Genomic DNA, 229,810 nt, shown 5'->3' with positions numbered 1-229,810 from the left:
GCCGCCTGCTTGCTCTCCAACATCACTGCGGCACCAGTGGACTGAGCATGACTATCGCCAAAGAGAATGACCGAGACATCACCGCTGCCGAACTTGCAGGTGGCGGCACTGTAGTCATTCGGCTTGCACTCTTGGGTATACAACTTGCTGCCATATTGCGGCTGGCCGAGGTCGACAAAGGCGAATCGGACCTGAGGATAGTCTTTGACAACAGAGGCAGTAATCGCCGAAAGAGCCACTAACGCAACAGTCACACCGGCATATTTTAACAGTGTATTTCGTGCCGAGCTGCTCTTTCTGACTTTCGACTCCACCAGATAATAAGAGACTGCACCTAGTACGAAAGAAATAACAATCGCCAACACAACTGCAACCCACTCAGTCAATAGACCGCAGATATACAGAAACACCACGATTGGCCAATGCCATAAGTAAACCGAATAAGAAGTTCTTCCAAAAAACTGCAATAATCTGTTATCGCTAAACAGCGACTGAGTATTGCCATAGATCACCAGCACAGTCCCGAGCACCGGCAGCAAGGCCAGATAGCCTGGCCACAGATCGCCCTCGGAGAACCCCAGGATACTGCCCAATATCAGCCCCAGCCCAAGTAGCTCGAACAACTGCCCCTGGCGTTTGCTCAGTTGCAGCGGAAACAGGAATACCAGGCCGCCGGCGATCAGTTCCCAGGCACGGGTTGGCAACATGTAGAAGGCAAAAACCGGATGGGTCTGGGTAACGATCGCAGAGGTCAACAGAAAAGCGGCAGCCACCAACAGCAACGCCCACTTAGTCTTCTGCAACCCAAGGGATTTGCCGAGGGCCATCAACAGCAACGGGTAGATCAGATAGAACTGCCATTCCACAGACAACGACCAGGTATGCAACAGCCAGTTCTCATGCAGTGGCGCATCGAAGTAATTGCCGCTCTTGGCGAAGTCGAAATTGGAACTGAACAGCAAGCTGCTCTTGATAGTCCTGATGGTGTCGCGATAGTCATCCAGAGACAGGAAGATAAAGCCGAAGACCAACAAGGCCAGACACAGAACCGCCAGGGCGGGAATGATCCGACGCGCCCGGGCAGCATAGAAACCCAACAAGGAAAAGCGTTGTTCCTGGAGTCCGGAAAAGATGATTCCGGTCATCAGATAGCCGGAAATCACAAAAAAAATATCGACCCCGGCAAATCCTCCAGCAAAGCCTGAAACTTTGAAGTGGAACAACACAACTGAAATAACGGCGATTGCACGTAGTGCATTGATATTTTTTCTGAACTGCATGTCACTATCCGCGATCAGGTCCTTAGGCCGGCGGCATAGTATCCGAGAAGGCGGAGTAGAACTACGAAAGAGATACAAACCGACGACTCATGCATGAGCTGCCGGTAACTTGCGCACGCTTGATACAAACGACTCTACTCATCCACCCTTGCCGGAATCCACCACTCTTCCCCCCGCGCCGTGCTGATGTACTCCGGCCAGCGGAAATCGTGGGGTACCTGAAAGTCCACCGGCAGCAGCGGCGCCTGCCAGCGGGTACCACCGATGCCACCGCCGGTGCGCTCGACGAACTCGGCCTTGGCCGCGCCGAGCAGTGCCTCGTCAGTCAGCAGGTCCACCAGGGTGGCGGCGATGGTCTTGGCAGCGACCTCGATCATCGGGTCGATGGTCTGGCGAATCCCCCCCAGGGCGTTGGATACCCAGTCCGGATAGACCGTGCCTTGCGGTGCGCTGAGCATCGGCCGGGCCACCAACAGGCGCACGGTGGGGCAGTGCCAGGTGTATTCCGGGTAGTCGTCGGAGGTCAGGTAGTTCTGCCAGGCCGGCATTTGCAGGCGCATTTGCCGTTCGCATTCCTGGGGTTCGATCAGGGTTTCAGTGGCCGGCAGGAAAGGCCTGTCCATGGCCTCAAGTCCCAGGTTGCGCTGGATCTCGCGAGCAATTTCCCGGGCCTCTTCATCCCACTGCGGGGCACCTACTGCCGCCAGGTTGTCGTAGGTGGCCTGGGCCATCACGTGGTTCGCCAAGCCGCCCCGGGACTTGCACACCCAGGTCTTTTTCCACTGGCAGCCGGTGGCCATGGCGGCCGCCGCAGCGTTGTTGTCCATCACCTGGGAGATGGTCTCGGCCTGTTCGATGGAGTCGCAACGCAACAGGTACTGGATCTGTGACAAGTGCGGCGGCAGGTTGTCCGCCGTGGCCTGGCCGGCGGTGAGGATCGCCTCGTTGTAGCTCCACAGGCCGGTGAACGGCAGGGTCGAGCGGCGCAGGCTTTCGTTGAGGGTGTAGAAATGCACCAGGGCATCGTTGGCCCCCGGGGCCCGGGCTGCCAAGTGATTCTGCGGAATGGGGCTGTAGCGGTCGGCGGCGATCCAGTTCTGCGGGTCCTCGCAGGTGAAGCTGTAGATGTAGGCGTAGGCGATGCCGCAGTGGGTATCCCAGGTGGTGGTGTTGTTCAGCGGCAGCATGTAGGTGGGGTGAAAGCTGATGGCCGCGTCCAGGTCGTCGTAGTAGCCCTTGGCCGCGTGCACCGGCTTGGAGGCGCGGAGTTTTTCCGCCGGCTCACCGAAAAACCTGATGCTGCCCTGAAGGCCGAATTCGACCATGGTCGCCTTCGCCGCCAAGGCGCCGCCCAGGGCACTGATGCCCAGGGCCGAGTGCGGATCGGTGTGCCCCGGAGCGAAGCGCGACAGGCCGTCCCGCGGTTGCTTGCGGGTGGTCGCCGCCTGGCAGTTACCGGGCACCGCGTCGTACTCGCCGTAGGTGGCCAGTACCGGCCCCTGGCCCTGGGTGAAGGTCGCGCAAAAGGCTGTAGGCATGCCACCACTGGCGCGCTCGACGGTGAAACCCTCAGCCTCCAGCAACTGGACATACCAGGCGCAGGACTTGTATTCACGGAACGCCGGTTCAGCGTAATGCCAGATGATCTGGTGCCAGTCCGACAGTTGCTGGCGGTGGCGTTCAACCCAATCGAGAGCGAATTCTTTGTAGCGGGACATCCGCGGCACTCCTGTTTATCCAGGTTCCCGCCGGCCGGCACCAGGACGCCTCAGCGCCAGCTCCGGGCCTGCGGAACCTGTTGTTGTTATGGGAATGGTCCGGTCGGCTGCGGGCCGGATCGAGGCTCAGTATTGGTGAAGCGTGGTTTACATCAATCGAATTTTTTCGCCACTAATGTCAAAGAAAATTGACCAGTCTGCCGGCACGGCGGCCCATACTGCGGCGCGGCAGCCGCTGGATCGACGCCCTGCCAGGGCCCGACAACAACGCGCAGCCGGACACACTCGAAAAGCGGTTTCCCCGACCCGGAGGTGCTATGCGTTATCCCTCGATCACCGCCCTGCGTGCCCTCGACGCGGTGGCCCGGCTGGGCAGCGTGACTGCTGCCGCGCAGCAACTGAGCCTGACCCGAAGCGCCATCAGCCACCAGATCATCAGCCTTGAACAGAGCCTCGGCTTCGCCCTCACCGAGCGCGTCGGGCGCGGTATCGGCCTGACCTATCAGGGTGAGTGTTATGCCCGCGAAGTCCGGCGGATCCTGGCGGATATCCAGGACGCCGGGAGGCGCTTCGACGGCCTCGCGGTGTCTGGCAAATTGCGCATCAGCTGCAACCCGGGGTTCGCCAGTTTCTGGCTGTGCAATCACATCAACGGCTTCCTGCGCCAATATCCCCAGGTGCAACTGCACGTGGTCAGCCCGCGCTCCCAGGACGACACCAGCGACGCCGAAGCCGACCTGTTCATCGCCTACGGCATTGGCGACTGGCCGGGGCTGCTGGTGGAGCAGATCGTCACCCTGCGCTTCTCGCCGGTGTGCAGTCCGCGCCTGATCAACGCCATCGGCGGCCTGAAGACCCCGCTGGACCTCAAGGACTTCCCGTTGATCCACATGAGCGACACCAGCGACTGGCGAGTCTGGCTGGCGGCGGCCGGTGCCAGCCAGGTCAATGCCGATGGCGGCATCACCTTCTCCGATGCCCACTGCGCGCAGTCGGCCTGCATCGCCGCCCAGGGCGTGGCCATTGGCGACAATCTGCTCAGCGGCGACGCTCTGGCCAGGGGCCTGCTGGTGCGACCCTTCGACATCGCCATCAGCGCCTTGCGTGGCTACTTCCTGGTAATCGATCCGGCCAAAGCCGAGCGGCCGGTAGTCCAGGCCTTCAGCGCCTGGTTGAAAAACCAGCTGCAGGTCAGCGCCCAGGGCATCACTGACAGCCCGTTGATCGATCCCTGAAGAGCTCGCGACTGGGAAATTTCACTCACCAATGAGGCAAAAATTATTCCATTGATGTGGCGTTGCTTTTCACAATAATGAGCCGACCGCCTGCTGTTCCGACAATAAAAATCCCATAGCGCAGGCCGGCTTTGCGGGAGATTTCTGTAGTGTCCAGCAGCCCCTCGACTCAACTCAGTGCCCAAGGAATCAGCCAGTTCTACGGCAACTTCACCGCCCTGGATGGCATTGACCTGGACGTTCGCCAAGGCGAATTCCTCACCCTGCTGGGCCCCTCCGGCTCAGGCAAGACCACCCTGTTGATGATCCTCGCGGGCTTCCTCACCCCCAGCGCCGGCAAACTGCTGGAGCATGGCGTGGACATCAGCCGGCGACCGGCAGAAAAGCGCAACTACGGCATGGTGTTCCAGGGCTACGCGCTGTTCCCGCACATGAGCGTGGCCGACAACGTTGCCTACCCGCTGCGCATCCGTGGCGTGAAGGCCGAGGAGCGCCAGCGCCGGGTCAAGCACATCCTCGACGTGGTGGGCCTGGGCGCGCACCTGCACAAGAAACCCTCAGAGCTGTCCGGCGGCCAGCAACAACGAGTCGCCATCGCCCGCGCCCTGGTGTTCGAGCCGGACATGCTGCTGCTCGACGAGCCACTGTCGGCCCTGGACAAGAACCTGCGCGAGCAGTTGCAGACCGAGTTGCAGCGCATCCATCGCCAGGTCGGTACCAGCTTCGTCTTCGTCACCCACGACCAGGGTGAAGCCCTGGCCCTGTCGACTCGCATCGCCATCTTCAACCAGGGGCGGCTGGCGCAGATCGACACCCCGGAAAACATCTACGACCGGCCAAAAAACCGCTTCGTCGCCGAGTTCCTCGGCAAGATGAACCTGTTGCCGCTGCAGGGCATTTCGCGCCATGGCAGCCAGGCCAGCGGGCGCTTTGGCGACAGCCCGCTACAGGCCACGACGGCCGGGGAAATCAGTAACCAGCCGCAGTTGCTGGCGGTGCGCCCGGAACACATGACCCTGCACACCGAGCGCCCCCTGGCGGGGGATCACAACGTGCTGCCGGCCTGCCTCGGCGATCGGGTCTACCAGGGTTCCAGCACCCATCTGGCGCTGAACATCAGCCCGGAACTGGCGCCGGTCAACCTTTCGGTGCCTGGCGATCACCCCGGCGCCCGCTTGCCCAGTGGCACCCCGGTGTGGCTGAGCTGGCCGGTGCGCCACAGCTTCCTCCTGGAAGCCTGAGCCGGCCACGCCCGCTGTCGAGCGTTTTCGTAGAAAGCCAATAACAATATCGGCCGGCGCCTAGCACGTCGGCCTCGCGAGGACTTGCCCCATGAGCCAGCACCATCAACGCGACTGCATTGAAATCCTCATCGAAAAAGCCCGTGGCGGACAGGTCAGTCGCCGCACCTTCCTCCAGGCCATGGGTCTGCTGGCGGCGGTGCCCCTGGCGCTGCGCAGTGGCATCAGCTGGTCGGCGGACAAGCCCCTGGTGGTGGTCAACTGGGGCGGCGACGCGCTCAACGCCTTCCGCAGCGCCTGGACCGACAGCTTCACCAAGAGCACCGGCATCCCGGTGCGCATCGACGGCGCCGGCCCCACCGAAGGGGCAATCCGCTCGCAGTTGGCCAGCGGCCGACCAAGCTGGGACGTGGTGGATGTGGACAGCTACAGCGCCATGACCCTGGGCCGCGACAAGGTCCTGCAGCCGCTGGACTACAGCGTGGTGCAACGCGATCTGGTGGCCCCGGAGCTGTCCCATGAACACGGCATCGCCGGTTATCTATTCAGCTATGTGATCGCCTGGGACAGTCAGAAATTCGGCGACAACGGCCCGAAGAACTGGGCAGATTTCTGGAACGTGGAGAAATTCCCCGGCAAGCGCACCCTGTACAAATGGATGAACGGCATGCTCGAAGCCGCACTGCTGGCCGACGGCGTGAGCGCCGACCAGCTGTATCCGCTGGACGTGCCCCGGGCCTTGCGCAAGATCGACGAACTCAAGCCCCATGTCCTGTCGTTCTGGGGCTCGGGCGCCGAAAGTCAGCAGCTGATGATCGAAGGCGAAGCCTCCATGGGCGCCATCTGGCACACCCGCGCCACCCTGCTGCACGAGGACAGCGAGGGACGCATCAAATGGGGCTTCGACAATGCCTTCCTCAACGCCAGCAGTTGGGGCGTGCTCAAGGACAACCCGGCGGGCACCGCGCCAGCCATGCAGTTCATCCAGCACGCCTTGCAGCCGGCCGGCCAGTTGACGCTGTTCAAAGCCCTGGGCAACGGCCCCTCCAACACCGCCACTCAACAACTGATGAGCGCTGAACAGCGGGAGATCAACTGCGCCTCTGAAGCCAACATGAAAAAGCAGATCTTCCTCAACACCCAGTGGTACGCCGACCACTACTCCAGCACCCTGGAGCAGTACCTGACCCACCTCTCCAAGTGAGCCGTCGACCATGAGTGCAACCCGAACCGCACGCCTGGAACGCAGCCTGCTGCTGTTTCCACTGCCGTTGCTGCTGGTGGTGTTCTACCTGTTGCCGTTCTTCGGCGTGGTGAGCTGGAGTTTCACCCTGCCCGAGCCCGGGATCGAGCAGTACCAGCGCATTGCCACGGACCCGGCAATCCACGACATGCTCCTGCGCACCCTGCGCCTGTGCCTGACCGTAAGCCTGCTGGCCCTGGTGATCGGCTACCTGCTGGCCTACTGCTGGGTGTTCAGCCCGCCGTTCTGGCAGCGCATGGTGGAGATCTGCGTGTTCATCCCGTTCTGGATCTCGGTGCTGGTGCGGGCCTTCGGCTGGCTGATCGCCCTGCGCAGCAATGGCGTGGTCAACGACAGCCTGCTGTCCCTGGGCTGGATCGAGCATCCGTTGCAGCTGACCCGCAACGAGCTGGGGGTGGTGATCGGCATGCTGCACTTCATGATTCCCTATGCCCTGTTCCCGCTGCTGTCGAGCATGCGCCAGCTGGACCAGCGGGTACTGCTGGCCTCCCGCGGCCTGGGCGCCGGCGCCCTGCGGACCTTCTGGCAGGTGCTGCTGCCGCAGACCCTGCCCGGGCTGCTGGGGGCCTTCATCATGGTCTTCGTGTTCTGCCTGGGCTTCTTCATCACCCCGGTGCTGCTGGGTGGCGGGCAGACGGTGATGATTGCCGAGTACGTGTTCCTGCAGATGTTCCAGACCAGCAACTGGGGCTTGGGCGCGGCCCTGAGCCTGGTGCTGCTGACCCTGGTCAGCGCGCTGATCTGGCTGCTGCTGCGTATCACCCGTGTCAATCGACTGGTGGGTTGAGATCACTATGAATACACATCGCACTGCCCTGAGTACCCGGCTGATCGCCGTGCTCGCCATGGTTTTCATGCTGTTCCCGCTGCTGACGGTGATCCCGGTTTCCTTCACCGCCAAACGCTACCTGTCGATGCCCGATGGCAACTGGTCGTTGCGTCACTACGAGGCGCTGCTGAGCAACCCCGACTGGCTGTCGAGCATCGGCCAGAGCCTGGCCATTGCCAGTGCAACCAGCGTTATCGCGACCTTGCTGGCGGTGAGTTTCAGCCTTGGCATCTGGTACCTGCGCTCGCGCCTGGCAACGCTGCTGATCGGCCTGGTGTTGCTGCCCATGGCGATCCCGCCGGTGATCTCGGCGCTGGTGCTGTACTTCATGGAAACCAACCTCGGACGCATCGCCCCGGGCTGGGGCTACGACACCTTGCCCGGGGTGGTGATCGCCCACGTGATAATGGTGGTGCCCTATGGCGTGGTGACCATGCTGGTGGCCCTGAGCCAGGTGGACCGGCGCATCGAACTGGCCTCGCGCAACCTGGGGGCGAGCCTGATGCAGACCACCTTCCTGGTGATGCTGCCGAACCTCAAGCTGGGGATTTTTTCCACCGCGCTGCTGAGCTTTGCCCTGTCCTGGGAGGAAGTGGCGGTGACCCTGTTCATCACCAGCGTCGACGTCAACACCCTGCCCCGACGCATCTGGAGCGGGCTGCGGGACAACGTCGACCCGAGTGTGGCGGCGATTTCCGTGCTGTTGATCGGCCTGACCCTGCTGGTGCTCATGGGCCGCCTGGCCCTGCAATACGCCGCCCAGCGCCGGGCCCGCCCTTGATGCGGCGGTGAGGAAGCTCACTGTCGCCGGGACGCAGCCGCCACCATGGCTGAGTTCCGGTTCCTGCAAGTGAATCGCGGACTCGGGTTTACGGTCTTGAGCCCCTGAACGCGAGCAAGCGCCGTCGCCATAGCAATCCTCCCCAACTGCCCCTGGCTATTCGCCACTGAGCTGACCGAAGTCATCCCCCGCCCCCCGCGTTTTATCCGATAGTGCGCAGCTCACCCACCCGGTTGCACAGGCTCTTCTAGACTCAATAGGTGGTCGTATTCGGAACTGAACAAGTCGCTTTCGTGCGGATCAATCAGAGGCAGCGTGTCAAGCTGCCCTTTATGCCCTGAACAGGTGCGGCAATGACCGCATCGGGTACGACAAGATGCCCATTCAGGGTGCATGGCCAACGGTCTGAAACGCCGCGCTACCGTGACGTGGCAACCAGTGCCGCAGCCGACACTTTCGGACAACCGACAACCACCAGGTTCGTCCGTGACCGTGAGGAATGCTGTATGCCTGATGAAACATTGCACCTGCCTTTGATCCACACCCTGCTGGAGCGCCACAAGGGCTCCCCGGGTGCGCTGTTGCCGATTCTCCATGAGATCCAGGAAGGGCTGGGCTACATCCCCGACCTGGCCGTCCCCGAAATCGCCCACGCGCTCAATCAGAGCCAGGCGGAAGTGCGCGGGGTCATCAGCTTCTACCACGACTTTCGGACCGCGCCGCCGGCGCGGCACATCCTGCGCCTGTGTCGCGCCGAGTCCTGCCAGAGCCACGGCTCCGAGCAACTGGCTGCGCACTTGCGCGAGCGCCTGCAACTGGACGACCACGGCAGCAGCGCCGACGGCAGCATCAGCCTGCGACCGGTGTATTGCCTGGGCGCTTGTGCCTGCTCGCCGGCCCTGGAACTGGATGGCCAACTGCATGCCCGCGTCAGCGCCGAACGCCTGGATGCGCTGCTCGCCACCTGCCGGGAGGACGCATGATGCCCAGCCTCTACCTGCCCTGTGATTCCCTGGCCCGTGCCGTAGGTGCCGACGCAGTGGCCAGCGCCATCGCCGCCCAGGCCGAACAGCGCCAGCTCCCGGTGCAATTGCAACGCACCAGTTCCCGCGGTCTGTACTGGCTGGAACCGTTACTGGAAGTCGACACTCCGGACGGGCGCCTGGGCTTCGGCCCGCTGAGCGCCGCCGACGTACCCGCACTGCTGGATGCCCTGCAGGCTGATCCCGCCAGCCATCCCCTGGCCCTGGGCCGGGTGGAAGACCTGCCCTATCTGAAAAGCCAGCAACGTCTGCTGTTCGCCCGTGCCGGCATTACCCGGCCGCTGTCCCTGGCGGACTATCGGGCCCACGGCGGCTTCGAGGGCCTGAGCCGCTCCATCGCCCTGGGCGGTGAGCAGACCGTGGCCGCAGTGCTCGACTCCGGCCTGCGTGGCCGTGGCGGCGCGGCGTTCCCTGCCGGGATCAAATGGCGCACCGTGCGCGACACGCCGCAGCAACCGAAATACGTGGTGTGCAACGCCGACGAAGGCGACTCCGGCACCTTCGCCGACCGCATGCTGATGGAAGGCGACCCGTTCCTGCTGATCGAAGGCATGGCCATTGCCGGCATCGCGGTAGGCGCCAGCTACGGCTACATCTACGTGCGCTCGGAATATCCACAGGCGGTGGCGACCCTGCGCGAGGCCCTGGAAATCGCCCGGGATGCCGGCTACCTCGGGGCCAATGCCGGCGGTAGCGGCCAGGCCTTCGACATGGAGGTACGGGTCGGCGCCGGGGCCTATATCTGCGGCGAGGAAACCGCCCTGCTGGACTCCCTGGAAGGCAAGCGCGGCATCGTCCGCGCCAAGCCGCCGATACCGGCGCTGCAGGGCCTGTTCGGCCAGCCGACCCTGGTGCACAACGTGCTGACCCTGGCCTCGGTGCCGCTGATCCTGGAAAAGGGCGCGCCGTTCTATCGCGACTACGGCATGGGTCGCTCCCTGGGCACCATGCCCTTCCAACTGGCCGGCAACGTGCTTCACGGCGGCCTGGTGGAACGGGCCTTCGGCCTGACCCTGCGCGAGCTGGTGGAAGGCTATGGCGGCGGCACCGCCAGCGGCCGGCCGCTGAAGGCCGCGCAAGTGGGTGGCCCTCTGGGCGCCTGGGTGCCGCCTGCGCAGTTCGATACACCGCTGGATTACGAAGCCTTCGCCGCCATCGGTGCAATGCTTGGCCACGGCGGCGTGGTGGTCGCCGATGACCGCCTGGACATGGCCCACATGGCGCGCTTTGCCCTGCAATTCTGCGCCGAGGAATCCTGCGGCAAATGCACCCCGTGCCGCATCGGCTCGACCCGGGGCGTGGAGGTCATCGACCGCCTGCTGGCCGCCCCGCAATCCGCGGATCGCCAATATCAGGCAATCATCCTCAAGGACCTGTGCGACACCCTGCAATACGGCTCGCTATGCGCCCTGGGCGGGATGACTTCCTACCCGGTGGCCAGCGCCCTGAAGCACTTCCCCGCCGACTTCGGTCTGCAGCCCTCGGAGGCTGACCAATGATCAGTATTTTCGACCCTGCCACAGACATCGACCTTGGCACCCCGGCCCGCGACAGCCAGGTGCAGATCAGCCTGAACATCGACGGCCGCAGCATCAGCGTGCCCCAGGGCACCTCGGTGATGCGCGCCGCCGCACTGATGGGCACCACCATTCCCAAGCTCTGTGCCACCGACAGCCTGGAAGCCTTCGGTTCCTGCCGCATGTGCCTGGTGGAGATCGCCGGCATGCGCGGCTACCCGGCCTCCTGTACCACTCCGGTCAGCGAAGGCATGGTGGTGCACACCCAGACACCAAAGCTGGCGACCCTGCGCCGCAACGTCATGGAGCTGTACATCTCCGACCACCCACTGGACTGCCTGACCTGCTCGGCCAACGGCAACTGCGAGCTGCAGACTGTGGCCGGCCAAGTCGGCTTGCGGGAGGTGCGCTACGGCTACGACGGCGCCAACCACCTGCAGGACCAGAAGGACACCTCCAACCCCTACTTCGACTACGACCCGAGCAAGTGCATCGTCTGCAACCGCTGCGTGCGCGCCTGCGAAGAAGTCCAGGGCACCTTCGCCCTGACCATCAGCGGGCGTGGCTTCGAATCCCGGGTCGCGGCCGCCGGCGGCGATAACTTCCTCGACTCCGAATGCGTGTCCTGCGGCGCCTGCGTGCAAGCCTGCCCCACCGCCACCCTGATGGAAAAAAGCGTGGTCGAACTGGGCCAGCCGGAACGGGCGGTGATCACCACTTGCGCCTACTGCGGCGTCGGCTGTTCGTTCCGCGCCGAGATGAAGGGCGACCAGCTGGTGCGCATGGTCCCGGACAAGAACGGCCAGGCCAACCACGGCCATTCCTGCGTCAAGGGCCGCTTTGCCTGGGGCTACGCCACTCACCCGGACCGCATCACCAAGCCGATGATTCGCAAGCACATCAGCGACCCCTGGCAAGAGGTCAGCTGGGACGAAGCGGTGACCTACGCCGCCAGCGAACTGCGGCGGATCCAGTTCAAATATGGCCGCGATTCCATTGGCGGCATCACCTCCAGCCGCTGCACCAATGAAGAAACCTACCTGGTGCAAAAACTGGTGCGGGCGGCCTTCGGCAACAACAACGTCGACACCTGCGCCCGGGTCTGCCACTCGCCCACCGGCTACGGCCTCAAGCAGACCCTGGGGGAATCGGCCGGGACCCAGAGCTTCGACTCGGTGATGCAGGCCGACGTGATCCTGGTGATGGGTGCCAACCCCAGCGATGCGCACCCGGTGTTCGGCTCCCAGCTCAAGCGCCGTCTGCGTGAAGGGGCGCGGCTGATCGTCATCGACCCACGGCGCATCGACCTGGTGGATTCGGTACACGCCCGCGCCGAGCTGCACCTGGCCCTGCGGCCGGGCACCAACGTGGCCATGCTCAACGCCCTGGCCCATGTGATCGTCACTGAAGGGCTGGTCAATCAGGCGTTCGTCGACGCGCGCTGCGAATCGGAGGCCTTCGCCCAGTGGAGCGCCTTCGTCAGCCGCGCCGACAACTCGCCGGAAGTGCTCGGCGCCATCTGCGGCGTACCCGCCGCCGATATCCGCGCCGCCGCCCGCCTGTACGCCACCGGCGGCAACGCGGCGATCTACTACGGCCTGGGAGTCACCGAACACAGCCAGGGCAGCACCGCGGTGATGGGCATCGCCAACCTGGCCATGGCCACCGGCAACATCGGCCGCGAAGGGGTTGGAGTGAACCCGCTGCGGGGCCAGAACAACGTCCAGGGTTCCTGCGACATGGGTTCCTTTCCCCACGAACTGCCAGGCTACCGGCACATCTCCAACCAGGCCGTGCGCCAGGAGTTCGAGCAGGCCTGGAACGTCACCCTGCAAGCCGATCCCGGGCTGCGCATTCCCAACATGTTCGAAGCGGCCCTGGGCGGCAGCTTCAAGGGCCTGTACTGCCAGGGCGAGGACATCGCCCAGAGCGACCCCAACACCCAGCACGTGACTGCGGCGCTGTCAGCCATGGAATGCGTGGTGGTGCAGGACATCTTCCTCAACGAAACCGCCAAGTTCGCCCACGTGTTCCTGCCGGGCTCCTCGTTCCTGGAGAAGGACGGCACCTTTACCAACGCCGAACGGCGTATCTCCCGAGTGCGCAAGGTCATGGAGCCCCTGGGCGGCAAGGCCGACTGGGAAGGCACCCTGGCCCTGGCGGCAGCGCTGGGCTATCCGATGCACTACAGCCACCCGGCGGAAATCATGGATGAGATCGCCCGCCTGACCCCGACCTTCACCGGTGTCAGCTACGCCAGCCTGGATCGGCACGGCAGCCTGCAATGGCCGTGCAACGAGGCCGCGCCGGACGGCACGCCGACCATGCACATCGATGAGTTCGTGCGCGGCAAGGGGCGCTTCATGCTCACCGGCTATGTGCCCACCGACGAGAAGGTCAATGGCCGCTACCCGCTGTTGCTGACCACTGGCCGCATCCTCAGCCAGTACAACGTCGGCGCCCAGACCCGCCGCACCGACAACGTCGCCTGGCATGCCGAGGACCGCCTGGAGATCCACCCGACCGATGCCGAGAGCCGGGGCATCAACGAAGGCGACTGGGTGGGCATCGGCAGCCGCGCCGGGCAGACTGTGTTGCGCGCCCGGGTGACCGAGCGAGTGGCGCCGGGGGTGGTCTACACCACCTTCCACTTCCCCGAATCGGGGGCCAACGTGATCACCACCGACAACTCCGACTGGGCCACCAACTGTCCGGAGTACAAGGTCACGGCAGTGGAAGTCAGCCGCGTCTATCACCCTTCCGAATGGCAGAAGCGCTACCAGGAGTTCAGCGACGAACAGCATCGCCTGTTGGATAAGCGTGGTCGCTCCCGGGGTGGCAAGGCGGAGGTGCCACGATGAGTACCGCCAACCTGATCAAGATGGCCAACCAGATTGCCTCGTACTTCGCCAATGAGCCGAATCAGGATCAAGCCGTGCTCAGCGTGCGCAACCACATGCAGATGTACTGGACCCCGGGCATGCGCAAGGAGCTACTGGCCTGGCAGACGCAGCAGCAAGGCGCCGAACTGCATCCACTGGTGCAGCAAGCGGTGCGTGACGCGGGCTGGGAGGCCTAAACCAGCAATCCCCCCGGCCTGTTACCGCAGGCCGGGGCAACCCTCCAGAGGCTCAGCTACCCGGGCACTTGCTGTCCACTGGCGGTTTGGTCTGGACCGCCAGCGGCATGACCGCCCCCGGCTTGCCCAGGGGCAACAACTGGTACACCGCAAAGGCACACATCGCTGCGGTTTCGCCGTTCGCCTGGGGGATGTAGTTCAGGCCGACATAGGCCTCATAGCTCTTGCCCGGCTCGAACACCACCACCTTCCTCACCTCGGGACAGGTGCGATAGGTGCTGCCATAGCCACCCGCCGCCACCCCCCCGCCTTCCAGCAGGAAAGGCCGCCCGGCCGGTACCCGGTATTCGGTAGCGATCTCGTTGTAGGCGCCCTCGCCCATGCGGATTGCGCCTGCGTAGGCCGGCAGTTTCGGCGCGAACCGGGGCTGCATGTCGATCTCTCGGGGCTGCACTGGGAACTGCGGGTAGTTGATATTGGCCTGCTGGTCACTGCCGAAGCGCCCGGCCTTGGCCAGGCGCTTGCTGTCCCCCAGGCAACCGGCATAGGCATCCCCGCGCACTTCGCCGTTGGTGATCACCCGCAACTGCGCAGTCGGCACGTTCAGGGGCGGTTCCGAATAGGGCTGTACCGGTTTGACACTGCAGGCGCTGAGCAGCGCCAACGCAGCCAGCAGGGAGGGGGTTGTGAGTTTCATCACTGAAGTTTCCTTTGACTGAGGCGGCCACCGGGCCTGCACAGGCTATCGGCCGAGTGCCCGCAGCCTTCACTGCCGCCCGGGCACTTTCCACAAAGCACAAGCCAGCTTGTGCCCGCCGGGATGTACCCGGCAACGCCTGCAACCTACGCTGCGCCGACCTGCCTTCAACAACAAGAACAAATGAGGAGCAACGGTTATGACACTCGATTATCTGGTAATGGCGATCTACGTCCTGCTGATGGCCGGCCTCGGCTGGTGGGGCATGCGCAAAGTGAAGAACCAGGACGACTTCATGGTCGCCGGACGGCGCCTGGGGCCGGCGCTGTACCTGGGCACGCTGTCGGCGGTGATGCTCGGCGGCGCGTCCACCATAGGCTCGGTGCGCCTGGGGTACAGCTACGGCATTTCCGGGATGTGGCTGGTGTTCATGCTGGGCCTGGGGATCATCATCCTGAGCCTGGTGTTCTCCCGGCAGATTGCCCAGTTGCGGGTATTCACCGTGACCCAGATCCTCGAACAGCGGTACCAGGCCTCCTCACGACTGATCGGCGGCTGTGTGATGGTCGCCTACGACCTGATGGTGGCCGTCACTGCGACCATCGCCATCGGTTCGATTACCGAAGTGGTGTTCGACATCCCGCGGATCCCGGCGATTCTCTGCGGCGGCGGGCTGGTGATCTTCTATTCGGTGATCGGTGGCATGTGGTCGCTGACCCTCACCGACATTATCCAGTTCGTGATCATGACCGTGGGCATCTTCTTCATCCTGCTGCCCATGAGCGTCGGTCAGGCCGGCGGGTTTGAAGCGCTGCAGGCCAACCTGCCGGCGGGCTTCTTCGAACTGGGCAACATCGGCCTGGATACGATCCTCACCTACTTCCTGCTGTACTTCTTCGGCGCCCTGATCGGCCAGGACATCTGGCAGCGGCTGTTCACCGCGCGCAGCGAAACCGTGGTGCGCTACGCCGGCCTTGGCGCAGGCGTCTACTGCATGTTCTACGGCGCCGCCTGCGCCCTGGTGGGTGCCGCCGCCAAGCTGCTGTTGCCTGACCTTGCGGTGGCCGAGAACGCCTTCGCCGAAATCACCCGCAACGTGCTTCCCGCCGGCCTGCGCGGGCTGGTGGTGGCCGCGGCCCTGGCCGCCATCATGTCCACCGCCAGCGCCTGCCTGCTGGCCTCGGCCACGGTGCTCAAGGAAGACATCTACAGCCGCTTCCTCAACCGCGGCCGGGAAAACCACTTGGCCAGCAGCCGCTGGATCACCCTGGGGCTGGGCCTGGCGATGCTGGTGATGGCCTGCCTGGTGAACGACGTGATTGCCGGGTTGAGCATCGCCTACAACCTGCTGGTGGGCGGCCTGCTGGTGCCGATCATGGGCGCCCTGCTGTGGCGTCGTGCCTCGGCCAAAGGTGCCATCGCCTGCATGGTTACCGGCAGCCTGACAGTGATCGGCTTCATGGCCCGGGACGGCATCCTGGCCAACACCCCGATCTACTACGGCCTGGGGGTCAGCCTGGTGACGTTCGTCGGGGTCAGCCTGATGAGCCAGGCGGCGCCAGCGTTGCGTACGGCCAGCGACTGACAAATAGACTCATGCCACAGCGCACCGGCATGACGCGCTGTGGCACAGGTTCCGGCCGGACACACCAGGGGCTGATTTGACAGGCCCCCGAGTCGGCATTAGTTTCCAAGCCCGTGACTCTAAATAACACCAGAAGGATCTAGGTGAACATCATGAGCAAGCCGACCTCCCTGCATCACTGCACACCTCCTCCCCGCTTGGCAGCCAAGCCCTCCCGATGCCATCACACCGGCAATGCGCTGTTCATTCTGCCGGCATTGCCCTCAATCTACTGCCCTCACGCTATCCCCCTCTCCCACAGCCACACCACTCGCCGTATTCGCTGCCGCCGCATGACGAGCCCCCCTGCATCTCGCCCGGCCCTGTTGAGTGCCACGTTCAGGGCGAACCGCTGCGTCCGCCCTTGAGCCCGTACTGATCGTCGCCTACACCCCTAGGACGCCCGCTCTGGAGAGCGATGCCGTGCTGAATAGGAACCCCTAAAGGACTAGCGAGCCTGGCTGATGCGCTGAACGCATTGAAGTCCAGGCGGGAGCACACACTCATGCAACAAAAAGTGATCGCCTTCTTTCCAGAAGCTGCCTACGGACCAGCCTTGAACTCGGTCGGGATTGCACAGGCCTGTGAGGCCCTCGGGCACAAAGCGGTATTCCTGACCGACCCAGGCATGCAAGGCGTCTATGCCGACTTTGGCTTTGAGGAACACATGCTGAATATGTCAGCACCGATGCCCGCTGAAGAAATGGCCCGCTACTGGGTCGATTTCATTAACGGACACCTGACGAACTTTCGCAAACCGCCCCTGGCGCAGATCGACAACTATGTAAAGGAGTGCTGGGCGGCAATCGTCGACACCGCAAAATGGGCCCAGAAGGAGTTGCCCGAGGCTCTGGAGCGACTCAAACCCGATCTTGTGTGCGTCGACAACGTCATCCTGTTTCCCGCGATCAAGCAATATGGTGCGCCCTGGGTACGCATCATCTCCTGCTCGGAAAATGAAATCGGCGACCCGGACATCCCGCCGCATCTTTCCGGAATGAGCGTTCATGACACTGCAGGCCATGCACGCTTCCGTGCACGCTTCGAGGAAGTGATCCAGCCGATTCATGAGGACTTCAACCGGTTTCTCCAGGAGCATGGCGAACAACCCTATCCGCTGGGCACTTTTTGCGAACCCTCTCCTTACATGAACCTGTTGCTCTACCCCGATGCAGTCCGGTTCAAAAGGCGCCATCCACTGCCAGCCGAACGCTTCCACTACCTGCAAGGCAGCGTGCGCAAGGACCGCCCCTACACAATCCCCGACTTTCCAGTGAATCGCCACCAGCCACTGCTGTATGTGAGCTTCGGTAGCCTGGGCGCCAGCGACACTTTTCTGCTCAAGCGGCTGATCGCCGCCCTGGGCAAGTTGCCCTATCGCGCCCTGGTCAATGTCGGTGAGCATCTGCACGAGTACCCAGTGTTGCCAGACAACGTACTGATCGCCAACTGGCTGCCACAACCCTCGGTTATCGCTCAGGTGGACGTAGTCATCCACCACGGTGGCAATAACAGTTTCACCGAGTGCCTGTTCTTCGGTAAGCCGGCCATCGTCATGCCTTATGTCTGGGATGGCCACGACAACGCTATGCGTGCCCAGGAGACCGGACACGGTTTCATGCTCGACCGCTATCAATGGACCGAGGCGCAACTGGCCGACACTCTGAGCGCCTGCCTGAGCGACCAAACTTTGCATCAGCGTCTGCAGCGCACCAGCACGCAGATGCAAGCACGCAAAGGCACCGTAGAGGCCGCGAAAGTGCTCGATGCAATCCTTAGGCAGGAAGCACTACCGCTTCATCAAGAGGGCATGCCCCTCAAGAAGCAAGACAGATGAACACACCCGTCCTGCAAGACCCGCTGCAGATCACCGACCTGAAGGATTGGGGTGAAATACCGGAAAGTCTGGAGGGCCAGTCACGAGTTGCCGGAGTGCTCCTGCACAAGGGTGCGCAAGGCCAATCAGAGTGCGGCCTGTGGCGCTGTACCCCCGGCAAGTGGTTGTGTCACGTGACCAGCGATGAGTTCTGCCACTTTCTTGAGGGGCGCTGCACCTATGTCCATGAGTCCGGCGAGGTCATCGAGATCAGCCCTGGCTGCATCGCCTTCTTTCGCCAGGGTTGGAAAGGTACCTGCACCGTCCATCAGACGATCAAGAAGGTCTACATGATTCGCTAAACAGCCGTCTCCAGCCCCCGTTCGCACTGGGAGCCGGCCTCTAAAGCAGCCGGCTCAGCCAGGGTTGGCAACCTGGGTTACCGATGCCAATGGCGGTTCCCCCCATGCGTCAAGGACAGACCGATGACCAGCTTCACCTGTGAAAAAGCTTTTTACTTTATCAATCCGAACTACCTGACTCCTGCCAGTGGCAGGCTGCGCGAGGTCTTCGACCCAGCGACACTGTTACGGGTCGGACGCATAAGTCTCTGCGAAAAGTCTGATGTGCAGACGGCAGTCGACGCCGCCAATACCGCACAGCGACACTGGGCCAAAGTGGATGCCAAAAGCCGTGCAGCGTGCCTGCATGAACTGGCCAACACGATCGAAAAGGCAACAGAGTTCAACCGTGAAGTGGCGCGGCTAATGACTCTGGAGACGGGCAAGCCTTTTCCGGAGGCCATGGGTGAGCTGGCCAACTGCGCATCGGTTTTCCGCTATTACGCGGAGATGGCACGGGATGATGCCGGCAAGGTTGCAGGCACCACGCAGACCGGCTCATTTCAGCATGTGCGTTATGAGCCTTACGGGGTCAGCGTGCATATCATGCCTTTCAACTATCCCATTCTGCTGATGTGCTGGACGGTTGCGGCCTCCCTGGCAGCAGGCAATGCCTGCATCGTCAAACCTGCGGAAACAGCCACCCTCAGCACCCTGAAATTTCTCAGCCACTTCATGAATCTGTTGCCAGGGCTGGTGTGCTGCCTACCCGGGGATGCGTTGACCGCCCAGCTCCTGGTGCAATCGCCAGGTACCCACGCAGTCGCCTTTACCGGAGGTATCGCCGCAGCGCATGCCGTGGCGGTGACCTGTGCCGACCTGATGAAGCCCTGTGTGATCGAGGCTGGAGGCAGCGATCCGATGATCATCTCCAGGCATGCCCCACTGGATGTCGCGGTAGCGGGTGCGGTGACCGCCGCCTTCCACCTGAGCGGACAGATCTGCACCTCAGCCGAGCGCTTTTATGTGGTCGATGATATCTACGAGGCATTTGTCGAACGCTTCGTCGAGCGTACCCGCCAGCTACGTATTGGTCATGGCCTGGAGCGCTCGGAGATCGGCCCACTGATCAGCGAAGTCGCTAGAGCCAAAGTCATACGCCTGGTGGAAGACGCCGTAGCCAAAGGTGCGCAGGTACTTTGCGGTGGACGCATCCCGCAAGACCGGCCCGTGGGCTGGTTCTATGAGCCGACCATCCTCAGCGGAGTCACCGGTGACATGGCGATCCTGCAGGAAGAATGCTTCGGCCCCGTAGCGGCGATCTGTCGAGTCGCGGATTTCGACGAGGCGATCCGCCTGGCCAACGATTCACCTTTCGGTCTTGGAGCCTCGTTGTTTTCCACCAACCTGACCGAGTCGATGGAAGCCGCAGAGCGCCTTGAGGCGGGCATGGTATGGGTCAACAACCCGTTGGTGGATAACGACGCCCTACCGTTGAGTGGTTGGAAAATGTCGGGGCTAGGCAGCGAATTGGGCCGCCAGGGGCTCGACGCGTTTCGCCGCTCAAAGATGGTCATCATCGATCACAAACCTCGTATCCAAAGCTGGTGGTACCCCTACCCCGACCATGTGTTCTATGACGCCCAGCACGGGCTGGACAAGCAGGGTGAGTCGTAGTCAAACCAACAGGGCCGGCCGTTTCCTGGCACAACACACTTCGCCAAGGTGCCTGCATCACCTTGGCAGTCCTGCTCTTTTTGCAAACCCGCGGACCTGCCCTGCAGACTCGCGCGCCCCTGCACATCACTTACCACAAAACGTAAACCAGCTTGCGGCTGCGGTTATGTCACCTGGCGGCTACCCCACCTACTCTGATGCGGCCGGTTGTATCCAATAAAAATCATAAAGGAACCACACCATGCCCAAGCCCTTTCCCCAACCTGTGGATGCCGCCCTGGTCCCGCGCTTCGCCGGCATCCCCAGCTTCATGCGCCTGCCGCTGTTCGACGACCCCGCCCAGGTGCAGATCGCCCTGGTGGGCGTGCCCTGGGACGGCGGCACCACCAACCGCGCCGGTGCCCGTCACGGCCCGCGGGAGGTACGCAACCAGTCGAGCCTGATGCGCAAGGTGCACCACGTCAGCCGCATCGCCCCGTATGACCTGGTGCGAGTCGGCGACCTGGGGGATGCACCGGTCAACCCCATCGATCTGCTGGACTCGCTGAAACAGATCGAAGGTTTCTTCAGCCAGCTGCATAACGCCGGCGCAGTGCCCCTGGCGGTAGGCGGCGATCACCTGGTGACCCTGCCGATCTTCCGCGCCCTGGCCCGCCAGCGCCCCATCGGCATGGTGCACTTCGACGCCCATTCCGATACCAACGACCGTTACTTCGGCGACAACCTCTACACCCATGGCACGCCCTTTCGCCGCGCCATCGAAGAGGGCCTGCTGGACCCGAAACGCACGGTGCAGATCGGCATCCGCGGCTCGATCTACTCCGCCGACGACGAGGACTTTGCCAAGGATTGCGGGATCCGCGTGATCCACATGGAGGAGTTCGCCGACATCGGCGTCGAAGCCACCCTGGCCGAAGCTCGACGCGTGGTGGGCGATGGCCCGACCTACATCAGCTTTGACGTCGATGTGCTCGACCCGGCCTTCGCACCCGGCACCGGTACCCCGGAAATTGGCGGCATGACCACTCTCCAGGCGCAACAGATGATCCGTGGCCTGCGCGGCCTGAACCTGATCGGTGCCGATGTGGTGGAGGTCTCGCCGCCCTTCGACGTCGGCGGCGCCACGTCCCTGGTGGGGGCAACCCTGATGTTCGAGCTGCTGTGCATCCTCGCCGAATCGGTGGCCGGGAGAACCTGAAGCGTCCACGAGTTTTTGAACCCGTCCGATAGTTCAACGACGAGTTCCTGTGCACACTGCAAAGCCTCTTCCTGGCCAGGCACAACCGCCTCAAGGTGAACGCCATGCAGTACAGCGAACTCAAAACCTGGGCCCAGGAGATCACCTCGATCCTCGCCTGCCCTCCCGGCACCCCACAGCTGCTGGCGACCAGTCAATGGTTGCAGCGGCTGTGTCGGGTGGATCACTTCGTGCTGTTCATCTACCAGGGCAACTACCGTCCGCTGTCGCTGTTCGACACTTTCTCGGCCCACAACCGACTGTTCTTCGTCGATGAGTATCAAACCGGCGCCTACCTGCTCGACCCGTTCTACCTGGCCTGCAGCAATCACCTGCACCAGGGGCTGCACAGCCTCAAGGAGCTGGCGCCCGATCACTTCTATTTCAGCGAGTACTTCCTGAGCTACTACCACCGCCTGGGGCTCACCGAGGAGATCGCCTTCTTCGTCGATCTGGGTGACAGCAGCATCGGGGTACTGTCGCTGATGCGCGGCAGCGAGTGCAGCGATTTCAATGATCAGGAGCGACAGTTGCTCGAATGCGCCGAGCAGGTGGTGGCGCGGGTGGTCAAGGTTGCCTGGGAGCAGCGTCAGCAGTCTCATCCACGCCCGGCCCTGGAAATGGATCATGCCATTCGCCAGGCCTTCGAACGCTTCGGCGAAGGCCTGCTCACCGCCCGTGAGTGCGAGGTCGCCAGGCTGTTGCTACGCGGGCACTCCAACGATTCGATCGCCCGGCAGCTGTTCATCAGCAGCGGCACGGTGAAGATTCATCGCAAGAATCTCTATACCAAGCTGGGCATCGGCAGCCAGTCGGAACTGCTCGCCCTGTTCATCGACAAGCTCGCCGGTTGCTGAAGCCGCACCGGCTCGCAACAACCCTCGGCCGTTTCCGCCAAGCCCGGCCGGGGGAAATCTATCCCTTTAGGGATATGTACAGCGCGAAAGCCCTGCTGATAGCGTCCATGCACCCCGTCATCCAGTCGTCCGGGGCTGCAACTGAAGTTGGATTGTCACCAAAGACAAGAATAAACATCCACTGAGGTAGGCACATGAGCAACTTGAAACTGAACCGCAGCCTGGGTTTCTGGGCCGCCTATTCGACCTCGGTCGGGCTGGTGGTCTCGGGCACGGCGATGGTCGCACTGGCCAACGGCTACGGAGTCTCGGGACCGGCTTTCAGCATCGTCGCACTCGGCGCGCTGCTGGTGATTCTCTGCGTCGCCCTGTCCTATTCGGAGCTGGCGGCAATGCTGCCCGGTGCCGGCATGGTCGGTGAATACACCTTGCCCGCCCTGGGCAAACTACCGGCACTGTTTGCCGTGCTGGCCGGCTACATCGTTCTGGTGGGCACCGACGGCGGGACCAACATGATCATTGGCGGCCAGTCCCTGGAGCGCTTGACCGGCGCCCCCTGGTACTTGTTTTCATTCGGCATCCTGGCACTGCTGGTGGCGATCAACCTCAAGGGCGTCGAGGTCTTCGGACGGGTGCAGACCACCCTGGCCATCGCCATGATGCTGATGCTCGGTGCGGTCGGCGTCTGGGGCCTGAGCGGCTTCGGCACGTTGCAGCAGTTGGCGGTGCAACCGGCATTTTCCCCTGTGCCGGTGGGCCAGCAATTCAGCCACCTGAGCCTGGCCATCTGGCTGTTCATCGGCATGGAGTTCGTCGCGCCGCTGGCCGAGGAAGTGAAGAACCCGGGGCGCACCATTCCCTTGGCGATGATCGTCGGCTGCGCCAGCATCTGGTTGGTCGACCTGCTGTTCGGTCTGAGCATCACCCGCTACATCAGCCTGGATGCACTGGCGGCCTCGACCATTCCCCACGTCGACGGCGCGGCGGCAATGCTCGGTGCGCCCGGCCTGATCATCATGGGCGGGATCTCCATCCTGGCGGCGGTCACTACTTGCGATACCTATCTAGTGGCGGTGCCGAGAATGCTCTATGGACTGTCCCGGGAAGGCCTGCTGCCAAAGATTTTCTGCTGGCTGCACCCGAGCGCACGCACCCCCTGGTTCGGGATTTTTTTCGTGGTCGGTCTGATCATGATCGTGCTGCTGTACGCCATGGCCAAACGCGCGGATATCGCCCTGATCACCATGATGATCAGCGTCGCCTGTACCACCTGGCTGCTCAGCTACGTGATCGCCCAAGTCGATGTGCTGGTGCTGCGCAAGCGTTATCCCCAAGCCCGGCGCCCGTTCAAGACACCGTTCTATCCCCTGCCGCAGGTGATCGGCATCGGCGCCTGCCTGTACATGGTCGCCACACTGATCAGCGACCCGCAGGTACTGACCATTGCCACGGTGTGTTCAGGCTTGATCATTCTGTTCGCCACCCTCTATTTGAAGGGCACCGGGCAGGCGCTGTTCACGCCACTGTCTCTGGAAGAGGTGCTGCGGCGCATCGAAGAGCGCGCCGAGTCCACGCATGAATCGTCCTTGAGCAGCGCCGGCGGGCAAACCGCCCAGCTGAAGCTGCAATAACCGAAGGGGATAACGCGATGAACCTCTATGCCGCCATCGACCGCCATGCCCAGCAGGCCTTGCAGTGCACGGCTGGGCGCTTCGACGCTTATCTCAAGCAGCGTTGCTCGGAGCAACCCTATTGCCTGGAAAGCCATGGGCACAAGCTGGCGGCAGACAACCTGTCCCTGCGCCAACAACTGGCCAGCAAGTTGTTCGGCCGGATCTACAGCCTCAGTTGGAACTGGAGCGTACCCATGGATCTGGGCCAGTGCTCCATGGACATCCACCTGGCTTACCGGGGCTGGCGCCGCAAAACACGCCAGGCGCTGTTTGTCGGCAAGAATTGTCCACCGCGGATGCTCGACATGCTCAATCACAGCGAGGTGTTGCGGCCCCTGTGCCTGGCCATGGAATTGGGAGGCCTGGAGATTCGCTATCGGGCCCAGGAGCGACGCTGCGAAGCGATGCTGCGGCCCAACTACGGCGACTTCATCTGGCTGTTGATGCCGCCGCTGAAATACATCCGCCAGCCCTCGGTGGCCGAAGTCGACAGCACCATGCTGCTGATCCATGAACTCTCGACCCTGCTGCGCAACAGCATCGAGAAGCCCTTGCGCGGCCACGGCTGATTCGTCGCCAAGCACCTTGCACCACTCACCAGGAGCCGGCCGCCGCGTCATCGGCTCCCAGGGCAGCCTGCTGTCCGCAAACCGAACAAAAACCAGGAGTAGCACCATGAACGACCTGCAGTCGAAAACCATGAAAGCCGCCGTTCTGCGTGAGCTGGGTGGCCAGCTCCAGCTTGAACACGTAGCGATTCCACAGCCCGGTGACGGTGAAGTGCTGATCAAGGTGGTCGCCTGCGGCGTCTGCCACAGTGACGTACACGCCTGCGACGGTGACTGGCCCAGTCCACCCAACCTGCCGTTGATTCCCGGCCATGAAGTGACCGGGCATGTGGTGCAGTTGGGCAAGGCGGTGAGCGGCCTTGAACTGGGTGACGCGGTGGGCGTGCCCTGGATGTTCAGCGCCTGCGGCGCTTGCGAGTACTGCCGGGCAGGGATGGAAACCATCTGCAAGCATGGCGAAGCCACCGGCTACAGCAAGCCGGGAGGTTACGCCGAATACATGGTGGCGCCGGCGGCCTTTGTCGCCAAGGTCGACCCTAAGGCCGACCTGTATGCACTGGCACCGATTCTTTGCGCCGGGGTGACCACTTATCGCGGCCTCAAGCGTTCCGGCGCCCGGCCTGGCCAGTGGGTGGCGATCATTGGCATCGGCGGCCTTGGCCACGTGGCGGTGCAATATGCCCGGGCCATGGGATTGCGGGTGGCAGCAGTGGATGTCTCGCCGGAGAAGCTCGAGTTGGCCCGCACTCTTGGCGCCGAGCGCCTGTATGACGCCAGGCAGGATCCACAAGGCGCGATCCAGGAAGAACTCGGTGGCGTGCATGCGGTGCTGGTAACGGCGGTGGCCAACCAGGCCTTCGAGCTGGCGGTGGGTTTGCTGCGCCCGGGTGGCACGGCGATCTATATCGGCCAGCCCGGTGGCAAGGCCGATCAGGTGCGCAGTTCCATCGACCGGGTGGTCAACTGGGAGTTGTCGATCCGTGGCTCCAACGTCGGCACCCGCCAGGATCTGCACGAGGCGGTGGAGTTCGCCACCAACGGCCTGGTCAAGGCCACCGTGGCGATGACTCATCTGGAGGAGATCAACCAGGTATTCGAGCAGATCCGCACCGGCGCAGTAGTCGGCCGCAAGGTGCTGAAGATCGCCTAACTGCGGCGCTCTCGGCACCCCTTACATCAGGCTGAAACAAGGAGTTCTCATGCTTAAGCAGCTCTATATCGATGGGCAGTGGGTGACACCGGCCCAAGGCGGCCAATTCTCCTGCATCGACCCGGCCACCGAAGAAACCTTGCAGCACGTGGCCGCAGCCACGGCGCAAGACGTCGACCTGGCAGTCCAGGCCGCGCGCAAGGCATTCAACCAGGGCTGGAGCCAGACCCGCGGTGCCGAACGTGCCGACTGGCTCGAGGCGCTGGCTGACAAGTTGGCCAGCAAGCAGGATGCATTGGCCATTCTCGAAGTGTGCGACAACGGCAAACCCTTGCCCGAAGCACAGTGGGACATCAGCGACGCCATCGATTGCTTTCGCTATTACGCAGGCTTGGCGAGGGAACTGGACCAACGCCAGGACCAGCCGCTGGAGCTGCCTGACCCACGCTTCAGCTGCCGCATTCGTCATGAACCCGTGGGCGTCGCCGGACAGATCATTCCCTGGAACTACCCACTATTGATGGCGGCATGGAAAGTCGCCCCGGCCTTGGCGGCAGGCGCCACCTGCGTGCTCAAGCCCTCGGAATTGACCTCACTGACGGCCCTGGAACTGGCCGTGGCCGCCAGCGATGTCGGCCTGCCCGCCGGGGTACTCAACATCGTCACCGGCCTTGGCAACGAGGCCGGCGCAGCGCTCGGCGCACACCCGGACGTAGACAAGATGGCCTTTACCGGCAGCGTGCCCACCGGGGCGAAAATCATGTCGGCGGCAGCGGCCGAGATCAAGAACATCAGCCTGGAACTGGGAGGAAAATCGGCCTTCATCGTCTTCGATGATGCCGACGTCGAGGCGGCGGTGGAATGGATCATGTTCGGTATCTTCTGGAACCAGGGCCAGGTATGCAGCGCCACCTCGCGCCTGTTGGTACAGGAAGGCATCGCCCCGCGCTTGACCGAACGCTTGGTGGACGCGGCCCGTCGCATCCGGATCGGCCCGGGCCTGGAGCCTGGGGTTCAACTGGGGCCGTTGGTGAGCGCCGGCCAGCACCGCAAAGTCCTGTCGATGATTGAACAAGGCAAGCAGGAGGCGACCCTGCTCACGGGAGGCAAACGTCCGGGGCATCTGCCTGAAGGCTACTTTCTAGAGCCGACGATCTTCGCCGAACCAGCGACCGACAGCCGCCTATGGCGCGAGGAGATTTTTGGCCCGGTGCTGTGCATAAGACGTTTCAAGACCGAGGCTGAAGCCTTGCAGCAAGCCAACGACAGTCGCTTCGGCCTGGCCGCAGCGGTGATGTCCGCCGACCTGGAGCGCAGCGCCCGCGTGGCCAATGGCCTGCGGGCCGGCATCGTCTGGGTCAACTGCTCGCAACCCACCTTCACCCAGGCCCCCTGGGGCGGGATGAAGCAGAGCGGCATCGGCCGTGAGCTGGGACGTTGGGGGCTGGAAAACTATCTGGAGGTCAAGCAAGTGACCGAGTACCGCAGCCAGGACGCGTGGGGCTGGTACCTCAAGCAGGAATAGACAAAGAGGGCTGGCCGATCACGCCAGAACTTATTCAAGACATCCCCCCTCTTCATCATCGTGAGTGACATGTTTCACGATTATTAGAGGGGGGATCTACCACAGAAAGCCAATCTGCAGCAGGTTTGACCTGGAACTTGCAAATACAAATAAAGTTTGGTCAAACCCAAAACTTCAACCGCATTATTACTTGGCTACCTCCTTGGTTTTTTTATGCGCGCGCGCTGAAGTCTTATAGGCCGCTTCAACTTTGCTCTTGGACTCATCCAGATGCTTGCGCCAGTCACCTTTGAGCTTGGAAATAACCCCATCCCTCGAGTGCTCATGAGCGTGTACCGCAGACTGGTGGCGCTCAGCCAGGTGTTTATGGTGAATCGCCGCCTCCTCGTGCTTTTTCGCCGCCTCATGATGCTGGATCGCAGTTAGGTGATGGTGTTTGATAGCTTCCTTCGACATGAGTTTCTCCATTTATTTGCACGGACCATAAAAGCCCGGAAAGATAAAGCCCTGCTGTACGAGGGCTCCAATCAAACTTAGTCCAGTTAATTTATAATTCAAGCCATTGGGATGTACGGTCGCAATGACCAATAACAAAATCAGATTTCTATATTTAACCGAAGATATAAAAACAGAATTTAAAAAACTGCAAAAAGTGCCTGATGGGTCTGTGATACCAGCCTTGGCCTGACGACCAGGCAACCTCCTCAACGGCGATGAACAGCCTCCTGCCTCCACGGATCAAAAAAGCCCCTGAGCCACCTGCCTTGCTCAGGCGTCAGGAGCCCAACTGCGCCCTTGCGAACAGAAACCTGAAGCCTGCACAAAAATAGTCAGATTTCAGGGGTTTACAGAACCTCGCCAATCGCTATAATCGTCGCCCTAACACGCCGGTATAGCTCAGTTGGTAGAGCAACTGACTTGTAATCAGTAGGTCCCGGGTTCGACTCCTGGTGCCGGCACCATACAAAACAAGGCCTCGCAGCGATGCGGGGCTTTGTTGTTTCTGGGCTTTGCTCCCGACTCGCTTAAATTCCTGACAACGTCCACAGAATGTCCACACCCCTTTGCCAAAGGGTTGAGATTGACCACATCTGCAAGGTGACCAGGGCTGAAGTGTGCGAACTTCATCGTCATGGCCAAGAACGCATTCCGCCTCAGACCATCGAGTACCTGTCGCGAGGCAGATCCGCGCAACAACACCCGCAGCTGGCGATCGAGCAGCGGTTTGGTCTGCTCCGGCTCCAGGTAAGCCATCTCGGCTTCGTCACATTTCAATCCCCGCACTTTGCCCAGCGGGTTTCACCCTGAAACTCTCCCAGACGGTCCAACTCGTTGAACAAAGCGCGCAGGTACTGTGCTGTCATAGCGCGGCTTTGGTAAAAGCTTTGCTAGTGTTTCCCTGCGAGCCAAGACGGTTTCAAGTGCATTGCCTTTAAAAACAGGTGCGACCCCCCATGACGAATGCTACGCCAGCCATCAAACTCAGCACTCTTCGGCAAATAGCCCCCTATCTGAGCATGCGCGGGGTGTTGCCGCTGGAGTTCTTTCGGCGCTTTGGTATTTCCCCGAATGTTTTTCAGAGCCCTGATGCATGGGTACCACGCGCGGCCTGTTTTCATATAGCCAACGAAATGGCAGCTATCGCACAGGACCCCTTCGGCGGTGCGACTGTGGGGCACCTGACCGAAGTGCGCTCAACCGGTGTATGGGGCGAATTGATATTGGGCTCAACCAACCTCGCTCAGGCTTGTGCGGCGGCGGCGGTCCATACGGCTTTACTGCATCAGGGAGCAGAAGTAAAAATCCTCACCGAAGGTCGTACGACGAAACTGATCCAACAATTTACCGGGCAGCACGGGGCCGATCCGAAGCAAGTCATTTTCGGCACCCTGGCGGTTCTTAGAAAAGTCCCGCTGCTGTCCGGCGAGGCTGGCGCCATACGCGTACATCTAAAAAATTCGAGAGAGCGTGGAGACGAGGCGCTTGAAGAATTCCTGGGCCCGAACCTCGAAATGAACGCTGAGTACAACATGATCGAATTCGATCGTGAGTTGCTCGAAATCCCCCTGCAACATGTTCGAGACAATGCCTGGAAAACCACCCAAGCCTTGAATTCGACCTCTGACGCAGCTGACGTGCTCATCAAGCAGATAGCGGATCAGGAGCAATCCAAACTTCTGACTATTTCAAGGACGATTGGACTGTCTGCTCGAACCTTGCAACGTCGCCTCGAACATTGCGGCATCGACTTCGACGCGTTACGTGACGAGACACGTCGCAGCGAGGCCTTTCAGTTACTGGCCAGCGGTAAATACAGCTCGACTGAAATTGCCTATATGGTCGGCTACAGCGATCCAGCGCACTTTACGCGGGCCTTCAAGCGCTGGACCGGGAGCACGCCGTCGCGCTATCGCTCCGTCTTGAAACATGATCGTTAACATCCTCGCCTAACCCCTCGCCCCCTCCAGCCTAATCATTTGGCCCCTCTCAAGAGCGGCCTTCAGGTACGCGCTCGCTTTGCTTTTGGCACCAAATGGCAAGTTTCCGCCGAGGCGTTCTTATACAGTCAAAAAGTTAACGCCAACTTATAAGTCCAAGAGGTTTAAATGTCCCATTCATCCACGGCCTGCATCATCGCCATGGCGCTGGCAGCGTTTGGAAGTGCGAACGCTCAGTCATCCTCAGATGCATCGATAGCGGTTGGCGTGAATAACTTTATCCGTGCTGAGTCCGATCTCTACATGGGCAAGATGGTAGCGAGTGGAGGCTTTGCTCGGTTTGTGCATAGCCGCGAACCTGTACCCATCGACGCTCAGAATGTCATCCGGATGAATCGGGACACACTCTACTCGTCAGCGGTGTTCGATCTCGATGCCGGTCCAGTCACGATCACGTTGCCTGAGGCCGGTGGAAGGTTCATGTCGATGGCGATGGTCAATGAAGATCACTACGTACCCGCCGTCGTTTACGGCGCCGGCCGCCGTACGCTGACGAAACAGGCTATCGGCACACGCTATGTATTTGTCGCTATCCGCATATTCTTCGACCCCACAGATCGCAAGGACCTTGAGCAGGTGCATGCACTGCAGGACGCAATCAAAGTCAGCCAGGCCAAGGCGGGGGAATTCGTAGTACCGAAGTGGGATCCGGCGAGCCAGAAAGCGATGCGTGATGCCCTGGCTGTGCTGGGCTCGACGATTCCCGACTACAACCAGTCCTTTGGCCCCAAGGGCACGGTCAATCCGATCCATCACCTAATCGGCACTGCGACGGGGTGGGGCGGAAACCCGGCAAAGGACGCCATCTACCTCGGCGGTGTGATGTCGAAGAACGATGGGAAAGCCGTATACCAGCTCAAAGTTGGAGATGTTCCGGTCAACAGCTTCTGGTCTGTGAGTGTTTACAACGCGGACGGTTACTTCCAAAAGAACCCATATGACGCCTATTCGTTGAATAACCTTACAGCCAAGAAAAGTGATGATGGCTCGATTGTTATTCAGTTCGGCGGGTGTGACGGAAAGATCGCTAATTGCCTGCCTACTACGCCTGGCTGGAACTATACGGTCAGACTTTATCAGCCGAGCGAACAAATACTGAATGGCAAATGGAGTTTTCCACAGCCGCAGCCCGTCGCACTCTGATTAACAACACAAGCCAAAAATTTTCGACCCTTATAAGTAAACGCACGCGCTAATAAGTCGGGGACTCCCCTGAACTACTGAGTTTCACACCAAAGGAAAGTAACAATGACAGCCATAGGTGGTTCAAGCTTTTTTAAGCATCAAGCGATGCTCATTACAGGCGCGACCCTCGCCTTTGCGACGGTGTTGCCTGCACATGCAGACGATGCAAACAGCTCTCCCTCGGTAACAGTAGGCGGCGGAGTTGCCGTTGGTCCTTTGTACGAAGGTTCTTCCCGATACGCCGCGTTCCCCTCACTGAAACTCAAAGCGGTCTTGCCTACCGAAGACTGGGGCAAATTTACCGCAGCCTTCCCGGAAGGGCTGCGTTGGGACCTGCCCGGACTTTCTCCTTTCGGCGTGGCCCTGCTGATTGGCTACGACCCAGGACGCAAGGAAAGGATTCACACCCTCGACGGTCGTGATAGCTACTTGAGGGGAATGGGCAACCTGGACAGCACTGCCTTGGTCGGCGCAGAAGCGTATTGGGTCCTGCCGGCCGGCCGCCTGTTTGTTCGAGGCCTGCAATCAAGCCAGAGCCGCGATTACGGTGGCGAAAGCCTGGGGCGTACCGCGTACCTGGAGGCCGGGGTAGCCACTGCATATGCACTGTCTTCGACATTGACCCTGGACTCGACCCTGTACGGCACCTGGAGCAATGAGAACGACATGATGGCCCGCTTCGGTGTCACTGCCCAACAGGCTGCACGCACCCGGTTCGACGAATACCACCCGGGTGGTGGGATGCGGGATGTGACCTTGAAACTGGGCCTCACTTGGCAATGGCAACCACAGGTGGCACTGGAGGGTGGCATCAAGACCTACGCCCTGGTCTCCGATGCCCGCAACAGCCCGCTGACGGGTGAAAAACTGGGCGCAGGCGCCTATCTGAATGCCCTCTACCAGTTTTGATCAGCCGGCAATACCGGGATAGATAAAGGAACACTCGATGAAAACAGTACATAAGCAGTTGGGGCTGGCCAGCTTGCTCTGGTCGGGGCTGGTGCTTGCCGACGATGCCGCCACCAAGGTCACGGACCCTCACTTCAAACTAGCCCCAGGCTATCTTGACTCGGCAGACCTGCCACTGCGCCTGGCGTTGCTTGGCGCCCCACCAAAGCCCGACTCTGCGGCGCTTGCGCGGGATGAGGAAGCACGGCGTACGGCGCTGTCGCTACGTGGAACCGCCCGGGAGAAGCTCGCGGCAGCGGATGCGGAGCTGTCATTCCCAGGCCCGGCGAAAGCATTCTCCTGCGCGATGGGCACGCCGATCACCGAGAAAAGCACACCGCATCTTTATACCCTGATGCAGCGCACCCTGACGGATGCAGGCGGTTCTACCTATGCCGGGAAAAATGCCTACAACCGCACCCGTCCATTCGTGGCGCACAACGAAGGGACCTGTCGCAAAGACATGGAGCCGGTGCTGCGCACGGATGGCTCCTGGCCGTCCGGCCACTCCGCTGCAGGTTGGGCCTGGGGGCTGTTGCTGGCCGAGATTCAACCAGCGCGCGCCACTGAACTGATGACCCGCGGATTGTCATTCGGCCAGAGCCGGGTCATCTGCGATGCACATTGGCAGAGCGATGTGGATGCAGGCCGCATCATGGGGGCTGCGACTGTGGCGAGCTTGCATAGCAATCCGACGTTCCTGGCGGACCTGGCAGCCGCGAAGGAAGAGGTCAAGGCGGCTCAAAAAGCGGGCCTCAAGCCTACAGAGGACTGTGCGGCCGAGGGCGTGGCGCTCTCGCTGACTCAGCACTGATCGGAGAAACAGCATCATGCACAGTGACAACCCACGCTCGGTTTTGCGGCGCAAGCACGCACGCCTGGCACTGATGGCTGGCGCCTTTGCGGCAGCCGCGGCCAGTTTGCCGACGGGGGCCGAGGCGGCAGACGGCGATGAATGGACGTTCAACGGCGGGCCTTACGTGTGGGGCGCTGGCATTCGTGGACACGTAGGCCACCGCAGCACCGGGACCCAGTTTATAAAGTCCGATTTCTCTGATATCGCGCGGACTGTCGATATGTCGGTGATGCTGATGGGCGAGGCTCGACGGGGCCCATACAGCGTACTCGCCGACCTGATGTACATCGACACCGACACCCGCAACCGTCTGCCTGGGGGCCTCTCTGAGTCCAAACTTGAGGTAGAAAGCAAGACGGCCTCCGGATTCCTGGGGGGCGGATACACGGTTTGGGGTGATGAAAATCGTCGCTTGGACGTCGCTGGCGGCGTGCGCGTCTGGTACAGCAGCACCGCCATCAGCCTGCATGGTGGGCCTGTTGGCGGCCTGTCTGGCTCCGACAAGGCTACCTGGGCCGACGCCATGACGGGGCTGCGTGGGTACTATGCCGTGAATGACCGATTCTGGTTGTCATCCTGGGGGATGGTGGGCGCCGGGCAGTCCCGGGAAGACTGGGACCTGGCAGCGCTGGCAGGCTGGGAGTTTTTGCCCGGATTTTCGGCGGTGGCCGGTTACCGGGCCATGGGGGTTAATTACCGCCATGATGGCTTTGTCTACGACATTGTCCAGAAGGGGCCACTGTTGGGTATTAGTGGGCGATTCTGAGGTTTTCAGAATAAAGCTCCCACGCCGCTCAAGAACCTGCCATGGCCAACTGTAAACAGAATGGACGGAAAATCACTACGACGCCGTTGGCTGCAGCCACTTCTCAGAGGTCATTGTTCCCGGGGGCCGCTCCCGCCTGTGGGCCTTTGCCGAGAAAGGGGGCAGTTTCCACTTCAAGCATCAGCAACACCATTTCCGTCAACTCGGCGTCGGACTTCTGTCCCGTATAGAGATCATGCAGTGCCTTGGCGAAAGGAATGCGCAGGTCCTGGTTCTCTTCGCGGGCGGTGTCGCTGTATTGCATCAGTTCGCCGATGGCTCGCAGCACAGCCGCTTGCCACCGAGCGGTGGTCCTCGGACCATCGCTGGTGATTGCAATCAACTTATCCTTCGTCAGCTGGCGAAGGGCTGGTTCGCGCAACAGCTCATGCGGCTTTGGCTTGCGAGTGATCTTTGACATACCGGACGATACTCAGCGTCTCTTGCCGGAACTGCTCGTAGTCAATCTGCTGGGCATTAATAAAGGTGCTGCCCATCATGGTCAGCGAGCCCATAAAGCTGGCTTCGGAAATTTCCTCGTCACTCGCGCCAAACAAACGCGCGGCTTCGGTATGGAACAGAGCGCAATACTTACAACGGGTCGCCCCGGACACCGCCAGACCTATCAACTCCTTGTACTTGTTGGGAATCTGAGTCTCCGCCAGCCAGAAGTCCCGGGCCACGCCCCAGAATCCATTCGCGGCGCCTTCCGGCATCTGCTTAATCCACTCCGGTACCAGACCCAGGGTCTGTTCAATCTCCCGATAAGTATCATGAATGGCCATTTGACACCTCCTTGCCTCTCTGGAGGCATCTGCTCCAGAGACACAAGAAGTAGTTTAGTTCGCTGGTAGCCATGCCAAAGCCGGCAATAGGAAAACTCCAGCAATGAATGGTTAAACGTCGTAGAAACAATAGGATGGATTTAGATTTTTTTGGCGCAATGACGTACCACTCAGTATCTGCAGTTATCAAGCTTGGCGGGGGGCTCAGCGGCCCGCTTTTGGCTTGCGCTTTTCCCTTCCAGCAGAGCAGTCCAGGCCAGCACAAGCTGAGCAGCAGATGAAAGCGATTGCCTGAACTCCCTGCCATTTCGTCAACCTGCTTGCTTCGCTTGCACCTGTTCTGGACAATCACGTTGCTTCGAGTCGTCGGGCAAAAAAGACCTACGCCTGCGATGCGGTAATGGACAAATGGACTATCAGAGGAAGAAGGGTGTGAAAAAACTGTTCAAGTGGGTTGGCATCATCATCGGTGTTCTGTTCGTTATTGGATTCATCAGCAATGCGATGAAATCTCCAGAGCAGAAGCAAGCAGATGCGGTTGCGGTTGCTGAGGCGAATAAGGCTCGTGCACAGGCAGAGCTGGAAAAATCCAAACAGGAACTGGCTGCAACGCCAACCGTAACGGCTGGTGATATTGCTGTTGCTTACAACGAGAATACAGTCGCTGCCGATCAGAAGTTCAAAGGCAAGAAGTTCAAGGTGTCGGGTACTGTGGCAGACATCAATACGGACTTCATGGGTAATCCGTATCTCACGCTGCGCGGTGGGGTGAATCAGTTTATGGAGCCACAATTCTCATTTGAGAAGTCTGATGCCGACTCCCTCGCTTCGCTTAAGAAAGGGACAAAGGTGACATTGCTCTGCGTAGGCAAGGGTGATGTAGCCAAGATCCCAATGTCTGGCTCTTGCGCTCTGCTTTAATTTTCAAGATGTGAAAAAGGGACTCTGCCAGATGAGTCCTTTTTTTATTTTTGTCTGTCAGGTCAGTGGCTGTCTTCTGGTTGCTCAATGCGTAGCGATGGCGGCCCATGAGTAGTTTTTCCCAGCACCTGCTCCTGATTGCGCGCGTCCTCGCACTGTAATCACTCGCTCCCGGGGTCGACCTCTGGTGCCGTACCCTGCAAGACGAAGCCCTCGCAGAAATGCCAGGGCTTTGTTGTTTCTGGACAATCTTCCCACCCCACTGAAAGTTGCCGCAATGCCTCCCGGGCCGATGCACTTCATGATCAAATAGCCGCCGATTTCAGCTGTACGCGTTATCCGGTCTGGAGCAGAACATGAAGCGAATCGCCGTCTCGACCCTGGCCCTGCTGGTCAGCTCAGTGCTACTCACCTCCCCCGCCACAGCCGGTGATGCCGAAGCCGGCGCCAAGCTGTTCAAGCGGCTGTGCAGCGGCTGCCACAACATTGGCCCTGCGGTGCGTAGTTCATTCGGACCGCAGCTCAACGGCATCATCGGGAGACCGGCCGGTAGTGCCCAGGACTATCAATACTCGGCGGCCATGAAGTCGTCGGGCATTGTCTGGACCCGAGAAAAACTCATCCAGTACCTCGAGGATCCGAAAGCCGTGGTTCCCGGCACCCGGATGATTTTCTGGGGGCTGAGCGATGAGGAAAAAATCGACAACCTGCTGACCTACCTGCAGACGTTCCAGACGAACTGACCCCTGCCTCACCTTCCTACAAGGATGTTTTGATGAAGCTCCCTTTACTGTCGCTGGCAGCTACGGCTCTTGCCCTGGCCGCGCTCATGCCTAATGTGCAGGCCGCTGGTTTCGACTGCAGCAAGGCCTCGACCCAGGTGGAAAAGACTGTCTGCGATACGCCGAGCCTGTCCGCCCAGGACGAAGAGCTGAACCGCCGCTACAAGGCACTGAAGCACTTGCAGGTGTTTCGCCTGTTGCAGGTGCGCTGGCTGCAGGAGCGCAACACCTGTAACTCCACGGACTGCCTGGAAGGCGCCTATCGGGCCCAGTTGAAGATGCTTGCGCCGCAGCCGCTGCCAATCCCGCCGGCACCGAGCAAGGAGCAACTGCGGCCGATGGCGCCTACGAGCCAATACAGCCTGCTGGACCCCGACGGCTGGCAGCGCTATCCCCTCGCAACCTTCAACGCTGCGCCCCCGCAGGGCGATCAGCAGATCGTCGATACCCAGGTGATTGCCGGGGTGTTGCATGTGGTGCTGTTTGTCGGCCAGTACCAGCAGGGCCAGACGGGGTATATCGGCACGCTGTACGAGTACGCCGATGACCAGCCAGGCCTGCACCCCATCGCCCAGGATATTGGCTTCGTCGGCTGGTCCTCGCCGGGCTCCAACGATCAGGGCATGCGCTTTGCCGGCATCGCTGACGGGTTGTTCTACTACCGCCAGCGCAGCGGCGGCGATCTGCAGCAAAGCATGACTTACCACCTGGGCTCACGCCGGGCACCCGAAGCCAGCCAGCAGCTGTTCCAGTCGCCGACCAACACCCTGCGCCATGCGCGGGCGCGGGTGGCGCATGACCTCAACCAGGAGAACTACAGCCTGTCCCTGGACTACGACCAGCAGAGCAACGGCACTTACTCCGAGAACGTCACCGAGCACAACGAAGTCGACTCGGGCTGGAGCATCGTCAACCCGACCTGGAGCGAAACTCGTCCGGTGATGTATTTCGACAACGAAGGACCCAGGGCCTGTATCTGGCGGGTCGACGTACAGCGCAAGCTGCTGTCCAAGATCGTCCCGGAGCATGAAGCGGTATCGGCGCGCCCGGTGGATATCCATGGCCGCGAGGCGGTGGTGTACCTGGAGCGGAATCAACTGAAGTTCGCCCTCAATCCCGATGATTGAGGACAACCGATCTTGCTAAAGAAGGCTCGCGCTCAGGCGAGCCTGTGGCGTAATCAGCGCCTTGCTCAGGGCAGGGTGATCTTGTACTCGGTCAGTTTGGCCTGGTGCTGTGGCTCGACGTACTTCTGGTTTACCAACTTGGCGAACTGGCTGAAGTCGCTGCGGGCGTCATCGGTCAGGTCGAGTTTGTCGTAAGCCAGGCCCCGATGGTAGAAGGCCCAGGCATAGTCCGGCTGTTTCTGCAGGCCGGCGCTGTAGGCTTCGGCGGCCTCGCGATATTGCCCCAGGTCATAGAGGGCCTGGCCCAGATGGTAGTAGGTCGGCATGTTGAAGCCACTGCCCTTGCCCGCCTCGCCAAGGTTGGCATCGAGGTTGGACTGCACCAGTTGCAGGGCCTTTTGCGGGTTGCCCGCCTCGCGGTACAGACGGCTCAGGTCCAGCACTGCTCGAGCATCGGGCTTGGCTCCCAGCTCGATGGACTTTTCCTTGGCGCTGATGGCTTCCGGGTAACGCTTGAAGCTGGCGTAGGCGTCGGACTTCAACCAGTACACCAGGCTTTGTGTGGACTTGGACAGCTGGTTCCTGGACAGGCACAGATCCGCCTCTTGCAGCACCACATCAAACTTCTCGGCTTTGGAAGCCTGGCTCGCCAGACGGCAATGGGCGAAGTTGATCTGATCCTGGCTCTGCAGGCTGGCGCAGCCGGTCACAGCCAGAGCACACAAGAGCAGGAGCAACCCGCGAATAGACAATGAAGGCATGTTTTTCAATCCAGCAGGTGAGCGTTGAGGTCAGGGCGATACACTTGCAGCAGCGGCGCAGTAACCGTGCCCTGCAAGCTGCAGAAGATCGTGGTGCGACCAGAGATCGGCGCGCTGCTGGTACCGTTGTCGATGCTCAATATGCGCTCGACGTAACCGAACGGCGTGGCCACGCCACCGCCCGCCAGACCTTCGGTGCGCCATTGCTGGATCGGGTCGCCGACGCGACGGATCTCCACCCGGGTCATGGCGCTGCGATCCGCCTGCAAGCGGGCGTTGTCCATCAACAATGGTTTGAGGCTCGCGGCCACCGCTTTAGGTTCACCCTCGGCGATGAATCCCCAGAACAGCAAGTTGCCCACCGACTTCAGCGACTGGGCCTCGTTGTAATAACCCACCAGGCGCACGCCATTGACCGTCAGCGGTTGCTCGAAGGCTTGGTAACGGCCGCCTTCCTGCAAGGGGTTGATGACCTTGGGCGCCTTCACCGCACCATACTGGGCCAGGCTCAGGGTACCGGCCGGCAGTTGGGCCGTGTTCAGGGTTTGGAAGAATTGCGCGTCACAACGGGAGAAGTCGGCCAGCAACTGCTCGGGCGAGGTTGCTTGCTGGCCATGGGCGATGCTGGCGACGCTCAGCAGGCACAGGCCGGACAACAGGGAACGGAACATCGAGATCATCCGTGATGGAAAAGTGAGGGGCGTGACTCTATCAAAGTCACGCCCCTCACGTGCCATCGGAAAGCGCCGAGCAAGGCGCCCTCCTTTTCCTTCAACGGCTCAATGGTGCATAGGCGCGGTTCCGCCCTGGCCGTCGGACAGCTCGATGCTGACGTTCTGCATCATGCCCTGGTCCTCGTGGTCGAGGATGTGACAGTGCAGCACGAATTCGCCGATGTAACGTTCATAGCGAGTGCGCACGTACAAGGTGTAGCGCCGGCCATCCTTGTCCGGTCCCTTGACGAACAGCGTGTCTTTCCACACCCCCTTGAGTCCGGCGTATTGCTTGTCGTCTGGGTCGGCTTTGTCGATCGCTCCTGGCTCGCTGAGATCCGTGCCGTCCGGGCCGATGATCTTCTCCACCTGGAACGGATTGACATGGATATGGAACGGGTGGCTGGCAAAACCCGAGCTCAGCATCCAGGTTTGCGCCGTGCCCAGGGTCAGGTGGCGATTGATCTTGCCGGGCTCATAGGGTTTGACGTCGTCCATGCTGGTACCGACTTCAAACTTGGGATTTTTCTTGTCGTCGCGGTTGATGAAGAACATCAGCGACTCCACAGGCTTACCCTTCACTTCATCGTCACCGATGCTTTTATGAGGCACGAACTTGGTCAGCAGCAGACCGTTGTTGAGGTCGCCGATGATCTGGTTCTGCACACTGTCCGGCATGTTGCGACGGGCCGAGTCGACCAGCAGCTGAGTCAGGTAGGCGCTGGTGTCCTTGACCTCGGTGCCGCCCACCACATCGACAAACCCCAGTATCTGCCGACCGCTTGCCGCCTGGGCCACGCCGCCGTCGGCGGACTGCGCGGCATCCACCACGCAATAGCGTCCGGTTTGCGGGAAGACCATCAGCAGGTCGTTACGGTAACCAGGCTGCAGGGTGACCTGGCTGAGTTTCTGCGCCTTGCCCAGGGTCAGGCCATCGGCGGCGACCACTTGGTAGTCCACCGGTTCGCCCACGCATTGCTGGCTGACAAAAGCATCGGCGTCGACCGCGGCAACGCCCGCGTTACTCTTTTGCAGACCGCTGTCGGCGAGCTTGCGAAACTCCAGTTTGATGGTGTCGCGGATGCCCGCATGCACCAGGCGCCAGCGCTCCACCTGGCCGGCACGGGCCTTGCGAAAGATCGGCTGCACCAGGCCATTGATGCTGGTGTAGCGACCCGACTGGCCCCAGCTCTGCGGCGTGAACTGGGCAAAGTCCTCGACCACGCCCACCTCGCCCGCATCGCAGTTCCAGTTCACGCTCTTGTCGCCGGTCACAGGGTCGGTCTTGACCCCCTTGCAGGCATAGGGGATCTGCTGCAGCACTAGCAGGCGTTCAGGAAAGGCCTTGCCATCGGCCGACTTGAGCAGGGTGTCGAGGTCGCCGTTGGCCCTCTTGCCTGGAAGACGGCTGCCACGGATGATCAGCGCACCGGCCATGCCACTGGCGACCTGCAGGGCGGTGGAGCCATGGCGGTGGGGGTGGTACCAGAAGGTCCCGGCCGGATGGTCGGCGGGAATGTTGTACTCGTACTGGAAGCTGACACCGGGATTGATCGACAGCATCACGTTGTCGCTGTTACCGGCGGGACTGACCCACAAGCCATGGGAGTGCAGGTTGGTGCTGTTGAAACACTGCGGCTTGTCCGGTTCGCCGGAGTGTGCGTTGCAGGGCTGTTCATCCTTGGGCTTGAGCTTGTTGTTGAGGGTGATGCGCACGGTGTCGCCCGGCGTCACGTTGATGGTCGGAGCCACGAAGGGGGCCAAGGGGTTCACGCCTGTGCCACGGTAGCTGCGCAATCTGACCGGTACCTTGCGCCCGGTCGCCGGATCGAAAAGCGTGCTCTGGGTGTAGTCGATGTTCAGCACCAGGGCGCGTTCGGTACCGCCGTGGGGCGGTAGCGCCAAGGGGCTCAAGGTCGTCGCCTTGGACGACATCAACTGTGTGGTTTCCGTGGTTTCCTGCTCCGGCACCTGCTGCTCCAGGCTGCTGGGGTTCTCGAATATTCGTGTGACTTCTTCGGCCGCGACAGGGGGGATACTGCAAGCCACAGACAGCAGGATACATCCGCCATAGGCGGTTATCGGCAGGGTTACTTTCATGGTGATCTCCTGTGCTCCAGGAAGGTAAGGACCAAGCGACCCGCAGCAGAGCGGCGGCAGGGCGCAACAACATCGGCCAAGCACAGGGATGGGCGGCACGCCGCAATTTCTCCCGCATCCATTACGGCTGGAACCTCATCCCTGATGGCATAAAGCTAGTGGGAAATACCCGGAAAGCAACGCGCCGCCGCTATCCATTCCAGCCAGGTCCAGCCTGTCGACTCCAGCGCCGGCTGACAGCCCAGAAAGTTGTTCCAACGGAGGTTTTTCCAGCCGTACCACAGGCATGAAAAAGCCCCGAACCAGTCGGGGCTTTTTCCAGTGCAGCAACCTGCGGTCAGGTCACGATCAGACGTTTATCAGAACACGTTGATCGGGTAGTCGACGAACACACGCAGTTCGTTGCCACCCACGTTGTACTCGGAAGACTTCTGCGACACGCGCAGTACCGAGCTGCGTACTTTCACGCTCAAGTCCTTGGCCGGACCGCTCTGAACCACGTACTTCAACTGGTTGAAGATTTCGCGCTCGCTGCCGCCGCTCGAGGTGGACGTGGTGATGTTGTCGCCACGGATGTAGGCCACGTTGTAGCTCAGGCCAGGTACGCCAAAGGCGCCGAAGTCCAGACCGTAACCCAGCTGCCAGCTGCGCTCGTCTTCAGCATTGAAGTCGGACCAGTAGGAGTTGGCCAGGTAGATGGTGTTGCCACCGTCACCCACACGGTTCTGACCACGCTGGTAGCCGCCGTAGGCGTAACCCAGGTGGCTGTCGCCGGTGCTGCGCTGGTGAGCCAGAGTGAACGAGTGCGGACCTGTGGCGAAAGTCGCTGCCAGGCTCCAGATCTTGTTGTCCTGGCCGCCGGCGCCGGAGTCCTTGGCGTAGGACTTGTCCAGCTTGGTGCGGTAGCCGTTGAAGTCCAGGGTCAGGGACTGGTCGGTGGCCAGAGGGAACACGTAGTTCAGGTTCACGTACTGCTTCTTCAGCACGTCTTCGACGTCGGAAGCATACAGTGCAGCCTTGAACTGTTCGGTGAACTGGTAGCTACCGCCCAACACGTCGATCGACTTCAGGCCACCACTGTCACGGCCTTCAGCGCTTTTACGCGACTCGGCGGTGAAGTGACCGGCGTTCAGCTCCAGGCCCTTGATCTCCTTGGAGGTGATCAGGGTACCGGTATAGCTTTCCGGCAGCAGGCGCGAGTTGTCGTAGTTCAGCACCGGCAGCGCCGGCATCTGGTCACCGTAGGTCAGTACAGTGTTGGACAGGCGGAACTTGACCGCCGCACCGAACTTGCTCAGGTCATCGGCGGCACTGCCGCTGTCACCCTGCTTGAAGAAGTCGATGCCGCCGGCGCCGCTGCGGCCCTTGCCGCCATCCAGACGCAGTGCGTACAGGCCAAAGGCGTCAACGCCCACGCCGACGGTGCCCTGAGTGAAGCCGGAGGAGAAAGTACCGATGGCCGCTTGGCCCCATTCGGCCTTGTCATCGTTACCGTCTTTGTAATCACGATTGATGTAGGCATTGCGCAGCAGCACTTTCAGGCTGCTGTCTTCGACAAAACCCTTGGCATCAGCCTGGCCGTCGGCCATGGCCTGTGTAGCGCTCAAAATCCCCAGTGCAACCAAGCAGATCCGCTGTTTCAACATTTTATTTTCCTTATTACGGTTTGGTGACGCGCTGTGAGCTCTTGCGGCTATGGCGTTTGAACGCTCTTTTACCGCCGAAACAAAAAAGCCCGCCCACGAGTGATCGCGGCGGGCCTTTTATTATTCTGATTTATGGCTCGTGGCCACAGGCGTTGGGGCGAATCCTATCTGCGCCCTTAACAACGTGTCAATTTCGTGAATCGTCTTTGAATAGCTGAAAATGTTCTAAGAACACCGGGTTAGAGCATCGCCAGCTGCACACTGTGGCTGTCGACAAATTGCTCGAAATGGGTGACCTGGCCGTCTTTCAGCGTCCAAAGGTGGGCCACTCGTACATCAATGGGCTTACCTGAATCCTTGTAGATGCCCTGGTAATTGCCATAGGCAAATACCTTGTCGCCTTGGGCCACGTAGTTTTCGACCTTGAACGTGAAGTCGTGCCACTCCGAGCCCAGGCGCTTGAAGACATGCTCCAGCACCGCCTCGAAACCGACGTAGGTACCGGCATAGGGAAAACCCGCCGCCTCGGTCCAGCGAGCATCGGGGGCCAGGGCGGCTGCGGTATTTTTCGCATTTTCCTGGGAGTTGGCACCTTCATAGGTGCTTCTGATCAACGCTAGGTTATCCATGGGTGACTCCACGCAGGTCAAGTGAGATCAAAGCGCACAACCGTCCAGGCCACAGGCCTGGATCGCGCCATCATGAGGGCCGCTGTCCGCGCCCAGAGAAGTCTTCAGCCACTCGGCAAAGGCCTCGGGTTTGCCCAGCCAGGAGCTGATATCGAGCAACTGGTAGCGGCCATCGCGCTCCAGGGCCAGGGTCGGAAAGCCCTGCCCGCCGACCTTGGCCAGCAAGGCCCGGCTGGCCTTTATATGCTCATCCAGCTCATGCCCGATAACCTGGTCGAATGCTGCCTCGAACTCTACCGTGGCAAAACCCAGGGCCTGTGCGAGTTCCAGCAATACATCCCGATCGGCGATGCGCCGCCCCTCCAGGTAATGAGCAGTTTGCAGGCGCCCCAGTAGCTCCAGACCGCGACCACCGAGGGCTTCGGCCGCCAGCACTGCGGCAATCGGTGGTGCCGAGTCGAAGACCGCCGAGTGATCCCGCAGCAACCCCTCGAAGTAGGCCTGGCCGAAAGGTTGCCCGGTGTACTCGGCAATCCGCCGGTCGTGGGGCATGACGTAGTCACGTAGCTGCGACGAGACCGCTTGGCGGTTGCGACCGGTCATCATGCCGCCGGCGTGGGCCTGCACCGGAACCACCGCCTGGGCGGCCTGCACCAGCGGCTTGGCGCCATAGCACCAGCCGCACAGCGGGTCATAAATGTAGTGAAGGGTGGCCGAGGACATACGGGACTCCAGCAAGATCATGAGAATTTGATGGTTTGCAGACTATGCCGCGCATGCCACGGGAAAAACCTCGAAATGGCTTTTAGTCTGTTTCTGTAACCGGTCGAATCTGTCTGCTTAGCCCTTGTATCAGGGCAGATACCCCGATGAAATATTTTGTAATAATAGCTGCGAGGAACTTCCGGAAAATAACAAGCATAAGCAAATAGCACTCATTATCATTCGCATCCTAGAATTACCCCCCTCTCTCGGATGCGTTTCAGATGCCTGCCCATTTCCGCCTTACGCCCCTGTCCCTGGGACTTTGCACCCTGCTGTCTGCCGGTTTCGCCTGTGCCGCCGGCACCACACTGCCGATGACCTCCATCAGCGCCCAAGCCGAGGCCGACCCTGACGATCCCCGGGTCAAGGAGGTCAGCACTGCAACCCGCACCGCGACGCCCGCGCGCTACGTGCCCCAGGCCATCGACACAATCAAGACCGCCAATGCACTGGACTACGCAACAATGACTTGGGCAGCGCCCTGAGCGGCATCCCCAACGTCAGCAGTGGCGCCGACACACGTTTCGACAGCCTGCGGATTCGCGGTTTCGACGCCAGCAACGACTTCTACCTGGACGGCATCCGCGACGACAGCCAGTACGTGCGCGACTTGCACAATATCGAGCGCATCGAAGTGCTCAAGGGCCCGGCTGCAGTACTCTACGGCCGCGGCAGCCAGGGCGGGATCGTCAACCGGGTGAGCAAGCTGCCGGAGTTCGGCCGGCGCTCCAGCGTCGAAGTCCAGGGCGGCAGCGAAGACTTGCGCAGCCTGTACGCGGACTTGAGCGCCGACGCGACCGAAAACATCAGCCTGCGCCTGAACCTGGGCAACCAGGACAAGAACAGTTTTCGCGATGGCGTCAGTGGCAATCGGCAATTGTTCGCGCCCTCCATGAGCTGGCAATTGACGCCGGAGCTGAACTGGCTGGTGCAGTACGAATACAGCCGCTACAACCGCACCCCGGATCGCGGCATTCCCGGGGTCAACGGGCGCCCGGCGGATGTCAGTCGTGAAACCACCTACGGCGACAAGCGCGACTACATTGACGACAAGTCCCAGTCCCTGCGCTCCAAGCTGACCTACGAGCTCAACGACAGCTGGCAACTGCGCCATACCCTAGGGGTGTTCAAGCTCGACAGCGATTTCGACAACACCTACCAATATGGCTACAACGCGAAAACCGCAAAAGTGTTACGCCAACGCTGGCAGCAGGACCTGAAGACTCGCAACATCTACAACAACACCGAGCTGGAAGGCCGTTTCGACACCTTCGGCCTGGAACATCGCCTGCTCACCGGCATCGAGATCGGCAGCCAGCGCCGCGACCCGATCCTCTACAACGCTGCCACCTCCGGCCCCGGCAGCCAGGCGGTGCCCGCGGTGGACTTGTACAACCCCAATCCGTACCAGAGCCACACCGGCCGCCTGCAGGTGTCCAGCAACAACCACACCGAAGTACAAAGCCGGGCCCTCTACCTGCAGGACCAACTGCGCCTCAACGATCAATGGCAATTGCTCGCTGGCCTGCGCTTCGACAACTTCGATATCGAAACCACCAACCGCCGCACCGGGGTCTCCGACAGCCGCGACAGCCATAGCGTCAGCCCGCGCCTGGGGGTGGTCTGGACGCCACTGGAGCACCATTCGTTCTATGCCTCATGGAGCAAGTCGTTCTCGCCCGTGGGTGGCGGCCTGATCGGCATCACCCCGAACGCTGCCGGCAACGGCAACGACCTGAGCCCGGAGCTCACCCGGCAGAAGGAAGTCGGGGTCAAGAGCGACTGGCTCGACGAACGCTTGAGTACCACCCTGGCCGTGTATGAACTGGAACTCTACAACCGTCGTACCACCGACCCGCTCGACCGCAACATCGTCCTGCTTACCGGGCTGCAACGCTCCCGAGGCATCGAGCTGACCAGCAGCGGCAAGATCATCGGCAACTGGTACCTGCGTGGCGGCATCGGCTTGCAGGATGCCGTCGTGGTCAAGGACAACAACGGTTTCGAAGACAAGCGCGTGAATAACGTGGCCAAGCGCAATGGCAGCCTGTTCATCACCTGGAAACCTGAATTGGGCTGGTACGCCGAGACCGGCCTGACCCTGGTCGGCGACCGCTTCGCCGATAGCGCCAATACCGTGGTGCTGCCGGGCTACGGTCGCTGGGATGCCCTGGCCGGGTATCGGCACAAGGACTGGGATGTGCGCGCGGCGTTGAACAACATTGCCGATCGCGAGTACTACAGCTCCGCCACCAGTGCCTTCCAGATCCAGCCCGGGGATCCACGCAGCCTGGTGGTCACCGGTAACTACCGCTTCTAAAGAACAGGCAAAAAAAAGCGCCGCCCTCCCGGCAGCGCTTTTAACAATCCGTTGTCTTTCTATCCTTTCACCACATCCCACAATGCTTGCAGTTCCGCCTCGCTGAGCAATCCAGCGGGGTAACGCTCAATGATGATCCGGCGCGGATCAGGTTCCCTGATCTGACGCGTTCCATTGGACTTCAACCATTGCACCAGAACCTGCAGCGACTGGTTATTGACTGCCAAGGGATGCGCTACCCGCTCGCTGACACTATTCATTCCAGCGCTCTCTCCTGGTTCCTGAGCGGCCTAACTTATCCAAGGTTTATGACAGAACAACAGAGTTCCACATGTCTCAGAATCACCCCAGAACAGATACAAAAGCTGTGCCAATGTATCCAGCGCGCCAACAGACAAGCATGAAAAAGCCCGCAGACCTTCTGGGCTGCGGGCTCGTTGAGTGGTGTCAACGCTGGCGTCGGCTCACCTGTCTCAAACAATCGACAATTTCTGTTACAACGGCACTCAAACCCGCCGCGGTGCAGGCTGTTGTTGAGTAAGGCAATGGATATTCCCGCCCCCCAGTAACAGTTCACGCCCCGGCACCATCACCACTTCGTGTTCAGGGAACAGCGCCTGCAGGATGGCCTTGGCCTGGGCGTCCATCGGGTCGTCGAAACTCGGCGCGATGATCCCGCCATTGACGATCAGGAAGTTCACGTAGGAACCCGCCAGACGTACCGAAGGGTTGCGCTCCTGGGTACCGTCCACCGCGTCGACACCGGCACACTCCTCTTCGGTGGCGTACAGCGGCCCGGGAATCGGCATCTTGTGCACTTTGAAAGTGCGGCCCTTGGCGTCACGGGTATTTTCCAATACCTGCATGGCCGCCTGGCAGCGGGGGTAGTTCGGGTCCTGTGGATCATCGGTCCAGGCCAGCAACACTTCACCCGGGCGCACGTAGCAACAGAAGTTATCCACATGCCCGTCGGTTTCGTCGTTATACAGGCCGTCCGGCAGCCAGACGATCTGCTCCACCGCCAGTTGTTCACGCAGCACCGCCTCGATCTGCTCGCGGGACAGGTGCGGGTTGCGGTTGTGGTTGAGCAGGCACTCCTCGGTGGTGATCAGGGTGCCTTCGCCATCGACATGAATCGAGCCGCCTTCAAGCACGAAGCCCTCGGTGCGGTATTCCTGGCAACGCTCGATCTCCAACACTTTGCTGGCCACCTGTTCGTCACGGTTCCAGGGCGAATACAGTCCGCCTTCGAAACCGCCCCAGGAATTGAAGCCCCAGTGCACGCCGCGCACTTCGCCGCTGTCATTGATGACGAAGGTCGGACCGGTGTCACGCACCCAGGCGTCGTCGCTGGACATCTCGACGACCCGGATATTGGCCACGTCCAGGCGGACCCGGGCGTTTTCATACTGGGCCGCAGAGACTGCCACGGTCACCGGTTCAAAGCGTGCAATGGCCTTGGCCACTGCGGCGTGAGCGGCTTGGGCCGGCTTGCCACCCAGGCGCCAGTTGTCCGGGCGCTCGGGCCAGATCATCCAGGTCTGGGTCTGCGTTGCCCATTCAGCCGGCATGTAGAAACCGTCGGCGCGAGGCGTGCTGTGCAAAGTGCTCATAGTGTTCAGGACTCCAGGGAACCGTCGAGGGTTTTCAACGCGCCATAGAGGTTCGGACGGCGGTCACGGAAACTGCCCCAGGCGCTGCGGATGTGCTCGAGCTCGTCGAGGTCGAAACTGTGCACAAGAATACCTTCTTCGCTTTGGTTGAGCTCCTGAACCTTCTCGCCGAACTGGTTGGCAATGAAAGATGAACCATAGAAGGTGATGTCGGAGCCATCCTGCTCTTCATTGCCGATACGGTTGCTGGCGATCAGCGGCATCAGGTTGGCACCGGCGTGGCCTTGCTGCACACGCTGCCAGTGATCGCGAGACGAGATGCTCTGGTCGTGGGGCTCGCTGCCGATGGCGGTGGGATAGAACAGAATCTCCGCGCCTTGCAGGGCCATGCTGCGGGCGCACTCAGGAAACCACTGGTCCCAGCAGATGCCCACGCCGATCTTCGCGTAGCGGGTGTTCCACACCTTGAAGCCGGTATCACCCGGGTTGAAGTAGTACTTCTCGTGATAGCCGGGGCCATCCGGAATGTGGCTTTTCCGATAAATCCCGAGGTTGCTGCCGTCCGCATCGATGATCGCAATGCTGTTGAAGCGCGCGCGACCGGCCAGCTCGAAGAAGCTGATGGGCAGTACCACCTGCAGTTCCCTGGCGACTTTCTGGAAGTGCGCGATGGCCGCGTTGGCTGCCACCGGAGTGGCCAACTGCAGGTAGTCCGGGTTGGGTTTCTGGCAGAAGTACGGGGTTTCGAACAACTCCTGGATCAGGATGATCTGCGCGCCCTTGGCGGCGGCTTCCCGCACCAGCTTCTCAGCGGTTTCGAGGTTGGCTTCAAGGTCCCAGGAACAGGCCATCTGGGTAGCGGCGACGGTAACGGTACGGCTCATGGAGCAACTCCTGGGCAAATGCGCAGCGGTCGATGACAACGGATCGGAAAAGAGCCGGGCACGGTAGGACCCTACCCGACAACGGCCAATTTATATCCGATAAATATCGACTTTAGAAGCTTAAAAAATACATATTTAGTAAAACAACCAAAAAAAGACCGATAACCATCGGGATTATGCAACCCATTAGCCGGCTCACCGGCTAATGGGGACCCAAGGCCCGCGCCTAGAGATCTTCGCCCAGTACCTTCGACAGCATGTCGACGAAGAAGTCCACGCTCTGTCGGGTGGTGACCATCGGCGGCTTGATCTTGAGGATGTTCAGGTGATCGCCAGTGGGCTGCATGAAAATACCCAGCTGCCGCAGGCGATCGCACAGCAGGGTGGTTTCCTCGGTGGCCGGCTCCAGGGTCTGATGATTACGGATCAACTCCAGCCCCAGGTAGAAACCGGAACCGTGCACCGCGCCTACCAGCGGGTGAACATCCTTGAGTGCCTCCAAGCGCTGCTTGAAGTGCTCGCCGACTACCTGGGCGTTTTCCCAGAGCCGCTCTTCCTGCATCACATCCAGCACCGCAATGCCGATGCGACAACTGACCGGGCTGCCGCCTGATGAAGAGAAGAAGTAGCCCTCGGCCTCCAACGCCTCGGCAATTTCGCGCCGGGTGATCACTGCGCCCAGGGGCTGGCCGTTGCCCATGCCCTTGGCCATGGTGATGATGTCCGGCACCACGCCCTGCTCTTCGAACCCCCAGAAGAACTTGCCCATGCGCCCGTAGCCCACCTGGATCTCATCGGCGATACACACACCGCCACGGGCCCGGACCCGGGCATAAACCTCGCTCAGGTAGCCCGGTGGCAGCGAAATACCCCCGGCATTGCCATACACAGGCTCGCAGATGAAACCGGCCAACTGGCGGCCCTGCGCATCCAGCTTGTGCAGTTGCTGATCGACGCTGCGCAGGTACTGCGGGGTGCTGTCCAGCCCGCGGAACTCGCCACGATAAGTGTTGGGCGCCGTCACCGGGTGCACCCAGTCCGGGCGGCTGGTGAGGGCCTGGGGATTGTCGGCAATGGAGGTGGAGATCGCATCGGCCGCCACCGACCAGCCGTGATAGGCCTCCAGCACGCTGAGCGTGTCGCGCCCGCCGCTGTAGGCCCAGGCCAGGCGAATCGCCAGGTCATTGGCCTCGGTGCCGCTGTTGACCAGGAATACCCGGTCCATGGAGTCCGGCGCCAGGGCCAGCAAGCGCTCGGAAAACTCGGCGATGGCTGCATAGTGAAAGCGCGAGTTGGTGTTGAGCAGCGACCACTGGCGCGCGGCCTCGGCAGCCATGCGCGGATGACCATGCCCCAGCACCGCGACATTGTTGAGCATGTCCAGGTAGGAACGCCCCTGCATGTCGATCAGGTGATTGCGCCAGCCCCGCTCGATCCGTGGCGGGTCGACGTAATAGTGCTTTTGCGAGCGGGCAAAGCTGGCATCACGACGCTCCAGCAGAGCCTGTGGATCCAACTCCTGCTCGGCATCGCAGGCCAGTCCCAGCAGCGCCGCCGGAGAGGGGCACAAGGCCTGCCAGGCCGGGGCCCGGGAAGGCGTGCAGAACAGGGGTGGATCAAGCTCGGCAACTCGACACAACTGCACCTTGAGCCGGCCGTCGGCCGCCACTTCACCCAGCACCTGCCCCTTGACCAGGGCGGCGCCGGCTCGCAGCGAGGGATCGACGCCCCACAGGTGCATACTCAATGCCGGGCCATCCAGACGTAACAGGCCATTCTCGGCCCGGTGCAGGACCCCGGCAAACGGCGCCTCTACCGCGGTACCCGCCGGTACTTGCAACTGGACATGCAGAGGGCAGGTTTCCGGCTCCAGCGCACTGTCCGGGCAGGTGCGCGACAAACGGTATTGGCCGTAGCGGCTGGCAGCCAGGTCATGGGTGGCACCGGCCTCAGCCAGCAAACGATCGTCGATCCCGGGCTGCTCCCAGTTACCGGCTTCGAAGTGGGGGCTGAGCACTCCCAGGTCGATCAGGGCAAACTCGCGGCCCACCAGGCTTGGCAACAACGGAGCGAAGCCTTCACTGCCGATGGCCGGCAGTGACTGCCCGACGGCGCTGAGGATTGCCGCCTCCATCAGTTCGAACGCCACGGAGTTGGCGACCCGGAAGATCTCCCATTCATGAGTCAGATTGGCGCGCGAGTACTCGTTGCCAGGATCGATGCTGACCTGCTGCTCGCCACTGAGCACCAGTACCGCGGCCCGGGTCACGATCAATGGCCAGAGCGCCGCCAGCTCCGCAGGTTGCAACGGGTTCACCTGATGGTAGGCCTGGATCGCCGGCAGGATGCGCAGCGGATCGCCTTCGACGTGATGTAGCAATGCAGCGCAGGTTACCGACAGATCGGTGACACGCCAGGTGCGGATCAGGTCGCCGAAATCGATGACGCCCTGCAATTGCCAATGGCGCGCCGCATCCCGCTGGCAGACCACGTTGTCATCGGTAATATCCATATGGATCGCCTGCACCGGCAACCGCTCCAGCAGCGGCTGCAAACGGCGCTCGGCGTGTTGCGCGGCCGTGGCGATCAGGGCCTGTTGCTGCGGGTCCTCGACCACCGCAAGCAAATGCTCGATTAGCGCGGGGGCATGGCGAGCATCCCATTGCAGGGTGCGCTCGAGGCCCGGGTGCTGGAAATCCTCCAGGGCTCGGTCCATCTGCCCGCAGAGTCGGCCCAGGCTCGCCGCCAACTCCGGCCCCAGGTGTGGCAGGTGAGTCAGCGAGCGCCCGTCTATATAGTCCAGCAAGCGTACGTGCAGCGCTTGCCCGGCAATTTCCAGGGACAGCAGGTCCGCACCGCTTTTCGCCGCAATGACCTTGGGCACCCGCACTGCGCAGTGCTGCAGGTGCTTGAGGCCTGCGTGCTGTGCCTGCAATTCCAGGGTGGAGTAATCACCTCGACAGATTTTCAGGACAAAACGTCCCTGGGGGCTGTCGACACGAAAGTTGAGATCCTGCTGGCTACCCAGGGAATGCACGGTGGCGTGCAGGCCGTAATGGGTTTCCAGTATCTCCAGCGCTTGCTGCGCAGTGACCTGTGGACTGGGCAGGCTGGCACGGTGGATCAAGGTGGCGAGCAACATACAACGACCCCTGGAACTGTTATTGGCCGCTTATATCGCCACTGCGCAAGGCGATACGCAACCCCCTCGAAAGGTGACCGACCCAAAGAACTCCAGCAGGTCGTGAACGGTTCCCCACCAACATTCCACACACTTCTCGGACAAATCGCTCTGCAGTCCCTATTGCACCGCAAGCGCCGTGCCGACAAGCTATGCTGCATTGGTTGTAGTAAATGACCGTTTTAAGGATACAGGCCACCTCACATGCGCATTCTCGTCACCGGCGGAGCCGGTTTTATTGGTTCGGCCCTGATCCGCCACTTGATTGAGCACACGGAACACGAAGTGCTCAATCTGGACAAGCTGACCTACGCCGGCAATCTGGAGTCACTGCACAGTATCGCCAGCAACAGCCGCTACGAATTCGTCCAGGCCGACATCGTCGACCAGGCCACCGTCAGCGCCGTGCTGGCACGCTTCCAGCCCCATGCGATCATGCACCTGGCAGCCGAGTCCCATGTCGACCGCTCCATCGACGGGCCGGCCGATTTCATCCAGACCAATATCGTCGGCACCTACAGCCTGCTGGAGGCCACCCGTGCCTACTGGCATAAACTGCCCGAAGCGGAAAAGACCGCCTTCCGCTTCCACCACATCTCCACCGATGAGGTCTACGGCGACCTGCATGGCGTCGATGATCTGTTCACCGAAACCACGCCTTATGCACCCAGCTCGCCCTACTCCGCCAGCAAGGCCGCGTCCGACCACCTGGTCCGCGCCTGGCAGCGCACCTATGGCCTACCGGTGCTGATCACCAACTGCTCCAACAACTATGGCCCGTTCCATTTCCCCGAGAAGCTGATTCCACTGGTGATTCTCAACGCCCTCGCTGGTAAACCGCTGCCGGTCTACGGCAACGGCCTGCAGGTTCGCGACTGGCTGTATGTCGAAGATCACGCCCGGGCCCTGTTCAAGGTAGTGACCGAAGGCGTAGTGGGCGAGACCTACAACATCGGCGGCCATAACGAGCAGAAGAACATCGATGTAGTGCGGGGCATCTGCAGCCTGCTGGAAGAGCTCGCCCCGCAGAAACCCCAGGGGGTTGAACATTACGCCGACCTGATCACCTTCGTTCAGGACCGTCCCGGCCACGATCTGCGCTATGCCATCGATGCCGGCAAGATCGAACGCGAGCTGGGCTGGGTGCCGGAAGAAACCTTCACCAGCGGCCTGCGCAAGACCGTGCAGTGGTACCTGGAAAACCTGGAATGGTGCGGCCGGGTACAGGATGGCAGCTATCAAGGCGAACGACTGGGCTCCACCAACATCAAGGATATGATTGCATGATCAAAGGCATTGTTCTGGCGGGCGGCTCCGGTACCCGTCTGCACCCCATCACCCTCGGCGTTTCCAAGCAGCTGCTGCCGATCTACGACAAACCGATGATCTACTATCCGATCTCGGTCCTGATGCTGGCCGGTATCCAGGACATCCTGATCATCTCCACGCCTCAGGACCTGCCGCAATACCGCAACCTGCTGGGTGACGGCAGCCAGTTCGGGGTGCGCTTCAGCTATGCCGAACAGCCTTCGCCGGACGGCCTGGCCCAGGCGTTCCTGATTGGCGAAGCGTTCATCGGCAATGACCCGGTGTGCCTGATCCTCGGCGACAACATCTTTCACGGCCAGTACTTCGGCGAACAACTGCGCGATGCCGCCAAGCGCACCTCCGGCGCCACCGTGTTCGGCTATTGGGTCAAGGATCCGGAGCGCTTCGGGGTCATCGACTTCGACAGCGAGGGCCGTGCCCTGTCCATCGAGGAGAAGCCCAAGAACCCGAAGTCCAGCTACGCTGTGACCGGCCTGTACTTCTACGACAACGATGTGCTGCAGATCGCCAAGGAGGTCAAGCCCTCCCCCCGTGGCGAGTTGGAGATCACTGACGTCAACAATGCCTACCTCAAACGCGGTGACCTGCATGTGGAGCGTTTTGGCCGTGGTTTCGCCTGGCTCGACACCGGCACCCACGACAGCCTGCTGGAGGCCTCTCAGTATGTGCAGACCATCGAGCACCGCCAAGGTTTGAAGGTCGCTTGCCTGGAAGAGATTGCCTACGAGAATCGCTGGATCAGCCGTGAGCACCTGCTGGAGCGCGCTGCCTACTTCGGCAAGACCGGCTATGGCCAATACCTCTTCACTCTGGCCGGAGAGACCCAATGAACGTCATTCAGACTGAACTCCCTGGCGTCCTCATTATCGAACCCAAGGTCTTTGGCGACGAGCGTGGTTTTTTCTATGAAAGCTTCAATGCCAAGGCGTTCGAAGAAGCCACCGGCCTGAGCAAGCAGTTTGTCCAGGACAACCATTCACGCTCAGCCAAGAACGTCTTGCGCGGCTTGCATTATCAGATCGAGCACCCCCAAGGGAAACTTGTCCGAGTCATTGCCGGTGACGTGCTGGACGTGGCGGTCGATATCCGCCGCAGCTCGCCTAACTTCGGCCGCTGGGCCAGCGTCCGCTTATCCGCGGAGAACAACCGTCAACTATGGATTCCAGAGGGCTTCGCCCACGGTTTTGTGGTGCTCAGCAAGTTCGCCGAGTTCCTCTATAAAACCACCGATTACTACACGCCATCCGCTGAGCGTTGCATTCGCTGGGATGACCAGACTCTGGCTATCGATTGGCAGTTGCAGGGACTGCCAACACTCTCAACCAAGGACCAGAATGGCAAGAGTCTGAAAGAAGCCGACCTGTTCCCATGAACACTCCCCTGAAAACGCTCATCATTGGCCAGTACGGCCAAGTCTCCCGCGAACTGCAGCAGCGGCTCGGCGACCTGGGGGAGTTGGTAGTGCTTGGCCGTGACCAGTTGGACCTGAGTCACCCGGAGCAAATCCGCCAGCAGGTCCGGGCCATTCGCCCAGGCCTGATTATCAACGCCGCCGCCCATACGGCCGTCGACCAGGCCCAGAGCGAGCCTGACCTGGCCTTTGCGATCAACGCGGTTGCCCCCGGGATCCTGGCCCAAGAAGCCTTCGAGCTGGGCGTCCCGCTGATTCACTACTCCACCGACTATGTGTTCGATGGCAGCAAGGAGTCGCCTTATGTGGAGGACGACGAGCCCAATCCGCTGAGCGTCTACGGCGAGAGCAAGCTGGCCGGCGAGCGGGCCATCAACCTGGTGCAAGGACAACACCTGATCCTGCGCACCAGTTGGGTCTATTCCAGCCACGGCAAAAATTTCCTGCTGACCATGCAGCGCCTGCTGCAGGAAAAACCGGAGCTACGGATAGTGGCCGACCAGATCGGTGCACCGACCTGGGCCGGCACCATCGCCAACAGCACCCGGGCGCTGATTGAACGCTGGCGGGCTGGAGCGCCTGGCACCTGGGGCACTTACCACCTCACGGCCAATGGCGAGACGTCCTGGTTCGGTTTCGCCCAAGCCATCGGCGAGCAACTGCTGGCCATGGGCAAGCCCTGTGCGGTGCTCGAAGCCATTCCTTCCAGCGCCTATCCGACTCCGGCCCCCCGGCCACTGAACTCGCGCCTGGACTGCAGCCGCCTGGCCCGGGAGTGGGGAGTCATCCAGCCGGACTGGCACACCGCACTGCGCGAGTGTCTTGCCGAGCAGGGCTAGGGCTTTGTCCGAAAGCCCGCCTGACCGCGGGCTTTCGTGCATGACACTGGCATAATGCGTCTATCTCCATAGGCGCCGCTCCCATGACTGCACCCCTTCCCCGTCGTCCCCGCTGGCGCAGCCTGGCCTTGCTGGCGCTGTGCCTGGCGCCGTTGCTATGGCCGCTGGAACACCTGGCCGAGCGCTACTACCGCAACGAGCTGACCAGCCAGAACCGCCAGACCCTCGACCTCTACGTGGCCAACCTGCTGGGCACCCTGCACCGCTACGAAGTACTGCCGCAGATTCTTGGCGACCTGCCGGCGCTGCGCTCGGTACTGGGCGCCCCGGACGATGGCGTGAGCCAGGGCAACGCCAACCGCCTGTTGAAGAACATCAGCGCCCAGACCGGCGCCGAAGTCATGTACCTGATGGACACCAGCGGCAAAACCCTGGCGGCCTCAAACTGGGACAAGCACGACAGTTTCGTCGGCCGCAACTTCTCCTTTCGCCCCTATTTCAGCGAAGCCATGGCCGGGCGCCTCGGGCGCTTCTTCGGCCTGGGCACCACCTCGGCCAAACGCGGCTACTTCTTCGCCGCCGCGGTCCGCAATGGCGAAAAGATCCTCGGCGTACTGGTGGTCAAGGTCGACCTGGACCACACCGAAAGCCTGTGGGGCAAGACCCCGGAACAGCTGCTGATGACCGACCACAACGGCGTGGTGATCCTCACCTCGCGCCCGGAATGGCGCTTTCGCTCGACCCGCCCACTGAGCGAAGAGGAGCGCCAGGCCATCGTCGCCATCCAGCCCTACCCAACCCGCGATCCTCGGCCGCTGAACCTCGACCCCAATGCCTGGCTGACCCAAACCCAGCAGATCGAGGAAACGGGCTGGAGTGTCAGTATTCTTGCCCCACGCACCCTGATCGATCGCCCGGTGCGCACTGTGGTGGCGGTGGGCGCCGCGACGCTACTGGTGCTGATGCTGCTGCTCGGACTGATGATGCAACGCCGCCGCCACTATCTGGAGCGGATCGCCTTCGAAGCCAAGGCCCGCCGGGAGCTGGAAATGCGCGTGGCCGAACGGACCAGCGACCTGGAGAGCCTCAACCGGCGCCTGAAACAGGAAGTGCTGGAGCGTGAAACCGCCCAGCAGGAACTGGTGCGCGCCCAGGACAACCTGGTCCAGGCGGGCAAGCTCTCGGCCCTGGGCACCATGTCCGCGAGCATCAGCCACGAACTCAACCAGCCCCTGGCGGCGATCCGCAGCTATGCGGAAAACGCCGAAGTACTGCTCGACCACCAACGCACCGATGACGCCCGGGGCAACCTCAAGCTGATCAGCGAACTGACCGGACGCATGGCCTCGATCATCGCCCACCTGCGGGCCTTCGCCCGGCGCGATCACCACGCCCCGGAAAGCGTCGCCCTGCAACCGGCCCTGGACGATGCCCTGGCCTTGCTGGCCAAACGTCGCCGGGCCATGGAAGTGGAACTGATCCGCGACCTGCCGGCCGCCACCCTGTGGGTAGAAGCCGGGGAAACCCGCCTGCGCCAGGTGCTGGGCAACCTGCTGGCCAATGCCCTGGACGCCCTGACCGAAAAAGGCCCGCCGCGTAAACTCTGGCTGAGTGCCGAATCCACCGCCACGGGCGTCAATCTGTACATTCGCGATAACGGCCCGGGCTTCTGCATGGAAGCCCTGGGACGCGCCGGAGAGCCGTTCTACACCACCAAGACGCGGACCCAGGGACTGGGGCTGGGCCTGGCGATCTGCGACACCCTGATGCGCGCCTTCGGGGGTGAACTGTCGTTTGCCAACCACCGCGAAGGTGGGGCCCTGATCACTCTGCGCCTGCGGGCCGGGGCACCAGGGGTGAACCTGCAACCCTCCGAGGACCGCGGGGTATGAAGCGCTGCAACAGGCTGTGCAAGCTCTCAATCCACTGGCCCGAACCGGCGTTGCCGGCCCTGACACGACCTGGAAAGTGACCGATGACTCGTCCCGAGACCCTCGACCCTCAGCTGCAAGTGGTGTTGATCGATGACGATCCCCATCTGCGCCAGGCCCTGAGCCAGACCCTGGACCTGGCGGGACTCAAGGTGCTGTCCCTGGCTGAAGCCCAGGGCCTGGCCCCACGCCTGGAGCGGGACTGGCCAGGAGTGGTGGTCAGTGACATCCGCATGCCCGGCATGGACGGCCTGGAGCTGCTCAACCAACTGCATGCCCAGGATTCGGAACTGCCGGTGCTGTTGATCACCGGTCACGGCGATGTGCCCCTGGCGGTGCAGGCGATGCGTGCCGGTGCCTATGACTTTCTGGAGAAACCCTTCGCCAGCGATGCCTTGCTGGACAGTGTGCGGCGCGCCCTGGACTGGCGGCGCCTGGTACTGGACAACCGCAGCCTGCGCCTGGCCCTCAGCGACCGCCAGGAATTGAGCGCACGGCTGGTGGGCCAGTCGGCACCGATGCTGCGTCTGCGCCAGCAGATCGGCGCCTTGGCAGCGACCCGGGCCGATGTGCTGATCCTCGGTGAGACCGGCGCCGGCAAGGAAGTGGTGGCTCGCGCGCTGCACGACCTTTCGGCACGGCGCAACGGACCGTTCGTGGCGATCAACGCCGGCGCCCTGGCCGAGTCGGTGGTGGAAAGCGAACTGTTCGGCCACGAGCCGGGGGCCTTCACCGGCGCGCAGAAACGCCGCATCGGCAAGTTCGAGTTCGCCAACGGCGGCACCTTGTTCCTCGATGAAATCGAAAGCATGAGCCTGGATGTCCAGGTCAAGCTGCTACGCCTGCTTCAGGAGCGGGTGGTTGAGCGCCTCGGAGGCAACCAGCTGATCCCCCTGGACATCCGCATCATCGCCGCAACCAAGGAGGACCTGCGCCAGGCGGCGGACCAAGGCCGCTTCCGCGCCGACCTCTACTACCGCCTGAATGTCGCCCCGCTGCGCATCCCCCCCCTGCGTGAACGGGGCGAAGATGTACTGATGCTGTTCCAGCATTTCGCCGACGAAGCCAGTGCCCGCCACGGCCTGCCGCCCCAGGAATTGCAACCCGGGCATCGCGCCCTGCTGTTGCGCCACAGCTGGCCGGGTAATGTGCGTGAACTGCAGAACGCCGCCGAACGCTTTGCCCTGGGCCTGGAACTGGCCCTGGACCACCACGACCCCGCTCACGGCGCCGCTATCGCACCGACGGTGATCGAAGGCGGTCTGAGCGAGCAGGTGGAGCACTTCGAAAAGGCCCTGATCGCTGCCGAACTGGCACAGCCCCACAGCTCGATGCGCAGCCTTGCCGAAGCCCTCGGCATACCGCGCAAAACCCTGCACGACAAATTGCGCAAGCATGGCCTGAACTTCGCCGACGGCGGCAGCCATCCTGGCGATGAAGCCGAATGAGCCGCACCGTGACTCCCTTGACCCTTGAGGCCCATGCATGAACCGCGACAGTCGATACCTGGAATCCATCCTCCACCACGATATTCCCCTGACCCGGGACATGGGGCTGAAGGTGCTCGACTGGCAGGCGCAGCAACTGCGCCTGCAACTGCCCCTGGACGCCAACGTCAACCACAAGAGCACCATGTTCGGCGGCAGCCTGTACTGCGGCGCCGTACTGGCCGGCTGGGGCTGGTTGCACCTGCGACTCAAGGAGGAAGGGATAAATGACGGGCATATTGTCATCCAGGAAGGACAGATCAGTTACCCACTGCCAGTCACCGGCACTGCCGTGGCGATCTGTGCGGCCCCGGATGAAAAGACCTGGAAGAAATTTCTCTCGATGTACCAGCGCTACGGCCGGGCCCGGCTGACCTTGCACACCCGGGTGGTGAATGCGGGCCAGAATGAAGACGCCGTACGCTTTGCCGGCCAGTACGTCCTGCATCGCTGAGCCCATTGCCTATGGCAGGCCCCTACAAGACCCCGGAACGCGCATCCCTGTAGGAGCTGGCTTGCCAGCGAAGAGGCCCGCCCATGCGCGCAAGGCTCAAGGGCCCATTCGCCGGCAAGCCTGCTCCTACAAGACCCCGGAACGCACATCCCCGTAGGAGCTGGCTTGCCAGCGAAGAGGCCCGCCCGTGCGTGCAAGGCTCAAGGGCCCATTCGCCGGCAAGCCGGCTCCTACAAGACCCCGGAACGCGCATCCCTGTAGGAGCTGGCTTGCCAGCGAAGAGGCCCGCCCGTGCGCGCAAGGCTCAAGGGCCCATTCGCCGGCAAGCCGGCTCCTACAAGACCCCGGAATGCACATCCCCGTAGGAGCTGGCTTGCCAGCGAAGAGGCCCGCCCGTGCGCGCAAGGCTCAAGGGCCCATTCGCCGGCAAGCCGGCTCCTACAAGACCCCGGAACGCGCATCCCTGTAGGAGCTGGCTTGCCAGCGAAGAGGCCCGCCCGTGCGCGGGATGATCAGGAACGCGCCAGTTCCAGCAGTTTGCTGCGCCAGGGCGCCTTGGCCGGCAGCGCCAGGAAGAAGCCGTTGAGCAACGACTCCCGCGGCGGATAACAGAATGGCGAGCCCTGAAGATCCACCACCTCGCCCCCTGCCCCCTCGAGCACGCCCTGGGCTGCAGCCGTGTCCCACTGGGAGGTAGGTGCCAGGCGCGGATAACAATCCGCCGCCCCTTCGGCCAGCAGGCAGAACTTCAGCGAACTGCCGATATTGGCCAATTGCAACTCGCCCAGAGCCGCCCCCAGACCACTGAGCAGGTGCTCCTGCTCCGGGCTCGAATGGCGTCGGCTGGCCACCACGGTAAAGGCCTCACCAACGCCCGGCTGCTCACGCACCTGGATCGCTTGCGGCGGCTGCCCTTGATCAACGCGCCAGGCGCCCAGACCGGCGCCACCCAAGTAGCAACGACCATTGGTGGGCATTGATACCACACCGAATACCACGCGCCCCTGTTCGATCAGGGCGATGTTGACGGTGAACTCTTCACTGCCGGAAATGAACTCCTTGGTGCCGTCCAACGGGTCCACCAACCACCAGCGCTGCCAGCTGGCCCGAGTGGCCTGGGGAATGTCGGCGTCCTCTTCGGACAGCACCGGAATGCTCGGATCCAAGGCCGTCAGGCCGGCCACGATCAAGTGATGGGCCGCGAGGTCAGCGGCAGTCACCGGCGACTCGTCGGCCTTATGATTGACCGCCACGTCGGCGCGCCAGAACGGCAGGATCGCTTCACCGGCACGCAACGCCAGCTCCGCCACTGGTGCCAGCAAGGGATGGGGAAAATTCATCGAGATACTGCTCATGCTGGAAAAACTCCACGCTGGCTCAACAGGTCGCGGGCCAGGTACAGCGCAGCCAGGGCCCGGCCTTCAGTAAATTGCGGATTCTGCGCTAGGCTGACCAGCTCTCGCAGGTTGATCTTGTCGACCCGCATTGGCTCGGGCTCATCGCCCTCCAGGCGCTCCTCATACAGATCGGTGGCCAACACCACCTGGATCTTCTGGCTCATATAGCCCGGGGACAGTGACAGCTCGGTCAGGTGCTCCAGTTGCCGTGCGCCAAACCCGGCCTCTTCCTTGAGTTCACGCTCGGCGGCTGCCAGCACATCTTCCCCGGGTTCGATCAGGCCCTTGGGCAGGGACAACTCGTAGGCATCGGTGCCACCGCAGTATTCTTCTACCAGCACCGCGTGCTCCGCATCGAGCATCGCCACGATCATCACCGCACCGTAACCCGCACCCTTGCCCACCAGGCGTTCATAAGTGCGCTCTACGCCATTGGAGAACCGCAACTGCACCTCTTCGACACAGAACAGACGACTGGTGGCGACGATCTCGCGGGCAAGTACGGTGGGTTTCTGGCGCATAACGGGCTCCTTGGCGATAGCGGGTTACTATACAGCCTGTTTGAAAGTGACTGGGTTGCAGATTGCAGGAGCACAGCCCCGCTCCAACACCTATTGTTTACTGCGTGTGACCGCCTTGTGCAGAGTGGCTTTCCTCTATCCTTCCAGTGACCGGTTCCCCCTGCCTCACTGACCTTGTCGACCCTGCCGGTCGGCTGTTTTCTTACCGCTGGAGAAGTGTTCAATGGCCCTGCTGCCCTGGCGCGATATCGATACCGTCCTGTTGGATATGGACGGCACCTTGCTGGACTTGCATTACGACAACCATTTCTGGATGGAGCACCTGCCCCAGCGCTACGCCGAGTTGCACGGGGTCAGCCGGGCCATGGCCGAGCTGGAACTGCAACCGCTGTTCGAGCGTAACGCCGGTCAGTTGCAATGGTATTGCCTGGATTTCTGGAGCGCCGAGCTGAAGCTGTCGCTGCGCGAGCTGAAGCTGGAGACAGCCCACCTGATCGCCCTGCGTCCGGACGCCGACACCTTTCTCGCGGCGATCAGACAGGCCGGCAAGCGGGTGATCCTGATCACCAACGCCCACCGTGATTCCTTGTCGTTGAAGCTGGAACGGATTGAACTGGCGCCATACTTCGAGCGCCTGATCAGCTCACACGATTACGGGTTCCCCAAGGAGAACCCGCAATTCTGGGATGCGCTGCAGGCCGACATCCGATTCGACCCGGCCCGCAGCCTGTTCATCGATGACACCTTGCCGATCCTGCGCAGTGCGCGGGACTTTGGTGTGGCGCAGTTGCTGGCGGTGAGCCAGCCGGACAGCCGCAAAGGGCCGAAGGACACGGCGGAGTTCGCTGCAGTGAAAGGCTACCGGGAGTTGATCGAAGGGCTGTGACACCACTCGCGGGCAAGCCCGCTGCTACTCCCGGCAACCACTGGCCGGTTACTCGGGAATACGCAGGACCTGCCCCGGGTAGATCTTGTCCGGATGAGACAGCAGCGGCTTGTTGGCCTCGAAAATCTTGTTGTACTTGTTGGCGTCGCCGTACTGCACCTTGGCGATCGCGCTCAGGGTGTCGCCCTTCTTCACGGTAACGAACACCGCCGACACCACCACTGGACCGGTCACGCTGATCTGGTCCTCAACGGACTCGACACCGGCGATGTTGCCCAGGGCCAGGAGGATCTTTTCCTTTTCTTCCTGGGTTGCCACTTCACCGCTTACGATGACCTTGTCACCCTCCACGGTGGCATGAACATTGGGATTGCCCAGGCCGACCTTGGCGATGTGCTCCTTGAGTTGCTCACTGGCATTGGCATTACCCGGGGTTACCAGACCGATCAGTTTTTCACCGGCTTCTTTCACAAAGCTGAAAAGACTCATGTCACACACTCCTTGGTTGATAGATCCAGACGCGAAAGACTAGACCAGCATGGCCCCATGAGGTTCCCAAGCGACCAGTGACTCAAGGTCGCACAGGCGCGGTAGAATCCCGGCCTTTTGGCGTTCTGGAGCGAAGATGGACCTCAAGCAGCTGAAATTCCTCATCGCCCTCGACGAAACCCGCCACTTCGGCCAGGCCGCCGCGCTCTGCCATATCACCCAGCCGACCCTGTCCATGCGCCTGCGCAGCCTCGAGGAAGAGCTCGACCTGCAGTTGGTCAACCGCGGCCAGCGCTTCGAAGGCTTTACCGCCCCTGGCGAACGGGTCCTGGCCTGGGCCCGCACCGTCCTCAGCGCCTACGACGGGTTGCTGGCCGAAGCCGCTGCCTGCCGGGGCAACCTGGTGGGCACCCTGCGCCTGGGGGTGGTGCCGTTGTCGAGCTTCGATCCATTGCCATTGATGCAGCGCCTCCACGCCGAACACCCGAACCTGCGTTTCGAGCTGTCGTCGCTGAGTTCGGAGCAGATTCTCGAGCAACTGGCGAGCAACCGCCTGGACCTCGGGGTGTCTTACCTGGAGCGCCTGGACAGTGAGCACTTCGACTCACTGACCCTGGACCCGACCCACATGGGCCTGCTCTATGACCAGCGACACTTCAGCTTCGGCGAGCAGCCCCTGAGCTGGGAGTCGCTGATCGAGTTACCCCTGGGCCTGCTCACCAGCGGCATGCACTTTCGCCAGTCCATCGACCACAACTTCCACATACGCGGGCTTCACCCACAGCCGGTGTTGCAGACCGACGCCGTCCATCAGTTGGTGCAGATGGTCCATGGTGGCCTGTGCTGCGCAATCATGCCCCTGAACAGCGGCCTGGAGGCGCTGACCGAGCACCTGCGCCTGCAACCCATCGAAAATGCCCAGACCCTGGCCCGCCTGGGCCTGATCATGCGGCGCGCCGCGCCGCGCTCAGCCCTGGCAGAAGCCTGCTTCGCCCTGTATCAGAAATCCTTCAGCGGCTCTTGATCGACGCCATCTATCAAGGGATCAGTACTAGCAATTAGACGCGACAGATTGCCGCGCTTAGTCTTGGGCCCCGATAGGCGCCGGCCCCGCAATCAATGCCAAATGCCGGGCCTGCGCGGCACCAGCCCTTGCAACGCGCACACCGGCGCTCGCCGCCAGCCAGACCCACAGCACCCCTGAGCGCTCGCAAGCGGATAGCACCCGCCTGGCCGTGCTATGGCCGCGTCATCACCGCCCCAACCTTGTCCACCTGCCGCAGAACAGTGCGCCGCGGGTCCACAGCCCCGCTATGGAGAGTCGCCCGTGAGTACACACAACCAAGCCGATCAGAAACCCGTTGCCCGCTACAAGCCCTACAAGGGTCCTGCCGGTGGCTGGGGTGCCCTGATCAGCGTGGCCCAGGCCTGGCTGACCAGCGACAACGCCCTGAAGAACCTGCGCATGATGCTCAAGACCAACCAGAATGGCGGCTTCGACTGCCCGGGTTGTGCCTGGGGCGACTCGCCGGAAAGCGGCCTGGTCAAGTTCTGCGAGAACGGCGCCAAGGCAGTGAACTGGGAAGCCACCAAGCGTCGGGTGGACGGGGCGTTCTTCGCCAAGCACAGCGTCACCTCGCTGCTGGAACAGAGCGACTACTGGCTTGAGTACCAGGGCCGGCTGACCGAGCCGATGAGCTACAACGCCGCAACCGATCGCTACCAACCCATCAGTTGGGAGCAGGCTTTCAGCCTGATCGCCAAGCATCTGCACAACCTGCCAAGCCCGGGCATGGCCGAGTTCTATACCTCGGGCCGGGCCAGCAATGAAGCGGCCTATCTCTACCAGCTGTTCGTCCGCGCCTACGGCACCAACAACTTCCCCGACTGTTCGAACATGTGCCACGAGGCCAGCGGCGTGGCCCTGGCGCAAAGCGTTGGCGTCGGCAAAGGCACCGTGACCTTCGATGACTTCGAGCACGCAGATGCGATTTTCGTCTTGGGCCAGAACCCCGGCACCAACCATCCACGGATGCTCGAACCACTGCGTGAAGCAGTGAAGCGCGGCGCCCAGGTGGTGTGCATCAACCCGCTGAAAGAGCGCGGCCTGGAACGTTTCCAGCACCCGCAAAGCCCCATCGAGATGCTCACCAACGGCAATCGCCCAACCAACACCGCCTACTTGCGCCCAGCCTTGGGCGGCGACATGGCGCTGCTGCGAGGCATGGCCAAGTTCCTTCTGCAGTGGGAGCGCGACGCGCAGAAAACCGGCGCCCCAGCGGTGTTCGACCACGACTTCCTCAACGCTCACACAGCTCAGGTGCTCGACTACCTGGGCAGCATCGACGACACCCCGTGGGCGCATATCGTCGAGCAGTCCGGCCTGGCCCTGGTAGAGATTGAACAAGCGGCGCGCATGTACGCCAAAAGCAAGAACGTGATCATGTGCTGGGCCATGGGCATCACCCAGCACCGCCACTCGGTGCCGACCATCCAGGAAATCGCCAACCTGATGCTGCTGCGGGGCAACATCGGCAGACCCGGCGCCGGCCTGTGCCCGGTGCGCGGCCACAGCAACGTGCAGGGCGACCGCACCATGGGCATCAACGAACGCCCACCGCTGGCCTTCCTCGACTCCCTGGAACGACGCTTTCAGTTCAAGGTGCCCAGGGATGAAGGCCACAACGTGGTCGAGGCGATCCACGCGATGCTCGAAGGGCGCTCCAAGGTGTTCATCGGCCTGGGAGGCAACTTCGCCCAAGCCACCCCGGACAGCCCGCGGACCTTCCAGGCCCTGAACAACTGCGACCTCACGGTGCAGATCAGCACCAAGCTCAACCGCAGCCACCTGGCCCACGGCAAGGACGCGCTGATCCTGCCGTGCCTGGGACGTACCGATATCGACCAGCAGGCCGGTGGTCCACAAGCGGTGACCGTGGAGGACTCTTTCAGCATGGTCCACGCTTCCAACGGCCAGTTGCAGCCTCTGTCGTCGCTCATGCGCTCCGAGCCGTGGATCGTCGCGGGCATTGCCGCCGCGACGCTGGGTACTCAGCCGGTGGACTGGAACTGGCTGGCAGCGGACTACGGGCGCATCCGCGACCTGATCGCCGACACCATTCCCGGCTTCAAGGACTTCAACGAACGGCTCAAGCACCCAGGTGGTTTCTACCTGGGCAATAGCGCTGGTGCCCGCCAGTGGAACACGCCGTCGGGGCGCGCCAACTTCCGCGCCAACCTGCTGCCCAAGGACCTGGTCCATGAGCGCACCCGGGCCACCGGCCAACTACCGGACCTGATCCTGCAATCAATGCGTTCCCATGACCAGTACAACACCACTATCTACGGCCTCGATGACCGCTATCGCGGGGTCAAGGGCCAGCGCGACGTGCTGTTCGCCAACGAGGCGGACATCATCCGCCTGGGCTTCAAGCCGGGGCAGAAAGCCGACATCGTGTCCTTGTGGGATGACGGCCGCGAACGCCGGGTCAAGGGTTTCACCCTGCTGGCGTTCGATATTCCGGCGGGCCAGGCTGCGGCCTACTACCCGGAGGTGAACCCCCTGGTGCCATTGGAAAGTACCGGTGACGGCAGCCACACCCCGACGTCGAAGTTCATCGCCATCCGCCTGGAGGCGGCCAGCGACAGCGGCCTGATCATGGCTCGTTCGGCCTGATCCCTGGCTTGAGGGCCTCTTCGCTGGCAAGCCAGCTCCTACGCTTGACAGGGCGGTCTTGAATCGCGGGCACAAAAAAGGCCGCTTTTAGATAAAAGCGGCCTGTCCGAAGTAGCTAAAGACCTGCAAAAACCACTTAAGTTCCGCAATCAAAACAATAGGTTACGAGATTGTGTACAACTCGTGCTATTCGTCGGATTTCGTTTGTAAGCATTGCGGTACAGCCTCAGGATCGCGCCGTCATCCCTTTGAGGCTCCCCTATGAAGTTCTCCTCGATTCTCTTGTTGTCCCTTGGCCTGATCAGCGGCGTTGCCACTGCCGGCGGCACTACTGAAGCAGGTGTGGGCGGCGCATTGGGCGGGGTTCTAGGCTCGGTGGTCGGCCAGCAGATCGGCGGCAATACCGGCTCGGCCATCGGCGCAGCCTTGGGCGGCGCGGGCGGCAGTGCGGTGGGTGCCGACAAACGCAGCCGTGGCCAGGCGGCCATTGGTGGCGCTCTGGGCGCAGCCGGCGGCAACGTCGTGGGCCGCAGCATGGGCGGCAACACCGGCAGTTTGATCGGCGCAGCGGCAGGTGGTGGCGCCGGCGGCGCGCTGGGCAACTACATGGGCAATGAAAGCGCCCGTGAAGATCGCAACTACCGAGGCCGTGATGACCGTCGCTACTACCGCGACGACCACCGTGGCCGTGGCCATGCCTATGGGCATCGCAAGCATCGTCACTATCGCGACTGATCACCGCCGTAGTCGCGACAATCCCGGGCCACGCTGCTCGAAGGGCCTTCCGAGGCCCTTGACGGTACAGCGTCTCCTACAAGCGCGGGACCGCCCCACCGATCGCACCACCCGTCTGACTCATGCCACCAGCAAGTCTTCCAGGGCCGCCCGCAATGCGGGCGGAATCGGCACCGGCTGGTTCGAGGCACGATCCACGAACACGTGGACAAAACGCCCCGCCGCACAGGCATCCGCGTCTCCCGTCTTGAACACCGCCAGTTCGTATTGCACCGAACTATTACCCAGCTTGCCGACTCGCAAGCCGATTTCGATACGCTCGGGAAAGGCGATGGAGGCGAAGTAGTCGCAGGCCGAGCTGACCACCAATCCCACCACCTCGCCATCATGGATATCCAGGCCGCCCTGCTCGATCAGGTAGGTGTTCACCGCCGTGTCGAAGAAGCTGTAGTAGGTAACGTTGTTCACATGGCCGTAGAGGTCATTGTCGTGCCAACGGGTAATGATTGGCTGGAAGTGACGATAGTCACCGCGTTGCGGCATAGGCTCGGACATCAGGGCTCTCTCCCATCGATTGAAGGCGGGACGATCGGTTGATCGCCCAGCAGATACCCCTCGCACCACTCCCGCACAGCGGCGTAAGGATAATCCTCCAGCGCAGCGAAACCGGGAATGCTCCGCGCCTTGAGTTTGGTGAACAGCGGCACGCTGATGCCACAGAGGAAGCGCGTCAGCCGCTCCGCCCCGGGCACATCTCCCGTGTGCTGTTGGTGCCTGTGGATAAAGTCGCCACACAGGCCATTGAAGTTTTTATCCACAAGCGCCGGCAAAACCGGAGGCTCCGGCAAGCGCGCCACTTGGCCATGACAGACCGAGCAGTGCCCGCAGCGCCGAGGGGCCTGCTCATCGGCAAAGTACTGCGCCAGGCGAAAGCCCAGGCATTGCTCGGTGGCGAACAGGTCGAGCATGGCGTGGATCCGCGCAATTTCGCCAGCCTCATGCCGGGTGAAGTATGCGTGCAGATCCGCACTCAAGGCCGCCGCATCGAAGTCCGTGCGCAACAGGCTGTAGACCTCGGTCATCTGCTTGCTTTCCAACTCCACCCAGCCCTTTTCCTGGAAGTAATCCAGTGCCTTGACCACCCGGTTGCGCGGCGCCTGGTACTGCTCGTAGAGCGCGTCGAAATTCACCGTGGCCCAGGTCCGCGCACGGCTGGAGGTGTGGATGACGGCTTCGACAAAGTCTCGCCGCTCACCTTCGAAACGCGCCAGCAGGGCCTCCGGCTCCAGAAGGAACTTAAAGCGGTACTCGGCGAAATAGGCGTAACGCGGAGCGATCAGGCCACGCAGCTCCAACTGCACCAGCAAGGTCTTGAGCGGCAGTTGGCGAATGTTGCTCTGGTCCGCCAGTGGGCCGAGCAGGAACTCCCACTGCCCTTCCGCCACCGATGCCTGCAGTTCATCCAGCACGCAGCGGATGCCGCTCAGCTCCGGGGTGTCACCATAGACGAAGTTCTCCAGCACGTTGAGGCTGTCGCGGTTAGCCAGCACCAGGCAGTCCGAAGGCTGGCCGTCACGCCCGGCGCGGCCAATTTCCTGGCTGTAGTTCTCGATGGACTTGGGCAGGTCGAAGTGCACCACATTACGGATGTCGCTCTTGTCGATGCCCATGCCGAAGGCAATGGTGGCGACGATGCAATTGCTCCGGCCCTCCATGAAACGCCGCTGGATCGACTCACGCTGCTCATGGGGCAGGCCGGCGTGATACGCCTCGGCAGCGATGCCCTGCCGGCTCAGGTGCTCGGCCACCTGCTCGGCGGTCTTCTGCAGGGTCACATAGACGATGCTGGGCTGACCGGCCCGCTCGCCCATCCACTGCACCAGGCGCCGGCGCTTGTCGGCACCGCGCACCGGCTCCACCAACAGGTTGAGGTTGGGCCGGTAGAAGCCGGTAGTCACCACATCGGTGGCGGCAATGGCGAACTTGCCCTGCATGTCGGCGATCACCTTGGGGGTGGCCGTGGCCGTCAACAACAGGACCTGGGGAATGTTGAACTGGCGCTGGTAGTCCGGCAATTTCAGGTAGTCGGGCCGGAAGTTGTGACCCCACTCGGAAATGCAGTGCGCCTCATCCACCACCAGCAGGGAGATGGGTACCTGCTGCAAAAAGTTGCGAAAGCGTTCGTTCTTCAAACGCTCCACGGAGATCATCAAGATCTTCAGTTCCCCGGAGCGCGCCCGGGTCATGACCTCGTTGGCGTCATCCCGGCTCTGGGCCGAATCGATGCTGGCAGCAGCGATGCCGTGACGCTGCAGGAAGGCCAATTGGTCTTGCATCAATGCCAGCAACGGCGAGACCACCAAGGTCAGGTGCGGCAACAGCACGGCCGGCAACTGATAGCACAGCGACTTGCCGGAACCGGTGGGAAAGATCGCCGCCGCCGAGCGCCCGGCCAGCACCGCGCTGACCGCCGCCTCCTGGCCAGGGCGAAACTGTGGATAACCGAAGACCTGTTCGAGGGTGCTGTGCATAAGGGTCACTCCTTTGACCGCTGACCGGTCATTCAAGACTAGCGTGACGGGTCGGCGGGTCGAGAAAAGGTCGCGGGAAAAGGGCTACTGGATGATACCGGTGAGGGTGCTCCGCCGCTTGCCGGCGAAGCACCGCAGAACCTAGCGCAGGCTTCGGCAGTCCAGCCAGTGCACGCCATTGTGCCGATTGTTCTCGACCAGCACCGGCACTGCCTGAGCCGCCTTGGCGTGGGTGTCATGGAACAGGATGATGCCGCGCCGCCAGAGCAGCATCAGCGTCTGTACCCGCTGGGTAGCGGCCCCAGCGCTGATTTTCTTGCTCCAGTCTTGGGAGTCGATGTTCCACAGCATCAGTTGTTGCCCCTGGGCCTTGAAGAACCCGGCGCTATCACTGCGACGCTGCCCATAAGGCGGACGAAACAGCGGCAAGTATTCATCCGCCAGGGTGCGGCTGGCCAGGTTCGCGCTGTGGATCACCGAATTCTGCCACTCGCTCCACGAGGAATGGGATTTGTGTTCCCAGCCATGTACGCCCACGCATTGGCCGTCGTATAGCGTCTGCATCTGCTCTGCCGAAGATTGACTCAGGCGCACCTGAAACGAGTCCCCCAGGACAAAAAACAGGCTATGCAGATCGTGGCCCCGCAGCACATTGACCAGTTCATCCGTGTGCCCGCCACGGAGGCTCGGACCGTCGTCGAAGGTCAGCAGAAACTGTCGGTCCGCCAACTCATCTCCCAGTTTCTCGGCCGGGTCAAAACGTTGAATTTCACTGCTGACCGTTGGGAACAGGGCTGCCAGTCGCAGTTGCTCGTTCAGATATTGCTGATGGAACTGAGCACTGGCCTGAGCCCAAGCACCGTAGGTGGATTTGCTCTCACCGGTGAAACTGGCCACCAGTTGCCGCAGCTCCCCGAGGTTGCGCACCGGCAGGCAGAACGGTGCACCGTCGCAGTCCTGGCTGGCCAGTCGGTAGTTGCCCAGCAGCAGTTCCCAGAAGCGTTGACGTACCTGGTTGAGCGACTTGAGGTGCAGTTGCCGGACTCCAAGCCGCTGCTTCAAGGCCTTCTCGTCCAATGCCTCACTGGCCAGCAAGGCCTTGCCGAACATCAGAATCTCCCCCCGTGAGGCGGTGTCGAAATCCGCCGCGCTAGTCAGAGGGTTCGGCCAGCCACTGCGGTCGATGGTGGCGAAGACCAGCGGCCCGGCTGCCTGGGCCACGCCCGCGGACAGGCACAGCGCCAGCAGCCAGGGGAAAACACGAATTCGCATATCAACCTCCATAAATGCACAACGCGCCACTGCTGGCGCGTTGTGGAGATAACTTCTACCTGTGTGATCAGCGGGTCTGTAGCCGCTCTATCGCCTTGTCATAGACCTCATTGGCCTTTTGCTCCCTGGCCTTCTGGTAATGCTCCAGGGCCGTGGGCAACAAGCCGGCGTCTTCGTAGATACGTCCCATGTCGTAATAGGCGCTGGCGCGCACTGTGGACGCCGCCGGGCCACTGGCCAGGGCAATGGCCTGACGGTCGGCGACAATCGCCTCGTCCGGCCGGCTGTTCTTGCGCAACGCCAAGGCCAGGTTGCTGTAGGCCTGGGCGTAGTTGGGGTCCATCTCGATGGCGTACCGGTAGTAGATGGTCGAACCACCGAAGTCGCCCTTGCGGTAGCGTTCCTCGCCTTGCTGGTTGAGGCTCTTGGCATCCACCGGCCCGCTGTCCTTGGCCACCACCTGGTCGATCGACTTGGCTGGATCGAGCAAGACGTCCAGGTCATTCATCACCGAGCCTGGCTCCAGATTGCTTTGCAGCACCCGATCGATGTCCTGCAAGCGGCCATCGGCGGTCAGGCGAAAGACCGCCCACAGATTGCCCTGGCGATTCTGCGGCACCTGATAGCTGCGCATCAGCGTCGGGCCTCTATAGACGTCGACCCGTGCCTGACTGCGGCCCAGGCGCAGGGAGTCGGGGTTGTTGCCGTTGGTGAAGTCATGCACGGCAAAGACGTAGTTGTCACCGGGCAATGGCTCGTCGATGGTGACGGTTTCCGGGCCATGGCTGTCACTGCTTTCAACGTCCAGGCGGGTTCCCGGCCCCTTGCCGGTGGCGAAAAACAGCAGCTTGTGGGGATAGGCCAGATACGCATCGAGGTCCTCCCCCGGCGCACTCCAGCTCAGCACCACGCGCCGGCTGTCAGGGTTGGCCAACACCGGGCTCAAGGCATAGTTCAAGCCCAGGCACGGACACTTGACCCGCAGGTCGGCGTAGCCAAGCTTGCGAATCAGCAGCTCGCTGGTGGGAGCCTCGACAACGTCCGTCGCCAGGCTCAGTCGGCCCTGGGCGTCAGTCCGCCCGGAACTCTTGAGCGTGCCTTGCTGCACCAGCACTTCGGCATCGGCGAGCACGCCGCCCTTGACCACCGCGTCCAGTACTACGATCGACAACGACTGGGCCTGTGCTGCACTCGCCACCAGCCCCAGCCACAACCCCGCCACCAGGCGCAAAACTGCCATAACAAAATCCCTGTAGATGAAGATGGCCGAAGCGCTGTCCCAGCCCATCCGCCAGCGGCGAACCATACACAGTTTTGCCCGCCAATGCTCGGCCCGGGCCCGCTAAATCGCCGTACACTAAAGCCTCCACGATCAGCGAACGAACCTCGAACATGCACCTGGCCTCCGATTTTCCCGACGATGCGACCATGCGCCAACTGATGCAATTGCTGCATGAGGAAATCGGCTTGCCCGAGCGCAAGACCCTGCGCCTGAGCACCGCGATCAACCTCGACCTGGGCTGCGACGGCGCCGATGCCCGGCATTTGCTGCAGGCCCTGGAAGAGCAATTCGTGATCGACTTTGTCGACTTCGACAGCTATCGCTACTTCCAGCCCGAAGGCTACGATGTGTCCCTCAAGCGCCGCGCCAAGGGCCGGGGAGACAAGCTCCCGCTGACCATTGGCATGCTGTACCGGGCGCTCAAGGAGCAACGCTGGGACACTCAGGAGCTGGAAGGCCTCTAAGGTTCACGGCAGTACACAAGGAAATGCCGTGGACGTACTGATGGGTCTGCTCGCCGCCCTGCTCTGGGGCGTCACCGATTTTCTCGTGGGCCTCAACGTCCGCGCCGTGGGCGTGAAACGCGCGGTGTTCTTCAGCCAGGCCCTGGGCTTTACCTTGATGTGCCTGCTGCTGGCGGTCTTCCCCGCCTTCCTCCTCAAGGCCATGACCGCCCCGCTGGAGGTCTGGCTGATGGGCGTGGTTGCCGCGGCCTTTATCGTCTCTGGCGCCCTGGCCCTGGGCAAGGCTTTTGCCCTGGGCAAAGCCTCCATCGTCGCGCCATTGGTGACCTCCTACGGCGTAGTCACCACCTTGCTGTCCTGGGCCAGTGGCGAACAGATCAACCTGATCCAGCTGCTGTGCATCCTCGTATGCGTGGTCGGCGTGATCTTCTCCGGCATCCACCCCGGGCCCAAGCTGCCCCACAGTACCGACGCCGGCCGCTCGATCTTCTACGCCCTGTTGTCGGCGACCCTGTACGGCACCAGTTTCTGGCTGCAGGGCCGCTACACCCTGCCGCAACTGGGGCCGATCGGCATGCTCTGGCTGGGGTATGCGGTGGGCAGCAGCGTGATGCTGCTGATGGTGCTGAAAATCGCGGACGGACTGAAAATTCCGCCGTTGAAAAACTGCGGCCTGCTGGCCTCCACCAGCCTGATGAACCTCGGCGCCTTCTTCGCCTTTTCCTGGGGCGCCATGAGCGGCTCGGTGTCGGTGGTGACGGTGATCAGCACCCTGTCCGGCGGCATCGCCGCGGTGCTGGGCTATGTGTTCTTCAAGGAGCGGTTGTCGCCGCTGCAGGTGACGGGAGTGGTGCTGGTGTTGGCTGGAGCGTTAGTGCTGCACCTGAAGACGTAAGCCTCCTACAGCAGCCGCTAGAAGATTTCCAGCGCACAAAAAAGCCGCCCCGAAAGGCGGCTTTTTTACTTCTGGTCGAGGCTTACAGCTTCGGACCAGCAGCCTTGATCGCGTCGCTCACGTCGAACTTCTTGAAGTTCTCGGTGAACAGGCCAGCCAAGGCCTTGGCCGCTTCGTCGTAGGCGGCTTTGTCAGCCCAGGTGTTGCGTGGGTTGAGCAGGCCAGTCTCGACGCCAGGAACGGCTTTTGGCACGTCCAGGTTGACGATGTCCAGGTGCTCGGTCTCGGCACCGATCAGCGCGCCGCTCTGGATCGCTGCGATCACGCCACGGGTGGTGGGGATGTTGAAGCGCTTGCCAACGCCGTAGCCACCGCCGGTCCAGCCGGTGTTGACCAGGTAGACCTTGGAGCCGAAGCCGCGGATGCGCTTGATCAGCAGCTCTGCGTATTCGCCAGCCGGACGCGGGAAGAACGGTGCGCCGAAGCAGGTGGAGAAGGTCGACTTGATGCCCGAGCCCGAACCCATTTCAGTCGAGCCCACCAGCGCGGTGTAGCCGGACAGGAAGTGGTAGGCGGCTTGTTCTTCGCTGAGGATCGACACCGGTGGCAGTACGCCGGTCAGGTCGCAGGTCAGGAAGATCACGGCGTTAGGCTCGCCACCGAGGTTCTTCGGTGCACGTTTTTCGATCAGCTCGCGCGGGTAGGCGGCGCGGCTGTTCTGGGTCAGGCTGTCGTCGGCGTAGTCGGCCTTTTTGTTGGCATCGAGTACGACGTTTTCCAGGACCGCGCCGTGCTGGATGGCTTTCCAGATCACCGGCTCGTTCTTCTCCGACAGGTCGATGCACTTGGCATAGCAACCGCCTTCGATGTTGAACACCACGCCAACGCCCCAGCCGTGTTCGTCGTCACCGATCAGGTAACGGCTTTCGTCGGCCGACAGGGTGGTCTTGCCAGTACCCGACAGGCCGAAGAACAGAGTCACGTCGCCTTCTTCGCCCATGTTGGCGGCGCAGTGCATTGGCAGCACGTCCACAGCCGGCAACAGGAAGTTCTGTACGGAGAACAGGGCTTTCTTCATTTCGCCAGCGTAACGCATGCCCGCGATCAGCACTTTCTTGGCCGCGAAGTTGAGGATCACGGTGCCGTCGGAGTTGGTGCCGTCACGCTCAGGTTCGCAAACGAAGTTCGGTGCATTGAGGATCTGCCATTCACCCTTGCCACCGGCGTTGTATTGCTCGGGGTTGATGAACAGGCAACGGCCGAACAGGTTGTGCCAGGCAGTCTCGGTGGTCATTTTCACTGGCAGGTAGTGAGCCGGGTCGGAACCTACATGCACGTGGGAAACAAAACGCTCGCGCTCGCCCAGGTAGGCTTCAACGCGGTCCCACAGGGCGTCGAACTTGGCGGCCGGGAACTTGCGGTTGATTGGGCCCCAGGCAATAGCGTCCTGGGTGCTGGGCTCTTCTACGATGAAACGATCCACTGGCGAACGGCCGGTACGATGACCGGTGCGAACCACCAGAGCGCCGGTATCGGCAAGCTCGCCCTCACCGCGGTTCAGGGCTTCTTTGACCAGATCATCCACACTCAGATCGGTGTACACGGCGTTATTGGCTTGCGTCATGAGGTTCCCCGTCGGCCATTGGCCGAGTGCTCCAAACGTTTTGTAGTAGAAACTCGCGCACTACTACCGCGAAAAAAGTGCGCCGGATTATGCCAGAAAAGCCCAAAAATAGTAGGGTCCTCCCGTCAGCACGGCGTAATTCCGGCGTTTGTCAGGTGATTTACCTGCGCTGAATCGTTTTAGTGACGAGTATCTGACGGTGTGTCGACGCCCGCTCCGGCGAACAATTGAGCAATATCGGCGGCATCGAACAGGTAGCGCTCGTTGCAGAACTGGCAGTCGATCTCGATGCTGCCACCATGTTCCACCACCAGTTCCTGCGCATCCTCCAGACCCAGGCTGACCAGCGCATTGCCCGAGCGTTCCCGCGAGCAACTGCAACGGAAGCGCAGCGGTTGCACATCGAACAGGCGCACGGCCTCTTCGTGGTACAGGCGGTGGAGCACGGTTTCATTGTCCAGGCTCAGCAGTTCATCAGCCGTCAGGGTACCGGCCAGGGCGGTAAGGTGCTGCCAGTTGTCTTCGCGATCTTGCGGATCGCGCAGGCGGTCGGCAGGCAGCTGTTGCAGGAGCAGGCCACGGGCATTGCGGCCATCGGCGTAGAGCCAGAAGCGGGTCCCGACCTGTTGCGACATGACGAAGTAGTTGGTGAAGCATTCCGAAAGCGTAGCGCCATCCAGGTCAACGATGCCTTGGTAGCGCTGGCCCTGGGCCGGGTCGACGGTCAGCGCCAGGACGCCGTCGGGCATCATGTCGGCAAGGGTCGCATCGGCGGCGATGCGGTCCGCGTCGTAGCGGGCCAGGCCACGGATCTCGCGCTCGCTGGAGCACTCGATCATCAGCAACGGCACCGGACCTTCGGAGCGGGCCTGGAGAATCAGCAAGCCATCGAACTTCAAGGTGCCGACCAGCAACGACGCCGCAGCCATCAGTTCGCCAAGCAGCTGCGCCACCGGCTCGGGATAGGGGTGTTTGGCGAGGACCTCAGCGTAACTGCGCTCCAGCGCCACTAGCTCGCCGCGGGCATCGCTCTCATCAAAGATGAAGCGTTGAGTGAAGTCGGTATCCGGCAAATCAGTCATAGGTCTGGGTATCTGAATGATGACAAAAAGGTTACAAGCACCGAAAATTACGACGCTTGCACCATTAAGGTGCAATTTTTTTGCTGTGTTTGGAGATATTTTATGAACAATCCGGGTTTGTTCCAAGCAAGGTGGAACCTCGGCAAACTGGCTCTGTGCAATTTACTCCCTTTGGCCCTGTTGGGTTTCTGGTTGTGGCCTACCGGGCAAATGCTCTGCGTGCTCTTCGACGAATGGCTGTTCCGCTTGCTCAACACTCCCCTGGCGACCAACGCCACCTGGCTGCACATCTGGGCCGTGGCCAGCCTGCGCCCCTTCGACATCGTGATCGGCCTGATCATGCTCGGCCTGCTGATTCGCGGCGACTGGGTGTTCAAGGCCGTGGACGTGCGCCGGGCATTTTTCGGCTTCCTGTCGATCCTGATTCTTATGGTGGTGATTCGCGCGCTGTTTTCCAAGCTGGTGGCCTTCATGGGCTGGCAACACAACAGTCCGTCCATGGTGCTCGAAGGCTCCGTGCACATGAGCGACTACTTCCCGGGCTGGGAAAAAACCTGGGAGCTCAAGGATCGCTCCAGCCAGAGCTTCCCTGGCGATCACGCTTCGGTCTTGCTGATCTGGGGCCTGTTCATGGGCATCTTCAGCCGTAGCATTGGCCAGTTCGTGATTATCTGGGGCCTGACCCTGCTGTTCATGATGCCGCGCCTGGTAGCCGGTGCCCATTGGGGCCAGGACGACTACATCGGCGGCGTGCTGCTGGCGGTGCTGGCCCTGGGCTGGGGCTACTACACCCCGTACGCGGCGCGGATGTCCAACGCTCTGCTGCGCCTGACTCATCCGCTGTTCAAGCTGCTAAGCCAAACGCCGGTGCTCTCACGCATGAACGTGGTCCGTTCCAGCAACCTGTTGCGCTGATCAGGCCTGTAGGAGCCGGCTTGCCGGCGAAGGCGTCCTCAAGGGCCCATTCGCCGGCAAGCCGGCTCCTACGGTTTCATTCGTGGCTGCTGCCATGGAACTTGAACAGGTCACGGCGCTGTTTCTTGCTCGGCTTGCCGTCGGTGCTGACGCCAAGGGCGCCGGCCTTGCGCTGGGCCGCGGCGGTTTCGCGCTTGGCGATGCTCGCTTCGGTTTCCGCGTACAGGGCCTGCGCCTCGGGAGCGCCACGGCGCACGATTGACAGGGCCTGGACCACCACGCTGCGCTCATCGAAACCGGTACGGACCTGATATTCGTCGCCGATGCGCGGCTCCTTGCCCGGCTTGCAGCGCTCGCCGCGGTGATGCACCTTGCCACTTTCAATGGCGGCCTTGGCCAGGGCGCGAGTCTTGTAGAAGCGCGCCGCCCATAGCCATTTATCCAGACGAACCTTGTCCTCTTCTTCCTGCTTATGCGCCACTGGAATTCCTCTTGCTGAAAAATGTCGCAACTGTACAGCCTGCAAGCGAGCTCTCATAAACTCTGCCACTCACCTAAAATAACCCAGGTTGCGCCCTGATACGCGAGGAGTCCCCGTGACTGATTTCCCCACTTCCCTGACCTCGCCCAACAGCCGTTGCGAAGGTTGCCAGCAAAGCCAGCCACTGGGCTTCGATTTTTCCTTCGCCTATCAACCCATAGTCGATCTGCGCGACCGCTCGATCTTTGCCCATGAAGCGCTGGTGCGCGGGGTCAATGGCGAAGGCGCCAACACCGTGCTGGATCAGGTCGACGACCACAACCGCTACCGTTTCGACCAGCGCTGCCGCACCCAGGCCATCACCATGGCAACGCAGTTGGGGATGCAAAGCCACCTGTCGATCAACTTCATGCCCAACGCCGTATACCGGCCGGAACTGTGCATTCGCAGCACCCTGGAAGCCGCCCGCGCCCAGCACTTTCCCCTGGATCGGCTGATTTTCGAAACCCTGGAAAGCCAGCACGTAGATAACAGTCGCCATTTGACCCATATTCTGCGTGAATACCGCGAATTCGGCTTCAAGACCGCCATCGATGACTTCGGTGCGGGGTACTCGGGGCTGAACCTGCTGGCGGATTTCCAACCTGACCTGATCAAGCTCGACATGGCGCTGGTGCGCGATGTCCACCAGGATCGCGTACGCCAGGCGATCATCCGCGGGATTGTCACAATCTGTGCGGAGTTGGGCGTTACAGTCATTGCCGAAGGCATTGAAAGTGCCGGTGAACGGGACTTTCTCAGCGACTGTGGAATTTATCTGATGCAGGGTTACTGGTTCGCCAAACCTGCATTCAAAGCCCTGGCCGAGGTTCCGGCCTCGGCTTGGCAAGGCTAATTGCGGATTTCCCTTATTGAAGACTTTTGACCATTTGACCGTTGTCGGTCTACGCGAGTGGGTGGCGCTGCCTGATCTGGGAGTGGCTGGCCTGCGCGCCAAGATCGATACCGGGGCCAGTACCTCCAGCCTGCATGCCACCGAGATCGAGCCCTTCGAGCGCGACGGTGAGCAGTGGGTGCGCTTCACTGCCCACCTGGGCAGTGTGCTGCAGTTGCGTCATCGGCGTTGCGAAGCGCCGCTGGTGACGATGAAAACCATTAAAAGCTCCAACGGCCATGCCCAGGTACGCTACGTGATCAGCACTACCCTGGCCCTGGGTGACCGCGTATGGCGGGTGGAATTCACCCTCGCTTGTCGCAAGGCCATGCGCTATCGCCTGCTGCTGGGTTCCAAAGCCTTGATCGACGGCCAACTGGTGGTCAATCCGGGCATCAAATACGTACAAGACAAGCCGGTGTTCCCGGTATCCACTACCTCTGCCACAGGTGTTGCATGAAGATCGCTGTGCTGTCGCGTAACCCGCGTCTGTATTCCACTCGTCGTCTGGTCGAGGCCGGCACCGAGCGTGGCCATGAAATGGTAGTGGTCGATACCCTGCGCGCCTATATGAACATCGCCAGCCACAAGCCGCAGATCCATTACCGCGGCAAGCCACTGGAAGGCTTCGATGCAGTGATCCCGCGGATCGGTGCCTCAGTGACGTTCTATGGCTGCGCGGTGCTGCGCCAATTCGAAATGATGGGGGTGTTCCCCCTCAACGAATCCGTGGCCATTGCCCGCTCCCGGGACAAACTGCGCTCGCTGCAGTTGCTGTCACGGCGCGGCATCGGCCTGCCGGTGACCGGCTTTGCCCACTCGCCGGACGACATTCCCGACCTGATCGAAATGGTCAACGGCGCGCCCCTGGTGATCAAGGTACTGGAAGGCACCCAGGGCATCGGCGTGGTGCTGTGTGAAACCGCCACCGCCGCGGAATCGGTGATCGAGGCGTTCATGGGCCTGAAGCAGAACATCATGGTCCAGGAGTACATCAAGGAAGCCGGCGGCGCCGATATCCGCTGCTTCGTGGTGGGTGACAAAGTGATTGCGGCGATGAAACGCCAGGCCAAGCCGGGGGAATTTCGCTCCAACCTGCATCGTGGCGGCAGCGCCAGCCTGATCAAGATCACCCCGGAAGAACGCATGACTGCACTGCGCGCGGCCAAGGTCATGGGCCTGAGCGTGGCGGGGGTGGATATCCTGCGTTCCAATCACGGGCCGTTGGTGATGGAAGTCAATTCCTCTCCGGGCCTGGAAGGGATCGAGACCACCACCGGCAAGAACGTGGCGGGGATCATCATCGAGCATATCGAGAAGAACGGCGGGCCGAACATGACCCGCACCAAGGGCAAGGGCTAGGGATTGCGTTGCCGGCCTTTCGCTGGCAAGCCAGCTCCTACGGGCTATGTACTGCCAGTAGGAGCGAAGCCCTGATCAATCTGCGTCGCGGGGCAGCAGCAGGCCCAACGGCAGGCGTACCCTTGCCTCCAGTCCGCCATCCGGACGGTTACGCAACTCGACGTTGCCGCCGTGCATGGCGGCAATCCGCTTGACGATGGCCAGGCCCAGGCCGGTGCCCTTGCCGCCTCGGGCGCGGTCGCCACGGGTGAAGGGGTTGAAGATCGCCTCCAGCTCCGAAGGATCGATCCCGGCACCACGGTCCATCACGCTCAGCACCACGTAAGGGGCATTGGTATCGCCTGATACATAAGCCGCCACTTCAACTTCCGTGCCCGCATGATTCAAGGCGTTACCGATCAGGTTGTTCAGCAGGCGCTTCATCGACACCCGGCGCAGCGGGAATGGCTGGATCGGCTCCAGGCGCAGATGCACCCGTTCCTCATTCTGGTTGTACGGCGCCGCCACTTCCCGCACCAGGTCGCTCAGGTCCACCTCTTCCACCGACTCGTCGCGACCGTCGCGGATGAACGCCAGGAACTGATCGAGGATGGCGTCCATGTCCTCGATATCCCGCACCATGTCGTCGGTCAGGTCGGTGTGCTCGCCCATCAACTCCAATGACAGGCGCAAGCGGGTCAACGGCGTGCGCAAGTCATGGGAAACCCCCGCCAGCATCAACTCGCGCTCGCGACCCGCCTGCTCCACGTCCTCGGCCATCTGGTTGAAGGCGCGGTACACCTCGGTCATCTCGCTCGGGGTGTCGCTGATCGGCAGGCGCACGCTGCGCCCCTGGCCCAGTTGCCGGGCGGCATACACCAGGCGTTTGAGGGGCTGGTTGAGCTGACTGACGAAGATCCACGCCGAGGCAGTGGACAACAGGCCGATGGCCAGGAACCAGCCCAGCACGCTCCAGATTTTCTGCCCGCGCAATGGATGCGGGTACAACGGCACCTTGAGCCAGCCATCGCCCAGGCTCGGCGCTCTCACCCACAACGCCGGCGGTGCGTGCATGCGCAGCCGCACTTCGGTGTCGGCGCCCAGCTCGGCCTGCATCTGGCGCTGGTAGATCTCGCTGTAGGGCCAGTGCTGTTCACCGGCCGGCACACCGCTGCCCACCACCTTGATCAGGCCGGCGGCCTCGGCGATCTGGTCGCGGTTGGACTCATCGGCAGCCCAGTAGGCGCGCAGGGTCAAGGCCACGCCGTGGCTGTACTGGCGGTCCACCAACACGTCCTCGTTCATCAACAGATAAACCAGGGTCAGCGCCTTGGAAAACAGCACCACGATCAGCACCAGCCACAGGGTGCGGGAGAAGAAACTCTGGGGGAACCACAGCGGGGTTTTCATAACAGCCAATACACACTTTGCAGGAGCGAGTCGCGCTCGCAGCGTTGTGGAATGCGAACGCCCGGGTCGTTACCGGCCCGGGCGTTCGCTCCTACCAATCACTGATCACTTGGTCGCAGTGCCATCCGGCACAAAGACATAACCCACGCCCCAGACGGTCTGGATATAGCGCGGCTTGGAAGGATCGGGCTCGATCATCCGGCGCAGGCGCGAGATCTGCACGTCGATGGAGCGCTCCAGGGCGTCCCACTCGCGGCCACGGGCCAGGTTCATCAATTTGTCCCGGGTCAGCGGTTGCCGGGCATTCATCACCAGCGCCTTGAGCACCGCGAACTCACCGGTGGTGAGCATATGAATTTCATCGCCACGCTTGAGCTCACGGGTTGCCAAGGACAGCTCGTAGTCACCGAAGGTCACGCTTTCGTCTTCGCTGCCCGGCGCGCCTGGCACCGGTGCCGACTGGCGACGCAGCACAGCCTTGACCCGGGCCATCAGCTCATCGGGGTTGAACGGCTTGGCCAGGTAATCGTCGGCACCCAGTTCCAGGCCCTTGATCCGGCTCAATTCGTCGCCCTTGGCGGTGAGCATGATGATCGGGATCTGGTTGTTGGCACTGCGCAGGCGGCGGCAGGCGGTCAAGCCGTCTTCGCCGGGCAGCATCAGGTCGAGTACCACCAGGTTGAACACTTCGCGACCCAGTAGACGGTCCATTTGCTCGGTGTTCGGGACTGCGCGGGCACGGTAGCCCTTGCTGACGAAAAAGCGCTCCAGCAGGCTGCTCAGCCCCGGATCGTCGTCAACAATAAGAATTTTTTCGCCTTCAGCAGTTTGTGCAGTGCTGCTCATTGGATGCTCCTCTAATCTCGGTGCGCATTATGGCGTAGCTGCCGTTATACGCACCGTGTGCATTGTTAGCAGATTTTTCCTCTGTCGCCAGCAAACCCGCCGTCGGCCTGAGGCCCGCGATCACCCAGAAGACAGTAACGCTGGTTATAATGCGCCGCCTTTTGTGTTGGGCAATATCTGATCAGTACGACTTCGGCCGGTTTATTTATTTGCCTCGGCCGGCAGTATTTTTTCGATTTCACGGGTCAACAGGCAGCCTATTGATCCAGGTGGCGGCGCGGGCCAGGCCGCTCAACCAGACTCGCCGGGCCTTTAATTTCGCGCCCGCGGGCCTGCTTTCACAATTTGTCAGGTGGTTTTATGGACAGCATCAACAGCCGCATTGCCGAGGAACTCGGTGTACGCCCACAACAGGTCGAAGCGGCCGTCGCTCTATTGGATGAAGGCTCCACCGTGCCCTTCATCGCCCGCTACCGGAAAGAAGTCACCGGCAGCCTCGATGACACCCAGCTGCGTCATCTGGAAGAGCGCCTGCGCTACCTGCGAGAACTCGACGAACGGCGGATCAGCATCCTCGCCAGCATCGAAGAGCAAGGCAAACTGACCCCGGAACTGGCCCGCGACATCAAGCTGGCCGACACCAAGACCCGCCTCGAAGACCTCTACCTGCCGTACAAGCAGAAGCGCCGCACCAAGGGCCAGATCGCCCTGGAAGCCGGCCTTGGCGAGCTGGCGGACGGCCTGTTCAACGACCCGAACCTGGCCCCGGAAGCCGAAGCCGCACGTTTCGTCGACGCCGAAAAAGGCGTGGCCGACGTCAAGGCGGCCCTGGAAGGCGCCAAGTACATCCTGATGGAGCGCTTCGCCGAAAACGCCAGCCTCCTGGAAAAACTGCGCAGCTACCTCAAGCAGGAAGCCACCCTCAGTGCCCGCGTGATCGCTGGCAAGGAAGAGGAAGGCGCCAAGTTCCGCGACTACTTCGAACACGACGAGCCGCTGAAAAGCATGCCGTCGCACCGCGCCCTGGCGATTTTCCGTGGCCGCAACGAAGGTATTCTCAGCTCCGCGCTGAAGGTCGGTGACGAGCTGCCGGGCACCATGCACCCCTGCGAAGGCATGATCGGCCAGCAGTTCGGCATCCAGAACCAGAACCGTCCCGCCGACAAGTGGCTGGGCGAAGTAGTGCGCTGGACCTGGAAGGTCAAGCTTTACACCCACCTGGAAACCGACCTCCTGGGCGAGCTGCGCGACGGCGCGGAAACCGAGGCGATCAACGTCTTTGCCCACAACCTGCATGACCTGCTGCTGGCCGCTCCGGCCGGCCCGCGCGCCACCCTGGGCCTCGACCCAGGCCTGCGTACCGGCTGCAAGGTGGCAGTGGTGGATGCCACCGGCAAGATGCTCGACCACGCGACCGTCTACCCCCATGTACCGCACAACAAATGGGACCAGACCCTGGCCGTGCTGGCCGCCCTGTGCGCCAAGCACTCGGTGGACCTGATCGCCATCGGCAACGGCACTGCCAGCCGGGAAACCGACAAGCTGGCCGCCGAGCTGATCAAGAAATACCCGGCCATGAAAATGACCAAGGTCATGGTGTCGGAAGCCGGTGCATCGGTGTACTCGGCTTCGGAACTGGCATCCAAGGAATTCCCGGATCTGGACGTATCGATCCGTGGCGCGGTGTCCATCGCCCGGCGCCTGCAGGACCCACTGGCGGAACTGGTGAAGATCGATCCGAAATCCATCGGCGTCGGCCAGTATCAGCACGACGTCTCGCAGCTGAAACTGGCACGCGGCCTGGATGCGGTGGTGGTGGATTGCGTGAACGCCGTGGGCGTCGACGTCAACACCGCTTCCGTGGCGCTGCTGGCGCGGATCTCCGGCCTCAACGCGACCCTGGCGCAGAACATCGTCAGCCACCGTGACGAGCACGGTGCGTTCAAGACCCGCGCCGCGCTGAAAAAGGTCGCCCGCCTGGGTGAGAAAACCTTTGAACAGGCTGCCGGCTTCCTGCGCGTGATGAACGGCGACAACCCGCTGGACGCCTCGGCCGTGCACCCGGAAGCCTATCCGCTGGTACAGCGCATTGCCGCCGATACCGACCGGGACATTCGCTCGCTGATCGGCGACAGCGGCTTCCTCAAGCGCCTGGACCCGAAGAAATTCACCGACGAAACCTTCGGCCTGCCCACCGTCACCGACATCCTCCAGGAACTGGACAAGCCCGGCCGCGACCCGCGCCCCGAGTTCAAGACCGCCGAGTTCCAGGACGGCGTCGAAGACCTCAAGGACCTGCAGTTGGGGATGATCCTCGAAGGCGTGGTGACCAACGTCACCAACTTCGGGGCCTTCGTCGACATCGGCGTGCACCAGGACGGCCTGGTGCACATCTCGGCGCTGTCGGAGAAGTTCATCAAGGACCCACGTGAGGCGGTGAAAGCCGGCGACGTGGTCAAGGTCAAGGTCATGGAAGTCGACATCCCGCGTAAACGCGTGGGCCTGTCGATGCGCATGGGCGACACCCCGGGCGAGAAGATCGACGGTGCCCGTGGCGCCCGCCCAGGCTCGACGCCACGCGCCTCCCAAGGCAGTGCACCGCGCAAGGAAGCCGCCCCTGCGGCCCCGAGCAACAACGCCATGGCCTCGCTGTTCGCCAACGCCAAGCAATTGAAGAAGCGCTGATGGAGATCCCTGCCGGCCTGACCGAAAGCGCCTTCAGCCAACTGCTCGGCTGCCGTCTGCAACGCCTGGAAACCGGCGAAGCGGACGTCGCCCTGGAACTGACCCCACAGTTGCGCAATCGCGGGCAGAAGCTTCACGGCGGGGCGATCTTCAGCCTGGTGGACATTGCCATGGGGCTGGCCTGCTCCAGCTCCCATGGCTTCGATCAGCAGAGCGCGACCATCGAGTGCAAGATCAACTACATCCGCGCCGTGGCCGAGGGTGAGGTGCTGTGCCGGGCCAGGGTGATCCATCCCGGCCGCCGCACCCTGGTGGTGGAAGCGGACGTGGTACAGGGCGACAAACTGGTCGCAAAAGCGCAAGGCACCTTCGCTGTCCTATAGCTCCCTGTCATGAATCTGGGTTAATTTCGGCGCTGCGAAAGCGGTGCCGAGGTTTCCTGGCGGCACTGAAGCCAGATTCAGGGATGGAGCATTGGCGTTTTCAAACGAGTCGACTTGACTCAAAAACAAGGCGAAAACGCCAGTTTCAACTTCACCCTTGTAGACCGTCCTGCCCACCCCCATATTGGGGCGACTGACGCGTGAAGGAATCCAACTTGAGCGAACTTCTCAACCGCCGCCTGGCTCTGCTCGGCGAGCGCGCTAACCTCTCCCTGCTCGAGCAGTGCCTGCACGGTATCGAACGTGAATGCCTGCGTGTCACCGACGAAGGCCGACTGGCACAGACCCCGCACCCGGAAGAACTGGGTTCCGCGCTGACCAACGAACAGATCACCACCGACTATTCCGAGTCGCTGCTGGAATTCATCACCCCGGCCCTCGCGGACCCGGCGGATACCCTGGCCAGCCTCGACAAGATTCATCGCTTCGCCTACAGCAAGCTCGGCAACGAGTACCTGTGGAGTCCATCGATGCCGTGCCCGTTGCCGGCCGAGGAAGATATCCCGATCGCCTATTACGGCACCTCCAATATCGGCCAGCTCAAGTACGTGTACCGCAAGGGCCTGGCCCTGCGCTACGGCAAGACCATGCAATGCATTGCCGGGATCCACTACAACTTTTCCCTGCCGGAACAGCTCTGGCCACTGCTCAAGCAAGCCGAAGGCTTCGTCGGCAGCGACCGTGACTACCAGTCCTCGGCCTACATCGCGCTGATCCGCAATTTCCGCCGCTACAGCTGGCTGCTGATGTACCTGTTCGGTGCCTCGCCGGCCCTGGATGCAGGCTTCCTGCGCGGCCGCTCGCACCAGCTGGAACAGCTGGACGCCGAGACGCTGTACCTGCCCTACGCCACCAGCCTGCGCATGAGCGACCTGGGCTACCAGAGCCAGGCCCAGGCCGGCCTGACCCCTTGCTACAACGACCTGAACAGCTACACCGACAGCCTGCGCAAGGCCGTGGCCACGCCCTACGCGCCTTACGTGGAAGTCGGTACCCACAAGGATGGCGAGTGGGTGCAGCTCAACACCAACATCCTGCAGATCGAAAACGAGTACTACTCCAACATCCGCCCGAAACGCGTGACCTATACCGGCGAGCGGCCGATCCAGGCACTGATGGCCCGGGGTATCCAGTACGTCGAAGTCCGTTGCCTGGACATCAACCCGTTCCTGCCCCTGGGCATCGATGTCCAGGAAGCCCGCTTCCTCGACGCCTTCCTGCTGTATTGCGCGCTGAACGACAGCCCGCTGTTCGAGAACAACGAATGCGGCAACGCCACCTCGAACTTCCTCGCGGTGGTCAAGGAAGGTCGGCGCCCGGGCCTGCAGCTGCAACGCCGGGGCCAGCCGGTGGAGATGAAGGAATGGGCGGCCGAGTTGCTGGAGCAGATCGCGCCGTTGGCCGCGCTGCTGGACCAGAGTCATGGCAGCGACGTGCACAGCAAGGCGCTGGACGCCCAGCTGGCCAAGGTCAAGGACTCGTCCCTGACCCCTTCGGCCCAGGTGCTGGCGGCCATGAGCGAGCACAAGGAAAGCTTCAGCCAGTTCTCCCTGCGCCAGAGCCAGGTCCATGCCGAGTACTTCCGCGGCCAGCCACTGGCCAAGGAAGAACAAACCGCCTTCGAAGAGGCGGCGCGCAAATCCCTGGAGCAGCAAACCGAACTGGAACAGAACGAAGTGGGTGATTTCGACGTCTTCGTCGGCGCCTACCAGGCCAGCATCCTGGCCATCAGCAACTGACGCTTCGCCGGCCAACCGGCTCCTACACCCATCCCGTAGGAGCCGGCTTGCCGGCGAACAGCGCGCTGCATATTTCCCCTCATAAGCTAATGCAAATAAGTTATTTATTTCTGCATTCTTAGATCATTTAGTCTCCTCCGACGCCGATCACCGGCCGCCTATGAGGAGCTCCCCAATGAAACTGCACTTCCCCCTTCGCCTCCTGGCGGCCGCATCCCTGGCCGCAGCGAGTTTCTTTGCCCAGGCGGCCGACGTCACCGTCGCCTACCAGACCACCGTCGACCCGGCCAAAGTGGCCCAGGCCGACGGCAGCTACGAAAAAGCCACCCAGGCCAAGATCAACTGGCGCAAATTCGATAACGGTGCCGATGTCATCGCCGCCATCGCTTCCGGCGATGTGCAGATCGGCTACCTGGGTTCCAGCCCGCTGACCGCCGCCATCACCCGCAAGGTGCCGGTAGAAACCTTCCTCATCGCCACCCAGATCGGCGCCGCCGAAGCCCTGGTGGCTCGGGACGGTTCCGGGATCAAGAGCCCTCAGGACCTGATCGGTAAAAAAGTCGCCGTGCCGTTCGTTTCCACCGGCCACTACAGCCTGCTGGCAGCACTGAAACACTGGAACATCGACCCTTCGAAAGTGCAGATCCTCAACCTCGCGCCACCGGCGATCATTGCTGCCTGGAAACGCGGCGATATCGATGCCACCTACGTCTGGGACCCGGCCCTCGGCGTGGCCAAGGAAAACGGCAAGGTGCTGATCACCTCCGGTGAACTGGCCAAGTTCGGCGCGCCGACCTTCGATGCCTGGATCGTGCGCAAGGACTTTGCCGAGAAGCACCCGGAAGTGGTCACCGCCTTCGCCAAGGTGACCCTGGATGCCTACGCCCAGTACCGCAAGGACCCGCAAGCCTGGCTGGCCAATCAGGGCAACGTCGACAAGCTGGTGAAGCTCTCCGGGGCCAAGGCCAGCGATATCCCGCTGCTGCTGCAAGGCAACGTCTACCCGCTGGCCGCCGACCAGGTGGTCAGCCTCGGCGCGCCGACCACCAAGGCCATCACCGACACCGCGGTGTTCCTCAAGGAGCAAGGCAAGGTCGAAGCGGTACTGCCGGACTACGCCCCCTACGTCAGCGCCAAGTTCATCACTGAATAATCCGCGACAGGACAGGAGATAGCCGTCATGGCCTTGCTACAACTGGAGCGCATCAGCGCACAGTACCCCGGCGCCGCCGAGCCGGTGCTGGCGGATATTTCCCTGACCCTGGGGCCACAGCAACTGCTGGTCGCCCTGGGCCCTTCCGGCAGCGGCAAGACCTCGTTGCTGAACCTGATTGCCGGGTTCGTCGACCCCAGTGCCGGGCGCATCAGCCTCGACGGCGTGCCGGTCAAGGGTCCCAGCGCCGAGCGTGGCGTGGTGTTCCAGGACGACGCCCTGCTGCCCTGGCAGGACGTGCTGGCCAATGTTGCCTTCGGTCTGGAACTGGCCGGTGTGGCCCGGGACAAGCGTGAAGCCCGGGCTCGGGAGATGCTCGCCCTGGTGGACCTTGCCGGTTTCGAAAAGCGCCGTGTCTGGCAGCTCTCCGGCGGGCAGAAGCAGCGCGTGGGCCTGGCCCGTGCCCTGGCGGCCGAGCCGCGGGTGCTGTTGATGGATGAACCCTTCGGTGCCCTGGATGCCTTCACCCGCGAACAGATGCAGGAGCTGCTGCTGCAAGTCTGGCGGCGCACCGCCAAGCCGGTGTTCCTGATCACCCACGACATCGAGGAAGCGGTATTCCTCGCCACCGACCTGATCCTTCTGGCGCCCAACCCGGGGCAGATCGTCGAACGCCTGAACCTGGACTTCGGCCAGCGCTACGCCGCCGGCGAGTCGGCCCGGTCGATCAAGTCCGACCCGCTGTTCATCGAGACCCGTGAGCATGTGCTGTCCCGGGTGTTCTCCCAACGCAGCGCCACCCAGCAGCAGGAGCGCCCATGAGCAGCTATGAGATTCCCGCCACCGCGACCCGCGATGCCACCCCGAAAGCACCACTGCCGGTGCGCCGCAGCCTGAGCACGCGCTGGATCAGCGTGCTGACCCTGGCCACCCTGCTGGCCCTGTGGTGGGCCGTCACCGCCACCGGCCTGATCGAACCGCTGTTCCTGCCGCCCCCTTCTGCGGTGCTGCAAAAGGGTTGGTTGCTGGCCACCAGCGGCTACATGGATTCCACCCTCTGGCAGCACCTGGCGGCGAGCCTGCAACGCATCGGCCTGGCCCTGGGCTTTGCCGTTCTGACGGCGATTCCGGTGGGCATCGCCATCGGCGCCAACCGCATCGCCCGTGGCGTGCTCGACCCCTTGATCGAGTTCTACCGACCGATTCCACCCCTGGCCTATCTGCCGCTGATCGTCATCTGGTGCGGCATTGGCGAACTGTCCAAGGTGCTGCTGATCTACCTGGCGATCTTCGCCCCGATCGCCATCGCCACCGCCACCGGCGTGCGCACCGTTGACCCGGCCAAGCTGCGCGCCGCGCAGTCCCTGGGCGCGACCCGGGCGCAACTGATTCGCCACGTGATCCTGCCTAGCGCCTTGCCGGACATCCTCACCGGGGTGCGCATCGGCCTCGGGGTCGGCTGGTCGACCCTAGTGGCGGCGGAGCTGATTGCCGCCACCAGCGGCCTGGGTTTCATGGTGCAGTCCGCCGCGCAGTTCCTGGTCACCGACGTGGTGCTGCTGGGGATATTGGTGATTGCCCTGATCGCCTTCGCCATGGAGATGGGCCTGCGCGCCCTGCAACGCAAGCTGGTGCCCTGGCACGGCCAATCCCACTAACAACAGATCCCCCTCTCCTGCGTAGGAGCTGGCTTGCCAGCGAAGAGGCCCCCAGCCCAGCAAGCGCAACGCCGCCCGGCCGGCTCCTACACACAGCGACTACGAGAATGACCATGAGCCTGACCATCACCCCTTTAAGCTCCGCCCTCGGCGCCCAGATCAGTGGCGTCGACATCAGCCAGCCATTGAGCATCGAGCTACGCGACGCCATCGAGCAGGCGCTGCTCAAGCACCAGGTGCTGTTCTTCCGCGACCAGCCGATCACCCCGCAGCAGCAGGCGCGCTTCGCCGCCAACTTCGGTGACCTGCACATTCACCCGATCTACCCCAACGTGCCGGAACAGCCGGAAGTGCTGATCCTCGATACCGCCGAAACCGACGTGCGCGACAACGCCATCTGGCACACCGACGTGACCTTCCTGCCGACCCCGGCCCTGGGCGCGGTGCTCAGCGCCAAGCTGTTGCCGGAGTTTGGCGGCGACACCCTGTGGGCCAGCGGCATCGCCGCCTACGAGGCGCTGTCCGAGCCGATGAAGAACCTGCTCCAGGGCCTGACCGCGACCCATGAATTCATCAAGTCCTTCCCCCTGGAGCGCTTTGGCAATACCCCGGAAGACTTGGCACGCTGGGAGGAAACCCGACGCAACAACCCACCGCTGTCGCACCCGGTAATCCGCACCCACCCGGTGAGCGGGCGCAAGGCGCTGTTCGTCAACGACGGCTTCACCACCCGCATCAACGAACTGTCGGAGACGGAAAGCGCCGCCATCCTCAACCTGCTGTTCGCCCATGCCACCCGCCCAGAATTCACCATCCGCTGGCGCTGGCAGGAAAACGACGTGGCGTTCTGGGATAACCGCGTGACCCAGCACTACGCTGTGGACGATTACCGTCCGCAGCGCCGCGTGATGCAGCGCGCAACGATTCTGGGGGATGTGCCGTTCTTCCGCTGAGCAATATCTGCCCGCGCCGCTTGCCGTCCCTTCGACTCCTCTCGACAAACAGCAGTCTCCCGCGAATACGCGGGGGACCGTTTCAGGACGCAATCACTGACACGGCTCCATGGCCCCCATGAGGTCACAACCTTCCTGCAACAGGAGGTATGCCGCTTCAGTAACGCTGTTCAAATCCGCACTTTCGACGGCCCTCACATCCATGTAGGAAAGACTTTTCATCAGATTCTTGACCGCTCGAAATCTTCGATCGGCACAGGCGAAAAAATCGAGGTTACTGGCTCGGGTATTGATTAGCAGAGCGCTGCTATCGGTAAGCGGGAGAGGCTGATCCATGCTCGTTACTCCTTCTCAAGGCGCTAAAAAACACTGCACTTCTGAAAGCAACGAGCTTGCACACCCGAGCACTGATTACAGCGCTAGCAAGACTATAGACAGTTGAGATCGATACTCACAATCAGGAAAAGACGGTGAAAGGCGTAAGGAAAATCTATTTTCGCAATCCGCCAGAAGACTGTGCAAAAACACAGTAAAAAGGCTTGGATAACCAATGAAACTGTCCTAAAAGTCCGCCTATCAAATCGATTGCGGTGCACGGCCATGGTGACCAAAGAAGAAATCCAGAGTTTTATCAGAACGCAGATTCATCAGGATTTTTTTGATGAGCTGGAGGTTCTGCTTCCACAAACCTTTCAGAAAGCAGTGAAAGAAACCCGGGCACTATTGACTCACACCCCTGCCGAATACCTGCGAGGTCACTTGCGGCATTCGCTAATCCAGGATGCGCTGGCCAGCCTGCAACGCTGGAGCCCGGTCGTCCTGGCTACAGATCCAAGTGGGCATCACTACGTTCTGTTGAAGATTGGCTGTGTGCGAATCACGGCTGTCGTCCTCCCGTGGCAGAAGGAGGTGCGCGAGGCGAAACATCGGCGCGAGTTGAAAGCACTCAATGAGTCCCTCTCCCCCATCCAACTGGACTGGATAGACGGCGTGCAACAAACGGTGGACGAACAGCTGATTCACGCCCTTGTCATCGTCCATGCCCCCCACCCCAACGAAGCCAATCAATCAGAACCCAGGGCAGTTACCTTGGCTGTGCCCTATTTCAACGGCAGAGGGTTTCACCTTGATTGCCCGCTCGAAGAATTACTTGAAGGCTACTCTGGTGAGGATGTCACCCAACAGAAATCCATGGAGCTGGTGATATTGCGAGATAAAATGCGCCGAGCCGAAGAAGCCGAAAATCAAGCCACCGATGAGTCTATTTCCAAGAGGTAAACCATGAAAACTGGAGTCGCGGGCTTTCAGTCAGAGCGCCTCAAACAGGTGCGCCTTGCTTTTGGGATGACCCAAACAGCATTGGCCGAAAGGGTGGGGCGTGCCTCTGGAAACATCTCAAAATGGGAAAATGGATTGCAGGAGCCCGAGGCTGAAGCCTTCCAGCGCTTGTGTGAAGTGTTTGGCGTGAGCGAAAACTGGCTGCTTGAAGAGCCGGTTGAAACCGCCCAGAACACTCCCTTTTTCTTTCGCTCCCAAGTCAGTACCACCAATAATGCACGAGACATTGCCGAGGTACGCCTGGAGTGGCTTCAGGACATTTCTTACAAGCTTCAGGAAAGCCTTGAGTTCGCGGCGGTCAATGTCCCGCATTTGACGGAGACTAACTGCCAGATGATTTCCGACCAGGAAATCGAGCAGATGGCCAGCGCATGCCGGCAAGCCTGGGGGTTGGGAATCGCGCCTATTCCCAATGTCGTTCAAGCACTTGAGAGCGCCGGAATCATCTGTGCCCGGACCACATTGGGCCATTTGAAAATGGACGGTGTTTCCAACTGGTATGAACTGGACCAGCGTCCCTACGTGCTACTCGTAGCCGATAAGGCAAATGGCATCAGAAACCGTTTCGACGCGGCCCATGAGCTCGGACATATCGTTCTCCATCGACATGTTTCCAAGGAGCAATACGAGGCCAACCACGCGCTGCTTGAGTCCCAGGCACACCGCTTCGCAAGCGCCTTCCTGATGCCTGCAGAAAGTTTTCTCAGGGAGATTCGCTGGCCCACTCTGGATACTTTGCTAGCGTTGAAATCACGCTGGAAAGTCTCTGTAGCGGCCATGGTGCATCGCTGTGTGGATCTGGAAATCATCAACGACACCACGACAACCCGGCTGTGGAAAGCCAAATCAGCAAGAGGCTGGGTCAAAGGTGAGCCGATGGATGGCGACTTTGATTTTGAACGACCACAGCTGATTGCACGTGGCGTGAGAATGCTGGTGGAAAACAAAGTGCTTTCCAGGTCCCAGGTCAGGCAACTGCTGGGCTTGCCTGTGTCCATTCTGGAAAGCCTGTGCAGCCTGGATGAGGGCTACTTTGACCTTCCAGACCAGTCACAGGTCATCAATATGCAACTCAGAAAGCGCTCGGCACAGGATCAGCTCTTCAGTGAAACCGCAAAAATCCTCGGCTTTCCAAATAAAAAATAATCCCTTGTAGGAGCGAGCTTGCTCGCGATGGACGTTAACGATAACGCGCTCGACGAAAGCGTGCGGCGCTCTCAAACTCATCGCGAGCAAGCTCGCTCCTACCATTTGCCAAGCATTACTTGGCAGTAGAACTCGCCACCGGTTTCTTCTTGCGATTGACGATATGGATCGCCTGGCCATTCACCGACAGTGCGGCTTCATGCAGGGCTTCGGACAGGGTCGGGTGAGAGAAGACCATCATGCCCAGGTCTTCGGCGCTGGTGCCGAATTCCATACCGATGGCCCCTTCCTGGACCAGCTCCGCCGCGCCTGGCCCGACTACATGCACGCCAAGAACCCGGTCGGTGCGGGCATCAGCTATCACCTTGACCAGCCCGGCAGTGTCGTTGGCGGCCATCGCTCGACTGCTGGCGGCGAATGGAAAGGTACCGATGTTCAGCTCGACACCCTGGGCCTTGAGGGCCTGTTCGGTCTGGCCGACCCAGGCGATTTCCGGGTGGGTGTAGATCACTGACGGAATCAGCTCGTAATTGAGCGGATGCTGATGACCGGCAAGACTCTCGGCCACCATCACCCCCTCTTCCGAAGCCTTGTGCGCCAACATCGGACCACGCACCACGTCACCAATCGCAAATACCCCGGGAACACTGGTACGGCACTCGCCATCGACATGGATGAAGCCCCGTTCGTCCAAGTGCACGCCACTGTCGGTGGCCAGCAGGTCGGTGGTCAAAGGCCGGCGGCCGACGGCGACAATCAGCCGGTCGAAGGTTTGCTGCTTGTCCTCGCCGGCCTCACTGAGGCTGACCTTGACGCTGTCACCCTGCACTTCAGAGCCGGTGACCCGAGCCCCCAGGCGGATATCCAGGCCTTGCTTGCCGAGGATCTTCTGCGCCTCCTTGGCGATCTGCACGTCCACTGCCGGGAGAAAACTGTCGAGGGCTTCCAGAACGGTGACTTCAGCTCCCAGGCGAGCCCAGACCGAACCCAGCTCCAGGCCAATGACCCCGGCGCCAATCACCCCAAGGCGTTTTGGCACGCTGGTGAATTCCAGGGCGCCGGTGGAATCGACGATCACCTTGCCCGTCAGCGGCGCGGCGGAGATATCGATCGGTCGCGAACCGGGGGCCAGGATGATGTGCTTGGCACTGATGCGCTGCGTGCTGCCATCGGCGGCGGTGACCTCCACCTGCTTGCTGGCCAGCAACTTGCCATGACCTTCCAGCAGCGCCACGCCATTGGCCTTGAACAGCGAGGCAATGCCGCCGTTGAAGTTGCGCACCACGGTGTCCTTGCGCGCCAACATGGCCGGCACATCCATCTGCGGATTGCTGATGCCGATACCGTGCACTTCGAAACCGTTGCGCGCTTCGTAATAGTGCTGGGAGCTGTCGAGTAGCGCCTTGGACGGAATACAGCCGACGTTCAAACAGGTGCCACCCAGGGCGGTTTTGCCGTCCTTGCCCTTGTAGCGTTCGATACAGACCGTCTTCAGTCCCAGTTGCGCAGCCCGGATAGCGGCGACATAGCCACCGGGCCCCGCGCCGATAACGATCAAATCGTAACTTTCGCTCATACGTTGCCGTCCTTTGCACAGACAAAATCGACCACGGCCTCCATGGTCGCGCTGTCCTTGAGAATTTTCAGGTGGCCAAGCCCGCGAGTTTGCAGGACCTGCCGGTGGCGCAATCCTTCGGCGAAGGATTGCAGGTCATCTGCCGGGACTTCCTGGTCCTGCTGGTCATGCACCAGCAGCACCGGGATATCCACCTGGTGACCATAACGGCTGACCGCCAGGCTGGTCATGTCCTTCTGATAGCGTTGCTCAACCAGAAGTTGCATGCGTTGTCTGACGTCATCATTGATCCAGAGAAATGCCGCAAATCGCCGGACCACGTTTTCGATGTCGGCCGGCGCAGCCACCAGCACCGCTCGCTGGAAAGCCTTGCCGACCTGGGTGCTCAAGGCATAACCGGCAGCGGCCCCCCCAAGGGAGTGGCCGATCACGGTATCGAAAGGGCCCAGTTGCTTCTGCACCTGATCGAGCATGCTGACGAAGGTCGGCAGCGAGGCCTGCCGACCGCCACTGCCGCCATGCCCGATGCAATCGAAGGAAAGGACTTCGCAGCCTTCCTCCAGCAGCAGCGGAATCAGGTACTGCCACTGGGTACTGGCGCCGCTCCAGCCGTGCACCAGCACCACCCGGCGACGAACCTGTTGCGGGGTCCAGCGGAAGCAACGCAGCCGCCCTTCCTCGGTTTCCAGGTCCTGCACCGTGGCACTGGGCAGGGTCAGCGGAAAATGCTGGCGCAGCCGTTGTGGCGTGGTGAACATCTTCAACGCCCGCACCGCGGCACGCTGAGGAACAAGCCGCGACTCAATCCAGAAGCTGCAACGAAGCACTCCCAGAACCCCGTTATAAATGCCCTTGAAGAGCATTTTCCTGAAGCTGCCGCGCCGGCCCCTGGCTGGCGCCGACGGTTGCTCTTGGGTCGCCATCTTGCTTCCTCATCGACTACAGATTTCAAGCGTTGGGTTACAGCTTCACCATGTTGAAGTCCAACTTGCTCACGCCACATTCCGGACAGGTCCAGTCGTCGGCAATGTCATCCCAGGCGGTGCCCGGAGGCACCCCCGAATCGGGATCACCCAGCCGTTGGTTGTAGATCCAGCCGCAAATCAGGCACATCCACAGGCCGGACTCGGCCACAGCGCTTTCAGCATAGGTCGTCATGGGTGGGTAACCATCATCCAAAGGTTGTGCATTGTGCTCATGCGCTGACCTGAGCCGCTTCGGCCACCTTGATGTTCTCGGCGAGGAACTGCGCCACCTGCTCCACCACCGCGGCATCGGAAAGAATCCGCACATGGCCGAGACCGGACACCGGTTCCAGCTTCGCCCACGGCATCAGCGTGGTGATCTGTTGCGCTTCGCAGAACGGCACGATCGGGTCGTTGAGGTCATGCAGCACCAACATCGGCAATTGCAGGGCATTGCCCAATGCCGGGATGTCCCAGTGCTGAACCGGCACGCCGTTGCGCTTCCACAGTTCGCGGTGCATGGCCTGGACCACCTGCGGCTTGAGCTTCAGGTAACCATTGGCCCAGCGCTCGATGACCACCGGCAGGTTGGCAGGCGACCCCAGCAGGCACAGGGCCTTGATCCGATGGGTCTCGGCCAGTTCGGCCAGGGCACCGGTGGCTGCGATGCCGCCCAGCGAGTGGGCCACGATCCCGACCACATCACCCAGAGCGACAATCGCCGCTTTCACCGCGTCCTTGAACTCGGTCATGGTGCTCAGCGAGCCCGGCGAGATGCCGTGGGCCGGGGCGTCGAAGGTCGCGACCTTGAAGCCTTGGCGCTGCAGGGCGCGAGTGAAGGAATACAGGCTGCGACTGTCCGCACCCCAGCCATGCACCAGGAGAATGGTCTGGTTGCCCGTGCCCCACTGATAGCCGTGGGGAACGCCCGGAACACCCTTGATATGGAAACGCTGGGCGCCCAGTGGGCTCATTTCCTTGTCTGGCTGCTTGATGTATTCGCGGGTATAGCCGAACAGGTCCGTGGCCTTGGAGCCGGCGGTGTCCAGCGAGATCGAACCCAGTACGCCCATGTAGCTGCGCAGCAGCTGCTGCTTCATGGTCAGGGGACTGTTGGCAGCCCTGGCACCTGGCGTGCTCTGGTCGCCCGTCGCCTGGGCCGGCTGATCGAAGGACTCATAGAAGCCGTTGACCGGATCGTACAGGTGGCAATTGCGCGTCACATGCCACACGTCCTGCACGGTCAAAGGCTTCTCCCTGACCATGCCCGGGAAGGCCGTCTTCAACGCGGCCTGGGCTTCAGTCAGGTTGTAGTGCGGAATGATCGGTGCCACGTGGTGCGCGGTGTGCACGGAAATATAGTGGGTCAGAAACAGCAGCCACTTGGGGTACATGTAGTCGGTGGTCAACAGCAGCCGGCTGCTGTTGAAGCTCCAGTGCTCCTTGGTCAGGAACGGCGTCTCATCGCTGATGTGATGCATCATGGTGGTCAGGCTGAACCAGGCATGAATCGCCAGCCACGGGGCGATGAAGTAGAGGAACAGACCAGTGAAGCCGGTGAAATACACCAGGGTCGGCAGATAGATCAGCGCGGCCACGGCCATGAACAGGATCGAACGGCGCACTTCGTTGCGCGCCTCGAGCTTGTGGAACATCGACGGGCGAAAGCCCGAATGACGCTGATAGTTCACCGTGCCCAGCCAGAACAGCCAGGTGCGGGTGCTGCTGTAGACCAGCTTGTCCCACCATGGCATGGCGTCATATTGCACACGCAGCACCGGGCGCCAGTCGACGTCCATTTCCAGGTTGTTGGTGTTGGCGTGGTGCATGTTGTGCATATGACGCCAGCCGTGGAACGGGTACAGCAACGGCAGCAAGGCGATATGCCCGAGGATGTGGTTGAAAGTGCGATTGCGCGAAAACGAGTTGTGCCCGCAATCGTGAGCAACGCAGAACAGGCCCCAGCCACCCAGGCCGGCAATCAGCCACAACGGCAGGTAGAAAATCCAGTGCACATGAGCGACTGCTACCACCGCACCGATGTAGAGCATGTAGCTGACGACAAAGCTGAGCATTCCGCGCCATACCCGTGGCTGGTACAGGTGCTTGGGGATTGCGTCGGTCAGACGCAAGCCTTCGATCTCCTGTGAGCGTCGGAGCAAGTCGTTGAATTTGTCCGTTTTTTGCGTAGGCATCTGTAAGAAAGCCATGGCCAAGCTCCTGCGAAGTGAAGTCAGACTTCGGATGTGGTCAGTTCATTGGCCAAGTATTTGGACAAGTCATCGATGCTCGAGTATTCGAACAGCAGGGCCGGGGACAGGCGCTGCTCCATGAACTTTTCCAGGTCGCCCGCCACTTTCACCGCCACCAGCGAGTCGAGGCCATAGGACTCGAAGCTGCGGGCCGTATCGACCTGGGCGGGGTCGATCTTCAGCAGCGTGCCCATTTTCTGCACCAGCCACTGCTTGATGCTTTCCTCGTTGAGTTCGACCGCCGCCTGTTTTTTCTCTGAGAAGCTCAGAGTGCTGAGCAAGTTGGAAATGAAGTTGGACATGGGATCTTCCTTGATGAGTTGGGTTGATGTAGCGACCTAACGATCCAGCTGCTCAGGATGCGGCCTGACGCTTACGGACTTTGTCGATCATTGCCTGGGACGGTGAACGCAGATCTGAGACCAGTCTCAGCTTGCCCATTAACGCCAGTGTCCAGCCCGACAAGTCGGGCTCCCACCAATGCACGCCATGCCGGTACCAGGCAGGGAATGCGTGGTGATTGTTTTGCAACCCCTCGCCAAAGGTGAGGAACGCGATAAGCCAGTTGTTGGTGCTCTGGTCGTTGGTTACAAAAGGCCGGCCGCCATAGCGGTGGCAGATGGAACCCACGCACCAGGCCGCCTGGTTGGCGACGAAGATCCGCGCCAGGCCGCCGAAAATCATCCCGTTCCAGGCACCGGACCAGCTCTGGGTCACCAGGCCGCCGATCAGCCCCGGCAGGATCACGCCCAGGGCGACCCAGAGCAGGTAGGTCTGGTTGTAGAAGAACAAGCGACGGTCACGCAGGATGTCCGGCGCAAAGAAATTCCAGCTCGACATATCTGGCGCCAGCATCCAGGGCATGTGGGCATGCCAGAGGCCCTTGGCCCGTTCCCAGCGGCTCTGGCCCATCAGATTCGGCGAATGCGGGTCGCCGTGCTGATCGCTGTAGGTATGGTGCCGACGATGGGTGGTGACCCAGAACAGAATCGGGCCCTGCGCCGCCATGGAACCGGCGATCAACATCAGGCTGCTCATCAGTCGCGAGGTCTTGAACGCCCGGTGCGCCAGGTAACGGTGGTAGCCCATCGAAACCCCGAACATCTGGATCACGTAGAACACCCCGAAGAGGATGAAGTCCAGGGCGTGCGCCTGTCCGGTGACCCACAAGCGAATCGCCTCGATGGCACCGAACAGCGGCACCAGCATCACCGCAAGCGCAATCCGGGCCTTGGTTTTCGCCGCACTCGGACTCAGCTGAGCGATCCCGCCGATCTCTGGAGTCGCTGTGGTTGTGACTAGTTCGTCCATGAATAGCTTCCTGTGAGGTGAGTACCGGCAATCAGCTTTCTGAAGGTTCCACAGCCGCTGGCGAACCGGGCCGCTTTACATCCCAGGCCAGGCCGCAGAGAGCGAGCAGTTCGATGAACAACCCGCCCAAGTCCAGCTGCCAGGGTTTGAGCCCGGCATGAGCCAGCGCCGGGAAGGCATGGTGGTTGTTGTGCCAACCGCCGCCTACCGTTGGAATCGCCAGCCAGAACACATTGCGACTGGTGTCCCGGGTCGGGTGATCACGGGAGCCGGTGCGGTGAGCAAAGGAGTTGATGCACCACGTGGCGTGGTCCACCAGAAAGATCCGCACGAAACCGCCCCAGAGCAGGCCGCTGAGTGCACCTTCCCAGCTGCGGGTAATCAGCCCGCACACTGCGGCCGGAATCAGCAGGCCGAGGATGATCCACAGGTAGTAGCGCTGGTTGATCTGCATGGTCAGGCGGTCACGCAGCAGGTCGGGAACGAACTGGCTCCAGTTCTGCTTGCGCAAGCTGAACAGCCAGCCCAGGTGGGCGTGCCACCAGCCCTGGATGTTGGCTACAAAGCCTTCCTTCAGCGGCCTGGGAGAGTGCGGGTCGCCCTCCTTGTCGGTGAATGCGTGGTGCTGGCGATGGGTCGCCGCCCAGAACAGGATCGGCCCCTGGGCCGCCATCGAACCGGCAATGCCGAAGAACGCCGTGACCACCGGACCGGCCTTGAACGCGTGATGGGAAAAGAAGCGGTGCATCCCGACTTCCACACCCAGGGCGGTCAGCAGGTACATGCTGGCCAGCGCACCGACCTCCAGCCAGCCGATGCCCTGATGCCAGGCCAGGACCAGGGCCACTACGGTGCCCACTGCCGGAACACCGACCGTCAGCCAGGCCAGTTGACGCTCGCGCTGACCGGTACGGTCGATAGGGGGATTCATGGCCGTCATGACAGGGCATCCGTAGGAGTTTTGAGGGGTTGTGCCGAGGTGGCTGTCGCGGAACGCCCGGCGCCATAACGCGACAAACTGTCGTTGAGCAGCGCCTGGCGGGTGGCCTGGCGCTGGACCTTGCCGCTGGTGGTCAGCGGAATGCCACCCATGGGCGCCAGGTGGATCCGTGCCGGGGCCACGCCAAACTGGCTGACCAGGGTGCTGGTGATCAGTTGACGCAGTTGTTCCTGCTGGGCCTCGTCAAGCTTTTCACTGCGCTTGATCTCGGCCACGATTGCCAACTGCTCCTGCTGGCCATTGTCCAGCCCAACCGCCACGCAGCCATTGCTGCGGATACGCGGGTCGGCCGTTTCGACCGCCAGTTCGAGGTCCTGGGGATAGAGGTTGCGCCCGGCAATGATGATCAGGTCCTTGAGGCGACCGGTGACGAACAGTTCCTCCCGATACAACGCCCCCAGATCGCCAGTGCGCATGAAGTGCCCGTCGACACCCGGCACAGTGGCCCGGAATACCTGCTCGCTGAGCGCCTCCTTGCCCCAGTAACCGGCACCCACGTTGTCCCCCTGGACCCAGATCTCGCCGATCTGGCCGGCGCCGACCGGCTGCAGGCTGACGGGATCGACAATCGCCAGGCGCAGGCCCGGAGCCACCCGACCGCTGCTGACCAATGGCAATGCGAACCCATCGTCGGCCTCGACGATGGCCAGGGTGCCGCGGGCGAGTTGGTCCCGATCCACCTGGGTGCTGAATGCCGCCTCATCATGGCGCTTGCCCGACACCAACACGGTCGCTTCGGCCAGCCCATAGCAGGGGCCCAGGGCCGCCGGGTTGAAACCCGCGGCGGCGAAGCGTTCGGAGAAACGCACCAGGGTGCTTTGCCGGACCGGTTCGGCCCCACAATAAATCGCCTTGAGCTTGCTCAGATCCAGAGCGGCCAACTCACTATCGGTAATGTTTTCAACACACAGATCGAAGGCGAAGTTCGGTGCGATGGTGACGTCGGCACCATACCTGGACACTGCGTCCAGCCAGCGCAAAGGGCGCTGGACAAAATGTCCGGGGCTGATGAGCACGGTAGGAAAAGCATCGTAGATCGGCTGCAATATCCCGCCCATCAGGCCCATGTCGTGATACGGCGGCAGCCAACTGCAGCCCACGCGGTCCTTGGCCTCGCCCATCCACTGGCTGGCACTGCGGCAATTACTGTAGAGGTTGGCGTGGGTCAACATCACACCCTTGGGCGCCGAGGTGGAACCCGAGGTGTATTGCAGCAGGGCCAACTGACCGGGAGCGACACCCTGGGCCTGCCAAGATGAGTCGGCGCTAGGCAGTTCTTCCGGGTCGACCCATTGCGGCTCTGGCAGGTCGCCTTGCAGCAGTGCGTTGACCCGCTCCCGACTGCGCATGAACCGCGCACTGGTGAGCACAATCTGCGGGTGAGCATCGGCACAAATCAACGCCAGGCGCTCCAGGCCCCGAGTCCCGACGGGCGGAAACGCCGGGATCGCCACCGCTCCGGCCAGGAGCAGACCAAACAGCGAAACGATGTAGTCGATGCCCGTCTCGAACAGCATCAACACGCGCTTTTCCCGGGGCTCGAAGATCTGCAGCGCAGCGGCCAATTGTTGACTACGCTCCCACAGTTGGGCGTAGCTGATCGGCGCCTCATCCTGCTCACCATCGAGCAAGTGGATGAAGGCCGTCGCATCCGGTTGGCGCCAGGCGCGATAAGCCAGCACTTCGGTAACCGAACTTAAACATTCGACACCCAGGAGTTCGGCCAATGACAGATCATCAACTGCTAGATGCGCTGAGAAGGTCTGATTGACGTCATTTAGATAATCACGAGGCACGGCGTAGTTCATTCAAAATCCTTTTTAAATGGAGAGCCATATATCGACCTAATGGTCGTTTATTATTTTCAGCACTAAGGAACCGAACAAACACCCCTAAGCAGGGGAGCTTTTACTAGGCAGTATTAAAGATGTCATTTTATTGACAGAACAGCGCATTCACTTGATGAATGCATCTTTTTTATGTCCCACAGAGAATAACGCGGGCTGCGAAAGTGGAATCTGGATGCGTTGAGAAGTCTGCCACTAGCTTGTATATTTTGCTAATGCACAAATGGACACTTACAGGGAGAAAATGGACATGGATGTGCTCACGCTTATCGCGCTGGAAGGTGCCATGGGGTCAAGTGTCGCGATCACCCTGGACGTGCTGCGTACCGCCAACCAGATTGCCGAAGTCATGGGACGACCCACCATTACCTGGAAGATCATCGGCAGCAGTGAATCGGTACGCATGAGGAACGGCATGCGCCTGGATGCACTGCCACTGGATAAGGTCCAGGCCATTGAAGGCAGCATGCTGGTCATACCGGGGCTGGGCCTGGAGAACACCCAGGAGCTGGATTTCTTTGGCTGCCGCACGGAAAAAAGGCAACCGGGCCTGAGCTTGTCCACGGAACTGGTTACCCGGCTAGGGCACAACGACATTCGCAAACTCAGCAAACTGGTGCACGAACACCACCTGCGGGGGCAGCAGACGGCAGCCTCTTGCTCGGCGGTTTTCGTCCTGGGGGAAGCGGGGATTCTCGAAGGCCAGACCGTCACTACTCACTGGCAGTTGTACGACACCTTCAAGCAGCGTTATCCCGAGGCGATACTTGATACCAAACGCATGCTTATTCATGACGGAAATATGATTACAGCAGGCGCAGGCATGTCACAAATGGACCTGATGCTCTATATATTGCGTAATAAGATGGGCAATCAAGTTGCGGAGCTGACCATGCGCTACCTGCTGATAGATGGCCGCCCCGCACAATATCACTACATGGCCTTATCCAACTTGCAGACAGAAAATCGCGAAGTGCTTCTGCTGGAAAAGTTCATCGAAGATTGCCTGCCCAACGTTCCGGCCCTCAGCACCATTGCCGAACATTTACGGATCACCGAGAAAACTTTATCCCGAAGAATTCGCAGTGCCACGGGCAAGCCGCCCATGGCCTTCATTCAGAAAGTTCGCCTGCAACATGTTCAAAGCTTATTGGAGACCACCAATATGAGCATTGAAGAAGTTGCCTTCAAAGTGGGCTATGCAGACTCAACCGCCTTGCGCCGCTTGATGTGGAAAAGCATGGGCTGCACCCCCAGCCAACTGCGTAAGGCCAGGTCCGGTCCGCCGATCATGTAGACCCCTGGCAACGGCAACGTCGGCGGCGAGTCACTTGTCATCCTCGGCCACACCTGGTTCGGCCGGGGGCACTTTGCACAGTGGCACCAGCAGCAGCGCCACCACGAACATCATCGCCATCAGGCGGAACACATCGCCAAATGCCAGCGTCAGGGCTTCACGTCCCACCAGCCGGCCAAGTATCCCTTGGGCCATCAGGAAGGCATGGGTGGAATCCGGAGTCTCTGCGGCAATCTTCAGGGCCAACTGCCCCATGAGTTCCTGTGCGGCCACAGCCTTGGCCCCCAGTGACTCGGACAGGCGCAGCACCTGGGTCCGGGCATCGTCCTGCAGCCAGGTATTGACCGTGGCGATACCAATGGCCCCGCCCAGGTTGCGCATCAAGTTGAACAACCCGGAAGCCTGGCGCAACTCGGCCCCCTGGAATGAACTCAAGGCCATGTTGACGCTGGGAACAATACACAGCATCAGGAACAGGCCGCGCGCAACCTGGGGAACCAGTAGTTCATCGAAACCCCAATTGGAAGTGATCCGGGAAGTCAGCCACAAGCTCAACGCCAACCCCAGGAAGCCCACCGAAATGATCAGGCGTCGATCAACTTTCTCCGAAGCCCGCGCCGCAATGATCGTACTGACCAACTGCCCGATACCCACGACAAACACGGTGGTACCGATTTCCAGGCTGTTGAAGTCGCGTACTCGCCCGAGGAATACCGGCACCAGATAAGTCGATGAGTACAGGCCGAAACCGATCACCAGGTTCAGCAGGCAGGCGATGGAAAAGGTCCGATTGCGAAACGGCACCAACGACACAATCGGATTGTTCGAATACAGCGAGCGCTCGATAAACAAACCAAAGGAGACGATGGAAACCCAGGCCGCGATGAGAATGCCGTCATCACTGAACCAGTCCTTGCGCGGTCCCTCTTCCAGCACGTATTCGAAACATCCCAGCGCCAATGCCATGGCCGCAAAGTGCAACCAGTCGATACGCCGCAGCATGGACAGGTCGGGACGATCCACATCGATCAGCAGCGCAGCGCCAATGCAGATCAGCAACCCAGGCAGCACGTTGATGAAAAAGATCCAGCGCCAGTCCAGGTAGAAGGTCACCAGCCCGCCCACCGTGGGCCCCAGGGTCGGCGCCAGTACCGCCGTCATCCCGAGAATGGCTGGAACCATCGCCCGCTGCTTGCCTTCGAACAGGACGAAGCCCACGGCAAACACCGTGGGCACCATGGCTCCACCGGCAAAGCCCTGCAGCGCCCGCAGCACAATCATCGACTCAATGTTCCAGGCCATGCCGCAGCCAATACTGAACAAGGTAAAAAACGCCGCGCTGGCGGAGAACAGCCAGCGAGTGGAAATCGCCTGGGCGAGGAAGGCCGAGAAAGGAATCATGATCAGTTCGGCGATCAGATAGGCGGTCTGCACCCAACTCACTTCATCGGGACCGGCACTGAGTCCGGCCTGCACATCATTGAGCGAAGCTGCAACGATCTGGATATCGATCAAGGCCATGAACATGCCGAAAGCCATGATCGTGAAGACCAGAAATTTTCGTCGAGTGGACTGCTGAGCAGGCTGGGCGCCCACGTCAGGGAGGTCAGATGCGCTTGTCGTCACGGTAGGTACTTCCCTGTAGTATTGCGACCGACATATTAATATTATGATCGTAATTCAAAACCGCACGGAGCATCAACATGGAGCAGAGCACCCAGACTCAAAACGCCATCCTGCAAGCCGCTCAAGAGCCGGAAAAGCCGCGTAGACGCTCCAAACGCCCGCTGATCGCTGGCGCAATCGCGTTGACACTGGTGGCCGTCGGGGTGGGCTGGGTGCTGATGACGCCGTTAACCGAGGCCACGGACGATGCCTATATCGCCGCCGACGCCACTTCCGTCGCGCCACGGGTACATGGCCTGGTCACCGAGGTCCTGGTCAAGGACCACCAGACCGTCACCGCCGGGCAACCACTGGTACGCATCAACAGCGAAGAGTTCGACAGCCGAGTCGCCCTGGCCGAAGGCGATCTGGCCGACAACCAGGCCCAGGTCGCCCTGGCTGAAGCAGCCTTGACGATTCAGGATGCAGAACAGCACCTGGCCAGTGCCAGAGTGCTGGCGGCGCGCACTTCGATTCGCACCACCCAGGCGGAATCCAAGCGCGCCGGGGCCGAGCGCAATCGCTTCGATACTCTGGTCACCACCGGTGCCGTAGCGCGTAACGAGGTCGAGAAATACAGCACCCAGGCGATCTCTGCGGAACAAGGTCACGCCTATGCCCAAGCCATGTTGCAAGTCGCGGAAAACGACCAGGCCGTGACGTCTGCCCAACGCCAGCGCCTGCAGGCACAACTGCAAATAGCCAAGGCCAAGGTGGTGACCGCCAAGGCCAGGCTGGAGCTGGCTCAGCAAGACCTGCGTCACGCCACGATCTATGCGCCGATGGACGGCACCGTTGGCAATCGGCAGATTCAGGTGGGGGATTACGTGCAACCGGGCTCACGCCTGCTGACCCTGGTGCCGCTGCACGACCTGTATGTACTGGCCAACTTCAAGGAAACCCAGACCCAACACATGTATCCCGGCCAAACGACCCGGATCAAGATCGATGCGCTGCCGGGTGTCAGCATTGTCGGCACCGTGGAAAGTTTGGCGCCAGGCTCGGGCTCGACCTTTGCCCTCCTGCCCTTCGAACCGGGCACCGGCAACTTCACCAAGATCGTGCAACGGGTTCCGGTACGCATTCGCTTCGATGCCGACCAACCGGGCCTTGAACGCCTGCGGCCAGGCCTCTCGGTAACCGCGAAAGTCCACCTCGATGACTCAGAGGAGCGCACCCTTGCCAGCACCCCACGCAACCCCGCATTAAAGGTCAGCGCCAACACATCCGTCACGACGAAATAGCTGGATCAGCAACCGCTCCTTCCGCCGCTCTTGCTCCAGGCGGCCCCCTCCCCCTGCACCTCACTTTGCAGGGGGTTTTTTAATGGCTGAACGGCTCAACGCCCTTACTCTGCCATCGAGGGTTTTTCCCAGAGATTGATCTGCCCTTCTTTGGCGAAATGATCGATTTGCACCAGCTCTTCCACGCTGAACCTCAGGTTCTGCAACGCACCGACGTTCTCGATGATCTGCTCCGGCCGGCTCGCGCCAATCAACGCCGAGGTCACTCGCGGATCCCGCAGGGTCCAGGCCAGGGCCAACTGCGCCAGGCTCTGGCCACGATTCCTGGCGATCTCATTGAGGGCGCGCACATGGGCGATATTGGCCTCGGACAAATGCGCGGCCTGCAGCGATCCGCCACCAGGACGATTGACCCGCGCATCCTTGGGAATGCCATTGAGGTACTTATCGGTGAGCAAGCCCTGGGCCAGCGGGGTAAAGGCGATCACCCCGGCACCCAACGCCTCGGTGGTGTCCAGCAAGTCCTTCTCGATCCAGCGGTTGAGCATGTTGTAGGCCGGCTGATGAATCAGCAGCGGCACCTTCCACTCCTTGAGCAATCCGGCAATCTCCCGGGTCTTGAGCCCCGAGTAGGAAGAAATGCCGATGTACAACGCCTTGCCCTGCTGCACCGCACTGGCCAGGGCGCTAGCGGTTTCCTCCAGCGGCGTATCGGGGTCGAAACGGTGGGAATAGAAGATATCCACATAATCCAGGCCCAGGCGCTGTAGGCTCTGATCCAGGCTGGCCAGCACATACTTGCGCGAGCCCCCGCCCTGGCCATAAGGCCCGGGCCACATGTCCCAACCGGCCTTGCTGGAAATGATCAGCTCGTCGCGATACGACTTGAAGTCCTCACGCAACAGACGGCCGAAATTGATCTCAGCACTGCCATAGGGCGGGCCATAGTTATTGGCCAGGTCGAAGTGATTGATCCCCAAGTCGAAGGCCGTGCGCAGCAAAGCGCGCTGGGTATCAATCGGCGTGCTGTCGCCGAAGTTGTGCCAAAGCCCCAGGGACAATGCCGGCAGCACCAGGCCACTGCGACCGACACGACGATAGGGCATGGCGTCATAGCGATTTTCGGCAGCTATATAAGTCATCGGATCCTCTCTTGGTTAGGGTCTCTCTGAAACACACAACGTTGGCACCTGCACATGGCCGCCCTGGCTCGCAGAAACATTCATGCAGAAGCCGGCTTGTCGGCGCAGAGGCCTTCGAGCCTTGCCGCACCATAGCGGGCGCCTTCACTGACAAGCCAGCACCCACACAAGCCCGCGCCCACTTCAGGTTCCACCAGCTCCTGGAAGGATTCGAATTTCTCCCGGGACTGACTTTCGCTATCGCCGACCACTACGAACACCCCGGACATGTTTTTCAAAAATTTCGTACTACATCCGTACTGCCCGAGGCGCCCTTTTAGGTCAGCATAAAAATCTTGGGCACTGGCCAGGAAAGACTGCGCGGTGAACACCACTTCAGCCATGTGCGCCGTGAGGTCGCGCCCGCTCTCCGAAGAGCCAGCCTGGACGGTCACCGGATGACCCTGAGGTGGCCGAGCAACGCTTAATGGCCCTTTGACCCGGAAGAGTCCCCCGGAATTCCCCAGCAAATACGGCTTATTTTGGGTGTAGTACTCGCCACCGGCCTTGTTCCGAACAAAGGCATCGTCCTGCCAGCTGTCCCAAAGCCCGGCGACCACCGGATAGAACTCCCGGGCCCGACGATAACGTTCGGCATGTCCGAAATACTCGTCGCGAGCAAAATTCCGCGCCTCGGCAGCATTGTCGGAAGTCACCAGATTCCACCCGGCTCCCCCAGCAGAAAAGGGTCCAATTACGCGAATTTACGTACCACATGGCACGGTACGTTATAGTTCGCAGTGGCAGTGGCAATAAGCCCTATCCGCTCGCTCACAGCCGCCAGTGCAGAGAGCAAAGTCATGGGCGCGAAGTAATCAGACCGGGCCATGTGGCTGGCGATGGGGCCAGTAGCGGCCGCCAGACTGTCAGCGACAAACAGTGCGTCGCAACGAGCAGCCTCGGCGACTTGTGCCAGTTCTTTATAGACCGCAAAGTCCAGTCCTGCCTGGGCCGGTACATGCGGATGGCGCTAAGCGGCAACGTGGTGATCGGTGGCCATGAGAAAGGCGCCGAGCTTGATCTGGCGAGTGGTACGAAACATGGATGACTCCTTGTTTCATGCTGCAAAAGAGACACCCGCAGGGTCACTACAGACGCGGGCCTGCCAGCGAAGGCGCTCTCAAGAATGCCCCCCGGCAAGCCGGCCCCTACGGACCAGGAACGATCAGAGTTCCTTGCCCAACTGCACGCCATTTATCCTCAGTAGAAGGGCGCTCACCACGATCACTCAAACGGCAAAAGTCGCCATCGTCACCGGAGCCTCCCGAGGCAGCGGCACGGTGATTGCCCGCCAGCTGGCCCGTGACAGCCAAGCCGTGGCGCCGGGACCGGTGGCCACCGAGCTGTTCCTGCAGGGCAGGAGTGAGGAGCAGATCCACAACTTTGCCAGGATGCCGACCCCGGAACGCCTGGGACAACCAGAGGATATCGCCAGCATCATCGCCTTCCTGGCAAGCCCGGCGGCGGCCTGGGTCAACGGCCAGGTCCTGCTGGCCAATGGCGGGGCGGTTTGACGCCTATGCTCGTTACATGCGCCGGCAAACCGGCTCTCGGGGAGTGCCCATCATGCATACCACCATCATCATCACCTTCGGCCTGATCCTGCTGGCCCTGGTGTTGTTTATCGGCGAACGCCTGGGTTTCGGGCGCCAGGCCCTGAGCTACGGCTTTATCGGGCTGTGGCTGGCGCTGACGGTGATCAACGGTGCGGTGGGCATGGTCACCGCCCACCAGCCCCTGCGTGAGGAGCTGGCGGTCGGCAGCCTGGTGTTTGCCGTGCCGGTGCTGGCCCTGGTGTGCTACTTGGTGCTCACCAAGGCTTGAGCGGCTGGCTCAGCGCACCAAGTGCAGGAACTGCATATGGCGTTCGTACTGGTCGAGGATGTCGTTGATGATCTGCTCCTTGGTGTAGCCCATCAGATCGTAATCCTGACTGCCCTCAGCCAGATGCACCTCGGCTCGGTAGTAACGGCGGTTGCGCAGCTCTTTCGGGCCCATGCCGCCACGGGCGAAGGACGGGGTGAAGTAACCCCGCATCTGCACCTGATAGATGAACGGATGCTGATCGCCGTGGCCGATCTCCAGGCTGACGCTGTCGTTGACCGGGTCCGGCTGGGTCACCACGTTCAAGCCCTTCTCGACGAACACCGCCGTCACCTCTTCGATGGCCGGGCGCACCGTCTGCTCAAGGAAGCGATACACCTCGTCCCGCGAGGGGAAATGCACTGCCTGGCTCAAGCGCTGGCGCCAGCCGCCCTTGCCACGACGAGACGGCGCCACCGGTGCCAGGGAATGCAACTGGGCAATGCGTCGTTGCGATTCCAGGTAGAACGCCTTGTGCAACCCCCACATCATCAACAGCAGGATCAGCGAGAACGGCAACGAGGTCAGGACCACCGCCGACTTCAGCGAATCGATGCTGCCGGCGAACAGCAAGGCACTGGTGATCAGCGCGGTCATCGCGCCCCAGAACACCCGCAGCCATTTCGGCCCGTCCTCGTCGGCATTGCCGCCCCTGGCCGAGAGGGTCGAAAGCACCACCGTGCCGGAGTCCGCCGAGGTGACGAAGAACACGAAGCTGATGAACACCGTCACCGCGATGACGGTTTTACTCCACGGGTAGGTTTCCAGCAGCAGATAGAGGGTCATCGACGGGTTTTCGATGGCCGACATGCCCAGGGCGCTCATGCCGTGGTTGAGCACCTGGTCGATGGCGCTGTTACCGAAGATCGACATCCACGCCAGGGTGAAACCCAGCGGAATCAGGAGCACGCCGAAGACGAACTCGCGGATGGTCCGGCCACGGGAAATCCGCGCGATGAACAAGCCCACGAACGGCGACCAGGCGATCCACCAGGCCCAGTAGAACACCGTCCAGCCACCCAGCCAGTCGCTGGGTTTGTTGTAGGCGTAGACATCAAAGCTCTTGACCGGCAAGGCCCCCAGGTAATCCCCGAGGTTCTGGATCAAGGTATTGAGCAGGTGCTGGGTGGGGCCGGCGAACAGCACGAACAGCAGCAGCGCCACTGCCAGCAACATGTTGATGTCGGACATCACCCGCACGCCCTTGTCGACTCCGGCGATTGCGACCAGGATCGCCGCGCCCATCATCAGGGTGATCAACCCGACCTGGATCCACTGCGTGTGGGCAATGCCGAACAGGTAGTCGAGGCCGGAGTTGAGGTGCAGCACGCCAAAACCCATGTCGGCACCGAGACCGAACACCGTAGCGATGATGCCGAAGCCATCCACCGCGTAGCCGATGGGGCCATTGATGCGCTTGCCGATCAGTGGATACAGCGCCGAGCGCAGGGCCAGCGGCAGGTTATGCCGGTAGGCGAAGTACGCCAGGGCCATGCCGACGAAAGCGAAAACACCCCAACCGTGCAGGCCCCAGTGCAGGAACAGCAACTGCATGCCCTGGCGCGCCGCCTCGGCGGTACCGGCCTCGCCCTGGGGCGGTTGCAGCATGTGGGTCAAAGGTTCGGAAACACAGAAGAAGAACAGCGTGATGCTGATCCCGGCAGCAAACAGCATGCCGGCCCAGGACAGGTAACTGAACTCGGGTTCGTCGTGGTCGGCACCGAGCTTGATCTTGCCGTAGCCGGACAAGGCGGTGACCACCACGAAGACCAGGTACAGGGTCATCGCCAGCATGTAGTACCAGCCGACCGTGTTGGCCGCCCAGTTTTGCGCCGCCAGGAGCCAGGCGCCGGCCTGTTCCGGCATGGAAATCACCACCAGGCCGAAGATCAGGATAAAGCTCGCGGCGAAGTAGAACACCGGCGGGTTCATGCGAATAAGGCTATTCGCGGAGCTGGATGGCGCACTCATGCAGGGTGCACCTCGAAGGGATGAAACATGGCTGAAATGTACGGACTCAGCAAAGGCAAGCCTCCTGTTGTGAGCGGGCAGCGAACCACCGGTTTAACTTGAACGAGCGTTCAAGTTAAACATGGATAGGGGCTCAGGACTAATTGCAAGGCTCAGCGGTACCTCTCGTACGCTAGCTCAAGGAAGGGTATGACGGATGTCGGACGGAATCGTTCAGCCCGCCCCTGCTCGGAACCGGCCTCTCGCCCGTGGGAGCCGGCTTGCCGGCGAAGAGGCCCGCGGGTCCTGAATCACCCTCAGGGACGCCTTCGCTGGCAAGCCAGCTCCTACAGCAGGCCACCGTACACCTTCTTCCGTAGGAGCCGGCTTGCCGGCGAAGAGGCCCGCAAGTCCTGCATCGCCCTCGGGGACGCCTTCGCTGGCAAGCCAGCTCCTACAGCAGGCCGCCGTACACCTTCTTCCGTAGGAGCCGGCTTGCCGGCGAAGAGGCCCGCAAGTCCTGCATCGCCCTCGGGGACGCCTTCGCTGGCAAGCCAGCTCCTACAACAGGCCGCCGTGCACCTTCTTCCGTAGGAGCCGGCTTGCCGGCGAAGAGGCCCGCGGGTTCTGTATCGCCCTCGGGGACGCCTTCGCTGGCAAGCCAGCTCCTACAACAGGCCGCCGTACACCTTCTTCCGTAGGAGCCGGCTTGCCGGCGAAGAGGCCCGCAAGTCCTGCATCGCTCTCGGGGACGCCTTCGCTGGCAAGCCAGCTCCTACAGCAGGCCGCCGTACACCTTCTTCCGTAGGAGCCGGCTTGCCGGCGAAGAGGCCCGCAAGTCCTGTATCGCCCTCGGGGGCGCCTTCGCTGGCAAGCCAGCTCCTACACAAGCCAGCTCTACTTTTGCGAGCCGTCGTCGTGCTGCAGGTTGGCCTGGGTCAGGTTGCAGCCGGCCGGCACGCTGCGGGTCAGCCAGACGTTGCCGCCGATCGTCGAGCCCTGGCCGATGGTGATGCGCCCCAGGATGGTCGCGCCGGCATAGATCACTACGTCGTCCTCGACGATCGGGTGACGTGGGTGGCCCTTCTGCAACTGACCATCTTCGTCCGCCGGGAAGCGCTTGGCCCCCAGGGTCACCGCCTGGTAGATCCGTACCCGCTCGCCAATGATCGCGGTCTCGCCGATCACCACGCCGGTCCCGTGATCGATGAAGAAACTGCGGCCGATTTGCGCGCCCGGGTGAATGTCGATGCCGGTGGCCGAGTGAGCGATTTCCGAACTGATCCGTGCCAGCAACGGTAGGCCGGCGCGATACAAATGGTGCGCCAGACGGTGATGAATCACCGCCAGGATGCCCGGGTAGCACAGCAGCACCTCATCGACGCTGCGCGCCGCCGGGTCACCGTGATAGGCGGCCAGCACGTCAGTATCCAGCAGCACCCGCAGGCCCGGCAGGGCCAGGGCGAAGTCCTGGATCAGGCGGATCGCCCGGGCGTTCACCTCGGCATCCGCCTCGCCGTTTTGCCGGGCCACGTAACGCAGCTCCAGGCGCGCCTGGGCCAGCAAGGCATTGAGCGCCGCATCCAGAGTGTGGCCAACGTAGAAGTCCTCGCTTTCCTCGCGCAGGTCCACTGGCCCCAGGCGCATGGGAAACAGCGCGCCGCACAGGGCTTCAAGTATCTCCGCCATGGCCGCCCGCGACGGCAGTTCACGGCCGCCCTGCTCGCCGCTGACCCGACCGTTGCGGGTACGCCACTGGTCACGGGCATCGCGCAGTTGGCCGACGATGGTCTGCAATTGCCAATGGCTGGAACGCTCGCTCACGATAAGACTCCTTACTCGGGCGGCCGGACAATCGGGCCGCACAAACGGCGATCACTTTACGCCCCGCCAGGGCCAGCTTTAAGAACTAATTGTTCAGCGCCAAGCACTTTTTCGCATAAGCGATTGGCGGTTGCCCGGGCAAATATCGCTGCCTATAGTCCTTGCACCTTCCCTGTTCCGTGCGAACTCATGATCAAACAACAGCTTGCCCGCTTTGACCGCCTCGACCTGCTCGGTCACGCCACTGCCCTGGAAAAACTCGAACGCCTGTCGGCCTGGATCGGCCGTGATGTCTACGTCAAGCGCGATGACACCACGCCCCTGGCCATGGGCGGCAATAAGCTGCGCAAGCTCGAATACCTGGCCGCCGACGCCCTGGCCCAGGGTGCCGATACCCTGATCACCGCCGGTGCCATCCAGTCCAACCACGTGCGCCAGACTGCGGCCCTGGCCGCCCGGCTGGGATTGGGTTGCGTGGCCCTGCTGGAAAACCCCATCGGCACCGAAGACCCCAACTACCTGAACAACGGCAACCGCCTGCTGCTGGATCTGTTCGATGCCAAGGTCGAACTGGTGGAAAACCTGGATCAAGCCGACGAGCAATTGCAGGCCCTGGCCGCGCGCCTGCGCAACAACGGCAAGAGACCCTATCTGGTGCCCATCGGCGGCTCCAATGCACTGGGCGCCCTGGGTTATGTCCGCGCCGGCCTGGAGCTGGCGCAGCAGATCGAAGACAGCGGCCTGCATTTTTCCGCGGTGGTGCTGGCCTCCGGCAGCGCCGGCACCCACAGCGGCCTGGCCCTGGCGTTGAGCGAAGTGCTGCCGCAACTGCCGGTGATCGGCGTCACGGTATCGCGCAGCGAAGAAGACCAGCGGCCCAAGGTCCAGGGCCTGGCCGAACGCACCGCCGAACTGCTGGGGGTGAATCTGCCGGCGGCGTTCAACGTGCAACTGTGGGACGAATACTTCGCCCCCCGTTACGGCGAACCCAATGCCGGCACCCTGGCCGCAGTCAAATTGCTGGCCAGCCAGGAAGGCCTGTTGCTGGACCCGGTGTACACCGGCAAGGCCATGGCCGGCCTGCTGGACGGCGTCGGGCGCCAGCGTTTCGACGATGGCCCGATCATCTTCCTGCACACCGGCGGCGCCCCAGCGCTGTTCGCCTATGCCGGGGCCTTCTCGTAGAAGGTGAATGCCGTGAAGTTTTGTGTAGGAGCCGGCTTGCCGGCGAAGAGGCCCGCAAGTCCTGCATCGCTCTCGGGGACGCCTTCGCTGGCAAGCCAGCTCCTACGGGTTGAGTGCCGTGGCGTTTTTTGTAGGAGGTAGTGGCGCAGCGACAACCAAACCAAATGGAATAACAACGTTAATTTATATTATTTTTAAACCTATAAACATCACTTTATAGTCGCGCCGCAGGCTCATTTGCCATGAGGCGCATAAGCTGCATTTAAGGCAGGATAAAGCGTTACTTTCGGCTCACCGATTGGCCTGCATCTCCCACCCGCATCGTGCATAAGAAATCACAGGGGCTTGTCATGAATTTTTCCGTACTGCGTCGAAATCTGCTGATCGGCACACTGGGCCTGGCCCTCGGTGCCGGATTGATGGGGCAAGCGGTTGCCGGCGAGCAACTGCAGAAAATCAAGGATGCGGGAGTGATCAACGTTGGCCTGGAAGGCACCTATCCACCGTTCAGCTTCGTCGATGAAAACGGCAAGCTGGCCGGCTTCGAAGTGGAGTTCTCAGAAGCCCTGGCGAACAAGCTCGGGGTCAAGGTCAAGCTGCAACCGACCAAGTGGGACGGCATTCTCGCAGCCCTGGAGTCCAAGCGCCTGGACGCGGTCGTCAACCAGGTGACCATCTCTGAAGAGCGCAAGAAAAAGTACGATTTCTCCATCCCCTACACCGTCTCCGGGATCCAGGCCCTGACCCAGAAGAAGGATGACGGCAAGTTCAAGACTGCCGCCGACCTGGGTGGCCACAAGGTCGGTGTCGGCCTGGGCACCAACTACGAGCAATGGCTCAAGGACAACGTCCCCAGCGCCATCATCAAGACCTACGACGATGATCCGACCAAGTACCAGGACCTGCGCGTAGGCCGTATCGACGCGATCCTGGTGGACCGCCTGGCAGCCTTCGAGCTGATCAAGAAGACCAAGGACACCCTGGTGGTATCCGGCGAACCCTTCTCCCGCCAGGAAGCCGGTGTGGCCCTGCGCAAGGGCGAACCTGAACTGCTGGCCGCGGTGAACAAAGCGATCGAGGAACTGCGGGCCGACGGCACGCTGAAAAAGCTCTCGGAGAAATACTTCAACGCTGACGTCACCCAGTAATGGAAGCAGGCCTGCAACTGGCGCTGGATTCAGCGCCATTTCTCCTCAAGGGCGCGTATTACACGGTCATCCTCAGCCTTGGCGGCATGTTCTTCGGACTGCTGCTGGGCTTCGGCCTGGCCTTGATGCGCCTGTCGCACCTGAGGCTGGTGAGCTGGATTGCCCGGGTCTACGTGTCGTTCTTTCGCGGCACGCCGCTGCTGGTGCAACTCTTCGTGATCTACTACGGCCTGCCGCAACTGGGGCTGGAACTGGACCCGTTGCCCGCAGCGCTGATCGGCTTTTCCCTGAACATGGCGGCCTACGCCTGTGAAATCCTCAGGGCCGCCATCGGTTCCATCGAGCGCGGCCAATGGGAAGCCGCCGCCAGCATCGGCATGACCCGAGCCCAGACCCTGCGCCGGGCGATCCTGCCACAAGCCATGCGCACCGCTCTGCCGCCGCTGGGCAACAGCTTCATTTCACTGGTCAAGGACACGGCCCTGGCCGCCACGATCCAGGTACCGGAACTGTTCCGCCAAGCGCAGCTGATCACCGCGCGCACCTTCGAAATCTTCACCATGTATCTTGCCGCCGCGCTGATCTACTGGATTCTCGCCAGCGTGCTCGCGCACCTGCAGAACCGTCTGGAAGAGCGGGTCAATCGGCATGACCAGGAGTCTTGAAGCCATGATTGTGGTGGAAAAACTGACCAAGCAGTTCAAGGGCCAGACCGTACTCAACGGCATCGACCTGGAGGTCAAGGAAGGCGAAGTGGTTGCCATCATCGGCCCCAGCGGCTCGGGCAAGACCACCTTCCTGCGTTGCCTCAACTTTCTGGAAGAACCTACCAGCGGGCGGATCAGGATCGGCGACATTGCCATCGACAGCAGCATCCCCCTCAACCAGCAACAAAGCCGGATACGCCAGTTGCGCCAGCAAGTGGGTTTCGTGTTCCAGAACTTCAACCTGTTCCCCCACCGCACCGCCCTGGAGAACGTCATCGAAGGCCCGCTGGTGGTGAAGAAAACCCCACGCGAACAAGCCATCGCCCTGGGTCGCGCGCTGCTGGCCAAGGTCGGCCTGGCGGGCAAGGAAGACGCCTACCCGAGGCGCCTGTCCGGTGGCCAGCAACAGCGGGTGGCGATTGCCCGGGCCCTGGCCATGGAGCCTGGGGTGATCCTGTTCGACGAACCCACCTCGGCCCTCGACCCCGAGCTAGTGGGTGAAGTGCTGGCCACCATCCGCAGCCTGGCCGAAGAGAAACGCACCATGGTCATCGTCACCCACGAGATGAGCTTCGCCCGGGACGTGGCCAACCGGGTGATCTTCTTCGACAAGGGGGTGATCGTCGAACAGGGCGAAGCCAAGGCGCTGTTCGCCAACCCTCAGCAAGAGCGCACGCGACAGTTCCTGAGCAAGTTTCTCCACCCCGGCCACGCCTTGTAGGAGCCGGCTGGCCGGCGAAGAGGCCTGCAAGCCTTGCATCGCCCTCACGGCCGTCTTCGCTGGCAAGCCAGCTCCTACAGCTGATGTTCCTCCCTTCGCCCCCCCCGTAGGAGCCGGCTTGCCGGCGAAAAGGCCTGCAAGCCTTGCATCGCCCTCACGGCCGTCTTCGCTGGCAAGCCAGCTCCTACAACAGCTGATGTTCCTCCCTTCGCCACACCACACCCCCGTAGGAGCCGGCTTGCCGGCGAAGAGGCCTGCAAGCCTTGCATCGCCCTCACGGACGCCTTCGCTGGCAAGCCAGCTCCTACATCAGCTGATGTTCCTCCCTTCGCCACACCACCCCCCCGTAGGAGCCGGCTTGCCGGCGAAGAGGCCGCAAGCCTTGCATCGCCCTCACGGACGTCTTCGCTGGCAAGCCAGCTCCTACCCGACCAACGAAATGCCAGGGGCGTTCGTCACTCAATCAGTGCCCGCTCAAGCCACCTAAGGCCTTGATCCATAACGCCTGCGGGCTCCAATTCAACCCTTCTATTGATATTCCTAAAAGTTAGTTTATTTAATTTTTATACGCGCATAGGGTATATGCACCGGACCACCGGACATTCTTGATTCTGATTTCGCCGCACGAACGCGGCATATCCATGAGATGTGAGGTAGGTATGGTCCGGAACACAATCACCCCAGTGCAGATCGCCAGGGCATTGCGTGCAGCCAAGGAGTGGCGCTGATGTCCAGTCTGGTCGAAGCTCAGGTCCAGAGTGACCTGGATATTGCTCCCCTTTTGTTGCCCGCACGGGTTCTGCGCAACGACGCCGAAGCCCTTCAGGCCGCCCATGAACTGGCGGACGTTGCTCGCCAGCAAGCCGCCCAACGTGACCGTCAGCGCAAGCTGCCGTGGGCGCAGATCGAACAGTTCACCCGCAGCGGCCTAGGCAGTATTTCCATTCCCCGCGCCTACGGCGGGCCACAGGTTTCCTTCGTCACCCTGGCCGAAGTCTTCGCGATCATTTCCGCGGCGGACCCAGCCCTGGGCCAGATCCCGCAGAACCAGTTCGGTATCCTCGGCCTGATTCTCGGCTGCGGCACCGAGCGGCAGAAAAAACAACTGTTGCAGAGCGTGCTGGAAGGCTGGCGCATCGGCAATGCCGGCCCGGAACGCGGCACCAAGAACACCCTGGAACTCAAGGCGCGGATCACCGCCGACGCCGAGGGCCATGTGATCAATGGCCAGAAGTTCTACTCCACCGGCGCCCTGTTCGCCCACTGGGTAGCGGTCAAGGCACTCAACGATGACGGCCGCCAGGTGCTGGCCTTCGTCCGCCGCGGCACCCAGGGTTTACGCATCGTCGATGACTGGTCGGGCTTCGGCCAGCGCACCACCGCCAGCGGCACCATCCTGCTCAACAGTGTGCGGGTCGAGTCCGAGCTGGTGCTGGATAACTGGCGGATCAACGACACGCCGAATATCCAGGGCGCCGTGTCGCAACTGATCCAGGCCGCCATCGACGCCGGCATCGCCCGGGAAGCCGTGGCCGACGCCATCGCCTTTGTCCGGGAACGCGCCCGGCCGTGGATCGATGCCAACGTCGAGCGGGCCAGCGACGACCTGTATGTGATCGCCGACATCGGCAAGCTGCAGATCGAACTGCACGCCGCCGAGGCCCTGCTGCGCAAGGCTGGCCAGGTGCTGGACCAGGTCAGCTCAGCGCCGATCACCGCCGAGTCCGCGGCCCGCGCCTCCATCGCCGTGGCCGAAGCCAAGGTGCTGACCACCGAGATCTCGCTGCTGGCCAGCGAAAAACTCTTCGAGCTGGCCGGCAGCCGCGCCACCCTCGCCGAATTCAACCTCGACCGACACTGGCGCAACGCCCGGGTGCATACGCTGCACGATCCAGTGCGCTGGAAGTACCACGCCGTCGGCGCCTATCACCTGAACGGCACTTTGCCTGCTCGTCATTCCTGGATTTAACCGACCAGACCTCTGGAGAAACACATGAGCCTTTCTCAACACGTCGCGGTCATCACCAGCGATGAACAAGCCCTGATTGTCGCCAGCGACCTGGCGGAAGATTTCCAACGCGACAGTGCCCTGCGCGACCGCGAGCGGCGCCTGCCACACCCGGAACTGGAAGCCTTCTCGCGCTCCGGCCTGTGGGGCATCAGCGTGCCCAGGGAATACGGCGGCGCCGGTGTCTCCAATGTCACCCTGGCCAAGGTCATCGCCCTGATCGCCCAGGCCGACGCCTCCCTGGGGCAGATCCCGCAGAACCATTTCTATGCCCTCGAAGTACTGCGGGTGAATGGCAGCCCGCAGCAGAAACAACGCCTGTACGCCGAAGTCCTCGCCGGCCGGCGCTTCGGCAACGCCCTGGCCGAGCTGGGCACCAAGACCGCCCACGACCGCACCACCCGCCTGAGCCGTGACGGCGATGGCTACCGCATCGACGGGCGCAAGTTCTACGCCACCGGAGCGATCTACGCCCAACGCATCCCGACATCGGTGGTGGATGAATACGGCGTGCTGCAACTGGCCTTCGTCCCCGCGGACAGCCAGGGCCTGAGCGTGATCGACGACTGGAGCGGCTTCGGCCAGCGCACCACCGGCAGCGGCTCGGTGCTGTTCGAAAATGTGTGGGTGGACGCCGACGACGTGGTGCCGTTCCAGAGCGCCTTCGAGCGCCCGACCACGGTTGGCCCCCTGGCGCAGATCCTTCACGCGGCCATCGACACCGGCATTGCCCGCGCCGCCTACGAGGACGCCCTGCACTTTGTGCGCACCAAGACCCGGCCCTGGATCGACTCCGGCCTGGAGCAGGCCACCGCCGACCCGCTGACGATCAAGAGCTTCGGCCACCTGAGCATCCGCCTGCACGCCACCGAAGCGCTGCTGGAACGCGCCGGTGAATTCCTCGACGCAGCCCAAGCCGACAGCAACGCCGACACCGTGGCCGCCGCCTCCATCGCCGTGGCCGAAGTCCGCGCCCTGAGCACGGAAATTTCCCTGGCCGCCGGCAGCACCCTGTTCGAACTGGCGGGCAGCCAGGCGACCCTGGCCGAGCACGGCCTGGACCGCCACTGGCGCAACGCCCGGGTACACACCCTGCACGACCCGGTGCGCTGGAAGTACCACGCGGTGGGCAACTACTACCTGAACCAGACCAACCCGCCGTTGCGGGGGACTATTTGATGGCCGCGAAAAAGAAGATCCTGCTCAACGCCTTCAACATGAACTGCGTCGGTCATATCAACCACGGCCTGTGGACTCACCCACGGGACACCTCGACCCAGTACCAGACCATCGAATACTGGACCGAGCTGGCCCAGTTGCTGGAACGCGGGCTGTTCGACGGGCTGTTCATCGCCGACATCGTCGGGGTCTACGACGTCTACCAGAACTCCCTGGACGTGACGCTCAAGGAGTCGATCCAACTACCGGTCAACGACCCGCTGCTGCTGGTCTCGGCCATGGCCGCGGTGACCAGGAACCTCGGCTTCGGCCTGACCGCCAACCTCACTTACGAAGCGCCGTACCTGTTCGCCCGACGCCTCTCCACCCTCGATCACCTGAGCCGTGGCCGGGTCGGCTGGAACATCGTCACCGGCTACCTGGACAGCGCCGCCCAGGCCATGGGCCTCAAGCAGCAGATCGAACACGACCGCCGCTACGACCAGGCCGACGAGTACCTGGAGGTGCTGTACAAACTCTGGGAAGGCAGCTGGGAAGACGACGCGGTGATCAACGACCGCGAGCAGCGCATCTACGCCCAACCGGACAAGGTGCACAAGGTCGAGCACCAGGGCGAGTTCTACCAGGTCAGCGGTTATCACCTGTGCGAGCCGTCGCCGCAACGCACCCCGGTGCTGTTCCAGGCCGGCAGCTCGGACCGCGGCCTGGTGTTCGCCGGGCGCCACGCCGAGTGCGTGTTCATCAGCGGGCAGAACAAGGCCGCGACCAAGGCCCAGGTGGACAAGGTCCGCGCCAGCGCCGTGGCCGCCGGGCGCAACCCTGAGGACATCAAGGTGTTCATGGGGCTCAACGTGATCGTCGCCGCGACCGAGGAGCTGGCCTGGAAGAAACACGCCGAGTATCGCAGTCATGCCAGCGCCGAAGCCGGTGTGGCGCATTTCTCCGCCTCCACCGGGATCGATTTCGCCCAGTACGAGATCGACGAGCCGATCCAGTACGTGAAGAGCAACGCGATCCAATCGGCCACCAAGAACCTGCAGAACAACGACTGGACCCGGCGCAAGCTGCTGGACCAGCACGCCCTGGGCGGCCGCTACTTCACCGTGGTCGGATCACCGCAACAGGTGGCCGATGAGCTGGAATCCTGGATTGCCGAAACCGGCCTGGACGGCTTCAACCTGACCCGCATCGTCACCCCGGAAAGCTATGTCGACTTCATCGATCTGGTGATCCCGGAGCTGCAACGCCGGGGCTCGTACAAGACCGCCTACGACCAGGGCACCCTGCGCGAAAAGCTCTTTCGCCAGGACCGCAAGCTGCCCGAACAACACACCGGAGCGGCTTACCGCCGCTAACAGCTTCGCCGGCAAGCCGGCTCCTACACGCTCCTGTAGGCGCTGGCTTGCCAGCGAAGAGGCCAGCACAACCTGCCCATTCCCTCGCCCCGACCTGGACCCTGACCCACATGAAAACCACACGCCTGCGCCACCCGGTCAAAGCCCTGGCCCTCGCCCTCGGCCTGTTCAGCAGCGCCGTCTTCGCCGCCGATGCGCCGCTCAAGGTCGGCACCACCGCGGCCTTCGCCATCCCCCTGGAAGCCGCCGTCGTCGAAGCCGGTAAACAGGGCCTGAAGGTCGAGCTGGTGGAGTTCACCGACTGGATCGCGCCCAACGTCAGCCTGGCCGCCGGCGACATCGACGTGAACTACTTCCAGCACATTCCCTTCCTGGAAAACGCCAAGGCCGCCGCCGGTTTCGACCTGGTGCCCTTCGCCCCGGGCATCATCAACAACGTCGGCCTGTACTCGAAGAAATACAAAAGTTTCGACGAGCTGCCAGTCGGCGCCAGCGTGGCCATCGCCAACGACCCGATCAACAGCGGGCGCGGCCTGCAACTGCTGGCCAAGGCCGGGCTGATCACCCTCAAGCCCGGGGTCGGCTACAAGGCCACCGAAGAAGACATCGTCGCCAACCCGAAGAAGATCAAGATCCTCCAAGTGGAAGCCGTGCAACTGGTACGCGCCTATGACGACGCCGACCTGGTCCAGGGCTACCCGGCCTACATCCGCCTGGCCAAGACCTTCGATGCCGGTTCAGCCTTGCTGTTCGACGGCCTGGACCACAAGGAATACGTGATCCAGTTCGTGATCCAGCCCAAGAGCAAGAACGACCCGCGGCTGATCAAGTTCGTCGATATCTACCAGCATTCGCCGGCCGTGCGCGCCGCCCTGGACCAGGCTCACGGCAAGCTCTACCAAGCCGGCTGGGAAGGTTGAAATGAGTGCCTCGACGCTCCAGCGCACACGGCCCGAGCCGGCGCCCCACAGCGCCGAACAGACCCAACTGCACCCGGACCTGAACCGCGCCCAGGTGCGTTTTATCGGCCTGGGCAAGACCTACCAGGGTCGGCAGGGCCCGGTGCAGGCGCTGCACGGCATCGACCTGGCGATCCAGCGCGGTGAAGTGTTCGGCATCATCGGCCGCAGCGGCGCCGGCAAGTCGTCGCTGATCCGCACCATCAATCGCCTGGAACAACCCAGCAGCGGCCGAGTGCTGATTGACCAGGTGGACATCGGCGACTTCGACGAGGACCGCCTGGTGGCCCTGCGCCGACGCATCGGCATGATCTTCCAGCACTTCAACCTGATGTCGGCCAAGACCGTGTGGCACAACGTTGAGCTGCCACTGAAGGTGGCCGGGGTGCCCAAGGCCGAGCGCCAGCGCAAGGTCGGCGAACTGCTGGAACTGGTGGGCCTCAAGGACAAGCACCAGGCCTACCCGGCACAGCTGTCCGGCGGCCAGAAGCAGCGCGTGGGGATAGCCCGGGCGCTGGTCCACGACCCCGAGATCCTGCTGTGCGACGAAGCCACCTCGGCCCTCGACCCGGAAACCACCCAATCGATCCTTGGCCTGCTGAAAGAGATCAACCAGCGCCTGGGCCTGACCATCATTCTGATCACCCATGAAATGGCGGTGATCCGCGATATCTGCGACCGGGTGGTGGTGCTGGAACACGGCCGCATTGTCGAGCAGGGGCCGGTTTGGGAGGTCTTCGGCAACCCGCAGCATGAGGTCAGCAAGACTCTACTGGCGCCGTTGCAGCACGGCTTGCCCGAAGAACTGCAAAACCGTTTGCGCGATCATCCCCAGTCGTCCGATGCCGCGGTGGTGCTGAGCCTGCGTTTCACTGGCAACAGCCGCGACGAACCAGACCTGGCGGCATTGTTCAGTGCCCTCGGCGGGCGCGTGCGGTTGCTCCAGGGCGGCGTCGAACGCATCCAGGGGCATGCCCTGGGACAATTGCTCCTGGCCGTCCAGGGCTCGTCCCTGGGCACGGCGGAACTGCGCCAGCGGGCCGAGCACTGGGCACAACAGGTGGAGGTACTGGGCTATGTGGTTTGAGCGTTTGTTGCAGGGCATTCTCGACACCCTGCTGATGGTCGGCGTGTCTTCGCTGATCGCCCTGCTGGCGGGGATTCCCCTGGCAGTGATCCTGGTCACCAGCGGCAAGGGCGGGATCTATGAAGCGCCGAACCTGAACCGCGCCCTCGGGGCATTCGTCAACCTGTTCCGCTCGATCCCGTTCCTGATCCTGATGGTGGCGCTGATCCCCTTTACCCGACTGATCGTCGGCACCACCTACGGCGTCTGGGCGGCGGTGGTGCCGCTGACCATCGCCGCCACGCCGTTCTTTGCACGGATCGCCGAGGTGAGCCTGCGGGAAGTCGACCACGGCCTGATCGAAGCGGCCCAGGCCATGGGCTGCCGGCGCTGGCACATCGTCTGGCACGTGCTGCTGCCGGAGGCGTTGCCGGGGATCGTCGGTGGTTTCACTATCACCCTGGTGACCATGATCAACTCCTCGGCCATGGCCGGAGCGATTGGCGCGGGTGGGCTGGGGGACATTGCCTACCGCTACGGTTACCAGCGTTTCGACAGCCAGATCATGCTCACGGTGATCGTGTTGCTGGTGATTCTGGTGGCGGCGATCCAGCTGGGTGGCGACCGTCTGGCACGGGTGCTGAACAAGCGTTGAGGGCTGTGGTGGCGGTTCGGGCGCCTTCGCGAGCAAGCTCGCTCCTACGGGTCGATCACCGCCCGCCGTAGGAGCGAGCTTGCTCGCGACAGGGCCCTCAAGACCACCATTGGCGTTATATTGGCCACCCCGCCCTCAACGCCCGTAGCCCGCCATGAAACTCGCCCCCGACGATCTCGAAACCATCACCGCAACCACTCTCGGCCACTACAACCAGGTGGCCGAAGGCTTTCGCGAGGGCACTCGCGACCACGATGTGAGCCAGAACATCGAGGCGCTGCTGCGGCATATCCAGGGCCCGGCGCCATTCACCGTGCTGGATTTCGGCTGCGGCCCCGGCCGCGACCTGCAAGCCTTCACCCACCTGGGCCATGTCGCCGTCGGCCTCGACGGTTCCGAACGCTTCGCGCAGATGGCCCGGGAAGACAGCGGGTGCGAGGTCTGGCAGCAGGACTTCCTCAAGCTCGAACTGCCCGCTGGGCGTTTTGATGGGATCTTCGCCAACGCGGTGCTGTTCCACATTCCCCGCCAGGAGCTGCCGCGAGTGCTCAAGCAGCTGCATGCCAGCCTCAAGGAAGGTGGCGTGCTGTTCAGCTCCAACCCCCGGGGCGACAACCAGGAAGGCTGGAACGGCCCGCGCTACGGTTCCTACCACGACCTGGCGGCGTGGCAGGCGCTATTGACTGACGCCGGGTTTGTCGAGCTGGAGCACTATTACCGCCCCGCTGGCCTGCCACGGAAACAACAACCGTGGCTGGCCAGCGTCTGGCGCAAGGCCTGATCCCGCCCCCCGTAGGCACTGCACAGATCCTCCGTAGGAGCCGGCTTGCCGGCGAAGGCGATTGCGGATCAAGCGCCTGCCTTACGGGCCTCTTCGCTGGCAAGCCAGCTCCTACGAGGCGGGGGGGGCGGTGTCGTTGCTCGGCTCCTTGATCTTGTACCAGGCCACGTACAGCGCCGGCAGGAACAGCAGGGTCAGCAAGGTGGCGACGATGATGCCGCCGATCATCGCGTAGGCCATCGGCCCCCAGAACACCTCCCGGGCAATCGGGATCATCCCCAGACTGGCCGCCGCGGCGGTCAACAGGATCGGCCGGCGACGGTGGTGAGTGGCTTCCAGTACTGCGTCCCAGGGGTGATAACCCTCCTTCTCGTGTGAATCGATCTGGGTCACCAGGATCACCGAGTTGCGGATGATGATGCCGATCAACGCGAGAATCCCGAGGATCGCCACAAACCCCATGGGCGTGCCCGTGGGCACCAGGGCCAGGACCACACCGATCAGCCCCAACGGCGCCACACTGACCACCAGGAACAGCTTCTGCACGCTGTGCAACTGGATCATCAGGAAGGTTGCCATCAGGAACAGCATCAGCGGCACTACCTTGGCAATCGGCCCCTGGGCCTTGCCGCTCTCCTCCACGGTCCCGCCGGTGGCCACCGAGTAACCGGCCGGCAAGCTGGCAGCGAAGCGCTCGATGACCGGCTTGAGGTCCTCGACCAGGTCCGTGGGCTGGATTTCATCACGCACCGCGGCCTTGATGGTGATGGTCGGCTTGCGGTCACGCCGCCAAACCAGTGGCTGCTCCAGTTCGTAGCGGATCGTGGCGAAGGCCAGGAGTGGGATCGAAATGCCGTTGGGCGAGAGTATCTGCAGGTTCTGCAGGGTTTCCGGCGTGCCGCGCTCACTGTCGACGGCGCGGCTGACCACATTGATCAGGTAGATATCGTCATCCACCTGGGTCACGGTCGCACCGCTGACAATGCTGTTCATCAGCCGCGCCACGTCTTCGGAGGACAGGCCCAATTGCCGGGCCTTGTCCTGGGCGATGTCGATACGCAGGACCTTGCCCGGCTCGTTCCAGTCGTAAATGATCTCGCCGATGTGCGAGTTCTTGTCGAGTTCGCTGGCCAGTTCAATGGCGTGCTTGCGCACCAGATCGATGTCCTTGCCGCTGACTCGGTACTGGATCGGACGCCCTACCGGCGGGCCCATTTCCAGAGCCTGCACATAACCGCCAATTCCGACGAAGTCTTCTCGCAGGCGTTTCTGCAAGGTCTTGATCAACGCCGAGCGCTCCTTCAGGCCCTTGCTGACAATCACCAGCTGGGCGTAGTAGGGGTTCTGCAGTTGCTGGTCCAGGGGCAGGTAGAAGCGAATCGCGCCCTCGCCGATGTAGGTGCTCCAACGCTCGATGGACGGATCGTCCTTGAGCGTGGCTTCCAGACGGTCCACCGCCAGCCGTGTCTCGCTGATCGAGGCGTTCTGCGGCAGGTTGAGGTCAACGAGGATCTCCGGGCGGTCCGAGGACGGGAAGAACTGGTTCTGCACAAACCGCATGCCAAACACCGAGAGCACGAACAGCAACACCGTGATGCCGATCGCCCACCAGCGGTAGCGCATGCACCACAGCAGGCCAGCGTTGAAAGCACGGCCAATGCGCCCGGGTTCTTCGGAATGGGGTTTCACCTTGGCACTGAGAATGTGCAGGCCGATCACCGGCGCAAACACCACCGCCACCAGCCAGGACACCAGCATCGCCACCGCGATCACCGCAAACAGGGTGAAGGTGTATTCGCCGGCAGAACTGGCGTTGAGGCCAATGGGCACGAAACCGGCGACCGTCACCAGGGTCCCGGTGAGCATCGGGAAAGCCGTCGAGGTGTAGGCAAAGGTCGCCGCCTGCTCCTTGGTCTCTCCCAGCTCCAGGCGCGTGACCATCATCTCCACGGTGATCATGGCATCGTCCACCATCAACCCCAGAGAAATGATCAATGCGCCAAGGGAGATCCGCTGCATGGTAATGCCGCTGTATTCCATGAACACGAAGACCAGCGCCAGCACCAGCGGGATGGTCAAGGCCACCACCAACCCGGGACGCACCCCGAGGCTGACGAAGCTCACCAGCAACACAATCACCACCGCCTCGAACAAGGCACTGGTGAACCCGCCGACCGCCTCCGCCACCACTTCGGCCTGGTCCGAGACATTGTGCACACCGACCCCCACTGGCAGGTCGGCGGTCAACTCGGTCATCCGCGCATGCAACGCCTTGCCGAACGCCTGGATATTGCCGCCGGCCTTCATGGCAATCGCCAGGCCGATGGCGGGCTGGCCATTGAAACGGAACTGGGTGCTCGGTGGGTCGACATAACCGCGGCTGATCTCGGCGATATCCGCCAGCCGATAGAAGCGGTCATTGAGTCGCAGGTTGACGTTCGCCAGGTCCTTCTCCGACGCGAACTGCCCCGAGGTGCGCACGGAAATCCGTTCCGGCCCGGCCTCGATCACCCCGGCCGGGATCACCGCATTCTGCGACTGCAGGCTTTGCAGGACGTCGCGCTGGTCAATGCCCAGGGCCGCCAGCTTGCGCGTGGAGACGTTCAGGTAGATGACCTCATCCTGTGCGCCGATCATCTCCACCTTGCCCAGGTTCGGCACCTCGCGGATCTCGGCGCGCGCCTGCTCCACGTAGTCGCGCAGTTGGCGCATGGTCAGGCCGTCGGCGGTAAAGGCGTAGATGGAACCGTACACATCGCCGAACTCATCGTTGAAGCCCGGCCCCTGCAAACCCTGGGGGAAGTCGCCACGGATGTCATCGATCTTCTTGCGCACCTGGTACCAGATCTGCGGGATGTCCTTGGCACTGGTGGTATCACGCAGGTTGACGAACACCGTCGACTCGCCGGGGCGCGTATAGCTCTTCACGTAATCGAGGGAATCCAGCTCTTCGAGCTTTTTCTCGATGCGGTCAGTGACCTGCTTGAGGGTTTCCTCCTGGGTCGCACCCGGCCAACGGGTCTGGATGACCATGGTCTTGATGGTGAACGAAGGGTCTTCCTCACGTCCCAGGTTCAGATAGGAGAACACGCCCATCAGCAGCGCGATGAACATCAGGTACCAGACGAACGACTGATGCTTGATCGCCCACTCGGATAAATTGAAGCTCCCTTTCGTGGCAGGCGTCATGGTACGCGGTCCTCGTCGATTTTGACTTTTTGCCCCGGCTTGAGGCTGTTCACACCGGCGCTGACGATCCGCTCACCGGGCTTGATACCCTGGCCGATCAGCGCCGAATCGCTGTCGCGGCTGAGCACCGTGACCTCACGCGGGGCGACTGTCTGGCTCTGTCTGTCGATGACCCAGACCCGGGTCTTGCCATCCACTTCCTGCAAGGCACTCAGCGGCAGTTCGGTGCGTGGCTCGATGGCCGAGCTCAGGGTCACGCTGATGGCGGTGCCCAGGCGAAAGGCCTGCGGGGTGTCCTTGAGGGTCAGGCGCGCGCGCCGGGTGCGGGTGGCACTCTGGGCCTGGGGTTCGATCTCGCGCACGGTGGCAGTGGTGCTGATGCTCGGGTCCAGTTGCGCCGCAACCTTGAACACCACATCCGCCGGCAACTGGTCCACCAGGTTCGCCGGCAGATCGATTACCGCTTCCTTGATTTCCGGCCGGGCCAGGGTCACGACCTGCTGGCCGGCGGTCACCACTTGCCCGGCCTCGGCATTCCAGGCAGTGATCACCCCGCCATGATCGCTGCGCAGCTCGCTGTAGGTCAGCTGGTCCTGGGCCTGGCGCACCGCCGCCTTGGCCTGCGCCAGGGACGCTCCGGTGGTTTTCAGGTCAGTCTGGGCGATGTCCAGTTGCGCCTGGGCACCCACTCCACGGTCGAACAGTTCCTGCTGGCGTCGGGCATTGGCCTGGGCATTGATCCACTGCGCCTCGACCTTGGCCAGATCACCCTGGGCGGCGCGCAACTGGTTCTGCTGGTCGGTGGGATCGAGGGTCGCAAGCAACGCGCCCGGCCCCACTTCAGCCCCTACATCGACACTGCGATTGGCAATCCGCCCCGGCACCCGGAACCCCAGGTTGGTTTCATAGCGGGCCTGGATGTTGCCGGCAAAACGTCCCAGGCTCTCCTGGGATTGCGGGCTGGCCTCGATCGACAGCACTGGACGCACCGGCGCAGGCGCCGGCGCCTCCTTGGAGCAGCCCAGCAGCAAGGCACTGGCACACAGCAGCAGCGGCAGGCGCTTCATGGCTTGGCTCCAGGGTTCTTGGTCGGTTCGACGATCTCGACGAGCATCCCCGGGTGCAACAGCTGCCCGCCGGCCACCACGACTTTCTCGCCGCCCTTGAGGCCATCACTGATGAGCACCTTGCCGGTCAGGTAGCGCCCGACCTTGACCGTGTGCAGCGCGGTCTTGCCGTCCTCGCCCACCAACCACACCGCCGGCTCGCTGAGGTCCTTGGTCAGCGCCGACCAGGGCAGCATCACGCTGGCCTTGCCATTGGCCCGAGCCGTGGCGCTGACCACTGACCCCAGGTCCATGCCGGCAGGCAGTGAGTCAAGCATCACCTTGACCTGCACCGTGCCGCTCTGGGCCGAAACCACCGGGGTGATTTCGCGGACCTTACCGGTGGTCTTCACCTGGGGATTGTCCAGCAGGCTGATGTGGATGGTTTCCTGGCCCGGGGGCTCCATCAGCAGTGACTCGTAGACGTTGAATACCGCATCGCGCTCACCGTCCCTGGCCAGGCTGAAGATCGGCATCGTCGCTTGCACCACCTGGCCCACTTCGGCCTGGCGCGCGGTGATCACCCCCGGCGCCTCGGCCATCAGTTCGGTGTAGCTCAATTGCTCCCGGGCATTGGCCAACTGCGCCTGGGCCGCGCTCAGGGCGCTCTGGCTGCTGCGCAAGGCGGCCTGGGCCGAATCGTATTCGCTCTGGCTGGTATAGCCCTTGGGCAACAGTTTCTGCTGGCGGACGAAGGCGGCGCTGGTCTGCTTGACCCGGGCCTGCTCGGCGAACACCGAGGCGGCAGCGGTATCGACATTGGTCTGCAGGTCCTTGGGATCGAGCTTGGCCAGCACTTGCTGGGCCGAGACCCGGTCGCCGATGTCCACCATGCGCTGGATGATCTTACCGCCGACGCGGAACGACAACTCGGTCTGCACCCGTGCCTGCACATCACCGGTGAGGGTTACCGAAGGCGCAAAATCGCTGCTTTGCACTTCCTGGACGCGCACCCGCGGGCGCTCCTTTTCCGTGGGCTTTTCCGCCCCGCAGCCGCAGAGCAGAGCCAGCAGGCTCAGCCCCACTATCCATTTCGAATTGAGACCAGCCATGCAGGCTCCTTGTGCTTGATCGTCGCGCCAGTGACGTTACGACTGTGAGCTTAGAACAGGGTTCACGCGTTGCACTGTCGTCGCTGTCGATGGCTGTGAGCGCCTGGATTCGAGCCGCGGCAACGCCTCCACGCAGCCGTCTGCAAGGCTGCCGAGGGTGGCGCTGGAGACACCGTTCTTGAGCCTCCGCGAAGGTCCCTCGGGGTATATTGCAGCCTGCGGCAGGGCCGACACCCAGCGACAAAGACACCGCGAATTCGGCACACTGCCCAGCACGCAACAGGAGACCCGGCATGCTCAAGACCCTGGCGGTGGCCAATTACCGCTCCATCAACTCCCTGCTGATTCCCCTTGGCCGGCTGAACCTGATCACCGGGCCCAACGGCAGCGGCAAGTCCAACCTGTACCGGGCCCTGCGCCTGCTGGCGGAAACCGCCCAGGGCGGCGTGGTCAATGCCCTGGCCCGGGAAGGCGGGCTGGATTCGACCTTCTGGGCCGGGCCGGAGAAAATCAGCCGGCGCATGCGCAACGGCGAAGTGCCCGTCCAGGCCAGCGTGCGCTCGTCGAGCAAGCGCCTGCGCCTGGGGTTTGCCGGCGAGGACTTCAGCTACGCGATTGCCCTGGGCCTGCCGGAACCCAGCACGTCGGAATTCTCCCTGGACCCGGAAATCAAGAAGGAATGCATCTGGTCCGGACCGTTCTACCGTCCGGCCAGCCTGCTGGTGGATCGCCACGGCCCGCTGATTCGCGCCCGCCAGGGTCGCAGCTGGGAGGTGCTGGCCCAGCACACGCCGAACTTCGACAGCCTGTTCGATCAGGTCGGCAGCCTGCGCAGCTCGCCGGAAGTGCTGCAAATGCGCGAGTTCATCCGCCGCTGGCGCTTCTACGATCACTTTCGCAGCGACAGTGAAGCCCCGGTACGCCAACCGCAACTGGGCACCCGGACGCCGGTGCTGCACCACGACGGCCGCGACCTGGCTGCGGCGTTGCAGACCATCCGCGAGATCGGCGACCCCGAGGCCTTGCAGGCGGCCATCAGCGACGCCTTTCCTGGCGCACGACTGAATATCGCTCCGCTACCGGGTGGACGTTTCGCCATCGAGTTCTATCAGGAAGGATTGCTGCGGCCGTTGTCGGCAGCGGAGTTATCGGACGGCACCTTGCGCTACCTGTTGCTGGTGGCGGCGTTGCTGACCCCGCGCCCGCCGAGCCTGATGGTGCTCAACGAACCGGAAACCAGCCTGCACCCGGACCTGTTGCCGGCCCTGGCGCGCTTGATCATCGGGGCCTCAATGCAGTGCCAGGTGTGGGTGGTGTCCCACGCCCGGCGCCTGATCGCAGCCTTGCAGGAAGACCCCGAATGCAACTGTATCGTGCTGGAGAAAGAGCTGGGCCAGACCGGCATCGTCGGTCAGCGCATGCTCGACGAACCGGCGTGGTACTGGCCGGATTAACCATCCCCGCCAGCCCCGATTGCCATGCCTCCACCGTAGGAGCCAGCTTGCTGGCGAAGAGGCCCTCAAGCCCTGCATCGCCCTCACGGACGCCTTCGCTGGCAAGCCAGCTCCTACACGGCTCAAACGCAATACGCCCACCGTAGGAGCCAGCTTGCTGGCGAAGAGGCCCTCAGACCCTGCATCGCCCTCACGGACGCCTTCGCTGGCAAGCCAGCTCCTACACGGCTCAAACGCAATACGCCCACCGTAGGAGCCAGCTTGCTGGCGAAAAGGCCCCAGCCCTGCATCGCCCTCACGGGCGCCTTCGCTGGCAAGCCAGCTCCTACACGGCTCAAACGCAATACGCCCACCGTAGGAGCCAGCTTGCTGGCGAAGAGGCCCTCAAGCCCTGCATCGCCCTCGCGGACGCCTTCGCTGGCAAGCCAGCTCCTACACGGCTCAAGCGCAATACACCCACCGTAGGAGCCAGCTTGCTGGCGAAGAGGCCCTCAGGCCCTACATCGCCCTCGCGGACGCCTTCGCTGGCAAGCCAGCTCCTACATGGCTCAAGCGCAATACGCCCACCGTAGGAGCCAGCTTGCTGGCGAAGAGGCCCTCAGCCCTGCATCGCCCTCGCGGACGCCTTCGCTGGCAAGCCAGCTCCTACAGGTCGCGGAGGGTCAGCCCTGCCATTTGCCGCCTTCGACAATCACGCTGTCGGGCGCGGTGTCATCGCTCAGCTCTTTACGCACGTACTGGTCATACAGCTTGAGCAGGTATTTCTCTTCGCCCAGCTTGGCCAGTTCGGCATTCACCCAGTCACGCAGTTCGATGTTGCCTTTCTTCACCGCCGGGGCAATCGGCGCCTGCTCGCCCAGGGTCTGCGGCAGCACACGGTAGCCCGGGTTCTGCTTGGACCAGCTGAACAGGATCAGGTTGTCCTGGGCATAGGCATCGCCACGGCCATTGGCCAGGGCCTGCAGGGACTCGGTGTTCTTTTCGAACTTCAGCAGTTTCCAGTCCGGATGGTTCTGGGTCAGCCAGATATCCGCAGTAGTGCCGGTGGTGACAATGGTGGTGCGGCTCGCCAGGTCATCCAGGCTCTTCACTTCGCTGCCTTCGGGCACCAGGGCCTGGACCGCCACCTTGAGGTTGGGATTGGTGAATTCCACCGCTTCCTTGCGCTCCGGGGTCACGGTCATGTTGGCCAGGATCAGGTCGACCTTGTCGCTCTGCAGGAAGGGAATGCGGCTGGCCGGTTCCACCGCGACGAACTCCACCTTGTTCTCGTCGCCCAGCAGGTCCTTGGCGAATTGGCGGCCGATGTCAGTATCGAAACCCACGTAGCGCCCAGCCTCATCGACGAAACCAAACGGCGGCTTGTCGGTGAACACGCCGACGATCAGCTTGTCACGGGCCTTGATCTTGTCCAGGTAGCCAGCCGCCGGCGCGGCGCTGGCAGTGCTGGCCGCCGGCTTGGGCGGATCATTGGCTTTATCGCAGCCGGCCAGCAGGGCCAGACCGAACAGTGGCAGTAACAACAGCGAAGACTTGGCAGTTTTCATAAGAGCTCCAGTTCCTTTTTAGGGGCTTTCTTGGGCAGTGCTTCAACAAACGAGAACTTCTCCAGGAACTGCTGCGCGCGTGCGCTCTGCGGGTTCGTGAAGAATGCCTCGGGGGTGTTCTGTTCCACGATGCGGCCGCCGTCCATGAACACCACGCGGTCAGCCACGGCCCGGGCAAAGGCCATCTCATGGGTAACGATCAACAGGGTCATGCCGTCCCGGGCCAGGCCCTGGATCACTTGCAGTACCTCCTTGACCATCTCCGGATCAAGGGCCGCGGTGACCTCGTCGAACAGCATCACCTGGGGGTTCATGCACAGTGAACGAACAATGGCGATGCGTTGCTGCTGGCCACCTGACAGTTGTCGGGGAAACGCCTCGCGCTTGTCCAACAGGCCGACCCGTTCCAACAGCGCTTCGGCCTGGGCCTGGGCTTCACGGCGCTGGCGCTTCTGCACCTTCAGCGGGCCAAGCAGGATGTTGTCCAGCACCTTCATGTGCGGGAACAGGTGATAGCTCTGGAACACCATGCCGATCTGCTGGCGTACCTGCCGCCAGTCGGTGGCCGGGTCCAGCAATTCGCGCCCGGCGAAGCGCAGATGTCCGCTATGGGCACTTTCCAGGCCATTGAGGCAGCGCAGCAAAGTGCTCTTGCCGCAACCGCTGGGGCCGAGGATGACGATCACCTCCCCGGCCGCAACGCTGAGGTCGACCTCCTTGAGCACCTGCTGCGGGCCGAAGAACTTGTTGAAACCCTTGAACTCGATCAATGCGCTCATGCTTGCGTCCAGCGCCGCTCCAGCACGCGGGAGGCGGCCGACAGCGGGTAGCAGATGAAAAAGAAAAACAGGAACAAAACGCCGTAGATCAGCACCGATTCGTAGGTACGCTCGATGATCTGCTGGCCAACCTTGATCACGTCCACCACGCCGATCAGCACCGCCAGGGAACTGGTCTTGATGATCCGCGTGTAGACATTGATGGTCGGTGGCGTCATGCGTTTCAGCGCCTGGGGCAACAGCACGTAGCCGTACAGCTGGGCACTCGACAGGCCAATCGACAAGCCCGCTTCGCGCTGGCCCCGGGGCAGCGATTGCAGGGCCCCGCGCACCACCTCGCCGACCTCGCTGGCGCCCCACAGCGACAGCACCAGCACCGCGCAGGTGAAGCTGGGAATGCTGATGCCGAAAAAGATCGGGAAGCCGAAAAACAGCAGGTACAGCCAGACCAGCACCGGGATCGCCCGGAACAGTTCCAGGTAGATCCTCAGTGGTACCTCCAGGACCTTGCGCTGCAGGCTGCGCAGCACGCCGTAGAGCGCGCCGCCCAAGGTGCTGAAGACAATGCTCAGCAAAGAAATCGACAAGGTTTGCGCAGCACCCCGGGCCAATTGCGGCAGGGACACCAGCAGCAACTCAAGACCCGAACTGGCCATGCTGAAGCCTCCTTTCCAGACGGCTGAGCAACAGCGACAGTGGCAGGAACAGCAAGACGCAGATCAGCGTCAGCACCGCCAGCATCTCGTAGGTCTTGTAGTACAGGGCGATGTAGCTCTTGGTGGTGTAGAGGATTTCCGGCACCGCCACCGCCGAGACCACGGTGGTTTCCTTGAGCAGGAAAATGAAGTTGGCAAACAACGACGGCAGGCTGAGGATTCCGGCCTGGGGCAGGATCACGTAGCGCAGCAACTGCCATTGGGACAAGCCGATGGAACGTCCCGACTCCAGCTGCGCCTGGGGCACCGCCTCGACGCCAGCGCGCAGCACTTCCGTGAGATAGGCACCGCCAAGAAAGGTCATGGTGATGATCGCTGCGGTAAACCCCGAAACCTTGATGCCCAGGGCCGGCAAGGCGAAGTAGACGAAAAACAGCTGGATCAACAGTGGGGTATTGCGCGCCAGTTCCACGTACAGGCCGATCAGCCGGTGCAGGTAGGGGGTGCGAAACACCAGGAGCGTGGCGTTGATCAAGGCCACCAGCAAGGAAGTGCCGATGGCAATCAGGCCGACCTGCAGGGTTACCCCCACGGCTTTGAGAAACGCCGGCAGGGTGCTGAGGATAAAAGCGTAATCGAGGGTCATTGAGAGTCCTGGACGCCGCTGGGGTACAGCGGCGGTGGTGCAGTCCATGGGGCGATGGGTAATCGCCCGGCTGTTACGACTTTATAGCTATAAAAAGCAGAATTTAAATACCGTTAAAGCATATTGATATCACCCAAAAACCTAACCCGCGGATTTGCCGGGCTGGCGCCCAGCTACTACCTTTTCCGTCGGGCCTGCCGGGTTCTTTCGCGCTCGTACAGCCCTACCGGACGCTGCACCTCTCAAGGACGATTGCCATGGCTGATGCAAAGACCCCGCAACCGCTGGACCCCCACGAACTGATGAAGTGGCTGACGGCGTTGCGCCGGGCCACCCAACCCACGGCCAAGAGCGCTCCGCTGTAGCAGTTGGCTTGTGCAGGAGCGGGCTTGTGTAGGAGCTGGCTTGCCAGCGAAGGCGCCCGTAAGAGCGATACAAATCTCGAAGGCCTCTTCGCCGGCAAGCCGGCTCCTACCGTGACTGAGCGATGGCGTCCAAAAAGCGATGCATCCCCCAAGCTCGCCTCGCCGGGCTCCTGCGGCTTTCGCGGGCGCAATAAAAAACGCCGACGCTGTCATAGCCGTCGGCGTTCAAACCTTGAAGGGGTTTAGTGCGTCAGTAGCCTAGTTCATCAAAACGCTGGCAGTACCGCACCGCTGTACTTTTTCTCGATGAAGGCTTTCACCTCAGGGCTGGTCAAGGCCTTCGCCAGCTTCTGGATCGCCGGGCTGTCCTTGTTGTCCGGACGGGCCACCAGGTAGTTCACGTAAGGCGAATCGGAACCTTCGATGATCAGCGCATCCTTCGCCGGGTTCAGACCGGCTTCCAGGGCGTAGTTGGTGTTGATCATGTCCAGGTCAACCTGGTCCAGGACCCGTGGCAGCATGGCCGACTCAAGTTCCTTGAACTTGAAGTTGTGCGGGTTCTTGGCGATGTCCTTGGGCGTGGCGACGGCGTTCTTCGGGTCCTTGAGCTCGATCAGGCCTGCCTTCTGCAACAGGATCAGGGCACGGCCGCTGTTGCTGCCTTCGTTGGGGATGGCAATGGTCGCGCCGTCTTTCAGCTCGGCCAGGGTTTTGACTTTCTTCGAGTAGCCGCCGAAGGGTTCGACGTGCACGCCGATCACGGTCACCAAGTGAGTGCCTTTGCCTTCGTTGAAGCTCTTGAGGTACGGCAGGGTCTGGAAGTAGTTGGCATCCAGACGCTTCTGGTCGACCTGTACGTTGGGTTGCACGTAGTCGGTGAAGACCTTGATTTCCAGGTCCACGCCTTCCTTGGCCAGGGTTGGCTTGATCAGCTCAAGGATCTCGGCGTGGGGCACCGGGGTCGCGGCGACCACCAGCTTCTCGCCGGCTTGGGCGATGCCGGCGCTCAGAGCTGCCGCCAGTGCGGTGAACAACAGAACTTTTTTCATGCAAGGTCCTTAAGTGTCGGAATCGACGACGGCTTCAAATGAGGTGCTTATCAGGGTGCCAGTGATGTGCCACTGCTGGCGTGAAGCGGACAATACCGAGATTTTTTATTCCCGAACAATATCTTTTATTCACTTTCATATTCCATTTTGTTCATACAGCATCCCAACGCTCTAACCCGCGCCCGCCAGCTTTTTTCCAGGAGCCGGCTTGCCGGCGAAGAGGCCCTCAAGCCCTGCATCGCCCTCACGAACGCCTTCGCTGGCAAGCCAGCTCCTACGGACCGGATCTGAAATGGTCATGTGTAGGAGCCGGCTTGCCGGCGAAGAGGCCCTCAGGCCTTGCATCGCCCCCACGAACGCCTTCGCTGGCAAGCCAGCTCCTACGGGCCGGATCTGAAATGGTCGTGTGTAGGAGCCGGCTTGCCGGCGAAGAGGCCCTCAAGCCCTGCATCGCCCTCACGAACGCCTTCGCTGGCAAGCCAGCTCCTACGGGCCGGATCTGAAATGGTTGTGTGTAGGAGCCGGCTTGCCGGCGAAGAGGCCCTCAAGCCCTGCATCGCCCTCACGAATGCCTTCGCTGGCAAGCCAGCTCCTACGGGCCGGATCTGAAATGGTCATGTGTAGGAGCCGGCTTGCCGGCGAAGAGGCCCTCAAGCCCTGCATCGCCCTCACGAATGCCTTCGCTGGCAAGCCAGCTCCTACGGGCCGGATCTGAAATGGTCGTGTGTAGGAGCCGGCTTGCCGGCGAAGAGGCCCTCAAGCCCTGCATCGCCCCTCACGAATGCCTTCGCTGGCAAGCCAGCTCCTACGGGCCGGATCTGAAATGGTCGTGTGTAGGAGCCGGCTTGCCGGCGAAGAGGCCCTCAAGCCCTGCATCGCCCTCACGAACGCCTTCGCTGGCAAGCCAGCTCCTACGGGCCAGATCTGAAATGGTCATGTGTAGGAGCCGGCTTGCCGGCGAAGAGGCCCTCAGGCCTTGCATCGCCCCCACGCGCGCCTTCGCTGGCAAGCCAGCTCCTACGGGCCGGATCTGAAATGGTCGTGTGTAGGAGGAGGTGGGGTCAGGACAAGCCGGTGCGCTGCAGCAGTTGTTGCAGGGCATGGCGCTCCCCCGCCGAACCACTCTGGACAATCTGCTCCAGCAATTGCTGAATCTGCTCCAGCGGCGAAGGGGTCGGCGGCAGGTTGAGGTGCTCCGGCAGGATCTCCTCGCCACTACTGACCAGCAGGGCAAAGTGAATGACGTTCTCCAGCTCCCGGGTGTTGCCCGGCCAACTGTGGCGATCCAGGGCCTGCTGCGCAGCTTCGCTGATCAGCGGCACCGGCAGTTCCAGGCGCTGGCTGTAGATGCCCAGGAAGTACTCGGCCAACGACTCGATGTCGCCCACCCGCTCACGCAGCGCCGGCAACTCCAGCTGGCCTTCGCTGAGATAGCGGTACAGGCGCTGATGAAACTTGCCCGCCGCCACCGCCTGGGCCAGGTCGATGCTGGTGGCTGCCACCAGGCGCACGTCCACCGGGCTCGGTTGCTGGGCACCAACCCGGGTCACTTCATGGTTCTCCAGGGCCGCCAGCAACTTGGTCTGGATCGGCAGCGGCAGGTCGCCGATTTCGTCCAGGTACAGGGTCCCGCCATTGGCCGAACCGAACCAGCCGGCGCGGCTGCTGGCGGAGCCGCTGAAACTGCCGGCGGCATAACCGAACAGCTCGGCGTCGGCGTAGGTCGGGCTGATGGCGCCGCAGTTGACCGAGACAAATAACCCGCCGCGGTCGCTGGCACGGTGGATATGCCGCGCCAGCAGTTCCTTGCCGGTGCCGGTTTCGCCGCGGATCAGCACCGAGATCGAGCGCGGCGCCAGTTGTTCCAGCTCTTCACGCAGTTGCCGTGAACGCGGGTCGACGAACACCAGTGCCTTGGCACGGATGCTCAGGGGGCTTTTCTCGGCATCGGGAAAGGTCAGCAACGGCTGACCGAAAGGGGTATGAGGGCTCATGGCAGACTCCCGCCCCAGCCCGCCTGGGGGCGGGGCGTTTAAACAGAAAAAAGGTCATCAGGCACGGCGCAGGGCGTGTTGTTCCATGCGGTTCTGCAGACGATAGAGATAGGCGAAACCCTGTTCCCAGCGATGGTGGCCAGACTTGACGTTGATGTGCCCGGCGCCCGCCAGAATCCCCGCTTCAGCGCCCCAATCACGGGCCAGCTCCATGGCCCGTGGCGCGCTCACGGCGCTGTCGTTATCGGAGCTGACCACCTGGCTGGGAAAGGGCAGCAAGTCCCGGGGGATCGGTGCGAAGTTGCGCAGCGCCGGCGCACAGGCCGCACGCTCGACATCCGCCGGCGCCACCAGCAAGGCACCGCGCACCTGGCGCAACGCTGCCACGGGCGCGCGAGCCGCCCAATGGGCCACGGTGACGCAGCCCAGGCTGTGGGCAATCAGGATCACCGGCGTGTCATCGGCGGCGATGGCTTCGGCCAGGGCCGCCACCCAGTCTTCACGGCGCGGCGTCAGCCAGTCGGCCTGCTCCACCCGCGCACTGTTGGGCAGGCTGTTCTGCCAGTGGGTTTGCCAATGATCTTCTGGCGATCCTTGCCAGCCCGGCACAATCAAGTAGCGAATGGATGCGTTGCGCATGGGGAACCCTCCTGCTGCGTGTCTGTTCCCGAACGAGTATAGGGAGGGGAGTTATATTCGTTAAGGAATAAGAAGCTATTTGTTAATGCCTTAAATGAATATCAAACATCCCCTCTTCGTAGGAGCCGGCTTGCCGGCGAAAGGGCCATCAGCTCTTGTGCAACCTTGAGGACGCCTTCGCTGGCAAGCCAGCTCCTACGAGGTGAGCGCAGTGGAGTTTTTTGCATGAGCTGGCGCAATTTCGCTGGGGCTTTGCAGGTGGGTTTTCGTCAGGCAAAAAAAAGGCCGCACCCTGCCAAGGAGACGGCCTGAAAAGTCGTGGCTTTGTTGCTCGTTGTCAGCGGGCGGTGATCACCGACAGTTTGGTGATGCCCGCACGCTCGATGGACGCCATGGCCCGGGCCACTTCCCCGTAGTTGACCCCATCATCGGCCTGCAGCTGGACCCGCACTTCGGGGTCCTTGGCCTTGGCCGCTTGCAAGTTGGTTTCCAGCAGGTCCGGCTGGATCTCGTCCTTGTTGATAAACAGTTTGCCGGCACCGTCGATGCTCACCACCAGCGGATCCTTCTGCTCCACCGGGGCCACGGCCTCGGTCTTGGGCAGGTTGATCGGAATCGCGTTGGTCAGCAGCGGCGCGGTGACGATAAACACCACCAGCAGCACCAGCATCACGTCCACCAGCGGCGTGACGTTGATCTCGCTCAGCACCTCATCGCTGTCCTGGGTTGAAAAGGCCATATCAGGACGCCTCCTTGACTTTCTGCACGCTGCCCTGGGCCGCAACCTTGTGCGCGCTCGGGTGGATCAGCACGCGGAACGAGCTCTTCTGCGCCAGGCTGTAGAAGTCATGGGCAAAGTCATCGAGGTCGGCAACGGTGAGTTTCAGGCGGCGTAAAAAGTAGTTGTAAACCAGCACCGCAGGCACCGCGACGGCGATCCCCACACCGGTAGCCACCAGGGCTGCGCCAATCGGGCCGGCCACGGTTTCCAGGCTCGCCGAACCTGCGGCGCTGATGCCTTTCAAGGCTTCCATGATCCCCCACACGGTGCCGAACAGGCCGATGAAGGGCGAGGTGCTGCCAATACTGGCGACCACCGCCAAGCCGGTTTCCAGGGAGCGACGCTCACGCACGATCTGTTGGCGCAGGGCACGTTCAAGACGGTCCTGGTGGTTGATCGCCTGACTCAGGTCCGCCGCCTGGGGCGCTTCACCCACCTGGATCGCCGCGTAGCCGGCCTGGGCCACCCGCGCCGCTGCGCCAGGCTGGGTTTCACTCAAGGCGGCCGCAGAGTCGAGACTCGAGGCCGCCCAGAACTGATTGTGGAACTTGCGATCCTGGACCTTGAGGCGAGCGAACTGCACGCCCTTGACCAGGGCCAGGCCCCAGGTGGCGACGGAGAAGACCACTAACAGCCAGATCACCGCGCTTTCGATGGATTCCAGTGGAGATGCCAGTAACGTCATGATGTGTTCCCTCTGTGTAAGCGTTTAGCGCGCGTTATTTGATCGGCCTTGCGGCTCAATGAATCTTGAAATCGATGGGTACGCTGACCCAGCCGTCCTGGGCCACGTCACCCTGCTTGGCCGGTACGAAACTCCAGCGCTTGACCGCGGCCAGGGCCGCATCATCAAGCTGCTGGCGACCACTGCTTTTCTGGATCTGGATCTCGCCCGGCTTGCCGCTGGCCAACACATGCACCCGCAACAGCACCGTGCCCTCCCAGCCTCGGCGCTGGGCCAGGGACGGGTATTCCGGCGCCGGGTTCTTCAGGTACGCCGCGCTGGCGGACGCCGGGGTCACCGGAGCCGGGGCCGGTGGCGCAGGCGCTGTTGGAGCCGCTACCGGAGCGGCGGGTACTGACGGTGCGGGCGTTTGCTGAACCGGCTTGGGCGCCGGTTTCGGCTCAGGCTTGGGTACCGGCTTGGGCTTGGGTTTAGGCACCGGTTTGGGCGGTGGCGGCTTCACCGCCAACTCGTCCTCCACTGGAGGCGGCGGCTCCACCACCGGCTGGACCGGCTGCGGTGGAGGCGGCTCGACCACGGGTGGCGCCGGACGCGAGAATTCGATGGTCATGGGCGGAATTTCCGGCGGCACGATCGGCAGCACCGGGGTCGGCTTCTGGCTCAGCCAGTAGAGCACCGCACCGTGCAGTACCAGGGCAACAACCCCCAGGAGGATCGCCTCACGACGGCGCAATATGCCCTTGGGCGTGCGTTGCAGACGTGATTGGCCCAACGGCAAGCGGTGAGGCCGGCCGAGGTCGACCAACTCGCCGCTCGGTGCCTGGCGCCACAGCACCTCGTGTGCACCGGCGGCGGTCTGGACATTGCCCATGGATTTACTCCCTACGATCTTTTGAATAACCCGGCACCGGCGTATCAACTGCCCCCACACATCGGTGCCGCGGGGCCAATGATCAGCGCGCCGTGCTTATCTCTGAAAGTAATCTTTCAAGTTATACATAGATCAAAATGGAATACTTGATCCGCAAGAATCGTCCCAGCCCCCGTGAATCAAGGGCTGCAACCAAGAGCGGAAAAAACCATGCTTTACAGGCATTGAAAATATTCCCTTAAAGCATGGAAACAAGCCTGTCAGATGGAGAAAACAACATATCTCCTATTACAACCAGACAAAAAATCACAACTAATCATCAACACTTAACATTCAACAGTGATTTACTGACGAGCACGACAAAGCCGCTGAAATACCGCACTGCCTTTAAATAAAACAGCGAGTATTCAGCGGCTGGTATTTATCGAACTTGTTACTGCTTGACGAACTCACCACTCAGGCCGACCACATCGCCGCTGAAGTTGCTGCGTGCACCGGAGGCACGCAGTCGGGAGTAGTTGTGGTCGGGAGAGAACAGCGCCCAGGCCTGATAGCCATAGCCGTCGTTGTAGCCCGAGACATTGATGATGGTCGGCTGGCCGGTGCTGTTCTGGAAGTGGTAATGGCCGGTAACGCCGTACTTGACCCCGGCCTGGGTCAACTCACCGCTGAACGAACCGTTGGAGTCGTTGCCGTCGGTCACGACCAGACGGGCGTCAGCGTTGGAGTTTACATAGGTTCCATTGATGCTCGACATGATGCGGGTTTCCTTATGCGGTTGAATGTTTCGTCCAATGAAGCAAGTTCCTCCTGGAACTCACAAACCCAGCATGGTTGGCATTTACAACCCTGTCCAAAATAAACCTGCAGAACAACTAACTAAATAGCTATAGCTGGCAATCCAGCCTCTATAACTTATGTCCAAAGTAAAAGAACTTATAACTACCCAAACGTTCAAACCTGCAGTTTTCCGCTTGCCACTGTTCTTAACTGCTCTTGCAATTCCTTGCCGGCCCGGCTCAAGCCACTGCCGGCGTACAGCGCCAGGCGCACGCCCTGGATATCCGGCAAGCCGCTGTGCCCATCGAGAATCCGGTGCCCCTTGCCCAGCACCCGCACCGGCAACAGGCTGATGCCCAATCCCGCCGCCACCGCCGAACAGACACTGGCCAGGCTGGCGCTGGAATAGGCGATGCGCCAAGGCCAGCCACCAACTTCCAAGTGATGGAGCATTTCCTGGCGGTACAGACCACCGACCGGAAACGCCACCAGGGGCAACGGATCTCGACCAAAGGCCGGCTGCCGATGGCTGTCGACCCAGCACAAGGGTTCGGGCCAGGAGTCCAGACAGTCATCGCTATGCCCCATCTGCTTGACCAGCAGCAGGTCGAACTCGCCACGTCGATACTGGCGCAGCAACTCCGGCCCCAGGCCGCTGGCGACCTCCAGGCGCACCGTTGGGTAATCGCGGCCAAAACGCGAGAGCAGCGGCATCAGGCGCTCGGCGGCAAAGTCTTCCGGTACCCCGAGACGCAGCACCTCTTCGCTGCGCTGGTTGATCAGCACATCGCTGGCCTCTTCATGCAGGGCCAGGATGCGCCGGGCATAAGCCAGCAGGCGCTCGCCCTCCACCGTGGCCACTACCTGGCGCTGATCGCGGTCCAGCAACTGGCAGCCCAGGCTTTCCTCCAGGCGTCGCACTTGCTGGCTCACGGTGGACTGAGTCAGGTGCAGCCGCTCAGCGGCACGGGTGAAATTCTGGCAGTCGGCAACCGCGACAAAACTGCGCAACAACACGGGATCGAGCATCCGGCCTAACCATCCTTATAGCCACTGATTGGCATGATTATATTTAATTTCAGAATACACAGGCACCTCACCATACTCCCCTTTCATCAATCGGAACGGGAGGTTTCCATGACGCTCAAGTTGTCCTTCAAGCGCGGCCTGATCGCCCTCGGACTGCTCACCGCGGGAGTCGTGATGGCCAGCGACAACTCACTGCTGGACGCGGTGCGCAAAGGGCAGTTGCAGCAGGTTGAGCAACTGATCCAGCAAGGCGCGGCCATCGACGATCGCGGCCTGGATGGCAGCAGTGCGCTGCTCCTGGCCACCCGGGACAACCGGATCGAGATCGCCCGGGCGCTGATCGAAGCCGGAGCCAATGTGAACCAGAAGAACCTGATCCAGGACAGCCCCTACCTGCTGGCCGGTGCCAGCGGCCACAACGAAATCCTCAAGTTGACCCTGGCCCACGGCGCCGACCTCAAGAGCACCAACCGCTACGGCGGCACCGCCTTGATCCCCGCCTGCGAGCGCGGCCATGTAGAAACCGTGGACCTGCTGATCAAGGCCGGGGTCGAGTTGAATCACGTCAACCGCCTGGGCTGGACCTGCCTGATGGAAGCCATTGTGCTGTCCGACGGCGGCCCTGCGCACCAGCAGATCGTCAGCCGGCTGATCACCGCCGGGGCCGACCTCAACCTGCCGGACCGCGCCGGAATCAGCCCGCTGCAGCAAGCTCGCCAACGAGGCCAAGAGGCCATCGCCAAACTGCTGCGGGACGCCGGAGCCTCCTGATATCCCCAGCCCCTAACGGAGTCCTTCATGAACGACGACCAACACTTCCTGCAACAGGCCGTGGCCCTGGCCCGGCGCAATGTCGAACAGGGCGGTCGCCCGTTCGGCGCGCTGCTGGTGCGCAACGGTCAAGTGCTGGCCGAGGCGGTGAATGAAATCCACCTCAGCCAGGACCCCACCGCCCACGCCGAGATGCTCGCCATCCGCAGCGCCAGCCAGCACCTGGGGCCACGCCTGGACGACTGCGTGATCTACGCCAGCGGCCAGCCCTGCCCCATGTGCCTGGCCGCCATGTACCTGTGCGGCGTATCCCGCGCAGTGTTCGCCGCCAGCAATCAACAGGCGCAGCCTTTCGGCCTGTCCACCGCAGCCATCTACCAGCAACTGAGCAAGCCCCTGGAAGCCCAGCGCCTGCCAGTGCTGCACCTGCCCCAGGCAGCAATGACCGCCCTCTATCAGGATTGGCAGGAGCGCCATGCAGCGAACTGAATCTCCGTTCCAGCGCTGGGCCGGCTGGGCCTTGCTGGTGTGCCTGGGCCTCAACCTGCGACCGATCCTCAGCTCGGTCAGCCCGCTGCTCAACGAGATTCGTGGCGCCACCGGCTTGAGCTTCCAGAGCAGCGCCTGGCTCACCAGCCTGCCGGTGATCTGCATGGGCCTGGTGGCGTTGCTGGGCGTACGGATCGAAGCGCGACTGGGTGAACGACGCGGCGTCTCCCTGGGACTGTTGCTGGTACTGCTGGCCTGCCTGATGCGGCTGTTCTTCGGCCAAGCAGCAGCATTATTGGCCACGGCTTTATTGGGTGGTGCCGGCGTGGCGCTGATCCAAGCCTTGCTACCGGCGTTGATCAAACGCCAATTCCAGCAGCGTGTGGCCCTGGCCATGGGCGTCTACTCGGCTGCGCTGATGGGCGGTGGTGGCATTGCCGCCCTGCTCAGCCCGCAAGTGGCCAACCACTTCGCCAACTGGCAAGTGGGGCTGGGTATCTGGCTGTTGCCGGCCATGGCCGCGCTGCTGCTCTGGGTATGCCTGCCCCTGGGTGCCGGGCGTCGCCATGGCAAGCTGACCTCCACGACCGGGCTCTGGAGCAACCGTCGCGCCTGGCTGCTGGCGTTGTATTTCGGCCTGGTGAACTGCGGCTACATGAGCATGGTGGCCTGGCTACCGGCCTACTACCTGCAGATGGGCTGGAGCGCCACCCAGAGCGGCTCGCTGCTGGCCTTCATGACCCTTTTCCAAGTGACCGCCGCCCTGCTGATGCCGGCCCTGGCCCAGCGCAGCAGCGACCGCCGACCACTACTGGGCATCAGCCTCACGGCCCAGGCCGTGGGTTTTCTCGGGCTGGTGCTGTGGCCATTGCAGAGCCCGCACCTGTGGGTGGCGCTGATCGGCTTCGGCCTGGGGGCGTGTTTTGCCCTGAGCCTGATCCTGACCCTGGATCACCGCCGCGACCCTCGGGAAGCCGGGCAACTGGCGGCCTTTGTCCAGGGCGTGGGCTTTCTGATCAACGCCGTCTCGCCGTGGCTGAGCGGCTGGCTGCGGCAAGTCACCGGCAGCTTTGTCAGCGCCTGGTGGGTGCTGATCGTCGGCGTCCTGGCGATGCTGCTGTTGACCCGAATCTTCAGCCCCGCCAGCTATCAGACCGGGTTGAGACCCGGACCTGTCGCCGACTCATCACCGACAGCTCCTGGAGAGTTTCGCCCCGGCGCCACGTAGAATCCCCTCGCGACAAACAGCGCACACTCAATCAAGGACACGCAGCACCAATGGACGCCGCAACCATCAGCCGCCTGGTACAGGGCATGGGCCTCACCTACGAACAACTGCTCGCCCAAGGCGCCAGCATCGAGCGCCCGACGGACAAGATCTACGACGAATTCGAATGGCTCACCGTGTTCGTCGAGCCCGGCCTGGTACTGGACTTCTGGGAAGACAACCTGGTGCTGGAGAAGGTGATTATCGATGTGCTGCCACTTGAAGAGGGACGCAGGTTCTATACCGGTGAATTGCCGGCGCCCTTCTCACGCACCATGAGCCGCGCAGACATTCGCGCCCTGCTGGGCACGCCCCTGCAATCGGAGGAGCGCAGGCCATCAGCGGATGGGCAACGCATGCTCAACGCCTGGGAGAGCTATCGCTTGCCCGCCAATCTGCATCCCAAGGCCCGGGTCGGTTTCAGCTACAGCACCGACATGCGGATTAAAAACCTGTCATTCACCTTGCTCGAACCGATACGCGACTGACCGGCTCTGGCTTCTCGTAGGAGCTGCCGCAGGCTGCGAACGGCTGCGAAGCAGCCGCAAAACCTGCGCCCATGTTTGGCCTGCTACACCGCGGCTTCTGGCCGTGAGCCCTGTCGGAGTGCCGCCCAACCCGTTCGCAGCCTTCGGCAGCTCCTACAGGGAGTACGCCGACCCCATCCTCAGGCCGGCCGCAAGGCCGCCGTCTTGCTTTGGCTTTTGATCTTGATCTTCCTGCCCCCTTAACCACGATGGCCGAACGCAGGCATTGAGCCGTGGGTAACCCGGCAAGGATGCCGGGTTAGCCGCCCCAGGCCATGGATGGCCTGTGGCGGCGGCCCACGGATCAATGCCGGAGTTCGGGCATGCCGAGCCTAGGCGAGGCACCGAGTGGAGGGGCAAGAGCCTTTGGTTACTTTGGGCTCTTTCCAAAGTGACTCGCCGTAAGGGCGAAACCGCCCGCCGCCGTAACCGCAGCAACGGATATGCCCCCCTACAGATGATTCAGGATCGCACGCGCCCCAGCGAGGCAAGTTCCCTCGTCACCGTCAAAGGATCAGAAAAATCGTGGCTTGAGCTCTTTACAGGAGTTGCCGAAAGCCCAGAACAAGTTGGGCGGCACTCCGACGCAGCGTACAGGCGGGTACTAGCCAAAGGTTTTCATAAAGGGCTCGGCACATTGCCGGATCGCCGCGACGACATGCGGTGCCCGTTCGCCCCATTCAGCCGATCGGCTCAACACCCTTTCCAGTGCTTGCAACTGCCCACGAATAACCTCCTGCGGACGAGCCACATCACAAACCTTGGCAAACTCCAGCAACCCCTGCCGCGAAGCAAACAGAGACTTGTTGCCCAGCAGATCCAGGGCCAGCACGTCCTGCGGGATGTACGCCGTGGTGTTGACGATGTCGTAGGCCGGCGCCAGCCGCGCATCGCGCTGGCCAGGGTCGGAATACAACAGCCCGAAGTTCTTCAGGTGGGCATCGCCATTACCCACGATGCAGCTCAAGCTCACCATGGCAAACAACTGCGCCAGTGAACCCGGCACATGCTCAGGCGGACAGAACAGCCGGACGGCCTTGGCAATGGCCGAATAGCTCTTGCTGTATTTCTGCTCCGCACCCAGCCCCATCAACGCCGCCATGTCTTCAAACCCCAGGCAATCGAGCTGCTCGTCCCGGTCGAAGCGGCGCATGACGAACAGCTTGGCGTTATCGGACAGGTAGAACTCGGGCACCGCAATCCCCGACTCCCTGGCCACCGACATGCATAGAAACTCGTTGATCGCCAACCCCGGAAACTCGTCCCGGCCGCTCTTGATGATCAACTCCGAGGTGTTCGAGGTAAAACGCTGCAACGCGGCGTCATGCCGCTCCGGCACCATCACCTTGGGCTGCACGCCGGATATCCCCGCACGCAGGATGTAGCGGTCCACCAGGTCGGCAAAGATGTCCTCGGTGCCATCCCACGCAAGGATTTCTTGCAGTTTCTCCCCGGGGAACCGCTGTCGTTGCAACAGCCCATCGACTTGCGGCGAACTCACCGCGACCCGCCCGATAGGCGCGCTGCTGCCGGACAGCGCCAGCAGCAACATCGGGTCGACCTTCACCACCTTGGCCAGGCGGTTGCGCAGTTGCTCCAGGACATAGCCTTCGGGCAGGTTCATCTGGAAGATCGGGTGCAACTCCCGATAACGGTATTCATCCAGACGCACGGGCATCAGCAAACTGATCGCTGCCTGTGCCCGGGCGTCATCGTGGTAGCGAAACAGATAATCGCCAGCGCCACGGTGGATTCTCCCACTCTCACCGGCAGGGGTTGCGACCTGCAGTACCGCGGTCATCAGTCGAATACTCCCTGGATCTCGTCCAATGTAGGCATGGCAGCAGGCACCAGGGTGAATTCACAGTCCAGGGCGCCCAGCACTCGCGCATAGGCCGCCATGCCCACCGACAAGTCGCCCCGCTCGATGGCGATGACCTTCTGCCGGGTCACGCCGGCCAAGGCGGCCAGGCTGGCCTGGGTCTGGCCACGATGCAGACGACGCTGGCGAACCTGCTCGCCAAGGCGCACGGTGATCAGAAAGTAGTCCATGTTCTGTATACGCAACAAAATTGATTGAATGTAACGTATAGCAGACATTGCAGAAAATCAAAGAGACGCTGCTCCCAGGGTTGACCGGGAGGGCAAAAACCAAAGCCGCCCGAGCGGGAGCAAGCTCCCTCGCCACAACATCATTCCGGGCTATTAGCCGAACACAATCCCAGAGAAATAAATTATTGTAATTCGATAATTACTTATCAATAATTCGCCACCCCCCAAGTTTTGCAAGGAATGACGCATGAACCTCCAAATAAATGGCTCAGCCCAATACCGCTTACGAAGGGTCGGCCTGCTGGCCGCGATCCTGGCCTGGGTCATGGGCGTGGTGGAGCTGGGCGGCAACGCCGGCCTCTGGATCTACAGCAAGGACCAGGTCCTGGGTGCCCTGCTCAGCGTATTCGCCGAACACTCGCCGCGCCTGATGGAAGCCGACTTCAAACTCTCCTCCCTGAGCTTCACCCTATTGGTGATCCTCGACTTCCTGCCGCTGCTGGTATCGAGCTTCGCCCTCTGGCTGACCGGCGTATTCTTCCTGCGCCTGTCCCGAGGTGAAACCTGGAGCGATCGCAACATCAGCATCCTCTGGCGCGTCGGCATGCTATGGATCATCGCACCCGCGACGTTCCCCATGGTGGAGACCCTGCAAGGCCTGGCACTGTCCTTCGACCTGCCCCCGGGCCAACGCATCCTGCAGATTTCCGCCGGTTTCTCGTCCTACGCCGCCTATGAGGTGGTCAAAGGAATCTTGCTCTGCTCATTTTCCATTATCATGCGCGACGCCAAAGTCCTCAGTGATGAGCACAGTCACTACATATAGAACAATGAGATGACCATTATCGTTCGGCTTGACGTTGTCATGGCTAAAAACAAGATTCGCTCGAAAGAGCTCGCCGCCATCCTGGGCATTACCGAGGCGAATCTGTCGTTGCTGAAAAATGGCAAGGTCAAGGGGATGAAAATCGAGACCCTCGACAAACTCTGCGCCGCACTCGACTGCCAACCCGGCGACCTCCTGGAATACCAGGCGAGCGAGCCCGCGTAACGCCCCCGCGTTTGTTTGATCCGAGTCCCGTTCGTTAAAGCCTTATCCATTCATCACGTTGCACGTTGGCTTATTCATGACTCGCTACCTGCTCTGCCCGCTGCTTTTGCTTGCCTGTTTTTTGACCGGCTGCGCCAATAAACTCGAAGTGGCGATCGCCGCCACTCCCGCCCCCGACTACTACTTCGACCCAAAGGCTCCCGTGCTGGTGACCGTCAACGGCGCCAACGATGCCCACGGCCTCAACGCCACCTACTACCTGCGCGACATGGTCGCCGCCCTCCACGGCATGGGCTTCAAGCAGGTCTACACGGAAACGTCGCTGCCAAAGAACCACCCGCCGTTGCGCATGAACTTCACCCTCGACGTGGGCAGTGAAAAGACCAGCTACCGCTACACCGCCACCGACTACGGCCAGGTGCCCAGCAGCACCAAAACCACGTGCATTCCCGGCAAGAAGCAGCAGACCGTGTGCACCAGCACCCCAACGATGTCCTACGGCGCGATCGGCAGCTCGGAGCGCACCGGCTATACCACCCTCTCGACCTTCAATATCAAGGCCAAGGATGAGCTGAGTCGGCGCACGGTGTTCCTGCTGCGGGCCTCGTCCTACAACGAAGACTGCCAGGACGCCAAGGTCGAGGATTTCCTGGTGCAGGAAAGCCTGGACAACCTGGATTTTCGCAACCGGGTGCAACGCAAATACACCGTCACCCTGCCCGAAGGCCACAGCTGTAAATAGCCCGCTACCGCCGGCTTTGCACAGCCCTTGGCGGCACGCCTACAATCGGCCCCCGGCGCCTGTTCGATCACCCACCGAGCAGGCGCAACCCACCAACGGGAACAAGAGTGCCGACCATGAGCATGGACTGGAGTGCCTGGGAAATAGAGCCCGGATCAGCGGTCGATGAGCAGATCATCAGCCAGGTGCAGCAACGCATCGGGGTCGAGTTTCCAGCGCTGTATCTGGATCTGGTCAGGTACGCCGAAGCCGCCACACCGGGGGTCGGCACCTTCCCCCATGGCAGCGGCTACGCCTGCATCAGTGAGTTCTTTGACTTCTCCCTGGGCAACGAACCCTGGACCCTGCTCTGGTACGCCAGCGCCGGCCGCGTGCCAGGGTTGGCCAAAGGTTGCCTGCCGATTGCCCGGGATGCCGGTGGCCTGCTGATCTGCCTGGACTTCAACAGCCCGAGCGTGGCGGTGGAAGTCTTCGATCCCGACAGCGCCAGCCGCTACCCGGTCGCTCCCGACTTCAAGGCCTTCGTCGAGTTGTGGCAGCCATGAACGCGCCGCTGAAATGGATAGTCGTGCCCACCAGCAAAGCCGCCATGCAGCGCCTGGATCTGGACCAATGCCTGCCGGGCGACCTGGAGGAATTGGCCCTGTGCGCAGAGCAATGGTCCGCCCTGTGCCGCAGCAACCTCCTGCCACGCTTGAACCACGCCCTGGGAACCCTGATCGACGACTACGAGGACGCCTCCATCCAGGGCCGGGAAGCCCTGGCCATGACCCTTTCGATCCTGACGGAGGCCGCGATGCCCGGGGATGGAGTTATCCACAGGCTGATCGCGCTCAATCAACTGGCTCTGGCACAGGACACCGGGCTGTTCTTTTACTTCTGAGCGCCGTGTCCACGCCCTCAGGCACAGCCCTCAGATTCCGGGCGTTGCGCTGGCCTGTTTCAACCCCGACTCCGGCACGCTCACGGCGGTTTCCGAGCGTGGCGTGTCCTTGGGCACCCAGTCGTAGCTCACCGGCAACGCGCGATACACCCAGTTGCTGATGGCCTCGCTGCCTGGGGCCTTGCCCAGGTAAGGGCTGACGTATTCCCAAACGATCTCGCCAGCCGCGGTGACCTGGAAGAAACGCCCGTTCATGCCTTCGTCGATCAGGGTGTTGCCGTTGGGCAAGCGCCGCGCGCTGCTGATGAACGAGCTGTAGAAGGCCCAGCCCGGTTGTTTGGAACTGGCGGCGCTGTACTGCCAGACGATTTCATTCTTGATCGGGTCGATCTCCAGCACCCGCGACCCGGCGATCAGCCCCAGAGGCACCGAGGGGTAACCCGCCGTGCCCTGATTGTCGAACACCAGTAAATGCCCGGCCCCCGGCAAGCCGGCGGGAATGATGTGGGCGTCGTGCTGGCCGACGAACTGATCCACCGGACGCGGCACCTTGTTCGCGGTCTTGGGGTTGCTCGGCGCCAGGTTCGGCCCCAGGCGCCAGACCACCTTGCCACTGTGTTTGTCGAGGATGGCGATGAAGTTGGCGTTGCGTGAATCGATCAGCAGGTTGTCCGGGGCGAAGCGTTTATCACCGGCATCGAACCAACGGTTCGGCCCCACCACACTGAGGTTGTTGATGTGCAGGTAGTCCGGGTTGTCGGTGCCATACACCAGCTTCAACTGTGCCGGGGTAAAGCCGAATTCCTTGAGATGTGCCGACGCCAGCCACTGCCATTGCACCTGGCCTTGGGGGCTGACTTCATATATCGCGTCGTCGATCACCTGGGGCACCTTGAACCCGGCTACCTTGTGCACCTTGTTGGCCAGCACCAGGGTGTTGCCGTTGCTCAGGCGACGCTGGTCATGATGCTGCTGGGCCGCACCGCCTGGCGCCTGGTCGCCCCATTGCCAGAGCACCTTGCCGTTCCAGTCGAGCTCGCCGACGCTCTGGTTGCCCAGGCCATTGCCCGCCGAGCCGAGCGGGCCCGGCTCCTTGTCCTTGAGCTGCAACAGCACCCGACCACGCTCGCCGCCCACCAGTTGCGGGTCGATGATCGCCGAGGGAAAACCCGCTTGCGGCCAGTTCTTGACCTCGTTGCCGTTCATGTCGATCAGGTGGGTCTGTTTATCGGCACCACTGAAAATCACGTACTGGTTATAGGCCTTGTCCGGGTCGTAGCGGGTCACCCCCGTGGGATAGACGCTGGGGGCGGCCTGCACCGCCGAGGCCAGCAAGGTGGCGGACAGCAGCAGGGGCAAAGCGGTGTTGACGCGCAGCATGACAAGTACTCCTGTTCAGGTCGAAGCGCGCCGGCAAACCCGGCGCGAGGTGCGTAAAGCCAGGTGTCAGAAATCGTAGCGACCAGTCACGCCCAAGGTTCGCGGTGTGCCCAACAGCCCCTCATAGCCGCCGTTGCCGCCGGTCCAGAGGGTGGTGTAGTAGGTCTTGTCGAAGGCGTTTTTCAGCCACAGCGAAACGTCCCACTGACCTTGTTCGTAGTTGCCGCGCAGGCCGGTAGAAAGGTTGACCACGGCGTAGCTGGGGATCTGCCCGTACTCGGAATCCTCCACGGTGCCCACCGCCTTGGAACGGAACGCGTAACTGGCGGTGACGTACTCTTCCAGGCCGTTGTCGAGGTTCCACTTGTACTCGCCGTTGGCGTTGCCGATCCATTTCGAGGCGCCCACCACCTGGTGGCCGCTGAGGTCGCAGGAGGCCGGGGCGCCAGGACGCAGGCTGACTTCCGGCGGGCACGGCGCATCCTTGTAAGACAGGTAGCGCACGTCGTTATAGGAGCCGTTGAGGTTCAGGGTCAGGCCGCGAATCGGCACCAGGGTGCTTTCCACTTCCACCCCGCGCGAGCGCACCGAACCGGCGTTGGTCAGGTACTGCACGCGGTTGCCATAGTCGTAGGCGTTGGTCTGGTAGCCGTTGACCTGGGTCCAGAACAGGTTGGCGTTGAGTTGCAGGCGCTTGTCCCACAGGGTGCTCTTGAAACCCAGTTCGGCGTTGTTGGCGCGTTCGGTGCCGATCAACAGCGAGTCGGCTCCGGCGGTGGGTGCCGAGCCCACGGCCAGGTTGACCCCACCAGACTTCTCACCGTGGGACAAGGTGGCGTAGCCCAGCAAATCATCGGTGAAGCGGTAGCTGAGGTTGAGCAGGCCCGAGGGGCTGGTGCTGTACTGGTTCAAATCGCCGGAATCATAGGCGCCGCTGCGCCCACGCCGCGCGTTGGCGGCGGCGCCGCTGACCGTCGCTCCACCAAGCGGCGCATTGCGGGTGACCCAGGCGCTTTTCTCTTCATAGGTGCCACGCAGTCCGGCGGTGAAATCCAAGCGGTCGGTGAGGTGCCAGGTGCCTTGGGCGAACAGCGCAAAACTGTTGGTCTGGATGTGCCCGTTGCCGATGCTGGTGACATTGCTCAAGGCGCCATTGGGCGTGCCGTTCCAGATGTCCGCCTTGGGCCCGTAATAGGCGAAGGACTTGTTGTCCAGGTCGGAGCCGAAGTAGTAGGCGCCCAGCACGTAGTCGAAGAAGCCGCCGGTGGGCGAGGCCAGGCGAAATTCCTGGGACCACTGTTTATCTTCCACCGAGACCCCGGCGTTGTAGCTGGCCGGAACGTTGAGGCCATCGTCGTTGCGCGGGGTGAAATTCCACCAGCGGTAGGCGCTGACCGAGGTCAGGGTGAAGTCGCTGGGCAGGGTCCAATTGGCCTCCAGCGAAGTGCCGCCCTGGAACACCGTCACATGCTGGTCGCTGTCGAGGTTGACCTTGCGGTGCGAACCGTTGACCAGGGTCGCCCCGGCGGCCGCGGCCCGCGACTCATAGATGTTGGTGCCGTTGATGGTCGGCCCGGTGCTGTACAGCACCCGGGTGCCGGCACTGGAATCCTCTTCGTTGTAGTCGCCGATCCAGCGCAGGTTGAAGCTGTCGTTGGGCTTGTACAGCAGTTGCCCGCGAAAGCCCTGGCGCGATCCGCCATTGAGGTCGTGGCCGTCGTATTCGTTCTTGATGTCGCCGTCGCTGCGGGTCCGGTAGGCCGAGAAGCGCCCGGCCAGCTCATCGCTCAACGGCCCGGAAATGGTGCCCTTGGTCTGGAAATAACCATCCTCGCCCAGGGAAGTCTCAATGCTGCGCTCCGGGGTGAAACTCGGCGCCCGGGTGCTGATGTTGATCACCCCGGCGGTGGTGTTCTTGCCGAACAACGTGCCCTGGGGACCACGCAGCACTTCCAGCTGCTCGATGTCCATCAGGTCGAACACCGCCATTCCCGGCCGCCCCAGGTAGACGTTGTCGATGTACAACCCGACGCTGCCTTCCAGGCCATCGCTGGCCGGGTTGTTGCCCAGGCCACGGATCGACACGCTGGACTGGCGCGCATGCATATAGGCGACGTTGACGCTGGGCACCAGCTGCTGCAGGTCCTGGATACGATAGACCCGCTGGCTTTCCAGAGCCTGGCCACCGATCACACTCATCGGCGTGGGCACGTTCTGCGAACTTTCTTCGCGCCGGCGCGCGGTGACGGTCACCGTCTGCAACTGGCCGTCGTCGGCCTTGGTTTTGTTCGCGCTGCTCTTGGCCGGCGGTGCTGGAGCCGCCGGGGCGTCCTCGGCCCAGCTCGGCGTCCAACTGGCGCTGCCGGCCAGCAACAGTGCCAGCGGCAAGCGCTGGAGCCGCCGGGGGGAGAGGGGTGACGCAGTGGAAAACGGACTCATGGGCGGCTCCTGGTCAGAAAATATACAGCCTCGTATATTCCTTAAAGTTATTTATTTATGTTTTTACAAAGATTTACTGCATAAGAGATTGCCTTTATAAGGAGTCGACCTAATGCATAGCCAATGCATTTCCCCGATATTTTTTATGTGAAAAATGCATATCGACCTGCGCCAGCTCCGTCACTTCATCGCCCTCGCCGAACAGCGCAGCTTTGTCGCGGCCGCGACGGCGGTGAACCTCTCGCAATCGGCCTTCAGCCGCAGCATCCAGGCCCTGGAACACAGCGTCGGCTGCCAGTTGGTGGATCGCGGGCGCAAGGACCTGGCGCCGACCAAACAGGGCCAGCTGTTGCTGGAGCACGCGCGCCGGCTGGTCAGCGGCGCCCAGCAGATGGCCAACGAGATCAGCCAGTTCAATGGCCTGGAGGCGGGGGAGTTGCGTTTCGGCTGTGGCCCGGCGCCGGCCGCGGGGCTGATCCCCCGGGCCATCGGCAGTTTTATCGGGCGCTACCCCAAGGCCCGGGTGCAGTTCCAGGTGGATGACTGGCAAAGCCTGAGCAAACGCCTGCTGAGCGAAGAGTTCGAATTTTTCGTCGCCGACACCCGCCACTTCGAAGCCGACCCGGACTACCTGACCCAGCGCCTGCGCCCGCGCAAATGGCATTTCTGCTGCCGCGCCGGGCACCCCCTGGCCCAGCGCGAAAGCGTCAGCGCCGGGGAACTGATGAGCTACCCGCTGGCGGTAACCATCCGCCCGCCGAACCTGCGCAAGGTGATTGTCGACCTGAGCGGCAAGGCGGACTTCACCCCCAACGTGGAATGCGAAAACAGCTACAGCCTGCTGGGGGTGGTGCTGCGCTCGGACGCCATCGGCATCGTCGGCTCCTACAGCGACGCCCTGCACCACGCCAAGGGCGAACTGGTGTGCCTGAGGATCGACGGCCTGGCCGATGACCTGGAAGAGCTCTACACCCGCTACGGCATCGTCAGCCGCGCCGGCTATCGCCTGTCGCCCCTGGCCGCGGCGATGATCGACGAGATCAAGCGCATCGACGAACAGGACGAAGAGGTATGCAACCTGGACAACCTCGCCGTGTGAACTGCCCGCCCGCCGGCTTGCCGGCGAACAGGCCCCCAAGCCCTGCACCGCCCGCGTGGCCGCCTCCCACCGTAGGAGCCGGCTTGCCGGCGAAGCGGCCCTCAAGCTCTGCACCGCCCGCGTGGCCGCCTTCGCTGGCAAGCCAGCTCCTACAGGCACCATAGGACCGCGGGGGCCTTCGCATTGCATGAAACGCATCGAAACTATTCGGCAAATGCGCTTGCCGGAAGCCCCCGCCGAAGGCGAAAAACCTCGCCTGTCCTGTCTTCGGTGAGCCCCATGTCCAATACCCCCAAACCCGTGCGCAACGTGCTCTACATCATGTGCGACCAACTGCGCCGGGATTACCTGTCGTGCTACGGCTACCCACACCTGCATACCCCCAACATCGACCGCCTGGCCGCCGCCGGGGTGCGCTTCAGCCGCGCCTATACCCAGGGCACCATCTGCGGTCCGTCGCGGATGTCGGCCTACACCGGACGCTACGTCAGCAGCCACCAGGTGGCCTGGAACGCCGTGCCCCTGCCCCTGGAAGAACTGACCCTGGGGGACTACCTGCGGCCCCACGGCATCCGCACCGCGCTGGTAGGCAAGACCCACGCCACGCCCAACCTCGACGCCCTGCAACGCCTGGCCATCAACCCCGACAGCCAACAGGCCGAGGCGCTCAACGAAGTCGGCTTCGAGCCCTATTTCCGCCATGACGGCATCTACCCCGACGACCCGGTGTTCGACGACAAGCGCGAGTCGGCGCCCTACACCCACTACCTGCGCGACCTCGGCTACGACGGGCGCAACCCCTGGCACGACTGGGCCAACGCCGGCGCCGGCGAGCAGGGGGAAATCCGCAGCGGCTGGAAGATGCGCAACGCCCACCTGCCGGCCCGGGTCGCTGAAAAACATTCGGAAACCGTCTACACAACCGACCGCGCCATCGACTTCATCCAGGAACAGGGCGAGCAGCCCTGGTGCCTGCACCTGTCCTACATCAAGCCCCACTGGCCCTATATCGCGCCGGCTCCGTACCACGCCCTGTATGGCCCGCAGCAGGTCATCCCAGCCGTGCGCGCCGAGCCTGGGCAGCTCAGCGACCACCCGGTCTATCACGCCTTTCGCCAGCATGAAGAAAGCCTGAATTTCTCCCGGGATGAGGTGCGCCTGAACGTGGTGCCCACCTACATGGGCCTGATCAAGCAAGTGGACGACCAGCTTGGCCGGCTGTTTGATTTCCTGCAGAGCAACGGCCGCTGGGACGACACCCTGATCGTCTTCACCAGCGACCACGGCGACTTTCTCGGCGACCATTACCTGGGGGAAAAGGAGTTCCTGCTGGAACCGGCGGTGGGCGTACCGCTGATTGTCCGCGACCCGCGCGCGGCGGCGGACATCAGCCGCGGCAGCGTGGATGAACGCCTGGTGGAAACCATCGACGCCCTGCCGACCTTTCTCGATGCCCTGGGCCTGCCAGGGGCCGAACATCGCTTGGAAGGACGCTCATTGATTGCATTGCTGCACGGCGCGGCACCCGACTGGCGCCGCTACGCCATCAGCGAATACGACTACGCCTTCCAGGCCCCGGCGCGGGAACGCCTGGGCCAGCCCATCGACCGCTGCCGCATGACCATGGTGCGCAGCGAACGCTGGAAATACCTGGCTTATGACGGCTTCCGCCCGCAGCTGTTTGACCTGCACAACGACCCCCAGGAGTTGAATGACCTGGGGGCCGACCCGGCCTATGCCGCGGTGCGCGAAGAACACCTGGGGTATTTGCTGCAATGGCTGCGGGGCCTGAAACGCCGCACCACCATCAGCCATGAAGAGATCGACCTGCGCGGCCAGCGTTTTCGCTACGGCGAACCGCACAGCGAAAAGCTGGTGCAGATCGGCGTGTGGTAACCCCGGCCACCTTCCATCCTGTAGGAGCCGGCTTGCCGGCGAAGAGGCCCTTGAATCTTGCATCGCTCTCGGGGGCGCCTTCGCTGGCAAGCCAGCTCCTACAGCGGGCAGGTTCATCCCATGAATTCTCGTAGGAGCCGGCTTGCCGGCGAAGAGGCCCTTGAATCTTGCATCGCTCTCAGGGGCGCTTTCGCTGGCAAGCCAGCTCCTACAGCGGGCAGGTTCATCGCATGAATTATCGTAGGAGCCGGCTTGCCGGCGAAGAGGCCCTTGAATCTTGCATCGCTCTCGGGGGCGCTTTCGCTGGCAAGCCAGCTCCTACGGCGGGCAGGTTCATCGCATGAATTCTCGTAGGAGCCGGCTTGCCGGCGAAGAGGCCCTTGAATCTTGCATCGCTCTCGGGGGCGCTTTCGCTGGCAAGCCAGCTCCTACGGCAGGCCCGATGTGCACCTTTCATGCGGTAGGGGGTTGGGGCGCTCAGAGGCCCTTGGTGGTCTGGCTGCGCTGGCCATGCACGCCCACCGGCACATCGCCCTTGAGGGTCACGCGGCGCACGATGCGGTCCTGGGTGCCGTAGTCATCGACCGCGTAATGCTGGGTCGAGCGGTTGTCCCAGATCGCCACGTCACCGGCGGTCCAGCGCCAGCGCACGGTGTTTTCCAGGCGCGTGACGTGGCTTTGCAGGAGGTTGAACAGGTGCGCCGAATCGGCCTGGGAATAACCCTTGATGCGCTTCACGAAATGCCCCAGCACCAGGCTCTTCTCCCCACTCTCCGGGTGCACGCGAACGATCGGGTGCTCGGTCTCGAAGACCGTGGAGGTGAAGATCTTGCGGTAACGCTCGAGCTTTTCCGCCGAGACATCCGGCTTGGCCCCGGCATAGTCGTATTCGTTGCTGTGCACCGCCCAGAGCTTGTCCGCCAGTTCCCGCAGTTCCACCGACAGTTCGTTATAGGCCGTGGCGGTATTGGCCCAGACCGTGTCACCACCGAAGGTCGGGGCCACCACTGAACGCAAGATCGAAGCTTTCGGGTAGGCGTCGACGAAGGTCACGTCGGTGTGCCAGGAGTTGGCCCGCTGGCCTTGGGCGCCGTCCAGTTCCAGCAGGTAGCGGGTGCCATCGCGCACCGGCACCGTGGGGTGGGCTATCGGCTCGCCCAACAGGTGGGAGAAGGCTTCCTGACTCTGGTCATCGAGGTGGGCCTGGCCACGGAAGAAGATCACCTTGTACTGCACCAGCGCTTGCTGGATGGCTTCCACGGTGGCGGCGTCGAGTTCGCCAGAGAGTTGCACGCCACGGATCTCGGCGCCGATACGACCGGCCACTGGGTGGATCTCAAGGGCATGGACAGCGGGTTTAACGGCTAATGCGGCATTGCTCATCGGGGACACCCTCATCTGACTGCTTGCGGTTGGAGCCGCAGCGAAACAACGCTCTATCTATATTCTATTTAGGTCTAATAGATAATCACATGCTTCGTTGACGGAATAAGAGCTTGCATTTAAAACCTCATTCCTTACTCGTCGCAAATGCCTTCGAGCTATTTTTCGGATGCCGGGAAAGCATATGGATCTTCGCCAATTGCGTTACTTCATCGCCCTCAACGAGCACCGCAGTTTTGTCCGCGCCGCCGACGCCATGGGCATCACCCAGCCGGCCTTTAGCCGCAGTATCCAGGGCCTGGAACAGGAGTTCGGTTGCGTGCTGGTGGACCGTGCGCACAAGGATCTGCGCCCCACGCCGGAAGGCCAGGTGGTGCTGCAGCACGCCTTGAGCCTGGTCCAGGGCGCAGCGTTGCTGAGCAGTGAAGTGACACGGATGACCAAGCTCGACGCCGGCGAATTACGCTTCGGTTGCGGCCCGGCGCCGGCGGTGAAACTGGTGCCCGACGCCGTGGCGCAATTCACCAGTGCACACCCGAAAGTGCGCACCTGTTTTGCCGTGGATAACTGGGAAAAACTCAGCCGCAGCCTGAACCGCGAGGAGATCGAATTCTTTATCGCCGACATCCGTCATTTCGAGGCCGACCCGAACTACCAGACCCAGGCCCTGACGCCCAAGCGCGGGGTGTTCTTCTGCCGCCCGGGGCACCCGTTGCTGGCCAAGGAAAGCCTGTCCACCAACGACATGTTCGACTACCCCCTGGCCACCACCCTGATCCCCCCGGGCATCCGCAAGCTGCTGGCCAACCTGAGTGGGCGCATCGATTTTTCGCCGAGCATCGAGACCGAGCATTTTCCGGCCCTGGTGAAGATTGTCCGCCAGTCCAACGCGATTGGCGTGGGCACCGCCGAAGCCTTTGCCGAAGACATCGAGCAGGGTTCGCTGGTGCTGCTGCACTGGCGCAACCTGCCGCAGAATATCGACAGCCTGAACGCCCGCTGCGGCATCGTCAGCCGCAGCGGATTCCGCCTGTCACCGGCGGCGCGCAAGATGATCGAGGTGCTGGTGGCGGTGGATCAGCAGAACCACGCCATCGCCGTCTAGCACAGCTTCGCCGGCAAGCCGGCTCCTACAAGATCCCGCACGATATCCCCACCGACCGTAGGAGCTGGCTTGCCAGCGAAGAGGCCCTCAAGACCGCCCTCGCCGACAAGCCGGCTCCAGGGTTACGTAGGAGCCGGCTTGCCGGCGAATGGCGTCGACCTCAAAGACCGGCAGCCGCCAATTGCGGCGCAACCCAGGCGTCCACCTTGAACGGCTTGCGGATCAACCGTTCCTTGGCCGCCAGGTCTACCGAGTCCTGCAGTTTGCCGAGAAATACCGGGTCCAGGGTCGAGGGGAAGATCTCGCTCAGGCGCTGGTCCTTGAGGTCATCCTGCAAGATCACCGGCGGGTAGCTGGCCAAGCCGGACACCAGCTGGATGTAGGCGTCCTTGTTGCTGTCCTGGGTCAGCCATTGCACGGCCTGCTGTTGAGCCTTGAGCAACTTCTCCACCGCCTCTGGATGCTCGTCGACAAACTTGCCCGCGCCCACCAGCACGCTCTGCACGCTGCCGGCGCCGCCCAGATCCTTGGTGCTCAACGGCAGCTCGGCCAGCCCTTTGCTACGCAGAGCCGAAAGCCCGGTGCTGCCCCATGAGGCGTCGATCTGCTTGGCCGCCAAGGCTGCCACCGCCGCGTTGAAATCGAGATTGACCACCTTCAGGTCCTTCTCGCTCAGGCCTCGGCTGGCCAGGGCCGCATCAAAGGACAGCTGGGTGGCGGTGCCACGGAACACCGCCACACGCTTGCCCTTGAGGTCTTCCAGGGTCTTGATCCCGGAACCCGGAACCACTCCCAAGTAGTGTTTGACCCCACGCGCCGAGGCACTGAGCAGGCGCGTGTCCAGGCCGTTGGACTTGCCGATGATGGCCGCCAAGTCCCCCAGGTAGGCCAGGTCCACCTGGCCGTTGGCAAAGGCCTCGTTGATCACCGGCCCCGCACCCTTGAAGAAATTCCACTGGATCTTGATGCCCTGGTCAGCGAAGGCCTTTTCGAAGATCTGTTGCTGGCGCAGCACATCCACCACCCCGCCGCCGCTGTGCTGGGTGCCGGCACTGAGGTCGGGCACGGCAATCCGGATTTCCTTGAGCTCGCCAGCCTGGGCCAGCAGCGGCAGGTAGCCCAGCAGTCCCGCCAGGGCCGGTGCGGCGAACAGGCTGATCACGCGTTTGAAGGGAAGGTTCATGGGTGCGGCTCCTGGTGGCAAAGGCTGTGAGGAGCAGAAGGTAGGCACGGAATTGATCAACATTTAAATACTATAAATTCACATTTTAATAACCATATTGAATAAACCAGCTGCCACGGGCGTCCCCGGGGACATGCATGAAATGCATGAAAAATATTCTTCAAATGCATTGGATGCCGGTTGGCGAGAAGCCTTAAATGGCTGCTCTTATCCCTAAAAAGAATCGATAAGAATTTTAATAGACCATAAACGAATATAAAGCAGGGCCGACTTGCCGGCTAAGAGGCCCACAGACCCTGCAGCGCTCTCAAGGGCTGTTTCGCTGGCATGCCAGCTCCTACGGCATCGACCAACGCCATGCAGTACCCGACAACGGAGGTCATCCATGGCCCGTGTTTCCCTGCTCAGCCTGCCCCTGGCGGCGCCGTCCAACGGACGCCCGGGCTGGCCCCTGGTCAGTCAGCGCCTGCTGCCCTGGCTGCTGCCCCTGGGACTGTTCAGCCTGTGGTGGCTGGCCAGTCGTAATCAATGGATGAGCGAGCAGATCCTGCCGTCCCCGGCGCTGGTCTGGAGCAGCGCCCTGGAACTGGCTCACGGCGAACTGTGGAGCCACCTGGCGATCAGCCTGCAACGGCTGTTCTGGGGCTTGCTGGCGGGTATCACCGCCGGTGCCCTGCTGGGCGGCGCCCTGGGTTTCAGCCAACGCCTGGAGCGCTTGGTCTTTCCGACCTTCGGCGCCCTGGCGCAGATTCCGACCCTGGCCTGGATTCCACTGTTCATGGTGTTTTTCGGCATCGGTGAAGTGCTCAAGCTGGTGGTGCTGATCAAGGCCATCGTGGTGCCCGTGACCCTGCACACCCTGGTGGGCGTGCGGGATGCACAACCCAAGTTGCGCGAAGCCGCCGCCGTGCTGCGCCTGCCGCCGCGGCTACTGATTCGCCGCCTGGTGCTGCCCGCCGCGCTGCCGGCGTTCATGGCCGGGGTGCGCCTGGCCCTGGCCACCGGCTGGACCTCGTTGCTGGCAGTGGAACTGCTGGCCTCCAGCGAAGGCATCGGCTACCTGATGGTCTGGGCGCGCCAGCTGTTCATGCTGGACATCGTATTTGTCTGCATCCTGGTGATCGGCCTGCTGGGAGTGTTCATGGACCGTGGTATCGGCTGGCTGGACCGCCGGCTGGTGCACTGGCCACACCCGGCCACTGCCGAATTCCGCCGTGGTCCACGCTATGAGGGCTGGCAACGCCTGCAACCCTGGCTGCTGCCCCTGGCCTTGCTGGCCCTGTGGCAACTGGCAAGCGATCAGCAGTGGGTCGACGCGAACATCCTGGCAAGCCCGCTGCAGGTGCTCGCCACTACCTTCGACGGCCTGCTGGACGGCAGCCTGCTGGGGGGCATGGGCCTGAGCCTGGGCCGCACCCTCGGTGGGCTGCTCCTGGGTGGCGGCCTGGGCTTTGCCTTTGGCCTGCTGCTGGGCCTGTCGCGGTTCAGTGAACGTCTGCTGGGGCCGACCCTGGCCGCTATCCGCCAGATCGCCATCTTCGCCTGGGTGCCGCTGCTCACCGCCTGGTTCGGCCTTGGCGAATTGGCCAAGTGGGTGTTCGTCGCCCTGGCAGCCTTCTTCCCACTGTTCATCGCCACCCAGCGCAGCGTCGCGCAACTGTCACCACAACTGGCGGAAGCCGCCCAGGTACTGCGCCTCAACCTCTGGCAGCGGCTGCGACGGCTGGTGCTGCCCGGCGCCGCTGCGGGGATTTTCGCCGGCCTGCGCATCAGCCTGATCTACGCCTGGCTGGGCACCATCGGCGCCGAATATTTCATGCCGTCCAACGGCGGTATCGGTAGCCAAATGATCAGCGCCCAACAGCTGCTGCGCATGGACCTGATCATGGCCGGCATGCTCTTGGTGGGCCTCACTGGCGCCCTGCTGAACCTGATTGGCCAACGCCTGGAAATTCGCGCCACTCGCTGGAGACACGCATGAACGCACCCCTGGTCAGTTTTAATCACGTGGGCAAGACCTTCGCTGTCGCCGGTGGCGAGCTGGAGGCGATCCGTGAGTTCAACCTGGACATTGCCGAGGGCGAATTCGTCGCCATCGTCGGCTCCAGCGGCTGTGGCAAGTCCACTCTGCTGCGCCTGCTGATCGGCCTGGACACCGAGTTTCGCGGCGAGATCCGCATCGACGGCAAGCCCGTCACCGGCATCGGCAGTGAACGCGGCATCGTGTTCCAGGAGCACCGGCTGTTCCCCTGGCTGACGGTGGCCGAGAACATCGGCCTGGGCCTGGTCAACGAGGCCCTGAGCACCGCCGAGCGGCAACGGCGGATCGACGACTTCATCGACCTGGTGGGCCTGGGGGATTTTTCCCGGGCCTATCCGCACCAGCTGTCCGGCGGCATGGCGCAACGAGTGGCCATCGCCCGCGGCCTGGTGGCCAGCCCACGGATCCTGCTGCTGGACGAACCCTTCGGCGCCCTCGACGCCCTGACCCGCCAGCAGATGCAGGACGAGCTGCTGGCGATCCGCGAGCGGGCAAAAATCACCACGGTGCTGGTGACCCACGATGTCGAGGAAGCGATTTTCCTCGCCGACCGGGTGGTGGTGATGGAGCCGCGCCCGGGACGGATCAAGCGCGTGGTCCAGGTGGGCTTGCCCCACCCGCGCCTACGCAGCAGTTTCGATTTCCATCAGTTGCGTGAAGAACTGCTCCACGAACTGACCAGCGACGATCACTACCAGGCCCCGCCGCCGGTGCAGATCCGCAACCTGCCACTGACCTTCATTGCTTGCTGAACAGGAGTGACCCGATGCCGCAACGTCCCAACTTCCTGGTGATCCTGGCCGACGACCTGGGCTTTTCCGATCTCGGTGCCTTTGGCGGCGAGATCGCCACGCCGAACCTCGATGCCTTGGCCTTCAACGGCCTGCGCTTGACCGACTTCCACACGGCCCCGACCTGCTCGCCAACCCGTTCGATGCTGCTCACCGGCACCGACCACCACATCGCCGGGATCGGCACCATGGCCGAGGCCCTGACCCCGGAACTGATCGGCAAACCCGGCTACGAGGGTTACCTCAACGACCGCGTGGTGGCCCTGCCGGAGTTGCTGCGCGAAGCCGGCTACCAGACCCTGATGAGCGGCAAGTGGCACCTGGGGCTGACCACCGAGCGTGCGCCCCATGCCCGTGGGTTCGAGCGTTCGTTCTCACTGCTGCCGGGAGCGGCCAACCATTACGCCTTCGAACCGACTTATGACGAACGCACCCCCGGGCTGCTGAAATCCACTCCGGCGCTGTACATCGAGGACGACCGTTTCATCGATGAGCTACCGGCGGATTTCTATTCCTCCGACGCCTTCGGCGACAAACTTTTGCAGTACCTCAAGGAGCGCGACCAGACTCGGCCATTCTTCGCCTACCTGCCGTTTTCGGCGCCGCACTGGCCACTGCAGGCACCCGAGGAAATCGTTGCCAGATACCGCGGTCGCTATGATGCCGGCCCCGAGGTACTGCGCCTGGAGCGCCTGGAAAAACTCAAGGCCCTGGGACTGGTGGATACAGCCGTCGAGCCCCATCCGCTGATCAATCTGAACGCCGAGTGGGATGCCCTCAGCGAGGAACAACGGCAGGTTTCGGCGCGGGCCATGGAGGTGTATGCGGCGATGGTCGAGCGCATGGACTGGAACATCGGCCGGGTGGTGGATTACCTGCGCCAGCAGGGCCAGCTGGATAACACCCTGATCCTGTTCATGTCCGACAACGGCGCCGAGGGCGCCTTGCTCGAAGCCTTTCCCAAGTTCGGCCCGGAGCTTTTGACCTACCTCAACCAGCATTACGACAACCGCCTGGAGAACATCGGCCGAGCCAACTCCTACGTCTGGTACGGACCGGCCTGGGCCCAAGCGGCCACCGCACCGTCGCGGCTATTCAAGGCGTTCACCACCCAGGGCGGGATTCGTGTACCGGCCCTGCTGCACTACCCGCAGCTGTCGCTCAAGGGCCAGATCAGCCATGGCTTCGGCACCGTGATGGACATTACCCCGACCCTGCTCGACCTGGCCGGCGTGCGCCACCCGGGCAAGCGCTGGCACGGCCGTGAGGTGGCGCCGCTGCGGGGCAAGTCGTGGCTGGGCTTTCTCTCCGGGGAAACCGCCCAGGTGCATGACGAACACACGGTGACTGGCTGGGAGCTGTTCGGCCGCCGGGCGATTCGACAGGGGCAGTGGAAAGCGGTGTATATCCCGGGCCCGGTGGGGCCGGCGACCTGGCAGCTGTACGACCTCGGCCAGGACCCGGGAGAGATTCATGACCTGGCCCAGAGCCAGCCGGAGAAACTGCGCACGTTGCTGGAAGAGTGGCAGCGTTATGTGGATGAAACCGGGGTGATCCTCAGCGAATCGCCGTTCCAGCCCGACTGACAGCACAAACGCTGGCCCGCTCATGAACCGGCCGCTGCACGTGTAGGAGCTGGCTTGCCAGCGAAGGCGTCCTCCGGGGCGATGCAAGACGCCAGGGCCCTTTCGCCGGCAAGCCGGCTCCTACAGGCTTAGGCCCGCACACCAGCGCCTGCATCCTCCTGCGCCTGCTCCACGGGATGAAACCGATTGGCCCGGGCAAAGGTGCCGAAGTCGTTGAAACGCACCCCCATCTCAGCCATCACCCTGTGCGCCACCGGCGCCGTCATCTGGCGAATGTAGAAGGGCTCCTTGACCACGAAATGGTGGATGCCGTGGGTGCTGCCGAAATTGCAGCAGAAGGCCTGCAACGGCCACAGCCACCAGGGGTTGAGCACCTGGGTCTGCTGGACCACGTTGCCCGGCTCGATATCGCCGTAGTAGTGCATGTTGGAACTGACAAAGTGCAGGCAGAAGGTGCGCAGCACGTTGGGGCCGATGATCACCACCACCGCGATGTCGATCAGGTGCATCAGCCACAGGGTGTCCTGGGACCACGGGATCGGACTCCCCAGCAGGGCGGCAACGCCGTTGGCCCCGTGAAAGCCCAGGAATACATACCAGGCGCCCCAGTGCAGCAGGGCCAGCGGCGCGTACACGGCCAGGGTGCGCACGAGGATGCCCAGCTTGCGCCTGGCGCCTGGCGCGCGCAGCAGGCGGATCAAGGCCGCCATCATGTTGTCGCCCACCATCAGCAGCCGGGTGAAGCCCCAGGGTTCGCCATTGGTGATGGCCCGCTCTTCGATATCGGCCTCACTGCCCGAGACTTTGTGGTGATTGAGGTGAAGATGGCGCCGTATCCAGGGGTTGATGGTGCTCGGCCGCGCCAGCCAGACCAATGCCAGCATCAGATTGTGGGGCAACCGCCGCTTGCGAAAATACTGGCTGTGGATCAGGTCGTGCTCCAGCTCGTGGGTCAGCGAGGCGAAGAACGCATTGAGCAGCAGACACCCCCACCAGGCCAGGTAACCCTCGATGTAGAGCACTGCCGATCCGACCATCGCGGCCAGGGCGAAGGCCAGAATTCCTGCGCCCAGGGCATCCTGGTGCTTTAGTAACGGGTAGCGTCTGCGCAATTCATCGCCCCGGGCCAGCACCACTTGGCGAACATGCGCGGCGCGTTGCTGTGTATTCATCTCCTCGGGGCTTGCGCAAGTACCTTGCATGATTCCATCCTCTGTTCAGTGATCTGTGCATCCTGCCCCGAGCCCTGGCTCCGGGCGCTAGCCGTAAACGCCAACCTGTTGACCGGACGCGCCAAATCGCATGACTGAAGCCACTTCCCTCGCCAGTTGGACCCGCGCCTTGCGCAAACAACTGGATGCCCTCGACCTCGACAGCGGCGCGCTGTGCCGTGAAGCCGGGCTCGACCCGCAATTGATGGACGACCCCAACGCCCGCTATCCGCTGTCGGCCACTACCCGCCTGTGGCACCTGGCGGTACAGGCGAGCGGCGATCCGGCCATTGGCTTGCGGGTGTCGCGCTTTGTCAGCCCCACCACCTTCCATGCCCTGGGCTACGCCCTGGTGGCCAGCGGCAGCCTGCGGGAAGTGTTCGAGCGCATCGTGCGCTATCACCAAGTGGTCAGCGACGCCCTGGAACTGGCCCTGACTCGAGAGACGGATCGCTATCGGTTCTTCCTCAAGGTGCCGCCAGGTTCGCCACAGCCGGCGTTCGAGGCCATCGACGCGTTTGCCGCGATCTATGTGCGCACCTGCCGCAATCGCCTGGGCCGCGACTATGCGCCACTGGCGGTGCAACTGCGGCGCCCGGCACCACAAGACCCGAGCCAGTGGCACAAGGTGTTTCGCTGCCCGGTGCAATTCGACGCCGCCGACGACTGCCTGGAGTTCGGCCTGCACGATTTCGACAGCCACCTGGACGACGCCAACCCGGAGCTGGCGGAACACAACGAAGCGGTGCTCAAGCGTACCCTGGCGCAACTGCGGCCCCTGACCTGGGAGCGCAAGGTGCGCGGGGTGATTGAAGCCCAACTGCCGGAGGGCGAGCCCTCTGCCGAACGGGTTGCCCAGAGCCTGAACCTGAGTTTGCGCAGCCTGCAGCGGCACTTGGCGGATGAAGGCACGCGCTTCGACACCCTGCTCAACGAATGCCGGGAGAACCTCGCCCTGCTGCACCTGCAAGATCTGGAATGTTCCCTGAGCGAAATCAGCTACCTGCTCGGCTTTGCCGACGCCAGCAGCTTCAGCCGAGCGTTCAAACGCTGGACCGGGCTGACCCCGGGGCAGTTCAGGGACGGGATGCGTTGACGGTTGGCGCCTTGCCCACATAGCGCTCGATCACCGCCTCGCAGACCCGGCAGCGGCTAGGCCAATGGAAAACCCAGTTCGAATAGCGTCGCCTGTTGATCGCTGGTCACCCGGACCTGGCCACCATGCAGCAGCATGATCGAGCGAACGATGGCCAGGCCCAGGCCCCCGGAGTCTCCCGGTTCGGCCCGGGACGGATCGACCCGATAAAAACGGTCGAACAGCCGGGACACATGCTCGGGGGCAATCGCCGGCCCCTGGTTGTGCACCTGCAGCCAGCACCAGCCCGCTTCGACGCGGCGGCGCAAGCTGATCACCGAGCCCTGGTCGGCATGCCGCACGGCGTTGGCCAACAGGTTGCCCAGGGCCCGCTGCAACAATTGCTGGTCAGCCTGCAGTTCGCCGGAAAAACCATTCTCCAGGCGGATATTCCGGTCATCGGCCAGGGCTTCGAAGTAGTCGCAGAGCTCCGCGCCGACCCCCGCCAATGTCAGCGGACGCAGGTCCAGGGCCTGTTCAGCCTGTTCGGTGCGCGCCAGGAACAACAGGTTCTGGGCCATCCGCGTGAGCCGCTCGAACTCCTCCATATTCGACGCCAGCACCTCTTGGTATTCGGCGGCGCTGCGCGGCTGGTTCAACGCCAGGCCGTTGCTGCCCAGGAGGTTGTGCAACGGCGTGCGGATCTCGTGGGCCAGGTCGGCGGAGAACTGCGACAGGCGCTGGAAGCTCTCGTCCAGCCGCGCCAGCATGGCGTTCAAGGCCTGTACCGGCTCGTGGAATTCCGCTGGGATGCCGGTGGTCTGCAGGCGCTGGTCGAGGCTGCGCAAATCAATCTGGCGGACCGACTCGCTGAGCTGGCGCAAGGGGCGCAAGCCTCGGCGCAACAGCAGCAGCCCCAGGGCAAACGCCAATAGAGCCCCCACTCCCACCGCCAGGTACAAGCGCAGGCGATAGCTGGCAAGCATCTGCTCACGTTCGCTGAGGACCTTGCCGGCGACCACGGTCAAGGCTTCGCCCTGGGGTCCGCGGGCCTGTCCCGCCAGCAAGGCGACCGGAACATCGCCGGCGCCGGGCCATACGCTGATATCGCGACGTTGTGGCGGTTGCGCCAGGAGGATCGGCACCAGTGCCGGCAGGCTTTGTTGTCGCGGGTTGATATCGATCACCGTGGAACCGTCGGCCCGTTGCACCAGCAACAGGCTGTCCTGGTTGCCCAGCATGTTCTGGTACAGGCGCGGCCGGGCTTGCAGGGCATCAAGGCTGTCGCTGTCCTGCAACAGGGCCCGTACCTGCTCCAGGCGTCCCAGCAGGGCGAGGTCGTCGCGGTAGGCAATCTCTGCGGCCAGGGAGCGGTAGAGAAATACCCCGATCACACTCAACACCAGAGCACAGACCGCGGCAAACGCCAGTGCCAGGCGCCAGGCAATGGAACTAGAGCGCTTCATCCGGGGCTTCCAACTGGTAACCGACGCCACGCACGGTGTGGATCAGTTTCGGCATGTAGGGATCATCGACCTTGGCCCGCAACCGACGCACTGCCACCTCCACCATGTTGGTGTCGCTGTCGAAATTCAGGTTCCACACCTGGGATGCGATCAGGGTCCGCGACAGCACTTCGCCCTGGCGGCTGGCCAGCAAGTGCAGCAGGGCGAACTCCTTGTTGGTCAGGGCAATACGCTGGCCACCACGACTGACCCGGCGACGCAGTACATCGATTTCCAGGTCGGCGATGCTGTAGGACTCAGCCTCGCGCATAGGCCCCCGACGCAGCAGGGTGCGAACCCGGGCCAGCAATTCGGCGAAGGCGAAGGGTTTGAGCAGATAGTCGTCGGCCCCCAATTCAAGGCCGCGGACCCGGTCTTCGATGGCGTCACGGGCGGTGAGGAACAATACCGGGGTGGCACCACGCTGGCGGACCAGCTGCAGCAGTTGCCAGCCGTTGAGCCCGGGAAGCATCACGTCGAGGATGATCAGGTCGTAGGCCTGCTGCTCGATAAAGTAACGCCCGTCCAGGCCGTTCAAGGCCACGTCGACGGCAAAACCGGACTCGCCCAGGCCCTTGGCGAGGAAATTCGCGGTCTTGGCTTCGTCTTCAACTACCAGCAAACGCATGGCGCACCTCAAGAATGATCGGCACAGGCTAGGCGCCTGGCAGGCGCTTGCCCATTACAAACTTGTAATCCAACTGACGAGGTTCTGACGAGGACGGCTGGCTAAGGTGGCGACCTGTCTTTGCGGAGCCTTCCCATGATTTGCAAAACCCTTGTTCTGAGCCTTGGCCTGAGCCTTGCCGGCAGCGCCCTGGCGGAGCTGGAACTGCCCCGTCACGCCGAGTTGGACCTGGCCACCGCCCGTCAGTTGGCGGACGCCAGCCTGGCCCAGTGTACGGCCGTGGTTTCGGTGCTGGACCGTGGCGGCAACCTGCTGGTGACTTTGCGCAGTGATGGCGTGGGCCCGCACAACACCCTCGCCAGCCAGCGCAAGGCCTATACCGCGCTGTCCAGCAAGACCCCGAGCCGGCTGTTCGCCGAGCGGGCACGGAGCAACCCCGAGGCGGCCAATCTCAATACCTTGCCGGAGCTGTTGCTGCTCGGTGGCGGCATTCCGTTGTTCGCCGGCCATGAACTGGTCGGCGCAATGGGCATTGCCGGTGCCGGTGGTGCCGCGCAAGACGAGGAATGTGCGCTCAAGGCGGCGCAAAAGGTCGGTTTGCGGGCCGCGCTGTGACGTCTATCGGCTGGTTTTTTTTGATCAATGCAATGAGGAGTCGTTCATGATTTTTTTGCGTAATGCTCTGGCCGCTGTCGGCCTCTGCGGTCTGTCGAGCCTGGCCTTGGCGGCCGGCAACCCCTTGAGCGTGCATGTGCTGAACCTGGAGAACGGTTTGCCCTCGCCGGGGGTCAAGGTGACCCTCGAGCAGCATGTGGGCCAGGACTGGAAAGCGTTGTCCACTGGCGTGACCAACGAACAAGGGCGGATCAGCGAGCTGTTTCCCGCCGGCCAGGCCCTGACTGCTGGCGAATATCGAGTGGTGTTCAAGACGGGCGAATACTTCAGGCAGGCCAAGCGCGAGACCTTCTTCCCGGAGATTCCGGTGATCTTCGAGGTCAAGCAGACCGAGCAGCATTACCACATTCCGTTGTTGCTCAGCCCTTATGGGTTCTCGACCTATCGTGGCTCGTAGGCGCTGACTGCTGGCGAGGGCGGTCTTGAGGGCCTCTTCGCTGGCAAGCCAGCTCCTACGGCTGGCGGAACATCGCGGGGGCTGTAGGAGCCGGCTTGCCGGCGAGGGCGCGCAGGCGCTCGGTGTCGAGGATTTCGATCTCGCCGTAGCTCAGGCGCAGAATGCCCTGGTTCTGCAGATCCTTGAGGATCTGGTTGGTGGTCTGGCGCGACAGCGAGAGCATCAGCGCCAGTTGCTCCTGGGGCAGTTGCAGCACACGGCGGGCCTGGGCCACTTCACCGTAGCCGGCAGCCATCGCCAGCAGGCGGCTGGCCACCCGAGCCGGAGCTGGCATCAGGCTCAGTTGCTCCAGGTTGATAAAGGCCAGGCGCAGTTTGTGGCTCATCAACAGGGCGAACTGGCGCCAGTACTGCGGCTGTTGCTCCAGAAGCTGCAACAGTGCTGCCTGCGGCACCTGAAGCAGGGTACAGGCGCCCTCGGCGTAAGCATCGTGGGTGCGCGGCTGGCCATCGAACAGGCAGATTTCGCCGAACCAGTGGGGCGCTTCCATCAGGCTCAGCAGGGCCTCCTTGCCCTGTTCGCTGACCGCGCCGACCCGCACCGTGCCCTCCAGCACCGCGTACAGGCCGCAGGGCGGATCACCACGCAGGAACAGGCACTGCCCTGGCACCAGCCGGCGCAGGCGGGCACCGCTGAGCAAACTATTCTGTAATGAAGCCGGCAGATGGCTGAACCACTGGCCGGTCATCAGGCACTCACGCCACTGCTGCATATCCATGGACAAGGGGGTTCCTGAGGGCATCGGGATAATTGTCGCCTAGCTGACAGAGCCGTGAGCGGGCACCGGGCATGATCCAGCCACCCTAACGGAGGAACAACAATGAAAAGCCTCGTTGATCATCTCAGTCAATACGCCGCCTACCACCGCGACCCGCGCAATATCGCCAGCCACTTTATCGGCATTCCGATGATCGTGGTGGCGGTGGCGGTGCTGTTGTCGCGTCCCGCCTGGAGCATGGCGGGCATTGCATGGTCGCCGGCGGTGCTGCTGGCCCTTGCCGCGTCGGTGTTCTACCTGCGCCTGGAGTTGCGCCTGGGACTGCTGATGAGTGTGCTGATGGGCCTGTCGGTATGGATCGGTCAGGCGCTGGCGGCACACAGCACCGGGCTCTGGCTGAGCAGCGGCCTGGGCCTGTTCGTGATCGGTTGGGTGATCCAGTTCATCGGCCATTACTACGAGGGTCGCAAGCCGGCCTTCGTCGACGACCTGTCGGGCTTGATCATCGGCCCGTTGTTCGTGGTAGCCGAGCTGGCGTTCCTGCTGGGGCTGCGCCAGGACTTGAAACAGGCCATCGAGCAGCGCTCCGGCCCCGTCGCCCTGCGCCACAAGAAAGCCCTGGTCTGAAACTCCGCCCGGGAGCGCCAGGTACGCTCCCGGGCGGATCATTCACAAGGTGCCGAACTCCACTCGCACTGTCAGCGCACCCTGGTTGTCCTGCAGGCCGACACCGTAACGGCCCTCAAGATCGTCGTTGATGCACAGTTGCAGCTCGCCTTTGCGGCCAGCCGGGATCGCAGCCAGATCGCCGATCAGGAAGGGGTCCCCGTCCACCCCGACCCGCCCGATCAACGCCCCTTCATTGGCTCCCGGCAAGGTGTAGCCAGGCTTGGCGACAAAGGCCGGATTGCCCAGGCCATCGACCATGCCCCCCGCCGGGCTGGCCGACCAGCGCCCACTGACACAGCGCACCAGGCGCGGGCTGATGCCATTGAACTGCACTCCGGTGCCCTGCCACGGTTGGTTGGCCTGGACCGTCGCCGTGCTGGCCCGGAGTTCATTGGCCAGCACATCTGCGGCCTGGAACGACAAGGCGGCGATGGTCAGGCTCGGGTTGGCAGTGCCATTGGAGGGGAACACCCCATCCCCCACCAGGAACAGGTTGTGGTGGTCCCAACTGCGCTGGTGCTTGTCGACCACCGAAGTGTTGCGATTGTCGCCCATGCGGTAGGTGCCCATCAGGTGCCCCGCGCCCTGGAAGCTGTAGGGTTCGCCGTCGTAGACGAAGTACCCCGGATTGAATGCCGGATCCGGCTTGAGGTCGGTGAGCTCGGTGGCCCCCAGCAGCTCGGTGATGATGTAGGTGGCCGCCTGCCGGGCCTGCTTGAAGCCCTCCTTGGTGTAGTTCGACAGGTTGTAATGAATCTCCGGCCGAGGGATGCCCAGGCGGTCCGTGTATTCGCTGGAGGGCACGATGTAGCAATCGGCCTGGTCCGGATTGTCCTCCACCTGCTCCACCAGGAAACCGATACGGAACTGGCGGATCAGGCGGTCGTTGAGGGCCTGGATCAAATCGCGTCCGTAGAGTGCGCTGGGCGGCTGCTGGACTCCAGGCAAGGGATTGGTCCGACTGATGTTCTCGCCATCGATCAGGTCGCACACCGTGGTGTAGGGATCGCCAATGGGCCAGTTCAGGCCCTCGTTGCCAATCTCGATGCGCCAGGCCGCACGCTGGCTGCGGAAGGCCCCGTCGCGCAGGCTTTCAATTCCCGCGGTGGACACCGGCCCGCGGTATGGAAACACCGACTGACCTTCCGGCATCAGGCCCCAGGCCAGGTAGATCGGGTGGTCCGAGAGGCTGCGGCCGACCTGGCCACTGCTGTTGGCGACGCCCTGGGGCGCCTCGGGGCAGGCCGAGTTGAGCAGCAGTTTTGGAGTCTCGATGGCGTGGGCGGCAATCACATAGTGCTTGCCCTGGGCCACGCCATTGGCGGTGGGCGGACCGTCACCCAGTTGGTATTGGATGAACTCGATGCCGATGATGCTGGAATCCGTGGCAACCCGGACCTTGCTCGCCACGGTCTTGTACAGCACCCGTACATTGCCGGTTTCCAGGGCCTTGTTCAGGGTCACCGTGGCGTCGTACTTGGCCTGGATCGGGCAGATCGGCGTGCAGTTGGTATTGCCCGCACAGACCCGGCGCCCGGCATATGGCTCGGAGTTGCGCCCGGCCGGAGTCGGGCTCACCAGCAGCGGCATGCCGGCGAACGAGCGGCCTTTCACCGCCTTGACGAAACTGTCGTCCACCAGGGACAGCGGAATGCTGTGCATGGGGAATTGATAGTCCTCGGGAAAGGTCATGCCCAGGTAGCCCTGGTCGGCGACATCCGCCGCCACGCCAATCTCCACCTCGGCGCGGCAATAGGCGCTTTGCAAGTCCTCGTAACCGATGGGCCAGTCGACCCCGACGCCATACTGCGATTTGAGGCGAAAATCATTCGGCAGCATGCGCAGGCAGGTGGCAACCCAGTGCCAGGTGGTGCCACCACCGACGCGCTCATAGGTGCTGGTGAAGGCCAGCGGGCCTTTCTGCACCAGGTAGCTGGTCTGCGGGTTCTGCCAGCCATTGATCAGGTCGGCAATGGTGGGCCGCGGCGCGTTCTGCTGGGCCGGCTGCAGTTCCGGGTACAGCTGCGGCTGCAGAGTGCTGGCCGGCGGGTACGGCGACTCCGGTGTTTTCAGGGTAGCGTTGTAGAAACGCTCCATGTATTGAGTGCGATTGGCCGGAATGCTCGGCCCGGATTCCAGCACCAGGACACTGACCCCGGCCAGGCCCAGCTGATAGGCAATAATGCTGCCCGCCAAACCGGCACCGACGATCACCACATCCGCTTGTTCCACGCTCATGACGAAGCTCCTTGCTGAACCTTGGAAGGCACGCCGGTAAAGGCTTCCAGGCTGGGCGGCGTCTCGCCCCAGTAGCCGAAATGAAACTGGCTATAGCCCATGGGATGGGCCTGCGCGGCCCTCCAGGCCCAACTCTGCTGATAGGCCAGGTCGGACACTACCGACTGCTGCTTTTCCTGGTAGCGGCCGGCTTCATAAGGCTGGTACCAGACCCCCAGCAGCCACAGTTTCATGATCGAGCGGCAGGCCTGGGTTGCCTGATGTTTGGGATCTGCGAGCAGCACTTTGGCGATTTCGTCCGATGGCAGATGATCGGCGGCCAGAGTCGCGTACTGGCTCAGCAAGGCATCGAGCACTGCATCGGTGAGTCGTGGACGGATGTAGGCCAGGAACTTCGTGGGCAGGTCGATGGGGTCTATCAGCGGCGCCAGAAAATCAATACCGATCCCCAGCAGTGCCGAGGACAGGCCGACAAAGTTCGCACGATCAGTACTCATGGTTTACTCCCTGCGGCGCCAGTGGATTGGGCACGCTCCAGCAGATAGGTGAAGTCGGCAAAGGTGGTGCGCGGGTTCTGGGTGACCCGGGTGGTGGCGTTGTTGTGGCAGTCCATGCAGCTGGAAGAGGCCTGGGGCACCGTGCCCTGGATAAAGGTTTCCAAGGTCGCGTTGGCGAGGAAGGTCGGTGCCGGGCTGCCCAGGGGATTGGTCGGCGAGGGGGCGCCACAGTCTTTGGCCCGATCGGCGGGCCACTGGGTGTTGATCAGTTGATAGTTGGCCCACACGCTCTGGGGGTTGGCCGTGCGCAGCAACGCCTGAAAGGTGCCGTTCAGCGCCTTGGTCTCGGCGGTCAGGGGGATTTCGCGCACGATCTGCGACGGCGTGGCCTTCACCGACGGGTTCCAGGGCCGCGGTGGCGGCTGGTTGATCTCGGCCTGGCTGGCGGCGTTGTAGAACAGGTACGGCCCTTTGCGCTGGTCCGGCGGGGTGGTTTTTTCCGGCACGTTGTCCACATGTTCGAAGGTCGACCACACCCACTGCGGCGCCTCCTTGGTCTTGTGCACGATGTGCAGGCCCACCAGGCCCACCGGTTCGGCCTTGCACGACTCTTCGACGATCGGGCCATGAGCCGGATCGATATTGCCGGGGGTGTAGACCAGGGCGTCGACCGTATGGAAACGGCTGCGCTGGTCATTGCCGTCGAGCACCTTCCATGACGCCTTGACCATGATCGCGCCGACCTGCTTGTCCTCGGTGGAGCCACAACTGAAGGCCACGAGGTTTTTGTCGCTGGCGGCAAAATACGCTTTCTGCCCCTCGATGCTGTACAGCCCCTTGTTGAGGATGTCGTCGAACATCGGCCGGTTGACCACGATTTCGTTGCGGGTGTAGGTGCCGCTCTGGTCCACCAGCGGGCCGCTCTGGAACGGCTGGATGAACTCGTCCAGGACACCTGCGACCTTGCCCATCTGCTGCAGCAGGCGCCCGGGCTTGAGCCCTTCACAGACCTTGGGAATGCTCGCGGGGGCATCCCAGGGCGCAGGCTTCTCGCCCTTGGGCCGGAAGATCTGGTAGCTCTCTTTCCAGCTCTCCCAGACGGTGGGGCCATCTTCCTGGCCGATCAGTCCGGGGGCCGGGCTGCCGTCGTCCTGGGCCGGCCAGTTGAGGGCAATGAAGGTTTGCCAGGACAGCACGTCGAAATCGCGCTGCAGGCTTTCCAAGGTCGGAGGTAGGGTGACCTTGACGTCGAAAGGGATCTGCGGGGACAGGGTGGGGGGTGTAACGGCGAGGGCTAGCGGGCTGAGCAGTGCACCCAATAGCGCACAACCGAACCTCGGACAGGGCCGATGGACTTCCTTTTTCATGCTTGTCTCCTTGGCATCAGGCTGGCCAGGAGACAAAGCGCCGGTCCGTCATGGACTCTTCAATCGCGCCCTCCTGGCACAATTTCCAGCGTAGATAAGGAATGTTGCGGCCAGTACACAGGCCATAGATCGAATCGAGCTAGCGGTAATAGCCGGGCGCCATCGCCCCCCACACCATCCCCGTAGGAGCCGGCTTGCCGGCGAAAGGGCCCCCGAGCCGTGTGCAAACCTGGAGGACGCTTTCGCTGGCAAGCCAGCTCCTACGGAGGGGCCGGCTGGAGTCAGAGGCTGGCGAGTTTCTGCCAGACCTTGGGCTTGAAGAACAGGGTCTCGCCCTTGGCCAGGCCGATCAGGCTGTCGTGATCCTTCACCACTTCGGCTTCGATCAGCTCGCTCTGCCCTTCGACCTTGAGGGTCACCCGGGTGGTGGCGCCCAGCGGACGGATGTCGCGCACTTCGGCGGCGTGGTGGTCTTCCAGTTCCGAGCGCGACAGCGACACTTCGTGGGGACGGAACAGCACGTGCTGGTCCTCACCCAGGTGCAAGCGGTTGGAGTCGCCGAGGAAGTGGTAGACGAAGTCGCTGGCCGGGTTCTCGTAGACCTCGCCCGGGGAGCCGATCTGCTCGATCACGCCCTTGTTCATCACCACGATGCGGTCGGCCACTTCCATCGCCTCTTCCTGGTCGTGGGTGACGAACACCGAGGTCAGGTTGATGTCTTCGTGCAACCGCGCCAGCCAGCGCCGCAGTTCCTTGCGGACCTTGGCGTCAAGGGCACCGAAGGGCTCGTCCAGCAACAGCACCTTGGGTTCTACCGCCAAGGCACGGGCCAGGGCGATACGCTGGCGCTGGCCGCCGGACAGCTGCTCCGGGTAACGGTCGGAGAGCCAGTCCAGTTGCACCATGTTCAGCAGCTCGTGGACCTTCTCGGCGATCTTGCTCTCGCTGGGACGCTGGTTCTTCGGCTTCATGCGCAGGCCGAAGGCAACGTTGTCGAACACGCTCATGTGACGGAACAGGGCGTAGTGCTGGAACACGAAACCGACGTTGCGATCACGCACGTCGTGGCCGGAGACGTCCTCGCCATGGAACACGATGCTGCCGTCGTCGGGGGTTTCCAGGCCGGCGATGATCCGCAGCAGGGTGGTCTTGCCGCAGCCGGACGGACCCAGCAGGGCCACCAGCTCGCCGCTGTGGATATCCAGGTTGATGCTGTTCAGAGCCTTGAAGGCGTTGAAGTTCTTGCTGACGTTACGGACTTCGATCGACATGTCTTATTCCTCCGCGGCGCTAGCGCGCAGGCGGTTGATTCGGGATTCGCTCCACTGCTTGAGCAGCAGGATGAACAACGCAAGGATCAGCAACAGGCTGGCCACGGCAAAGGCGGCAACGTGGTTGTACTCGTTGTAGAGGATCTCCACGTGCAGCGGCAGGGTGTTGGTCACCCCGCGGATGTGCCCGGAAACCACCGACACCGCGCCGAACTCGCCCATGGCCCGGGCGGTACAGAGCACCACGCCATAGATCAGGCCCCATTTGATGTTCGGCACCGTGACGTGCCAGAACATCTGCCAGCCATTGGCCCCCAGCAGCCTCGCAGCTTCCTCTTCCTGGGTGCCCTGCTCCTGCATCAGCGGGATCAGTTCACGGGCGACGAAGGGCACGGTGACGAAGATGGTGGCCAGGACAATGCCCGGCAGGGCGAAGACGATCTGGATGTCGTGATCCTGCAGCCACGGGCCGAACAGGCCCTGGGCACCGAACATCAGCACATAGACCAGGCCCGCGATCACCGGGGAAACCGAGAACGGCAAGTCGATCAGGGTCACCAGGATGCTCTTGCCACGAAACGAGTACTTGCTCACGCACCAGGCGGCGCACACCCCGAAGACCAGGTTCAGCGGCACCGAGATCAGCACCGCGAACACCGTGAGCTTCAGTGCCGACAGCGCGTCGGGTTCGAAGATCGCCTCGAAGAACGCCCCCAGCCCGAGCTTCAGGCCCTGGGACACGACGATGAACAAGGGCAGCAGCAGGAACAGTGCGAAGACCAGCCAGCCAAGACCGATCAGGATACGCCGCGAGCCTGCACTGCCGCGCCTTGCGGCGTTGGCCGAAGAGGCTGCGGAAATAGACGATTGGGACATGTTCGCGCCTCCTTAAGGTCGTTCGATGCGCCGCTGCAACAGGTTGATCAGCAGCAACAGGACAAAGGAAACCACCAGCATCAGCACGCCGATGGCGGTAGCGCCGGTGTAATCGTACTGGTCGAGCTTGACCATGATCAGCAGCGGCAGGATCTCGGTTTTCATCGGCATGTTGCCGGCGATAAAGATCACCGAGCCGTACTCACCAACGCCCCGGGCAAAGGCCAGGGCAAAACCGGTGAGCCAGGCTGGCAGCAACGCCGGCACCAGGATGTAACGGAACACCTGCAACGGTTTGGCGCCGAGGCAGGCGGCGGCTTCTTCCACTTCACGGGGAATGTCCGCCAGCACCGGCTGCACCGTGCGCACCACGAACGGCAGGGTGACGAAGGTCAGGGCCAGGGTGATGCCCAGGGGCGTGTAGGCGATCTTGAACCCCAGGTCGGTGGCGAACTGGCCCACCAGCCCGGTGGGCGCATACAACGCGGTCAGGGCGATGCCGGCCACCGCAGTGGGCAGGGCAAACGGCAGGTCGATCATCGCGTCGATGATCTTGCGTCCGGGGAAGGTATAACGCACCAGGACCCAGGCCAGCAGCGTGCCGATAATGCCATTGATGATCGCCGCGCACAGCGCGGTGCCGAAACTCAGCTTGAGGGCGGCGAGCACCCGTGGCGCCGAGACGATGGCCCAGAACTGGTCCCAAGTGAGTTGCGCGGCATGCACGAACATCGCCGCCAGGGGGATGAGCACAATCAGGCTGAGGTACACCAAGGTGTAGCCCAGCGTCAGCCCGAAGCCGGGTATGACGGGGGAGATACGACGCGACATAAAAGTCCTTGGTTAACGAAACGGATACGCAAAACCCGCAACTCAATGCGGGCTCTACCTGGTAGGAGTCGGCTTGCCGGCGAAAGGGCCCGCAAGTCGTGCATTGCCCTCAGGGGCGCCTTCGCTGGCAAGCCAGCTCCTACGGGGTTACTGCGCCGTGTAGATCTGGTCGAACACACCACCGTCATTGAAGAATTTCGGTTGCGCAGTTTTCCAGCCGCCGAAGTCCTTGTCGATAGTCACCAGGTCCAGTTTGGGGAACTGTTGGGCATATTTGGCGGCTACGTCCTTGTCCCGCGGGCGGTAGAAGTTCTTCGCGGCGATTTCCTGGCCAGCCGGGCTGTACAAGTGTTTGAGGTAGGCCTCGGCAATCTCGGTGTTGCCCTTTTTCTCGGCGTTCTTGTCCACCACCGCCACGGGCGGCTCGGCGAGGATCGACAGTGAAGGCACGACGATGTCGAATTTGTCGGCGCCGCCATCTTCCTTGAGGGCCAGGAAGGCTTCGTTTTCCCAGGCCAGCAGCACGTCGCCCTGCCCGTTGTTGACGAAGGTGATGGTCGAGCCGCGCGCACCGGTGTCGAGGATCGGTACGTGCTTGAACAGCTCCTTCACGTATTCCTGAGCCTTGGCTTCGCTACCGCCGGCTTTCAGGCCGTAGGCCCAGGCGGCCAGGAAGTTCCAGCGCGCACCGCCGGAGGTTTTCGGGTTCGGGGTGATCACCGAGACGTCTTTCTTGATCAGGTCGCCCCAGTCCTTGATGCCCTTGGGGTTGCCCTTGCGCACCAGGAACACGATGGTCGAGGTGTAGGGGGTGCTGGCGTCCGGCAGGCGCTTCTGCCAGTCCGCCGGCAGGGTCTTGCCGAGCTTGGCGATTTCGTCGATGTCGCCGGCCAGGGCCAGGGTCACCACATCAGCGCGCAAGCCATCGATCACTGCCCGGCCTTGCTTGCCGGAACCGCCGTGGGATTGCTGGATCTTCACGTTATCGCCGGGATGCGACTGCTTCCAGAAGCTTGTGAACTCGGCGTTGTAGTCCTGGTACAGCTCGCGGGTCGGGTCGTAGGAGACGTTGAGCAGCTCGTAATCCTTGGCAACGGCGGAACCGGCAAAAACGGCGCTGGCGAGTGCGGCCAGGGCATAACGGCGAATCGATGACATGGTGAAGCTCCTGAAATTTTTTAAGGTGCTGGCTTTTTCTTATGGCGATTCAGGCCCGCATTCGTGGGTGAACGCTGGGGTTCATGCTGGGGGTCATGGATCACGCCCTCCGGTTGACCAGTCGGGCCTCTCGGTCGAGAGGGTGACGCGGGATTCGGCTAGACGACGATTAACTGGGTTTGTTGCCGGGCTGTTGCAGGCGGAATTTTTCCTTGCGTTCGATCTGCACCACCTGGGCGTTGTGCACGGTGATTTCCACCGCGCCGAAACGCAGGTCGCGCAGCGCGCTCTGGATTTCACGCAAGATGGTTGCTTCGTCCTGGCCGTCAACGCTGCGTAGAGATGCGCTCATGGTGCTGCTCCTTGGGTGAGAGGTGCCTGGCAGTGGCGGCACTGCGTGTGGCGTGGGAGCAATAGTAGATAGGCGCGGATATTCTTAAAAATACTATTTAAGAATGTTTATATAACCAGAAAAATTATCTGTCGGGACGGGGGCTTAGCGGTTTCCTGTGGCCGCCGCCACAGCTTGCAATGAGGCTGGAAGGGCCTTGATAGGCCCTCAAGAGCAATATCCGCGGAGTAATGGGGGCGCACCCCTGCAGTAGCGGCTACAGGGGCATGCATCCATTCCGGCGATCAGCAGATCGGCGGCGCGTTGCTCCAGTCCAGTTGCTGCGCCGGCACCGGCCGGCCGAACCAGTAGCCCTGGCCCAGGTCGCAGCCATGCTCGAGAAGAAACCGCGCCTGCTCCACCTGCTCGATGCCTTCGGCGTGAACCTGCATGCCCATGCTCTGGGCCAGGGCGATGATGACCCGGGAAATCGCCGCGTCGTCTTCGTCCCCCGGCAGGCCGGCGACAAATCCCTGGTCGATCTTGAGTTTTTGTACCGGAAGGCGCTTGAGCCGCAACAACGATGAGTAGCCGGTGCCGAAGTCGTCGATGGCCAAGCGAATGCCCAACTCGCGCAAGCGGTGCATCTGCTCCAGGGCCACCTCAGGATCATCCATCACCGCGCTTTCAGTCACTTCAAGTTCCAGGTAGGCCGGGTCCAGCCCGGTGTCGTGCAGCACCTGGGCCACCTGTTGATACAACTCGCTGCGGGCGAATAGCCGGGTCGAGACGTTCACCGCGATAAACGACAGCACCACGCCTTCGGCCTGCCATTGGCACATCTGCCGGCAAGCCTGCTGCATGACCCAGGCATCGATCTCGGCAATCATCCCGGTGCGTTCGGCAATCGGAATGAACTCCGCCGGCGACACCAGGCCACGCAGGGGGTGCTCCCAGCGCACCAGGGCCTCGACGCCGATCAACCGGCTGTTCTTGAGGTCGTGCACCGGCTGGTAGTAGACCCGCAGTTCTTGCTGGTCCAGGGCCCGGCGCAGTTCGAAAGCGGTCTCCACCCGCTGCTGGGCATGGGCGGTGAGCTCTTCGGTATACAAGGCATAACCATTGCGCCCGGTGCTCTTGGCCTTGAACAGCGCCGCATCGGCATTGCGCAGCAGTTGGCTGGCGCTCAGGGCATCGCTGGGAAACAGACTGATACCAATGCTGACATTGGTCACCAGTTGCTGTTCGCCCAACTGGAAGGGCTCCTTGAGGCCATCAATGATGCGCTGGGCCAGCGCTGCCGCCTGCACCAGTTGCGGGCAACTCTCGGCCAGCACGGCGAACTCGTCACCCCCCAGGCGCGCCAGGGTGATGCCCGGACCGAACATGCTCGCCAAGCGCTCGGCCACGGCCTTGAGCAGTTGGTCGCCAACGTTGTGGCCGAAGCTGTCGTTGATCATCTTGAAGTGATCCAGGTCGATCATCAGCATGGCGCAGCCGCGCTTGTGGATCTGCGCCGAAGCCAGGGCCTGCTCGGCACGATCGGTGAACAGCAGGCGATTGGGCAGGTCGGTCAGCGGGTCGTGGTGGGCCAGGTGAGCCAGTTCGTGCTCGGAATCCTTGATCGCGCTGATGTCGGAGAACACCGCGACGTAATGGGAGAGTTCACCCTGGTCATCGTGGATCGCGCGAATGGTTTGCCACTGCGGGTAGATTTCACCGCTCTTGCGGCGATTCCAGATTTCGCCGCTCCACTCGCCGGTTTGCTGCAAGGTATCGAACATCGCCTTGTAGAAGTCCACCGAATGATGCCCGGACTTGAACATGCTCGGCTGATGACCCAGCACTTCTTCGCGCTGGTAGCCGGTGATCTCGATGAAGGCGCGGTTGACGTGGACGATCTGTCCCCGGGTGTCGCTCACCAGCACCCCTTCGCGGGTACAGTCGAACACCGCCGCAGCCTGGCGCAGACGCTCGCGATCCTTTTGCTGATGACGCAACCAGCGATCGGCCCCCATCAGCCGCAACAGCCGGGCACGGGCAAAGAAGATCAGCACCGCGCTGAACACCGCCCAGATATAGGCACCCACCGACTGCCAGTGAGCCCGATCGGCTAACTCATCGAAGAAACTGCTTAATAAATAACCACTGAACTGCAGCCAGACCAGCGATAGCAGCAGATAGAGCAGCGCGGCACGCAAACCATTGCGATAAGAAACCGACATAAGTCCGTCTATTTCCACACGAAAAGTTTGGGATTATAGAGGAAGAAACATTCCGCCACTCTTATCTGAAAGCGCGACTGGTTTTCTGAGTGCGCTTGGTGATAATGCCTGAGCTATTTTTTTCTTTTTCGAGGGCCTTATCGCCTATGTGGTATGAAGGTTTACTTGGCTTGTCCGCCTGGCAACTGGTGGCAGTCACCCTGTTGATGACCCACGTGACCATTGTCGCGGTCACGGTCTATCTGCATCGCTATTCCGCCCACCGCGCCCTGGAACTCAACGCCGGGCTGAAGCATTTCTTCCGTTTCTGGTTGTGGTTGACCACGGCGCAGAACACCCGCGAGTGGACCGCCATCCACCGCAAGCACCACGCCAAGTGCGAGACCGTCGACGATCCCCACAGCCCGGTGATCAAGGGCTTGTCCACCGTGCTGCGCAAGGGCGCCGAACTGTACCGCGAAGAGGCGCAGAACCCGGAAACCCTGCGCATCTACGGCAAGAACTGCCCGGAAGACTGGATCGAGCGCAACCTCTACAGCCGCTACAAGATGGGCGGCATCGCGCTGATGGCGGTCATCGACCTGCTGCTGTTCGGCACCATCGGCATCACCATCTGGGCCATCCAGATGATGTGGATTCCGTTCTGGGCCGCGGGCGTCATCAACGGCCTGGGCCACGCCGTCGGCTACCGCAACTTCGAATGCCGCGACGCCGCCACCAACCTGGTGCCCTGGGGCATCATCGTCGGCGGCGAAGAACTGCATAACAACCACCATACCTACCCCAACTCGGCCAAGCTCTCGGTGAAGAAGTGGGAGTTCGACATGGGCTGGGCCTGGATCAAGCTCTTCAGCTTCCTGCGCCTGGCCAAGGTCCAGCGGGTGGCGCCGATCGCCCACCGGGTCGAAGGCAAGGGGCACCTGGACATGGACACCGCCATGGCCATCCTCAACAACCGGTTCCAGATCATGGCCCAGTACCGCAAGCTGGTGATCGGCCCGCTGGTCAAGCAGGAACTGGCCAAGGTCGATCATTCGGTGCGTCACCAGTTCCACCGGGCCAAGCGCCTGCTGTCCCGGGAAACCAGCCTGCTGGAAGACCGTCACCACCTGCGTATCCAGAACATCCTGGAGCACAGCCAGGCGCTGAAAGTGATCTACGAGAAGCGCCTGGCCCTGCAACAGATCTGGGTCAAGACCAGCTCCAACGGCCACGACATGCTGGCGGCGATCAAGGATTGGGTACATGAAGCCGAAGCCAGCGGCATCCAGTCCCTGCGGGACTTCGCCCATCAGTTGAAGACCTACTCCCTGCGTCCCACGCTCTGAGTCCAGCCCCTCACCACCCTGTGGTGAGGGCGCTTGGCGGCGATCCGGCACCGACAAAAAGGCGCCCTCCGGACTCGATCGACCGTCTGGCGGGCGCTTCTGGTATCGCGAGCACAGCCGGGAACTTAGCGCCCGATCCCCTATCTCAAACAACACTTCGCCACCCAGGCGGGCTTGGTTGTAGCCGCCGTCGAACTTCGCGCGGCACGCCCTTTGAGATCTGTGCCGATGGTCAACAAGAACCTACACACTCCATCTTCGCTGCACCTGTGGCCCGAGGCCGCACAAACCCTGATGGCCCTGATGCACGCCCAGGGCGAGGTCGCTCGCCTGACCGAGCGCGAGCAGTTGTTCAGTTCCTTGCTGGTCAGCGTCAACGCGGTGCTCTGGGCCTTCGACTGGGAGAAACGCCAGGTGCTGTACGTCAGCCCGGCCTACGAACGGATTTTCGGCCGCGCTGCCGGGCTGTTGCTGGCGGACTGCAACCAGTGGCGCGACAGCATTTACCCTGATGACCTGGAATATGCCGAGCGCAGCCTGGCCCAGGTCCTGGATAAAGGCGCGGTGGAAGATCGCGAGTACCGCATCATCGACGCCGAGGGCCAGGTACGCTGGCTCAGCGACAAGTGTTTCATCAATCGCAACCCCGAGCCCGGGCAGCCGGTCATCGTGGTCGGTATCGCCGAAGACATCACCGAGAAGAAACACCTGGAAGCCGAGCTGCATCGCCTGGCGACCACCGATGTGCTGACCCAGAGCAGCAACCGCCGACACTTCTTCGAATGCGCCAATCGCGAGTTCGAACACTCTCGCCTGCACGGTTTGCCCCTGGCCTTCCTGCTGCTGGACATCGACGACTTCAAGGTGGTCAACGACACCTACGGCCATCCCGAAGGTGACATCGTGCTGCAACGCATTGCTGAAAGCGGGCGCGCGGCGCTGCGCCGCGGCGACCTGTTCGGGCGCATAGGCGGCGAGGAGTTCGCCGCGGTGTTTCCCGGTTGCACTGCGGAAATGGCACAGCAGGTCGCCGAGCGCCTGCAGCGGGAGATCCAGCGCCAGAACTTCAGCCACCTCGGCCAGGCCTTCAACATCACCATCAGCCAGGGCCTGACCGGCCTGCTAGCGGAAGATGAAAACCTCGACAGCCTGTTCGCCCGCGCCGACGCCGCCATGTACGAGGCCAAGCGCCAGGGCAAGAACCGTATCGTCACAGGGTAAATTGAGGGCTGGCCAGCGCTAGACTGCGGCGTTTCGCCGGCAGGCCGGCTCCTGCCATCAGCCTTTGCGCAGGCGGGTCAGCTCCGGCAAGCCAATCTTCAGCAGGCGCGCAGTCTTGCTGCGGGCTACCGCCTCCACGCCCTCGGTAGGTGTCAGCCGCGCCAGTTGCGCCGCCAGGTTCATCACCAGGGCTTCGCGGGAGTAGACACCACCACCCAATTGGTAGATCGAGGCGATCAGTTCACGCAGCTCCAGAGGCATGCGCCAGCGGGTGCGCAGGGCTGAGCCGTAGGCGGCGCCAAAGCGCTCCAGGGCGTCACCGATCTCTTCCTGGTCGTCCAGCTCGCCCCCGGCTTGCTTCCACTCTTGCAGGCAACGCAGCAAGGCCAGGTCACCGAGTCGGTGCAAGAGGCCGGCGCAGTAACAGCGTTCCTGGTCCAGATCCAGCAGGCGGGCCAGGGTCCGGCCGTATTCAGCGGTGTGCAGTGACAAGCCCCAGTAACGTTCGGCGTAGTCGGCCAAGGCTGGATCGCTGAGACGGGCGCTGCGCTTGAGGACCAGGCCGAGAATCAGGTTCATGCTCTGCCCGGTGCCCAACTGATGCAGGGCCTGGGACAAGGTCTGCACGCCATCGCCATTGTGTTGCGCGGCGCTGTTGGCCGCAGCAATCAGCACTGCGGTGACCTGGGGGTCGGTGTGCAGTTCGTCTTGCAGCAGCTTGAGGTCCAGGTCATTGGGACTGAGGCTGCGCTTGACCGCCAGTTGCACGTCGGTCAGCAGCGGGGCACCGTCGGCGGTCTCACGCCGGCGTTCGAGAAAATCCCACAAGGTCATGCCCGGAGCCAGCGCCGGCACCTCGCAGGAAACCTCTTGGCCGTCGGCCAGCAACAGCCCCTGCAGGCGCTGGGTCAGGCCTTCCAAGTTCAAGGGTTTGGTCAGGTAGGCAGTGGGCGCCAAAGGCAGCGCCTCGCGCACACTGGCGCTGTCGTTGCGCGCACTGAGCAGAATGAACGGCTGCAACGGATTGCGCTTGCGCTGGCGCACCGCGCGCAGTACCGAGAGGCCATCAACGCCCGGCAGTTCCCAGTCGGCAATGATCAGGTCGTAGGGTATGGCGCTCAGCAGGTCCATGGCCTCCTGACCGTCGGCACACAGGTCCAGGCGTGCGTCACAGCGCACGTTCAACAGAACTTGCTTGAGCAGATCACGGGACCAGGGGTCGGCCTCGGCAATCAGCACGCGAGGTACAGCAGGTAAATCAACAGCGGTCATGCAGCACGCTCCGGTAACTATGGGTGCACCTTAGTCAAAGCAGCAGGATTCATACAGGCCAAAACGCCGATGGCTCCGCAAAAATTCAACAAACTCCGTTGAAAAAAATCCTCCAGGCGCCGAGCGACCCACCGACAAGGGACAGCATAGTGCAGCGTTGCGCCATAAAACAAAACGTTATAATGTATCCATTGATAACGGTTCTCATGCTGAGAGCTGACGCCAGCAGTGCCTTCGGCCTCAGTACCAGAGCCATGCTCATCGGCTAGCCACAGCGGTTGCAGGTTGGAACAGCGGCGCAATTGCACACTCCGTTGAGTTAAGGGACTACAGATGAACGAGTTGTACGGATCACCGGCACGCTGTGCCTTCACGGTTTTTGCCAGCGTTGTTTCAGCTTTCTCCGGCCTGCCTGCCGCCCAAGCACAAGAGACCGAAGACGAGCGCAAGGCGCCGGTCCTGGGCCTCGATGCAACCCGGGTCATTGCCCCACCGCTGAACGATGCCTTTGAAGTCAATGCCGGGGCATTCGGCGCCAAGAACACCCTGGAAATACCCTTGGTGATCCAGAGCTACGGAGCCAAGACCATCGCCGATTCGTCTGCGCGAACCGCAGTCGATGTACTGAGCCTGGACCCGTCGATCCTCAGTGCCTCGGCCGGCAGTGGCTTCGACAACTTCCGCTTGCGCGGCTTCGCCATGGACAACTTCAACACCCTGCGCCGCGACGGCCTGACGCTGGCACCGCACCATGACGTGCCACTGGAAAACGTCGAGCGCATAGACGTACTCAAGGGCCCCTCGGGCTTTCTGTACGGCGTCAACTCACCCGGCGGCACGATCAACTACATCCTCAAGCGCCCGACCCGCGACCCGCTGCTCAATCTCACCCTGCAAGGTTCGTCGCTGACCGGCCGCTACGTGGCCATCGACAACAGCAACTCGACCGACGACGACACGTTCGGCTACCGCTTGAATGCCGGCTACGAGAAAAACGGCGACTACGATCACGCCCGGGACCTGGAGCGCAAATTCATCGGCCTGGCCACCGACTTTCGCCTGAGCGACCGGGCGCTGCTGCAGCTCAATACCGACTGGTCGTGGAAATCCACGGTGGCCGACCCCTTGCTGCGAGCCGACCAGAGCCACCGCGCCAACCCGCTGGATGCTTCGAGCTATGTACGGCCACCCAGGGTCAACCGCCGCGACCTGCTCACCGGCTCCTGGTTCCGACACCAGACCGAAGGCAAGAATATTGATGCCAAGTTCGAGTACAGCCTCGACGACAACTGGACCTCGATCACCCAGGCCAACTACTCGCGGGTCGAGCGCCACGGAGGCTACAACGACCTGTTCGACATCCAGCCCAACGGCGATATCGGCCGGGCCGACTTCTACGTCTCGCGCGGCGAGGTGTTCAGCACCTGGTCGTTGCAGTCCTACCTGGCCGGCAAATTCAACACCGGCACGCTCTACCACGATGTGTTCCTGGGTACCGGCTACAAGCAGTTCAAGGACCGCAGCCCGGCCTGGGACGACATCAACAGCGCTACACCGGGGATCAGCGTCGGTGATGTTTCAGTGGGCAATATCCTGCATCCGGTGCAACCGCCCAAGCATCATTTCGGCCCGGAAAACGACATCGAATTCGTCTCCCGAATCAAGGAAAGCTCGGTATTCGCCAGCGACCTGATCTCCCTCAACGAGCAGTTCCAAGTGCTGCTCGGCGGTCGCTACATCTGGTACCGCGCCGATCATCTGTCGGCCAATGCCCAGCCCCAGAGCCACGACGTGTTTATCCCCAGCGGGGCACTGATCTATCGCCCGCTGGAAAACTTGATGACCTACGTGAGCTATTCCCGCGGCCTGGAAAAAGGCGACTACGCGCCCTGGAACGCCACCAACAAGAACCAGCCCACCGACGCCATCGAGTCCGAGCAATACGAGATCGGCCTCAAGGCCGAGATCGACTCGCGCATCAACCTGGGCCTGGCACTGTTCGAGATCCGCCGTAACGCCAGCTACCTGGATACCAGCAACACCTTCGTCAGCAAGGGCGAATATCGCCATCGCGGCATCGAACTCACGCTCAACGACCGCCTCACCGACTCACTGACCCTCAACGCCAACCTCGCCTACCTGGCGACCCGCCTCGAAGCCGTGGACGACATCAGCGTGGTCGGCAAGCGCACCGAGGGCGTGCCGAAATGGAAAGGCGCCCTGGGGGCCGAGTACCAGGTGCAAAGCCTGCCCGGCCTGTCTGTGGACAGCAGCCTGAGTATGGTCGGCAGCCGCCCGGTGGATCCGCAAAACAGCGGCTACATCCCCGGCTACGCCTTGCTCGACGCCGGTGCCAGCTACAAGACCCGCCTGGGCGGGACGCCGGTGACCTATCGGGTGCACGGCAAGAACCTGACCAACACCTATTACTACGCCAGCACCTACTACCAGGGCGGGCTGGAGGTGGGCCGCGAGCGTGAGGTGTTCTTCTCGGCCCGCTTCGAATTCTGACCTGAGCACCAGGCACGGCCCCAGACTCAACCAAGGATGAACATGTCAGTCATGCAGCAGCCCTCCTGCGATCACTCCATCGCCGCCGACCCTGGCAGCGTCTCACTGAGCAGCCTGCGGCACCCGCTGGTGGAACGACTTTTGCGCCACTACCCGGAAGAACTGCAGCGCCTGGTGGCAGGCCTGGGGTCGCCCTTGCACGTGATGTTGCCCCAGGTGTTCACGGAAAACCTTCGACGCTTCCAGCAAGCCTTCGCACAGAGCCCGGCCAGCGGCTCGCTGCTGTTCGCGAAGAAAGCCAATAAGGCCGACTGCCTGGTACAGGCCTGCGCAGCGCAACGAGTCGGCGTCGACGTGGCCAGTGTCGGTGAGCTGGAAAAGGCCCTGGCCGGAGGGGTTGCGGGGCAACACATCGGGGTCTCAGGGCCGGAGAAAAGCGACCGTCTGTTGGCCCTGTGCATCAGTCATCAGTGCTTGCTGGCCATCGACTCCCTGGCAGAGTTGCAGCGCGTGCAACAGATGGCCCAACAACGCCAGCAGCCCGTCAACATCCTCTTGCGCTGGCAGCCCGACAGCCAGCCCGACAGCCGCTTCGGCCTCCAGGAACAAGAGTGCCAGGCGGCTATCGCCTACTGCTACGCGCAGCGTCAATGGCTGAAGCTATTGGGGTTTTCCTTCCACCTCGGCGGTTACTCCGTGGCAGAGCGCGCCAGCACCGCCAACCAATTGCTCGAGCAATGCATCGCCGCCCGCAAAGCCGGCCTGGAACACTGCAGCAAGGTCAACCTGGGCGGTGGCCTGGCCGTGCGCTATGTCGACCCGCAGGCCTGGAAAGCCTTCTGCGAAAACAATCGCCCGGACCATTACCACGCGGCTCGGGCCTTTGCCGGGTTCTATCCCTACGGCTCGCCCCGGGCCGGTGCCGAGGCCTTGGCGGACCTCCTCGCCAGCGCCGTTGGCGACGGCCTGAACCTGGGACAGAAGGCCGCCCGGCAGGCGATCGAACTGCTCATCGAGCCAGGGCGCGCGCTGCTGGACCAAGCCGGCCTCAGCGCGTTCCGGGTCCAGGCGGTCAAGGACCGCAGCACCAGCCACGGCTACGCCATGGTCACGGTCGAGGGCAGCAGCTTCAGCCTCTCGGAACAGTGGTTCAACAGCGAGTACCTGCCAGAGCCTGTGCTGCTCACCGCCAGCCCCCGCGAACCCGCGCCCTTTGTTGCCTGCATCGGCGGTTCGAGCTGCCTGGAGGCCGACATGCTGACCTGGCGCAAGATCCGCTTCGAGCACCCGGTGCGCCCCGGCGACCTGCTGCTCTACCTGAATACCGCCGGCTACCAGATGGACTCCAACGAGTCGCCCTTTCATGAGGCCCGGCTGCCCCACAAGGTGGTCGTCGAGCTCGACGGTCACGCCCTGCGCTGGAAGCTCGACGGGCTGGCGTGAGTTTTTGTTTGCCAAGAGGAATCAGGATGAACCGCTCAACGCAATACGCTGCCTCCGGCGAGCTCTGGGTGCTGCCGCAAACCGCCCTGGAAGACCTGGGTATACGTTATGTCGATGTGCTCAAAGTGGTGGAGCAGGCCTATATCGCCCTGCGCCAAGGCGATTCGCAAAACCCACTGAAGACCATCGTCGAACCTGCCGACCAGCGCTCCATCAGCTACTCCATGGTCGGCCGCGACGGCGCCAGCCAGACCTTGGGGTTCAAGGTGGTGTACGAACACGACCCGCAACGCCAGCGCGACGCCTATGGTTTTCACTCCTTCATCTTTCTCTGCGATGACCACAGCGGCCAACCCATCGCCTTGATGGACGTGGCCCAGCTGGGGCCGATGCGCACCTCCGCCACCTCGGCGCTGATGGCCCGGGCCGCTTGCCCCGAAGCGCGTACCGCGCTGGTGGTGGGCACGGGCGTGCAAGGACAGATGGCCTTGCCGATGCTGGTCGCCGCCCTGCCCGGCCTGGAGCGACTGCAGGTCTACGGCCACTACGCCGAGGGCCTCAAAGCCGTGCGCGAGCAACTGCAACGGCACTGCCCGGGGCGCGACGTCGAGGTGGTCAGCAACCTGCCTGAAGCCGCGGCGAACGCCGATATCATTCTTGGGGTCGCCGGCCTGACTGCCCGCCAGCAGGTCCGCCGTGCCTGGCTCAAGCCCGGTGCCGTGGCGGTGCTGGTGGGCTACGGGATCGATGCCGATGTGCTGCATGGCGCCGACTACCGCATTGCTACCGACAGCGCCCAGATGCGCGTCACCAGCGCCGACCTCGCCGCCGCCGACGGCAGCCTGCCGGCGGTGGATGCCGAGCTGCCGGACATCCTCCTTGGCCACGCACCGGCACGACGCCACGAGCAGGATGTGGTCTTCGCCTACAACAGCGGCATGGTGGTCACCGACGTCGCCCTGGGACGCTACCTGGCCGACCTGGCCCTGGCCGCCAACCGTGGACAGAGGGTCAAGCTATGGTGAACGCAAACCTGCGCGGCTGGCCGCTGTGGAAACTTGAATTCCTGCCCCTGCTGCTGCTCGCCGGGCCCTTGATCCTGACCAACCTGGCCCACGTCGCGCTGACCACCATCGATATCCTGGTGTTAGGCACCCTCGGCACCCGGGAGATCGCGGCCGGCGGTCTGGCTATCGCCCTGTTCAATCAACTGCGTACCACTGGCACCGGCCTGGTCACTGGCGTCAGCAATCTGGTGGCCCAGGCCAATGCGCGCCAGGACCCGCAGCAGATCAGCCACCTGCTGGTAGCCGGGCTGTTCTGGGCCACCCTCAGCGGCCTGCTGTTCATTGGCGTGCTGCTGCTTCTGGAGCGACCGCTGATCTGGCTCGGCCAGGACCCGCTGGTGGCCGCCGACACTGTGCGCTTCCTGAGCATCCTCGCCCCGGGCCTGCTGCCGTGCTTGTGGTTCCAGACCCTGCGGCACTTCACCGTCGGCCTCAAGCAACCCGGCCCCTTGCTGGCCATCACCCTGGTTTCCATCGGGCTCACCGTGGCCCTCAACTATGGGCTGGTGTACGGCAAGCTCGGCTTGCCGGCCCTGGGTTTCGAGGGCGTGGCCCTGACCAGCAGCCTGGTGTTCCTGCTGTCATGCCTGATGTTCCTCGCGGTGGTGCTGAGCAACCGCACGCTGGCGCAGTACCTCGCCCCCAGGCAACTGCGCTGCTCCTGGGCGACCCTGCACGCGGTGTGGAAACTCGGCCTGCCCATCGCCGGGACCTATGCTTCGGAAGCGGGCTTCTTCAGCGTGCTGACCCTGCTGATCGGCACCTTGGGCATGGAGGCACTGGCCGCGCAGACCGTGCTCAACCAGATCATCTACATCGTCTTCATGTTCTCTGCGGGGATTTCCCACGCGGCCTCGATCCACATCAGCGAAGCCTATGCCGCAGGCCACTATCCACGCGCCCGGCAACTGGGGCACATGGGGCTGGCGGCGGGCGGCCTGCTGATGCTGCTGTTCGCGGTGCTCTACCTGTTGTTTGCGCAGCAGATCGTCGGGCTGTTCATTTCCGCCGAGCAGGCCGCCAACCAGGAGGTGCTGGCACTGGCCGCCACTGGCCTGCTGATCGCCGCAGTGCTGCAATTCTTCGATGCCAGCCAGAACATCGGCAACGGCATCCTGCGGGGCATCGGCGACACCGCCGGGCCTTTTCGCATTTCCCTGTGCGGCTATTGGCTGGTAGGCCTGCCCGCCGCCTATGTGCTGGGGATACTCAATCCCAATGGCATCTATGGCATCTGGATCGGCCTGGCCATCGGCCTCGCGGTCACCGCCAGCCTGCTGCTGATCTCATTCGAGAAGCAGCTCAAGGCCCTGCTCGCCCAACCTCGACCGACCCCTCTCACAGCCGCTGGCGCCCAGACCACCAAGGAGCCGTCATGACCCCCTCGCCCTCGACAGCGGTGCTCAATCTGTTGCGCAGCAGCGTCAAGGCGCTGCCGGTGTATGACCCGGGGGCCGATCCGCAGCAGGTGGCACTGCGCTGCCCCGACAAGCCCCTGCTCAAGCTGTCCAACAACGAAAACCCCCTGGGCATTGCCCCTGCGGCCCTCACGGCCCTTGAGCAGCTCCCCGCCGACGCCTACAGCCGCTACCCGGACCCCGCGAGCCAGCGCCTGCGTCGGGCCCTGGGGGAGCAACTGGACAGCGATCCCGAACGCCTGATCATTGGCAACGGCTCGGAGAACCTGCTGGAGCTGTTGTGCCTGGCCTTCCTCGATCCCGCTGATCGGGTCGTCACCCAGTCGCCGTGCTTCGGCCTGCACGAGATTTTTCCGCTGATGATGGCGGCGCAGGTGATCAAGGTCGCAGCCAACCCGGACTTCTCCTGCAACCTCGCCGCCTGGCAAAGCGCATTGGCGCTGCCGACCAAGATGCTCCTGGTGAGCAACCCGTCGAACCCGCTGGGCACGATTTTCGATCAGCAGGCATTCGCCCAACTGATCGACTCGGCTCCCAACGACAGCTTGCTGGTGATCGACGAGGCCTACTACGAGTTCGCCTGCGCCGCTCCGGACTTCCCCGATGCCCTGCGGCTGCTGCGCGCCCAGCCACGGCCGTGGATCATCCTCCGGACTTTCTCCAAGGCCTATGGCCTGGCGGGGCTGCGGGTGGGCTACGGAATCGCCAGCGACCCCAGCCTGGTGCAGGCGCTGGACCGGGTTCGTACGCCCTACAACATCAACCTGGCGGCCCAGCATGCCGCGCTCGCGGCCCTGGGCGACCAGCAGCATGTGCAGCGCAGCAGGGCCTTTGCCGAACAGGCCCGAGAGCCATTGATAGCGCAACTCACCGCAGCAGGATTCAAGGTGGCGCCATCACGTACCAACTTCCTGTTCATCGACACCGGGGTCGATGCCCAGGAGGTCAACCGGCGCCTGCTGGACCAGGCAATCATCATCAAGGCATGGCGAGAGCCGGGCTACGAACGCTGCATCCGCATGTCCCTGGGGCTGCCCGAGGACAACGCACGGTTCTTTGCAGGCTTGCTGGCTGCCGTAGCAGCACGGCGTTGAACAGCCATGCCAGCCACTTCGCGACAACGCCGTCACTGCCTGACCCGAGCCCCTTTTACTGCCCGCTCAATACTCCGAGGTCATCATGCTTTCGCAACCCGCCACCTGCGGCATCAAGCACCGTGTTTCCGATCTGATCGGCGCTTCACCGCTGCTCCAGTTGTGTGCAACCGCCAACGGCAGCCAACTACTGCTCAAGCTGGAACAGTTCAACCCCACCGGCACCGCGAAGATTCGCATGGCCCGGCAAATGATCGATGAAGCTGAAGCCCAGGGCTTGCTGCAGCCCGGCGGCTGGATCGTCGAATCCACCTCGGGCAATACCGGCCTGGGCCTGGCACTGCTCGCGGCGGAACGCGGCTATCGCTTTACCGCGGTGGTCGATCATCACTCCTCGGCGGAAAAGCTGCGGGGCATGCAGGCCTTCGGCGCGCAACTGGTGCGGGTCGGCAGCGCCGACGGTGGCCTGGCCACCGCCGACCGCGATGCCACCGCCGAGCGGATCGCCCGGGAACAGGGTGCCTACTGGACCCAGCAGCACAACAACCCGGCCAACGCCAACGGTTATCAGGCCCTGGCCGAGGAGTTGCGCAACGTCCTGGGTGAACGGCTGCACTGCCTGTTTGGGGCAGTGGGCACCGGCGGTTCGCTGTGCGGCACTGCCCGCGCCCTGAAAGTCCATAACCCCGAGGTGCGCGTCATGGGGGTGGAACCCAGCGGCTCGGTGATTTTCGGCGGCCCCGGCGCCTGTTATCACCAGTCCGGGACGGGCACGCCGGAAGGCGCCGAGATCGGTGCGTTGATCGACTACCCACTGATCGATGCGGGGTTGAAAGTCTCCGACGCCCAAGCCTTCGAAACCGCCCGCTACCTGGCGCGCGAGCATGGCTTGCTGTTGGGCGGCTCGGCCGGCGGCGTGGTGTATCAGGCACTCAAGTACCTCCAGGACGCAGCACCGGGCAGCGTCATCGTCGCGCTGGTCTGTGATGGCGGCGAGAAGTACCTGGACACGGTGTTCAACGATGAGTGGATGGACCGTCATCAACTCTTCGATCCACGGGTCCAGCAGCAACTGGCGGGCTGGCTGGCCAGCGCCTGAATCACCAGCAAGAAAAAGCCGCTGGGCCAAAGGCGCCAGCGGCTTTTTTACAGCGGGCCTTCAGGCCCGGACATCACGCCAGCTCAGCGAAACACTCTTCGATGATTGCCAGGCCTTTGTCCAGTTGCTCGTCCGGCGAAGTCAGCGGAACCAGAACCCGCAGCACGTTGCCGTAGGTGCCGCAGGACAGCAGGATCAGGCCCTTGTCGCGGGCCTTGGCCACAACCTGTGCCACCGCGGCGGCGTTCGGCTTGTGGCTGTCGCCGTTCTCGAACAGCTCGACCGCGATCATCGCACCCAGGGCGCGCACTTCACCGATCACCGGGTACTTGGCCTGGATGGCCTTGAGGCCGGTGACCAAGCGCTCGCCGACAGCCTTGCAGCGGTCCAGCAGGTGCTCTTCCTCGAACACTTCCATCACCGCCAGGGCGGCGGCACAAGCGATCGGGCTACCGGCGTAAGTGCCACCCAGGCCGCCTGGAGCGATGGCGTCCATGTACTCGGCCTTGCCGCAGACACCGGCCAGCGGGAAGCCGCCAGCGATGGATTTGGCGAAGGTGGTCAGGTCGGCGGCAACGCCCATCTGTTCCATGGCGAAGAAGGTGCCGGTACGGCCAGCGCCAGTCTGCACTTCGTCAGCGATCAGCAGGATGCCGTGCTGGTCGCACAGGGCACGCAGGCGCTTCATGAACTCTTTGGGCGCAACGTAGAAACCGCCTTCGCCCTGCACCGGCTCGATGATGATCGCGGCGATGTCACGTGGCTCGGCATCGTTCTTGAAGATACGTTCGATGCTGGCGATCGAGTCGTCGATGCTCACGCCGTGCAGTTCGTTCGGGTACAGCGCGCGGAAAATGCCGCCTGGCATCAGGCCCATGCCGGCCGAGTAAGGCACGACTTTACCGGTCAGGCCCAGGGTCATCATGGTGCGACCGTGATAGGCGCCGGTGAAGGCGATCACACCAGCGCGGCCAGTGGCGGCACGGGCGATTTTCACGGCGTTTTCCACGGCTTCGGAACCGGTGGTCACCAGCAGGGTTTTCTTGGCGAAATCACCCGGGACCTTGGCGTTGATTTTCTCGCACAGTTCCACGTAAGGCTCGTAGGCCAGAACCTGGAAGCAGGTGTGGGTCAGCTTGTTCAGCTGCTCGGTCACTGCGGCAATGATTTTCGGGTGCAGGTGACCGGTGTTGAGCACCGCGATGCCGCCGGCGAAGTCGATGAACTCGCGGCCTTCAACGTCGGTGACGGTGGCGTTCTTCGCGCTGTCGGCGAAGATCGGGTGAATCTGGCCAACACCGCGAGGGACAGCGGCTTCACGGCGTTTCATCAGGGATGCGTTGGTCTTGCTCATAAAATCCTCATTCACCGCTCCTGGAGCGGCGTGATTCAAGGGTTGCGGGGCGGGGAAGAGACTGCGACAGCATGCGTTGATCGACTGTCGGAGCCTTCCCGGGCCACCTTGAAAAGTGCGTTTTTACAGCGGCGCAAAGGGACAGCGCTCTCGTGCCCCCCGCGCTTGAAGCGAAATCAGATGCCCAGGCAGAGGTACTTGATTTCCAGGTAGTCCTCGATGCCGTACTTGGAACCTTCACGGCCCAGGCCCGAGGCCTTGATGCCGCCGAACGGCGCCACTTCGTTGGAGATCAGACCGGTGTTGACCCCGACCATGCCGTATTCCAGGGCTTCGGCCACGCGGAACACCCGACCCAGGTCACGGGCATAGAAGTACGAAGCCAGGCCGAACTCGGTGTCGTTGGACATGGCGATGACTTCGGCTTCGTCTTTGAAGCGGAACAGCGGCGCCAATGGACCGAAGGTTTCTTCCTTGGCCACCGCGGCATTTTTCGGCACGTTGGTCAGGATGGTCGGCTCGAAGAAGTTGCCTTCCATCGACTTGCCGCCCGCCAGCAGGGTCGCGCCTTTGCTCAGGGCATCGTTGATGTGCTCCTGGACCTTGGCCACGGCCTTTTCATCGATCAAGGGACCGGTGGTGGTGCCTTCTTCCAGGCCGTTGCCGATCTTCAGCTTGGCCACCGCGACCTTGAGTTTCTCGGCGAAGGCGTCGTACACCGAATCCTGGATGTACAGGCGGTTGGCGCAGACGCAGGTCTGGCCGTTGTTGCGGTACTTGGAGATGATCGCGCCTTCGACGGCCTTATCCAGGTCGGCGTCGTCGAACACGATGAATGGCGCGTTACCGCCCAGCTCCAGGGAGACTTTCTTGATGTCCTTGGCGCATTCGGCCATCAGCTGGCGACCGATTTCGGTGGAGCCGGTGAAGGACAATTTACGCACGATCGGGTTGCTGGTCAGCTCGCCGCCGATGTCGCCGGCGCTGCCGGTAACCACGCTCAGCACGCCTTTGGGGATGCCGGCACGATGGGCCAGTTCAACCAGGGCCAGGGCCGAGAACGGGGTTTGCGAAGCAGGCTTGATCACCATGGTGCAACCGGCGGCCAGGGCCGGGCCGGCTTTACGGGTGATCATCGCCGCCGGGAAGTTCCACGGGGTGATGGCTGCGGTCACGCCGATCGGCTGCTTGATCACGATCAGGCGCTTGTCGGGTTGATGGCCGGGAATCACGTCACCGTAGATGCGCTTGGCTTCTTCGGCGAACCACTCGATGAACGAGGCGGCGTAGGCGATTTCGCCCTTGGCTTCGGCCAGTGGCTTGCCCTGCTCCAGGGTCATCAGGCGACCGAGGTCGTCCTGGTTTTCGATCAGCAATTCGTACCAGCGGCGCAGCTTGTTGGCGCGCTCTTTGGCGGTCAGGGCACGCCAGGCCGGCAGGGCCTTGTCGGCGGCTTCGATGGCGCGGCGGGTTTCGGCGGCGCCCATCTTTGGCACGGTACCGAGGATCTCACCGGTAGCGGGGTTGTTGACCTTGATCGTCTGACCATTGTCCGCGTCGACCCAAGCCCCATCGATGAAGGCTTGTTGGCGGAACAACTGGGCGTCTTTGAGCTGCATGTCGGCTTCCTTAACAGCACCGCGCATACGCGGGGCGAATTGTGATTGTAGAAAGGCACCTGGTCAGAGGAGTGAGCGCTGTCGCGCGGTCACCGGCCAGTGACAAGGCTGCCGTCAGGAAAATCGTTCACTGGGTTGAAGCACGAAAATATCGCACACAAGGATAGACGTGCAGTTGGGCACCCAGGCAAGAGCGTTTGAAATCTCAAACGAATCCTAGGGTCAACGGGGGTAAAGGACAATAGGCTGTTCGAAAAAAAGAACGTAAAGGCGCTTGGCGGTAAAAAACCCGGATCAGCATCCCAAGTCGCCGGGCAAACGACAGCGCCCCCGCAGCCTGCAACAGGCGGCGGGGGCGCTGGCGTGACGCCTTGGGGACGGTCAGCTGTTGAACGACTTGAGCACCGTCAACAGGCTGGTGAGGTTGTCGGTCACACCGCCCTGGGCGACTTTCTCGGTGGCCGCCGCACCGGCGGTGGTATCGACGCTGTAGATCTGCATCACGCCCTGGTTGGTAGCCGCCTGGGCCAGGGTGTTTTGCTGCTGCTGCGCCGAAACCGAGTTCTGGAACAGGATGGCCACGGACTGGCCCATGGATTGGTAGATGGTGCCCATCGACATGGCCGGCGCTTCGGCGACGACCTTGACGTTGGTCTGGGTGACGGCATCGGTGATTTGCGGACTGACTGTGCTCATAAAAACTCCATTTTTTAGCAGGAACAACTTAGGTGGTGATCACGCTTTCAGCGACTCAGCCCTGGAAGGACTTGAGCACCGTCAGCAGGCTGGTGAGGTTGTCGGAAACCCCGCCTTGGGCAACCTTCTCGGTGGCCGCAGCGCCAGCGGTGGTGTCGACGCTGTAGATCTGCATCACCCCCTGGTTGGTCGCGGCCTGGGCCAGGGTGTTTTGCTGCTGCTGCGCCGAGACCGAGTTCTGGAACAGGATCGCGGTGGCCTGGGCCATCGATTGGTAGATGGTGCCCATCGCCATGGCCGGCGCTTCAGCGACGACCTTGACGTTGGTCTGGGTGACGGCATCGGTGATTTGTTCGTTTACAAGTGGCATGGCTCAACTTCCTTTGTTAGAACACGGAGCATTCCGTGTCATTGAGTGAACGTGGCAAGCCTTTTCCTGTGAACCCGGGCCCCTGGGGCCAGTGGCTTATTTCAGCGGGGGTTTATTGCCCACTGCCCGCAATCACCTGCTGGAGGGTGTCTTCGACTTTCTGCGCCAGCTCGGCCAGGCGGACCTCGACCGCAGCCTTCACTTCTTGCTGCACCAGGTCTGTGATCATCCCCTTGAGTGCGGGGTCATCCACCGCAGGCGGCGGTGGCGCAGCCGGGGCCTGGGCCAGGGAGCCGGCAGCCGCCAGCAGTTGCTGCAACACCAGTTCCCGGGCCTGGGGATTGTTCTGGCTGGCGGCTTCGGGGCCGGCCACCTGATCGATCACCTGCCGGGTGCGCTGCTCGTCGTTGCGGATCAGTTCCATGGCTCGCTGGCGCGCCTGGTCGACGCTTTGTTGCGAGGCCTGGGAAAGGTCCAGCGGCTTGTTCTGCACAAAGGCCTCCAGCACCTGGCGTTCGACCATGGTCAACGGGCGCTTCAAATAGGCTTCGGCAAAACTGAGGATCGTCGCGATCGCATTGGGGGCTTCATTCGCCATCTCATGCTCCTTATTGATGAATGGCGTTGAAGCGCTGGGCACCGGGTCCGTCGAACTTCAACGCCAGGGGGACAAGGGACACGCACCAGCGCGAGCCCTCGGGCACAAGCTCCCCTGGCGCCTTGCGCGCCCGAGGGCCGTGGATTTCAGGAGGACGCCGCTCGATTGGCCAGGGTGGCGCTGTACTTGGCGATGCTGGCGTCGATCTTGTCGATAGCCACACTCGCCGCTTCGGCTTCCATGGCCCCGGCGGCAGCCGCTACCGCCGCCGCGGCCCCCACCAGCAGGTCCGTGGCCAAGGCGCCCAGGGCATCCTCGGCCGCGCCCTTGATGTTCTCTTTGACGATGTTCTCGGTCATCTGCTTGAGCAGCACCGCCTGGGCCGCCAGCGCCAGCTTGCTGACCCCATCGAAGTACCCCGCCGCCGACTGCGCCACCAGGCCCGCGGCCTGGCTGATCATCATGTCCGGTGCGATCGCGATCTGTGCCGGGGCATAACTGAAGGTCTGGGCATTGGTGAACTGCACCGCCTGGACGATCTGGCTGTTCAGGGCCGCGGTGCTGTCCGTGCTGGGAGTAGCGGCCTGTTTCAGCATCTGCTCGTTCATGGTCTCCATCACCGAAGAGCGCGCAGTGCCCGCGGGCGACTTCGACAGCGGAGGACCCGCCGCCGAGTCGGCGGCTGCAGGCTCGGGCGCCGGAGTGGCAGCACTCACCGAGGCCGCAGCCGGATCGGTGGCCGGAACAGCGGTACTCGGGTCGCCAGCGGCCGTCACGGTTTCATCGGCCGCAGCTGCAGGTGGAGTTTTCTTCTTGAACCACGCCATGACGATTCTCCCGGGCCATCAGCCCTACTCGCCGATCGCCATGATCAGCGCCACGGCCTTGGACACCACCGCATTGGAAATCTGGTTCAGCGCCTGCTGGCTGTTGACCGCGTTCTGCAACGACAACCCCGTCGAATGACTTGCCACCTGATACAGCGAGGCGATGGCCTGGGCCGGGGCCTCGGCCACCACTTTGACGTTGGTCTGGGTGACGGCATCGGTGATCTGCGAGTTGACCATTGGATCTGGCATACATCTCTCCTTAGATGGAATGGCCCACCGCAGGGGCGGCGGCGCCGGCTACAGCGTCGAAAAACAGGCTCACTGAAGGAGAACGCCTCAGCGGGCCGGCTGTGAATCTTCGCGGTGGATCAGCGCAACTGCGCCCGCAACAGCTGTACATGCTTGCGCGCCAGGGGCTGGTTCATCCCCAGCTCGGCGGCAATGTGCGGATAAGGCAGGTCATCGACAAACTTGAGTTCAAACAACCTGCGCTTCTTCAGTGGCAGTTGCGCCACCCGTCGACTGAGCAGGGCCAGGGCTTCCAGCAACTCCACTTGCTCCAGCACCGATAACTGCGGAGCCTCCAGCTGCTGCAGAGGATCCTGTTCGAAATCGGCGAAATCCACGAACAGGCGCTGCTCCCGGGCTCGCCGGCGGCAACTGTCGAGAAACACATGGTCAAGCACCAGGAACATGAAGCCCTGGGGGTCACGGATCCGCTCCGGCGACCGGCGAAAGAACAACAGCGCCTTGATCGCCGTGGCCGCCAGCCACTCCTGGGCGCCATCGGCATTGCCCCGCGCCAACTGTCGGGCACGCCGCTGCAACCCGGGCAACACCGCCTTCCAGCTCGCCTCGAACAGCTGGTCCGCCAGCGCTGCCTGCAGACCGTCTTGCATCGAACAGTTCATTTCCCGCACCTCCCTGTGCCCCGTGATTGCACGGATGTGGCTGCAGGGTGCGCGGGGCCGCACGGCCGGTTCAGCGGGAAAAACTGCCGCTATGGCCCGGGTTTCCGGGGATTGCCGACGGCTGGAGAAGCTCGATGAAAACCGGCGTGGACGCCCCGAGTCGACATAGGTATGATGTCGCCCGCACTGCATCCGTAGCTCAGCTGGATAGAGTACTGCCCTCCGAAGGCAGGGGTCGTGGGTTCGAATCCCGCCGGGTGCACCAGCTCTAACGAAAAAGCCCCAGGCCATCAGGCCTGGGGCTTTTTTGTTTTTTGTCTTGTACCGTAACCTCGTTGCGGTGACCTCCTCGCGTCTCCTACCAATCTTCTGAAACGCCCTCCCCGATACTGGCAATCCAAAAAAAGACTGCTAGGGTCTTTGCGACAGAAAAAAGTAACAAGGATCGCTACTGATATAGCGAACATCGTCAAGGAGCCAGACCATGAGCAACAAAACCTTCAGAGTGACTTACACGCGTACTGGTAGCTCATCAGTTTCAACTACAAGTGTTCAAGCCAGCAGCGCCAGTCAGGCCAAAGAGAAGATCAAAGAGAGAGAACGAGGTAATGCCAAAATCATCTCCGCGGTGGAGGTTTAACGGGCAACAGTCAATGTTCTTCTAGCAAAAGCCCGTAGTTAAACGGGCTTTTGTCTTTATCTTCAATCAAGGACAACACCATGGATTGGAAGAGCTTGCTAAACACCGCCATCGACAAGGGCAAGGAAGCGGTCAAGACGACAGTCACCAAAGAAAATATCATCAAGGCCACCAAGTATGTCGCCCAAGAGGGTATGCGCGCACTCAAGGAGCAAAGCGAAAAACTTCAGGATGCCAAGGAGCAATTCAGCACCTGCAATGACGAAGAGTTAGTGAAGATTTCGCGAACCGACGCGTCTACTCACAATCGCACCGCTGCAAACAGGCTTTTACACGACCGCCATGCATATCTGGATGAACAATCTAGAGAACAGCTAATGGCCATTGCCAAGGGCGAAACCGGGGCAAGTATAGGAGAGCGTTACGCCGCTGCAAACGCCATAAAAATGGGTAAAACGGACTAAAGCCGACCTCAGCGCACATTTCTTACTGACCGTTGAGGCCTAGTAACAAATACTCATTTGTGAACACTTCAGACCTCTTATACCCACCCTGCTTCGGCGATACCGCTCATTCTCGAAGGCACACCCTAATCAGTCCCGCCGTCATATGAGCACTTCCCAACTCCCGCCTTTGGTTGGCCCCACATGCCGGACCACTCCGGCTGCTCGCAACTTGTCCATGTGATATTTGACCCCATCAGGGCTCAGGCCAAGCTGTTTTGCCAGATCGCGCCGAGTGGCCAGCGGCTGCTGACGCAACAGGGCGACGATCTGCCCGCGAACCGTTTCCGAGCTGATTTCTTGGGTAGTTTCTTGGGTAGTTTCTTGGGTAGTTTCTTGGGTAGTCATCTCCACCACCGTCAGGGCCGCCTCACCCAAGGCCTCAACCAGCTGTGCCGGATCAGCACGAAAAGTGAGCATCAGACCGGACAAGCTGATATCGAACAGCGGCGAGCCAATACCGTGCTTGCGGCACTCGCTGAAAATCTTCTCAATGCCCCGCCCCCAGGACTCCACATAACCGGCACGGAAAAATGCCGAAGCCAGCAGCGGGTTGAAAGGATGGGACGGATGCTTGGCCAGCAGCTGCTCCCGGGTCCAGTGCTCAGGCAACTGCCCTGGGTTCCAGAGCACGATCTGGTGGTCATAGACACTGACCTGGATCGGGATGCCGCTGGCGTAATCCTTGTGGATCACTGCATTGAGCAGCGCCTCGCGCAGGGCCTGCAAGGGGAACAGATAGCGTTCCACACGCTGAATGCCCTCGTAGCGGATGTACGCCTTGAGGTATTTGCTGTGCAACAGCTCCAGCACCTTTTCCACCTGGGAGAACAGGTCTCCATGGATTTCATCCTGATAACGCAGATCGTCATCGGTGATGAAAAAACCAAGCTTGATATAGGCGCCGGGGACAAACCGTTCGGGTTGGTTGCCAAACAACAGGGCCGTGGCTCGCTTGAGGTACTGCCCCTCTTCCAGTTGCAGACTGGCCAGCAGGGCGGTGTCGCTGTCTTCCAGTACGGCTTCGTCCACCCGCCCACTTTTCGCCGCACGGGTGCGAAACCCCTGCAGCGCGGCGGGCAGGCAATCATCCAGGCCGAGGCCGGGCAAAGGCACGCCATCCCAGTGCAGGCCCTGCTTGCGCAACAGAAAGCGTGACAGCGCCGCGCCCTTCAGCTCCTGCTTGGTACTGCCACTGCGGTAGTGGTACTCCCCCTTGTAGCTGACCGGGCTAGGATAGGCAGGCACCACAATCTGCAACAGCGTCTTGCCAGCTTCCTGATGCAGATTCACCGCCACCATGATGCCCAGCACATCGCGCACCTTATTGGGAATCTCCTCCAAAAGACGTGCTGCATTGACCACGTCTACCGGCGCCCCGGCATCGTTACGCCCGATCTCCAGGACACCACCCGCGGCATTGGCAAAGCCGCATATCCATTTCAGGTACTCATCGCGCCAAGTTGCCTTCCATTCCTTTTGCTGGTGTTCGCTCATACCCATCGGATCCTTCCAGAGGAGAGCCATTGCCCCGTGCATCGTTTAAAGCAGCGTCACCGCCGACATGCAAAACCACTTAGTAACCAAAGCTTTCATTCTCGGCGCTATGCCCTCTCGCGCAACATCTTCAAGAAAATCTCCAGCTCGCGGCTCTGCGGCTCATCCTTCCTCAGCATCACCCCGAACGGGCTCAATTGCTCTTCGATCTCCAGGCCCAGCGCCGCGAGCAAGCCGGTGTGCACGTGATCACGAACCACAGTATCGGTGAGCATCAGGATCGCGTCGGTGATTTGCACCAGCTGCAACATGGCGAACACCGAGGTGCATTCGATCACGTCGCAGGGCGAGGCCACGTCGAGCGGGGCGAAAGCGTGAGCTCCATGGATAATGCGCTCTACTTGCCGGAGCAGAAACGCGAGTACAGCGTCGAGATCAACTACGGCTACCAGGCGACCAAATGGCTGATGGTGCGGCCTCACCTGCAATACGTGAAATACCCAGGCGGGCTGACCCAGACCGATTCAGCGGTGGTGGGCGGGGTGCAGCTCATCGCCGACTTCTGAGGCTCTGCGCCGCGCCTGTACCTCGCCGGCCGGGGCTGTCCTGGCGGGGCGCAACTTGCTACATTCACGGCCCCGGACAGGAGGTCTCGATGCTGCACCATCCCTTGCTCAATCAGCCGTACCAGCCAGACCTGCGTTGCTGGATCGGCTGTTTCATCGGCTATGACATGCCCCCGGCCCTGGACGCCGAGCTGAGCCGCTACGACCCCAACGACCTTAATGACCGTGAATACCTGATCCGCCACTACTGCCTGGCACGCCGCAATGCTCGGGAGAATTTCCGTCATCGGCAACGGCTGGTGGAGGTGCTGCAAGCAGCCCTGGACGACCCGGACTTCGACTTCGAAGACGTCTGGGAACCCATTGAAGACGACTACCAAGACGATCAGTGGCCCGCAGGTTGGCCTGCGTTTATCGACGATAGCCGGGGCTTCTTTCAACAGCTGCTACTGGCGGCCCGAGAACGCTGGCACGACGATCTGCTCCGGGCCCAGTTGCCATCGTTGGCGCAGTGCCGGGCAATCCCGGCGCGTGATCGCGGCTCCTGCGACTGGCTGTTCAGCATCGACAACTGCGAAGCCTGGAAAGCCGTATTCGGGCTGGCCGCGACGCCCCATGACCTGGAAACTCCCGGACCGCAGTTTCAAGACGAACAGTTGAGTGTGCGCTTGGCTGGCGAACTGCCGCGCCAGGCCCTGCCCTCCACCTGGCCGGTCAGCCAGGCCCTGACCCACTGCAATTTCGAACTGCACGTCCGGGGCATCAGTGAACTGGCGCTCAGCGGCACGCGTTTCGACGGGCACATGCGTACCCAGTTGACCCGCTTTAACCCTGGTTATTACCTGCGCCTGGAAATCGGTTTCGACTGCGTCATCGAGTGTGTGGCGCTGTCTGTCAGCATTACGGATGTGCAAGGTTCACGAGCGGAAAACCAATCATGAAAAGCAACTTTGAAGAGGCCCTGGAACGTCAGGAAATTCCCCAGTTCTTTCGCGGCCAGGGCCAGTATCTGACCCGGGATGGCGATTGGGATGAACATCTGTTCTGCATCAACTGGCCGGGGATCTTCGCTTACCTGCGAGACCACGCGGACGGCGAGCAACAGTTGAGCGCCAGCTTCGAGCTCTATGTTTACAGCGTCGAGGAAACCTTCGAGGATTGCTTCGGCCTGCGGGAAAACCTGTTCGGCTACTACTCCACCCGAACCCGCTGGGCCCCTGATAGCACCGACCTGCTGGCGCAGTTGCCGCAGCGTTGTCGGCGGCGGATCGTCGCGCGTCTGAGCTGGTATCGCTGGCAGGTGGAAAACCATGTCCGGCTGCTACCGGAGCGAGCGCGGCGCATGGCCGCGGACGGCGCTGGCGCCGAATTCACCGACCTGCCTGCCTCGCCCTACGCCTGAACGTAGCGGCCGCCGGGATTATGAATCCTCGGCACCTGCAACCTGAGCCAAACCGATTAGGTGGTGGCGGATAGAGTGCCGTTTATCGCTGATTTCCAAAGCGATTTACCGGATCCGACACCTCTTGAACAAAAAAGGGTGGCCAATGTGGCCACCCCTTCAACAGTCCTGGAAGACTAAATTCAAGCAATCGCTTTAGGGTTGGGACCAAAGCGGTTGTCACCCGGCTGACCGTCTTTGACCAGGAAGTACAAGTTGACGAACGGCAGCAAAATCCACCACCCGCTGTGATCAGTATCATGCATCCGGCGTACCGCCACAGCCAGACTCGGCAAGAACACTGCAAGGCTATACAGATTCGAGAGCAAACCCTTGCCCCCAAAAAAGCCTTCGATAAAGCCAATCCCCAAAGCAATCAGAAAGTTGATCAGAAAAAACATCCAGTATTCTTTTCTGCGAGCACGCCCCGTGAACACTGCATATTTTTTGAGTACTTCGACATACCAGTTGCCCGTCACAGCAGGCGTACTGGGTGCGATATTTTGAATCGCCTGCTGAGCACCACATTGTGGACACGACAATGCCGAGCTATGAATTTCTTTTGCACAACCACGGCAAAAAACCATATTCATTTACTTCTCCTTTTGTAATTCACTAATCTAGCGATAAACCCAAAGACACCATTAGCGCGATCGCGGAAAGCACAACACCCGTAATCGCCATACCATTGCCCGGCTTTTTCTTGTTGATGCTGATGATGCCCGACACAAGGCCCGCGAAGGAGAAGATGCCCAATCCCAATATCTCCTCATGACCCCACTCGGAGTCATCAAACAACATCAGTGCACTGGCAATACCCAGCACCAATGAAACAATCGCCACCCAGGGCGAACCTCGCGAGTCGGGCTGTGCCGCCAGCGCGACCACCGCCTGAGCAGCTCCACACCCAGGGCAAGTCAGTGCGCTTTCATGTATTTGCTTGGCACACCCACGACAAAACACCATTCCCATAATTGCTCCTTTTCCCTTTCAAACCAGTTCTGTCAATGCCGAACATTCAACGGTATGCACTTGCTCCCATGCTCACCCCGAGTATGGAATCCATCGTTATCTACCGACCCCATGTCCCGTCTGTTTATCGGCAAGACCCAAGACGACTTAACCTGTTATCCGCTTGATCCCGCCTGAAGTTATCCGCTCCAGCGACAGCCGGGTTAACGCTCGGCAATTTTTGCTCGTGCGCAGGCTCGCATAGAGGCTGTCGCTCTATTAGCGCTTGATGTAGAACGAATTTTTATCGGAACACGTAATGGCGCTTAGCCATTCTCGGCAGAAGGCTAGCAGATACCGGGCACAGACCCAAACCCGACTTCACCGGAACACACTCAAGCCATCGAAGTGAGCGGCAATCAAGCCTGGCCGTCGCAGACGGTCACAGGGCCTCTTGCTCCTCACTGTCGTCCTCTGAATCCTCTGAATCCTCTGAATCGTCCTCCAACTCCTCTGAGTCCTCTGAGTCCTTGCGACTCTCCTTGATGGCCTGACGGATATCAGCGCCCTTGATCGGGCAGTTCAACATTGCAGCAATACGGTCGATGCGGGGTGCCATGACCGGCCTCTCACTTTCTGGAAACTGGCCTGATAGTGCGCGTTTTCTGCAACGACAGCCAACCCCTGCGCGTTATGGACGACGCATGGCTTCCAGGCGCTTGCCCAGATCCTCCTGTGGATAAGTCTGGTGCAGGCGAACCAGCAGCTCATCCGCCTCCTGGGTCTTGTCTTGTTGCCATAGGCGCAGTACTTCCTCAAGTTGCTCATCCAGGTTCTCGGTTACCGACGCCTTGGCCGAGACGCGCTTGGCCAGCCTGGACGTCTCTGCCCGGAACTTGATCGCCTCGGATGGCGCTTGGTCACTGAGCATGTCCATGGGCGGCGCCATGGCAAAACCTGCTGCAGGTGCGGCTGGAGCAACAGGCGCTGGGGCGCTCAAGGCCCCCGCCAACTCGGCGGAACGTGGTGGCGCCTGGCGGGCCATGGGTTTGCCGGGAGCCGGGGAAAAAGCCTGTTGCGGATACTGTTCCGGCGAGTGTTGCAGCACGCCGATGACCAGCGCTACGCCAAACAGGCTGGCGAAGGCCAACTGATAACGCGGTCGCTGGCAGGCCAGTAGCCAGCGCTGCCAAAGACCAGGCCTGGGCGCAGGTGCTTCACGGCGCGCAGTCGCCAGGATCAAGGCATCGAGATGGGCCGGCGGTTCGACGCGACTGTGTTCGCGGACGTGAGCAAGCAACTGCTCTTCAGGGGAGGGTGTCTGTCGGGCGTCAGTCATGTGAGTACCTCCTCGGCCAGGAGCCGACGCAATTTTTTCAACGCATAACGGAAACGGCTCTTCACGGTTTCCAGCGGGGCCTGAGTCAGGCTGGCAATCTGCGGCAACTCCAACTCGCCGTTAGCTCGCAGCAGGAACACTTCGCGCTGGTCGGCGGGCAGGTCCAGCAACGCCGCTTCAATGCGCTGCTGATCGCGGCTCAGGCTCAGTTGCTGCTCGGGACCGGCAGCCTGGTCCACTTCACCATGCAGCTGTTCGTCGTAGCTATCGTGCAGCGGGTTGCGCATACCGTGCTTGCGCCAGTGGTCGATCAAGCGATTGCGCGCAATCTGGTACAGCCACGTGCGAAAGCTGGCTCGTCCCCGAGGCTGACTGCTGCTGCGGATCAGGCTCATCCAGGTTTCCTGGTAGACCTCTTCCGCCACTTCAGGCTGGCCGCACAAGCGCACCAGAAACCCGTAGAGACCCTGACGATGGCGCTGGTACAGCACCTCGAAGGCCGCGGGCTCTCCGGCGCGATAACGCGCCAGCAACGCTTCATCGCTGCTGGCGGTGCTGGACAGTGGGGCAGCAGACATCGGGCTGAAGAGCTCCTGTTCACTGCTCGTCATGGGTCTATTCAAAACGGCTCTGCACTTGGCTCATGTCCACGGGTTGAGTCGCAGTCTGGGCATTTGGCGCCTGAGTTTGCAGACTTTGCGCCAGCTCCACCAGCTGCACGAACTCGCCTCGCAGGCCATAGGGATCTTCACCCCTGGCACCGCGCGCCAGCTTGGCGGTATCGGCCAGGCTGAAGTTGCCGGTGTAGCGGCCGTCCTTGAGTTGCTGAGAGAACGCAGCCACCGCGGCGGCAAAGCGCAGGTCGGTGCTGGCCTCGGCCAGTTTAGCCGGCTGTTGCGCCGTGATTGGTCGCTCGATCAGGCGACTGCTGCCGCCCTCGGGCGCTTTGTAACGCAGCCGCAGCATCGCCAGTTCGCCATTCCTGGCGCTCGGTTCGGCAGCCTTGGCCTGGCCAAAACGCAGCGGCTCCAGCCAACCCTTCTCGCCCGCGGGGACAATTTCATACAACGCAGTGACCGTATGCCCAGCACCAATCTCGCCGGCGTCGACCTTGTCATTGCTGAAGTCTTCACGCTTTAGTGCACGGTTCTCATAACCCAGCAGGCGATATTCACTGACCTGGGCCGGGTTGAACTCCACTTGCAGCTTCACGTCCTTGGCCACCACCGCCAGGGTCGAGCTGAGTTGGTCCACCAGCACCTTGCGCGCTTCACGCAGGTTGTCGATATAGGCGTAGTTGCCGTCGCCAGCGTCCGCCAATTGCTCCATCAGATGTTCGTTGTAGTTATCCACACCAAAACCCAGGGTGGTCAGGGACACGCCACTTTTACGCTTCTCGGCAACCATTTGCTTGAGGCTGTCAAAGTCGCTGGTGCCGACGTTGAAGTCACCGTCGGTGGCCAGCAGGATGCGATTGATGCCCTTGTCGATGAAGCCCTGCTGGGCCATCTGGTAGGCCAGCTGAATGCCCGAGGCGCCGGCAGTGGAACCGCCTGCCGTGAGTTGGTCGATAGCGCTGCGGATCTTCGCCTTGTCGCGACCGGAGGTGGGTTGCAGTACCACCCGCGAGTCACCGGCGTAGACCACCAGCGAGACTCGGTCCTGATCGCGCAATTGGTCCACCAACAGCTTGAGGGTGCTCTTCACCAGGGGCAGGCCTTCGCGACGGTCCATGGAACCCGATACGTCCACCAGGAATACCAGGTTGGCTGGAGCCAGGTCCGCTACTGCACGGTCCGAAGCCTTGATGCCGATGCGCAGCAAACGGGTATGGGGATTCCACGGTGACGGTGCCAGTTCAGTGGTCACACCGAAGGGCGAACCGTCACTGGGCAGGGCGTAATCGTAGGAAAAATAGTTGACCAGTTCTTCCAGGCGTACCGCGCCTTCCGGCGGCAGGCTGCCCTGGTTGAGCAAGCGGCGGACGTTGGCATAAGCGCCGGTATCGACGTCGGCACTGAAGGTCGACACCGGCGCCTCGGCGACACTGTGGATCGAATTGTCCGGCAGCTTCTGGTACTGCTCCCGAGGCTCGTCACGGTAGCCGGCCAGCATTGAATCCCGAGCAGGCATGGGCGCAGACAGCGCGACGGTGTGCACACTGCGCTTGAGCATTGCAGCATCTACACGCGTCACCTCGTAGTGCACCGGCGGCGAGGCCTGCAGTGCGCCCTGGGCCGAGGCGCCAGCGGCGGGTTCGGGTTTTGACGACACACCACAGCCGGCAACGGCCAACAGCAAGCCAGTGGCAAAACCCTGGGCGGCCGGGCGAAGGAAATGCAGAGGAAGGGACATGGGGGGCTGACCTCGGGAAAAATGATCCATTCCCTCCTTCAGACGAAACGCCTTGGCGGTTCGGGTTAAGCCCCCTGAAATATTTTTTTAACGGGAGTAGCGGCGCACCACGCTGCTATTGCGCAACACATGGCCATTGATCTTTTCCAGCAACTGGGCCCGGGTCAGCCCGGCGGGCAGCACTTCGGGGGCCAGGTCCAGGGCGAAGATCTGGATGATGTAGTGGTGCGCACTGTCGCCAATCGGCGGGCACGGCCCCATATAAGTGGTGCTGTTGCGGCTGTTGATGCCGGCCAGGCCTTCCAGGTTCGGCTTGGTGCCGGCACCGGCCGGGATCTGCCGGGTGGTGGGCTTGATACCGTAATGCACCCAATGGTCCACACCCTGGCCTTTGGCGCCGTCCGGATCGTGCATGACGATGGCGTAGCTCAAGGTCCCGGCGGGGCCTGCGGTCCAGCTCAAGGCCGGGGAATTGTTGTGCCCGCCGCAGCCCTTGGCATCACTGGCATTGCCGGTGGTGAACAGCCGGTCATCCGACACCCCGGGGATGTTCAAGGTGAAACGCTCCTGGGCCTGCACCGGAAACTGCAGGCACAGCAGCACGGCACCAGCGGCCAGCCAAGTATTGCGGGAGGCAAAGCGAGACATACGAAAGCACCTTTTTGCGGATGAGGTCATTGGAGGCCTGAAGACTATAGCCTGCACGCACGAGCATGACGGTTCGAAGGGTTCAGGGGGGCTGATTGAGCTTGAGGACAGGGGTGCTTGTAAATGGGAAAGAACGGTTTTTCACGCAGTTGATAACGGGTAGCGGTTTGTGAGGTTCATCAAGGCCGGTCTTCAGCCAAATGCAGGACGGGTGGGTTCCATGAAACGACCCTGACGCCTGCTGTGCGATGGGAGCAATCTGCTGGGTCTGGCTGCTGACGCAAATGGCCCTCTAAATGAAAACGGGCAACTGCACCGTCGCCCGTTTCCTTGAAGCGTGCGCAGCAAGCCTTCAGCCTTGGTGAGCCTGCATGTACTGGCGCAGTAGCTGGTTGATCCGCGTCTGGTAACCTGCGCCCTGCCCCTTGAACCACTCCAGCACATCGGCATCCAGGCGGATAGTCACGGCTTTCTTGCCTGGCAGGTGCACCTCGGCCCGGCGAAAGAAATCGTCATCCAGCTCGGGGATATCCGAGGTATCGATGCCCTGGTCATCGGTTTTCGCCAGGCGATCCCAATCAGTTTTCGATCCGTTGGACATAATATTTGGCCTCCCGCTTAGTGGCTTTTCGCGCCGAGATGATGCGCACCGCATGACCCCGCCGCTCGGTATGGACCACCACGCCCACCAGGGTCCTGATCCAGCCGAGGCTGACCCAGCGCTCCTCGCCACAGTCCAGGCGCTCATCGCGCAAGGACAGGACCGGGCGCTGGAACATCAGCACCGCATCGTTGAAATCGATGCCGTGCTTGAGGATGTTGGCGTGGTTCTTGGCCTCGTCCCATTCAACGTACATGAGCAATTCCGTATTTACAAATGTACATACAGGCTAGCCGACCGGTAGCTAAAATCGCCTTGGATAAACACCTGGAAATACAGTCGATAAGGGATCGGTGCGGTGCAGGAAGAGCCCTACAGCGCTCTCGGAAAAGACGCCATCACGCTTGCCTTGCACCGCAGGAAGTCAGCGGCTTATAGTCCGGCCGTCGCCCAAATGGCGACCTGGTTTGGCGACCGGAATAACGAATGCGAAAGCTGTTTGCTTGTTTGCAGGCTCTTTTGCACCCGCAACGCTGCTTCATGGTAGCTGTGCGCGGGAGACCTTCGGGTCTGCCGGTTACTCGTTTCCGGCTCGCCAACCTGCGTACAGCTGCCACCCATTCGTTTGGCGACGATTGAACGGTAGCTTTCTACCAATCAAACGAGGTGTGCCAATGAACCGCTACATGCCGATAACCGGCCACGACTGCCTGATTCCTTCCCTGCTGATCGACACCCAGGCGCCCATCGATGTACTGCACGACGCCGCAGCCTTTCGCATCCGCGCCGCGACCCAACTGCTGGAGAACTTCGCCGCCGAGACCCTGCGCAGCGAACCGGTGGTACTGCAGGAACTGACCCTGGTGTGCAGCATCCTGCTGCGCGATGGCTGTGATCTGCTGGATGTAACATCACGGCGCCTGCAACCGCAGGCCGAACTCTAAACACCCCAGGGCGGCTTCCCGGCCGCCCATTCTTCATAAGGAAATGCCATGCATAAACCCGCAACAGAAATCCCCCAGCGCCAGATCCGCGCGCTCTACGACGCCGACACCATCCGCGTCTACCAGGCCTATTCCGACAGCATTGCCGACGCCGCCCTGGCCCACGGCACCTTCGTTTCCCCACCCTTCAAGATGGAGCGCATGACCTGGATAAAGCCGTCCTTCCTTTGGATGATGTACCGCGCCGGCTGGGGTTTTAAGGACGCCGGACAAGCGCGCATCCTGGCCATCGACATCAGCCGCGAAGGCTTCGAATGGGCCCTGGCCAACGGCTGCCTGAGCCATGCCGACGAGTCCGTGAGCAAGGAAGAATGGTTGCAGTTGAAAGACCAGTCGCCGGTACGGATCCAGTGGGACCCCGAGCGCGATCTGTACTTGCGGCCACAGGAACACCGCGCGATCCAGATCGGCCTGAGCAAGGAGGCCGTGGCGTTGTATGTGAACCAGTGGATCAAGCGCATTACTGATGTCACGCCCCTGGCGCACTCGATTCATCGACTGATTGAGGAAGGGGATCTGGAAAAGGCTTACAGCCTGCTTCCCCAGGAGCGGGAGTATCCAGCCGTAGGCTGATCAAACTCGTTGATCAGATGCCCCACCAGCACCCAAGGCGCAGCACAGGTACACACCCCTTGTTCTCTGTGCCCTCTCCCGGCTCAAATCGCCAACAGATCGCCAACAACCGCTTTGGTATCGCCGTCGTTTTCATGTGCCAGCATTCTCAAGAAACCACACAGGTCCCACTCGGTTTTTACAACACACTCTACGTTTGAGTCGTAATGATAAATCGCATCATCAGCGAGCGAAGTCTGAACAAAATAGTATTGAGTCTCTGAAATCCAGGCCAAGACAAAGGGCTTGTTCAGGAACTCATAGTGCCCGGTTTCTTGCATCTGATTAAAGAAGTCGACTTGAAAGAGTAAATGCGCCCGTACTCGCCAAGAAGGGCGATAAAGCTGGATGAATGAGTCTCCGATCAATCCGCCATCACTTCGTCCCATTTCAAGCAGGAATGACTTTAGCTGGCCGCTGATACGAATGTCATACAACCTCTCAATCTGGTCTAACTCTTCGTTGGCATAGCCCTGCATCTCAATAACCTCATTGCTGGGCAAGCGACCCTGCTTGCCCGTGCAAGCATAGGCCTGCGCCATCTCAAATGGATCACCCGTAGGAGTCAAAACACCCTCAAAGGAAAACTCGCTCACTGCATAACGGGGGGGGGGGTAAGTGCTTGAAGAAGGGTCTTGACCAACAAACCAAAGCCATCATAAAGCGAAATCAAATACTCGCCGAAGACCCAAACTAAAATCAAAACCTAACCAGTACTTAATCAACCCCATTTAAACTGAGGACTAACAGCAAAATAAACCCCAACAGAAACAAGAACACCCTTAACTCGTAACACGTCCACAGCTTGTCCGACAAACACTAGAGAGAGATCTTTCTTTAGAATCTCTCTAGACATTATAAAATTACAGCCCATCACCTCAGACACTGCTTTTATGTGATCTTTATTCTTATAGTCACCACCACACCTAACCTCATATTTTGTTTCATCAACCTTAATACCTGAAATGTTTTTCGTCACTACAGACCAACCGCACTCAGGGCATCTTAGCCCTTGAGTGCCATTCTCACTGAGAATTTCCAGCCCCTCTCCACATCGTTCACACAACATAGAATCGAACTTCTTAATTATGGCTTATCAGGAGTAAATATTTTATATATGCAACTCGCAAATTTAGCAAAACAACACACAATCTTATTCAAAATTCACAGCTGGACAAAGCACATAACCTCATATCCATAAATCTTATGTGTGCTTACCAACTCCGCCCATCTGGTAGTGACCGCGAACCTCCTTCACGCATAATTTTCTCGTAGCCCAAATTAGCAGCCCTGAGTTTTTCTTCATATCGCCCAGGATTAGCCTCACTCAATTTGATCAAAACCGCTCTCAAATTGACGTAATTCACTAGCTCTTTTTCCTCCAATCGCAGCGCATCCTCATAACATTGTAAAGCTCCTTCATAGTCTCCAACCTTTACTAACAAAGCACCTAACTCTACATAGGCATCAACAAAACCAGGATCGAAGTCAATTGCTGCCTGATAATATTTAAATGCATCAACAAAGTTTCCAGCCCTTTCATTTTGGACGCCTGCTATATAGTAATAACGAGGTATCACGTGATCAGGCGACAACGATATTGCGGCTTCGTAAAACTTAGCAGCCTCAACAAAATCCCGGCGATAAAAACTTATATCCCCTGAACACTCAAGACGAACAACCTCAGAAATCTCTTTCGATTTCTTTTTAAACAACTCAACACCCTCATCCATCTTACCGAGCGAGAGTAGTTTTACTACGGCGTCTCTCACCGCCTTACCTTCATGCTTATCCATAATCATCTACCAGCCGGTCTAATACTTTTAATAATATCGTTAAACAACTCAATCTGACTAGGCGGAACCCCTATATTCCTGAAGTTTGTAAGTGGGTCAATCCCCTCAAAATTAATCTTTATTGCATCGACACCTTTCGACCCAGCCTGATTAACTGCAGAGCGCATTAATAAATTATATGCCGATCTATCAAGCATAAATTCCAAGGTGGTTTGCGCCATATCTTTTACCCCATTATTCTGAAACTCCCCTACTTTCTCAATTGACTCGGAAAGATACTTGCTAGAGTTTGCTCCAGGAATTGAAGGCTGTAATTTTCCCGTACTCAGCGTTGCCTCAGCTTCAACTGTAGACATTTTACGATATACAGAAATCGTATCCTTTGTAGTCTCCGTAGCCTCCTTTGCAGCCTGAGCATGTCGCGCAGCCGCAGCCGCTTCAGCTGCAGCCGCCATCTCCTTAGCCGCAACACTACCAAACCCGCCCACACCCAACGCCGCACCACCAGCCGTCGCTGCGCCAAAGGGCAGCTCAGCCCCAACCAAACTAAGCTCGGTGCAAAGAGCGGGGTTGAATACACAGGCAGCCAGAATTTCAGGACCAAGCGTTACTGCGGCGCCGACGCCTCCCACAACCGCCAAGCCACCTACGACAACATTACCGCCCTCGGCCATCAGCTTCTGACTGTAGTTCGAGCGGCACACATCCGCTGGAAGCCCATCACAGCTCTGCTTGGAAAAGTCGTTGTACTTCTTTTCTGCTAGCAGGCGACTGCCCAGTTCGTTGTTCTCTGTGGCATTTCTGCCCGATTGGGCGCCAGTCACTGCCCCGGCAAAATCACCGCCGACAGCACCGCCCACAAACCCTGCAGCCAATGACGAGAGCGCCGAGATCGTCTGCTTCTCTGCTTCGGTCAGTTGATCGCGACTTCGATTCGGATACAACTGCGCCGCAATCAGCTCACCGGTGGCGGCACCCGCCGCGCCGGCAGCAGCCGAGTTGCCTTGAACCTGTGCAACTACTGCCCCCAGTACCGCTTGCGCCATGATCCGAGCAGCGTCGTTATCACCTGCTGTGCGCTTGATGATGTTCGCCAGGTAGGGCGCCGAGGCGCCGGCCAGAGCCGAGCCAATGTCACCCCCCGCCAAGCCTTGCAAGGCAGCAGTCACCGCTTGAGCGGCACGCTGATAGTCACCACCCGTACCGTACTTGCCCATGACCTGTTGGTACGCGTCAGTGGCAATCAGCTGCTTCTGGTAGTTATCAACATCCTCTTTGCTGGCATTGTTTCCTGGTCGATAGATACCTTTCTTTTCAAGTTCATCGCTGGCTGCTTTATCGGCCTTCAACTGCCCGTCGGTCCGAACAATGTCCGTCACCTGGGTGCCAATCTCGCCGATAAGCTGCACCTCCCGCAGGCGCTTCTGCTCCTTCTCCTTGTCGAAGATCGGGCTGATGCTGCCGTTGGCGTGTTCGACGTCGCGGCTCAGGGTGGCGACGTCCTGCTTCTGCTGGCCTGGGTCACGAATCTCCAGGGTGCCGTTGGAGATTGCCGATGAGGTGGTGCCGCTGGCGCTGCCGCCGTGGTTGTAGGCGATCAACATGCCGCTGGGCATGTTGCTGGTGAAGCCATCGGCACCGCCGTTGCCACTGCTGACGCTGGCGCTCTGCATCTGGCTTTTGTATTCGGCCTCGTTCTTGAGATCGCTCCAGCCCAGGGTACCGGTGCTCAGGCGGTTTTTGTCGGCTTCTGCGGTGCTGGCGATGACGCTGCCATCAAGCTGGGTGTGCTTGCCCACTTCAACCTGATAGCCGCCCTTGCCGGCGAACAACCCGGTTTGCTCTTGCACGCTTTGGTATTTGGAGTCGATCTTGCTCTGGCTGACGCTGACCGAAGCGCTACCCGTCATCGTGCCGAACGTGAAGCTGGCACCGCCGCTGACATTGCTCTGCTTGGACTTGTAGTCGTCGGTGTCCTGCAGGCTTTGCAGCGTGAGGTCGCGCCCGACTTTGGCCGTGATCTTGTCCGCATTGACCTGCGCGCCCTTGAGCGCGGCGTCCCGCCCACTGATCAGGCTCGCTTGGTTACCGGCGTCCAGGGTGGTCTCGGTCCAGGTGGTACCGGTGCCCTTTTCCTTGCCGACGCCCTTGTTGCCATTGGCGAAGATGCTAAGGCCGGCGCCGTTGGGGCCCACGCCCAGGCTGACGCCAATTGCGCCGCCGCCGCTACTGTTCTTGCCATCAAGCTTTTGCCGGTTGGCCGCGGCTTCAAGGTGGATGTCACGCTCAGCGGCGAGCAGTACGTTATTGCCCGCCTTGAGTTGGCTGCCTTGCACGCGGATATCGCCATCCGCCCCAGCGGTACCACTGCCGGCAGCCACGATGGAGAGGTTGTTGCCGCTGGTCAGGCTACTGCCCTGATTAACCGTCTGCTCCTGAGTCTGCTTGGAACTGGACTTCTGTGAGCCCAGAGAAATGCTGATACCGACGAACTGGCCGATGTTATCGCCGTTCATCCCGCCGCCCTGTTGGGCCGCTTGCCAGGCCTGAACACCGGTCAGGCCAGCCTTGATGCCTTGCAGGGCAGAGAGGCGGCTATCGTCCTCCTCCTTGGCTTGCTTGGTGGTCTGGTACGCAGCATCGACGGCACTGCCGACGGTTCCGGATAGGGCCAGGGTCAGGCCGCTGGTCTTGGTCTTGGAGGTTTGCTCGCTCCTGTTGTGATTTTCCGCCGCGAGGATGCTGACGTTTTGCCCGACGAGGCTGATGTCCTTGCCCGCAATGACGTCGGAACCTTTCAGGGTCAGGTCCTTGCCGGCCTGGATATCGACGTTGCCGAGCACACTGCCAATGGTGCTGGCCCTGGCGTTTTCGGTGGTGCTGGAAGAGGTGTTCTTGGCGCTGGTGGAACCCAGGGTGAAACCAATCCCGCCACTGCTCAACAGGCCGGACTTTTTCTTCGATGTCGAATGGCTTTCTTCGCTGGTTTCGGTCGCGCTGTCGATCTCGATATTGCGCCCCGCGACCAGGCTCGTGGAGTGGGTGGAGACAATATCGCTGGCGGTCGCGCCAATATCCTGCCCGGCGCGGATGGCCACCGTATCACCACTGACGGAGGAGCCCTGCTGGGTGGTGGAGCTGCTGCTGTCGATCCGCGTTTTCTGGCTGCTGGACAGCCCGGAGCTGCTGGTCTTGGTCTTGCGGTAATAGCTGTAGTCGCTGTTTTGCCCAGCGCTCAGGTTCACATCACCGCCCGCATAGAGATAAGCCTCATCCCCCGCCGTCACACGGCTGGCCGTCAGCGCAAGATCCGCACCGGCCTTGAGCGCCACATTGCCGCCAGCGACCACAGTGGTGGCCACCTGCTGAACATGATCCTCCTGGCTGGTGACCTTCTTGCTCTTGCTATACGAATGCTGCTCGTTGGCCGCCGAGGACAGGTTGAGGTTGTCCGTGGCGGTCATCGCCACATCGCGCTTGGCCTCGATCTGGCTGGCAATCACATTGATGTCGCGTCCGGCGCTGATGGCCAGGTCGCGGCCGGCCTGCAGGCTGGAGCCGCTCTGGGTCACGCTGAGGTCGTTGTTGCGCACGCCACGGTCATTGCTGACCACCTGTTCCACCGAGGTCAGGTTGACGTCGCGCCCGGCCTTGAGGCTGGTGTCGGCACCGCTTGTGAGCACGCCGCCGTTGTTGTTCACGTCGCGCCCGGCCTTGATAAGCAGGTTGTTGGCCGCTTCCACCCGGGCGGCGTTGTCGACGAAGTCGCGCTGCTGGGCGTAGCTGCCATTGCTGCTTTGGTGGCTGGTCAGGGTGCGCTCGTTGATCACGTCGCCACGGGTGGCGGTGAGGGTCACGTCACGCCCGGCGATGATCCCACCGGCCTTGTTCACCAGGTTGTTGCCGGCCAGTAGGTCGAGGCGGTTGCCGGCTTCCACCAGGCCGCTGTTGACCAGGTTCTGCCCGGCCTGGGCCGAGAGGTTGTTGGTGGCGCGCAGGGTGCCGACGTTGTTCAGGTCTTGCCCGGCAATCAGGTTGACGTCGTTACCGGCGATCAAGGCGCCGTTGGGCGCCAGGCGGTTGTCGGAGTGAGCCAAGTAGAGCACCGGCACCAGCACCTGCTCGCCGTTCACTTCGGCGTTTTCCAGCCAGACGATATCGTGGGTCAGGGCCGCGACCTGCTCCGAGGTCAGGGTCACGCCGACCGCCAGGTTGAGCGCATCCTTGCTCTTGATGGCGTTGTCCATCAGGTGCTTGAACAGCTTCTCGTCGGTGTTCTGGCCGTCCAGGTAACGCTGGCCGGTGCGGGCCAGCACCGCCTGCTGGATCAGCTTCTGCTCGTAAAAACCGTCTCCCAGGCGCTTGGCGCTGTCGTCCGGGTTGTAGCCCAGGTTGGACAGCAGGTAGTCCGAGCTCATGAATTGCTTGAGGTCGGTGAGCACCGGGTTGGTTTCGATCAGGTACTTGTGCGGATTGCTGCGCACGCTGCTGTCCGGCAGGCCGGTGACCCGGTCGATGCTGATCGGCGCCGGCGCCTGGGCGTTGAGGGCCGCGGTCTGGCTGATGCCGTCACTCACCACCGAAGGCCCGGGCAATGCCGGGCCCGAAACAGCACCGGCACCGGGCAGGGTCGCATTGATCGCGCTGGCATCGGTGCCGACTTGCGCCGCCGTGCGGTTGGCGGTGCTCAAGTCCGCCGAGCGGGCCGCGATCTGGGCGGCGTCAGCGATGTTGATGTCTCGCGCCTGAACCGCGGGCAGCCCTTGTTGACGTTGCGCGGTGCTCAGGGTGGCGCCGCCCATGGTCCAGCTCTGTGGACCACTGGCCGCAGGCGTGCTCGCGCCCTGGCCGCTGAGGCGAAACAGGCCGTTCTGCCCGCTGGGCAGGCTGAAGCCGGGCAGCGCCAGCGGGTTGACCTGTTGCTGGGCCAGGTTCGGCGGCAATTGCTGGTTGAGGGTGACGCGGGTGGCGAAGGCCGTGCCCGCCGCATCGGTATTGGTGCGCGCACCGCTGCCGACGTAAGTGAAGCCCGGGCGCACCACGCTGTTATCGATGCCATTGCGGGCGTTGATGCTGACCGCACCGCCCGCCTGCATTACTGCGGCGTAGCTCTGGTCACCGCCGGAGAGCTTTCGCGTCGAGCCGAGGTTTGCATACTCTTTTTCGGTCGTGCCGATAAAGCGGCTCATCGCCGCTTGCAAACCAGCGAGGTCGTTGGGGGTGTAGCCGCCGCTCTGGAACCAGTACTTGCTGGTGAAGGCGCTGGCAGCGCTGGACCAGGAGCCGGCATTCTTGGTCCGCCGAGTCCTGAACACCCGAGTGGTTTCGGTTTCACCGGTCTCCACACCGCTGTTGGTCAGGTTGTTGACCGTGGCTACAAGATTGCCGGCCGCTGCGATGGTGCTGCTCTGGTTCAGCAGGTCGCCACCCTTGATATTCAGGTGAGCACCGGAGGTGATGCTCGACGCCGCACTGGCTTCGGTGACCTCGAACTTGTCGCGCTGGACGATTTCCCAGACGTGGTTGCGCTTGCCGCTGCAGTCTCCGGCGTTGACCCCCTTGATACAGGCGATCTCGCCGATGCGCGCGGTGTAGATGCCCTGGTTGTCGGTTTTCAGCACCGCACGCACGTTCTGAATGGTGCTGGCCGCCAGGCTCATGGAGCCATCGCTCTGCAATGAACCGGAGCTGTTGACGATACGGCTGGCCAGAGTGCCCTGGCCGTCACGGTCGACTGTCAGGTTGCCGAGGCTGTACACATCGGCATAGCTGTTGGTCAGGCTATCGACCCGCAGGCCCATGTCACCGCCACTGAACACCAGCCCGTGGTCGTTGAGCAGGGCGCCGGTGGTCAGGGTCAGGCCCTGGGCCGCCCCGAGAGTGCCCTGGTTGTTCACAGCGCCAGCGCTCAGGTTCAGTTGGGCGCCAGAGGTCAGGCGCCCGGCGTTGTTCAACTGACCGGCGACGTTGATGCGGGTGTCGCCGCCACCGGCAATGCTGGACGGGGCATTGAGGTTGATCTGGGCCGCACCGAGGGCCAAGGTGCCGCGACTGCTGAGACGCCCATTGCCCGAGTAGGTACCGCCCAGGCTCAGGCCCAGGCTGCCATCACTGGCGATCAGTCCCTCGTTGCTCCAGTTGCCACCGCTGCCGGTAAGGCTGTCGGTCGCCAGCAGTTGGCCGCTGGCGGTCTGGCTGAAATTATTGACGTTGATCGTCAGGCGCCCGGCCTGGATCACGTTGCTGTTGTTCCAGCTGTCGGCATTCAAGGCCAGACCGCCACGAGTGACGATACTGCCACCGGCGCCAGTGACATTGGCGGTGGAAATGTCGAAGGTGCCACGGCCCACATGCAGCAGGTTGCCGCCACCGTTGAGGAAGTTGCCAACCCCCAGGCTCAGGTCGCTGTTGGCGCTTTCCAGGGTGCCGTTGCGGTTGTCGAACTGCCCGCCGATCTCGAAGCGGGTGCTGCCGCTGCTGCCCAGGGCGCGCAGTTGGCCAGTCTGGTTATCGAGGCTGGCAGCCTTGATCGCCAGTGTGCTGTCGCTTTCGATAATGCCCAGGCGGTTGTTCAGGGCGCCGCTCAGGTCGAGGTCGATGCGCTGACCAGCGATCTGTCCGTCGTTGTCACCGCTGTTATCGAAGTTGCCGCCGCTGACCTTGACCAGGCCCTTGGCATAGAGGCCGCCGTTGCGGTTGTCGAAGTCGCCGCTGGTGATCAGCGCGTCGCCGCTTTGCGCGGAAATCCGTCCACCGTAATTGTCGATGCCGGCCAGGGCCTTGAGGTTCAAGCGCTGGGCCTGGGTCACGCCGCCCTGGCGGTTGTTGTTCAGGTCATAGCCGTTTTTCAGCACGCCACGAAGGTCGGCGGTCATCGCACCTTGCAGGCTAGAGAGCACGCCGCCACGGTTGTCCAGGGTGCCGGCGCCGATATTCAGGTCGCCGTTCTTGGCCAGGATACGCCCGCTCTGGTTGTCGATATCGCCAGTGGTAAGGCTCAGGTTGCCCTGACTTTGCAAAGTACCGTTAGCGTTGACGAGGCTGGCGGCCTGGACTCGCAGGTCGCCGCGCTGGCTGTAGATCAGGCCGTCGCCGCTGTTTTGCAGGACGCCGTCGAGCTGTAGGTCGAGCTGCTCGTTGGCCGCGACGGTACCGCGCTGACGGTTGTCCAGGGTACCGGCCAACAGGTTCAGCAGGCCCTGGCTGGCGATCTGCCCGCCCTGGTTGTCAATCACGGTGGCATGTTCGATGCGCAGTGGGCCACCACTGGCCAGCTTGCCGTTGCTATTGTTCAGGGCGCCCAGCAGGTTCAGGGTCAGCGCGGCATTGCCCACCAGGCTGCCGCCGCGGTTGTCCAGGCTCGCGGCGCGAAGCTCCAGGAGCTGTTGCGCGCTGATCGTGCCAGCGGCGTTGCCCAGGGTCATAGCTTGCAGGGTCAAGGCCGCGCCGCTGTCGATCAGGCCACCTTGGGCGTTGTTCAGCAGGCCGCTGACGCTGAGGGTCTGTTCAGCAGCACTGGAGAGGATGCCGCCGCTGCTGTTATCCAGGTTGGCAGCGGCCACGGTCAGTGCCTGCTGGCTGACCAGAGCACCGGCACCGCTGTTGAGCAGGTCACCGCTGACCTGCACATTGACCCCACCACTGCGGCTGGACAACGTACCCAGGTTGCGGTTGTCCAGGCTGCCCAGGTTGGTACTCAGGCCTTGCCAGCCCGAGACCAGGCCGCCCTGGTTAAACAGGCTCTGGGCCTTGAGGCGCAGTTGCTGATTGCTGATCAGCTTGCCGGCGCTGTTGTCCAGGGCGCGTGCCACCAGGTCCAGGCTCTGGCCGCTGGAGATTTCACCGCCGCGGTTACTCAGGTCACGCAGGTGAGCAATGGTCAGTGGGCCGTCGGTACTGATCAAGCCACCGTTGTTATTCAGGTCGCCAGTGGCGCTCCCCAGATCCACGGCGATGGCGCCGCCCTGCAGCGAGCCGCCCTGGTTATCCACGGCGCTGCTGCCGATGTTCAGTGTGTTGACGGCACTGATCAGGCCTTGCTGGCTGTTGTTCAGTGCTCCGGTCAATTGCAAGTCGAGGCCCGCGCGGCTGGTCAGGGTGCCGCCCGTGTTGTCCAGGCTGGTCGCCTGCACGTCGAGGGCCGAAGCCGCGATCAGGCCCTTGAGGTTGCTCAAGGCCTGGTCGATCCGCAGGGTCAGGACCTGGTTGCTCAGGACCTTGCCACGGCTGTTGTCGAGGCTTTCAGCGACCATGGCGAAGGCTTGGGCCGAGGAGATTTCACCGCCCTGGTTGTTCACGCCCTTGAGGTTCTTGAGCATCAGCAGCGGGGTGTTGATCAGCCCCTGTTGATTGTTCAGTTGCCCCTGGTTGAGGTCCAGGGTCAGGGAGGTGTTGCTGAACAGTTGGCCGCCCTGCTGGTCAAGGCCGCTGACACTGGCGGTCAAGGCACCATCGCTGGCGATCCGGCCGCCGTCCTGGTTGGTCAATTGGGCGCTACTGAGGTTCAGGCTATCGCCACTGCTCAGTCGGCCTTGGTGGCTGTTGTCCAAGGCCCCGGTGTGGACACTGGCGGCGGCCTTGGCGCTGATGTTGCCCAGGTTGCGGTTATCCAGGCGGGCGCTGTTGAGCAGCAGCGCGCCATCGGTGACGACCTCCCCACCCTGGTTGAGCAGCGCGCCGCGGTACTCCAGGGTCATGGCGCCGGCACTGGAAACACTGCCGCCGCTGTTGTCCAGCTCTGCGCCCTTGAGCCCGAGCTTGCCTTCGGCGCTGAGCAGGCCCTGGCGGTTATCCAGGTTACCCTGCAACTGAGCCTTGAGGTCTTGCTGGGTCAACAGCGTTCCGCCGTTGTTGTCCAGGCTGTTGCCAACGAGGGTCAAGCCGGCCTTGCCCGAGAGCAGGCCTTTGCTACGGTTGATCACCTGGGCCACGCCAACGTCCAGGCGGCCTTCGGCCAATACCTTGCCGCCGACGCTGTTATCCAGGCTCATGCCGTCCAAGCTCACATTGCTCTTGCTTGACAGTTCGCCGCCGCGGTTATCGATCGCCGCAATGTTGAGCTGCAGCCCCTGGCTGGCACCGACCAGGCCGCCCTGGCGGTTATCAAGGCTGTCGGCGACCAGCTCCAGGCGCTGGGCAGCAATGAGCTGTCCGCCCTGGTTGTCCAAGACAGCCACCTTGGCCTGGACATCGGTCTTGCCGGAAATCTGCCCTTGGCTGTTGTCCAAGGCGCCCACCGTCAGGCTCAGCTGTTCATCAGCTATCACTGTGCCTTGCTGGTTGGCCAACTGGCCGTCGACACGCAGGGTCTGGGCACCCAGGCTGCTGATCAGCCCCTCACTGTTGTCCAGGCGATTGCTGTGCAGATCCAGAGTCCTGGCCGAAACCAGACCCTTGAGGTTGTTCAGCGCCTGATCGATACGCAGAGTCAGGCCCTGCTGACTGATCAGCTTGCCGCTGCGGTTGTCCAGGTTGCGAGCGGCCAGGGTGAAAGCCTGGGCACTGGATATTTCACCGCCCTGGTTGTTGACCTCGGCCAGGTTTTTCAGCACCAGCAGCGGCACATTGATCAGGCCGTTATGGTTCGTCAGCTGCCCCTGGTTCAGATCCAGGGTCAGGGCGCTCTTGCTGAACAGTTCGCCACCTTGTTGGTCGAGGCCGTCGACGCTGGCGGTCAGGGCCTTTTCACTGGCGATCCGGCTGCCCTGGCCATTGTTGACCTGGGCCGCTTTGAGATCGAGGCTATCGCCGCTGATCAGCCGCGCACTCTGGGTGTTGTCGAAAGCCCCGGTGCTGACCCGGGCCGCCCCCTTGCTGCTGAGCAAGCCACCCTGGCTGTTGTCCAGGCTGTGGCTGGTGATACTGAGTTCACCGTCGGTGGTGATAGAAGCATTGCGGTTGAGCAACGCGCCAGCGCTGGTCAGGGTCAAGGCAGCGGCGCTGGAGAGTTTACCGCCGCGGTTGTCCAGGCTGCCGACTTGGGCCACCAACAGGCCTTCGCTGCTGATCAGCCCCTGCAGGTTGCTCAGGGCATTGTCCAGGCGAATATCCAGCCCCTGTTGGGCCACCAGGCGGCCCTGGCGGTTGTCCAGGCTTTGGCCAGTGAGTGCAACCCTGCCTTTGCCAAACAGCAGGCCTTGATTCTGGTTGATGACCTGCGCCACCTTCAGGCCCAGGTCGGTACCGGCAAGCATCTTGCCGTTGTCGCTGTTGTCCAGGCGTGTGCCCTGAAGGGTCAGTCCTTCGGCACTGGAGATTTCCCCACCGCGGTTGTCGACGTCGGCCACCTCGAGTGTCAGCGCTTTTGTGCTGCCTACCAGGCCGCCATCACGGTTATCCAACTGGGCACCGCCCAGGTTCAGGTCACCTTGAGCCACCAGCTCGCCGCGCTGGTTGGTCAGTTGGCTCACCTGGGCAATCAAGCCGCTCTTGCTGGAGATGCGCCCGCCACTGTTGTCCAGGCTGGCGGCGTCCAGGCGCACGGGGCCTGCGGCGCTCAGCAAGCCGCCACGATTGTCCAGGTGCGAGCCATTGAAGTTGAGCGCCGCCAGGCTGCTGAGCAGGCCCTGTTGACGGTTGTCGAGCCGACCGACCTCGAGTTGCAGCGCCTGGTCCGCGCGCACTTTGCCGGCGCGGTTGTCCAGGGAGTCGGCGCGCAGGGTCAACAGGTCCTTGCCGGTCAGGCTGCCGTTGCGGTTGTCCACGCTACCGGCTTGCAGATCGATCACCCCCTTGGCACTGATTTCGCCCTGCTGCTGGTTATCCAGCAGCCCGTCGATGCGGGCTGTCAGTCGGTCATCGCTGACCAGGCTGCCTTGGTGACTGTTGTCCAGACTGGCGGCCTTGAGGTGCAGATTATTGCCGGAGCCCAGCACACCATTCTGGTTGTTCAGTGCTGCGCTCAGCTCGATGTGCAACGCCTGGTCACCACTGACCTGACCGTCGCGGTTATCCAGGCTCACGCCCTTGAGCGTGGTGGCGCCGAAGCTGGAAAGTTCGCCGCCATGGTTGTTCGCCGAGCCGCTCAGGCTCAAGGCCAAGTCACCTCGGCTAGTAACGATGCCGTCGCGGTTATCCAGGGTTGCCGCGCCGAGATCCAGGCCTCTGGCGGAAATCAGGCCGCCGATATTGCTCAGCGCCTGATCCAGGCGCAGGGTCAGTGCCTGGTTGCCGAGCAGTTTGCCGTGGCTGTTTTCCAGGCTTCGAGCCATCAAGGTGAAAGCCTGGACGCTGGAAATTTCGCCCCGCTGGTTGTCCACGCTATCGAGGTTTTTCAGCGTCAGTTGAGGCCCGTTGATCAAGCCGCCCTGGTTGTTCAGGTGGCCCTGGTTCAGGTCCAAAGCCAACTCGGTAACACTGGTCAGGCGCCCGCCGTTGCGCTGGTCCAGGCCGGTGACGTTGGCCGTCAGTGCCTGGTTGCTGGCGATGCGGCCAGCGTTGCTGTTGTCTACCTGCCCAGCCTTGAGGTCCAGGGTTTGCAAACTGATGAGCTGGCCACCACGGTTATTGATCGCGCCGGCGGCAGTCAGGCTCAGGTGCTTGCCAGCGGATGCCAGACCGGCCACGTTGTCCAGGGTGGTCACTTGCAGGGTCAGGTTGCCGAGACTGGAAAGCTCGCCACCCTGGTTGTTCAACTGGCCCACCTGGGCTGTGAGATTGGCGCTGCTGTTGATCAGCCCACCCTGAGCATTGATCAGTTGGCTGGCCGTGAGATCGGTGCTACCGCTGCTCAGCACCCGGCCCTTGTTCTGGTTATCCAGGGTCCCGGCGCTGACCGTCACCTGGCGTTGCCCGCTCAGGGTGCCGCCCTGGTTGTTCAGGGTCTGCTTGGCCGTAACCGTCAGATCACGACTGGCCACCACGCTCTTGCCGCTGTTGTTGAGGGTCTGCGCGCTCAGCGTGACATCGCCATTCGGGTTGCGGCTGTTGTCGAAGTTGACCCCGGCTTCGATGATCCCGTGGTTGTTCAGTTGCCCGCTGCTGCTGAGGTTGACGCTGTTGGCCGCTGCCAAGGTGCTGTGGTTGTTCAGGTCGCCCTGGGTCTGCACCTTGAGATCGGTCCCCGCGTACACCGCGCCCTGGGCGTCGAGGCTTTGGGCCTTGATCGCCACCGCACCTTTCTCGGCGCTCGCCTCGGCCATGCGCAACTGGCCATTGGCGTCGAGTTGGATATCGCCACCGCTGGCGATCATCTTGCCGTCGAGTTTCACCCCGACCCCAGCTTCGGTGCCCACCAACTTGATAGCCCCAGCGTACATGCCGCCCAGGGCGCTGCTGTCGATGGCCAGTTGCGGTGCATCCGCAGGGTTTGCTGTCCGCGCCGTAGCCTTGAGGGTTTTGGCGTCAACGTCGTTGGCCCCGGCGATCACCGCCAGGTGCTTGGCCTGAATCTCGGCATTGATCCTGGCGCTGCGGGTGATGATTTCGAACTGGTCGATATTGTTCGCGTTCAGCCCCGCGCCTTCGATGGCGACGCTGCCCTGGTCCACCTGATAACGCTGGAGCTGGCCGTTCTCGATCACCGGCTTGCCGGTGGTCAGGGTGGCCTTCGGGGTGTTGATAAAGCCGCAGCCATTGCAGGTCACGCCATAAGGGTTGGCAACGATCACATGGGCTGACTGCCCGGCCACTTCGGTGTAGCCCTTGAGCTGGCTGGGGCTGCCGCCGTTGACCTCGTTGAGGATTATGTTGGCCGCCCGACCGCCCAGGTTGGGGTTGCCGAGGATGATCCCGCCAAGCTGGGTTTGCTGGGTACGGTTGGTGGCGTTGTTGAGAATGACGCCCTGCTGGCCAACGTTGTAGTCGCTGAATTGGTTATGCGACAGGCCACTGCCGTTAGGCGTGGCAATGTTGACGATGGGCACGCCATTACCGGCCTGGCCGAGGGTGGTGCCGCCACCGTTGACCACGATGCCGTCGGCCATGGCCACCACGGGCTGCCAGAACATCACGTTGGCGAGGATGAACGCCAAGCCGCGTTTTGACAGGCCCCAGAACGAGTCTCGCGCTTGCAGAGTGGCGGAGGGCTGGTGGGCCAGGAAGGCGAGTTGTCGAACGTCCATGTCGAAAGCCTCAATAAAAACTACGAAATCAGAGAAGGAGATCCAAACGGAAGTAGATCGGTGCTTCGCGTTCACTCAGGGCCTCTGGCCGCTCGAGGGAATGGGCAAAGGTCACGCTGGCAGCCAGGTTCTTGCCGCGGGCAAACAATTCGATGGAGTCGCTGGAGA

General features: G+C 62.1%; 201 protein-coding genes, 2 tRNA genes and 4 pseudogenes (1 of these 207 cut by a window edge). 107 read left to right on the top strand and 100 right to left on the bottom strand.

All coding sequences use genetic code 11. The features are described from left to right. Positions 1-1,280: the 5' portion of an acyltransferase family protein gene (locus GV818_RS01025; protein ID WP_161775647.1), read on the bottom strand. 622 nt of this gene lie to the left of the window's left edge; the window shows 1,280 of its 1,902 coding nt (coding positions 1-1,280); the start codon lies at positions 1,278-1,280; the stop codon falls past the left edge of the window. A 134-nt stretch (positions 1,281-1,414) separates the two neighbouring features. After that, a complete protein-coding gene (locus GV818_RS01020) occupies positions 1,415-2,998 on the bottom strand; it encodes an amidohydrolase (protein ID WP_161775646.1) in 1,584 nt (527 codons plus the stop codon). Between the two features lie 317 nt (positions 2,999-3,315). On the opposite strand from GV818_RS01020, the gene GV818_RS01015 reads away from it, so the two are divergent. The 9 genes from GV818_RS01015 to GV818_RS00975 all read left to right on the top strand — a co-directional run bounded on the left by GV818_RS01015 (position 3,316) and on the right by GV818_RS00975 (position 13,987). Then, the gene (locus GV818_RS01015; protein WP_161775645.1) at positions 3,316-4,233 is read left to right on the top strand and encodes a LysR substrate-binding domain-containing protein; all 918 of its coding nucleotides are present in this window, start codon (positions 3,316-3,318) and stop codon (positions 4,231-4,233) included. 149 nt (positions 4,234-4,382) lie between these two features. After that, positions 4,383-5,474, top strand: a complete 1,092-nt coding sequence (locus GV818_RS01010; RefSeq protein WP_161775644.1) for an ABC transporter ATP-binding protein — start codon at positions 4,383-4,385, stop codon at positions 5,472-5,474. A gap of 91 nt (positions 5,475-5,565) precedes the next feature. Then, positions 5,566-6,678, top strand: coding sequence for an ABC transporter substrate-binding protein (locus tag GV818_RS01005; RefSeq protein WP_161775643.1), 1,113 nt, complete (start codon positions 5,566-5,568; stop codon positions 6,676-6,678). A gap of 10 nt (positions 6,679-6,688) precedes the next feature. Then, positions 6,689-7,525 carry an ABC transporter permease gene (locus GV818_RS01000; protein ID WP_161754280.1) on the top strand — a complete coding sequence of 279 codons (837 nt, stop codon included), beginning with the start codon at positions 6,689-6,691 and terminating at the stop codon, positions 7,523-7,525. 7 nt (positions 7,526-7,532) lie between these two features. Next, positions 7,533-8,348, top strand: coding sequence for an ABC transporter permease (locus tag GV818_RS00995; RefSeq protein ID WP_161754278.1), 816 nt, complete (start codon positions 7,533-7,535; stop codon positions 8,346-8,348). A 506-nt stretch (positions 8,349-8,854) separates the two neighbouring features. Then, positions 8,855-9,331, top strand: a complete 477-nt coding sequence (locus GV818_RS00990; RefSeq protein WP_161775642.1) for a formate dehydrogenase subunit gamma — start codon at positions 8,855-8,857, stop codon at positions 9,329-9,331. Beyond that, positions 9,328-10,890 (top strand): formate dehydrogenase beta subunit, encoded by a 1,563-nt coding sequence (locus tag GV818_RS00985; RefSeq protein ID WP_178124664.1) that lies wholly within the window; start codon positions 9,328-9,330, stop codon positions 10,888-10,890. The genes GV818_RS00990 and GV818_RS00985 overlap by 4 nt, the downstream gene beginning before the upstream one ends. Beyond that, entirely contained in the window at positions 10,887-13,769 is a 2,883-nt protein-coding gene (gene fdhF, locus GV818_RS00980; protein WP_161754274.1) for a formate dehydrogenase subunit alpha, read from the top strand. The genes GV818_RS00985 and fdhF overlap by 4 nt, the downstream gene beginning before the upstream one ends. Then, positions 13,766-13,987 carry a formate dehydrogenase subunit delta gene (locus tag GV818_RS00975; protein WP_161754272.1) on the top strand — a complete coding sequence of 74 codons (222 nt, stop codon included), beginning with the start codon at positions 13,766-13,768 and terminating at the stop codon, positions 13,985-13,987. The genes fdhF and GV818_RS00975 overlap by 4 nt, the downstream gene beginning before the upstream one ends. A 52-nt stretch (positions 13,988-14,039) precedes the next feature. Here GV818_RS00975 and GV818_RS00970 read toward each other — a convergent pair whose 3' ends face one another. Next, positions 14,040-14,684 carry an amidase gene (locus GV818_RS00970; RefSeq protein ID WP_161775641.1) on the bottom strand — a complete coding sequence of 215 codons (645 nt, stop codon included), beginning with the start codon at positions 14,682-14,684 and terminating at the stop codon, positions 14,040-14,042. Positions 14,685-14,883: 199 nt separating this feature from the next. Here GV818_RS00970 and GV818_RS00965 point away from each other — a divergent pair, with 199 nt between their 5' ends. The 10 genes from GV818_RS00965 to GV818_RS00920 all read left to right on the top strand — a co-directional run bounded on the left by GV818_RS00965 (position 14,884) and on the right by GV818_RS00920 (position 27,153). Continuing rightward, complete coding sequence (locus tag GV818_RS00965; protein ID WP_161775640.1) at positions 14,884-16,269, top strand: sodium:solute symporter; 1,386 nt, start codon at positions 14,884-14,886, stop codon at positions 16,267-16,269. A gap of 544 nt (positions 16,270-16,813) precedes the next feature. Then, positions 16,814-18,145, top strand: a complete 1,332-nt coding sequence (locus tag GV818_RS00960; RefSeq protein ID WP_161775639.1) for a nucleotide disphospho-sugar-binding domain-containing protein — start codon at positions 16,814-16,816, stop codon at positions 18,143-18,145. Then, a complete protein-coding gene (locus tag GV818_RS00955; protein ID WP_161775638.1) occupies positions 18,142-18,486 on the top strand; it encodes a cupin domain-containing protein in 345 nt (114 codons plus the stop codon). The genes GV818_RS00960 and GV818_RS00955 overlap by 4 nt, the downstream gene beginning before the upstream one ends. Positions 18,487-18,609: 123 nt before the next feature. Then, positions 18,610-20,142 carry an aldehyde dehydrogenase family protein gene (locus GV818_RS00950; protein WP_161775637.1) on the top strand — a complete coding sequence of 511 codons (1,533 nt, stop codon included), beginning with the start codon at positions 18,610-18,612 and terminating at the stop codon, positions 20,140-20,142. Between the two features lie 241 nt (positions 20,143-20,383). Next, the gene (gene speB, locus GV818_RS00945; RefSeq protein ID WP_161754260.1) at positions 20,384-21,340 is read left to right on the top strand and encodes an agmatinase; all 957 of its coding nucleotides are present in this window, start codon (positions 20,384-20,386) and stop codon (positions 21,338-21,340) included. 104 nt (positions 21,341-21,444) lie between these two features. Beyond that, a complete protein-coding gene (locus GV818_RS00940; RefSeq protein ID WP_161775636.1) occupies positions 21,445-22,236 on the top strand; it encodes a helix-turn-helix domain-containing protein in 792 nt (263 codons plus the stop codon). A 194-nt stretch (positions 22,237-22,430) separates the two neighbouring features. Continuing rightward, on the top strand, positions 22,431-23,867 hold the full coding sequence (locus GV818_RS00935; RefSeq protein ID WP_161754256.1) for an APC family permease: 1,437 nt from the start codon (positions 22,431-22,433) through the stop codon (positions 23,865-23,867). 17 nt (positions 23,868-23,884) lie between these two features. Further along, positions 23,885-24,478, top strand: coding sequence for a hypothetical protein (locus GV818_RS00930; RefSeq protein ID WP_161754254.1), 594 nt, complete (start codon positions 23,885-23,887; stop codon positions 24,476-24,478). A 106-nt stretch (positions 24,479-24,584) separates the two neighbouring features. Continuing rightward, positions 24,585-25,628 (top strand): zinc-dependent alcohol dehydrogenase, encoded by a 1,044-nt coding sequence (locus GV818_RS00925; RefSeq protein WP_161754252.1) that lies wholly within the window; start codon positions 24,585-24,587, stop codon positions 25,626-25,628. Between the two features lie 49 nt (positions 25,629-25,677). Beyond that, positions 25,678-27,153: an aldehyde dehydrogenase family protein gene (locus GV818_RS00920; RefSeq protein ID WP_161775635.1), complete on the top strand. Its 1,476-nt coding sequence runs from the start codon at positions 25,678-25,680 to the stop codon at positions 27,151-27,153. 186 nt (positions 27,154-27,339) lie between these two features. Here GV818_RS00920 and GV818_RS00915 read toward each other — a convergent pair whose 3' ends face one another. Further along, on the bottom strand, positions 27,340-27,609 hold the full coding sequence (locus GV818_RS00915) for a hypothetical protein (protein WP_178124663.1): 270 nt from the start codon (positions 27,607-27,609) through the stop codon (positions 27,340-27,342). Positions 27,610-28,039: 430 nt separating this feature from the next. On the opposite strand from GV818_RS00915, the gene GV818_RS00910 reads away from it, so the two are divergent. The 6 genes from GV818_RS00910 (at position 28,040) to GV818_RS00885 (ending at position 33,406) form a co-directional block, all read left to right on the top strand. Then, positions 28,040-28,115, top strand: a tRNA-Thr gene (locus GV818_RS00910). 492 nt (positions 28,116-28,607) lie between these two features. Continuing rightward, positions 28,608-29,591: an AraC family transcriptional regulator gene (locus GV818_RS00905; RefSeq protein ID WP_161775634.1), complete on the top strand. Its 984-nt coding sequence runs from the start codon at positions 28,608-28,610 to the stop codon at positions 29,589-29,591. Between the two features lie 168 nt (positions 29,592-29,759). Continuing rightward, the gene (locus tag GV818_RS00900) at positions 29,760-30,794 is read left to right on the top strand and encodes a DUF1254 domain-containing protein (RefSeq protein ID WP_161754226.1); all 1,035 of its coding nucleotides are present in this window, start codon (positions 29,760-29,762) and stop codon (positions 30,792-30,794) included. A 105-nt stretch (positions 30,795-30,899) separates the two neighbouring features. Next, complete coding sequence (locus tag GV818_RS00895; RefSeq protein WP_161754224.1) at positions 30,900-31,745, top strand: MipA/OmpV family protein; 846 nt, start codon at positions 30,900-30,902, stop codon at positions 31,743-31,745. A gap of 37 nt (positions 31,746-31,782) precedes the next feature. Next, positions 31,783-32,598: an acid phosphatase gene (locus GV818_RS00890; RefSeq protein WP_161754222.1), complete on the top strand. Its 816-nt coding sequence runs from the start codon at positions 31,783-31,785 to the stop codon at positions 32,596-32,598. 13 nt (positions 32,599-32,611) lie between these two features. After that, a complete protein-coding gene (locus GV818_RS00885) occupies positions 32,612-33,406 on the top strand; it encodes a hypothetical protein (RefSeq protein ID WP_161775734.1) in 795 nt (264 codons plus the stop codon). Positions 33,407-33,509: 103 nt separating this feature from the next. Here GV818_RS00885 and GV818_RS00880 read toward each other — a convergent pair whose 3' ends face one another. Next, positions 33,510-33,788 carry a hypothetical protein gene (locus GV818_RS00880; protein ID WP_256679393.1) on the bottom strand — a complete coding sequence of 93 codons (279 nt, stop codon included), beginning with the start codon at positions 33,786-33,788 and terminating at the stop codon, positions 33,510-33,512. Between the two features lie 43 nt (positions 33,789-33,831). Next, positions 33,832-34,230, bottom strand: coding sequence for a carboxymuconolactone decarboxylase family protein (locus GV818_RS00875; protein WP_161754220.1), 399 nt, complete (start codon positions 34,228-34,230; stop codon positions 33,832-33,834). A gap of 432 nt (positions 34,231-34,662) precedes the next feature. On the opposite strand from GV818_RS00875, the gene GV818_RS00870 reads away from it, so the two are divergent. The 3 genes from GV818_RS00870 to GV818_RS00860 all read left to right on the top strand — a co-directional run bounded on the left by GV818_RS00870 (position 34,663) and on the right by GV818_RS00860 (position 37,060). Continuing rightward, on the top strand, positions 34,663-35,151 hold the full coding sequence (locus GV818_RS00870) for an OB-fold protein (RefSeq protein ID WP_178124661.1): 489 nt from the start codon (positions 34,663-34,665) through the stop codon (positions 35,149-35,151). Positions 35,152-35,507: 356 nt separating this feature from the next. After that, positions 35,508-35,894: a c-type cytochrome gene (locus tag GV818_RS00865; RefSeq protein ID WP_161754216.1), complete on the top strand. Its 387-nt coding sequence runs from the start codon at positions 35,508-35,510 to the stop codon at positions 35,892-35,894. A 32-nt stretch (positions 35,895-35,926) separates the two neighbouring features. Next, positions 35,927-37,060, top strand: a complete 1,134-nt coding sequence (locus tag GV818_RS00860) for a lysozyme inhibitor LprI family protein (RefSeq protein WP_161754635.1) — start codon at positions 35,927-35,929, stop codon at positions 37,058-37,060. Between the two features lie 65 nt (positions 37,061-37,125). On the opposite strand, the gene GV818_RS00855 is transcribed toward GV818_RS00860, so the two are convergent. From GV818_RS00855 to GV818_RS00830, 6 genes are all read right to left on the bottom strand, one after another. Further along, positions 37,126-37,821 (bottom strand): tetratricopeptide repeat protein, encoded by a 696-nt coding sequence (locus GV818_RS00855; RefSeq protein WP_161754214.1) that lies wholly within the window; start codon positions 37,819-37,821, stop codon positions 37,126-37,128. A gap of 5 nt (positions 37,822-37,826) precedes the next feature. Further along, a complete protein-coding gene (locus GV818_RS00850) occupies positions 37,827-38,492 on the bottom strand; it encodes a hypothetical protein (protein WP_256679392.1) in 666 nt (221 codons plus the stop codon). 108 nt (positions 38,493-38,600) lie between these two features. Further along, positions 38,601-40,634, bottom strand: a complete 2,034-nt coding sequence (locus GV818_RS00845) for a multicopper oxidase family protein (protein ID WP_161775632.1) — start codon at positions 40,632-40,634, stop codon at positions 38,601-38,603. A gap of 359 nt (positions 40,635-40,993) precedes the next feature. Further along, on the bottom strand, positions 40,994-42,280 hold the full coding sequence (locus GV818_RS00840) for an OprD family porin (RefSeq protein ID WP_161754208.1): 1,287 nt from the start codon (positions 42,278-42,280) through the stop codon (positions 40,994-40,996). 239 nt (positions 42,281-42,519) lie between these two features. Then, positions 42,520-42,909 carry a nuclear transport factor 2 family protein gene (locus GV818_RS00835; protein ID WP_161754206.1) on the bottom strand — a complete coding sequence of 130 codons (390 nt, stop codon included), beginning with the start codon at positions 42,907-42,909 and terminating at the stop codon, positions 42,520-42,522. A 27-nt stretch (positions 42,910-42,936) separates the two neighbouring features. After that, positions 42,937-43,632 (bottom strand): DsbA family protein, encoded by a 696-nt coding sequence (locus GV818_RS00830; protein ID WP_161775631.1) that lies wholly within the window; start codon positions 43,630-43,632, stop codon positions 42,937-42,939. Between the two features lie 263 nt (positions 43,633-43,895). On the opposite strand from GV818_RS00830, the pseudogene GV818_RS00825 reads away from it, so the two are divergent. Beyond that, a pseudogene (locus GV818_RS00825) lies at positions 43,896-45,994 on the top strand (TonB-dependent receptor). Between the two features lie 59 nt (positions 45,995-46,053). On the opposite strand, the gene GV818_RS00820 reads toward GV818_RS00825, so the two are convergent. The 4 genes from GV818_RS00820 to GV818_RS00805 all read right to left on the bottom strand — a co-directional run bounded on the left by GV818_RS00820 (position 46,054) and on the right by GV818_RS00805 (position 51,633). Beyond that, entirely contained in the window at positions 46,054-46,254 is a 201-nt protein-coding gene (locus GV818_RS00820) for a hypothetical protein (protein WP_161754200.1), read from the bottom strand. Between the two features lie 246 nt (positions 46,255-46,500). Beyond that, the gene (gene aguA / locus GV818_RS00815; protein WP_161775630.1) at positions 46,501-47,607 is read right to left on the bottom strand and encodes an agmatine deiminase; all 1,107 of its coding nucleotides are present in this window, start codon (positions 47,605-47,607) and stop codon (positions 46,501-46,503) included. Between the two features lie 5 nt (positions 47,608-47,612). Then, positions 47,613-48,491, bottom strand: coding sequence for an N-carbamoylputrescine amidase (gene aguB, locus GV818_RS00810; protein ID WP_161754196.1), 879 nt, complete (start codon positions 48,489-48,491; stop codon positions 47,613-47,615). A gap of 226 nt (positions 48,492-48,717) precedes the next feature. Continuing rightward, positions 48,718-51,633: an aminotransferase gene (locus tag GV818_RS00805; protein ID WP_161775629.1), complete on the bottom strand. Its 2,916-nt coding sequence runs from the start codon at positions 51,631-51,633 to the stop codon at positions 48,718-48,720. Between the two features lie 243 nt (positions 51,634-51,876). On the opposite strand from GV818_RS00805, the gene rfbB reads away from it, so the two are divergent. From rfbB to GV818_RS00770, 7 genes are all read left to right on the top strand, one after another. Next, a complete protein-coding gene (rfbB, locus tag GV818_RS00800) occupies positions 51,877-52,959 on the top strand; it encodes a dTDP-glucose 4,6-dehydratase (protein ID WP_161775628.1) in 1,083 nt (360 codons plus the stop codon). Next, positions 52,956-53,831, top strand: a complete 876-nt coding sequence (rfbA, locus tag GV818_RS00795) for a glucose-1-phosphate thymidylyltransferase RfbA (RefSeq protein ID WP_161754190.1) — start codon at positions 52,956-52,958, stop codon at positions 53,829-53,831. The genes rfbB and rfbA overlap by 4 nt, the downstream gene beginning before the upstream one ends. Next, positions 53,828-54,373: a dTDP-4-dehydrorhamnose 3,5-epimerase gene (gene rfbC, locus GV818_RS00790; protein WP_161754188.1), complete on the top strand. Its 546-nt coding sequence runs from the start codon at positions 53,828-53,830 to the stop codon at positions 54,371-54,373. The genes rfbA and rfbC overlap by 4 nt, the downstream gene beginning before the upstream one ends. Beyond that, positions 54,370-55,251 carry a dTDP-4-dehydrorhamnose reductase gene (gene rfbD, locus GV818_RS00785; RefSeq protein ID WP_161754186.1) on the top strand — a complete coding sequence of 294 codons (882 nt, stop codon included), beginning with the start codon at positions 54,370-54,372 and terminating at the stop codon, positions 55,249-55,251. The genes rfbC and rfbD overlap by 4 nt, the downstream gene beginning before the upstream one ends. A gap of 83 nt (positions 55,252-55,334) precedes the next feature. Continuing rightward, positions 55,335-57,143 carry a sensor histidine kinase gene (locus GV818_RS00780; RefSeq protein ID WP_161775627.1) on the top strand — a complete coding sequence of 603 codons (1,809 nt, stop codon included), beginning with the start codon at positions 55,335-55,337 and terminating at the stop codon, positions 57,141-57,143. A gap of 83 nt (positions 57,144-57,226) precedes the next feature. Then, positions 57,227-58,630 (top strand): sigma-54-dependent transcriptional regulator, encoded by a 1,404-nt coding sequence (locus tag GV818_RS00775; RefSeq protein ID WP_161754182.1) that lies wholly within the window; start codon positions 57,227-57,229, stop codon positions 58,628-58,630. A gap of 37 nt (positions 58,631-58,667) precedes the next feature. Further along, the gene (locus tag GV818_RS00770; protein ID WP_161775626.1) at positions 58,668-59,123 is read left to right on the top strand and encodes a YiiD C-terminal domain-containing protein; all 456 of its coding nucleotides are present in this window, start codon (positions 58,668-58,670) and stop codon (positions 59,121-59,123) included. A 512-nt stretch (positions 59,124-59,635) separates the two neighbouring features. Here the strand turns inward: GV818_RS00770 and cysQ are convergent. Both cysQ and nudE read right to left on the bottom strand, forming a co-directional pair. Next, positions 59,636-60,463 carry a 3'(2'),5'-bisphosphate nucleotidase CysQ gene (cysQ, locus tag GV818_RS00765; protein ID WP_161754633.1) on the bottom strand — a complete coding sequence of 276 codons (828 nt, stop codon included), beginning with the start codon at positions 60,461-60,463 and terminating at the stop codon, positions 59,636-59,638. Between the two features lie 11 nt (positions 60,464-60,474). Next, on the bottom strand, positions 60,475-61,041 hold the full coding sequence (gene nudE / locus GV818_RS00760; RefSeq protein ID WP_161775625.1) for an ADP compounds hydrolase NudE: 567 nt from the start codon (positions 61,039-61,041) through the stop codon (positions 60,475-60,477). A 223-nt stretch (positions 61,042-61,264) separates the two neighbouring features. On the opposite strand from nudE, the gene yrfG reads away from it, so the two are divergent. Further along, positions 61,265-61,927 (top strand): GMP/IMP nucleotidase, encoded by a 663-nt coding sequence (gene yrfG / locus GV818_RS00755; RefSeq protein WP_161754177.1) that lies wholly within the window; start codon positions 61,265-61,267, stop codon positions 61,925-61,927. A 48-nt stretch (positions 61,928-61,975) separates the two neighbouring features. Here yrfG and lysM read toward each other — a convergent pair whose 3' ends face one another. Next, entirely contained in the window at positions 61,976-62,416 is a 441-nt protein-coding gene (gene lysM / locus GV818_RS00750; RefSeq protein ID WP_161754175.1) for a peptidoglycan-binding protein LysM, read from the bottom strand. 136 nt (positions 62,417-62,552) lie between these two features. Here lysM and GV818_RS00745 point away from each other — a divergent pair, with 136 nt between their 5' ends. The 4 genes and pseudogenes from GV818_RS00745 to GV818_RS00735 all read left to right on the top strand — a co-directional run bounded on the left by GV818_RS00745 (position 62,553) and on the right by GV818_RS00735 (position 66,827). Then, on the top strand, positions 62,553-63,440 hold the full coding sequence (locus GV818_RS00745) for a LysR family transcriptional regulator (protein ID WP_161775624.1): 888 nt from the start codon (positions 62,553-62,555) through the stop codon (positions 63,438-63,440). Positions 63,441-63,639: 199 nt separating this feature from the next. Next, a pseudogene (locus GV818_RS34330) lies at positions 63,640-63,747 on the top strand (formate dehydrogenase accessory sulfurtransferase FdhD); the annotation flags it as partial. Further along, positions 63,744-66,092: an FdhF/YdeP family oxidoreductase gene (locus tag GV818_RS00740; protein ID WP_161775623.1), complete on the top strand. Its 2,349-nt coding sequence runs from the start codon at positions 63,744-63,746 to the stop codon at positions 66,090-66,092. The pseudogene GV818_RS34330 and the gene GV818_RS00740, both read left to right, overlap by 4 nt. Before the next feature lie 261 nt (positions 66,093-66,353). Then, a complete protein-coding gene (locus GV818_RS00735) occupies positions 66,354-66,827 on the top strand; it encodes a YMGG-like glycine zipper-containing protein (RefSeq protein ID WP_161754169.1) in 474 nt (157 codons plus the stop codon). 120 nt (positions 66,828-66,947) lie between these two features. Here GV818_RS00735 and GV818_RS00730 read toward each other — a convergent pair whose 3' ends face one another. From GV818_RS00730 to GV818_RS00715, 4 genes are all read right to left on the bottom strand, one after another. After that, positions 66,948-67,382 carry an acyl-CoA thioesterase gene (locus GV818_RS00730; RefSeq protein WP_161775622.1) on the bottom strand — a complete coding sequence of 145 codons (435 nt, stop codon included), beginning with the start codon at positions 67,380-67,382 and terminating at the stop codon, positions 66,948-66,950. Beyond that, positions 67,382-69,358 carry a RecQ family ATP-dependent DNA helicase gene (locus GV818_RS00725; protein WP_161775621.1) on the bottom strand — a complete coding sequence of 659 codons (1,977 nt, stop codon included), beginning with the start codon at positions 69,356-69,358 and terminating at the stop codon, positions 67,382-67,384. Before GV818_RS00725 ends, GV818_RS00730 begins: the two co-directional genes overlap by 1 nt. A 141-nt stretch (positions 69,359-69,499) precedes the next feature. Continuing rightward, entirely contained in the window at positions 69,500-70,630 is a 1,131-nt protein-coding gene (locus tag GV818_RS00720) for a polysaccharide deacetylase family protein (protein WP_161775620.1), read from the bottom strand. 67 nt (positions 70,631-70,697) lie between these two features. Further along, positions 70,698-71,870 carry a tetratricopeptide repeat protein gene (locus tag GV818_RS00715; RefSeq protein WP_161754160.1) on the bottom strand — a complete coding sequence of 391 codons (1,173 nt, stop codon included), beginning with the start codon at positions 71,868-71,870 and terminating at the stop codon, positions 70,698-70,700. 152 nt (positions 71,871-72,022) lie between these two features. Between GV818_RS00715 and GV818_RS00710 the strand changes: the two genes are divergently transcribed. Together GV818_RS00710 and GV818_RS00705 are read left to right on the top strand one after the other, a co-directional pair. Continuing rightward, positions 72,023-72,376, top strand: a complete 354-nt coding sequence (locus GV818_RS00710) for a DUF1493 family protein (RefSeq protein ID WP_161754158.1) — start codon at positions 72,023-72,025, stop codon at positions 72,374-72,376. Positions 72,377-72,416: 40 nt separating this feature from the next. Continuing rightward, positions 72,417-73,271 (top strand): DMT family transporter, encoded by an 855-nt coding sequence (locus tag GV818_RS00705; protein ID WP_178124677.1) that lies wholly within the window; start codon positions 72,417-72,419, stop codon positions 73,269-73,271. An 82-nt stretch (positions 73,272-73,353) separates the two neighbouring features. Here GV818_RS00705 and GV818_RS00700 read toward each other — a convergent pair whose 3' ends face one another. Then, positions 73,354-74,895 carry a phosphoenolpyruvate carboxykinase gene (locus tag GV818_RS00700; protein ID WP_161754155.1) on the bottom strand — a complete coding sequence of 514 codons (1,542 nt, stop codon included), beginning with the start codon at positions 74,893-74,895 and terminating at the stop codon, positions 73,354-73,356. A 179-nt stretch (positions 74,896-75,074) separates the two neighbouring features. Beyond that, positions 75,075-75,977, bottom strand: a complete 903-nt coding sequence (hslO, locus tag GV818_RS00695; RefSeq protein WP_161754153.1) for an Hsp33 family molecular chaperone HslO — start codon at positions 75,975-75,977, stop codon at positions 75,075-75,077. A gap of 102 nt (positions 75,978-76,079) precedes the next feature. Here hslO and GV818_RS00690 point away from each other — a divergent pair, with 102 nt between their 5' ends. Next, complete coding sequence (locus GV818_RS00690; protein WP_161754151.1) at positions 76,080-76,892, top strand: phosphatase PAP2 family protein; 813 nt, start codon at positions 76,080-76,082, stop codon at positions 76,890-76,892. 76 nt (positions 76,893-76,968) lie between these two features. On the opposite strand, the gene GV818_RS00685 is transcribed toward GV818_RS00690, so the two are convergent. Next, positions 76,969-77,373 carry an RNA-binding S4 domain-containing protein gene (locus GV818_RS00685; protein ID WP_161754149.1) on the bottom strand — a complete coding sequence of 135 codons (405 nt, stop codon included), beginning with the start codon at positions 77,371-77,373 and terminating at the stop codon, positions 76,969-76,971. A 115-nt stretch (positions 77,374-77,488) separates the two neighbouring features. Between GV818_RS00685 and GV818_RS00680 the strand changes: the two genes are divergently transcribed. From GV818_RS00680 to rimK, 3 genes are read left to right on the top strand one after another with little or no spacing between them, the layout of a single operon-like run. After that, on the top strand, positions 77,489-78,268 hold the full coding sequence (locus GV818_RS00680; protein WP_161775618.1) for an EAL domain-containing protein: 780 nt from the start codon (positions 77,489-77,491) through the stop codon (positions 78,266-78,268). A 16-nt stretch (positions 78,269-78,284) separates the two neighbouring features. Next, the gene (locus GV818_RS00675) at positions 78,285-78,767 is read left to right on the top strand and encodes an ATP-dependent zinc protease family protein (RefSeq protein ID WP_161754145.1); all 483 of its coding nucleotides are present in this window, start codon (positions 78,285-78,287) and stop codon (positions 78,765-78,767) included. Continuing rightward, a complete protein-coding gene (gene rimK, locus GV818_RS00670; RefSeq protein WP_007931744.1) occupies positions 78,764-79,669 on the top strand; it encodes a 30S ribosomal protein S6--L-glutamate ligase in 906 nt (301 codons plus the stop codon). The genes GV818_RS00675 and rimK overlap by 4 nt, the downstream gene beginning before the upstream one ends. Before the next feature lie 75 nt (positions 79,670-79,744). On the opposite strand, the gene GV818_RS00665 is transcribed toward rimK, so the two are convergent. Beyond that, positions 79,745-81,058: an ATP-binding protein gene (locus GV818_RS00665; protein WP_161754143.1), complete on the bottom strand. Its 1,314-nt coding sequence runs from the start codon at positions 81,056-81,058 to the stop codon at positions 79,745-79,747. Positions 81,059-81,163: 105 nt separating this feature from the next. Further along, entirely contained in the window at positions 81,164-81,904 is a 741-nt protein-coding gene (ompR, locus tag GV818_RS00660) for an osmolarity response regulator transcription factor OmpR (protein ID WP_161754141.1), read from the bottom strand. 360 nt (positions 81,905-82,264) lie between these two features. Here ompR and GV818_RS00655 point away from each other — a divergent pair, with 360 nt between their 5' ends. The 7 genes from GV818_RS00655 to tauD all read left to right on the top strand — a co-directional run bounded on the left by GV818_RS00655 (position 82,265) and on the right by tauD (position 90,535). Then, positions 82,265-84,589 (top strand): Tex family protein, encoded by a 2,325-nt coding sequence (locus GV818_RS00655; RefSeq protein WP_161775617.1) that lies wholly within the window; start codon positions 82,265-82,267, stop codon positions 84,587-84,589. After that, positions 84,589-84,972, top strand: coding sequence for a PaaI family thioesterase (locus GV818_RS00650; protein ID WP_161754137.1), 384 nt, complete (start codon positions 84,589-84,591; stop codon positions 84,970-84,972). The genes GV818_RS00655 and GV818_RS00650 overlap by 1 nt, the downstream gene beginning before the upstream one ends. 215 nt (positions 84,973-85,187) lie before the next feature. Further along, the gene (gshA, locus tag GV818_RS00645; RefSeq protein WP_161775616.1) at positions 85,188-86,771 is read left to right on the top strand and encodes a glutamate--cysteine ligase; all 1,584 of its coding nucleotides are present in this window, start codon (positions 85,188-85,190) and stop codon (positions 86,769-86,771) included. Positions 86,772-86,946: 175 nt separating this feature from the next. Continuing rightward, positions 86,947-87,924 carry a taurine ABC transporter substrate-binding protein gene (gene tauA, locus GV818_RS00640; protein ID WP_161754133.1) on the top strand — a complete coding sequence of 326 codons (978 nt, stop codon included), beginning with the start codon at positions 86,947-86,949 and terminating at the stop codon, positions 87,922-87,924. A gap of 27 nt (positions 87,925-87,951) precedes the next feature. Continuing rightward, positions 87,952-88,746 (top strand): taurine ABC transporter ATP-binding subunit, encoded by a 795-nt coding sequence (gene tauB / locus GV818_RS00635; RefSeq protein ID WP_161775615.1) that lies wholly within the window; start codon positions 87,952-87,954, stop codon positions 88,744-88,746. Beyond that, the gene (gene tauC / locus GV818_RS00630; RefSeq protein ID WP_161754129.1) at positions 88,743-89,582 is read left to right on the top strand and encodes a taurine ABC transporter permease TauC; all 840 of its coding nucleotides are present in this window, start codon (positions 88,743-88,745) and stop codon (positions 89,580-89,582) included. The genes tauB and tauC overlap by 4 nt, the downstream gene beginning before the upstream one ends. A 113-nt stretch (positions 89,583-89,695) precedes the next feature. Further along, positions 89,696-90,535 carry a taurine dioxygenase gene (tauD, locus tag GV818_RS00625; protein ID WP_161754127.1) on the top strand — a complete coding sequence of 280 codons (840 nt, stop codon included), beginning with the start codon at positions 89,696-89,698 and terminating at the stop codon, positions 90,533-90,535. Positions 90,536-90,628: 93 nt separating this feature from the next. Here the strand turns inward: tauD and GV818_RS00620 are convergent, their stop codons facing one another. Further along, on the bottom strand, positions 90,629-90,871 hold the full coding sequence (locus GV818_RS00620) for a hypothetical protein (protein WP_161775614.1): 243 nt from the start codon (positions 90,869-90,871) through the stop codon (positions 90,629-90,631). A 264-nt stretch (positions 90,872-91,135) separates the two neighbouring features. Between GV818_RS00620 and GV818_RS00615 the strand changes: the two genes are divergently transcribed. Both GV818_RS00615 and GV818_RS00610 read left to right on the top strand, forming a co-directional pair. Continuing rightward, complete coding sequence (locus GV818_RS00615) at positions 91,136-91,813, top strand: hypothetical protein (protein ID WP_161754123.1); 678 nt, start codon at positions 91,136-91,138, stop codon at positions 91,811-91,813. Between the two features lie 3 nt (positions 91,814-91,816). Continuing rightward, entirely contained in the window at positions 91,817-93,019 is a 1,203-nt protein-coding gene (locus GV818_RS00610; protein WP_161775613.1) for a helix-turn-helix domain-containing protein, read from the top strand. A 115-nt stretch (positions 93,020-93,134) separates the two neighbouring features. Here GV818_RS00610 and lpdA read toward each other — a convergent pair whose 3' ends face one another. The 8 genes from lpdA to GV818_RS00570 are packed head-to-tail and all read right to left on the bottom strand — an operon-like array spanning position 93,135 to position 101,931. After that, the gene (gene lpdA / locus GV818_RS00605; protein WP_161754119.1) at positions 93,135-94,595 is read right to left on the bottom strand and encodes a dihydrolipoyl dehydrogenase; all 1,461 of its coding nucleotides are present in this window, start codon (positions 94,593-94,595) and stop codon (positions 93,135-93,137) included. Further along, on the bottom strand, positions 94,592-95,518 hold the full coding sequence (locus GV818_RS00600; RefSeq protein WP_178124658.1) for an alpha/beta hydrolase: 927 nt from the start codon (positions 95,516-95,518) through the stop codon (positions 94,592-94,594). Before GV818_RS00600 ends, lpdA begins: the two co-directional genes overlap by 4 nt. Before the next feature lie 37 nt (positions 95,519-95,555). Further along, a complete protein-coding gene (locus GV818_RS00595; protein WP_161754117.1) occupies positions 95,556-95,753 on the bottom strand; it encodes a rubredoxin in 198 nt (65 codons plus the stop codon). Positions 95,754-95,790: 37 nt separating this feature from the next. Continuing rightward, on the bottom strand, positions 95,791-97,770 hold the full coding sequence (locus GV818_RS00590; protein WP_161754115.1) for an alpha/beta fold hydrolase: 1,980 nt from the start codon (positions 97,768-97,770) through the stop codon (positions 95,791-95,793). 23 nt (positions 97,771-97,793) lie between these two features. Further along, positions 97,794-98,114, bottom strand: a complete 321-nt coding sequence (locus GV818_RS00585) for an acyl carrier protein (protein ID WP_161754113.1) — start codon at positions 98,112-98,114, stop codon at positions 97,794-97,796. A gap of 52 nt (positions 98,115-98,166) precedes the next feature. Next, positions 98,167-99,123, bottom strand: coding sequence for an acyl-CoA desaturase (locus tag GV818_RS00580; RefSeq protein WP_161754111.1), 957 nt, complete (start codon positions 99,121-99,123; stop codon positions 98,167-98,169). Between the two features lie 31 nt (positions 99,124-99,154). Further along, positions 99,155-100,063 carry an acyl-CoA desaturase gene (locus GV818_RS00575; RefSeq protein WP_161775612.1) on the bottom strand — a complete coding sequence of 303 codons (909 nt, stop codon included), beginning with the start codon at positions 100,061-100,063 and terminating at the stop codon, positions 99,155-99,157. Next, the gene (locus GV818_RS00570) at positions 100,060-101,931 is read right to left on the bottom strand and encodes a fatty acyl-AMP ligase (protein ID WP_161775611.1); all 1,872 of its coding nucleotides are present in this window, start codon (positions 101,929-101,931) and stop codon (positions 100,060-100,062) included. Before GV818_RS00570 ends, GV818_RS00575 begins: the two co-directional genes overlap by 4 nt. Positions 101,932-102,220: 289 nt before the next feature. On the opposite strand from GV818_RS00570, the gene GV818_RS00565 reads away from it, so the two are divergent. Further along, on the top strand, positions 102,221-103,267 hold the full coding sequence (locus tag GV818_RS00565; RefSeq protein ID WP_256667359.1) for a GlxA family transcriptional regulator: 1,047 nt from the start codon (positions 102,221-102,223) through the stop codon (positions 103,265-103,267). Between the two features lie 30 nt (positions 103,268-103,297). Here the strand turns inward: GV818_RS00565 and GV818_RS00560 are convergent, their stop codons facing one another. Continuing rightward, positions 103,298-104,806, bottom strand: a complete 1,509-nt coding sequence (locus GV818_RS00560; protein WP_178124657.1) for a DHA2 family efflux MFS transporter permease subunit — start codon at positions 104,804-104,806, stop codon at positions 103,298-103,300. Positions 104,807-104,970: 164 nt separating this feature from the next. On the opposite strand from GV818_RS00560, the gene GV818_RS00555 reads away from it, so the two are divergent. Beyond that, positions 104,971-106,176, top strand: coding sequence for an HlyD family secretion protein (locus tag GV818_RS00555; protein ID WP_161775610.1), 1,206 nt, complete (start codon positions 104,971-104,973; stop codon positions 106,174-106,176). 104 nt (positions 106,177-106,280) lie between these two features. Here GV818_RS00555 and mgrA read toward each other — a convergent pair whose 3' ends face one another. Next, complete coding sequence (gene mgrA / locus GV818_RS00550; protein ID WP_161775609.1) at positions 106,281-107,318, bottom strand: L-glyceraldehyde 3-phosphate reductase; 1,038 nt, start codon at positions 107,316-107,318, stop codon at positions 106,281-106,283. Between the two features lie 161 nt (positions 107,319-107,479). Beyond that, a pseudogene (locus GV818_RS00545) lies at positions 107,480-108,399 on the bottom strand (NtaA/DmoA family FMN-dependent monooxygenase); the annotation flags it as partial. A gap of 130 nt (positions 108,400-108,529) precedes the next feature. Between GV818_RS00545 and GV818_RS00540 the strand changes: the two are divergent. Together GV818_RS00540 and GV818_RS00535 are read left to right on the top strand one after the other, a co-directional pair. After that, positions 108,530-108,871, top strand: a pseudogene (locus tag GV818_RS00540) (SDR family oxidoreductase); the annotation flags it as partial. A gap of 52 nt (positions 108,872-108,923) precedes the next feature. Next, on the top strand, positions 108,924-109,181 hold the full coding sequence (locus GV818_RS00535) for a hypothetical protein (RefSeq protein ID WP_161754085.1): 258 nt from the start codon (positions 108,924-108,926) through the stop codon (positions 109,179-109,181). A 9-nt stretch (positions 109,182-109,190) separates the two neighbouring features. Here GV818_RS00535 and betT read toward each other — a convergent pair whose 3' ends face one another. After that, positions 109,191-111,152 carry a choline transporter BetT gene (gene betT / locus GV818_RS00530; protein ID WP_178124676.1) on the bottom strand — a complete coding sequence of 654 codons (1,962 nt, stop codon included), beginning with the start codon at positions 111,150-111,152 and terminating at the stop codon, positions 109,191-109,193. Positions 111,153-112,067: 915 nt separating this feature from the next. Further along, a complete protein-coding gene (epsC, locus tag GV818_RS00525) occupies positions 112,068-112,994 on the bottom strand; it encodes a serine O-acetyltransferase EpsC (protein WP_161754081.1) in 927 nt (308 codons plus the stop codon). 189 nt (positions 112,995-113,183) lie between these two features. Between epsC and GV818_RS00520 the strand changes: the two genes are divergently transcribed. The 11 genes from GV818_RS00520 (at position 113,184) to GV818_RS00470 (ending at position 124,758) form a co-directional block, all read left to right on the top strand. Next, on the top strand, positions 113,184-114,179 hold the full coding sequence (locus GV818_RS00520) for a D-cysteine desulfhydrase (protein ID WP_161775606.1): 996 nt from the start codon (positions 113,184-113,186) through the stop codon (positions 114,177-114,179). A gap of 350 nt (positions 114,180-114,529) precedes the next feature. Then, a complete protein-coding gene (tcyJ, locus tag GV818_RS00515; protein ID WP_161775605.1) occupies positions 114,530-115,327 on the top strand; it encodes a cystine ABC transporter substrate-binding protein in 798 nt (265 codons plus the stop codon). Beyond that, positions 115,327-115,992, top strand: coding sequence for a cystine ABC transporter permease (tcyL, locus tag GV818_RS00510; RefSeq protein WP_161775604.1), 666 nt, complete (start codon positions 115,327-115,329; stop codon positions 115,990-115,992). The genes tcyJ and tcyL overlap by 1 nt, the downstream gene beginning before the upstream one ends. A 4-nt stretch (positions 115,993-115,996) precedes the next feature. Continuing rightward, a complete protein-coding gene (tcyN, locus tag GV818_RS00505; RefSeq protein ID WP_161754627.1) occupies positions 115,997-116,755 on the top strand; it encodes an L-cystine ABC transporter ATP-binding protein TcyN in 759 nt (252 codons plus the stop codon). Positions 116,756-117,482: 727 nt separating this feature from the next. After that, positions 117,483-118,724 (top strand): SfnB family sulfur acquisition oxidoreductase, encoded by a 1,242-nt coding sequence (locus GV818_RS00500; protein ID WP_161775603.1) that lies wholly within the window; start codon positions 117,483-117,485, stop codon positions 118,722-118,724. A 24-nt stretch (positions 118,725-118,748) separates the two neighbouring features. Beyond that, positions 118,749-119,942 (top strand): SfnB family sulfur acquisition oxidoreductase, encoded by a 1,194-nt coding sequence (locus GV818_RS00495; RefSeq protein WP_161775602.1) that lies wholly within the window; start codon positions 118,749-118,751, stop codon positions 119,940-119,942. Continuing rightward, a complete protein-coding gene (locus GV818_RS00490; protein WP_161775601.1) occupies positions 119,942-121,297 on the top strand; it encodes an LLM class flavin-dependent oxidoreductase in 1,356 nt (451 codons plus the stop codon). Before GV818_RS00495 ends, GV818_RS00490 begins: the two co-directional genes overlap by 1 nt. Before the next feature lie 110 nt (positions 121,298-121,407). After that, on the top strand, positions 121,408-122,217 hold the full coding sequence (locus tag GV818_RS00485) for a MetQ/NlpA family ABC transporter substrate-binding protein (protein WP_161775600.1): 810 nt from the start codon (positions 121,408-121,410) through the stop codon (positions 122,215-122,217). Between the two features lies 1 nt (position 122,218). Then, on the top strand, positions 122,219-123,343 hold the full coding sequence (locus tag GV818_RS00480) for a methionine ABC transporter ATP-binding protein (protein ID WP_161775599.1): 1,125 nt from the start codon (positions 122,219-122,221) through the stop codon (positions 123,341-123,343). Then, positions 123,333-123,977, top strand: coding sequence for a methionine ABC transporter permease (locus GV818_RS00475; protein WP_102862627.1), 645 nt, complete (start codon positions 123,333-123,335; stop codon positions 123,975-123,977). Before GV818_RS00480 ends, GV818_RS00475 begins: the two co-directional genes overlap by 11 nt. A gap of 154 nt (positions 123,978-124,131) precedes the next feature. Beyond that, the gene (locus GV818_RS00470; RefSeq protein ID WP_161775598.1) at positions 124,132-124,758 is read left to right on the top strand and encodes a class I SAM-dependent methyltransferase; all 627 of its coding nucleotides are present in this window, start codon (positions 124,132-124,134) and stop codon (positions 124,756-124,758) included. A 111-nt stretch (positions 124,759-124,869) separates the two neighbouring features. Here GV818_RS00470 and GV818_RS00465 read toward each other — a convergent pair whose 3' ends face one another. The 3 genes from GV818_RS00465 to GV818_RS00455 are packed head-to-tail and all read right to left on the bottom strand — an operon-like array spanning position 124,870 to position 130,105. Continuing rightward, positions 124,870-127,947 (bottom strand): efflux RND transporter permease subunit, encoded by a 3,078-nt coding sequence (locus GV818_RS00465; RefSeq protein ID WP_161775597.1) that lies wholly within the window; start codon positions 127,945-127,947, stop codon positions 124,870-124,872. Beyond that, on the bottom strand, positions 127,944-129,014 hold the full coding sequence (locus tag GV818_RS00460; RefSeq protein ID WP_161754057.1) for an efflux RND transporter periplasmic adaptor subunit: 1,071 nt from the start codon (positions 129,012-129,014) through the stop codon (positions 127,944-127,946). Before GV818_RS00460 ends, GV818_RS00465 begins: the two co-directional genes overlap by 4 nt. Then, positions 129,011-130,105, bottom strand: a complete 1,095-nt coding sequence (locus GV818_RS00455; protein WP_161775596.1) for an efflux RND transporter periplasmic adaptor subunit — start codon at positions 130,103-130,105, stop codon at positions 129,011-129,013. Before GV818_RS00455 ends, GV818_RS00460 begins: the two co-directional genes overlap by 4 nt. 293 nt (positions 130,106-130,398) lie before the next feature. Between GV818_RS00455 and GV818_RS00450 the strand changes: the two genes are divergently transcribed. Then, entirely contained in the window at positions 130,399-131,559 is a 1,161-nt protein-coding gene (locus GV818_RS00450) for an AAA family ATPase (protein ID WP_161754053.1), read from the top strand. 662 nt (positions 131,560-132,221) lie between these two features. Here GV818_RS00450 and GV818_RS00445 read toward each other — a convergent pair. The 12 genes from GV818_RS00445 to GV818_RS00390 all read right to left on the bottom strand — a co-directional run bounded on the left by GV818_RS00445 (position 132,222) and on the right by GV818_RS00390 (position 143,380). Further along, complete coding sequence (locus tag GV818_RS00445) at positions 132,222-133,106, bottom strand: transporter substrate-binding domain-containing protein (protein WP_161775595.1); 885 nt, start codon at positions 133,104-133,106, stop codon at positions 132,222-132,224. Next, complete coding sequence (locus tag GV818_RS00440; RefSeq protein WP_161754049.1) at positions 133,103-133,885, bottom strand: amino acid ABC transporter ATP-binding protein; 783 nt, start codon at positions 133,883-133,885, stop codon at positions 133,103-133,105. Before GV818_RS00440 ends, GV818_RS00445 begins: the two co-directional genes overlap by 4 nt. Beyond that, entirely contained in the window at positions 133,882-134,541 is a 660-nt protein-coding gene (locus tag GV818_RS00435; protein ID WP_161754047.1) for an amino acid ABC transporter permease, read from the bottom strand. Before GV818_RS00435 ends, GV818_RS00440 begins: the two co-directional genes overlap by 4 nt. Continuing rightward, a complete protein-coding gene (locus GV818_RS00430; RefSeq protein WP_011058611.1) occupies positions 134,522-135,187 on the bottom strand; it encodes an amino acid ABC transporter permease in 666 nt (221 codons plus the stop codon). Before GV818_RS00430 ends, GV818_RS00435 begins: the two co-directional genes overlap by 20 nt. Positions 135,188-135,818: 631 nt before the next feature. Continuing rightward, entirely contained in the window at positions 135,819-136,601 is a 783-nt protein-coding gene (locus GV818_RS00425; protein WP_161775594.1) for a MetQ/NlpA family ABC transporter substrate-binding protein, read from the bottom strand. A gap of 1,061 nt (positions 136,602-137,662) precedes the next feature. Then, positions 137,663-138,595, bottom strand: coding sequence for a sigma 54-interacting transcriptional regulator (locus GV818_RS00420; protein ID WP_161754045.1), 933 nt, complete (start codon positions 138,593-138,595; stop codon positions 137,663-137,665). A gap of 57 nt (positions 138,596-138,652) precedes the next feature. After that, positions 138,653-139,234: an alpha/beta hydrolase gene (locus GV818_RS00415; RefSeq protein ID WP_161754043.1), complete on the bottom strand. Its 582-nt coding sequence runs from the start codon at positions 139,232-139,234 to the stop codon at positions 138,653-138,655. A gap of 337 nt (positions 139,235-139,571) precedes the next feature. After that, positions 139,572-139,973: an ExbD/TolR family protein gene (locus tag GV818_RS00410; protein ID WP_009041659.1), complete on the bottom strand. Its 402-nt coding sequence runs from the start codon at positions 139,971-139,973 to the stop codon at positions 139,572-139,574. Position 139,974: 1 nt separating this feature from the next. Continuing rightward, positions 139,975-140,700, bottom strand: coding sequence for a MotA/TolQ/ExbB proton channel family protein (locus tag GV818_RS00405; RefSeq protein ID WP_161754041.1), 726 nt, complete (start codon positions 140,698-140,700; stop codon positions 139,975-139,977). 55 nt (positions 140,701-140,755) lie between these two features. Then, positions 140,756-141,571, bottom strand: a complete 816-nt coding sequence (locus GV818_RS00400) for an energy transducer TonB (protein ID WP_161754039.1) — start codon at positions 141,569-141,571, stop codon at positions 140,756-140,758. 433 nt (positions 141,572-142,004) lie between these two features. Continuing rightward, a complete protein-coding gene (locus GV818_RS00395) occupies positions 142,005-142,328 on the bottom strand; it encodes a hypothetical protein (protein ID WP_161754037.1) in 324 nt (107 codons plus the stop codon). Between the two features lie 197 nt (positions 142,329-142,525). Then, on the bottom strand, positions 142,526-143,380 hold the full coding sequence (locus GV818_RS00390) for a LysR substrate-binding domain-containing protein (protein ID WP_161775593.1): 855 nt from the start codon (positions 143,378-143,380) through the stop codon (positions 142,526-142,528). Between the two features lie 108 nt (positions 143,381-143,488). Between GV818_RS00390 and GV818_RS00385 the strand changes: the two genes are divergently transcribed. From GV818_RS00385 to GV818_RS00370, 4 genes are read left to right on the top strand one after another with little or no spacing between them, the layout of a single operon-like run. Further along, positions 143,489-144,151, top strand: a complete 663-nt coding sequence (locus tag GV818_RS00385) for an ankyrin repeat domain-containing protein (protein ID WP_161775592.1) — start codon at positions 143,489-143,491, stop codon at positions 144,149-144,151. 27 nt (positions 144,152-144,178) lie between these two features. After that, on the top strand, positions 144,179-144,640 hold the full coding sequence (locus GV818_RS00380; RefSeq protein ID WP_161775591.1) for a nucleoside deaminase: 462 nt from the start codon (positions 144,179-144,181) through the stop codon (positions 144,638-144,640). Beyond that, positions 144,627-145,868: a CynX/NimT family MFS transporter gene (locus GV818_RS00375; protein WP_256679391.1), complete on the top strand. Its 1,242-nt coding sequence runs from the start codon at positions 144,627-144,629 to the stop codon at positions 145,866-145,868. Before GV818_RS00380 ends, GV818_RS00375 begins: the two co-directional genes overlap by 14 nt. A 50-nt stretch (positions 145,869-145,918) precedes the next feature. Continuing rightward, positions 145,919-146,395 (top strand): DUF6392 family protein, encoded by a 477-nt coding sequence (locus GV818_RS00370; RefSeq protein WP_161775590.1) that lies wholly within the window; start codon positions 145,919-145,921, stop codon positions 146,393-146,395. A gap of 643 nt (positions 146,396-147,038) precedes the next feature. On the opposite strand, the gene GV818_RS00365 is transcribed toward GV818_RS00370, so the two are convergent. Continuing rightward, positions 147,039-148,235, bottom strand: coding sequence for a type II toxin-antitoxin system HipA family toxin (locus GV818_RS00365; RefSeq protein WP_161775589.1), 1,197 nt, complete (start codon positions 148,233-148,235; stop codon positions 147,039-147,041). Further along, positions 148,235-148,486 (bottom strand): helix-turn-helix transcriptional regulator, encoded by a 252-nt coding sequence (locus GV818_RS00360; RefSeq protein WP_178124656.1) that lies wholly within the window; start codon positions 148,484-148,486, stop codon positions 148,235-148,237. Before GV818_RS00360 ends, GV818_RS00365 begins: the two co-directional genes overlap by 1 nt. Before the next feature lie 247 nt (positions 148,487-148,733). On the opposite strand from GV818_RS00360, the gene GV818_RS00355 reads away from it, so the two are divergent. The 5 genes from GV818_RS00355 (at position 148,734) to GV818_RS00335 (ending at position 151,162) form a co-directional block, all read left to right on the top strand. Then, the gene (locus GV818_RS00355) at positions 148,734-149,312 is read left to right on the top strand and encodes a hypothetical protein (protein WP_161754025.1); all 579 of its coding nucleotides are present in this window, start codon (positions 148,734-148,736) and stop codon (positions 149,310-149,312) included. A gap of 9 nt (positions 149,313-149,321) precedes the next feature. After that, positions 149,322-149,537 (top strand): helix-turn-helix domain-containing protein, encoded by a 216-nt coding sequence (locus tag GV818_RS00350; protein ID WP_016963103.1) that lies wholly within the window; start codon positions 149,322-149,324, stop codon positions 149,535-149,537. A gap of 76 nt (positions 149,538-149,613) precedes the next feature. Further along, a complete protein-coding gene (locus tag GV818_RS00345) occupies positions 149,614-150,279 on the top strand; it encodes a hypothetical protein (RefSeq protein ID WP_161754023.1) in 666 nt (221 codons plus the stop codon). 116 nt (positions 150,280-150,395) lie between these two features. Then, positions 150,396-150,824 carry an SMI1/KNR4 family protein gene (locus GV818_RS00340; protein ID WP_178124655.1) on the top strand — a complete coding sequence of 143 codons (429 nt, stop codon included), beginning with the start codon at positions 150,396-150,398 and terminating at the stop codon, positions 150,822-150,824. Then, positions 150,821-151,162 carry a hypothetical protein gene (locus tag GV818_RS00335; protein ID WP_178124654.1) on the top strand — a complete coding sequence of 114 codons (342 nt, stop codon included), beginning with the start codon at positions 150,821-150,823 and terminating at the stop codon, positions 151,160-151,162. Before GV818_RS00340 ends, GV818_RS00335 begins: the two co-directional genes overlap by 4 nt. Before the next feature lie 30 nt (positions 151,163-151,192). On the opposite strand, the gene GV818_RS00330 is transcribed toward GV818_RS00335, so the two are convergent. Together GV818_RS00330 and GV818_RS00325 are read right to left on the bottom strand one after the other, a co-directional pair. Further along, positions 151,193-152,542, bottom strand: coding sequence for an aryl-sulfate sulfotransferase (locus tag GV818_RS00330; protein ID WP_161754021.1), 1,350 nt, complete (start codon positions 152,540-152,542; stop codon positions 151,193-151,195). A gap of 66 nt (positions 152,543-152,608) precedes the next feature. Further along, positions 152,609-154,981 carry a TonB-dependent receptor gene (locus GV818_RS00325; RefSeq protein ID WP_161775588.1) on the bottom strand — a complete coding sequence of 791 codons (2,373 nt, stop codon included), beginning with the start codon at positions 154,979-154,981 and terminating at the stop codon, positions 152,609-152,611. Between the two features lie 154 nt (positions 154,982-155,135). On the opposite strand from GV818_RS00325, the gene GV818_RS00315 reads away from it, so the two are divergent. Continuing rightward, entirely contained in the window at positions 155,136-156,080 is a 945-nt protein-coding gene (locus tag GV818_RS00315; protein WP_161775587.1) for a LysR family transcriptional regulator, read from the top strand. A gap of 279 nt (positions 156,081-156,359) precedes the next feature. After that, on the top strand, positions 156,360-157,976 hold the full coding sequence (locus GV818_RS00310) for an alkaline phosphatase family protein (RefSeq protein ID WP_161775586.1): 1,617 nt from the start codon (positions 156,360-156,362) through the stop codon (positions 157,974-157,976). Between the two features lie 477 nt (positions 157,977-158,453). On the opposite strand, the gene GV818_RS00305 is transcribed toward GV818_RS00310, so the two are convergent. Beyond that, positions 158,454-159,359 carry a TauD/TfdA dioxygenase family protein gene (locus GV818_RS00305; RefSeq protein ID WP_161754014.1) on the bottom strand — a complete coding sequence of 302 codons (906 nt, stop codon included), beginning with the start codon at positions 159,357-159,359 and terminating at the stop codon, positions 158,454-158,456. Positions 159,360-159,543: 184 nt separating this feature from the next. On the opposite strand from GV818_RS00305, the gene GV818_RS00300 reads away from it, so the two are divergent. Beyond that, complete coding sequence (locus GV818_RS00300) at positions 159,544-160,464, top strand: LysR family transcriptional regulator (RefSeq protein WP_161754012.1); 921 nt, start codon at positions 159,544-159,546, stop codon at positions 160,462-160,464. Between the two features lie 160 nt (positions 160,465-160,624). Here the strand turns inward: GV818_RS00300 and GV818_RS00295 are convergent, their stop codons facing one another. Next, positions 160,625-161,647: an ABC transporter substrate-binding protein gene (locus tag GV818_RS00295; protein WP_161754010.1), complete on the bottom strand. Its 1,023-nt coding sequence runs from the start codon at positions 161,645-161,647 to the stop codon at positions 160,625-160,627. A gap of 385 nt (positions 161,648-162,032) precedes the next feature. On the opposite strand from GV818_RS00295, the gene GV818_RS00290 reads away from it, so the two are divergent. From GV818_RS00290 to GV818_RS00280, 3 genes are read left to right on the top strand one after another with little or no spacing between them, the layout of a single operon-like run. After that, positions 162,033-163,628, top strand: coding sequence for an ABC transporter permease (locus GV818_RS00290; RefSeq protein WP_161754008.1), 1,596 nt, complete (start codon positions 162,033-162,035; stop codon positions 163,626-163,628). Further along, complete coding sequence (locus GV818_RS00285) at positions 163,625-164,440, top strand: ABC transporter ATP-binding protein (RefSeq protein WP_161775585.1); 816 nt, start codon at positions 163,625-163,627, stop codon at positions 164,438-164,440. Before GV818_RS00290 ends, GV818_RS00285 begins: the two co-directional genes overlap by 4 nt. A gap of 14 nt (positions 164,441-164,454) precedes the next feature. Beyond that, on the top strand, positions 164,455-166,065 hold the full coding sequence (locus GV818_RS00280; protein ID WP_161754004.1) for an arylsulfatase: 1,611 nt from the start codon (positions 164,455-164,457) through the stop codon (positions 166,063-166,065). Positions 166,066-166,193: 128 nt separating this feature from the next. On the opposite strand, the gene GV818_RS00275 is transcribed toward GV818_RS00280, so the two are convergent. Next, entirely contained in the window at positions 166,194-167,267 is a 1,074-nt protein-coding gene (locus GV818_RS00275) for a fatty acid desaturase (RefSeq protein WP_161754002.1), read from the bottom strand. A 100-nt stretch (positions 167,268-167,367) separates the two neighbouring features. Here GV818_RS00275 and GV818_RS00270 point away from each other — a divergent pair, with 100 nt between their 5' ends. After that, complete coding sequence (locus GV818_RS00270; protein WP_161754000.1) at positions 167,368-168,372, top strand: AraC family transcriptional regulator; 1,005 nt, start codon at positions 167,368-167,370, stop codon at positions 168,370-168,372. Between the two features lie 56 nt (positions 168,373-168,428). On the opposite strand, the gene GV818_RS00265 is transcribed toward GV818_RS00270, so the two are convergent. Continuing rightward, positions 168,429-169,817: a heavy metal sensor histidine kinase gene (locus GV818_RS00265; protein ID WP_161753998.1), complete on the bottom strand. Its 1,389-nt coding sequence runs from the start codon at positions 169,815-169,817 to the stop codon at positions 168,429-168,431. Then, positions 169,804-170,484, bottom strand: coding sequence for a heavy metal response regulator transcription factor (locus GV818_RS00260; protein ID WP_161753996.1), 681 nt, complete (start codon positions 170,482-170,484; stop codon positions 169,804-169,806). Before GV818_RS00260 ends, GV818_RS00265 begins: the two co-directional genes overlap by 14 nt. A 135-nt stretch (positions 170,485-170,619) precedes the next feature. On the opposite strand from GV818_RS00260, the gene GV818_RS00255 reads away from it, so the two are divergent. Next, entirely contained in the window at positions 170,620-171,099 is a 480-nt protein-coding gene (locus GV818_RS00255; RefSeq protein WP_161753994.1) for a GlcG/HbpS family heme-binding protein, read from the top strand. A 46-nt stretch (positions 171,100-171,145) separates the two neighbouring features. Continuing rightward, entirely contained in the window at positions 171,146-171,556 is a 411-nt protein-coding gene (gene uraH, locus GV818_RS00250; RefSeq protein ID WP_161753992.1) for a hydroxyisourate hydrolase, read from the top strand. Positions 171,557-171,611: 55 nt separating this feature from the next. On the opposite strand, the gene GV818_RS00245 is transcribed toward uraH, so the two are convergent. Then, positions 171,612-172,334, bottom strand: a complete 723-nt coding sequence (locus GV818_RS00245) for a Crp/Fnr family transcriptional regulator (protein ID WP_161753990.1) — start codon at positions 172,332-172,334, stop codon at positions 171,612-171,614. A gap of 102 nt (positions 172,335-172,436) precedes the next feature. Between GV818_RS00245 and GV818_RS00240 the strand changes: the two genes are divergently transcribed. After that, positions 172,437-172,961 carry a DUF962 domain-containing protein gene (locus tag GV818_RS00240; RefSeq protein WP_161775584.1) on the top strand — a complete coding sequence of 175 codons (525 nt, stop codon included), beginning with the start codon at positions 172,437-172,439 and terminating at the stop codon, positions 172,959-172,961. Positions 172,962-173,003: 42 nt separating this feature from the next. Here GV818_RS00240 and GV818_RS00235 read toward each other — a convergent pair whose 3' ends face one another. From GV818_RS00235 to dibA, 9 genes are all read right to left on the bottom strand, one after another. Then, a complete protein-coding gene (locus tag GV818_RS00235) occupies positions 173,004-175,241 on the bottom strand; it encodes a GMC family oxidoreductase (protein ID WP_161753985.1) in 2,238 nt (745 codons plus the stop codon). Further along, positions 175,238-175,738 carry a sorbitol dehydrogenase gene (locus GV818_RS00230; protein WP_161753983.1) on the bottom strand — a complete coding sequence of 167 codons (501 nt, stop codon included), beginning with the start codon at positions 175,736-175,738 and terminating at the stop codon, positions 175,238-175,240. The genes GV818_RS00235 and GV818_RS00230 overlap by 4 nt, the downstream gene beginning before the upstream one ends. Next, positions 175,735-177,105, bottom strand: coding sequence for a cytochrome C (locus tag GV818_RS00225; RefSeq protein ID WP_256667357.1), 1,371 nt, complete (start codon positions 177,103-177,105; stop codon positions 175,735-175,737). Before GV818_RS00225 ends, GV818_RS00230 begins: the two co-directional genes overlap by 4 nt. 281 nt (positions 177,106-177,386) lie before the next feature. Further along, positions 177,387-178,376 (bottom strand): sulfate/molybdate ABC transporter ATP-binding protein, encoded by a 990-nt coding sequence (locus tag GV818_RS00220; RefSeq protein ID WP_161753981.1) that lies wholly within the window; start codon positions 178,374-178,376, stop codon positions 177,387-177,389. A gap of 3 nt (positions 178,377-178,379) precedes the next feature. After that, on the bottom strand, positions 178,380-179,252 hold the full coding sequence (gene cysW / locus GV818_RS00215) for a sulfate ABC transporter permease subunit CysW (protein WP_161753979.1): 873 nt from the start codon (positions 179,250-179,252) through the stop codon (positions 178,380-178,382). Between the two features lie 12 nt (positions 179,253-179,264). Next, positions 179,265-180,083 (bottom strand): sulfate ABC transporter permease subunit CysT, encoded by an 819-nt coding sequence (gene cysT, locus GV818_RS00210; protein ID WP_161753977.1) that lies wholly within the window; start codon positions 180,081-180,083, stop codon positions 179,265-179,267. 147 nt (positions 180,084-180,230) lie between these two features. Further along, positions 180,231-181,241 carry a sulfate ABC transporter substrate-binding protein gene (locus tag GV818_RS00205; RefSeq protein ID WP_161753975.1) on the bottom strand — a complete coding sequence of 337 codons (1,011 nt, stop codon included), beginning with the start codon at positions 181,239-181,241 and terminating at the stop codon, positions 180,231-180,233. Positions 181,242-181,410: 169 nt separating this feature from the next. Next, a complete protein-coding gene (oscA, locus tag GV818_RS00200) occupies positions 181,411-181,593 on the bottom strand; it encodes a sulfur starvation response protein OscA (RefSeq protein WP_022643503.1) in 183 nt (60 codons plus the stop codon). A gap of 284 nt (positions 181,594-181,877) precedes the next feature. After that, entirely contained in the window at positions 181,878-183,797 is a 1,920-nt protein-coding gene (gene dibA, locus GV818_RS00195) for a phosphodiesterase DibA (protein ID WP_161753973.1), read from the bottom strand. 146 nt (positions 183,798-183,943) lie between these two features. Here dibA and desA point away from each other — a divergent pair, with 146 nt between their 5' ends. Together desA and GV818_RS00185 are read left to right on the top strand one after the other, a co-directional pair. Continuing rightward, positions 183,944-185,125, top strand: a complete 1,182-nt coding sequence (gene desA / locus GV818_RS00190; protein WP_161753971.1) for a delta-9 fatty acid desaturase DesA — start codon at positions 183,944-183,946, stop codon at positions 185,123-185,125. 228 nt (positions 185,126-185,353) lie between these two features. After that, a complete protein-coding gene (locus tag GV818_RS00185) occupies positions 185,354-186,346 on the top strand; it encodes a GGDEF domain-containing protein (RefSeq protein WP_161775583.1) in 993 nt (330 codons plus the stop codon). Between the two features lie 57 nt (positions 186,347-186,403). Here the strand turns inward: GV818_RS00185 and GV818_RS00180 are convergent, their stop codons facing one another. Then, positions 186,404-187,618: an HDOD domain-containing protein gene (locus GV818_RS00180; protein ID WP_161753967.1), complete on the bottom strand. Its 1,215-nt coding sequence runs from the start codon at positions 187,616-187,618 to the stop codon at positions 186,404-186,406. A gap of 333 nt (positions 187,619-187,951) precedes the next feature. Between GV818_RS00180 and GV818_RS00175 the strand changes: the two genes are divergently transcribed. The 6 genes from GV818_RS00175 (at position 187,952) to GV818_RS00150 (ending at position 196,250) form a co-directional block, all read left to right on the top strand. Then, positions 187,952-190,129 (top strand): TonB-dependent siderophore receptor, encoded by a 2,178-nt coding sequence (locus tag GV818_RS00175; protein ID WP_161775582.1) that lies wholly within the window; start codon positions 187,952-187,954, stop codon positions 190,127-190,129. Positions 190,130-190,171: 42 nt separating this feature from the next. Further along, positions 190,172-191,572 carry an alanine racemase gene (locus GV818_RS00170; protein ID WP_218586296.1) on the top strand — a complete coding sequence of 467 codons (1,401 nt, stop codon included), beginning with the start codon at positions 190,172-190,174 and terminating at the stop codon, positions 191,570-191,572. A 26-nt stretch (positions 191,573-191,598) separates the two neighbouring features. Then, the gene (locus GV818_RS00165; RefSeq protein WP_161753963.1) at positions 191,599-192,597 is read left to right on the top strand and encodes an ornithine cyclodeaminase; all 999 of its coding nucleotides are present in this window, start codon (positions 191,599-191,601) and stop codon (positions 192,595-192,597) included. Continuing rightward, entirely contained in the window at positions 192,591-194,018 is a 1,428-nt protein-coding gene (locus GV818_RS00160; RefSeq protein ID WP_161775581.1) for an MATE family efflux transporter, read from the top strand. The genes GV818_RS00165 and GV818_RS00160 overlap by 7 nt, the downstream gene beginning before the upstream one ends. Continuing rightward, positions 194,015-195,151 (top strand): aminotransferase class I/II-fold pyridoxal phosphate-dependent enzyme, encoded by a 1,137-nt coding sequence (locus tag GV818_RS00155; protein ID WP_161753959.1) that lies wholly within the window; start codon positions 194,015-194,017, stop codon positions 195,149-195,151. Before GV818_RS00160 ends, GV818_RS00155 begins: the two co-directional genes overlap by 4 nt. An 85-nt stretch (positions 195,152-195,236) precedes the next feature. Then, positions 195,237-196,250 (top strand): PLP-dependent cysteine synthase family protein, encoded by a 1,014-nt coding sequence (locus tag GV818_RS00150; protein ID WP_161753957.1) that lies wholly within the window; start codon positions 195,237-195,239, stop codon positions 196,248-196,250. Positions 196,251-196,323: 73 nt separating this feature from the next. On the opposite strand, the gene gabT is transcribed toward GV818_RS00150, so the two are convergent. From gabT to GV818_RS00110, 8 genes are all read right to left on the bottom strand, one after another. Beyond that, positions 196,324-197,604, bottom strand: a complete 1,281-nt coding sequence (gene gabT, locus GV818_RS00145; RefSeq protein WP_161753955.1) for a 4-aminobutyrate--2-oxoglutarate transaminase — start codon at positions 197,602-197,604, stop codon at positions 196,324-196,326. A gap of 176 nt (positions 197,605-197,780) precedes the next feature. Next, positions 197,781-199,223 carry an NADP-dependent succinate-semialdehyde dehydrogenase gene (gabD, locus tag GV818_RS00140; protein WP_161753953.1) on the bottom strand — a complete coding sequence of 481 codons (1,443 nt, stop codon included), beginning with the start codon at positions 199,221-199,223 and terminating at the stop codon, positions 197,781-197,783. A gap of 381 nt (positions 199,224-199,604) precedes the next feature. Next, the gene (locus tag GV818_RS00135) at positions 199,605-199,919 is read right to left on the bottom strand and encodes a RebB family R body protein (protein WP_161753951.1); all 315 of its coding nucleotides are present in this window, start codon (positions 199,917-199,919) and stop codon (positions 199,605-199,607) included. Positions 199,920-199,974: 55 nt separating this feature from the next. Next, a complete protein-coding gene (locus tag GV818_RS00130; protein WP_025128569.1) occupies positions 199,975-200,289 on the bottom strand; it encodes a RebB family R body protein in 315 nt (104 codons plus the stop codon). 112 nt (positions 200,290-200,401) lie between these two features. After that, complete coding sequence (locus GV818_RS00125; RefSeq protein WP_161775580.1) at positions 200,402-200,887, bottom strand: hypothetical protein; 486 nt, start codon at positions 200,885-200,887, stop codon at positions 200,402-200,404. A 146-nt stretch (positions 200,888-201,033) separates the two neighbouring features. Beyond that, positions 201,034-201,714 carry a hypothetical protein gene (locus tag GV818_RS00120; RefSeq protein WP_161775579.1) on the bottom strand — a complete coding sequence of 227 codons (681 nt, stop codon included), beginning with the start codon at positions 201,712-201,714 and terminating at the stop codon, positions 201,034-201,036. Positions 201,715-201,738: 24 nt separating this feature from the next. Then, the gene (locus tag GV818_RS00115; RefSeq protein WP_092318452.1) at positions 201,739-201,966 is read right to left on the bottom strand and encodes a RebB family R body protein; all 228 of its coding nucleotides are present in this window, start codon (positions 201,964-201,966) and stop codon (positions 201,739-201,741) included. Positions 201,967-202,085: 119 nt separating this feature from the next. Then, the gene (locus GV818_RS00110) at positions 202,086-202,628 is read right to left on the bottom strand and encodes an RNA polymerase sigma factor (protein ID WP_161753946.1); all 543 of its coding nucleotides are present in this window, start codon (positions 202,626-202,628) and stop codon (positions 202,086-202,088) included. A gap of 188 nt (positions 202,629-202,816) precedes the next feature. Here GV818_RS00110 and GV818_RS00105 point away from each other — a divergent pair. The 3 genes from GV818_RS00105 (at position 202,817) to GV818_RS00100 (ending at position 203,732) form a co-directional block, all read left to right on the top strand. Next, positions 202,817-202,893 (top strand) — tRNA-Arg (locus tag GV818_RS00105). Positions 202,894-203,112: 219 nt separating this feature from the next. Next, entirely contained in the window at positions 203,113-203,268 is a 156-nt protein-coding gene (locus GV818_RS34045) for a hypothetical protein (protein WP_178124653.1), read from the top strand. A gap of 80 nt (positions 203,269-203,348) precedes the next feature. Beyond that, positions 203,349-203,732, top strand: a complete 384-nt coding sequence (locus GV818_RS00100; RefSeq protein WP_161753944.1) for a hypothetical protein — start codon at positions 203,349-203,351, stop codon at positions 203,730-203,732. Positions 203,733-203,873: 141 nt separating this feature from the next. Here GV818_RS00100 and GV818_RS00095 read toward each other — a convergent pair whose 3' ends face one another. Together GV818_RS00095 and GV818_RS00090 are read right to left on the bottom strand one after the other, a co-directional pair. Next, positions 203,874-205,268: an ATP-binding protein gene (locus GV818_RS00095; protein ID WP_161753942.1), complete on the bottom strand. Its 1,395-nt coding sequence runs from the start codon at positions 205,266-205,268 to the stop codon at positions 203,874-203,876. 107 nt (positions 205,269-205,375) lie between these two features. Continuing rightward, positions 205,376-205,624, bottom strand: a complete 249-nt coding sequence (locus GV818_RS00090) for a LysR substrate-binding domain-containing protein (RefSeq protein ID WP_368668870.1) — start codon at positions 205,622-205,624, stop codon at positions 205,376-205,378. Between the two features lie 27 nt (positions 205,625-205,651). On the opposite strand from GV818_RS00090, the gene GV818_RS00085 reads away from it, so the two are divergent. The 3 genes from GV818_RS00085 (at position 205,652) to GV818_RS00075 (ending at position 207,236) form a co-directional block, all read left to right on the top strand. Then, positions 205,652-205,834 carry a carbohydrate porin gene (locus tag GV818_RS00085; protein WP_161753940.1) on the top strand — a complete coding sequence of 61 codons (183 nt, stop codon included), beginning with the start codon at positions 205,652-205,654 and terminating at the stop codon, positions 205,832-205,834. 89 nt (positions 205,835-205,923) lie between these two features. Further along, on the top strand, positions 205,924-206,775 hold the full coding sequence (locus GV818_RS00080) for a hypothetical protein (RefSeq protein ID WP_161753938.1): 852 nt from the start codon (positions 205,924-205,926) through the stop codon (positions 206,773-206,775). Then, entirely contained in the window at positions 206,772-207,236 is a 465-nt protein-coding gene (locus GV818_RS00075) for a hypothetical protein (protein WP_161753936.1), read from the top strand. The genes GV818_RS00080 and GV818_RS00075 overlap by 4 nt, the downstream gene beginning before the upstream one ends. A gap of 182 nt (positions 207,237-207,418) precedes the next feature. On the opposite strand, the gene GV818_RS00070 is transcribed toward GV818_RS00075, so the two are convergent. The 9 genes from GV818_RS00070 to GV818_RS00035 all read right to left on the bottom strand — a co-directional run bounded on the left by GV818_RS00070 (position 207,419) and on the right by GV818_RS00035 (position 213,425). After that, positions 207,419-207,862 (bottom strand): DUF805 domain-containing protein, encoded by a 444-nt coding sequence (locus GV818_RS00070; protein WP_161754613.1) that lies wholly within the window; start codon positions 207,860-207,862, stop codon positions 207,419-207,421. A 28-nt stretch (positions 207,863-207,890) separates the two neighbouring features. Next, on the bottom strand, positions 207,891-208,247 hold the full coding sequence (locus GV818_RS00065; RefSeq protein WP_161753934.1) for a DUF4190 domain-containing protein: 357 nt from the start codon (positions 208,245-208,247) through the stop codon (positions 207,891-207,893). Positions 208,248-208,668: 421 nt separating this feature from the next. Beyond that, positions 208,669-208,845: a hypothetical protein gene (locus GV818_RS34040; protein WP_178124652.1), complete on the bottom strand. Its 177-nt coding sequence runs from the start codon at positions 208,843-208,845 to the stop codon at positions 208,669-208,671. Between the two features lie 72 nt (positions 208,846-208,917). Beyond that, positions 208,918-209,565, bottom strand: a complete 648-nt coding sequence (locus GV818_RS00060) for a hypothetical protein (protein ID WP_161753932.1) — start codon at positions 209,563-209,565, stop codon at positions 208,918-208,920. After that, positions 209,562-210,143 carry an RNA polymerase sigma factor gene (locus GV818_RS00055; RefSeq protein ID WP_161753930.1) on the bottom strand — a complete coding sequence of 194 codons (582 nt, stop codon included), beginning with the start codon at positions 210,141-210,143 and terminating at the stop codon, positions 209,562-209,564. The genes GV818_RS00060 and GV818_RS00055 overlap by 4 nt, the downstream gene beginning before the upstream one ends. 37 nt (positions 210,144-210,180) lie before the next feature. Next, on the bottom strand, positions 210,181-211,920 hold the full coding sequence (locus GV818_RS00050; RefSeq protein ID WP_161753929.1) for a vWA domain-containing protein: 1,740 nt from the start codon (positions 211,918-211,920) through the stop codon (positions 210,181-210,183). An 87-nt stretch (positions 211,921-212,007) separates the two neighbouring features. After that, on the bottom strand, positions 212,008-212,568 hold the full coding sequence (locus GV818_RS00045) for a YbhB/YbcL family Raf kinase inhibitor-like protein (protein ID WP_161753927.1): 561 nt from the start codon (positions 212,566-212,568) through the stop codon (positions 212,008-212,010). A 352-nt stretch (positions 212,569-212,920) separates the two neighbouring features. Beyond that, positions 212,921-213,169, bottom strand: a complete 249-nt coding sequence (locus tag GV818_RS00040) for a BrnA antitoxin family protein (RefSeq protein WP_161753925.1) — start codon at positions 213,167-213,169, stop codon at positions 212,921-212,923. Continuing rightward, entirely contained in the window at positions 213,147-213,425 is a 279-nt protein-coding gene (locus GV818_RS00035; RefSeq protein ID WP_161753923.1) for a BrnT family toxin, read from the bottom strand. Before GV818_RS00035 ends, GV818_RS00040 begins: the two co-directional genes overlap by 23 nt. A gap of 418 nt (positions 213,426-213,843) precedes the next feature. On the opposite strand from GV818_RS00035, the gene GV818_RS00030 reads away from it, so the two are divergent. Both GV818_RS00030 and GV818_RS00025 read left to right on the top strand, forming a co-directional pair. Beyond that, positions 213,844-214,113, top strand: coding sequence for a hypothetical protein (locus GV818_RS00030; protein ID WP_161753921.1), 270 nt, complete (start codon positions 213,844-213,846; stop codon positions 214,111-214,113). A 48-nt stretch (positions 214,114-214,161) separates the two neighbouring features. Next, positions 214,162-214,746, top strand: coding sequence for a DUF4291 domain-containing protein (locus tag GV818_RS00025; protein ID WP_161753919.1), 585 nt, complete (start codon positions 214,162-214,164; stop codon positions 214,744-214,746). 83 nt (positions 214,747-214,829) lie between these two features. Here the strand turns inward: GV818_RS00025 and GV818_RS00020 are convergent, their stop codons facing one another. From GV818_RS00020 to GV818_RS00005, 4 genes are all read right to left on the bottom strand, one after another. Then, complete coding sequence (locus GV818_RS00020) at positions 214,830-215,381, bottom strand: SMI1/KNR4 family protein (RefSeq protein WP_218579747.1); 552 nt, start codon at positions 215,379-215,381, stop codon at positions 214,830-214,832. A 125-nt stretch (positions 215,382-215,506) separates the two neighbouring features. Further along, positions 215,507-215,854 carry a hypothetical protein gene (locus GV818_RS00015; RefSeq protein WP_161775578.1) on the bottom strand — a complete coding sequence of 116 codons (348 nt, stop codon included), beginning with the start codon at positions 215,852-215,854 and terminating at the stop codon, positions 215,507-215,509. A gap of 145 nt (positions 215,855-215,999) precedes the next feature. Then, entirely contained in the window at positions 216,000-216,581 is a 582-nt protein-coding gene (locus GV818_RS00010; RefSeq protein WP_161753915.1) for a tetratricopeptide repeat protein, read from the bottom strand. A 2-nt stretch (positions 216,582-216,583) separates the two neighbouring features. Continuing rightward, complete coding sequence (locus GV818_RS00005; RefSeq protein WP_161775577.1) at positions 216,584-229,642, bottom strand: hemagglutinin repeat-containing protein; 13,059 nt, start codon at positions 229,640-229,642, stop codon at positions 216,584-216,586. Positions 229,643-229,810 lie beyond the last annotated feature (168 nt).

The sequence above is a fragment of the Pseudomonas sp. Fl4BN1 genome, from assembly GCF_009908285.1.
Taxonomy (GTDB): domain Bacteria; phylum Pseudomonadota; class Gammaproteobacteria; order Pseudomonadales; family Pseudomonadaceae; genus Aquipseudomonas.
This window is presented reverse-complemented; position numbering and strand designations above follow the sequence as displayed.

Excerpts from the sequence above, each read along its gene's own strand:
- fdhF (WP_161754274.1), top strand. The coding sequence starts at position 10,887 with ATGATCAGTATTTTCGACCCTGCCACAGACATCGACCTTGGCACCCCG.
- GV818_RS00030 (WP_161753921.1), top strand. The coding sequence starts at position 213,844 with ATGAACCGCTACATGCCGATAACCGGCCACGACTGCCTGATTCCTTCC.
- GV818_RS00120 (WP_161775579.1), bottom strand. The coding sequence starts at position 201,714 with ATGGCGTGGTTCAAGAAGAAAACTCCACCTGCAGCTGCGGCCGATGAA.
- rfbC (WP_161754188.1), top strand. The coding sequence starts at position 53,828 with ATGAACGTCATTCAGACTGAACTCCCTGGCGTCCTCATTATCGAACCC.
- GV818_RS00005 (WP_161775577.1), bottom strand. The coding sequence starts at position 229,642 with ATGGACGTTCGACAACTCGCCTTCCTGGCCCACCAGCCCTCCGCCACT.
- nudE (WP_161775625.1), bottom strand. The coding sequence starts at position 61,041 with ATGCGCCAGAAACCCACCGTACTTGCCCGCGAGATCGTCGCCACCAGT.
- GV818_RS00830 (WP_161775631.1), bottom strand. The coding sequence starts at position 43,632 with ATGTCCTCGGCCACCCTTCACTACATTTATGACCCGCTGTGCGGCTGG.
- GV818_RS00185 (WP_161775583.1), top strand. The coding sequence starts at position 185,354 with ATGGTCAACAAGAACCTACACACTCCATCTTCGCTGCACCTGTGGCCC.
- GV818_RS00425 (WP_161775594.1), bottom strand. The coding sequence starts at position 136,601 with ATGAAAAAAGTTCTGTTGTTCACCGCACTGGCGGCAGCTCTGAGCGCC.
- aguB (WP_161754196.1), bottom strand. The coding sequence starts at position 48,491 with ATGAGCCGTACCGTTACCGTCGCCGCTACCCAGATGGCCTGTTCCTGG.
- GV818_RS00860 (WP_161754635.1), top strand. The coding sequence starts at position 35,927 with ATGAAGCTCCCTTTACTGTCGCTGGCAGCTACGGCTCTTGCCCTGGCC.
- GV818_RS00175 (WP_161775582.1), top strand. The coding sequence starts at position 187,952 with ATGAACGAGTTGTACGGATCACCGGCACGCTGTGCCTTCACGGTTTTT.
- GV818_RS00430 (WP_011058611.1), bottom strand. The coding sequence starts at position 135,187 with ATGACCCTCGATTACGCTTTTATCCTCAGCACCCTGCCGGCGTTTCTC.
- GV818_RS00770 (WP_161775626.1), top strand. The coding sequence starts at position 58,668 with ATGAACCGCGACAGTCGATACCTGGAATCCATCCTCCACCACGATATT.
- GV818_RS00285 (WP_161775585.1), top strand. The coding sequence starts at position 163,625 with ATGAACGCACCCCTGGTCAGTTTTAATCACGTGGGCAAGACCTTCGCT.
- GV818_RS00295 (WP_161754010.1), bottom strand. The coding sequence starts at position 161,647 with ATGAACCTTCCCTTCAAACGCGTGATCAGCCTGTTCGCCGCACCGGCC.
- GV818_RS00820 (WP_161754200.1), bottom strand. The coding sequence starts at position 46,254 with ATGAATAGTGTCAGCGAGCGGGTAGCGCATCCCTTGGCAGTCAATAAC.
- GV818_RS00890 (WP_161754222.1), top strand. The coding sequence starts at position 31,783 with ATGAAAACAGTACATAAGCAGTTGGGGCTGGCCAGCTTGCTCTGGTCG.
- hslO (WP_161754153.1), bottom strand. The coding sequence starts at position 75,977 with ATGACTGATTTGCCGGATACCGACTTCACTCAACGCTTCATCTTTGAT.
- GV818_RS00205 (WP_161753975.1), bottom strand. The coding sequence starts at position 181,241 with ATGTCATCGATTCGCCGTTATGCCCTGGCCGCACTCGCCAGCGCCGTT.
- GV818_RS00590 (WP_161754115.1), bottom strand. The coding sequence starts at position 97,770 with ATGGCTTTCTTACAGATGCCTACGCAAAAAACGGACAAATTCAACGAC.
- cysT (WP_161753977.1), bottom strand. The coding sequence starts at position 180,083 with ATGTCGCGTCGTATCTCCCCCGTCATACCCGGCTTCGGGCTGACGCTG.
- mgrA (WP_161775609.1), bottom strand. The coding sequence starts at position 107,318 with ATGACTTATATAGCTGCCGAAAATCGCTATGACGCCATGCCCTATCGT.
- GV818_RS00780 (WP_161775627.1), top strand. The coding sequence starts at position 55,335 with ATGACTGCACCCCTTCCCCGTCGTCCCCGCTGGCGCAGCCTGGCCTTG.
- GV818_RS00835 (WP_161754206.1), bottom strand. The coding sequence starts at position 42,909 with ATGGATAACCTAGCGTTGATCAGAAGCACCTATGAAGGTGCCAACTCC.
- tauB (WP_161775615.1), top strand. The coding sequence starts at position 87,952 with ATGGCCTTGCTACAACTGGAGCGCATCAGCGCACAGTACCCCGGCGCC.
- GV818_RS00220 (WP_161753981.1), bottom strand. The coding sequence starts at position 178,376 with ATGTCGATCGAAGTCCGTAACGTCAGCAAGAACTTCAACGCCTTCAAG.
- GV818_RS00580 (WP_161754111.1), bottom strand. The coding sequence starts at position 99,123 with ATGGACGAACTAGTCACAACCACAGCGACTCCAGAGATCGGCGGGATC.
- GV818_RS00010 (WP_161753915.1), bottom strand. The coding sequence starts at position 216,581 with ATGGATAAGCATGAAGGTAAGGCGGTGAGAGACGCCGTAGTAAAACTA.
- GV818_RS00435 (WP_161754047.1), bottom strand. The coding sequence starts at position 134,541 with ATGGCCAGTTCGGGTCTTGAGTTGCTGCTGGTGTCCCTGCCGCAATTG.
- GV818_RS00270 (WP_161754000.1), top strand. The coding sequence starts at position 167,368 with ATGACTGAAGCCACTTCCCTCGCCAGTTGGACCCGCGCCTTGCGCAAA.
- GV818_RS00715 (WP_161754160.1), bottom strand. The coding sequence starts at position 71,870 with ATGGCAGTTTTGCGCCTGGTGGCGGGGTTGTGGCTGGGGCTGGTGGCG.
- GV818_RS00950 (WP_161775637.1), top strand. The coding sequence starts at position 18,610 with ATGACCAGCTTCACCTGTGAAAAAGCTTTTTACTTTATCAATCCGAAC.
- GV818_RS00070 (WP_161754613.1), bottom strand. The coding sequence starts at position 207,862 with ATGGTTTTTTGCCGTGGTTGTGCAAAAGAAATTCATAGCTCGGCATTG.
- GV818_RS00045 (WP_161753927.1), bottom strand. The coding sequence starts at position 212,568 with ATGTCTCGCTTTGCCTCCCGCAATACTTGGCTGGCCGCTGGTGCCGTG.
- GV818_RS00245 (WP_161753990.1), bottom strand. The coding sequence starts at position 172,334 with ATGGATATGCAGCAGTGGCGTGAGTGCCTGATGACCGGCCAGTGGTTC.
- GV818_RS00585 (WP_161754113.1), bottom strand. The coding sequence starts at position 98,114 with ATGTCCAACTTCATTTCCAACTTGCTCAGCACTCTGAGCTTCTCAGAG.
- GV818_RS00015 (WP_161775578.1), bottom strand. The coding sequence starts at position 215,854 with ATGTTGTGTGAACGATGTGGAGAGGGGCTGGAAATTCTCAGTGAGAAT.
- rfbD (WP_161754186.1), top strand. The coding sequence starts at position 54,370 with ATGAACACTCCCCTGAAAACGCTCATCATTGGCCAGTACGGCCAAGTC.
- GV818_RS00420 (WP_161754045.1), bottom strand. The coding sequence starts at position 138,595 with ATGAGCCCTCATACCCCTTTCGGTCAGCCGTTGCTGACCTTTCCCGAT.
- tauC (WP_161754129.1), top strand. The coding sequence starts at position 88,743 with ATGAGCAGCTATGAGATTCCCGCCACCGCGACCCGCGATGCCACCCCG.
- GV818_RS00855 (WP_161754214.1), bottom strand. The coding sequence starts at position 37,821 with ATGCCTTCATTGTCTATTCGCGGGTTGCTCCTGCTCTTGTGTGCTCTG.
- GV818_RS00315 (WP_161775587.1), top strand. The coding sequence starts at position 155,136 with ATGCATATCGACCTGCGCCAGCTCCGTCACTTCATCGCCCTCGCCGAA.
- GV818_RS00535 (WP_161754085.1), top strand. The coding sequence starts at position 108,924 with ATGCATACCACCATCATCATCACCTTCGGCCTGATCCTGCTGGCCCTG.
- GV818_RS00840 (WP_161754208.1), bottom strand. The coding sequence starts at position 42,280 with ATGTTGAAACAGCGGATCTGCTTGGTTGCACTGGGGATTTTGAGCGCT.
- GV818_RS00805 (WP_161775629.1), bottom strand. The coding sequence starts at position 51,633 with ATGTTGCTCGCCACCTTGATCCACCGTGCCAGCCTGCCCAGTCCACAG.
- GV818_RS00055 (WP_161753930.1), bottom strand. The coding sequence starts at position 210,143 with ATGTCTGCTGCCCCACTGTCCAGCACCGCCAGCAGCGATGAAGCGTTG.
- GV818_RS01020 (WP_161775646.1), bottom strand. The coding sequence starts at position 2,998 with ATGTCCCGCTACAAAGAATTCGCTCTCGATTGGGTTGAACGCCACCGC.
- GV818_RS00255 (WP_161753994.1), top strand. The coding sequence starts at position 170,620 with ATGATTTGCAAAACCCTTGTTCTGAGCCTTGGCCTGAGCCTTGCCGGC.
- GV818_RS00300 (WP_161754012.1), top strand. The coding sequence starts at position 159,544 with ATGGATCTTCGCCAATTGCGTTACTTCATCGCCCTCAACGAGCACCGC.
- GV818_RS00725 (WP_161775621.1), bottom strand. The coding sequence starts at position 69,358 with ATGCACAGCACCCTCGAACAGGTCTTCGGTTATCCACAGTTTCGCCCT.
- GV818_RS00275 (WP_161754002.1), bottom strand. The coding sequence starts at position 167,267 with ATGCAAGGTACTTGCGCAAGCCCCGAGGAGATGAATACACAGCAACGC.
- GV818_RS00775 (WP_161754182.1), top strand. The coding sequence starts at position 57,227 with ATGACTCGTCCCGAGACCCTCGACCCTCAGCTGCAAGTGGTGTTGATC.
- GV818_RS00080 (WP_161753938.1), top strand. The coding sequence starts at position 205,924 with ATGCTGCACCATCCCTTGCTCAATCAGCCGTACCAGCCAGACCTGCGT.
- GV818_RS00975 (WP_161754272.1), top strand. The coding sequence starts at position 13,766 with ATGAGTACCGCCAACCTGATCAAGATGGCCAACCAGATTGCCTCGTAC.
- aguA (WP_161775630.1), bottom strand. The coding sequence starts at position 47,607 with ATGAGCACTTTGCACAGCACGCCTCGCGCCGACGGTTTCTACATGCCG.
- GV818_RS00850 (WP_256679392.1), bottom strand. The coding sequence starts at position 38,492 with ATGTTCCGTTCCCTGTTGTCCGGCCTGTGCCTGCTGAGCGTCGCCAGC.
- desA (WP_161753971.1), top strand. The coding sequence starts at position 183,944 with ATGTGGTATGAAGGTTTACTTGGCTTGTCCGCCTGGCAACTGGTGGCA.
- GV818_RS00745 (WP_161775624.1), top strand. The coding sequence starts at position 62,553 with ATGGACCTCAAGCAGCTGAAATTCCTCATCGCCCTCGACGAAACCCGC.
- GV818_RS00985 (WP_178124664.1), top strand. The coding sequence starts at position 9,328 with ATGATGCCCAGCCTCTACCTGCCCTGTGATTCCCTGGCCCGTGCCGTA.
- GV818_RS00495 (WP_161775602.1), top strand. The coding sequence starts at position 118,749 with ATGAGCCTTTCTCAACACGTCGCGGTCATCACCAGCGATGAACAAGCC.
- betT (WP_178124676.1), bottom strand. The coding sequence starts at position 111,152 with ATGAACCCGCCGGTGTTCTACTTCGCCGCGAGCTTTATCCTGATCTTC.
- GV818_RS00935 (WP_161754256.1), top strand. The coding sequence starts at position 22,431 with ATGAGCAACTTGAAACTGAACCGCAGCCTGGGTTTCTGGGCCGCCTAT.
- GV818_RS00135 (WP_161753951.1), bottom strand. The coding sequence starts at position 199,919 with ATGAGCACAGTCAGTCCGCAAATCACCGATGCCGTCACCCAGACCAAC.
- GV818_RS00520 (WP_161775606.1), top strand. The coding sequence starts at position 113,184 with ATGATCAAACAACAGCTTGCCCGCTTTGACCGCCTCGACCTGCTCGGT.
- GV818_RS00490 (WP_161775601.1), top strand. The coding sequence starts at position 119,942 with ATGGCCGCGAAAAAGAAGATCCTGCTCAACGCCTTCAACATGAACTGC.
- GV818_RS00225 (WP_256667357.1), bottom strand. The coding sequence starts at position 177,105 with ATGAAAAAGGAAGTCCATCGGCCCTGTCCGAGGTTCGGTTGTGCGCTA.
- GV818_RS00125 (WP_161775580.1), bottom strand. The coding sequence starts at position 200,887 with ATGGCGAATGAAGCCCCCAATGCGATCGCGACGATCCTCAGTTTTGCC.
- rfbB (WP_161775628.1), top strand. The coding sequence starts at position 51,877 with ATGCGCATTCTCGTCACCGGCGGAGCCGGTTTTATTGGTTCGGCCCTG.
- GV818_RS00395 (WP_161754037.1), bottom strand. The coding sequence starts at position 142,328 with ATGTCGAGCATCAATGGAACCTATGTAAACTCCAACGCTGACGCCCGT.
- GV818_RS00710 (WP_161754158.1), top strand. The coding sequence starts at position 72,023 with ATGCACCTGGCCTCCGATTTTCCCGACGATGCGACCATGCGCCAACTG.
- oscA (WP_022643503.1), bottom strand. The coding sequence starts at position 181,593 with ATGAGCGCATCTCTACGCAGCGTTGACGGCCAGGACGAAGCAACCATC.
- gabD (WP_161753953.1), bottom strand. The coding sequence starts at position 199,223 with ATGCAGCTCAAAGACGCCCAGTTGTTCCGCCAACAAGCCTTCATCGAT.
- GV818_RS00050 (WP_161753929.1), bottom strand. The coding sequence starts at position 211,920 with ATGTCCCTTCCTCTGCATTTCCTTCGCCCGGCCGCCCAGGGTTTTGCC.
- GV818_RS01015 (WP_161775645.1), top strand. The coding sequence starts at position 3,316 with ATGCGTTATCCCTCGATCACCGCCCTGCGTGCCCTCGACGCGGTGGCC.
- GV818_RS00365 (WP_161775589.1), bottom strand. The coding sequence starts at position 148,235 with ATGACCGCGGTACTGCAGGTCGCAACCCCTGCCGGTGAGAGTGGGAGA.
- GV818_RS00290 (WP_161754008.1), top strand. The coding sequence starts at position 162,033 with ATGGCCCGTGTTTCCCTGCTCAGCCTGCCCCTGGCGGCGCCGTCCAAC.
- GV818_RS00575 (WP_161775612.1), bottom strand. The coding sequence starts at position 100,063 with ATGACGGCCATGAATCCCCCTATCGACCGTACCGGTCAGCGCGAGCGT.
- GV818_RS00235 (WP_161753985.1), bottom strand. The coding sequence starts at position 175,241 with ATGAGCGTGGAACAAGCGGATGTGGTGATCGTCGGTGCCGGTTTGGCG.
- GV818_RS00595 (WP_161754117.1), bottom strand. The coding sequence starts at position 95,753 with ATGACGACCTATGCTGAAAGCGCTGTGGCCGAGTCCGGCCTGTGGATG.
- GV818_RS00335 (WP_178124654.1), top strand. The coding sequence starts at position 150,821 with ATGAACGCGCCGCTGAAATGGATAGTCGTGCCCACCAGCAAAGCCGCC.
- GV818_RS00930 (WP_161754254.1), top strand. The coding sequence starts at position 23,885 with ATGAACCTCTATGCCGCCATCGACCGCCATGCCCAGCAGGCCTTGCAG.
- GV818_RS00310 (WP_161775586.1), top strand. The coding sequence starts at position 156,360 with ATGTCCAATACCCCCAAACCCGTGCGCAACGTGCTCTACATCATGTGC.
- GV818_RS00035 (WP_161753923.1), bottom strand. The coding sequence starts at position 213,425 with ATGTACGTTGAATGGGACGAGGCCAAGAACCACGCCAACATCCTCAAG.
- GV818_RS00260 (WP_161753996.1), bottom strand. The coding sequence starts at position 170,484 with ATGCGTTTGCTGGTAGTTGAAGACGAAGCCAAGACCGCGAATTTCCTC.
- GV818_RS00165 (WP_161753963.1), top strand. The coding sequence starts at position 191,599 with ATGAACCGCTCAACGCAATACGCTGCCTCCGGCGAGCTCTGGGTGCTG.
- GV818_RS00895 (WP_161754224.1), top strand. The coding sequence starts at position 30,900 with ATGACAGCCATAGGTGGTTCAAGCTTTTTTAAGCATCAAGCGATGCTC.
- GV818_RS00100 (WP_161753944.1), top strand. The coding sequence starts at position 203,349 with ATGGATTGGAAGAGCTTGCTAAACACCGCCATCGACAAGGGCAAGGAA.
- GV818_RS00570 (WP_161775611.1), bottom strand. The coding sequence starts at position 101,931 with ATGAACTACGCCGTGCCTCGTGATTATCTAAATGACGTCAATCAGACC.
- GV818_RS01005 (WP_161775643.1), top strand. The coding sequence starts at position 5,566 with ATGAGCCAGCACCATCAACGCGACTGCATTGAAATCCTCATCGAAAAA.
- GV818_RS00925 (WP_161754252.1), top strand. The coding sequence starts at position 24,585 with ATGAACGACCTGCAGTCGAAAACCATGAAAGCCGCCGTTCTGCGTGAG.
- tauA (WP_161754133.1), top strand. The coding sequence starts at position 86,947 with ATGAAACTGCACTTCCCCCTTCGCCTCCTGGCGGCCGCATCCCTGGCC.
- GV818_RS00350 (WP_016963103.1), top strand. The coding sequence starts at position 149,322 with ATGACCATTATCGTTCGGCTTGACGTTGTCATGGCTAAAAACAAGATT.
- GV818_RS00995 (WP_161754278.1), top strand. The coding sequence starts at position 7,533 with ATGAATACACATCGCACTGCCCTGAGTACCCGGCTGATCGCCGTGCTC.
- rfbA (WP_161754190.1), top strand. The coding sequence starts at position 52,956 with ATGATCAAAGGCATTGTTCTGGCGGGCGGCTCCGGTACCCGTCTGCAC.
- GV818_RS00735 (WP_161754169.1), top strand. The coding sequence starts at position 66,354 with ATGAAGTTCTCCTCGATTCTCTTGTTGTCCCTTGGCCTGATCAGCGGC.
- GV818_RS00920 (WP_161775635.1), top strand. The coding sequence starts at position 25,678 with ATGCTTAAGCAGCTCTATATCGATGGGCAGTGGGTGACACCGGCCCAA.
- GV818_RS00095 (WP_161753942.1), bottom strand. The coding sequence starts at position 205,268 with ATGAGCGAACACCAGCAAAAGGAATGGAAGGCAACTTGGCGCGATGAG.
- lpdA (WP_161754119.1), bottom strand. The coding sequence starts at position 94,595 with ATGAGCGAAAGTTACGATTTGATCGTTATCGGCGCGGGGCCCGGTGGC.
- GV818_RS00555 (WP_161775610.1), top strand. The coding sequence starts at position 104,971 with ATGGAGCAGAGCACCCAGACTCAAAACGCCATCCTGCAAGCCGCTCAA.
- GV818_RS00705 (WP_178124677.1), top strand. The coding sequence starts at position 72,417 with ATGGGTCTGCTCGCCGCCCTGCTCTGGGGCGTCACCGATTTTCTCGTG.
- GV818_RS00610 (WP_161775613.1), top strand. The coding sequence starts at position 91,817 with ATGAAAACTGGAGTCGCGGGCTTTCAGTCAGAGCGCCTCAAACAGGTG.
- yrfG (WP_161754177.1), top strand. The coding sequence starts at position 61,265 with ATGGCCCTGCTGCCCTGGCGCGATATCGATACCGTCCTGTTGGATATG.
- GV818_RS00865 (WP_161754216.1), top strand. The coding sequence starts at position 35,508 with ATGAAGCGAATCGCCGTCTCGACCCTGGCCCTGCTGGTCAGCTCAGTG.
- GV818_RS00390 (WP_161775593.1), bottom strand. The coding sequence starts at position 143,380 with ATGCTCGATCCCGTGTTGTTGCGCAGTTTTGTCGCGGTTGCCGACTGC.
- GV818_RS00900 (WP_161754226.1), top strand. The coding sequence starts at position 29,760 with ATGTCCCATTCATCCACGGCCTGCATCATCGCCATGGCGCTGGCAGCG.
- GV818_RS00115 (WP_092318452.1), bottom strand. The coding sequence starts at position 201,966 with ATGCCAGATCCAATGGTCAACTCGCAGATCACCGATGCCGTCACCCAG.
- dibA (WP_161753973.1), bottom strand. The coding sequence starts at position 183,797 with ATGTCGGTTTCTTATCGCAATGGTTTGCGTGCCGCGCTGCTCTATCTG.
- GV818_RS00085 (WP_161753940.1), top strand. The coding sequence starts at position 205,652 with ATGGATAATGCGCTCTACTTGCCGGAGCAGAAACGCGAGTACAGCGTC.
- GV818_RS00160 (WP_161775581.1), top strand. The coding sequence starts at position 192,591 with ATGGTGAACGCAAACCTGCGCGGCTGGCCGCTGTGGAAACTTGAATTC.
- GV818_RS00905 (WP_161775634.1), top strand. The coding sequence starts at position 28,608 with ATGACGAATGCTACGCCAGCCATCAAACTCAGCACTCTTCGGCAAATA.
- GV818_RS00400 (WP_161754039.1), bottom strand. The coding sequence starts at position 141,571 with ATGGGCAATGTCCAGACCGCCGCCGGTGCACACGAGGTGCTGTGGCGC.
- GV818_RS00720 (WP_161775620.1), bottom strand. The coding sequence starts at position 70,630 with ATGCGAATTCGTGTTTTCCCCTGGCTGCTGGCGCTGTGCCTGTCCGCG.
- lysM (WP_161754175.1), bottom strand. The coding sequence starts at position 62,416 with ATGAGTCTTTTCAGCTTTGTGAAAGAAGCCGGTGAAAAACTGATCGGT.
- GV818_RS00665 (WP_161754143.1), bottom strand. The coding sequence starts at position 81,058 with ATGAAAACCCCGCTGTGGTTCCCCCAGAGTTTCTTCTCCCGCACCCTG.
- GV818_RS00445 (WP_161775595.1), bottom strand. The coding sequence starts at position 133,106 with ATGAAAACTGCCAAGTCTTCGCTGTTGTTACTGCCACTGTTCGGTCTG.
- GV818_RS00065 (WP_161753934.1), bottom strand. The coding sequence starts at position 208,247 with ATGGGAATGGTGTTTTGTCGTGGGTGTGCCAAGCAAATACATGAAAGC.
- gabT (WP_161753955.1), bottom strand. The coding sequence starts at position 197,604 with ATGAGCAAGACCAACGCATCCCTGATGAAACGCCGTGAAGCCGCTGTC.
- GV818_RS00700 (WP_161754155.1), bottom strand. The coding sequence starts at position 74,895 with ATGACGCAAGCCAATAACGCCGTGTACACCGATCTGAGTGTGGATGAT.
- GV818_RS00960 (WP_161775639.1), top strand. The coding sequence starts at position 16,814 with ATGCAACAAAAAGTGATCGCCTTCTTTCCAGAAGCTGCCTACGGACCA.
- GV818_RS00355 (WP_161754025.1), top strand. The coding sequence starts at position 148,734 with ATGAACCTCCAAATAAATGGCTCAGCCCAATACCGCTTACGAAGGGTC.
- GV818_RS00110 (WP_161753946.1), bottom strand. The coding sequence starts at position 202,628 with ATGAACTGTTCGATGCAAGACGGTCTGCAGGCAGCGCTGGCGGACCAG.
- GV818_RS00990 (WP_161775642.1), top strand. The coding sequence starts at position 8,855 with ATGCCTGATGAAACATTGCACCTGCCTTTGATCCACACCCTGCTGGAG.
- GV818_RS00455 (WP_161775596.1), bottom strand. The coding sequence starts at position 130,105 with ATGGCTGGTCTCAATTCGAAATGGATAGTGGGGCTGAGCCTGCTGGCT.
- GV818_RS00305 (WP_161754014.1), bottom strand. The coding sequence starts at position 159,359 with ATGAGCAATGCCGCATTAGCCGTTAAACCCGCTGTCCATGCCCTTGAG.
- GV818_RS00075 (WP_161753936.1), top strand. The coding sequence starts at position 206,772 with ATGAAAAGCAACTTTGAAGAGGCCCTGGAACGTCAGGAAATTCCCCAG.
- GV818_RS00280 (WP_161754004.1), top strand. The coding sequence starts at position 164,455 with ATGCCGCAACGTCCCAACTTCCTGGTGATCCTGGCCGACGACCTGGGC.
- tcyL (WP_161775604.1), top strand. The coding sequence starts at position 115,327 with ATGGAAGCAGGCCTGCAACTGGCGCTGGATTCAGCGCCATTTCTCCTC.
- GV818_RS00385 (WP_161775592.1), top strand. The coding sequence starts at position 143,489 with ATGACGCTCAAGTTGTCCTTCAAGCGCGGCCTGATCGCCCTCGGACTG.
- speB (WP_161754260.1), top strand. The coding sequence starts at position 20,384 with ATGCCCAAGCCCTTTCCCCAACCTGTGGATGCCGCCCTGGTCCCGCGC.
- ompR (WP_161754141.1), bottom strand. The coding sequence starts at position 81,904 with ATGAGCAGCACTGCACAAACTGCTGAAGGCGAAAAAATTCTTATTGTT.
- GV818_RS00405 (WP_161754041.1), bottom strand. The coding sequence starts at position 140,700 with ATGACGTTACTGGCATCTCCACTGGAATCCATCGAAAGCGCGGTGATC.
- GV818_RS00340 (WP_178124655.1), top strand. The coding sequence starts at position 150,396 with ATGAGCATGGACTGGAGTGCCTGGGAAATAGAGCCCGGATCAGCGGTC.
- GV818_RS00450 (WP_161754053.1), top strand. The coding sequence starts at position 130,399 with ATGCTCAAGACCCTGGCGGTGGCCAATTACCGCTCCATCAACTCCCTG.
- GV818_RS00265 (WP_161753998.1), bottom strand. The coding sequence starts at position 169,817 with ATGAAGCGCTCTAGTTCCATTGCCTGGCGCCTGGCACTGGCGTTTGCC.
- GV818_RS00440 (WP_161754049.1), bottom strand. The coding sequence starts at position 133,885 with ATGAGCGCATTGATCGAGTTCAAGGGTTTCAACAAGTTCTTCGGCCCG.
- GV818_RS00500 (WP_161775603.1), top strand. The coding sequence starts at position 117,483 with ATGTCCAGTCTGGTCGAAGCTCAGGTCCAGAGTGACCTGGATATTGCT.
- GV818_RS00180 (WP_161753967.1), bottom strand. The coding sequence starts at position 187,618 with ATGACCGCTGTTGATTTACCTGCTGTACCTCGCGTGCTGATTGCCGAG.
- GV818_RS00345 (WP_161754023.1), top strand. The coding sequence starts at position 149,614 with ATGACTCGCTACCTGCTCTGCCCGCTGCTTTTGCTTGCCTGTTTTTTG.
- GV818_RS00150 (WP_161753957.1), top strand. The coding sequence starts at position 195,237 with ATGCTTTCGCAACCCGCCACCTGCGGCATCAAGCACCGTGTTTCCGAT.
- GV818_RS00940 (WP_161775636.1), top strand. The coding sequence starts at position 21,445 with ATGCAGTACAGCGAACTCAAAACCTGGGCCCAGGAGATCACCTCGATC.
- GV818_RS00970 (WP_161775641.1), bottom strand. The coding sequence starts at position 14,684 with ATGAAACTCACAACCCCCTCCCTGCTGGCTGCGTTGGCGCTGCTCAGC.
- GV818_RS00845 (WP_161775632.1), bottom strand. The coding sequence starts at position 40,634 with ATGAAAGTAACCCTGCCGATAACCGCCTATGGCGGATGTATCCTGCTG.
- GV818_RS00690 (WP_161754151.1), top strand. The coding sequence starts at position 76,080 with ATGAACAATCCGGGTTTGTTCCAAGCAAGGTGGAACCTCGGCAAACTG.
- GV818_RS00965 (WP_161775640.1), top strand. The coding sequence starts at position 14,884 with ATGACACTCGATTATCTGGTAATGGCGATCTACGTCCTGCTGATGGCC.
- GV818_RS00955 (WP_161775638.1), top strand. The coding sequence starts at position 18,142 with ATGAACACACCCGTCCTGCAAGACCCGCTGCAGATCACCGACCTGAAG.
- GV818_RS00380 (WP_161775591.1), top strand. The coding sequence starts at position 144,179 with ATGAACGACGACCAACACTTCCTGCAACAGGCCGTGGCCCTGGCCCGG.
- GV818_RS00615 (WP_161754123.1), top strand. The coding sequence starts at position 91,136 with ATGGTGACCAAAGAAGAAATCCAGAGTTTTATCAGAACGCAGATTCAT.
- GV818_RS01000 (WP_161754280.1), top strand. The coding sequence starts at position 6,689 with ATGAGTGCAACCCGAACCGCACGCCTGGAACGCAGCCTGCTGCTGTTT.
- GV818_RS00325 (WP_161775588.1), bottom strand. The coding sequence starts at position 154,981 with ATGAGTCCGTTTTCCACTGCGTCACCCCTCTCCCCCCGGCGGCTCCAG.
- GV818_RS00480 (WP_161775599.1), top strand. The coding sequence starts at position 122,219 with ATGAGTGCCTCGACGCTCCAGCGCACACGGCCCGAGCCGGCGCCCCAC.
- GV818_RS00565 (WP_256667359.1), top strand. The coding sequence starts at position 102,221 with ATGGATGTGCTCACGCTTATCGCGCTGGAAGGTGCCATGGGGTCAAGT.
- tauD (WP_161754127.1), top strand. The coding sequence starts at position 89,696 with ATGAGCCTGACCATCACCCCTTTAAGCTCCGCCCTCGGCGCCCAGATC.
- GV818_RS00410 (WP_009041659.1), bottom strand. The coding sequence starts at position 139,973 with ATGGCCTTTTCAACCCAGGACAGCGATGAGGTGCTGAGCGAGATCAAC.
- GV818_RS00600 (WP_178124658.1), bottom strand. The coding sequence starts at position 95,518 with ATGGCGACCCAAGAGCAACCGTCGGCGCCAGCCAGGGGCCGGCGCGGC.
- GV818_RS00060 (WP_161753932.1), bottom strand. The coding sequence starts at position 209,565 with ATGACTGACGCCCGACAGACACCCTCCCCTGAAGAGCAGTTGCTTGCT.
- GV818_RS00475 (WP_102862627.1), top strand. The coding sequence starts at position 123,333 with ATGTGGTTTGAGCGTTTGTTGCAGGGCATTCTCGACACCCTGCTGATG.
- GV818_RS00360 (WP_178124656.1), bottom strand. The coding sequence starts at position 148,486 with ATGGACTACTTTCTGATCACCGTGCGCCTTGGCGAGCAGGTTCGCCAG.
- GV818_RS00730 (WP_161775622.1), bottom strand. The coding sequence starts at position 67,382 with ATGTCCGAGCCTATGCCGCAACGCGGTGACTATCGTCACTTCCAGCCA.
- GV818_RS00560 (WP_178124657.1), bottom strand. The coding sequence starts at position 104,806 with ATGGCTTTCGGCATGTTCATGGCCTTGATCGATATCCAGATCGTTGCA.
- GV818_RS00650 (WP_161754137.1), top strand. The coding sequence starts at position 84,589 with ATGGAGATCCCTGCCGGCCTGACCGAAAGCGCCTTCAGCCAACTGCTC.
- GV818_RS00415 (WP_161754043.1), bottom strand. The coding sequence starts at position 139,234 with ATGCGCAACGCATCCATTCGCTACTTGATTGTGCCGGGCTGGCAAGGA.
- GV818_RS00460 (WP_161754057.1), bottom strand. The coding sequence starts at position 129,014 with ATGAAGCGCCTGCCGCTGCTGCTGTGTGCCAGTGCCTTGCTGCTGGGC.
- uraH (WP_161753992.1), top strand. The coding sequence starts at position 171,146 with ATGATTTTTTTGCGTAATGCTCTGGCCGCTGTCGGCCTCTGCGGTCTG.
- GV818_RS00130 (WP_025128569.1), bottom strand. The coding sequence starts at position 200,289 with ATGCCACTTGTAAACGAACAAATCACCGATGCCGTCACCCAGACCAAC.
- GV818_RS00620 (WP_161775614.1), bottom strand. The coding sequence starts at position 90,871 with ATGGATCAGCCTCTCCCGCTTACCGATAGCAGCGCTCTGCTAATCAAT.
- GV818_RS34040 (WP_178124652.1), bottom strand. The coding sequence starts at position 208,845 with ATGGCACCCCGCATCGACCGTATTGCTGCAATGTTGAACTGCCCGATC.
- tcyN (WP_161754627.1), top strand. The coding sequence starts at position 115,997 with ATGATTGTGGTGGAAAAACTGACCAAGCAGTTCAAGGGCCAGACCGTA.
- GV818_RS00025 (WP_161753919.1), top strand. The coding sequence starts at position 214,162 with ATGCATAAACCCGCAACAGAAATCCCCCAGCGCCAGATCCGCGCGCTC.
- GV818_RS00170 (WP_218586296.1), top strand. The coding sequence starts at position 190,172 with ATGTCAGTCATGCAGCAGCCCTCCTGCGATCACTCCATCGCCGCCGAC.
- GV818_RS00655 (WP_161775617.1), top strand. The coding sequence starts at position 82,265 with ATGGACAGCATCAACAGCCGCATTGCCGAGGAACTCGGTGTACGCCCA.
- GV818_RS00155 (WP_161753959.1), top strand. The coding sequence starts at position 194,015 with ATGACCCCCTCGCCCTCGACAGCGGTGCTCAATCTGTTGCGCAGCAGC.
- GV818_RS00485 (WP_161775600.1), top strand. The coding sequence starts at position 121,408 with ATGAAAACCACACGCCTGCGCCACCCGGTCAAAGCCCTGGCCCTCGCC.
- GV818_RS00470 (WP_161775598.1), top strand. The coding sequence starts at position 124,132 with ATGAAACTCGCCCCCGACGATCTCGAAACCATCACCGCAACCACTCTC.
- GV818_RS00240 (WP_161775584.1), top strand. The coding sequence starts at position 172,437 with ATGAAAAGCCTCGTTGATCATCTCAGTCAATACGCCGCCTACCACCGC.
- GV818_RS00465 (WP_161775597.1), bottom strand. The coding sequence starts at position 127,947 with ATGACGCCTGCCACGAAAGGGAGCTTCAATTTATCCGAGTGGGCGATC.
- GV818_RS34045 (WP_178124653.1), top strand. The coding sequence starts at position 203,113 with ATGAGCAACAAAACCTTCAGAGTGACTTACACGCGTACTGGTAGCTCA.
- cysQ (WP_161754633.1), bottom strand. The coding sequence starts at position 60,463 with ATGAATTTTCCCCATCCCTTGCTGGCACCAGTGGCGGAGCTGGCGTTG.
- GV818_RS00375 (WP_256679391.1), top strand. The coding sequence starts at position 144,627 with ATGCAGCGAACTGAATCTCCGTTCCAGCGCTGGGCCGGCTGGGCCTTG.
- GV818_RS00230 (WP_161753983.1), bottom strand. The coding sequence starts at position 175,738 with ATGAGTACTGATCGTGCGAACTTTGTCGGCCTGTCCTCGGCACTGCTG.
- tcyJ (WP_161775605.1), top strand. The coding sequence starts at position 114,530 with ATGAATTTTTCCGTACTGCGTCGAAATCTGCTGATCGGCACACTGGGC.
- rimK (WP_007931744.1), top strand. The coding sequence starts at position 78,764 with ATGAAGATCGCTGTGCTGTCGCGTAACCCGCGTCTGTATTCCACTCGT.
- cysW (WP_161753979.1), bottom strand. The coding sequence starts at position 179,252 with ATGTCCCAATCGTCTATTTCCGCAGCCTCTTCGGCCAACGCCGCAAGG.
- GV818_RS00330 (WP_161754021.1), bottom strand. The coding sequence starts at position 152,542 with ATGCTGCGCGTCAACACCGCTTTGCCCCTGCTGCTGTCCGCCACCTTG.
- GV818_RS00915 (WP_178124663.1), bottom strand. The coding sequence starts at position 27,609 with ATGTCGAAGGAAGCTATCAAACACCATCACCTAACTGCGATCCAGCAT.
- GV818_RS00370 (WP_161775590.1), top strand. The coding sequence starts at position 145,919 with ATGGACGCCGCAACCATCAGCCGCCTGGTACAGGGCATGGGCCTCACC.
- GV818_RS00875 (WP_161754220.1), bottom strand. The coding sequence starts at position 34,230 with ATGGCCATTCATGATACTTATCGGGAGATTGAACAGACCCTGGGTCTG.
- GV818_RS00040 (WP_161753925.1), bottom strand. The coding sequence starts at position 213,169 with ATGTCCAACGGATCGAAAACTGATTGGGATCGCCTGGCGAAAACCGAT.